A 187588-nucleotide genomic window follows, 5' to 3' on the forward strand; every position below is an offset into this window, starting at 1 on the left:
CAAGCGGTCCTGCAGATCAAAAAAACCGGGCTGAATCATGGCGGCTCTCCATCGGGTCAGAAGGTGACAAGGCTCTTTAAAACGATGGAAACAATAACATAATATCGATAAATCAACAATTTAATTGTTTAATTCGCCGCAAATTACTGCATCTAATTTTCAAGATACTCTCCAAACGGTTACGGAACATGTTCAATTGGGGACTGGAAACCTGCCGCTTCGGATGCATCGAAAATCACCAGAAATTGAAGGGCAAAGGTGCTCTATCCTGCGATTTATAGTGATATATTTTTCATGTTTTATCTATATATTTCGTAGTGTTGGAAGATTTTTCAAGGGCGACTAGATGTCTCTCCATTTTTTAAAGTTTTATATAGAAAAAATAATGATATTATCAAATATACAAATGAACCAGCTGCCCAGTAAATAAAATTAATTTCTGCTTTGTCGACTGGGTAATCAGGCGTCGCGCTAAGCCACATACTTATGACAGATCCAGAGATGCAATATAATAATCCAAAAAAAGACAATGAAAAAATAAATATATAAACTGTTTTTTTCATATTATTAAAACGATCATTAATCAGCGCACATTTTTCAGTTACAGGTGTTTCGTTTTTAGCGAAATTTCACTTCGATCAATGCAAGCAGTTTACAGAGTATACTTTTAATTTTCGGCAATTAGCGTACTTGTTAATATTAATGGGAGTGTAGACAGGTTATATGTCCTCTTTTTTTAAATTTGATTGGAACACCTTGATGTCGTCTTCTCCTGTTTCGAGTTCAATATAATATTCTGGTTCAGGAATCAATCTTGTCAAGGAGACAATTGTTCATTTTTTGTCCATGTGTGATCCAGATATGATTACAACAAGGTTGTTCATCGCAAAATTGACACCTTCAATTGGTTCATTAGAAAACCATTTCAAATCAATTTCATATGGAATATTGAATTCCCCATCACCGTACAAAAATTCACCAAGCTCCTCGGGATCCATTACCTTAATTTTCTTTTCAAGGTTTCGACTGTAGTCTCGGTCGTTAGGTTCAGCTCCACGATGTGACTTTCTTTGGTATTGTCGTAAAAAAAAAACCGATCTTCTTCTCAATTTTACTATGCCTTTTTACCATGAATTCCTTCGATAGTCGGCCATGAAAAATCCATTGTTCATATTGTCGGAGCAAAGAGTTCGTCACCGTTCTTCAGGCCATCGAAGCAGTGCCAGAGAGCAAAAAGCCATTCGGCAAAAAGAAGCAGCAACTTTTCCCTCAACTTCCGGAGGATTAGGCGGATACCTGAATCAGTGCTCTCCTCAATTAAACCTCCTTTTTAATGTCTGTCGAGGGCGATTGCCAGCCTTGTGGGCTGACGCTGGTGCTTGTCAACCGAACGCTTGTCACTTTGCGTCTTGGTCATCGAAAAATCCGTACCTTGGCGAAAAAAAAGCGCAGTTGTTCAGTTTCGTGCCGATTTGCTGATACATCTTACTGAGCTGGCCGGCACCAGCGTAGCTGTTCAATGATCCGCTTTTAGAATACAACGGATACTGCCGTCAAGATGAAAAACTTTGAAAAACAACGAAAAATAACATACATGGCGAGGAAAATGACGTATTGTCATGGAATGGTTAAACAAAGAAAACCGGGGGCTGCCACACCGTGTACATGCAATGCAGGTTCTTCACAAGAATCGGTGCAAGATTACCACGTCAATTGATTGAAATTGTGCTTGATATCAATCAGTTGTGCTCAACAAAGCATGGTTGATATTTCCTTGGGATACAGTTCGCGTGATTAAAGCGCGCTCCTTTGGCATTTTGGTGTCATATACCGCTTGGTTTATCAAGGCCAAGCCCGCTGGGCGCTACGCGGCCTTGACAAACCAAGCAGTACATGACGGGCCTGAAAGTGGCGATGGCGAAGGGACGGCAAAAGCCGCCCTTGCCTCTGGCCGGGCTCAAGCTCAAGGACTTATGACTGTCGGGTCCATGAACCATTGGATTGCTTGCCAACACTCTGGGGACCATTTCCTAAATATTTTTGCACCGATTTGTGAGAGGAGCCTGCAATGCATTTTTGCGTCGCAGATCCCACCTGCGGCGCCAACGAGGTTATTGCCGTCTCCTGCTGGCTAGGCCGATGGCGGCCTGCTCCTTGTTTTCGCCTCTTGCGGGTCACGGCGGCGTTGTAAGTGATTTTTTTCATCCCACCGACCGACCCTCGCGTCAATCTCCTTGTCTTCTTGTTCTTCTTCCGTTATATAAACTCTCTTTTTTGTTTGCGGGCCGGTCCGTTTTCTCCTTCGGATACCCTGCCGGTTCCCATCCGCCATCAGTTGCCTTCCGGTTGTCCGGGACAATCACCGTACACCACAGACGCCCCCTGGGGCAGGAGCAGTATGGAGCAGAAGTTTATTCGCAATGTCGCCATTATCGCCCATGTCGATCATGGCAAGACCACCCTGGTCGATCAGTTGTTTCGCCAAAGCGGCATGTTCCGCGACAACCAGCAGGTGGCGGAGCGGCTGATGGACTCCATGGACCTCGAACGCGAGCGCGGCATCACCATTGCCTCGAAGAACGGGTCCTATCTGTATGGCGACTACCAGATCAACATCATCGACACGCCGGGCCATGCCGATTTCGGCGGCCAGGTGGAGCGAGTGCTGCGCATGGCCGATGGGGCGGTGCTGCTGGTCGATGCCCAGGAGGGACCGATGCCCCAGACCTTTTTCGTGGTGAAAAAGGCCCTGGCCGCGGCCCTGCCCATCCTGGTGGTGGTCAACAAGATCGACAAGCCAGCGGCCCGCTGTGACTGGGCGGTGGACCAGGTCTTCGGCCTGCTGGACCGCCTCGACGCTCCGGATCATATTCTCGATTTTCCGGTGGTCTACGCCTCGGCCAAGGCCGGGTACGCCCTGGCCGAGGCGGATGCGCCGGTGACCCCCGAGACCGGCATGCAGGCGGTGTCCGAGATGATTGTTAAGCACGTGCCGCCGCCGTCGGGCAGTGCCGAGGCACCGCTGCAGCTCCAGATCAACACCATCGATTATTCCCCCTATCTCGGCCGGTTGGGCATCGGTAAACTGGTCAACGGCCGGCTTGATCTGCGCACGCCACTGGCCGTGGCCCGGCGCGATGGCTCGATCGGCCCGGTGCGGATCAACAAGATTTTCGGTTTCAGCGGCAGCCAGAAGGTGCCGGTGGACAGCGCCTCGGTGGGCGACATCGTGGCCGTGGCCGGCATGGAAGACGTGACCGTGGGCGTGACCTTCACCGATCCCGCCGATCCTCGGCCCCTGCCGTTGATCGAGATCGATCCGCCGACCATCTCCATGAACTTCATCCCCAACGATTCGCCCTTTGCCGGCCAGGACGGCAAATACGTGACTTCGCGCCATCTCGAGGAACGGCTCGCCCGCGAAACCCTCTCCGATGTGGCCTTGCAGGTCGAGCCGCTCACCGAGGGCATCGGCTACCGGGTTTCCGGCCGGGGCGAGCTCCATCTCTCTATTCTGATTGAGAAAATGCGCCGGGAAGACTACGAGTTCCAGGTGACCCGGCCGCAGGTGATCATGCGCGAGGTCGACGGTCAGGTGCTCGAGCCCTACGAAGAGCTGTCGGTGGACGTGGACGAGCAGTTCCAGGGGGTGGTGATCGAAAAGCTGGGAAAAGTGAAGGGGGTGCTGCTCGACATGCGGGTGGAAAAGGAGATGACCCGGATGAAGTTCAAGGTGCCGACGCGCGGGCTGCTGGGCTACCGTTCGGTGTTCATGACCGATACCCGGGGCATGGGGGTGATGAACTATATCTTCGCCGAATGGGGGCCCCATGCCGGCGAGATTCAGAACCGGGTCAACGGGGTGATGATCGTCAAGGAGCCGTGCGCCACCGTGGCCTATGCCCTGTTCAACCTGCAGGAGCGCGGCAAGCTTTTCCTCGGCCCCGGTATCGATGTCTATCCCGGCATGATCATCGGCGAGCACTGCCGGCCGGCCGATCTGATCGTCAATCCGGCCAAGGGCAAGAAGCTGACCAACGTCCGCGCCTCGGGCTCCGACGACGCAGTTATCCTCACCCCGCCGGTTGACATGAGTCTGGAGGATTGCATATCCTATATCAATGACGACGAGCTGGTGGAAATCACGCCCAAGGCCATCCGGTTGCGCAAGAAAAAGGACGCCAAGATTCGAGGGTAGCGCTTTTCCCGGCAAGGAGGTACCATGGAAGAGTTGCTTGTGGTCGGGGCCGCCGCCCTGGCCGGAATCGCCGCCTTTGTTGTTTTGCGAAAACGCGCGGCCGGCGACTGTCCCCCTTGACTGCTGCTGTATGGCTCCGTAGGCGCGGGGCTGACCATGTACGCGATCCTCAAGATGTTCTTCTGACTGGTGCGCAACAATGCCTGGTGACGCCGAGTTTTCCCCGGAAGACCCCGCTGCCCGCATCCGGGCGAGGATGAAGGAACGGCGGGTGCTCGAGGCCCGGTTTCTGCTGCGGCAATTCAGCGACGGAATCGAGACCGAACAACGGCAGGCGCTGGAGCGGGAAGTGAGCCGGCTGCTGGCCGAGGTGGAGCGCCTGCGCCATCTGGCCAGGAGTGCTGCCGCCGAAGGACGGCGGGAGGAGGCGGGCAAGCTGTACCGCGACATCGAGCGGCTGGTGGTCGATGTGCCGGGTCTGTCTGAAGAACGGGCGGCCCTGGCGGGTGCGGAGGCGGTGTTTTCCCGGCTTTCGTCCCGGCCCGATGCTGCGCGACAACCCGGACCCGCGGATGGGCCGCCTTTGGCCACCGGCCGGGATGTGGCGCTGCCCGAGCAGTCCCTGGCAGGGACGGCAGGCGCAGGCCAAGGGCAGCCGGTGGCCGCATCGGTCGATTCTTCCGTATCGGCAACAGCGGCCTTGCCGCCGCCGCGCCGTTCCCACCGGTTTCGCGGTCTGTGGCTTGCGGTTATCGCTGGTGCCGGTCTTGCCGTCCTGGTTCTGCTGCTGATTTGGCAGGGACGATCGAAAGAACCGCCAGCCATCCTGCCGGCATCTCCTGGGCAGACGCCAGCCCGTAACCTCACCACCCGGCCGCTACCCTCCGACGTCCCGACCTCATCGCCCCTGCCGACCTCTCCGGACACATCCGCCACACCGGTCGTTGCACTGCCCCCGGCGTCGGAAACTTCCATGCCGGCAGCGACCGCTGCTATCGAGCCCCAACCCGCGCCGGCTCAAGAACCGGCGGCTCGGTTGTCTCCGCCACCCGAGCCGAAATCGCCTCCCCTCCCCCCCCCGCGAATCGAACCAGCTCCCGCGCAGGCGGTTGCCCCCCGAGTTCCCGCGCCGCAACCCACGTTCAGGTTGGGAACCTTGCAGGTCGAGAAGTCAAAAAAGGTCAAGAAATCAAACCGGAAATAAAACCGACCTGGGCCTGATGTCGATTACAGAAACGGCCGGTGGCCGTTTTGCTTGAAGGCGAAATAATCCCGCAGGATGCGCTCGTGGTCAAAGACCAGGGGGGGCAGATTGCCCTCATGGAACACCTCTGCCCGTTGAGCGTCGTCCGCCGCCACCGGATGGCCGCTGGCCGTGGCGACGTAGACGGTCGAGGCAGTGTGCTGGCGGGCATCGCGGTCCGGGGCCGAGTAGGTGTGGAACTGGAGGGTCAAGGTCACGGACAGGCCGGTTTCCTCCGCGGCTTCCCGCCGGGCCGCATCCTCGAAGGACTCACCGTAATCGACGAACCCCCCGGGCAAGGCCCAGCCAAAGGGGGGATTCTTGCGTTCGATGAGAACAATGCCGCCCTCGGTTTCAATGATGATGTCCACGGTGGGAACCGGGTTCTTGAAAGGGGTGACCTGGGTGCCGCAGGCAGGGCAGCGCATGGGAGGCTCTCCGGAAATGGTTACAGGCAGAGATCGCGGATTTCCGCCCAGGTGTGCACCGAGGGCAGGGTGTGGCGGTCACGGTTCCACGGTTGGCTGAAGACAATGGCCGTGATTCCTGCCCGATGCAATTGAATGCAGGTCTCGGCCCGGTCGTCGATAAAGGCGGAAAGCCCCAATTCCTTGACGTGCCGGGTCTTGTCGTCGTGGTCGCCCATGGCCACCACCTGGATGCGTTCCCAGACCGGTTCCGGGAACACCGTCTGGAGCCAGGCATGCACCGGTTGCACCTCCGGCCGGGCGGTCACTACTTTTACCTGGGCCTGCCGGGACAGGTCGCCAAGCACCTCGACCGCTCCCGGCATGGGCAACAGGCCCGTTCCCACCGAATCGCGCAGGATGTCCAGGAAAATGGCATCGGCCAGGCCGGCTTCCATGGACAGGCATTCCTCCACCGCGAAATCGGTGATCTGTTCCGGGCGGATTCCGCAGTGGCCGTATTGTTCGCAGGCCAGGCGGATGAAGGCCTCGACCGTGTCGGCGATGACGCCATCGAAATCAAAGCCGATCTCGGCGGGGGCGATTCTGGGGACGGGCATGGGCGGGAACCGGAGGCTTATTTTTCGATCTTGGCATCTTCGACCAGGACATCGTACCGGTAGCCCGCGCCGAAATCCTTGTCGGCGGCCAGCTTGCCCTCGATGGTGACCACGGTGCCCTCGCCGGGATCCTCTTGGGTGGTGACCACCAGGTCATGATGGTTTTTCAGCGGGTTGCCGGTGCCATCCTGGATGTGCAGCCAATTCTTGCCCATGATCATCCGCGAGATCTTCATCACCTTGCCCCGGACCCGGACGGTCTTGCCGTTCAACTCCTTGCCCTGTTCGAAACACTCGCCCACCGAGTAGCTGTTCGGTCCGGCGGCCTTATGCACGTTGACCTCGGACGAAGGGACCACGGCACCGGCGCTGCCGGTCGAGGTGCCCAGGCTGGCATCGGAGCCGCCTTCGGCCGGGGCGGCTGCGTCCTTGGCGCCGGCCGCCTCGGCCCGCAGGGCGGCATCGAATCCGCCTCCCTGGGCGGGCTTGGCCGCCTCGGCCGCAGCGGCCGGACGGGAGCCCTTGTCCGGGCCGGGGGCGAAGACGATGCGATCAAAGGTGCGGTTTAAGGTCTTGGAGGTGAAATTGAACATGGTCATGCCCGGGGCGATGGCCAGGCTCTGCCCGACCTTGACCTGGGTTTCCGGGATGGCGACCCAGATCTTGCCCTGGGCCGCATCGAGAAGCAAATAGGTGTAGCCGTTGCTGTTCATGGTCTCAAGGACGTTGCCCTGCAGGGCCACGCCGTCGAGCGCGGCCTCGGCGGACATTTCTTTCGGCGGGTTGGCCGGTTGTTCTGCGGCCAGGACGGGAACCGGGGCGACCAGGGTCAGGCAAAGGGCGGTACGAAGCAGGATTTTGGACGATAGAAACATGTGAACTCTCCAAGATATGAGAAAAAAACAAATGAAAGCAAGAGTGAAGGGCCGTGGGTGACCGCTGGATGCGGTCGGGATTGCACATCGGTTTTGTAATAAGAATTTGCCGGTCGCCTGTCAACTTCGGCTGTTGTCGGGAAACAGGCCCTGCAGGCAGCGGTCGATCTCGCCGGCCCAGACCTGGTAGCCCCTGGTGCTGAGATGGACGTTGTCGGCGAGAAAGCCCGGCTGGGTAATGGGCAGGCACTGTTCGAAAAAAGGTCCGACCAAATCGAGAAAGAGGCAGTTTTCGGTGGTCGCCGCCACCTCGGCCAATTGGCGGTTGACCTGTTCGATCTCGTGGATGGGGGCGGCGGGCATGGGCATCAACGAGCAGAGGATCAGCGGCATGCCCGGATAGCAGGCCCGCAGCCGCTGCATCATGGTGGAAAAGATCGCCGGGAAAAACATGTATCCCATCAAGAGGTTATTGGTTCCGGACTGGACCAGGACCGCGTCCGGGGCAGGGCAGTCGTCGATTTCATCCATCAGCCGGGCCGACAACTCCTCGGTCATTTCGCCGGCAATGCCCCGGTTGATGACAGCGACATGGGCCAGGTGTCTGGACCAGTTGCCCCATTCCACCAGCGAATCGCCCAGCATCAGCAGTTTGATCATGTGGTTACCTCATTCATCGCGACTGCAGGACCATGCAGCCCATATTGGCAACAAGAAGGGTTTGGCCGCACTCTACCGTATCGCCATGCTCCGGGTCAACGAAGTCCTGGGGCGGGCGGCGGCCGGTGTCGATGAGCATGCCCCAGTTTTTGCCCCGGCTGGCCGCGGGAACGACGAATCGGGCGGCCTCGGTGGGGCTGCCGTTGAGCATGACGAAAAAATCCGCGTCCGCCGGTTGCAGGTCGGCGCCGATGAGATGGAAGGCCAGGGTCCGGCACTCTCGGGACCAATCCTGCTCGCCCGGCCGCAAGTTCTGCCAGAGGATTTCAAGCGGCTGCCCCTCCAACTTCTGGCCCTGGCCGTCGTACAGGAAGAAATCCTCGCGCCGGAAGACCGGGTGCGACTTGCGCAGCCGGATCAGTTTGCGGAAAAAACGCAACAGCGGCTTGTTGGTTCGCGCCAGGGTCCAGTCGATCCAGCTGACGGCATTGTCCTGGCACCAGGCATTGTTGTTGCCCTGCTGGCTGCGGCCGAATTCGTCGCCGGCAACCAGCATCGGCACCCCTTGGGAGAGCAGCAGGATGGTGGCCATGGTGCGGACGCGCCGGGAACGGAGGTTCAGGACGGCCTTGTCGGAGCTCGGTCCTTCGGCACCGCTGTTCCAGCTGAGGTTGTTGTTGTCGCCGTCGCGGTTGTCCTCGCCGTTCATCAGGTTGTGCTTCTCGTTGTAGCTGACCAGGTCGGCCAGGGTGAAGCCGTCGTGGCTGGTGACGAAGTTGATCGAGTTGCAGGGCCGGCGGTTGGAATGCTGGTAGAGATCGGAGCTGCCGGCGATGCGGGTGGCCAGGGCCGGAACCGTGCCGGCGTGGCCAGCCACGAAGGCGCGGACATCGTCGCGGAAGCGGCCGTTCCATTCGGCCCAGCGGCGGTGCCGGGAAAACTGGCCCACCTGGTACAGCCCGGCCGCGTCCCAGGCCTCGGCGATGATCTTGGTGTCGGCCAGGACCGGGTCTTCGGCGATACGTTCCACCACCGGCGGGTTGGACAACACCTGGCCGCTCGAATCCCGGCCGAGAATCGAGGCCAGGTCGAAGCGGAAGCCGTCGACGTGCATGTCGATCACCCACCAGCGCAGGGCGTCCATGATCAGGCTGCGGACAATGGGATGGTTGCAGTTGCAGGTGTTGCCGCAGCCGGAAAAATTGAGGTAGGCGCGGGTCCAGGGATCGAGCAGGTAATAGATGGTGTTGTCGATGCCGCGGAAACTGGTGGTCGGCCCGTCGGCCCCACCCTCGGCGGTGTGGTTGTAGACGATGTCGAGGATCACCTCGATCCCCGCCCGATGCAGGGCCTTGACCATGTCGCGGAATTCGGTGAGCGGCGCCAGGAGATCGCTGCTATAGCTGCATTTGGGGGCAAAGAAGGAGAGCGGGCTGTAGCCCCAGAAATTTTTCAGTCGCTCGCCGGTTTGGGGATTGGTGAAGATGGGCTCGTTCTCGTCGAATTCGGTCACGGGCATCAACTCCACGGCCGTGATTCCCAGTTTCGTGAGATAGGGTATTTTTTCGACGATGCCCCTGAAGGTGCCGGGGCAATCGACCCCGGAAGACGGGTGGCGGGTGAAGCCGCGGACATGCAGTTCGTAGATGATCGAGTCCCGCAGGGGGATGTTGAGCGGCCGGTCCCCTTCCCAGTCGTAGACCTGTCTGTCCAGCAGGCAACAGGGTTCGGAGCCGAGGCAGGTCCGGGACCGACCCCAATCCGGGGAATGGATTTCCTTGGCATAGGGGTCCAGCAGGATGCGGCGGGCGTCGTAGCTGTGCCCGTTTTCCTGCCGGTCGTCCGGGCCGTCGACCCGATAGCCGTAGAGCAGGGGCAGGGGAATGTCGCTGAGCAGAATATGCCAGATATCGCCGGTCTTGTTGGCCTGTGGATCCAAAGGGATTTCGATCCAGCCGCGTTGCCGTCTGGCCTCCGGGGCGATGACCAGGGTGACCGCGGAGGCATGGCGCGAGAAAAGGGCAAAGTTGACCCCCTGATGGGTGATGGTGGCCCCGAGCGGCAGCGGCGAGCCTGATTTTGTCCGGATGGGCTTTTTCATGTTGAAGTGGGAATTGTTATCATTATAGTAGAGGTGAATTCTGCTTATTAGTATCTAACGGCCTTGCAGATCATTTTCAACCTTAGTGGAGGTCAGGATGGGGCTCTTCAAAAAATTGGTGCAAACGGAAATAGCGGCGATCGATTGGGAAATGACCCCCGAGTACACCTTTGGCACGTTCGAGAGCTGGGGCGGCCGGGAGCGGGTCCGGAGCAAGAACGAACGGATCTATTATTTCTTCATCGACGCCTGGGACGAAGAGCCGAAGCTTTGCCTGATGGAACGCGGCATCAAGCATGCACGGGTGATTGCCGAAATCCTGGCGCCGCCGGAGATGGTCCGCCGGTGCGTCGACGAACAAGGTAAGGTGGCTCGCTTCGAACGGACCCACCCCATCAACGAGGAATTGAAACAATGGCTGCTTGCCCAGGTGGTGGAAAGCGAAGACGATTCCAAGGTGATTCCCCTGCTCGAAACCAGCCGCGCCCCGATGGCCGGCACCGGTCTGCCGGGACGGGATGCGGCCCCGGCCGTGCCGGAGCGGGTCGTTCTGCCGCACGAGCCCGCCGAAATGAGCGAGGAGGATGTGACCGCCCTGGTGCTCCGCTTCAATTTCGTCGAACAGGAGCGCAATCCCGAGGGGAGTTTCGCCAAGGTGCTGGTCGACAACAATGACGGCCTGACGGTCAGCGACCGGGTCACCGGATTGATGTGGCAGCGCGGCGGCACCGATATCATGAGCCATCGCTCGATGCGCCGGGAGATCGAGCGGATCAACGGCACCGGGTTTGCGGGATTTTCCGACTGGCGTCTGCCTTCGATGGCCGAGGCCCTTTCCCTGCTCGAACGCGAGCAGTCCGCGGCGGGCCAATATCTGCACGGCTGCTTCTCCGGGGAGCAGCCCTTTGTCTTTGTCGATGCGACCAGAAAGCCGGGCGGCCAGTGGTTTGTCGACTTCAAACAGGGGCGGGCATTTTGGTCTTCAGGAACTATTCCGGGCGGTTTCGGGCGGTTATGCCGTCGGGAAAAAGACTGACCCCGAGAAAAAGCTGTTGAATCGCGCGGGGACAGCTTGTAGGATGCGCAGAATGCAATAAATACTATTTTGCAATAAGGAGTGGAAGGTTCTTGAAACGGATACTGGTGGTCGACGACGAAGCACAAATCCGCACCATGCTGACCCAGATGCTGGAGCAGGAGGGCTATACCGTTCACACCGCTGAAAACGGTGAGGAAGGGCTGGCGCTGGTCGGTCGCCATGCTTTTGATCTGGTCATCACCGACATGATCATGCCGATCAAAGATGGCCTGAAATTCATCATGGAATTGGTGCGCGATTATCCCGAGCTGAAAATACTGGCCATTTCCGGCGGCGGCGCCATCAAGGCGGAACGCTATCTGACCATGGCCGGGTATCTTGGCGATATCGCCACCCTGGAAAAACCGTTCAAGCGGGATGCCTTTCTCGAACTGGTGCGCAAGCAGCTGGCCGCGGAACGATAGTTTTCTCACGGTTTTCAAAAAAAAAGGTCTGCAGCGATGCAGACCTTTTTTTTTGACCGGATGTCGCCGATTTCGTCAGTTCGACTGTGGGACTCCGCCGACAGCACTGGAACCCAGCCGGGCCAGCTGCTCATCTCTTTGTTTCTTGAAACCGTATTCGACCAACTTGCCCAGGTCCGCCCACATCGTTTCACTGCCCATGAGCGCCACCACGATGGTCTGGCCGTTGCGGCTGAACTGCCCGACATAGGTCTGCCGCGCGGCAACGGTATAGCCGGTTTTACCGGCCAGTGCCCCGTCCACCTTCCACAACGCCTTGTTATGGTTGCGCAAGACCTTGCCGTAGGAGGTGGTGACAGATTTTTCCCGCATCCGCCGGGCAAACTCTTCGTGCTGCATGGCATAGCGGAAGATGTTGGCCAGGTCGCGGGAGGTCGATTGCTGGCCCAAGGCCGTCAGTCCCGAGGCGGTGCGGCAGACGGTGTTGCGGGCACCCCACATCCGTGCCGAAATCGTCATCAGGTTGGCGAAACTTTCCTCGCTGCCGGCCACCTTTTCCGCCAGGGCGACGCTGGCGTCGTTGGCGGAGGAAAGAAGGACCGCGTTGATCAGGTCATCGGCCTGGTAGCGCTTGCTGGTTTCGAGAAACACCTTGGAGCTGGGCATGCTGGCCGCGTGGTTGCTGACTTCGACCACGTCGTTGTCCTTCAAGGATTTGATCGCGATCATGGCGGTCACGATCTTGATGGTGGAGGCGGGCTGGCGCGGGTTGTCGGGGTACTTGGTGAAAAGCTCGCCACCGGTCTTCGCGTCCAGAATGATGGCGCTTCTCGCGCTGATCTGTTTTTCGAATCCCTGGGGTGCCCCGGCCGGCTCGGCACTTGCGGCGACCGGAGCGGGACGGGTCGCACTCCGCGCCGTGGCGGTGTTGCTCTTCCTGGCTTTCCTGGCTTGCTGGCTCGGCACGGCCTTGGGCGCCGGTGTGGTCTGACGGGCGGCAACCTGCGGCTGTTTTTTGGCAGCCGCCGCCTTGGCGGTGGTACCGCTTGCCTGGGTGCCGCGTTTGGCCTGGGCCGTAGCGGGAGCCGCCGGACTCGCCTTGGTCTTTTTCGGGGCGGCAGCGGATTTTTTCACCGGCGATTTGGCTGGGGCGGCGGCTTGCGCCGCCGGCTTGGCCGGTGCGGGCGGCTTGGCAATGCTTGGGGACGTCCCTTGTTGCTTTGTTTTGGTCGCGGCGACGGTCGGTTGAGCGCCGTGGACATCGTTTACGGGGGGGAGAAGCAAAAGAATGCTCACCGCCATCAACGTCAGGGTAAAAGACAGGAATCGAGGCATACGGATCGCGGATGGTTAAAGGCAACTCTATAAATTTAGGCAAGTTACCCGCTCTCTTTCCGCGCTGTCAAGCGAATTGCCCGTTTTCTTTGAAAATCACCACATGGTATGGTAAACAGGCCAGCTATGACACTACGCCGAATCAAGGATTGGAGGTGGAAAAAGTATGCAAACATCGCCAGATGAAGCCGCATTGAACCATGATGGACACCAGGAGGCCGTCGATGAACAACCGGTGGCCGGTCACCTGCCGGTCATCCAGGAAAACGCGGCGACCCTGAACGATTTGGTCGATATCAGCTGCCGCAAGTACCGGCAATTGCCCGCGGTCGGCATGGCCTTGGACGAACCGCTTTCCTACAAGACCATGCACGAGCGGATTCTCGCCATCGCCGCCTTGCTGCGGCGTCTCGGCGTCAAGCAGGGCGACAGGGTCGCACTGCTTGCGGAGAATTCCCATCATTGGGGCATCGTCTACCTGGCGGTGGTTCGGCTGGGCGCGGTCACCGTTCCCATTTTTCCCGATCTTCCGGAGGCCGATGTCCACCATATCCTGGGGGAAATGCACTGCGACGTGATCTTTCTCACCCAGCGGCAGATCGAAAAGATCTACGACCTGAAGCAGCAGCTCCGTCATGTCATTACCTTTGACGATTACCGCGACAACACCGGCCTGATCAGCTTGCAAACCTTCAGCGACTTTGTGGCCGAGGCGCTTGCCGACTTCGGCGGCGAGGCCCGTGACGAAACCCTGGATTTTCCGAAGATTGCGCCGGATGACCTGGCCTCCATCCTGTACACTTCCGGCACCTCCGGCTTTTCCAAGGCCGTGATGCTCAGCCATCGCAACCTGTGCGCCAACGCCCATTCGGCCGGCAACGTCATGCAGATCGTTCCCGGTTGGGTGTTTCTCTCGGTGCTGCCCATCTCCCACACCTACGAATTCACGGTCGGGTTTCTCCTGCCGCTGCTGAAAGGGTGCCGGGTCGTTTATGCCGGCAAGACGCCCACCCCGGCCATCCTGCAGAAGATCTGCGAGAAGGAACAACCCCACGCCATGATGGTCGTGCCGTTGATCATCGAGAAGATCTTCAAGAAACGGGTGATCCCGGCGGTGGAAAAAAGCAGGATGCTCAGCTTCTTCTGCCGGTTCGGCCCGAGCAGGAAGATGATCTACCGCAAGATCGGCGCCAAACTGTACGCTTTTTTCGGCGGCCGCCTGGAGGTGATGGGGATCGGCGGCGCGGCGCTCAATCCGGAGGTCGAGGCCTTTCTCCGCGACGCCAATTTCCCCTACATCATCGGTTACGGCCTGACCGAGGCGGCGCCGCTGCTCGCCGGCGGACCGCACGGCGACACGACCATCCAGCTCGGGTCTTCCGGCAAACCGGTGCCCAACGTGGAGATTTGCATCGACGATCCCCATCCCGAAACCGGGGTCGGCGAGATCCTGGCCCGGGGCCAGAATATCATGCAGGGTTATCACAACGACCAGGAGGCGACCAGGGAAACGCTGACCGAGGACGGCTGGCTCAAGACCGGCGATCTCGGTCTGCTCGACGCCGCCGGCAACCTGCATATCAGGGGACGGTCCAAGTCGGTCATCGTCCTGTCGAACGGAGAAAACGTATATCCCGAGGCGATCGAGCACAAGCTGAACGCCCATCCCTTTGTGGTCGAGTCGCTGGTCATCGAGAACCGCGGCTTGCTCGAGGCCTGGATTTATCCGGACTATGAATTCATCGACGGGAAAACGGCCGGCCAGAGCCGGACCCAGCGGCACCGCTTCATCGCCGACCTGTTCGAGGAAATGCGCGTCGCCGTCAACGAGCAGCTCTCGAATTCTTCCCGCATCTCCCGGATCCTCGAACGGCGCGAGCCCTTCGTCAAGACCGCCACCCACAAGATCAAGCGATATCTCTATTCTGCCGACAGCATGCAGGCGTAAACAAGCAACACCTTCAACCAACAACAAGGGGAAAATGAATGAGGAAAACATGTGGAATCGCGGGATTGATCCTGCTGGCGGCGGACGGATCGGCGTTGGCATCGGGCTATCGCATCCCGGAACAGTCGGTGAACTCGGTGGCCCGTGCCGGCGGTTATGTGGCCTACACCCCGGGCGCCGACGCTTCTTACTATAATCCCGCCAACATGTCCTGGCTGGAAAACCGCGCTCAACTGGAGGCGGACGCCACCTGGATCCACTTGAGTTCGATCGACTATGAGGATCGGAACCCGGCCCGAAGCGGCGATGCCGAGGCCGAGGATTTTTTCATGCCCACCTTCTTCGCGGTCTCGCCGGAATACAACAAGTTCCGCTTCGGTTTCTCGGTGACCGCGCCGGGCGGCTTGTCGAAGCAGTGGCAGGAGCCGTATCCCCGGACCTATGCCGAGGAATTCTCGCTCAAGATTTTCGAGTTCAATCCCACGGTTTCCTATAAATTCTGCGACCGATTTTCCGTGGGCGCCGGCATCCGGGGAGTGTATACGGACGGCAAGGTGAAAGGCAACGCCAACGACCTGCTGACGAGAGACCTCAAGGGCGATTCCTGGGATGCGGGATACAATCTGGCGGCCACGCTCCGGCCCGTGGACAACATGAACCTGAGCGTCACCTACCGTTCCAAGGTGGATTTAAGCGTCGAGGGCGACGCAACCCTGCGTTACGTGCCGATGTCGATGGCCTACAGCGGTTCCGCCAGCGTCGAGATTCCCCTGCCCGCGGTGCTGGCGGTGGCCGCTTCGTATACCTTCTTCGACCAGTTGACGGTGGAGTTGGCCTACGATCGAACCTATTGGTCCGACTATGAATATCTGGATTTCAACTACAGCTCGGTGTTCAGGGCCCCGAGCCCGTTCTACGCCTTTGACAGTCCGATTGCCAAGAAGTGGGAGGATACCGATTCCTGGCGCTTGAGCGTCACCTATGACTTGAAGAACAACTGGATCCTCATGGCCGGGTTCGCCATCGACGAGAATCCCGTGTCGAGCAACACCCTGGGCTTTGAGCTGCCCGATTCGGACGCTCGCCTGTATTCCGTGGGCGCTCGATACAAGATCAACGACAACATGGAGATCGGTGCGGCCTATCTGTATGACGACAAGGAAAGCCGCCGGGTCAGCAACGCCACGGTCAACGGCGAGTTCACCGATGCCGCCGCCCATCTCCTGACCTTCGGGTTCACCTACAAGCTGTAAGCATACCCGCCACATCCGCGCTGTTCAAAGGCGCGGCCCCAAAGGCCTGGAATGTTTCCGGGCCTTTTTTTATCCCAGCAGCAAGGTATTGGAAAAACGGATGATGGGCATGATCACCCACCCGATCGCTCCGGTATAGAACAGGACCAGAAGGATGATGAAACCGAACGGTTCCAGTTTGGCGTAGCCACGGGCTGCATCCGGCGGGAGGAGGCCCATCAGCACCTTCGAGCCGTCGAGCGGGGGAATGGGGATGCAGTTGAATACCGCCAGCATGATGTTGATCCAGACACTGGCCGCCAGCATGGCCACCAGCGGCTGGAGAATAAAGAAGGGAACCACGAACCGCAGGGCCACGAACAGGTGGGCCAGTGCCGCGCTGGCCACGGCCAGGACCACGTTGGCCGCCGGTCCGGCCAGGGCGACCAGCAGCATGTCGCGCTGCGGCTGCCTGAAATAGCGGGGATTCACCGGCACCGGCTTGGCCCAGCCGATCTTCATGATGATGAAGGCCAGCACCCCGAGAGGATCGAGGTGCTTGAGCGGGTTCAAGGTCAGGCGGCCGAGATTTTTGGCGGTCGGATCGCCCAGGCGCCAGGCCACATAGCCATGGGCCAACTCGTGCACGGTCAGGGCGAACAGCAGCGGCGGTACCTGAATGATCAATTGCCGCATGAGGGCGTTGAAATCGAAATCCATGTACGAAAAACTCCTGAATGAGGTTGGTGCCCGGATGTGGTGCCGGGGCCGGAAGTGGGTGAAAAAGTAAGGCCAAATCGGGGAAAAGCGAGGGGAAAAGCGCGGTGGCGGTCAGCGCTGCGGCTGATTGTCGACCGGGTAGGTGGTGCGGATGAAGGCGATGGCCTGGTCGTGCCCGGCGATTTCGCCGTCGAGCTGCATCTCGAGCAGGTGGTTGCGGATGGCCCGGAACTGGGGGCCGGGGATATAGCCCATGGCCTTGAGTTCCTCACCGCCGACCAGGGGCGTTTCCCGCCGCAGGGTGGTGACGTACTGGGAGACCGCCTGCTGGATGAACCGCTTGCGGGCAATGGTCATCAGGTACAGCAAGCCTTCGTTGTCGAGTTCGTGCAAGAGCCAGTAGATTTCGCTGGGCCGGAGAAAGGGGCGTTTCTGCATTTCCTGGGCGATGCGCTCGGCCTCGGTCTTCTGCGCGATCAGCTTCCGCCGCTGCTTGGGTGGCAGTTCGAAGCGATCGCAGAAGGCGATCAGTTCCTTGGTGCGCGAGCGGCTCATGATCGCCAGCAGGTAGACCATCCACGATTCCAGCTTGTCGGGCAGGTAGAGCAGATTGAACCAGGCAATGGCCTGGTTGGCCTGGGTGAGAAAGTGGAGGAAGCGGCGGTCGATCTTGAAGTTGGGGCGCAGATCCGGCCAGAGAAAGGGAAGAAGCTTGAAAAAGGCCATCCGCCGCAGGACCGGGGTGGGATCGTCCTCGGAGAGGATCAGCTTGAGTTCGTGGAAAAAACGGGGTTCCTCGACCTGGTCGAACAGGTTGAGCTGCACCGTGTTCTTGATCAGTTTCTCGGTGTGGCGGGTAATGGTGAAATCGAGTCGGCCCTCGAAGCGGATCGCCCGGAAAATACGGGTCGGGTCCTCGACAAAGCTCAAGTTGTGCAGGGCCTGGATGCGTCGTTCCTTGAGATCGTTCTGGCAGTTGAAGTAATCGACCAGGACCCCGAACCGCTGCGGATTGATGTGGATGGCCATGGCGTTGATGGTGAAATCGCGACGGTAGAGGTCGAGCTTGATCGAGCTGTGTTCCACCGTGGGCATGGCCGCCGGATGGTCGTAATATTCCAGCCGGGCGGTGGCCACGTCGATGCGGGTCTGATCCGGGAAGATCACGGTGGCGGTGCCGAATTTTTCGTGGGGATGGACAATGCCGCGCCGCTGTTCGGCCAGGGCCTTGGCAAAGCGGACGCCGTCGCCCTCGATGACGATGTCGATGTCGGTGTTCTTGACATGGAGCAGCAGATCGCGGACAAAGCCGCCGGCCACGTAGGCGTTGCAGCCGATGGCGGCGGCGGTCTCCCCGATTTCGCGCAGCAGCACGATGATGTCGCGGGGCAGCACCTGAGTCATGATGCCCGCCAGGTTGCGGGTGCGCTCCACCGAGGGCCGCTCGTCGCTGCGGAGCAGGTCCGGGGAGAGGTGGGCGGGGTCATGGACCAGCAGGCTGAGCAGGTCGGTGCGGGTGATCACGCCCACGATCGCCTCGCCCTGGACCACCGGGATGAGCCGCTGGCGGTTTTCGATGATCAGCCGCTGGATGTCGGCCAGGGTGCCGCTTTCGGGAATGGTGGCGATTTCGGTGGTCATGTAGTCGGCCACCGGCAGGCTACCCAGCTTGTGGAAAATGGCCTTTTCCGCCACCATCCTTGAGATCATGCCCAGAAAGCCGACGGGCTGCGAATCGGTATCGTGGCCGCCGTTTTCCCGGACTACCGGCAAGACGGTGACGTTGTAGCGGGTCATCAGCCGGTTGGCCTGGTCGATGCTGACATCGGGGGTGACGGTGATCACCGGCGAGCTCATGAGTTCGCCGGCCACGGCCTTGGGACGGATATGGCGGTGAAGGAGCCCGACCAGCTGTTCCTCCGCCTCGGCGATGGTCAGGTCGCGGATGGTGGCCGAAGCGGCGGACGCATGCCCGCCGCCGCCGAACTCGCGGGCAATGGTGCCGACGTTGACCTCCGGAATGCGGCTGCGGGCGATGAGATAGGTCCGTTCGCCCAGGCTGAGCAGGGCAAAGAGCACATCGATGTTTTCCATCTCCATCAATCGCTGGACTATGATCGCAAAATCGCCGATATAATCGGCCTTGACCAGTTTTGCGATCACCACCGGCATCCCGCAGATGACATAGGATTGCGCCTCCTGCTGCAACTGGCTGATCAGGGTGATCTGCTCCGAGGAGAGGTCCCGAGAAATGAACTGGGTGACGATGTCGAGGTTGGCGCCGCGGGCAAGCAGCCACGAGGCGGCTTCCAGATCCTCCGGGCGGGTGGATGAGTGGAGGAAGCCGCCGGTGTCCTCGTAGATCCCGAGCGCCATTAAAGTGAGTTCGTCCGGGCTGGGCATGATGCCCTGTTCCCGGAAGAGGCGGGTGAAGATGGTGGTGGTCGAGCCGAAGGAGGTGACGGTCTCCTGGCTGCCGTGCATGTCGCCGGGGGCATCGGGGTGGTGGTCGTAGAGGTGGACGACCATGCCGGGATTCTGCAGGCATTCCGCCAGCCTGCCGATCCGGTTCGGCTGCCGGGTATCGACCACGATCAGCCGTCGTACCTTGCTCAGGTCGATATGCTTGATCTTTTTAAATTCGTAGATGTTGCGAAACTCCTGGGCCAGATAGTCGCGCACCGATTTCTCCTGCGATCCCGGAAAGACGAGCTCGGCCTCGGGGTAGAGCCTTTTGGCGGCGACCATGGCGGCCAGGCTGTCGAAGTCGGCGCCGATATGGGTGGTGATGATATCCATGGCGCCGATTATACACCAAGAAAAGTGTCTGTAAAGAGAACGCCCGCACCCGTTTCGATGCAAACGAAGGTTTTTGGAGATGCGGACTGCCCAAATCGTCCTCTTGCTCCAACCTCATGATTTTATTGTCACTTGAACGCGGACATCCTGTGTGCGGAACGAGAAGGCGGCGGCAAGAAAATCATTGATCGGCAATGCCTTGCCGCTTGACAAATATTTGTCAATGCTCTATTTTGGTGAACTTCCTTGAGAACGGCAGAGCGGGTGTAGCTCAGTTGGCAGAGCACAAGCTTCCCAAGCTTGGGGTCGCGGGTTCGAGCCCCGTTGCCCGCTCCAAAAGGAAGTTGGCCCCGGCGCCACAGTTGCTTAGATCTCTGCCGGGGTCGGCATCGGAAATGCCGGTGTTTGCGAAAGTGGGCTCTGCCCGCTTTTTTTATTGCCTTTTCCCGCGCAATGCCTTTGTCGGCACCAGGGGAGGGCGGGCGCTTACCGTGGCCTGGCCGCATCGTTCGCGCCGGAAAAACGGCTGTCCGGCGGGTTGGGATCGGCGCCACGAGACAGTCGAAGGGTCAGTTGAAAGAAAACGGTTGCGTGCTGTGGAAGAAGCGACGGATAGATTGCTCACGACAATTCGGGGATTTGCCGAGCCCCTGTTGACCGACATGGCGATGGAGCTGGTGGAGATCCAGTTCCGCCGGGAAGGGCACGGCTGGGTGCTCCGGTTGTTCATCGACAAGGAAGGTGGCGTCGCCATCGACGACTGCGTCGCGGTGAGCAGGGAAATCAGCGCCTATCTCGAGGTGGAAGATCTGATCGACCACGCCTATCATCTCGAGGTTTCCTCGCCCGGTTTGGAGCGGCCGCTCAAGAAGCGGGACGATTTCATCCGCTTCGCCGGCAAGCTGGTCCGGATCAAGCTGCGGGAACCTGCGGCCGGGCAGCGGGTGCTCATCGGCACCCTGCAGGGCATGGAAGGAGACTCGGTGGTGTTGGCGCTGGACGGAGAAACCGTCCGGGTCGACATGGAAAATATATCAAAGGCACGCCTGACGCTGTAAGTTCGCAGGAACATGCAAACGATTGCCTGAGTTGGAGTACAACATGGTTGGAACAGAAAATCTCAAACGAATTGTCGATCAAATTTGTCGGGACAAGGGCATTGACCGCGCCTTGCTGATCGATGCCATCGAAGAGGCCGTCCGCTCGGCTGTCCGCAAAAAGTTCGGCAATCGCAGGGAGATCGAAGTTCAATTCAGCGAAGACCTGGGCGAAGTCGAGGTCTTCCAGTATCGCACGGTGGTGGACGAGGTCTACGACGAGGAGACCGAGATCTCGCTGGAAGAGGCCAGGCGGCTCGACCCCGAGGCCGAGCTCGACGACGATCTCGGCGAGAAGCTGGACAATATCGCCGACCTGGGCCGCATTGCCGCCCAGTCCGCCAAGCAGGTCATCATCCATCGGATGCGCGACGCCGAGCGCGATGTCATTTTCGATATGTACCGCGACCGCGAGGGGAGCATCGTCAACGGGATCGTCCAGCGGTTCGAGCGCGGCGACATGATCATCAACCTCGGTCGCACCGACGCCATTTTGCCCCGCGAGGGGCAGATTCCGAAACGATCGTACAAGCAAGGAGATCGCATTCGGGCCTATTTGCAGGAAGTGCGCCGCGAAGTCCGGGAAAGCGGCAAATTCCGCGATGCCCAGCTGATCCTGAGTCGGACCTGCAACGAATTCTTGATCAAGCTGTTCGAGATGGAGGTCCCGGAAATCGCCGAGGGCATCGTCAAGATCATGGGAGCCAGCCGCGAACCGGGATTCCGGGCCAAGATCGCGGTCTCCTCCATCGAATCGGATGTGGATCCGGTGGGTGCCTGCGTCGGCCTCAAGGGCTCGCGGGTTCAAAATGTGGTGCAGGAGCTGCAGGGCGAGCGGATCGACATCGTGCCCTGGAGTCCGGATCCGGCCAAATATGTGTACAACGCCCTGGCGCCGGCGGAAGTGTCGATGGTCGTCATCGAAGACGAGAGAAAAACCATGCTGGTGGTGGTGCCCGACGACCAACTCTCCTTGGCAATCGGCCGCCAGGGGCAGAACGTTCGCCTGGCATCCCGGCTGCTGAATTGGAAAATCGACGTCAAGAGCGAGACCCGCTACACCAACCTGGAGAATGCGAGCTATCGCAGCCTGCTCGAGGTCGAAGGCGTGGACGAGGGCTTGGCCGACCGGCTGTTCGCGGCCGGCATAGCCTCGGCCGGTCTGCTGGCCGGGATGGAAACCGAAAAGTTGATGGCCCTGGCGCGCCTGGATGAGGAAAAGGCCAAGGCGCTGCAGGAAAAGGCCGCTCTGGTGCAACCGCCGGAAGCTCCCGAGGCGCCGGCCGCCGCTGCCGGGGAAGATGCGGGAGCCGATTCGGCCGAGGCGTCGGAGGACGGGCCGGCCTGATGCGGCGAGGGCATGTCCCGCTGCGGACCTGCCGGGGCTGCGGCCGCAAGGGGCCACAGGCGGAAATGCTGCGGTTCGTCCTGGCCGCAGGCGAGCTGGTCGCGGATCAGCTCGGCGCCCTGGCTGGTCGAGGAATATATTGCTGCAACCACACTACCTGCCGTGAACGGTTGGCAAAAAGCAAAAAAATCCGAAAACGGATTGATCGTGCCGGGCGGGGTACAGAGGAAGGGAGCGTTTGATGAGCAAGGTTCGTATATACGATCTCGCCAAGGAGTTCGGACTCAAGAGCAAGGAACTGGCCGACAAGCTGGTCGCGATGGGCTATGCCATTGCCAGCCCCAGTTCGAGCGTTGACGATGATGTGGCCGCGGATATTCGCAGAAAACTGACCGGCGATGCCTCGCCCGACTCCGGGGCGAGACGGATCGAGCTGAAAAACAAGCCCGAGCCCGCCGCCAAGGTCAAGACCGTGGTCCGGCGCCGCTCCAAGGCGGATAAGGAAGAAGCGGCCAAAAAACAGGAAGAGGCCGAAACGCTCGCTCTGGAAGCGGAAATCCAGGCCCTGGCGGCACGGTTGCAGGACAAGGCACCAGCCGCCGAGGCGCCGCCGGCCGAGGCCGATGAACTCCCCGCTCCGCCCCAGGCAGCGGAGTTGGCGACGGAAGAGGCATTGGCCGAGCAACGGCCTCCAGTTGCCGAACCTGCGTCCGCCGAGGCGGTGGCCGAAGAGGCCCCGGCCGAACCCGAAACCGGAGAAGCGGCCGGGGAGTTGCGCGAAGCGCCCGGGGTTCCGCCGGCAACCGCACCGCCGCCGCCGACCGGAGACGTGGCAGAGGAAGAGGCGCGAAAGCCGAAGCAGCTAGCCAAGGTGGTGGGACGGGTGGTCATCCCGGTGCCGGAGAAGCGGGTGAAGCCGGTTCAGAAAAAGCCGGCGCGGCCGGCGGCGCGGCCGCTCCCCGGAGAAAGCTCGGCGGAGGTGCCGGCGGCCAAGGACGACGCCGCCCGGGGCGACAAGGCCAAGAAAAAGAGCAAGCGGGTGGTTGCCGTTCAGACGGAAGAGGAAGATCTCGGCAGAAAGGGCGCCAAGGGACAGAAGAAGGGCAAAGGCCGGATCGAGTTCAACCCGGACGGCGATCTCGAATTCATGCGGCCCCGCAAAGGCAAAAAAAGAAAAGAGATCGGCAAGAAGGAACTGCTGATGTCGCAGGTCGCCGAAACCAAGGCGATCAAGCGGCGGATCAAGGTGGTTTCCACCATCAGTGTCGGCGACCTGGCCAAGCGGATGGGGATCAAGGCCAGCGAGGTGATTGCCGCCCTGATGCGCCTGGGGGTGCTGGCCACCCTCAACCAGGCCCTGGATGTCGACACTGCCGCCCTGGTGTCGGCCGACTTCGGTTACGAGGTCGAGCAGGCCATGACCGAAGAACTGGAACTGGAGGCATTGCAGGAGCAGGAAAGCGAGTTGGGCGGCGTGGGCCTACCCCGGCCACCGGTGGTCACGGTCATGGGCCATGTCGATCACGGCAAGACCTCGATTCTCGACGCCATTCGCAAGACCGACGTGGCGGCAGGCGAGGCGGGCGGCATCACCCAGCATATCGGCGCCTACCACGTGCAGGCCCCCTCGGGTGACCTGACCTTTGTCGATACGCCCGGCCATGCCGCCTTTACCGAAATGCGCTCGCGGGGGGCCAAGGTTACCGACATCGTCGTTCTGGTCGTGGCCGCCGACGACGGGGTCATGGATCAGACCAAGGAAGCCATCGCCCATGCCAAGGCGGCCGAGGTGCCCCTGGTGGTGGCGGTCAACAAGATCGACAAGGACAATGCCGATCCCGACCGGGTCCGCCGGGAATTGAGCGATTTCGGCCTCATCCCCGAGAGTTGGGGCGGCACCACCATTTACTGCGAGACCTCGGCCAAGAAGGGAATCGGGATTGAGGAACTGCTGGAGTCGATCCAACTCCAGGCGGAAATCCTCGAGTTACGGGCCGATCCCGGCCGCCGGGCCAAGGGAACGGTCATCGAGGCGCAGCTGCACAAGGGCCGCGGCCCGGTGGCGACAGTGCTGGTGCAGGAAGGCACCCTGCGTCCGGGCGACAATTTCGTGGCTGGCATCTACAGCGGCAAGGTGCGGCTGCTGACCAACGAGCGCGGTGAACAGGTCCAGGAGGCCGGCCCATCCATCCCGGTCGAGGTGCAGGGCATTTCCGGCGTGCCCCAGGCCGGCGACGAGTTCGTGGTGCTCACCGACGAGAAGATGGCGAAATCGGTGGCCTCGGCCCGGCAGCTCAAGGCGCGTGAGACCGAGTTGGCCTCGGCGTCCAAGGTTTCGCTCGACAATCTCTTCGAGAAGATGGCCGAGCAGGAGATCAAGGAGTTGCGGGTCATCCTCCGTGCCGACGTGCAGGGAACCCTCCAGGCCTTCGGCCAGGCGGCGGAAAGCCTATCGACCAAGGCGATTCGGGTCCGCTCCCTGCACGAGGGAACCGGCTCGATCACGGAAAACGACATTCATCTGGCCGCCGCCTCGGACGCGATCATCATCGGGTTCAATGTCCGCCCCACGGTCAAGGTGAAGGAGTTGGCCGAGCGGGAAGGGGTCGACGTTCGCTCCTACGACGTCATCTACCATGCCCTGGAAGACATCGAAAAAGCGATGAAAGGCATGTTGGAGCCGACCTACGAGGAACGGGTGATCGGCACCGCCGACGTGCGCGAGACCTTCCAGGTGCCCAAGGTGGGGACCATCGCCGGCTGTTCGGTCATTGCCGGCAAGATCGAGCGCAATGCCCGGGTGCGGGTGCTCCGCGAAGGGGTGGTGGTCTATACCGGCAGAATTTCCTCGTTGCGGCGGTTCAAGGACGATGTCAAGGAAGTGCTCACCGGTTTCGAGTGCGGCATAGGGGTCGAGAACTTCAACGATATCAAGGTTGGCGACAACCTGGAAGCCTTTGTCCTCGACGAGGTGGAAGCAACCCTGTAGACGATCGATACTGGTTATGGATTTCGATTTCAAGCTCCCCGGTCTGGGCCGTCCGGAAAGCTCGCGGCCCAAGCGGGTGGCCGAGGCGGTCAAGAACGAGCTGACCATCCTCCTGCTGCAGCAGGTCGCGGACCCGCGTCTGGCGGCAGTCCGCATCTCCAAAGTGGTGGTGACGCCCGATCTCAAACAGGCCAAGATTTACTTCACCGTCCCGGCCAATCAGGAGAGCGGCCCGGCGCTGCAGGGCATGAGGAGCGCCAAAGGTTTTTTTCGCAGCCATCTGGCCAAGACCGTCAACCTGCGCTACACGCCCGATTTGCTTTTTTACTATGACAGCCTCAATGAAGAGGCGGCACGGATCGACAACCTGTTCCGCCAAATCGAGGAGGAGAGAAAGCATGAGCAGTCCTGAACTAGCGGTAGCCGAAGCCATCCGCGCCAAAGGGCACATCCTGTTGGCCACCCATTTCAATCCCGATGGCGACGCGCTGGGTTCCCTGCTCGGCCTGGCGGACATCCTCGAAGGCATGGGCAAAAAGGTGTTCCGCTACCTGGAGGAACCGGTCCCTTCGATCTACCGCTTCCTGCCTGGATGCGGCCAGACCCAGACCGAGATGGACAAGGTGCGGGAATTCGTCGCCCGGGCTGGGGACGATTTTCTCGCCCTCTGCCTGGACTGCGGCGATACCCACCGGTTGGGCAGGCACGGCGCCGAGTTGATCGGGTTTCGGCCTCTAATGGTGATCGATCACCATCGCGGTAACGACGGGTTCGGCGACTGCGACTGGATCGAACCGCACCGTTCGTCCACCGCCGAGATGGTGTACGATCTGGTCATGGCCCTGGGCGTGGATATTTCCGCCAGGGCGGCGGAATGCCTGTTTGCGGCGATCAACACCGACACGGGCTCGTTCCGGTACGAATCCACCAGCAGCCACACCTTTGCCGTGGCCGGCGATCTGGTTCGCCGGGGCGCGAATCCGTCCCAGGTGGGCAACGACCTCTACGAAAACTACACCCTGGGGCGGCTGCGGCTGATGCAGGAGGTGCTGGCCACCTTGGAAATGCACGAGCGGGATCGGATCGCCATCATCCGGGTGAGCCAGAAGATGCTGGAGCGTACCTTCACCACCATGGAGGATACCGAATACTTCATCAACCTGCCCCGGGCCGTCAGTTCGGTGCGGGTGGCGGTATTTCTCAAGGAGGTCGCGCCGCTCCATATTTCCGTCAGTCTCAGGGCCAAGGGCAAATGCGACGTTTCCCTGATCGCCGCCCGGTTCGGCGGCGGCGGCCACCGCAATGCCAGCGGGTTCAGGATCAAGGGGCAGAGCATGGAAGAGGCGCGCGATACCCTGTTACGCGCGCTGCGGCCAGAGGTACAGGGATAACGCACCGATGACCGTGGCGGTTGCGATGGCCGAAGAGGACAAGCCGGACTGGAACGAAGGTGTTTTTCTGGTCGACAAGCCGGTGGGCCTGACCTCCTTTGCCATTGTCCGCCGAATCCGGCGCCTGCTCGGCATCAAGAAGGTGGGGCATGCCGGTACGCTCGATCCCTTTGCCTCCGGCCTGTTAATCGTGTGCGTCGGTCGCCCGGCCACCCGACAGATCGAACGATTCATGGCCGGCCGCAAGACCTACCAGGCCCGCCTCCAGCTGGGGGTGGAAACCTCCACCCTGGATCCCGAAGGAAGCGTCGTCGCTACCAGGGCGGTGCCGGAGCTGGACGAGGCAACCCTGACCGCCTGCCTCCGGCGCCACGTCGGGCCGCAGCTGCAGGCGCCGCCACCCTTTTCCGCGGCCAAGCACAAGGGCAAGCCGCTGTATGTCTATGCCCGGCAGGGGGTGCGGATCGAAAAGCCGGCCAAGCCGATCGAGATATTCCGCCTCGAATTGCTGGGCTACGATGCCGATGCCGGTCAATTGAGCGTCGAGGTCGAATGCAGCCGGGGCACCTATATCCGGGTGGTGGCGGCCGATATCGGCCAGGCGCTCGGCTGCGGCGCCCATCTGGTCGCCTTGCGGCGGACCCGCTCGGGCCAGTTTGCCGTTGAGGATGGCCTCTCGGGCGAGGAATTGTTCGTCGACAACGGCCCGCAGTTGTTGCGCTCCAAACGCCGCAGTCTCGATCAGGTATTGCAACCTGCCGGCTGACCGTGCTTTTGTTCTTGCCACGGTTGAGCGGCGTGGAGTATAGAAGCTCATGCCGTCCCTCCGGGTCGTCCCTCTGACCCGGGAACAGGGACAATCTATCCAGACTCCAGAGAGGCTGAGGGAAGAGGCTTGTCTGGCAGCAGAAGGAAAGTGGAGGTGCCCCATGGCACAAACAACGGAAAAGAAAAAGGAACTGATCGAAAAATTCAAGACCCACGAGACCGATACCGGCTCCTGCGAGGTGCAGATTGCCCTCCTGACCGATCGTATTCTCTATCTCACCGAGCATTTCAAGACCCACGCCAAGGACCATCATTCCCGCCGCGGTTTGCTGCGGCTGGTCGGCCAGAGGCGCAATTTGCTCAAATATCTGCAAAAGAAGGATATCGGCAAGTACCGGACGCTCATCCAGCAGCTCGGTATCCGCAAGTAGACCGTTACCGGACGGCGGGCCACGGTGGCCCGCCGTCCTTTTTTCAGCCATGTGACCGCGCCACGGCAGCGGAACGCCATAAAGACACAAAGGACACAGAGAGAACGGAGCGAAAGGGTGCGGGTGTCGCTGCATCCTTTGTGCCTTTGTGGCGGCATTGAGCCGGGCCGGTTGCATTGTTTTCACCTATATTCCGGGAATACCGGACAGGAGAATCTATGATCCATACTGTAGCAACCGAAATCGGCGGGCGGACCATCGCCCTGGAAACCGGCAAGATGGCCAAACAAACCAGCGGCTCCGTGGTGGTCTCCAGCGACGACACCAAGGTGCTGGTGACGGTCGTGGCCGAAACCGAGCCGAAAAAAATGGGATTCCTGCCCCTGACCATCGAGTACCAGGAGCGGATGTACGCGGCCGGCCGCATTCCCGGCAGCTATTTCCGACGGGAGATCGGCCGTCCCAGCGAGAAGGAGGTGCTGACCTGCCGGTTGATCGACCGACCGCTGCGGCCGCTTTTCCCCGACGGATACGACTGCGAGACCCAGCTGATCGCCACCGTCTTCTCGGCGGACCAGGATTTCGATCCCGACATCCTGGCCATGAACGGCGCCTCGGCCGCCCTGCTCATCTCCGATATTCCCTTTGACGGGCCGGTGGGCGCCGCCCGGGTCGGCTATGTCGACGGCAAGTACGTGCTCAATCCCTCCAGGAAACAATTGGAAAACTCCCAAATCAATTTGGTGGTCGCCGGCACCCGGTCCGCAGTGGTCATGGTCGAGGGCCGGGCCGAGGAGTTGCCGGAGGAAGTGGTCCTGGAGGCGATCTTTTTCGCCCATGCCGGCATCCAGCCGCTGATCGACGCGCAATTGCAGTTGCAGCAGCAGGCGGGTAAAAGCAAGCGCAGCGTGGCGGCACCGGAGGTCGATGCCGTACTGCAGGAGAAGGTTGAGGCCCTGGCAGCGGCCGGCATGGAGGAAGTGGTCACCACGGCCGAAAAAATCGCCCGTTCCGAGCGCTACCGCCGCCTGAAGGAAGAAATCCTGGCCCAGCTCGATCCCGAACAGTACGAATCGTCCTCGCAGGTGAGCGACTTGTTGAGTGATTACAAGAAGCGGGTGATGCGTGACCGGATCATTGGTAAGGGGCAGCGGCTCGACGGCCGTTCCTTTGAGGACGTGCGGCCGATCAGCTGCGAGGTCGGCATTCTGCCGCGCGCCCACGGGTCGGCCCTGTTCACCCGAGGCGAGACGCAGGCCCTGGTGATCTGCACCCTGGGGAGCGAGCGCGACGAGCAACATCTGGAAGGGCTGGGCGGCGATGTGTACCGTCGGTTCATGCTCCATTACAATTTTCCGCCTTTCTGCGTCGGCGAGGTCCGGCCGCTGCGCGGTCCGAGCCGCCGCGATATCGGTCATGGCACCTTGGCCCGCCGCGGCATCGAGGCGGTCCTGCCCGCCAGCGACACCTTCCCCTACACCCTGCGGGTGGTTTCCGAGGTACTGGAGTCGAACGGCTCCTCCTCCATGGCCACCGTGTGCGGCGGCAGCCTGGCCCTGATGGACGCCGGCGTGCCGGTGCAGGCCCCGGTTTCGGGCGTGGCCATGGGTCTGATCAAGGAAGGCGACCGCGTGGTGGTGCTCACCGATATCCTCGGCGACGAAGACCACCTCGGCGACATGGATTTCAAGGTGGTCGGGACCCGGGAAGGCATCACCGGCCTGCAGATGGATATCAAGATCGAGGGCGTTGACCGGGAGATCATGGCCCAAGCCCTGGCTCAGGCCAAAAAGGGGCGCGTCCACATTCTGGAGAAGATGAAAGAGGCGCTCGGCTCGCCCCGTTCGGCGGTTTCCGAGCATGCGCCCAAATATGTGACCATCAAGATCCATCCGGACAAGATCCGCGACATCATCGGCCCCGGTGGTAAAATCATCCGCGAGATGACCATGGAGTTCGACTCCAAGATCGATGTCGAGGATGACGGCACCATCAAGATTTTCAGCAACAGCAGCGAAATGGCCAACGATCTGGTCAAGCGGATCCAGCAGATCACCGCCGTGCCCGAGGTCGGCCGGATCTACGAGGGCGAGGTGCGCACGATCAAGGAGTTCGGCGCCTTTGTCCAGATCCTGCCCGGAACCGACGGTATGGTGCATATCTCCGAGTTGGCCAACGAGCGGGTGAAGAACGTCACCGACGTGGTCAAGGAAGGGGATGTGATCAAGGTCAAGGTCATCGACATCGACAATCGGGGACGCATCCGGTTGAGTCGCAAGGCAGCCCTGGCCGACGGCGAGGCATAATTGGCCTGCGGTGCAGCGATGCCCGAAAAGCCGGTTGCCGCGAATGCGGCCGCCGGCTTTTTTTTATCGTATTGATTTGAAAAGAAAGGATAAAAGGCAGGATGGAGACGATTGCCGTCGAGTTGACCTGGCTGGATGCCGAGCAGGCCGGCCTGCCGCTACCGGCCTATGCCACCGCGCTGGCGGCGGGCATGGATGTGGCTGCGGCCCTGGCGGAAGCCGTCGAGCTGAAGCCGGGGGAGATCGGTCTTATTCCTTGCGGATTTGCGGTGGCTATCCCGAAAGGGTACGAGATCCAGGTCCGGCCCCGGTCCGGGCTGGCGGTCAAGCACGGGATCACCGTGGTCAACGCGCCGGGCACCATCGACGCCGATTACCGGGGCGAGGTCAAGGTCGCGTTGATCAACCTTGGCCGGGAGCCGTTCACCATCAGGCGAGGCGACCGCATCGCCCAGCTGATCCTGGCGCCGGTGGTGCGTGCCGAGCTGCGCCTGGTGGCGGAACTGATGCCTACCGAACGCGGCAGCGGCGGATTCGGGCACACCGGCCTGGCCGGCACGGACGACGGCCGGTGAGGTTTTCGGTCCTCGGCAGCGGCAGCAAGGGCAACTGTACCCTGGTCGAGGCCGGCCCGACCCGGGTGCTGATCGACAACGGTTTTTCGGGCAAGGAGCTCCTGGCCCGCCTGCGGTCGCTGGACATCGAGCCCGAAAGCCTGACCGCGCTCATCCTGACCCACGAGCACGACGACCATGTCAAGGGTGCGGGCGTGCTGGCGCGCCGGTTCAAGCTGCCGGTTTATGCCAACGAGGCGACTTGGCGGGCGGCCGAGGCCAGAATGGGCAAGCTGCCGATATACAGGGAGTTCGAGGTGGGCGAGGCCTTTGTCATCGACGCGCTGCGGATTCACCCCTTTGCCGTTTCCCACGATGCCGCCGACCCGGTGGGTTTCGTGCTCGGTGACGGCGCCGACAGCCTGGGATACTGCACCGATACCGGCATCGTCACCCGGCTGATTCGCCAGCGCCTGCACGCCTGCTGGGCCGTGATCCTGGAGGCCAACCACGATGTCCGGATGGTGAAGGAGGGGCCGTATCCCCTGCCACTGCAGCAGCGGGTGCTTTCCAGCCGGGGCCACCTGGCCAATCCCGATTCGCTCGATCTGGCGGCCGAGTTGGCCGGCGAGCACTTGCGGCTACTGGTGCTGGCCCATTTGAGCGAGATCAACAATCATCCCGACCTGGTCCTGGCGGAAGCGCGTCGGCGGCTGCCGGGCGAGGACCAGGTGAGGCTGCTGCTCGCCAGCCAGGGGCAGGCATGCCCCCTGCTGGAAGTGAGCCCGTGAGGCTGCCGGCGCTGCCCCGCCGCCTGTTCATGAGGTGGGGTCTGTGGAATAATAGCCCCAACGAGGACACCTTTTCGCGGGATGAATGGCATCGATGCCCTGGAACAAGCACAGCATAGCCTACCGCCTGACCTTTGTGGTGATCCTGTTTAGCAGCCTGATCGCTTGTTTTGCCACCGCCCTGCAGTTGTATCTCGATTACCGCCGCGACATCGAAGGCATCGATGCCTTCTTCGACATCATCCCGGAGACCAGCACCCGGCCGCTGGAGGAAAGCGTCTGGATTCTCGATGAGTTGCAGGTCAATTTGCAGCTCGAGGGATTGATCAAGCGCGAAGATATCGTATACGCGGCGGTGCGGATGGATGGCCAGGTCGCCTGGGCCAGCGGGACGCCCACCCCCGCCGACAGCGTCACCCGCGTCTACCCCCTGCGCCATCTGGTCCGGGAACGGGTCGAGGAAATCGGGCAGCTGGAAGTAACCGCCTCGTATGCGGGGATACATCAACGTCTGGCCCAGCGGTTTGCCGTGCTGCTGACCAGCAACGCGGTCAAAACCTTCCTCGTTTCCGGTTTCATCTTCTTCTGCTTCCAGAAATACCTGACCCGGCATCTGACCAACCTGGCGCGCTGTGCCGAGAATATCGATCTCAAGGATCGGCGGTTTGCGCCGATGCGGCTGGACCGGTCCGCTTCCAGTCCTCCCGACGAACTCGACCGGCTGGTATCGTCGCTCAATTTCCTCTGCATGAGCGGGCACAAGGCCCTGGCCGATCTGGAGACCCAGGGGGAACGGCTGCGCCTGTTTTTGGATGCCACCGAGGAAGTGGTGTTGGGTGTGGACACCAAAGGCCGGTGCACCTTCATCAACCGGGCGGGGCGGGAACAGTTTGCCGCGGTTGGGATCAACGGGATCATCGGCCGGGACATCCTGGCCCTGTGCGCCGCGGGTGGCATCGAGGCCGCCTATGCGCAGGGTCTGGGCGGACTGGTTCGCGCCACCGTCGCGGAAGGCAAGGCCATGCATGCCGATGAAATGCCCCTTGATCTGCCGGATGGTTCGTCGCTGTTGGTCAGCCTGCGCGCCTATCCGGTTTTTGAAGACGAACAGTGCACCGGCGCTGTTGTTTTTTTCGCCGACATCAGTCGCCAACAGCAGCTGGAGCAGGAAAAACTGCTGTTTACCAAGGTAATCCGCCAGGCCCCGGCCTTGATTCTGGTCACCGATTCGGAAGGCGTGATCGAATATGTCAATGCCAGCTTCGAACAGGTAATGGAGTGCGAGGGGGCCGAGTTGCGAGGCAAGAGAGCCTTTGACTGTCTGCCCGGTCTCGATCTCGCCGAGCAGGCCACGCAGGTGCTGGCGTGCATTGCGAGGGACGAACCTTGGGCCGGACGCTTTACCCGGCTGACTCCGCAGGGCCGGACCATCACCTTGACCGCATCCGTGTTTCCCATCTTGGACGGCGCCGGCCGCCGGACCCATGTCGTGGCCATGGGACGCGACCGCACCCGTGAACAACAGCTGGTCGAGCAACTGCACCATGCCCAGAAGATGGAGGCGGTGGGCAAACTGGCCGCTTCCATTGCGCACGAATTCGGCAACCCCTTGCTGGGGATCAGCTTTGCCCTCCGCGATGTCCAGCAGCGTGTGCGCCAGGATGACGAGGCCGCCGCGCTGCTGCAACTGGCACGTGAGGAATGCGACCGGATGCGCAAGCTGATTCGGGATTTGCGGCAGTTCAACCGTCCGTCCACCGGTAGGAAAACGGTCTTCGACCTCAACCGGCTGTTGGAGGATATCCTGACCCTGCATCGCAATTTTCTGGATGAGCGGCAGATCGTTCTGGCGCGTTCCTATGCCGGCCAGGCCTTGCATGTCCATGCGGTCGAAGACCAGATCCGCCAGGTTTTCATCAACCTGATCATCAACGCCGCCGATGCCATGGTGGAGCACGGCGGCACCTTGAACCTGGCCACGGCCGGAGAAGGCGATCGGGTGGTGGCCTGCGTCGAGGATAGCGGGCCGGGGATAGCCCCCGAGCACCTAGGCAGGATTTTTGAGCCGTTTTATACCACCAAGGCGGCAGTCGAAGGCTCGGGACTCGGCCTGTCGGTCTCGTACGGGATCGTCCGGGCCCACGGCGGCCGCATCAAGGTCCGCTCCGAACCGGGCCGGACGGTCTTCCAGGTCAGTCTGCCGGCGGCGGAAGCAGGGTCGGCCTAGCCGCGGGGATGGAAGCGCCGATGGACCGATTTCAGACGGTCGGTATCCACATGGGTATAGATCTGGGTGGTGGCGATGTCGGTGTGGCCGAGCATCATCTGGACCGAGCGCAGGTCGGCGCCGCCGGCCAGCAGATGGGTGGCAAAGGAGTGGCGGAGCATGTGCGGGCTGATCTCCTTGGCGATCCCGGCGGCCAGGGCGGTTTCCCGGATGATCTGCCAGAAACGGACGCGGGTCATGGCGCCGCCCCGGTTGGAACAAAACAGCATCGGGCTCGGCCGGCCCTTGAGCAGCAGCGGCCTGCTCCGTTCGAGATACTCACGCACCCGTTCGCCGGCTGCGGCGGAAAAGGGGACGACCCGTTCCTTGTTGCCCTTGCCCACGATGCGGAGGTGGCCGTTGGCCAGGTTGCAGCCGCTTACCGGCAGGCCGACCAGTTCCGAAACCCGCAGCCCCGAGGCGTACAGGAGGTGGAGCATGGCGGAGTTGCGCAGCGCCAGGGGGGTGGGGGAGGCCGGCGGACGAAGCAAGGTGTCGACCTCGGCCACGGTCAGGGCCTTGGGCAGGCTGCGGCCGATTTTGGGTCCGTCGATTTCCTCCAGCGGATTGACCGCCAGCACCCCCTGTTTTTCGAGAAAAAGAAAAAAGGCGCGCAGGGCAGCCAGCCGGCGGGCATTGGACCGGGCGCTGATCCGGCGCCGATGGCAATACTGCAAGAATTGCTGCACTTCCTCCTTGCCGACTTCATCCGGCAACGGCGGCTCCGGGCGGGCGAGAAAACGAAGAAAGGCGCGCAGATCGGCACCGTAGGCGGCGACGGTATTCTTGGCCAGCCGCCGCTGGATGGTCAGGTGGCGGAGAAAATCCGGCAGGTACGTGGCAAGGGCGGCGGGGTGCAGGGACGTGTGGCGGACAAAAGGGGAAAGACAAATGCCCCAACGGCGGACCGCTGGGGCATGCTGTTCACATCCGATTTCTCAATCGGTTGAACTTGCGAAGTTTACGCAGGGCTTCCGCTGCTTTGCGGCGTTTCTTGACACTGGGCTTTTCATAGTATTCACGCCGCTTCAGCTCTCGTTTGATACCGTCGATCTGCAGCTTTTTCTTCAACTGCCTGATCGCGTATTCAAGGTCACCTCTGACATCTACTTCGATCATAGTTGCATCACTTCCTTTGGTGGTCGGCATGCGCCGTTGGTAAGAGTAGGGTTTAAGGCCGCTAAGCTATCTGCTTTCTGGGTTCTTGTCAAATCAAATAATGGAATTGCCGGTTATTTTCCGGCACGGTACCGATGGGTGGCCGGGGTGTGGCGGCGCAGCCGTTGGCGCCGCGGCCGAAGCCGGACCGTTGTCGCGCCGCCCTTTTGATTGTTTTTCTCGAAGGTGATGGTAACATGGCGGCGGCAATGCGAGGACGCAGTATACCAAGCTTATTGAACGGGGAGATTGACCATGGCGAAGATTCGATTGGCATTGATTGCCGGGGGGACATCCGACGAGCGCGAGGTTTCGCTCCGGGGCGCGACCGGGGTGGCGCAGGCGCTCGATCCGGGCAAGTATGAGGTGGTCCGGTACGATCCCGCCACCGATCTGGCGCGGATCGCCTGCGATGCCGAAAAAATCGATGTGGCTTTCCTCTTGTTGCACGGGGTGAACGGCGAGGACGGTACCATCCAAGGGTTCCTCGATCTGCTCGGCATTCCCTATCAGGGATCCGGCGTATTGGGTAGCGCCTTGGCCATGGACAAGAACCTGGCCAAAACCATGTACCGCTTGCACGGGCTGCCGGTGGCCCCCTGGGTCATGGTGGAGCCCCGAGACCTTCAGGATACCGGCCGGATTCTGGCCGAGGTCGGTGTGCCTTGCGTGGTCAAGCCGGTGCGGCAGGGATCGTCCATCGGCATGTCCATCGTGCGCCAGGCCGACAAGCTGCCCGAGGCCCTGCGGCTGGCCCTGCGGCACGACGACAGCGTCATGGTCGAAAAATACATCAAGGGCCGCGAATTGACGGCCGGCGTTCTCGGCAACGCGTCGCCCGAGGCCCTGCCCCTGGTCGAGATCATTCCCGATGCCAAGTTTGAGTTTTTCGATTATGAGGCCAAGTACCAGCCGGGGGCCAGCCGGGAGATCTGTCCGGCCGAGGTGAGCGACGCGGTGCGGTGCAAGGCCCAGGACTATGCCGTGCGGGCCCATCGCTGTCTGCAGTTGCGCGGCTACAGCCGCACGGACATGATCCTGGCGGCCGGCGGGGAGGAGTTGTACCTGCTGGAAACCAACACCATCCCGGGCATGACCCCCACCAGCCTTTTGCCCCAGGCCGCGGCAGCGGCGGGTTACCCGTTCGGCGCCTTGTTGGACCGCCTGATCGAGCTTGCCCTGGAAAAACCGGCCGAGCTACAGGGCGAAGCATAGCGAAAGCCCCTGCGCGCCCGGCCGAGCCCGGCTTGGCGGTCAGAAGCGGGTTTGAAAATAGGGTTCCAGGACCTTGGGCAGCCGCACCGTCCCGTCGGCTTGCTGGTAATTTTCCAGTACGGCCAGCAAGGTCCGGCCCACGGCCAGGCCGGAGCCGTTGAGGGTGTGGACCAGGCGGCTTTTTTTCTCGCCCTTGGGCCGGTAGCGAATGCCTGCCCGACGGGCCTGGAAGTCGAGGAAGTTGGAGCAGGAGGAGATTTCGCGGTAGCAGTTCTGCCCTGGCAGCCATACCTCGATATCGTAGGTTTTGGCCGAGGAAAATCCCAGATCGCCCGCGCACAGGGTAATGACCCGGTAGGGCAGCCCCAGCAGTTGCAGGGCCGTCTCGGCATCGGCCAGCAGGCTTTCCAACTCGTCCCAAGAGGTCTCGGGGGCGGCGAACTTCACCAATTCCACCTTCTCGAATTGATGCTGCCGGATCAGCCCCCGGGTGTCCTTGCCGTACGAACCCGCCTCGGAACGGAAGCAGGGGGTGTAGGCGGTGTATTTCAGCGGCAGTTCGGCCTCGTCGATGGTGCTCTCGGCATGCATGTTGGTGACCGGCACCTCGGCGGTGGGGATCAGCCACAAATCCCATCCCTCAACCTTGAACGAATCTTCCTTGAATTTAGGAAGCTGGCCGGTTCCGGTCATGCTCTTGGCGTTGACCATGAACGGCGGCAGCACCTCGGTGTAGCCGTGTCGCTGGGTGTGCAGATCGAGGAAAAAATGGACCAGAGCGCGCGACAGCCGAGCCCCGAATCCCTTGAGCAGGGCAAAACGGGCGCCGGCGAGCCGAGCGGCCGTCTCGAAATCGAGGATGCCAAGCTGTTCGCCGATCTCCCAGTGGGGCCGGGGGGTGAAGGAAAAGGCCGGGATTTCGCCCCAGCGCTTGATCTCGATATTGTCCTGCTCATTTCGCCCAGCCGGCACGGAATCGTCGCAAAGGTTGGGGATGACCAGGATCACCTCCTGCAACTCGGCCTCGATGGTCGCCAGCACTGCATCCAACTCCTTGATTCGGTCGGAAACACGGCGCATCTCCGCGATCAGCGGCTCGGCCTGCCCTTCGCTGCCCGATTGCTTGAGCGAGGCGATGGTTTTGGAAACCGTGTTGCGGCTGTTTTTCAGGGCCTCGACCTCGGCGATCGTCGAGAGCCTACGCTGATCGGTGGCGGCGAAGCGATCGATCAGTTGCGGATCGACGCCGCGCAGCAGACTTTTTTGGCGGACCAATTCCAGGTTTTCCCGGACAAAGCGCAGTTCAAGCATGGTGGTATGAGCGGTGAAAAGCGGGGTTGAAAAGACGGCCGCCGCCGGCGGCGGCCGTGTGTCGGTATGAACGGCTTTTATCACGGCACCCTGCGAAAGGCAACGGGTATTCAATTGCTATTCTCCTTCCGTTTTGCTACTTTTCGTTGTTGCCATCGCCTGTTCTCAACCTGTTCGTCCAACGCTCGCCATGAACGCTCCCCTGAAATCGCTTGCCATCTTTCTGCTCGAATTGCGCGGATTTCTGAAGATGCTCATGCTGGCCATCGTCGGCACCACCGCGGCCCTTTTTTTCGTCTCCGGCCGGCTGTTGGCGGGGCTGCAAGGGCATCTCGGCGAGAAATTGTATTTTTTTTCCGTGGCCGCCCCCTTCCTCTCCCATGTCAATCTGGCCTTTTTCGGCGCGCTGTACCTGCTGATGCCGCTGTGCATGTTCGTGCTGTGGAAGGCGTTGGGCAAGCCCTTCGGGGTGGTCGGCAAAAAGCTGACCTGGTTTGTGGTGGCGACCTGCGTGCTGTTTTACGGCGGCACGATTTTCTGCGCGTTCATTACCCTGCCCTTCGGCATCGGCTTTTTGCTGGGTTTCCAGTCCGAGGCGTTGCGGGCGGTGATCTCGGTGGACCGCTTCGTCACCTTCGTCACCCTTTTTCTGTTCGGTTTCGGGGTGATTTTCGAGTTGCCGGTCTTCATGGTATTCACCGCCCAGGTCGGCATCATCACCCGCAAAACCTTTGAAAAGAACAGGCGCTACGCGGTGCTGGCGATCGCCATCCTGGCCGCCGTCCTGACTCCGACCCCGGATGTTTTCAACATGGCCTTGATGGGGTTGCCCCTGTATCTGCTTTATGAATCGGGCATTCTCCTGATCCGGTTGATGGGACTCGGCGAACAGCAAGCCGAGCTTGCTCCTCCGGATGCCTGACACGCGGCCGGTCGCGTTGCTAGTAAGCGACGATCCGGATGCCGTGGCGTTGCAGCAGGGCGGCGGTCACCCCGGTCAGGGGAGCGAGGCCGCAGGAAGGACTGCCGGATTTGAGCAGGCAGAGGGTAATGTCCTGCGCCTGGGCGATGGCGAGCACCATGCGGGCGCCGCGGATAAAGGCGGCCGTCACGTCGCCGCCGTTGCGATCGACGACCCGAGCCGTGCCGGCCAGTACTCCGTGGCCGTCACCGTCGGTCAAGGAGGCCGCGGGCCGCGGGGTGGCAAGACCGCCCAGCTGCTCGGGGCAGACCGGAATCCAGTGGCGGTTTGCCAAAAAACGCAGACAGGCGGGATCGGGTTTGCTGCGCCCGTCGTAGCGGGTGCAGAGTCCGACGAGGCAGGCGCTCACCAGACACTTGGGCGAATGTTCCATCCTATCTGTACCAGTAGAGTAGAAGAAATCGAAGAGGCACATGACCATACGCAAACAGCAAGAGGATACTCGTCCGGACCGGAAGACGCTCTGGTTTCTTGGCGCGGCGATCGTGGTTTTATTTCTGCTGTGGGTGATGTTTGCTCCGGGACGCGGACTTTTTCATTACCTGCGGCTGAACAAGGAGATCGCCGCGCTCAGCGAGGAAAACGTCCGCCTGGAAGCAAAAAACACCGAGCTGCTGGAAGACATCAACCGGTTGCGCTCCGATGACAAGTATCTGGAGGAGGTGGCCCGGAAAAAGCACGGACTGCTGCGCAAGAACGAAACGGTGTTCGAGTTCGAACCTCCCAAAAAGAAAAAGGAATAGAGCGGCGGACCGATTCGGGGGCGAATTTTGACGGGCAACGGCGACGGGAACAGGATGGAACGAACGGGTGGGGCGGCGGCCGATGGCGCGGAGCCGGTGCGAGATTCGACGTCTTCGTTTGACCGCATGGACGGCCTTCATCTGGCCGGGGCCTTGCGGACCCTGCTGCAGCACCATTTACAGATGGGTATCGAACGCTATCCGTTGTCGCCCGGCCTGCAACGCTTTCTCCACCCCCAGGAGCGGCCGGCGCCACCGATGGAAGACAAGAGACCGACAGTCGAGCCGGCGGGGCTCGTTCGAGCCGAGGTCGTGCCGCCAGCCAGGCCGGAAAAGGCCGTGACAGGGCTGCAAGCCCTTGGCCGTGAAATCGATGCCTGCCGCCAATGCTGTCTGGCTTCGGCCAGGCAGGGCGTGGTCCACGCCCGCGGCATCGGGGAGGCAATACTGATGGTGGTCGGCGATTATTCCGTCCAGGACGCGGGTTTTTCCGCCGCGACCCTGTTCGGTGCGGCCGAGGACACCATGCTCTGGAACATGATGCGCGCCATTGGCCTGACCCCCGAACAGGTCTACGTGACCAACGCGGTCAAATGCTGCCCGCTTGCGGCGGAGGTCCCGAACGAGGAGAGCATCCGCTGCTGCCATGGCTTTCTGGCGCGTGAAATCGAACTGGTTCAACCCAAGGTGGTGTGCGCCATGGGCGAAATTGCGGTGCGCGTGTTGGCCGGGGCGCAGGGGGCGCTGGTGCGGCTGCGCGGCCGGTTCCACCCCTGTCGGCTTGCGCATGCCCCCGGCGAGCCGCTCCAGGTCATGGCGACCTTCCATCCCCGTTTTCTTCTGGAAAATATCGACTTGAAAAAGGCGGCCTGGCAGGATTTGCAGCTGATCCAGCGGCGGCTCCAAGCGTAAACGACGCGGCCGCCCGGAGCGGCGGCCCCCAACGGCCTTGGTGCGCGGCAATCGCGCATCGGGCCTTCTTGATCGGCCGATTCCGGCGCACCCACCACAGTTTTTGAACTCTTGAGGAGGTTTGCGTGGCTGTTCACTGCATTGCCCATCCGTTGGTCCGGCACAAGCTGGGCCTGATGCGGGAGAAGGATATCTCGACCAAGGATTTTCGGGAACTGGCCTCGGAGATCGGGATGTTGCTGGCCTACGAGGCCACCAGCAACCTGCCGACCGAGCGGGTGACCGTGGAGACCTGGGCCGGCCCGGTGGCGGTCGACCGGATAAAAGGCAAGAAAATTACCATCGTCCCCATACTCAGGGCCGGGTTGGGCATGATGGACGGAGTCCTCATGGCCCTGCCCAACGTCAAGGTGTCGGTGGTGGGGCTGTATCGCGACGAGACCACTTTGCGGCCGGTGGCCTATTTCAAGAAGTTGGTGCCGGATATCGATCAACGCCAGGCGATGATTCTGGATCCGATGCTGGCCACCGGCGGCACCCTGGTCGCAACCGTCGACATGCTGAAAGAGGCCGGCTGCCGGAGTATTCTCGGGCTTTTCCTGGTGGCTGCGCCCGAGGGAATCCGCGCCTTGGAGGCACGCCATCCCGATGTCGACATCTATGTCGCCGCCGTCGATGAGCGCTTGAACGAGGCCGGGTATATTCTCCCTGGACTCGGCGACGCCGGCGACAAAATCTTCGGCACCAGGTAGGGCGCGATCGGGAGGAAGCAGGGCGGCGCCCTTGGGCCGCGATGCCGTGCCGAACGCGCCGGTGCCCCTGCGGCCGGGATTCGACGAGGTGCGGCTACGATCTGGCCTTGCCGGTCACGAACAGTTCGAACAGCCGTTCAAAGACAAAGGGGATGGTCGAGGCCTGGGCGTTGGCCGAGCCGGCATAGGCCTTGGTCAATTCGAAGGCCCGTTCGAAGGCTTCCTCGTATTCGGATTTTTTTTGTTTCTTGATGATGCTGACGAGTTCTTCGGCAATATGGTCTTCCATGGGCATACCGTGCGTTGGGGCGTGTGGAGAGGCTGTGTCCGCCAAGGGGCGGAAGGGCGATCAGCCAGCTGTGTGCGCCATGATAGGCGGTAACGGCCGCCAGGCCAAGCCCTTTTTGGCGGGAAACGGCACACGCGGCGGCTCGGGCGTGGGCAGGGAATCGATCCAGCCGGAGAGGAGGGGGAAAAGGCATCCGCCGACAACGCATCGGGATCGGTTCGATACCCTGCCGGCAGATGGTTTGTCCGCCTGGAGCAAATCAGTCGGCGATGGCTTCGGGGGCGCAAAGATTCTGTTTTTCCTCCGCCACCTGGCCGCAGGTGGTGCAATAATACCGTACACTGTTCCCCAGGTCGCGGCAGGCGTGCCGGGCTCGGTTATCCCGGCCGCCTCCCGAAGTGTTGGCCGTGGCACTGTCGTGCGGGCTGCACAGATGGCCCGGACTCTCCGCCGTTGCTCCACAGGTTGTGCATACAAAACTCATGATCCGTCTCCTATCTTTGTGGGAATTGTTACCAATTAATTGGAGTATGGTCATGATGCCGTGCCTGTCAAGGCGCCGTCCCGGCCGCCGATTGAGCGCGATGACAACAGGGCCGGAGCAGGCCGGACCGAAAGTCTTGACGCTCCGGGGTCCTGTTTGTACCATGCGGACATGGACGGCTTGACACACGACGAACAGGAACGCAACCGGAAGGGAACGATCGCCAGATGCCATTAACAGACCGGCCGACATGGCCCATGGAAAACCGGGCCCGGCAATCATTTGTCTGTCGTTGCGTCAGCGACATCCTCAACGGCCTCAGCGACGGTTTGACCCATTTTTCCGGACCGAGCCGGGTGGCGGTCGTCTTCGCCCTGCGGCCCGACAGCCCGATGGTACTGTGCGATCCCCAGAATCTGCTTAAAGGGCACGAGCCGATTTTCAAAAACCTCTATCTCGACACGCAGAAGTGGCGGGTCAATGAAAAGGTCCGGTTCGACCGGAAGCATTTTGCCGAGATCATCCCGGTCAAGGACCCCGGCCTGGCCGGCCTTTTGTCCAACGGCGGCTACTCGGGATCGGTGTTTTTCCAGCAGTGGTTCACCGAGCAGCATCCCGACCTCTGCTCCACCGGGCCGACCGAATGCTGGCTGGAGCACGCGGTCTGGCGCTTTTCCCACGACCTGGCCAACGACGTCGAATTATACACCGGGATTTCGGGGTATTTTCTCAAGGAATATGCCGCCCATGCGGTGCGAGATCACATCATCGACCTGATGAATGTGCTGCTCGGGTGGGATACCTCCATGCGGGTCTATCCCATTCTGGACGCGGTGCTGATGATCTCCGAAACCCAGGAAGAGGGAGCGTGGCCGGAAGGGCGGCTGCTGTTCGTCGATCCCGGCATGCTCGACCAGGTGAAATTCCTAGTCAAGTTTCAGGAAGAACTGCGGCCGCAATTGATCAATTTCAAGCATGTGCGCAAGCTGCTGCTCACCGTGGAGCGTTCCGGTCGATCCCTGGTCAGTGACGGCCGGGCCATCCTCGGCATCAGCGACGATACCCTGCCGGCGTTCTCCGTCTGCGCCGATTTCAGGGGCCGGCACGGTTTCTTGCGGGTGAATCGCAACAAGGTGTGCAGCTTTGCCGACGGCAAATTCAACTCGACCACCTATCAGGCCAAGCTGGTGCAGCTGGAGGAACTGCTGCTGGAGTCGAATCTCAAGCGGTTTGACTGCTATTACATCTTCAAGATCGTGGTCAGCCTGGTGCAGCACGCCCAGCGGCGCAAACACGGCTGCGCGATCGTCATCGATCTCAACGACCAGCCGATCCGGATTTCGGGACAGAGCCTTTCGCCGCCCTTGGATCTGCGCAAGCCGTATACCCTGAAGCTGGCCAAGTCGCTGGCCAAGGTGGATGGCGCGATCCACCTCGGAGCGGACATGCATCTGCACGGTTTCGCCTGCCTGCTCGACGGCCGGGCCTTCGACGGCGAGGATCTCGCCCGGGGCGCCCGCTACAATTCGGCCCTGCGGTTCACCGCCGAACACGCGAAGATCATCGTGGTGGTGGTTTCGTCGGACCGGCCGGTTTCGGTCATCCATCAGGGCCTGGATGTCCAGGGGGTTTGCGCCTGGCCCCAACAGCCCGGCTGTCTATATCAAATCGAACGCCTGGAGGACTGGGTCGGCCGGTGAGAGCCGGCTAACGGCCGTATTCCCCCACTTCCGGCTTGCCTTGGGTGTCGAAGGCGGTGTCGACGAGTTCCCGCAGCTTGACCTTGCATGCTCGCACATCCGGCAGGGAGGGGATGGCCGGCAGGTGCGTTTCGGCCGCAACCGGGACGGGGAGCTGCATCTTCTCCGCCAGGGCGCTGTCCCGCTGCGGCGCAAGATGGCCCCGCATCGGGCCTTCCCCATGCATGGCCCCGCCGTCCAGGCGACGGAGAAATCCCATCATGGTGCCCAGATCATTGCTCCGGTGGAACTGTTCGACCTCGCCGGTCAAGGCCATGCCTTCCTCGACCAGCCGCTTGAGGGTGGCGCCGTAGATGGCCACCCCCTGGCGCAGCCGCTCGTAGATATCGAAAAAGAGGTGGTGGAACCGGGAGCGGCGGGTCAGGCCGTGAACGAACTGGCCCTTGAACAGCCGTTTGCGGATCGTCGGCGAGCCGAGGAGATAGGTGTCGAGAAAGACCTGGTCCCGCATCCCGGTCAGGCGGAAAAAGTCGTGGATCAGGGACTCCCTGCCCAAAAGGATGTAGAGCCTGATCAGATCGAATCCCACCTCGTCTTCCAACTGGCGGTAGGCCTCCCGGAGGTGCTGGTTGTATTCCCGGCTGTCCTCCTCGATTCTCCTGCGGGAGCCGAAATAGCGATCCGCCATCTCCTTCTTTATTTCCAGGGCGAGCATGCCATCCAGATCGTGCATACCGTTGTCGTCGTGCGCCTCGATGAAAGGGGGTCGTGAGAGCAACAAGCCGTGCGGAAAAACCTTTTCCGGCCCGTAGGTTCATGCTTATTTTATATGAAAATCTCAAAAAAAGCTTGCAATATCATTGAGGTCGGCCGGCTCGTCCCCCGTCCTTTCCGTTCATGCGGCACGCCTCGCGCCCGTGGTCGGTCCGGGTTCGGGCAGGGGTGAGGGCAGGTTTCGGAGAACGACATGTCCGTTGCAACGAATCGCGAGTCGATCAAGAATACCGTCAAGGCCGCCGCCGACATCGCCCAGGTGATCGGCGAAGTGGTCGAACTGAAACGAGCCGGCAACCGTCTAGCCGGACTGTGTCCTTTCCATAACGAAAAGACCCCGTCTTTCTCGGTCAATTCCCAAGGGCAGTTCTTTCATTGCTTCGGCTGCGGCGAGCACGGCGATGTCTTCGCTTTTGTGATGAAGTACCATCGCATGGACTTTCCCGAGGCCCTCAAGTTCCTGGCGCAGAAATACGGCATCGAGTTGGCCGAGCGCCAGCTGACCGAGGCCGAAAAACTCCAGTTGCGCCGGCGCGAGGCGCTGTACGAGGCGAACGAGGCTGCGGCGATCGTCTATCAGCAGTGCCTGCGCCACCCGAAATTGGGCAAGGTGGCCCGGACCTATCTCGAACAGCGCGGCGTGCCGGACGAGGTTGCCGAACGGTACCGCCTGGGCTGCGCGCCGGACCCGGAACAGGCGGGCTGGAGCTGGCTTGCCGACCAACTTCTGGCTAAAGGATTGTCCCGGGAGACCCTGGTCCTTGCCGGCTTGGCAGTCGGCAAGGAGCGCGGCGGCCATTACGACCGGTTCCGCTCGCGGGTCATGTTTCCCCTTGCCGACATGACCGGCCGAGTGGTGGCCTTTGGCGGCCGCATTCTGGGCGACGGTAAGCCCAAGTACCTGAATTCTCCAGAAAGCTCGATCTTCGAGAAAAGCCGGCTCTTGTTCGGGCTGCATCCGCACCGGGAAGCCATCCGCCGGCAGCGTCGCGCCTTGGTGGTCGAGGGAAACTTCGATTTGCTTTCGCTCGCGGTGCACGGCATCGACAATGCGGTCGCCCCGCTGGGCACCGCGCTGACCCGCGAACATATCCGGGCTTTACGCGGATACGGCGACGAGGCGGTTTTGCTGTTCGATGCCGATGCCGCCGGGTTGAAGGCCGCCATGCGCAGTATCCCCCACTTCCTTGCCGAGCAGGTCGAGGGGAGGGTGGCCCTGCTACCTGCCGGCCACGATCCCGATTCCTATGTCCGGGCCGAGGGGCCGGAGGCGATCGCCGCCCTGGTGGCCGCTGCCCGCCCCCTGGCGGAATTCGCCTTCGACGCCCTGGTCCGGACCCATGGTCTGACCTTGACGGGCAAGAACAAGATTGTCGCCGAATTGAAAGAACTTATCAAGGAGTCGACCCAGCCCGAGCAGCGGGCCTTGATGGTGGCCCATTTCAGCGAAAAATTGGGCGTGTCGCCCGGGTATTTTCAATCGAGCCCGCCTGCTGGCCGCCTCCTCCCTCCACGCAACGAAACGCCCGCCGTCGAAGGGCTGGCCCGTTTGCCCGCCCAGGAACGTCATTTGATCGAGTTTATTATTTTATACCCCGAATATTTCGATGAATTGCTCCGAGCCGGACTGGTGGACGCGGTCCGGGAGCCAGCGTCGCGCAGGTTGGTCGACCTGATGAGCCGGATGGGCGACACCGGCGCCCGCCAGCCCGAGCAATTGCTCGCCCATGTCGCCGATACCGACGACCGCGCCTATATCGTGCAGGTGTTGACCAGGGGATTGCCGTACGAGACCGGCCAGGAACAGGCCCGGGAGATGTGCGATGTATTGGTGCGTTGGGTGCGCTCGACCCTGCACAAGCAAGCCTCGGCCGAGTTGCAGGAGGAGATCCGCCGGGCTGAAAGCCTTGGGAACAAAGGATTGTTGATGGAATTGATCGGCCGCAAACAGGAAATGGAACAAAAAAAGAAGGGATAGCCAATTTAACCTATTGAAAAAAGATGCAAATCTGATAAGTTTAAAAAATTGTATTTTCGGGAGGGTTGGTGTGTGCCTTTTGCGATTTTGTGGTGTTGGGGGCAGTTAGTTGTATTTTTTGTATCCTGCTGATATACCTCGATTCTTCTGGCTTGAAGAAAAGAGTAGGGCGGGGTCTATGCCGTTCAATGAACGGTGGTGTGGAGGAGGGTGATGGAACCGAATGATTATCTTTTGGATGATGATCGAGAGCCTGAAGGAAGTACCGAAGGAACGGAACAAGGCTGGTCGCGCGATGTCCAAGAGGAAGACGATTGGGCCATTCGCAACAGTATAGAGCGTCGTTCGTCCCTTGATCGGCGCCTGGGGGACGACCGGCGGTCGGGCGACCGGAGGGGGACGGGAAGCAGTATCGACCCGATGAACATCTACCTCCGGGAAATGGGCAGCCAGCGGCTGCTCAGCCACGAAGAGGAGATCGAACTGGCTCGCATGATCGAGGATGGCGAAACCCGCATCCAGCGGGCGGTGCTCCGCCTGACCTTGGGAATTACCGCGCTTAACGACCTGGCCGAAAATCTTTTGCGCGGCAACGTCCGTATCAATTCGGTGATTCGCGGTTTGTCCGACAACGACGAGGATGAGTTGACCACGGTACGTGGCGCCCTGCTCGACCAGGTGGAAAAGGCGAACGAACTCGATGCCCGGCGCCGCGAGCTGTTCCTCGAATTGAAAAAACATGCGGGCGACGAAGCCAAGGAAACCGCCCTGGTGGCCGACATCCTGGCGGTGGGCTCGGATGTCGCCAACCTGTTCCAGGGGTACCGGTTGTGCTCCAAGGGACTGCTGTCGGTGGCCGACGCGGTCAAGGAATTGGCGCAGAAATTCAACAGAGTTCGGGTGGTGGCCCGGCAGCAAGAATTGCTGCTTGCGGCCCGCCGCCACCAGATGCACCCGGAAACCGGGGAGGTCAACCCGGCCGAGGTTGAAAAACGGGTCACCCTCGAGTTGGCCGAAACCATCGGTATTTCCTGGCCCGCCTTCATCCAGCTGCAGCAGGAAGTGGAAATCGGGCGGGAGACGGCCAAGCAGGCGAAAGACACCCTGGTGCGTGCCAATCTCCGCCTGGTGATTTCGGTTTCCAAGAAGTTCATGAACCGCGGCATGCAGTTGCCCGACCTTATCCAGGAAGGCAATATCGGCCTGATGAAAGCGGTCGAAAAGTACGATTACAAACGGGGCTACAAATTTTCCACCTATGCCACATGGTGGATCCGCCAGGCCGTGACCCGCGGCATAGCCGATCAGGGGCGGACTATCCGCCTGCCGGTGCACATGATCGAGACCATCAATCGTCTGTTGCGCTTTTCCAAGGACTTTCAGCGCATCGAAAGTAGGGAACCGACGCCGGAAGAGATGGCTAAGCAGCTGGGAACCGATGTCGAGAAGGTGCAGATCGCACTGAAAACGGCCAAGGACGCCATTTCGCTCGACGCCCCGGTCAACGACGAAGAAGATACCCTGCTCAGCGATTTCATCGAGAATCACGCCCACCCCGATCCCCAGGAGCATTCGACCACCGAAAGCCTCAAACGATGCCTGTGCAAGGTGATGGGCTCGTTGACCCCGCGGGAAGAAAAGGTGCTGCGGATGCGGTACGGCATTGAAATCGGATGCGATCACACCTTGGAAGAGGTCGGCCAGTGCTTCTCGGTGACCAGGGAGCGCATTCGCCAGATCGAGGCCCAGGCCTTGAAAAAATTGCGACACCCGGCACGAAGCCAGGAGTTGCTTGCCTTCATGACCACCGACTAGCTTCCTTGTCCCACCCGCAAGCGGTCGAAGATTGGCTGGCTCTCTCGCTGCTGCCCGGTCTGGGCTGCACCCTGATCAGCCGGCTGGTGCAGTGGTTCGGGTCGCCGGCGGCGGTGCTGAACAATCCGGCCGGCCTTCGATCGCGGCCCGGCATCGGCCCCCAACTTGCGGCCGTGCTGGGCGACGGCCGCCGGGTGGCCGCTGCCCGGCGACGCGCCCGTGACGAGTTGGATCGTCTCGGGCGGCTCGATATCACCCTCCTCACCCCCGATTGTCCCGCTTTTCCCTCCGCCCTGCGCGATATCCCCGACTGCCCCGTCCTCCTTTTCTGCCGCGGCACCCTTGATGGGTTGACGCGTCCGGCCGTGGCCGTGATCGGTTCCCGAGCCGCCACCGACTATGGTCGTCGGATCGCCACCAGTCTGGCCGCCGATCTGGCGGCCGCCGGGACGATCGTTGTTTCCGGAGCCGCCTACGGCATCGACGCCGCTGCCCATCGCGGCGCTCTGGCGGGTGGCGGAGGCACCATCGCCGTGCTCGGCTGCGGCGTCGATGTGATCTATCCCCGCACCCACGCCGACCTGCTTGCCGCCATCGCGGCCAAGGGGCTGGTGCTCAGCGAATATCCGTTGGAAACCCGGCCGGAAGCTTTCCGCTTTCCGGCGCGGAACCGGATCATCAGCGGCCTGGCCCGGGCGGTGGTGGTGGTTGAGGCCACCGAGAAATCGGGTTCCCTCATCACCGCCCGCCTGGCCCTTGACCAGGGACGCGAGGTTTTTGCCGTTCCGGGCCGGGTCGATTCGCCCAAGAGTGCCGGCACCCATCGGTTGATTCAGCAGGGCGCCCATCTGGTGACGAACGCGGCCGACGTGCTGGAGGCCTTGGCCTGGGGTGGCGAACAGGTTGTTGCCGGCCCGGCTGTCCGACCGATACCCACGCTGACGGAACCGGAGCAAAAGCTCCTAGCGATCATGGAGGTTTATCCGCTCGACATCGACGGTCTGGCGCAAGCCTCCGGGCTGCCTGTGCCCGAACTGCACGGGCTGCTGCTCCAACTGGAACTGAAAGGACTGATCCGCCAGGTCCCGGGCCAACAGTACGAGCGCGTCCACTGCGATTGAGGCACCTGGTCGGCCTTGCGCGAATAATCGGTTTTTTTCCGGATGATCTGGTATAATTTGCCGCTGATCAGGCCAAGGTATGGCCGGCGTAGCCCGGCAACCCATTTTTTTTATTCCAGTGAGCAACTATGCGATCGCTTATGATTGCGCCCTCCATCCTTTCCGCCGATTTTTCCCGGCTCGGCGAGGAAGTCAGGGCAGTGGAAGCGGCAGGAGCGGATGTCATCCATGTCGATGTCATGGATGGCCATTTCGTGCCCAACATCACCATCGGCCCCTTGGTGGTCCGGGCGGTCCGAGCCGTGACTCGGCTGCCGGTCGACGTGCACCTCATGATCACCGATCCCGATCGGTACATCCATGATTTCATCGATGCCGGCGCCGACTGGGTGACGGTGCATGTCGAGGCCTGCACCCATCTCCACCGGACCCTGGCCGCGATCAGGGAGCGGGGAAAAAAGGCGGGCGCGGTGCTCAACCCGGCCACCTCCCTGTCCACGCTCGAATACGTGCTGGCCGAAGTCGACCTGGTGATGCTGATGAGCGTGAATCCCGGCTTTGGCGGCCAGTCGTTCATCGAATCCTCGCTGGAGAAAACTAGCAAACTGCGGCGCATGCTCGATCAGGTGAATCCCGGAGCCGGGATCGAAGTCGACGGCGGCATCGGCCCGGCGACCATCGGTCGGGCGGCTGCGGCCGGGGCGAACATATTTGTCGCCGGCTCCGCGATTTACGGCCAGAAAGACTACCAGGCGGTCATCTCCCGGATGAAGGAGTTTGCCCGACACTGACCACCGCACGAGAAGGAGGCAGCTATGCAGTTCCAGGATTTTTCGGTACACGCGGCCGTGGGAAAACTGGCGGCCCTGGCGCGCACGCCCCATGACCTGACCGCGGCCGGCGGCTTGACCGCCCAGCGGCTTGGCGAGATGAAGGCCTCGTTTTGCGGCTTCGACCTCCTCTATGCGACCCAGCGGGTCACGCCCGAAGTGCTGGACGCGCTGCAGGAACTCGCCGACGAGGCGGGGTTGATCGCGGCCTACACAGCGATGCGCCAAGGCGAGGTGCTGAATCGCATTGAGGGGTATGCCTGCGAGAATCGGCAGGTTCTGCATACGGCCAGCCGCGATGTGTTCGCCGATCCGCCCATGGAGCCGGAGGCCAGCGCCAAGGCAAGGCGGGAGCTTGAAAAATTACGAATCTTTCTCGATGAACTCGCCGACGGCACTCTGGTCAATGCCGAGGGAAAATCCTTCACCACCATGGTGCAGGTGGGGATCGGCGGTTCCGATCTGGGGCCGAGGGCTCTTTATATGGCGCTGAGGGCGTATGCACTGCCCGGCCGCTCCGCCCGGTTCATCGCCAATGTCGATCCCGACGACGTGGCCGAGGTGCTATCTGGGCTTGATCTGTCGCGCACCCTGTTCAATGTGGTGTCCAAGAGCGGCTCCACCCTGGAAACCCTGACCAACGAACATTTGGTCCGGGCCCGGCTCGTGCAGGAGGGGCTCGATCCGGCACGGCATGTGGTGGCGGTCACCGGCGAAGGCAGCCCCATGGACGATCCTGCAAAGTATCTGCGGTCGTTTTACATGGAGGACTACATCGGCGGCCGCTATTCGGCCACCTCCATGGTGGGGCTGGTCTCTCTGGGCTTTGCCTTGGGCTTTGCGGCCATCATGGAAATCCTGCGGGGTGCGCATGCGGTCGACCGCGGCGCTGCGGATCCGGATATCCGGGCCAACCTGCCCTTGCTGATGGCGATGCTGGGCATCTGGAATCACAACTTCCTCAAACATGCCACCGTGGCGGTGCTGCCGTACAGCCAGGCGCTGTCTCGCTTTCCGGCCCATCTGCAACAGTGCGACATGGAAAGCAACGGCAAATCGGTCACCCGGCAGGGCAAGGCCGTCGGCTGGCAAACCGGGCCCGTGGTCTGGGGGGAACCGGGAACCAACGGCCAGCACGCCTTCTATCAACTGATCCACCAGGGGACCGAGGTCGTGCCCGCCGAGTTCATCGGTTTTCGCCAAAGCCAGTACGGCCTTGATTTGAACGTGGAAGGAACCGGCTCGCAGCAGAAACTCATCGCCAATATGCTGGCCCAGTCTCTGGCCTTGGCCCTCGGCCGGCACAATGACAATCCGGCCCGCTGTTTTCCGGGGAACCGACCCAATTCGGTGCTGATCGCAGACCGGCTGACCCCGCATGCCATGGGCGCTCTGCTGGCAATTTACGAACACCGAATCGTGTTTCAGGGGTTTTGCTGGAACATAAATTCGTTCGATCAGGAAGGGGTGCAGCTGGGTAAGATTTTAGCGACCCGCCTGTTGGACCTCATCTCGGGCAGGACAGCATCAACGGAGGCCAATCCCCTTGAAGAAAGCCTGCTGAAGCAGGCGGGAATCGGATGAACGAATGGCTCGGTCTTCTTCGTTTTGCATGGTGCGACAGTGGGTTAGATTTTTTGTTGACAAAGGGTGGCGGGACGTTTATGCTCGCCCTCTGAATGAGCATTCAATATAGTAATGTGCGTTCTTGCCTGTATTAACGGGCATTTTTTGTGCGGGCTAACTGAATAGACAGGTTTTTTTTAACCACATAATCTCTAGGAGGAACACTGATGGCAAAGCATGAAACGCCTCTATTGGACGAACTGGAAAAAGGTCCATGGCCGAGTTTCGTCACCGACCTCAAGCAGCAGGCAGCAACCAAGCCTGAATGCTGGGACATCCTTGGTCAGCTTGAGCTTTCGTTCAAAGATAAGATTACCCATTGGAAGCACGGCGGTATCGTTGGTGTTTTCGGGTATGGCGGCGGTATCGTCGGTCGCTATTCTGATGTTCCTACCCAGTTCCCCGGCGTAGAGCACTTCCACACCGTTCGTATCGCACAGCCCTCGGGTCTTTACTACAGCACCGAGAACCTGCGCGCCCTGATGAATCTGTGGGAGAAATACGGTTCCGGCGTTACCAACATGCACGGTTCCACCGGCGACATGATCTTCCTCGGAACCCGGACCGAGAACCTCGAGCCCCTGTTCTGGGATCTGACCCACGACCTGAAGCAAGACCTCGGCGGCTCCGGCTCCAACCTGCGGACCCCCTCCTGCTGTCTCGGCAATTCCCGTTGCGAGTGGGCTTGCTACGATGCGCAGGAAGTCTGCAACAGCCTGACCCAGCGCTATCAGGACGAGATCCATCGTCCGGCATTCCCTTACAAGTTCAAGTTTAAATTCTCCGCTTGCCCGAACGACTGCGTGGCCGCCATCGCCCGTTCCGACTTTGCCGTTATCGGCACCTGGAAGGACAACATCCGCATTGATCAGGCCGCCGTCCAGAAATACATTGCCAACGATCCGGAGTTTCCGGCCAACGCCGGTGCCCACAAGGGCCGCGACTGGGGTAAATTCGACATCCAGAAAGAAGTGATCAAGCTGTGCCCCACCAGCTGTATGTGGATGGAAGGCAACGAGCTGAAGATCGACGATTCCGAATGCACCCGTTGCATGCACTGCATCAACGTCATGCCGCGCGCTCTGCGTCCCGGTGTGCAGCAAGGCGCCTCCATCTGCATCGGCGCCAAGGCCCCGATCCTCGATGGTGCCCAGTTCGCCACCTTGGTCGTTCCGTTCATCGAGGTTAACGCCGAAGATGATTTCCAGGGCATCGTTGACATGATCGAGAAGGTTTGGGATTGGTGGATGGAAGTTGGCAAGAACCGCGAGCGTGTGGGCGAGACCATGCAGCGTATCGGCCTGCCGACCTTCCTCAGCGTTATGGAAATCGAGCCGCTGCCGCAGCATGTCAAAGAGCCGCGTTCCAACCCGTACGTCTTCTGGAGAGAAGAAGAAGTGCCTGGTGGCTGGGAACGTGACGTTGCTGAGTTCAGAAGACGTCACGCCGCCTGATAATCGTCGTCGATAGAACCTAACGGACTACTTATAAGGAGATAATATAATGGGTTACGATCCGAAAAATCCTATGGAAGGTCGGATTACCGACTTGGGGCCGCGGTACTATGGAGATTTTCTGCCGCCGGTCATCAAAGAGAATAAAGGCAAATGGCTCTATCATGAGATCCTTGAGCCCGGTATTCTGGTGCATGTTGCCGAGTCCGGTGCCAAGGTGTACACCGTGCGTTGCGGCTCCGCCCGTCTGCTGACCGTCAACCGCGTGCGGGTTTACTGCGATATCGCCGATAAATACTGCGGCGGCTACCTCCGTTTCACCACCCGCAATAACGTCGAGTTCATGGTCGACAGCAAAGAGAAGCTTGATGCACTCAAAGCCGGCCTGCAGGGATACAAAGACATCCTGCCGATCGGCGGCACCGGCGCCTGCGTGACCAACATCGTCCATACCCAGGGCTGGATTCACTGCCATACGCCTGCAACCGATGCTTCCGGCCCGGTAAAGGCGGTCATGGATGATTTGTTCGAGTATTTCGGTGCCATGACACTGCCCGCTCAGGTGCGTATCGCTCTGGCTTGCTGCCTGAACATGTGCGGTGCCGTTCATGCCTCCGATATCGCCATCCTCGGTATCCATCGCAAGCCGCCGATGATCGACAACGATCGCATTACCGGCGTTTGCGAAATCCCGCTGGCCATTGCCTCCTGTCCGCTGGGTGCAGTCAAGCCTGCCAAGGCGACCAACTCCGCCGGCGAGGAAGTGAAGTCGGTCAAGGTCAATGCAGAGCGTTGTATGTTCTGCGGTAACTGCTACACCATGTGTCCGGCCATGCCTCTGGCGGATCCGGAAGGCGACGGTATCGCCATCCTGGTGGGCGGCAAGGTTTCCAACTCCAAGTCGGCACCGAAGTTCTCCAAGCTGGTGGTTCCGTTCCTGCCGAACACCACCCCGCGCTGGCCTGAGACCGTCGCTTGTGTTCGTCAGATCCTGGAAGCCTATACCAAGGATGCGAAGAAATACGAGCGCGTTGGCGAATGGGCCGAGCGGATTGGTTGGGAGAAGTTCTTCGAGAAAACCGGACTTCCGTTTACGGAAAAATCCATCGATGACTATCGTCTGGCATACGACACCTGGCGGACCACCACCCAATTCAAGTTCACAAGTCATACCGCTGCGTACACCAAGTAACAGCAAGTAATCGATGATCGGCTCTGTTTCGCGCAGAGCCGATCATTTTTGTGTTTTCACACACCACCAGGAGCGCACTATGGCACTGAGCGTAGAAGAACTGAAAAAAGCCATTATAGAAAAAGCCAAAAAGGCACCGAAACCGCAGCTGTACATCAAAGATTTCTATGAATGCGATCCGGATACCAAGCCGCGGGACATCAAGAAAATCGCCAATGCGTTGGTCACCGAAGGCGAGTTGATGTTTTGGTCGTCGGGATCGACCACTATGTACGCTCGTCCTGACCGCATTCAGAACGAAGAGAAGTAAAACCCTTCGCAAATCCGGGGTGAGCTGGCAGGGATCCTTACCGGGATCTCTGCTTTTCTTTTTTCACTCATCCTGGTTGTTCTCTCTTTGGTCAGACGCATGATTCTGCACTATGACCATATCGATTCCACCAATCGAGTCGCCAAGGATCTGATCGCCGAAGGCACGCCGAGCGGCACCATTGTGCGCGCTGCCGCTCAATCGGCCGGCAAGGGGCAATACGGCCGTGTTTTCGAGTCTCCCCAAGGAGGACTGTATTTTTCCCTGGTGCTCGAACCGGATCTGCCCCTTGATCAATCTCCTCTGATCACCCTGGCCACAGGCCTTGCCTGCCTGCGGGTGCTCGAAGGGCAATTTTCGCTGTCCCCACTGATCAAATGGCCCAACGACATTTATCTTGCCGGTAAGAAGGTCGCAGGAATTCTTTGCGAGAATGTCATCAAACCTGGTCTTGACGGGCCCACGGCAACTGTCATCGTCGGTGTCGGCATGAATGCCAACAACCAGGTGAGTGATTTTGCCGATGAGATCCAGCCGCTGATTACCACTCTTTTTGAACATCTCCACCACCGGATTGACCTGGACGTGCTGCTGGCCGACCTGACCCGGGCCATTGTCGGCCAGGTGACCCGGCTGAAGCATGAGCGTGCCATTGTGCTGACCGAATGGCAGCAGGCCGATTTGCTCATGGGCCGTTCAGTCGTTTACCTCCACGACAGCCGAAGCCTGACAGGTACCGGCCTGGGGGTAACCGCACAGGGCACCTACCGAATTCGCGAGGACAGCGGTCTTGAACATCAGGTGATCGGCGGGCAACTTCGCCTGAGCTCCGCCTGAATCTTTTGGTTATGCACGACAATCCTTTGCGGTCTTTTCCCCTGCCATGAAAGAGAGAGAGTTTTACGCCCTGGTTGCCACCGATGGCGGCAACCAGGGCTTTCGACATGAGATTGTCCGTAAATCGACGGCTGAATTGCCCCCCGGTGAAGTCCTTATCCAGGTGAGGTACTCGTCGCTCAATTATAAGGACGCCCTTTCCGCCAGCGGCAACCGCGGTGTGACCAAACACTATCCGCACACTCCGGGAATCGACGCCGCTGGTCATGTCGTCCATTCGACCGATCCTGCATGGCAAGCGAATGACGAAGTGCTGTGCAGCGGATACGATTTGGGGATGAACACCGCCGGCGGCTTCGGCCAGTACATCAGGGTTCCGGCAAGCTGGCTTGTGCGCAAGCCCAGGGGGTTGTCGCTTTTGGAAAGCATGCGGTTCGGAACCGCCGGCTTCACCGCTGCCCAGTGTCTGCTGCACCTGGAACAGCACGGCATAGGCCCGGATAAGGGCCCCATCCTGGTGACCGGCGCCACGGGCGGGGTGGGCACGGTCGCACTCATGCTGCTGCACAAGCTGGGATACCAGATAATCGCGGTCACGGGCAAGCAAGCAGAACATGCGGCATTGCTTGCCATAGGGGCAACCAAGGTCCTTGATCGACAGGAATTTTTGGCGGAGAGCGAAAAACAGTTGCTGCCCGCGCGTTGGGCAGGCGCCATCGACACCTTGGGCGGCATGCCACTATCCGTGGCGGTGAAAGGGGCAGCGTTCGATGGCGTCGTCACCTGCTGCGGCAACGCCGCCTCCGGCGACCTGCCCTTGACGGTTTATCCGTTTATCCTGCGGGGCATTCACCTCATCGGGGTGTATTCGGCCAACTGCCCCATGGCCAAGCGGCTGCACATTTGGGATAAACTAGCAGATGAATGGAAACTCGATCTGGCGCCGATCTGCCGTACGGTACGGCTCGGCGATCTTGGGGCCGCCATCGATGCGATGCTGGCCGGCCAGAGCAAGGGACGATGGGTCGTTGACCTGGAGGAGGCGGTGTGAGCGTCAAGCTGGCAAAAGAAGTGCTGTCGATCGAATCCGCAGGCATCCTGGCGGTGCGCGACAATCTCGGCAGGGAATTTGAAAAGGCGGTCGATCTCATTATGGCCTGCCCGAGTCGCCTGGTGGTGACGGGCATCGGCAAATCGGGGCTGGTCGGGCAAAAAATTTCGGCAACGCTCAATTCCACCGGTACTCCCTCGGTCTTTCTTCACCCGGTGGAAGCCCTTCATGGCGACCTCGGCATGGTTGCTTCGACCGATGTGGTGCTGGCTATTTCCTATTCCGGTGAAACCGCCGAACTGAACGGGTTGCTCAGCAGTCTGAAGGAGCGCAATGTTCCAATCATTGCCCTGTGCGGCAGGCTGCAATCAAACCTGGCCCAGCACGCGGTGGTGACGTTGAACGTCGCGGTGCCGCGCGAGGCGTGTCCGCTCGGTCTTGCCCCCACGACCTCGACGACGGCCACCTTGGCATTGGGCGATGCCCTGGCTGTGGCCTTGTTGGACAGAAAGCAGTTCCGGGCGGAAGATTTTCGGCGAAACCATCCCGGAGGGAGCCTGGGGGAACGCCTGAAGGTCGCTGTGCGCGAGGTGATGCTGACAGGTGAAGAGGTGCCGATCGTCGACAGTACGTACACCCTGGCGGACGCCGTTGCCGAGTTGAACCGAAAAAATCTGGGAGCGGTATTTATTTGCGACGCCAACAAAAAGCTTCTGGGCATCATCACCGATGGCGATATCCGTAGGATGCTGTCATCCGGGAAAAACATCCGAGAGATGGCGCTTGAGGAAGGGATGAAGGCCGATCCGGTGGCCATTCCCAGCTCTTTGATGGCCGCCGATGCCCTGAGCATCATGCAGCGGCACGAGATAACGGTGCTCGCGGTGGCCGATGAGGGCGGTCACATGGAAGGCATACTGCACCTTCACGACCTGCTGGGCAAAGGAGAGTTCAGGTTTTTGATCTAAGAGAGGAAACGTCCGCTCAGTAGTTATAGACCGACCATCGACCGTTGGAGGTATCGAATTGGTAATTCAATTCCAATTTTGACGCACTGCCCGGACTCCGCTCCATACAGGTCAGGGTAAAGACCAACCGCGAGCCTATTTTTTTCGAGAAAGCGGCTTTGGGTTGCGAAAGCCTGGAGCCTTTGAAAGTCGGGTAATTGGCGCGAAAGATCTCTTCAAAATGCTCTTCCAGCCAGGCGATCTTATCGCGTTGGAGCAGCGCTTCCTGCTGTTTTTCGATTTTCTCGGCGACTTTCTGGGCGACGCCCTTGACCGCAGAGTCGCTCTGGTGGGCGCTTTCCTTGATCAGGCGGTGGATTTCCTTGTAGCGATTAAGAACTAATGACGGATCTTCCTTGCCTTCCGCAGCGAGGATCTGATCTTGGATCTGCGCAATCTTGACCATCAAAAGGGTCTTTTCAATCTTGCCCACAGACTCACCGCGCAGGCTTCCCGTGCTCTCCGGCTCACTGGTCAATAAATTGAGAGCGCTTTGATACTCCTCGATGGCCTGGGGCCAATTTTTTTGTTCGTACGCCTCCCGAGCCGTGGACAGCATGAAATAGAGGCGGGAATTGACCAGCAGCAGGTGAAGATCCTGCCGCTCCTTTTCGCTGACAACACTGGGATTGGCGTCGATGGCTTGCTGCGCCTGCTCGAGATACTTGATGGTTTCTTTCCACTGCGATTGGGTAAATGCCTTTTTGGACTGGTCAAGCTCATGGCGGAAGGTGGCCGCGGTCATTCTGCTGGTAATGTCGCTGGTCGTGCCCAGATTCATCATTTTGCCGGAAAGATTCAGGGCCTTGCGGTAGGCGTCTGCCGCCTCGTCCCAGTTCTTGCCTTGTTCTGCTTTTTCGGCAGCGGCAAGGGTGTGCCGCAATTCAAGCGATTGAACGATCTCGCTGATCGACGCCTGCTGTTTGCTCAGATTGCGATCGGTTGCGAATTTCAGGGCCTGCCGGTAGAGCGGAAGGGCCTGTTCGATTTTGTTCTGCCCGGCAAGCGCTTGCGCCTGATCGGTCAGTCGGCCCAATTCATCCAGGGATGCGGCGACACTGGCCGGGATGTATTCCCCTTGATACAAGACCCGACCCTTCAAACCTTCCTGTAACTCAGTGGAAGAAATCAGGCTGTCTATGGCTTGTTCCTGCGTATCTTTGCGCACACGAAGGATGGTCAGACCTGAGAGCATGCCCTTTGCTCCCTCCAGGGTTTCCAGAGCTTGTTCGAACTGCCTTTTTTCAACCAACAGTTGCCCTTCGCGCAAGCTGGCCTGCGCCTGGTTGAGGGTCTTTTGATCCTTGAAATACAGAGTGATGGTCAGGATCGCTGTGGCCAGAACCACGATGGCCACGGCAATGGGCTTGAAAGAAACGGATCCGATCCAGGTTAGTGATTTACCTGCTATTTTTGTGGGAAGCGGCGGCGCTGCCGCTGCTGGCGGCTTGCCCTCCGTCTGCTTTCCCGATTTGCCCGGTGCGGCTGGCGCCGCTTGCAGGGCCTGCTGAATCTTTCTTTTGAGCGCGTCGGCACCCGGGGCGTCGGCGGCAAGGGCTTTGATGTTGTCCGCCACCTCCATGGCCTCGGTCAGCTTGGCCATCGACTCCAGCTGTTCCGCCAGTTTAAATAACTGATCGACTTTGCGAAGTACCTTGCCAATGTGCTGTTGCAATTCCTCGCGGTCGGAAATATGTGCATTCGCAGGCAACTCGGCCAGCAGCCTGTTGGCGGCGAAAATTTTGTTTTCGTTTATAAGGTCGCGAATGTATTGAGTGTCCGCGCTGTCTTCAAATTGAGCGGCCAATGGCTGAGAGACGGGAACATCTCTTCTCTCCAGGCCAAGGGAGCCCAGGTCGCCATCTTCCAGTATATCCAGGTCCGAAGTGGTTGCCTCGATATCAGCAATGGTGACGGTATCAAGAGGAAGCTGCGCCTGGTGGTGCCTATACCATTCCGCAGCTTCCTGATTGAACGGATCTTCGAGATTGTAGATGCTGCCGCAGATCATCTCGCCGATATGGAGCACCAGTTCGGGCAAGGACGGGTTCCGCTGCCAATAATCGGCCAAGCGGATAGCGGCCGGGTCGAAATCGGGATGGAAAACAGGGGTCAGGGGTTTGGCGATCGGGGCAAAGTGGGGGTAGCCAAAGGGAAGATTGAGCCGTATCCGATGGGTTTGTCCGATGCCAATAGAAACATCGTCCTCCTTGACATAGCCGCGCAGGGTGTATTCAATTTCGTAACTGTCGGGAGGATGACCTTCGGTTCCGACGATTGCAATATTAGGATACAACTCAAGGAGTTCCTTGAGTTGTTCGTAGTCTTCAGTGACCTGCTGTGAGCCCGTGGCCATAAAATGTAACCTGTGAGGTATGCGGTTGCCATGCCAGCTGCCGGGCAAGTTCGTCGGTCGATGCGGAAAGAAAAATGTGCCGCATCGGCCCAGCGGGCATTATCGTTTGATTGTAAAGCATTGCGTTGGGGGAAACAAGCCAGCTTTGTCCAGGAAGCGAAAAAGTCAAGATGCTATCGCTCCGGCGAAGATTCCTTTGAGCCGGGAAGCATTCCGTGTACACTACCCAACGTAACGTCATCACAAACATATTGAGTCCGATGAAGTCTTTCCGCGCCGCATTTGAAATAATCCACGTCAGAAATTGCCCCTTCTATGTTCAGGAGGAGTGCTTTGTGCTGACCGACAAAGCGGTCGAGTTGCCGCTGGGCCGTCCCTCCTGCCTTCTTTTGGTGCGAGAACTGACCGGGCTGCTTTTCAATCTCCTGCCGCACGCACCCACCGGTTTTATCGAACAACGCGATATGGTGTACACCTGTGGCGGATGCACGGGGCTGATTAAATTCCGCCTGACGGATAAAGCGGTTGCAAGCAACGTGGGCAAACATGGCGAAGCTCTGAGCGAAAAAACGGAGTCGGTGATCAGTGGGCGTCTTGAAGCCATAGCCCCGGCTGAGCTGCTGCAGGTTTTCCACATGCATCAAAAAACCGGCCGGCTCATTTTGGAATTCGATAACGGTTCCGCCCGGGTCACCTTCCGGGAAGGAGGGCTGCTGGCGGCCCGCTATGAGGATTTCGACAATCAGGAAGCCGTCTACGCCATGTTGTCCCAGAAAAAAGGCACCTTCCATTTCCTCCCCGGCCTGCCGGACGCCCTGATGAAGACACGGGAGATCGGCGATTTCATGATGATCCTCATGGAAGGCCTGCGCCGGCTCGACGAGGGTGAATAAGCCCTTCCCGCCGCTGCCTAGCCGTTGGCCCGAAAAGGAGGCAGCTTGGCAATGCTCATGAAATCATCCACATGGTAGCGGGCATCCAGTGCCCGGTTTCTGAAGGCGATCAAATCGACCCCGGCGCCGGCGCAGTGTTCCTGATCGATTACCGAATCGCCGATGTAAATGGTCTCTTCCGGGCAGACTTGAAAATGGTCCAGGATCATGAGCAATCCGTCCGGAGCCGGTTTGGGACGCGGCGCGTTAAGGGCGGTCACCACCAATTCGAACCAGGGGCGCAGGGCAAAGGTGTCGAGAATGATTTCCATGGTGTCGGTTCGGTTAGTGGAGATCGCGGTCCGGTAGGCCGGCTTGATGAGCGTCAGGAACCGGAGCAAATCGGGTTCCATGGCCATGAAACGCAGGTAGGGGGCGTAATCGAGACCGAGGCGGTGGGCTTCGATCGATTTCGGGTCGATGTGGCCGTGCTTGCGAAAGATATGGGCGACCGAATTGCGCACGTTGTGGATGTGGACGTAATTGAGTTCTTCCTCGTCCATCGGCGGGCAGGAAAAAGCGGCGAGCAGGTCATTGTAGTAATGCCGGTTCGACTCCCGGGAACTGAACATGACGCCGTCGCAATCGAAAACGACAAGTTTGAGCATGGGCGGTCCGCGAATTGGCGGGAATCAAGGCAGGATGCCGTTGGTTTCCCAGGTGAGTTGATCGAAAAAAATTTGCATGAAGGCATGCCGTTGTTCGGCCATGTCCCGGCCCACCGAGGTCAGCATCCGGGTTCGGACCCTCGACATCTTGATGCGGAATTCACGGTAGGCGGTATCCTCGAGCGAATAGGACGACGTCGCGGCCGGGTCCAGCTCCGGGTTGTGCAGCCGGGCGCCGATCTGGCCGGCAAAGAGAAAGGCCCGGCCGATGCCGACCGCGCCGATGGAATCGAGCTTGTCGGCATCGTAGAGAATTTTTGCTTCCAAGGTGGCGGGCTGCATTGCGCCGCGGAAACGGTGGCTGCCAATGCAATGGCAGATGGCTTCTATCTCCGCTTGCCCATAGGCCAATTCGCGCAACAAAGGCGCCGCCAGCTCGGCACCGCGCCGGGCGTGGCAAATCCGGCCCCGGCTCCGGCTTTCTTCTCTGCGGCCGATGTCGTGCAACAGCGCGGCCGGTGCGAGAATGTCGAGCCGGGCTCCCATCCGCTCGCCAATGGTCAGGGCGGTGTGCAGCACCCGTTCGCTGTGGTCGGGGCCATGGGAGCCGCCTTCGGCAATGCAAAAGGAATGGCCGATCGTCCGCAGCCGTTGAAGAAGATCGGAGGCAAGGAGATCGGCAACCGTCGGCGATGCAGTGGCCGCGGCCTGAGGGCTATTCACCAAACCATTCCTGCCTCAGCCAACGGAGGCCGAGCAGCAGCAGTTGTTCATCGTCGCTGGTCAACCCGGCCATCTCCACCGGATTTAACGGACCCTGCAAGCTCACGCGGCCGCTGGCCATCTCCCCTCTGAACTGATCCAGGTCATACAGGGCCAGGATGTACTGGTCAAGCTGCTGCCGCGATGGTCTGAAGGCCCCGGCTTGGATGGCGGGATGCTGCACCAGCGGCAGCAGGGCGTCGTTGAACCGGTTGTAGGACTCCAATCCCTGGCTGCGCAGGTAGACGCACACCGTCTGCCCGCCTGTCGCTTCCGCAAAACCCCGGCAATGCGGCTCGTGCAGCAGCACCAGCGACTCCACCGCCATGCCGTCACCGCCTCTGGCCGCTCCCCGGCCCACCGGATAGGCTCGGCAACTCCCGGGTCGGTCGTCGTACACCGCGCATCCTTGGTCGCCGACAAAGACGCAGGAGGCCCGGCCGTCATCCACCATGGTGAGATAGCAGGTGGGCAGAATGCATCCCTCATCCCATTCGACAATGACGTATCGGTCGAGAAATTGTCCGGAGGAAAGCGCCAGTCGTCGCTTCAGGCGCAACACGTCGTACGGGGTCAAGGCTAAATCCAATTCGCGGCAGCATTGGGTGAAGCAGGAAACCCCCGGATAACAGGCAAAGACCAACTCCTGTTCCGCGCTGGCGGGCTGAAAATGCTCGGGCAGGGCTGGCGATGTCATGCCGTGCGCCCCCATTTAACGGATAGCAGCGGGCTGGCAACGAAGATGGAGGAGAAGCTGCCCGCCAACAGACCGATCAGCAGGGCAAACGAGAAATCGTGGATGGCCGAGCCGCCGAGAAAGAACAGGGATAGAACCGTGAACAGCACGGTCAGAACCGTGATGATCGAGCGGGCCAACACCTGGTTGATGGAATTGTTGATAATCTCGTAGAGGCTGAGGTCCGGGTCTTTCTGTTGATTTTCCCTGATGCGGTCGAAGATGACCACCGTGTCGTTCAGGGAATAGCCGGCCAGGGTCAGCAGGGCGGTGATGATCAACAGGGTCATTTCCTTGTCGAGCAGCCAGATGATGCCCAACACCGCGAGCACGTCGTGGAGGGTGGCGATCGCCGCCGCGATCCCGAAACGGAAATCGAAGCGAAGCGCCAGGTAGATCATGACCCCGATCATGGAGATGACGATCGAGATGACCGCCTTGCTGCGCAAGTCAGCCGAGGTCGAGGCGCCAATCTCCGATTTGCTTTCCAGGCTGAACCCTTTGTCGGCCTGCTCCTTGTGCAAAACTTCCGTGATCTGGTCGCTGAAATTGCCGACCTTTTGTTCTGATTTCTTGATCTTGACGATCAGGCGGTTCTCTCCCGTCACTTCCTGCAGCTCAAGTCCCGGATGGCCGCTGTTGGTCAGGGCGGCGCGGACCTCGTCGAGGGCAAAAGGTTTCTGCGCATGGTACTGGAGCAGGGCACCGCCGGAGAAATCCACCCCCATGTTGGCGTTGCCGCGAACAATCTGGACAAAAGCGACAACCCCCAGCAGAGCGGCTGCGGCGGAAAGCGTGAAGGCGATTTTTCTGACCCCCATGAAATCGAAATGCGCGTTGTGCACCAGGTGGAAGAACCGAAGTCGCTTGAGCAATTTGTAGCTGAACAGGACGTCGTAAACCAGCCGGCAGCAGAACAGCACCGCGAAAAGGTTGAGGATCAGGCCCAGGGTTAGGGTGATGGCGAACCCTTTGATGGGGCCGGTGCCGAACAAAAAGAGCGCCAGGGCCGTGATGAGGGTGGTGACATGGCCGTCGACGATACTCCAGAAGGCCCGGTTGAAGCCGGCATCCACCCCGGCCCTGAGCGATTTGCCCAAGGCGAATTCATCGCGCATTCGTTCGTACACCAGGACGTTGGCGTCCACGGCCATACCGATGGAAAGGATGATGCCGGCGATGCCGGGCAGGGTAAGGGTCGCGCCCAGAAGGGCCAGGCCGACGAACAGCAGCATGATGTTCAGAACCATGGCCGCATTGGCGATCACCCCGGAAAGACGGTAATAAATGGCCATGAACACCACGACCAACAAGGTGCCGAACAGGCCGGAATAAATCCCCTTGTTGATGGAATCCTGGCCGAGGCTGGCGCCGACCGTCAGGTTTTGGACGATGTCGACCGGGGCAGGCAGGGCGCCGACGCGCAGGACGATTGCCAGGTCAGTGGCTTCGTTGTGGGTGAAGCTGCCCGAAATCTGGGCGCTGCCGCCCAGGATTTTCTCCCGGATCACCGGCGCCGAGCGGACTATGTCGTCCAGCACGATGGCCAGGCGCCTGCCCACGCTTTTTTCGGTAATGGCGGCAAAGACCTGGCCGCCGCGCGAAGTCAGGTCCAGGCTGACATAGGGCTCGTTAAAGTTGCCGCCAATGCGGACCTGGGCATTTTTCACCATCTCACCGGTCATCAAAACCGGGGTTTCCAGCAGAATGGGAATTCTGGATTCCTTCTTGGTTTTCTGATCGACGGTCTTTTCAAAATAGATTTCGCTGCCCTGGGGCAACCGGTTCTGCAGGGCCAGATTGAGCCGTTTGCGGCTCTCGCCCTCGCGCCATTGCCCTGCCTTGATCACCTCGTCGATGAGTTGCGGCAGGTTGAGTCCCGGCGCTTCGGCCACCAGCTTGAATTCGAGCTGCGCGGTCTGGCCGATCAGGTCCATGGCCCGCTGGGGATCTTTGACGCCCGGAAGTTGCACGACAATCTGATTCTCACCCTGGCGCAGCACGATCGGCTCGGCAACGCCGAACTGGTCGATGCGGTTGCGGATGATTTCCAGCGACTGATTGACCGAATTTTTCCTGATGAAGTCGACTTCGCTGTCCTTGAGCTGCAGGGTGATGCGCGGGAACGAGCCGGCCTCGGCCTGGATCTGGCTGTCGAGATTGGGAAATCGCTCGCTTAGGATCTGCTTGACGGTGTCGATGGCACCGATGTTGGGCAGGGTGAACAGGACCGATTTTGGATTGCCGCTGTCCATCCGGACCGCGTTGATGTTCTTTTCCGCCAGCGCGGCCTTGAAATCCGAGGCCGAAAGATCAAGGGAGTTTTCAGCGGCCTTTTCCAGGTCGACCTGCAGGACGATATGCATGCCGCCCTGGAGATCCAGCCCCAGTTTGAGACCCGCAGGCGCGAGATATTTTTTCCACCAGTCGGGCAGGCCGTGATACAGGGAGGGGGTGAGGGCCAGGCCGGAAAAGATCAAAAGGAGAATCACAAGCCCGATTTTAAGCTTTATGGTGGAATTCATTGACTATGTTCCTTTGGCTGAACAAGAAGAAAGAGCGGGGCTCCAATTGTTAAAATGGAGCGATTATACGTCGATACCCCGCTTCCTGCAATGCCGGGGTGCTTTTTTGCGGTAAAAGGCGGGGCGGCAAAAGCGGCGGGGACAATGCGGGTAGCGATCGGTCCGCAGATCAAGCTGTCCGGTTGATGGCCGCCGCCATGCAGGCCGCGCCGAAGCCGTTGTCGATATTGACCACCGCCAGGCCGGGCGAACAGCTGTTGAGCATGCCGAGCAGGGCGGCATATCCTCCGGCCCCGGCCCCGTATCCAATACTGGTTGGCACGCCGATCACCGGCGAGGCGGTCAATCCGGCGACCACCGAGGGCAAGGCGCCTTCCATGCCGGCGACAACGATGATCGCCCGCCCCTGCTGGAGCAGATCCGAATGGGCCAAGATGCGATGGATGCCTGCCACCCCCGCGTCGTAAATGGTCGCCACCTCATGGCCGAACCATTGCAAGGTAATCCGCGCCTCTTCCGCCACCGGCAGATCCGAGGTGCCGGCGGTGACGATCACCACCGTCCCCCGGCCGTTGCCGGCCGGAATGTGACGGTCGTTGCCGGTTAGAATGCGGGCTGTAGGATGGTAGGTCAGTTGAGGCAGGCAGGCGAGGATGTGCTCGGCCTTTTCCGGAACCACCCGCGTCGCCAGTACCACGGTCGGGGTGGCCAGCATGGCGCCCAGAATCTCGATCAACTGGGCGGTCGTCTTGGTCGCGCCGAAGACCGCTTCGGGTTGGCCGGTTCTGAGGGGCCGATGGTGGTCGATCCTGGCCGATTCCAGGACCTCGACCGGCCAATGGCGGAGTCGCCGCAGGGCCTCCGCGACGTCGACCTCGCCGCTGCCGACCTGCTGCAATAAGGTGGTAAGCAGTTGTTCATTCATGAAAAATCACTCCTTGCGCTTGCGCGCAGGACTCTACCACGCTCCGGCCTCCGCGTAAACAGTTTACGCTGTCAGCCCGTTCTGTTAGAGTGCCGACCGCGTGTCTTATCCCCGTACCTTATCAATGGAAGCTGCCCAGTCAGCAGGAGAATCCGACCCATGGCCAACGACCATTTGCCCCCTTTTCTGCGGGTGCTTTTACACCCCGACCGCTACGATCATCCCGCTGTGGATGTCAAATTGGTACAAACCCACATATCTTCGGTGATTCTGGCTGGTCACTATGTCTATAAATTCAAGAAGCCGGTGAATTTCGGTTTTCTCGATTTTTCGGATCTCGACAAGCGCCGGGTCTGCTGCGAGCAGGAAATCCTGCTCAATCGCCGGCTGTGCCCTGAAATTTATCTCGGCATGGTGACGGTCACCGCCGAGCCGGACGGCGGCTTTGCCTTGAACGGTTCCGGCCCGGTGGTGGAGTACGGGGTCAAGATGGCGCGCATGCCGGAAGAGCGGATGATGGCGCAGTTGATTCGCGCCGGGCAGTTGCAGGCCTCCCACATCGACGCCCTGGTTACCGTGCTGGCCGATTTCTATCGACGGGCGGAAAACGGACAGGAAATCGCCCGGTTCGGCACCGCGGCCGCCGTGGCGGTCAATGTCCTGGAAAATTTCGATCAAACCCAAACCTTCATCGGCCAAGGGGCACTAGACCGCCCGCAGTACGAGGCGATAGCCGATTTTGCCCGCGGTTTTCTCGAAAACGAGGCGATGTTTCAGCAGCGGATCGACGGCGGCTTCATTCGCGACTGCCATGGCGATTTGTATTCCGCCAATATCTGCCTGGCCGACCGGGTCCATATCTACGACTGCATCGAATTCAATCAGCGCTTCCGCTACTGCGATGTGGCCAGCGACGTGGCCTTTCTGGTGATGGATCTGGAGTTCCACGGACTGGATGAGCTGGCCGGCCGTTTCGTTGACCGTTTCGTCCAGGCGACCGCCGATCGCGGTCTGCAGGCCATGCTCAATTTCTACAAGTGCTATCGGGCCTATGTCCGGGGCAAGATCGGGCTGTTCACCGCTGCGGATTCGGCGGTCGATCCCGCGGTCCGGACCGCCAGTGTCGAGCAGGCCGCCAAATACTTCCGACTGGCCCAGCGATATGCCGCCTGCCGATAGCCAACCGGGGCCGCTCCTTGCCGGCAAAAACATGATGGTCTTCTTTGGCATGACTGCCTCGGGTAAGTCGACCCTGGGCCAGGCCTGGGCCGGTCGGCACCATGCCCCCTACTACAATACCGACCGGATCCGCAAGGAGTTGGCGGGGCTGCGGCCCGAAGACAAGCGGCCGGATGCGGTGGGCCGCGGGATTTACAGCCAGGCGTTCACCGCGCAGACCTATCGGGCCATGCTCGATAAGGCGAGCGGGGATTTCGCCTCCGGCAAACATGTGGTGGTGCTGGATGGCTCGTATGCCAGGCGTGCGGATCGGGATCGGGTCAGAGCCGTGGCCAGGGCGGCCGGGGTGAGGTGCATGTTTCTGTTCTGCCGTTGCGGCGAAGATGAGGTGCGGCGACGCTTGTCGCGACGAGCCCAGGATCCGGAAGCGGTTTCCGACGGCCGCTGGGAGATTTATGAGCACCAGCGGCAAACGTTCGAACTGCCTGAAGCGCAAGCGGGTGAAGGCGATTGCCTGCTTGTGGACACCGAACAGCCGGTGGAAGCCCTGCTGCAGTGGCTGACGGCCCAACTCGGCGGCGGTACCGGGCCGTCAAGCTGACCGGCTGCGGCTGTTCGTTCGTCCATGCGGCGGACCGCAGTCGGGCACGACCGCGATTTACGGGGTGTATTCCTCCGGCGCATTCGCTGCCGCTTCGCCGGCTTCTATCGCCGCTTTCTTGGCGTCTTTCGCTTCCTGTCGATCCGACGGCGCCTGGGTCATGAATTCTGGCAGCCAGCGGTTCATGCCCCAGGTCGGCTTGTTGCCCGCTTCCAGGGAGGCAAGCAGCTCCTTCGCCTTGGGGGCCAGGTCCGAATCGGGATACCTGGCCAAGAGATATTTGAGCCGGTGCTTGGCTTCGTCGTAGCGCGCGGTCCGAACATAAAAGACAGCCACCATGTATTCGTGGTTAACGAGAAATTCCTTGGCGTCCTTGATCCTGGTCTTCGCTTCCTTGGCGTAGGGCGATTGGGGGTAGGCGTTGATCAGGCGGGTGAAGGACTTGATCGCCTCCTGCGGCCCGGCAATATCCCGATCGATACGGTCGGAGCGGCTGTAGTCGCACATCCCGATCTGGAACAAAACATAGGGAATGGCTTCGTTGGTGGGATGACGTTCCTCGAAGGATTTGTACAGGACCTTGGCTTCGGCGTACTGCTTGTTGTAGTAGTGGGCGTCGGCGGATTTCAGTTCGGCCAGCATGGCCTGGGGGCTGAAGGGATGCTCGTCGAGGATGATCTTGAAGAGCTTGATGGCCTCGCCGTAGTCGCCGGTATTGTAGGCATCCATGCCCTGGACGATCAACTCCTCGGGCGGTTTCGATTTCGGCGCTTCCTCTTCTTCCCCAAAGGTGACTTTGTTGAACATCGAGCAGCCGTACTGGGCGAGGGCCGTCGCCACGAGCAAGATGAGCAGGAGGCGCTTCAGGCCGGAGCAGGGCAATGCGTTGCGGGACATGGTCAATCCTTTTCGCTGCAGTTGAGGGGAGTATCCGGGGCTTTGTTGCCAAGATAATGCTCGGCCGAGAGTTCGGCGACCGCGCCTTCGCCGGCGGCATTGATGATCTGCCGGGACCGCTTGCTGCGGATGTCGCCCGCGGCAAAGACGCCGGGAATGGAGGTGGTCATTTCTTCATCGGTGACGACGAAGCCGCCTTCATCGGTCTGCAGAGAATTGGCGTGCAGGAGTTCATTGTTGGGGGCGATGCCGATCAGCACGAACAGGCCGGTGACCTTGATGACCGATTCGTCGCCGCGGTGGTGCTTGAGCAGCAGGCTGTCGACGCCGGTCTTATCTCCCCGGACTTCGACTACCTTGGTGTTCCAGATAAAATCGATCTTCTGGTTGCAGAAAGCCTTTTCCTGCAGGATTTTGGTGGCGCGCAGTTCGCCCCGCCGATGGATGACGGTGACTTTCGAGGCAAATTTGGTCAGATGCAGGGCATCCTGAATGGCGGTGTTGCCGCCGCCGACCACGGCGATTTCCTGGTTGCGGTAGAAAGGGCCGTCGCAGGTGGCACAGTAGGAAACACCCCGGCCGGTGAATTCGTATTCGCCGGGAATGTCCAGTTTACGCGGCCGGGCACCGGTGCAGAGAATGACGGTGGAGGCGGTGAGCACTTCGCCGTTTTCCAGGGTGACCGATTTGATTTCTCCGGCCAGATCCAGGGAAGCGATGGTGGCGTACTTTTTTTCCAGGCCAAAGCGGTCGGCATGGGCGGTCATTTTGTCAACCAGGTCAAATCCCGACAGCCCCTCGATGAAACCGGGATAATTGTCGACCCAGTCAGTAACCAGCACCTGGCCGCCGGTGGCGCCCTTTTCGACGAGCAGCACTTTGAGGCGGCCGCGGGCGGCATAGAGGCCGGCCGTCAAACCCGCCGGTCCGCCGCCAACGATGATCAGTTGATACTGTGCCTGCTGCATGGGAGATACCGCCAAAAAGAAGGCACGGTTTTTCGCGCAATGCAAAAAACCGTGCCGGAACGATGAGGAATCAAAGGGCTTTCTTGATCAGATCCTGGAGTTGCGATTTGCCTACCGCGCCGGTGATCTGGTCGACGACTTCGCCGCCCTTGAAGAGAATGAGCGTGGGAATGGCCCGGATGCCGAAGCGGCCGGGGGTGGCGGGGTTGTCATCCACGTTCATCTTGGCGACGACGACCTTGCCGTCGAATTCCGCCGCCAACTCGTCGATCACCGGGCCGATGGCCTTGCACGGGCCGCACCAAGGCGCCCAGAAATCGACAAGGCAGGGGAGAGCATTCCCGATGACACTATTGTCAAATTCACTATCAGAAATATGGACGACCTTATCGCTTGCCATCGTTTTTCTCCTTTTGAGCAGCCGTTGGAAGGGCTTAGGTAAAAAGTAATAAATTTTCGATGGTTATCTAATTATTATTTACAGTGTCGGGCATAATACCTTGCGGACCCCATGGTGACAAGAAAAAATTGATCTCTCCGGGTCGCTGGCGCCTGACACTCCGGTCGTTTTCGTTTTGACAGGGGAAAAAAAGCCGTGCTATAAAGGACAGCCGAACCGCTGGCCCGACTGACCATATTTTAACCGTGAGATTGCAATGAAAACGGAAACATCAGCCCGACTCTTCACCCAAGCGAAAGCATTGATACCCGGTGGCGTCAACTCGCCGGTCCGGGCCTGCCGCTCCGTGGGCTGCGATCCATTGTTCGTGGCCAAGGCCTCGGGATGTACGATCACCGACGTCGACGGCAATACCTTTCTCGATTTTGTCGGTTCCTGGGGACCGATGATCCTTGGCCACGCCCATCCCGAAGTGCTGGAGGCAATCCACCGGACCGCATTGGACGGCACCAGTTTCGGCGCACCCTCGCCGCTGGAGGTGGAACTGGCCGCCCAGGTTTGCGCGGCAATGCCCGCAATCGAGATGGTCCGCTTTGTCAATTCCGGCACCGAGGCGACCATGAGCACGATCCGGCTGGCCCGGGGCTATACCGGCCGCAAGGTGGTGGTCAAATTCGATGGCTGCTATCACGGACATGCCGATTCTTTTCTGGTGAAAGCGGGTTCGGGCGTCATCACCTTGGGCATCCCCGGAAGTCCGGGCGTGCCCGAAGATATCGTCCGCAACACCCTGTCCATTCCCTATAACGATGTGGCTGTGCTGGAGCAGACCCTGCGCGATCCCTCCCTGGATATCGCCTGCGTGATTGTCGAGCCGGTGGCCGGCAACATGGGAGTGGTGGCGCCCCAGCCGGGTTTCCTGCGAGCATTGCGGGAGTTGACCCGCGAACTCGGCATCGTGCTGATTTTCGACGAGGTCATCACCGGGTTCCGATTGGCGCTGGGCGGTGCCCAGGAGCGATTCGGCATCAGGCCCGACCTGACCTGCCTCGGCAAGATCATCGGCGGCGGCCTGCCGGTGGGTGCCTATGGCGGCAAACGGGAGATCATGTCGCAGATCGCGCCCGACGGGCCGGTCTACCAGGCCGGAACCCTGTCCGGCAATCCCCTGGCCATGGCCGCGGGGCTGGCGATGCTCCAGGTGGTGCGGCGGCCCGGTTTCTACGAGGAGTTGGAGGAAAAAAGTGCCTGGTTTGGCGCCGAGCTGGAGAAAATCGCGGCCAATTCGTCGATGCCCACCATCCTGAACCGGGTTGGCTCGATGCTGACCTGCTTTTTCACCGCAGAGCCGGTCGTCGATTTCACGTCAGCCCTGCGCGCCGATACCGACCGGTACGGGCGGCACTATCGCCAGATGCTCGCCGGCGGAATCTGGCTGGCACCATCCCAGTTCGAGGCCGCGTTCGTGTCGGCCGCACATGACCGGCAACACTTGCAAAAAGCTCTGGACATGACTGAATCGTCATTCAAAAAACTGATGGTTTAATTAAAAAATTATTGCGTTTGCCGAAGGTGCGTGCTACCAGTAGCTGCTGTCACGCCCCCGGCTGAGGGAGGCTGAGAATTGCGATGGCGGATGACCGCAGGGAAATGTTCAGGCAGTTGGCGGTCTACAGCCAGGCAGGCATGAGTTTTGTCTTTTCCATCCTGATCGGGTTTGGCATCGGCTGGGCACTTGACAATAAAGTATTTGATGGAAAAACAGCGCCGTATTTGACTTTTATTTTTTTGGGACTCGGTATTGCGGCCGGATTCAAGGGTCTTTGGGATTTGACCAGGAAAATAAAAGATGCATGAGCTGGGAAAGGGCGCCAGCCCGAGCCTCGACCAGATAAGCGATTCGATGATCGTCCGCAGGGTAACGGTCGGCAGCATGGTTTTGCTGGCCGTGCTGGTGGCAGGCGGCTATATGCTGCAGGGATGGATTTTTGCCCGTTCCCTGTTGATTGGCGGCTTGCTGGTCAACGGGAGTTTCTGGCTGATGCAGAAGGATACGCGCCGGTTACTGCGGCGGATCGGCGAAATCGGCGGCGAGGCCGTGATCGCCAGCGAGAAGACCCGTTTTTTTCTCAGATCCTTCGGTCGGCTGATTGTGGTGGGATTGTTGTTATTTGCGCTGGCTTCGCGGATGCCGATCGATGCGATCGGGCTTGTCGTGGGGTTTGCAACGGTGATGGTCAGTGTGGTGATTATCGGCTTGAGCGCAGGACGCCGCTGGTCGCCGGATAAAGTGTGAGGAGAGACAGGCTATGGAACATCCGATATTATTCATTTCATTGATTTTGCAGGCATTGGGATTGCCGGTCCCCCATACCCCGGTCGGCGCGACCATGCTTGAAAAGATATGCGAGCCCTACATGACCTATACCTGGATGGTCATGGCCTTTCTCATCATCGTGCCCAAGCTGACCATGGGAAAACTGGAGATGGTGCCGGGTAGCGGTCAGAATTTTTGGGAAGTGATGGTCGGCGGCCTGATGGATTTTTGCACCGAGAACCTGGGGGAGAAGGGCGCAAAAATGCTGTTCCCGATGATGGCCACCTTTTTCTTCTACATCCTCATTGCCAACATGATCGGGCTCATTCCCGGATTCATGTCGCCGACCTCCAGCCTCAACATTACCCTGGCCATGACCCTCATCGTCTGGGTGACGCATCATGTGCTCGGCTTCAAATACCACGGACTCCATTATTACAAACATTTCATGGGGCCGAACAAGTGGTTGGCGCCTTTCATGTTCCTGCTGGAGATCATCAGCAACTTCGCGAGACTGATCTCGCTCTCCATGCGTCTTTTCGGTAACATTCTTGCCAAAGAGGTTTTGCTCGGAGTGCTCTTCATGCTGGCCGGCGCTTTTTTCGCGCCGTTGCCCATCCTCTGCCTGGGTGTCTTGGTGTCGGTGATCCAGGCGGTTGTTTTTGTCCTGCTCTCGCTCCTTTATTGTGCCGGGGCGATGGAGCACGCCCATTAACAGGTTTTGACAGTTCCGTTCAACGGAGAAGAAGGCCAACTTTTATATAACTTCAGTACGGAGGAACACAACAATGGACAAACTTAGTCTTGCTCTGATTTGTATCGGCGCGGCACTCAGCATCGGCCTCGCAGGCTTTGGCGCAGGCATCGGTATGGGTAACGGTCTGCGCGGCGCTTGCGACGGCGTTGCCCGCAATCCGGAAGCAAAGGGCGCAATCACCACCACCATGATTCTTGGTATGGCCCTGTGCGAGTCCATCGCCATTTATGGTTTGGTTATCGCATTCATCCTGCTGTATGCCAACCCCTTCAAAGCTGCGCTCGGTCTGTAATTTCCGCCGAAGGATAAGCGGGAAATTCCCGATCAAGGGCTGCGGTGTTGCCGCAGCCCTTTTTTATTGCTACTCTGCGCCATGTCCGACTGTATCGTCAATCCTGCCAGGGGCCCGAAAGATCCGCAACTGCCCCCGATAGGCATCTTGGCGGTCAATCCCGCCGACAGCGTCTGTTTCGCTTCGCTTGCCCGCCACCATGGGCTGGCACGACATGCCCTTTTCCACGCGCAACTGTTGGCCAACAGCTCATTTTTTCTTGCCGGACCTGCGGTCGGGGCGCCCATGGCCGCCATCTGTTTGGAAAAACTGATCGTTTTGGGCGCGCACCGAATCCTTGTTTACGGCTGGTGCGGTTCGCTGCACCCGGCACTTGCGGCCGGCGAGCTGTTCATCCCCACCGGCGGGATCAGCGAGGAAGGGACCAGCGGCCACTATCAGACGCCGGTGGCAAGCAGCAACAACTCCTTGCAGATGGCGCTCGTCAATACGGTTTCAGCAGCGGACGAGTCCTGCGGGTTTAAGCGGGTCAAGCAGGGGCTGATCTGGACCACCGATGCGCTGTATCGGGAAACCAGGGAAAAGGTTACGCGCTACGCAGCGCAGGGCATCCTGGCCGTTGACATGGAGTATACCGCCCTGCGTTCGGTGGCCGCTTTTCGCCAGGTCGATCTGGCCGCGGCGATGCTGGTTTCCGATGAGTTGTACCATTGCGCCTGGTCGCCGCGCATGCACCTCAAACGCTTTCGCAACCAATCCCGGCACATACTCGAACACCTCTGTTCTCTCATCCAATGTGGCAAGGTCGCATGAAAACCCTGTACATGGTCAGCCTGGGCTGCCCTAAAAATTTGGTCGATTCCGAGGTAATGCTCGCCGATTTCGAGCAGGCCGGCTATGCCGTGGTGCAGGAAGCCGAGCAGGCCTCGGTCATCCTGATCAATACCTGCGGTTTCATCCGCCCTGCGGTGGAAGAGGCCATCGACGCCATTCTCGAATTGGCGGCCTGTAAGGAAAACAATCCGGGACAGCGCTTGGTGGTTACCGGCTGCATGGTCCAACGGTACGGCGCTGAGCTCGTCGCCGAGCTGCCCGAGGTCGATCTCTTTGTCGGCCTCGACGATTTCCCGCGCATCAGCGAATTGATCGATGGCCTTGGCATCGAATCGAAAATCGTCACCAGACCCGGTTTTGCCACCTATTTGATGGACCACCGGGTGTCTCGGCGGATTGCCACCCCGCCGTTCAGGTCCTATTTGAAGATAACCGAAGGCTGTGATAACCGGTGCGCCTACTGCATGATTCCTTCGATCCGGGGGCGGTTACGCAGTCGAACCGTCACCGATTTGATTGCCGAGGCCATCCGCCTGGAACAATCCGGGGTGCGAGAGCTTTCCTTGATCGCCCAGGATCTGACCGCCTACGGCCGCGATCTCGACAAGCCGGCGACCTTGACCGACCTGCTTTGGCAATTACTGGAAAAAACGAGCATCCCCTGGCTGCGTCTGCTCTACCTCTACCCGGCCAGCGTCACCGACGAACTCCTGAACTTGATGGCGCAGCAACCGCGTCTGCTGCCCTATCTCGACATCCCCTTCCAGCATGTCAGCGACCGCATGCTGGCGGCGATGAACCGTCACTACCGCCATTCGACCCTGAACGGTTTGGTCCACAGGATCAGAACCCTTGTTCCGACGTGCGCCATCCGCACCACCATGCTTGTCGGTTTTCCGGGAGAAACCGACGAGGATGTGGCCGAATTGATCGATTCGCTTCATGCCTGGCAACTCGACCACGTCGGGGTTTTCCAGTACCAGGACGAAGACGGCAGCCCGGCGGCGCAGTTGCCGAATAAGGTTACGGATGAAGCAAAAGAGTCCCGTTATCAGCGGGTGATGGCGGCACAGGCCCTTATCAGCGAACGCCGGCAACAGCAGTATGTCGGGCGGCTGGAACCGGTGCTGGTCGAAGGGGTCAGCGAAGAGAGCGATTTGCTCTTGGAAGGCAGGAGCAGATTTCAGGCTCCTGAAATCGATGGATGCATCTATATTACTTCAGGGCACGTCAACCCCGGTGATATCGTCATGGTCCGTATCACCGAGGCGCATACCTACGATTTGGTCGGCGAGGTCGTCGACGATCAGGAGAATGGATGAGTGAAAACGGGCAGCGTTACTTGATGTGCCTGTTGACCTGTTCCCGCAGATCCTTGCCAACCTTGAAGAAGGGCAGTTTTTTGGGCCTCACTTTGATCTTTTCCCCGGTCTTGGGATTGCGGCCGGTATAGGAAGAATATTCCTTGACGACAAAGCTGCCAAATCCTCGAATCTCTATCGATTCGCCCCGCGCAAGGGCGTCGCTCATGGTTTCGATGATGGTGTTGGTGATCGAGGCGGCCTCGCGAATGGGAAGGTTCATCGCTTCGGCTAGAGCTTCAATCAATTCCGATTTGTTCATTCCGTTCTTTCCCCCAGTGTCCTCTTTGCAAGGTATGACAAAGCTTGTTGGTTCATTCGAAGTCGGCCGTTGTTGCCTTCGCCGGCATAATAAGAATTGATTCCGGGATGTTGTTGAAAATTTAATCAGTTATGTTTTTGATTGTAAAGGGAATTTTGTATGAAAAAATTTTTTTTAAATCATCCGACGACAGGATCTTGAATTTTCCAAGGGGAAGATGGCCCAGGTACAGCTGACCGTATGCCGTTCTTTTTAAGTGCAAAACCCGATGGTCGACCGCTTGAAACATCTTGCGCACCTGTCGTTTTTTGCCCTCGTGGATAACGATTTCGACCAAGCTTGCACCGGAACGACGTTGTAGTACCCTCACTCGGGCAGGCCGTGTTTTGATGCCGTCGATCACGATCCCCTGCTCGAGCAGGGCGAGTTTTTCTCTCGCGGGAAATCCTGCCACCAGCGCCTCGTAGGTCTTGTTGACTTCGAAGCGGGGGTGGAGGATGCGGTTGGCCAGCTCGCCGTCGTTGGTCATGAGCAGCGCCCCCTCGGTGTCGAGGTCCAGCCTGCCTACCGGAAAGAGTCGCTCCTCGATCCCGGTGAGGAGGTCCGAAACCATGGGCCTGCCCTGGGGGTCGGCGAGGGTGGTGACATACCCCGCCGGCTTGTTGAGCAGCACGTATATTTTTTCTTCGAAGTCGATGGGCTTGCCATCGCAGGTGATCCGGTCGCGGACGGGATCGGCCTTGCACCCCATTTCCACCACCACCTGATCGTTGATCCGAATCCTGCCTGCACGGATCAATTGCTCGGCTTGCCGTCTCGAAGCAATGCCGGCCTTGGCGAGAATTTTCTGCAACCGCTCTTCCATGATGACGATAGTGAAGATCGTCCGGCCGGGGCGCGTTCAGCGGTACCCGGCGGGCAGCATGGCGGCAATCTTTTCGTCCACCGATTTCCTGGTGGCCGGGTCGACCTCAAGCACCTCGGTGTACCACGGCTTCATGCGGCAGTCGAACACGATTGGCGGCTGCAGGCCAACATGAAAGCGGTGCACGCTCTGGGCGCGGCCGTGGATGTCGGCGGCCGGCTCGAAGCGAGTGAAGAAGGTCCAGAGAAATTCCTGTAACGAGCAGGTGGCCTCGGCGGCGGAATCCACCAGCAAAATGACCGGCCAACCGGCCACCTCGGGAAAGGAGGCCAGCTCGGTTGCCAGCTCCGGGGCGGATTCGTAGGGCACGCCCTCGACCACCAAGGTGCCGGGCAGATAGGCTTTGGGCTGGCTGCAACGCTGCGGAAGCGAACCTGAAAATTCTGTCGGCAATTCCCGGCATTTTTCCTGCCCCAGACCGAGCATCATGGCCTTGGAACCCTTGTTCACCGATGGCCCGGTGTAGTCGAGGGTGTCCTGCGAGACGTTGGCGAACACAAAAAGATCGCGCTCCCAGTGAATCCGCTCGAGGATATGCTGCCAAAGACGGGGAAAATCGGCCACGTCGATGCTGCCGTCGGTCACCAAGAGGAACTTGGTCAACGAAAGCTGCCCTTCGCCGAGAATGCGCAGGCCGGCGGCAAATGCCTCGCGAGGATAGCGATCGGCCACCCGGGCCGCGGCAAGGCAGTGGAATCCGGTTTCGCCAAAGGTCTTCAACTGCACAACCCCCTTCATCACCAAAGGGAAAAGGGGCGAGAGCAGATCTTGGAGAAAATCGCCGATAAAGAAATCTTCCTGTTTGGGTCGGCCGACCACCGTCGCCGGATAGATCGCGTCCTTCCGGTGGTAGAGGTGCGTGGTCTGAAACACCGGGTAGTCGTGCTGCAGCGAATTGTAGCCGTAATGGTCGCCGAACGGGCCTTCCGGCCGCCTCAGGTGGGGCGGAACGTGGCCCTTGATCGCGAATTCCGCCTCGGCGACCAAGGGGTGTCCGCCCTTGGGGTCGGCCACCATGCGCAGCTTTTCCCCCTGCAGCAGGGAGGCGAGCATCAACTCCGGGATATTCTCGGGCAGCGGGGCAATGGCGGCAAGCATCAGCGCCGGTGGCCCGCCGATGTACAGGGTCAAGGGAAGGGCGCGGTTCTTTTGTTCCGCGGCAAAGTAATGAAATCCTCCGCCCTTGTGGATCTGCCAATGGATGCCGGTCGTGGTGTCGTCGTATCGCTGGATACGGTACATGCCGAGGTTGTGTCCCAGGCCGTCGGGATGTTCGGTGTATACCAGGGGCAGGGTAACGAAGGGACCGCCGTCCGAATGCCAGGAAGTGAGCATCGGCAGTTCGGTGAGCCGGGCGGGCTGCTGCCGGCATTCTAGGATCGGGCCGGTTTTGATCCGTTTGAGTCCGACCTGCAGCCCTTGGGCCAGCAAACCGCGGGCTTCCCACAGGGTGGCGCAGGTGGGGGGCAGCGAATGCTCCGCTAACCGAACCAATTCGCGGACAAAGTCCAAGGGCCGGCCGCCAAAGGCCAGCTCCAGCCGCAGCGGCGTGCCGAACAGGTTGGTAACCACCGGAAATTCAGAGTTCTTGACTCGGGTGAAAAGGAGCGCCGGCCCCCCTCTGGCGATGACCCGCCGGTGAATCTCGGCAATTTCAAGGTAGGGATCGACCGGAGTGTCGATGGTGAGCAATTGGTCGTTGGCTCGCAACAGCTCGAGAAATTGGCGCAGATTGGTCAGGGCGGTCATGGGGAAACTGTGGCGGTTGGGGCCGTGTGAGCCGTTTAATGGTGGTGGTGCTCCTCGCCGAGGAAAAGGCGATGGTATTCGTCGCCGCTCAAGTGATTGCGCATCACTTGCGTCAACAGGTCGACCACTTGGTGGATCTCCTCCTCGCTCATGCGGGGGACGAGCTCCCGGGTGAGGCGGTCGGCGCTGAACAGGCGGAGAAAGGCGATCAGGGATTGCTCGTCCGTGGTGCGATTGAGTCCGAAAAGCATGGCGGCTCCAGCGGTGGGAATTATCCGGCGATTGTTTTCCACCAGACACGGCGTCCGCGGGGACCGTCGAATTCGCAGAAAAAGATGCGCTGCCAGGTCCCGAGCTGCAGACGGCCCTGCACGATGAATACGGTCACCGCAGACCCGGTCAGGGCGGTCATCAAATGGGCGGGCGAGTTGCCTTCGCTGTGGCGATAGGGAAAATCGCTCGGAACGGTCCGGGCCAGGGCGCCGAGGATGTCGCGCCGCACGTCCGGATCGGCCCCTTCGTTGATGATGAGCCCGGCGGTGGTGTGGGGGTTGTAGACATGGAGGACGCCGTCATCGATGCCGCCGACCACCTGCTGCAGGCGGTCGGTCAGGTCGATCATCTCCAGCTGTCTGCTGGTGGCAACGGTCAGTTCTCCTCTGGGCATCGCGGCACCGCCTGCACGATCACTGCAATTGCCAGGAACCGTATTGATCGCGGCAGGCCGTGCTGTAAGTGCGCTGGGGCCGGCCGTCGATGACCGCCTCGATTTCCGCGCGGCGGCAAACCTGGTTCGTGCCGGGGGCCTGGTAAGCCGGCTGCGGCGTGACCGAGTACTGGTTGCCGGTATCGGGGTTGACCCAGGCAGAACGCTGATTGGACATGCCCCGTTCGTAGGTGTGATTGAGCTGTTCGCGATCGTACTTGTCCATTTCGTTGCCGACGATGTAGCCCAACATGCTGCCCACGGCCGCGCCGATCAAAGTGGCGCCGGTGTTGTGGCCGATGGCTTGACCGATGAGGGCCCCGGCGGCCGCACCGCCGACCGCGCCACTCTGCCCCTTGGTGGCGCAGGAGGGCAGAACCAACAGGAACAGCAGGGCAATCAGGCTGAAATATTTCATGATATTTGTCCTTCGGGGGCGGAGGTTCGCAGGGTGGCGGGCAGTTGCTTGCCGGCTTGTACGCCCAATGCCTTCAGGGCTTCGGTCCTGGCGATCAGGTTGCCCTGGCCGGCACTCAGCCGGTTGCGTGCCGTGTGCCAGGCTTGCTGGGTTTGGTTGAGGCGGAGACCAATCTCTTCGAAGGCCTCGGTGAAACCAACGAATTTATCATATAAATTCCCCGCTTGTTTGGCAATGGCTAAACTGTTTCGGTTTTGCTCGTCCATGCGCCAGAGGTGGTGCACTGTCCGGAGGATGGCCAGCAGGGTCGAGGGGCAGGTCAGGATGACTTGCCGCTGCATGGCGCTGACCAGCAGTTCCTGATCCTCGTTGACTGCCATCAGAAAGGCTCCTTCGATCGGGATGAACAGCAGGACAAAGTCAAGGGATCCCGGCCCGGTCAGCCGGTGGTATTGCTTGCGCGCCAACAGGCCGATCTGTCGCCTGACCGACTCGAGGTGCAGTTTGATTTGCTGTTGCCGGTAGGCCTCGTCCCGCGCGTTGTGCGCCTCGGCAAACGCCTTGAGCGAAACCTTGGCATCGATGATCACGGTTCTGTTATCGGGCAGGTAGACCAAGGCGTCCGGTTGCAGGGTGGCGCCGTCTTCCGCCTTGAGACTGACCTGGAGGGCGAATTCGGTGCCGTTGCGCAGCCCCGAGGCCTCGAGCAGGCGGGCCAGGACCATCTCGCCCCATTGCCCCTGCAGCTTGTTGCTGCCGCGCAGGGCCTCGGCCAGGTTGGAGGCATCGGAGCTGAGCTGCCTGTTGAGTTGCTTGAGCTGTTCGATCTCCTTGGTCATCGATACCCGGTCACGGGCTTCGCGGTCGTAGACCTCTTCCACTTTTTTCTTGAACTCGGTCAATTGGTCGTGGAATGGCCGCAGCAGCAAGGTCAGGGCCGAGGCGTGCTGGCTGGCGAGTTGTTCGCCTTTTTCGGTGATGACTTGTCCGGCCAGCAGGTTGAAGTCCTGTTCTATCTGCCGGCGGGTTTCGGCCAGGAGCGCGTTTCGTTCCTGAATTTGCTGATCCAGGGCGGTACAGGCGGTCCGCAGGGAGGCGTTATCGGCCTCGAAGGCGCGGCATTCCCTGCTCAGTTGGCTGCACTCTGTCCGCAATCGTTCGACTTCGCCGCCATGCGAGCGGGCTTGCTCCTGGGCGCGTTCCAGGCGGAGCGCCAGAGCCCATTGCCGCCGCTGCAGACGTTGATGGGCGAAGAGAAAGACCAGGCTCACAATCAGGCCGCCGACGCAGCAGCCGAGAAGAAAAGGGGTAAGATGCGGTTGGCTGAAAAGTTCGTTGAGCGGAATCACGGGGGCGTACGAAAAGCGTTCTCCGTTCAACGGCGCCGCGAGAGGTGCCGCAATTCTTCCAGCTCTTCAAGCAGATCCAACGCCAAGGCGCAGCCGGGCAGATTGATCCGAAGATCGCGCTGGAGCCGCATGGTGGTCTGCACCCGCTTGATCGCCACCGCGGTGAAGCACCATTCCCGGATGGAAGGGCCCTCCGGGGTGATGATCCCCTCGTCGATCATTTCGTTGATGATTTCCGTGCTGACGCCGCACAGGGCGCAGAGGTCAGCAAGGGAGCAGCGGGTCTCCTCGTTCAGGATCGTGCCCTGGATGTAGACATGTTGCTGGGTCATTGTTTATCTCTCCAGTCCGGCGCGCGGATTGAACGGCATCTGCTCCGCCATGGCCCGATAAAGCCGGCGCTGTTCGTCGGTCGTCGGTTCGGGCGCGACGATCTGCAGGGTCACGATCTGGTCGCCTTGGTGATTGGCGGAGCACAGGCCCTTGCCCTTGAGCCGAAGTTTTTTCCCGCCTTGCGAACCCGGTGGAATCTTGAGTTGAACCTGCCCGTCCAGGGTGGGCACGGTGAGGGAGGCGCCCAAGGCGGCTTCCCAGGGGGTAACCGGCAGGGTAAGGTGGATGTCGCGTTTCTCGGCGTGAAACAACCGATCTTCCTGAAAGGCGATTTCCAGATACAGGTCGCCGGGCGGACTACCGCCGTAACCGGGCAGTCCCTGGCCCTCGAGACGCACCCGCTGTCCTTCGATGATGCCCTTGGGGATGAGGACATGCAGGGTGTGGGGGCTGGTGCTGACCCTGCCGTCGCCGTCGACCGACGGCCGGGACAGGGTTATGGTCTGCCGGGCGCCCCGGAATGCGTCGGCCAAGGGGATCACGATCTTGGCGTGATGATCCTCTCCCTTCATCCGAAAGGCATGCGCCTGCTGCCGGCCTCCGGCCTGGGCGTGCCCGAACAGCGATTCGAAAAAGTCGCTGAATCCACCGGGATCGTTCTCGTAGGCACCACTGCCCTTGAATTCGAAACCCGCATCCCAGTTGGGCGGCGGATCGAAATGCTGCCCTTCCTGCCAATGTGCGCCGAATTTATCGTATGCCGCCCGTTTTTCCGGATCTTTCAGCACTTCGTATGCCTCGCCGATCTCCTTGAATTTCGCTTCGGCATGGGCATCCTTGCTGACATCGGGGTGGCACTTGCGGGCCGCCTTGCGGTAGGCCTGCTTGATCTGATCCTGAGTGGCGTCGCGGGCTACGTTGAGAATTTTGTAGTAATCTTTGTATTCCATGTCGGTCGCCGAGTTGTTCCTCATTTCGAATTTCGTCTGGAACAGTAAGGGTAGCTTGTTAAAAAGAAAAGAAAAAAATGTGTTAACCGCTTTCTCCTTGAAGAGCCGGTCCGGTTTCTTTTATGCTAAAAGGAAATACTCATGCAAACGCACAATCTCATTCTGACCGGTTTCCGGGCAACGGGTAAGACTTCGGTGGGGCGTATCGTTGCCACCCGGCTGCACTGGATTTTTCTTGATACCGACGAGTTGGCGCGCCAGCGGCTGGGGGCGCCCATTGCCGAGGTGGTCGCCCGTCACGGCTGGCCCTTTTTCCGAGCGGCCGAAAGTCAACTGTTGCAAGACCTCGCGACCATGCAGCAGACTGTCCTGGCCACGGGCGGGGGGGCGATCGAGCACCTCCGGGAGTGGCGCGAGTTGAGGCGGGGCGCCTTGGTGGTTTGGCTCGATGCCGACAGCGATACCATCCGGCGGCGGTTGCGGCACGATCCCGCTTCCGGGCATCAACGGCCTTCTCTCACTGGCCAGCCCATCGCGGACGAGATCGAGCACCTGCTCGAGCGCCGGCGGCCGATGTATGCGGCCGGTTCCGATTTGCGACTCAGCACCGAAGGCAGGTCGCCGGAAGAGTTGGCCGCTGAAATCGTGCAAACGATGCATAACTTATAAGGAAACATGAGGGGCAAGGCCCGGCAAAAGCGGTTTTGCCCGTTGCCTAAAGGGAATGACGAACGGGGAATAACGAACGTGGAAGTCGATACAGGCAATGATCGGACCCAAGTACGCTCGGTCTGGATGGTGACCCGCGAATATGACAAACTGGCCGGCGCCGGCGGCGTCAAGGATGTGTGCCGCCAGCTGGCGGAAACACTGGCCGCAAGCGGCGATTGCCGGGTCCGGGCCGTCCTGCCGCGCTACGGATTCATGGACCCTGCGGCGCTGGGATTTACGCTCGCCCCTGTCGGCGGGCGGAGCGGCCGAATCGGTGGCCGCCGGTATGAGCACACCTTTGACGTCGATATGCATTACACCGGCGAAGAGCGGCGGGAAACGGTGGCCGTTTGGCAGGCGGATATCGCCGGGGTGCGGATTTTTCTGGTGGAAGCGGACCGGTATGCGACCAAGCGGGCCGTCTACACCTACACCGATGAAGATGAACAGGAGGTCGCCTGGCAGCGGAAGGGCGGTGGGCATTACGACTACTTTGCCATGAATATCCTGCTGCAAAAGGCAGCCCTCGATTTGATGATCCTCCTGGGCGAGCAGGCCGATGTCGTTCATTGTCACGACGGCCATGCCGCGACCTTGCCCGCGATCATGCGCGAGGGGAGCGGTTACCGCCATTACTTTCGCAGGTCCGGGGCGCTGGTCACCATCCACAATGCCGGCCTGGGCTATCATCAGGAGGTCGCGGATCTCGCCTTTGCCCGTGCGGTGACCGGGCTGCCCGCCCGGGTGATCATGCGGGGCCAGCTGAATGAATGTTTCGATCCCTTCATCGCTGCCGCGGACTACGCGATCCTCAATACGGTCAGCGAGCAATACGGCTGGGAATTGCAGCAAACGGCCGAGGATAGCCGCACCGGCTGGCTGGGGCACACCCTGCTGGAACGGGGCGTGACCCTCGCTGGCGTCACCAACGGCATCGATCCCGCGGCCTTTGATACGACCGTGCCCGCTGCCTTGGGCCTGGCGGCGGCATACAATGTCGGCCGAGGGGATTTTGCCGGAAAAGAAACGTGCAAACGCTCCTTGCTGGCCACCATCGCGGCAAACGGGCCGTGGGGGCAGGTGCGGCAGTATGGCACGCTGGACGCCGATCCCGAAAGACCGCTGGGAACTTTCATCGGTCGGTTGACCTCGCAGAAAGGGGTGGACATCCTGATCCAGGCCCTCCGTGAGTTGCTGCCGCACGCACCGTCTTTGCAGTTTGTCTTCCTCGGTTCCGGCTCTTTCGAATTCGAGGAGGAACTTCAGCAATTGACCGCATCCGACTTCGGACGGGAGCGGATCTGCTTTCTTAAAGGCTACGACGCCGCCTTGGCCAACAAGGTGTACGCGTCGGGTGATTTTTTCCTAATTCCATCGCGTTACGAGCCATGCGGCCTGACCGATTATATTGCCCAACTCTTCGGCAACCTGCCCATCGTGCATCGGGTGGGCGGACTGGTCAAGGTGATCGATGGCGAGACCGGTTTCTCCTACGATGAGAACACTCCCGCAAAACTGGCCGAGGCGATGGCCGGTGCCTTGCAATTGTACCGGCACCATCCCCAGATGCTGCGGACCATGCGGATGGCGGCGGTGGAGCGGATCCAGCGCCTGCATACCTGGGAAAAAGTGATGGAATCGTACTTGGATCTCTACCGGCGGGCAATGGCAATGACCGGGGAGACGTAAGACGGTGAGCTGGCGTCGTGGTTCCGCAAGCGCTGTGGCCGACGACGGCGATTGGTTCAGCCGGCGCCGGGATTATTTTGTCCGCGAGGCGATCTGTGGCGTTCTGCACCTTGCCACATGGTTCCAGGAAATTTACTTTCAGTATCATAGCACCCTGGTGCAACAGGCCACGGCGGACGAGGGCGCGCCCGAGAACGGGTCCGGACGCAACGCCAAAACAACCTTGGCCGAACTGTTCCGCCACTGTGACGCCATGGTGGGGACGGAACTCAGCAACGGTCCCCTGTGGCAATTGAAAGATTTGTGTCATCGGATTTGGCCGCACGCCACGCCGGGACAGCCCATCCATGGCGTTTTGTTCGACTGGCTGATTGGTTCGTTGTTCCACGAATGCATGAAGCTCAAGGAAAATCTCTACCTGCTGCATGCCTATGGCGCGCGCACCGCGACCGTCGACACCCTGGTGGAACAGATCGGAATGGCGCGGCAGGAGGAAAGCGCCGCTCCCCCTCTCGACGATATACGCATGTTGCTTGTCCAGATCGCCGACGATGCCGCCCGGCAATTGGATAGGGTGGGCATCCTCTTTGGCGAGGCAAGCTATCTATTGCGCCTGATGCTGCCCGATTTGGCTAGTAACGGCTTGGTGGTCCGGTTGTTGACGGAGGAAGAACAGGCTGTCACCGCCTTGTGGGGAGAATCCCTCGAGGAACTGTTCGCCTCCCTCTGTGCAGGTGGGGCGGCCGGCGGCTTTTGCCTGGCAGGCGAAAGCTTTTTCCAGGGGCAATGGTTTCAGCAGGCGTTACAATTGTATGAACGGGCCTTGGCGTGCGATTGCACTTGCCAAGCAGCCCTTATTCGGGTGGCGCAACTCAAGGCCATGCCCGGACAAGATCGAGAAACAGGTAGAAGAAAACAGGTCCATCATCCCCAACAGTAAGGAAGGAGTGGAAGACTATGGCTATACGAGTTGGCATCAACGGGTTTGGCAGAATTGGTCGGAATATTTTCAGGGCACTGGAGAAAGATCCTCTTTTCGCCGACATTGAGGTTGTCGGCATCAATGATCTGACCGATGTCAAGACCATAGCGCATTTGGTGAAATATGACTCCATCATGGGTCGCTCCGATCAGCAGATCGAGGTCGGAGAAAACAGCATTATCGTTAACGGCAAAAAGATCCCCATTACCAGCCATCGAAAACCTGCGGAAATTCCCTGGGCGAGCCTTGGTGCCGAGTACGTGCTTGAATGCACGGGGCTATTTTGCGATATGGAATCGGCAAAGGCGCACATCGACGCCGGGGCGCTCAAGGTGATCATTTCGGCGCCAGCCAAAGGCGAGGTGAAAACCATCGTCATGGGGGTCAATGAGCACGAATACGATCCCACCGTGCACCATGTGATTTCAAACGCTTCCTGCACCACCAACTGCCTCGCGCCGCTGGCCCAGGTCATCCTGGATAATTTTGGCATCAAGCGTGGACTCATGACCACGGTGCATTCCTATACCGGCGATCAACGCCTGCTTGATTTCCCCCATTCCGACCTACGCCGGGCTCGGGCTGCGGCCATGTCGATGGTGCCGACCAAAACCGGCGCCGCCGCCGCCGTGGCCTTGGTGATTCCGGAATTGAAAAACAAGTTCGACGGACTGGCGGTACGGGTTCCCACCCCGGATGTATCGTTGGTTGACGTGGTGATCGAGGTCGAACGGGAAACGACTGTGCCGGAGGTCAACAAGGCGCTGGCAGCAGCGGCCAATCGTTTCCTCGCCTATACCGAGGAGCCTCTGGTTTCGATCGATTTTCAGGGCGATTCGCACTCCTCCATCGTTGACGGACTCTGCACCAGAGTGTTGGGGCCCTCGGTGAAGATCATGAGTTGGTACGACAACGAATGGGGCTACTCCAATCGCATGCTTGACCTGGTCCTGCACATGGAGGCCAACAAGGCCGTGTAGCGGACCAGCACGACAGCGGCAAATATAAAAAGCCTGTCGGAGAACATGTTCTCCGACAGGCTTTTTTGTTGTTTGACAAAAGGCCTCGGCGAGGATGGCAGACAATCGGCGTTGCGCATCCTCAGCCGGGAATATGCCTGTCAGCTGTTTACGTAACCCTTTCCCTTGCAGGTCGGGCAGGTCTGGTCGGGAGTGCAGACTTGACCATCCTCGGTCTTTCCTCTCCACTCGCCGCTGGTTTCGCAAATGCCGTCAATGACTTTTTTGCCCATACAGGTCGGACAAGCAGTCTTTTTCTTTTCGTCAGCCATGATAACCTCCATTTATAAATAGGAATAGGAATGAATGTATAAAAACCATAAAACAGGATTAGTGGAAATCAATAGCCATTCTCAAGAAAGGTTCATGGCAATCATGGCTGGTTTCTGGTTAGACGTAATAATAAGGGGGCTGGTAAGGCAGGCAGTGGCGACAAAGAGGGGTAAATGAAAATTTTCGCATGCGAAAAACAGGGTGACAAGGGTTGATTCAAGAATCGTCCGTCTGTTTTGTCCAGGAAAACGGATCGCTCTGTTCCAAGGCGTGGCACAGTCGCTTGAGGGTGTCGAGGGTTTCCCCTTGGCGGATACGAAAATGAACGATGACCTCATTCCGACGGGTGGGCGAGGAAGGCAGAATGTTGAAATCTTTCTTGTTGGCCTGTTTGCCGAAAAAACGGGTTCTGACGCTGTCGACCTGGGCCTTGAATACCTCCGGGTGGTCGTCTTCCGGAGAAGATGTGTCTTGGCGCAACAGCTTGATGAGCGTCGCGGCGGGCTGAGGTGAGGCGAGCGCCTTGACCAGTGCGGCTTGGACTTTGTTTAAGGCAATCGCCTCGCCTAGCTGCGGAGCCAATTGCTCGAATTGGGCAAGGAGTTGCGCAAGCTGGGGTCTTGTCGGGGCCAGGGGCTTGATGACATGCAGATAAAGGGCGTCGCGATCGGCGCTGTTTTTGATCGGCGCGAGCACTTCGGCAGCAATGGAGAATTGCAGTTTTTCGTTGATGACGTCGGAGATCATTTCCGGAGACTCGCCGCGCAGCCTGATTTGATTGACCTTCCTGTACTTGTGGATGGTGGAATGGGAAACGTTCTGGCCTGGCTTGCCGATACCGAGGGTGCCCCCGAACCGCTCCGCAAGTTCCGTATTGCTCAGACCGAGGGCGGTGCTTGCCGATTCGAGAAAATTACCGATTTCGATCGGATTCAAGTTCCTTCGTTTGGTGTTTTCCGCCAGCGAGATGTTAAAAAAATCCTCGGGCGAAAAGTCGGCCTCCTGATAGACCTTGGCCTCCACCGAGCTGCGTTTGATGCGCTTCAGGGCCTGGAATCGCCGAAAACCGCAGAGGATTTTATAGCGACCGTCATCTTTTTTCAGCAACACCAGGGGGTGGAGCAAACCGTTGCGATCGATCGATCCGGCCAATTCTTCGATATAGGATTCCCGCAGCAAATCGGTGTAGCGTTGGTCGCCGGACAGGCGGAAGATGTACCGGAGATCGTCGGGACTGGTGACGTCGATATTGTTGATGTCGATGTTCCGCACCAGCGACATGGCCATGCCGAACTGGGCAAAGGCCGGGGCCAGCATGCGGCCGATGGATTCGGCGGTTTCTTGCTGGCCGACCAGATCGGGACGAATGGAAATGAGGATGGAGCGAACCTCAGGGGCGTACCAGTCCGCGCAATATATTTTTTGCTTGAAGAGTTGATTGAGGTGCTGCGGATCTCTGCCGCAGTAGGGCGAATCCACCGGGGCAAGCGCCGTGCGCAGGTGTTGGTCCTCGATTGCGATCCGAATTTTGGCCAGCAGGGACGCCGGAATGGTCGGGCGATGAGGGGTTGCAGCGGAAGCGCGCTCGCCCTGGCCATAGCCGAACACAACCATCGCCTCACCCTGTTCGGCGTCGGCAAGGCATTGGAAGAGGAGAAGCAGTGGCGGCAGGCCATTGTTTTCGATCTCGTCCTTGAATTTCTTGATCGGCACCAGAAAAGCATCTCTGACCTTGGGGCGAGTCAAAATGGTGCCGACATCGGCCAGGTCCATGATTTCCCGTTTGTACTTGGCGTTCACCACCGCATAGGAGGAGAGCTCCTTTGCCAGGGTCAGAGCCATGTCCGCCAGAAAATGGCCCGTTTGGTCAGCGGCCGCGGCATTGTACCCGTCGGCGACAACAACCAGGAGATTGTTGCTGCCCAACAGACGATGGATGGTCGGGGTTACAGAGTGTTTCATGGTTTCATGGTCGCTGTGCCTGGAATTCATGTGAAAAACAGGCGATTGTCCAATGCCGCCGCCGTTTGGTCATTCCGGCGTCAAGAGATAATCAGGCCGTGCAGCAAGGTGAACCGAAGCATCCTTTCACTGACAACAAATCCGTATCGCCGACTACGGTAACGGCTGGCTCACCCCGCCTTTTTTGGGAGAAACACGACGAACTCAGCGGGCCGTTGCACAGAGTCGGCAGCTTATCTCCCCAAATCGCGATACAGCCATTTTTCGATGATCTCGAAAATAATCTCTCGCTTGACCGGCTTGACGATGTAGTCGCTCATGCCTGCCTCAAGACAAATCTCCCGGTCACCCTTCATGGCGTTGGCGGTCATGGCGACGATGGGAATCGTTGCATATCCGCGGGCACGAAGTTCCTTGGTTGCCTCTAAACCGTCCATCTCAGGCATTTGGACATCCATGAGAATGAGGTCGAATTCTTCGGGATTCTCGGCAAAGGCATCAACCGCCTGGCGACCGTTATTGACGACCGTGACCTTGTAGCCGGCCTTGGTGAGAATCAGCACCGCCAGCTTTTGATTGACCGGATTGTCTTCAGCAAGAAGAATCCGGACCGATTGCTTCATGGCCTCGCGGACGCTGTATTGGGTAATGAGGGACGGTGATTCCACCGGGCCGGCCTCGGCGGGTGCATCGGCACCCAGCAGTTTTTCAATGGTCTTGAAGAGAATTTCCCGACGGACCGGCTTGATTAAAAAAGCATCGAACCCCGCGTTTTTGCAACGTTGGGCACTTTTGTCCGTGGTCGAGGTGTAGGCCAGCAGGGGCAGAGAGCTTGTGCCGGTCAATTCGCTGCGAATACGACGCGCCAGGGTATAGCCGTCGGGTTCGGGCATCTGGATATCCAGAATGACAAGATCAAACAGGCGCCGTTCTTCCGCTGCCTGACGCAGAATCGACAGAACCGTGCCGCTGTCGGCCACGGCGGTCACCTCCAGGCGGGCTAACCGGAGCACATGCGTAAGAATGTTGAGGTTGGTCAGGTTGTCGTCAACGATCAACACCCGCTTGCCGGCCAGACTGACCGTGTGGAACGTCTTCTTTTGCTGTTGCGGCGCCTTGTTGAGCGTAGCGGTGAAATGAAAGGTGCTGCCCTCTTCGGGGTGGCTTTCGGCCCACACCTGCCCGCCCATGAGATCCGCTATTTTTCGGCAAATGGAGAGACCCAGTCCCGTTCCTCCGTATTCACGGGTGGTGGAGCCGTCGGCTTGCCGAAAAGCCTCGAAAATCACTTCCAGCTTGTCTTTGGGGATACCGATGCCGGTATCGCGGATGGTGGCATGCAACGTTATGGTCGCCTCGGTTTCGTCCGCCACCATGACGGCGAGTTCCAACTCGCCTTGTTTGGTGAATTTGGCCGCATTGCCCATGAGGTTGACCAGAACCTGGCGATAACGGCCCGGATCGCCCATGACATTGGCCGGCAGGGCGTCGTCAATCCGGCACAGCACCTCAATCGGCTGCCCGACCACTTTAGGCCGGATCAGGTCGCACACATCCTGAGCCGTGATTTCGGGATCGAAGCTGATGCATTCCAAATCGAGTTTCCCCGCCTCTACTTTGGAAAAATCGAGGATGTCGTTGATCAGGGAAAGGAGAGCGTAGGCGCTGCGCTTGATGGTCTGGGCAAATTCCTCTTGTTCGTCGCCAAGCCCGGTATCGAGAAGCATGTCGGTGAACCCGATGATGCCGTTCATCGGGGTGCGGATTTCGTGGCTCATGGAGGCCAGAAATTCGCTCTTGGCGATATTGGCGGCTTCGGCGGCTTTCTTTGCCGTCCGCAGTTCGGCGGTCTGGGTTTTGATTTCCGCCTGCAGTCTGTTGGCATAGGTAAGTTGCTGTTTTTGTATCTCTTGGTAGTTTTGCTCGTTTTCGGCCATGATGTCCTGGAATTTTTTTTCCAGGACCGCGGCTTTCCGGTCAAATTGCTTTTTTTGGATGCGGAGTCGGTTGGCGGTCTCGTCCGTCTCCCGGCGGGCAAGAAAAAGACGAATGGCCAGACGGATGAGATCTGCCACCCAGGGGGCTATATCGTTGGCCTGTTCCGCGCAAAGCGGCGTGGTGAGGATGTGCCCTTGCAGGTCGGGGACAGCGGTCAGGTAATAGCGTCTGCCCTGCACAACAAAGGTCGTTTCCGGAGAGGGGTGCTGGCGTTCCTTGATGAAGAGGGTGGCGAGACCGGCATCCAGGGGGAATCCCTCGGAAGCGGCATGGGGACCGAAGTGGCTGAGGCAGAAAAACAGGAGGTGGTCGGTTTCTTGTTCCAGGTGCATCCGCAGGGCGGTCAATTGTTCGAGCGGATCGACCAGATCGGCGAAAAGAGGGGAGAGCATCATCGGAAATCGCTTCAGCCTCCATACATATTTTTCGTTTTTTCCAGCTCTTCCGGAAGATCTTCGGCAAGCACCTTGTACTCTTCCACGTTGTCTTGGATGTGGGCGGCCAGGGAGGGCGCGAGAGTCATCGCCAGTCCTTCCTTGATGGCGGGAAAATGAAGCTGCTGGACGATGTATTCACTCATCTGCAGGATGCCGGTCGGGGAGTGCGGGGCAACGTCGACAAGGTCGTCTGCGTGGTGGTCGCGAATGGCGTCGGCGATGGCCTCGGGAAGACGCCACTCCTGGGCAAGCATATAGCCGATTGCGCTGTGGTCGGTCTGGAGCAGTTCACGCTCCAGCACCACGAGGGAGGGACCGCCGGGTTCCAGTTGACCGATGAGCTTGAGAAACACTTCCGGGTCGGCTTCCATGACGACAATCAGGCCAATGTCGTGCAGGATGCCGCACAGGTAGGCGTCGTCGCCGTTGAGCGCGAAAATGCGCTCGGCAATCATCTTGCAGCATATGCCCGAGGCGGCGCTATGCAGCCACAGGGCCTGCGGGGAAAATTCGGTGGTACCGGAGTGGCTGCGGAGCATGTGCTGGAGGGCATCGGTAACCGCGATGTTGTGGAGATTTTTCATGCCCAGCAGGGCCACTGCCCGCGAGATGGAATCGACTTTCCGGGTCAGGCCGAAGTAGGAACTGTTGACCAGGGTCAGCAGGCGTGCGACCAGGGCGGGATCCAGCCGAATGACCTCCTCGAAATCCTGCAAGGTCGAGTTCTCATCGTTGATCAGTTGGGCCAGTTTGGTGACGATGTGCGGTAGTGTTTTGATTTTTTTGAATTTTTTTATAAGGATCTCGGCTGGAGTCATGGCGCTGTACCTCGGTTTGACTGATCGCGGGCAAAAGTTTGCGGAAAACGCCATCGTTCTGCATTCCCGGTCGCGCCGTCGTGCCCTTTTGGGCATTGCGACGGTCAGGGAGTTCTGCCACCTTGAGTCTATGTACACGGGCGGTTACCCGTCATGATGAGCGTAAGGGGTCAGCCAAGGGAAAACGATGCTACCATATTCAACTATTAGGGCATACGGCTTGGCCGTTCAAGAATTTCTTGCGGGAAAGCTCTGTTCTTTTTGGAAATTTTGCTTTTTTTCGATCCCTCACGGCAGGGATCGAAGCGGAATGTTCACCGCTTCGAGTGGAAGAGTTAATGTATTTCTAATGCATTAAACATGTCGATTTGCAAAGAGGAGCCGGGGGAGCGGCATTGATTGCCCTATCTTCGGGGCGTTTTGGGCAGGCTGAATAAAAAAATCGCTGCAATGTGGTTGCTGCCAGGCGCTGAGCTAGGTGCGGACCGACCGGCTGGACCGGCGGCTGGGGCGGACTTTCCCCCGCGAGGCGGCCGGAAGCCGCACCTGGTAGCTCTGGGGAATCGCTTGCTCGCCTTTGATGACCGGCGATAAAAGGGCTGGATTGAGGCGGTTGAAATTGTCGGCGGAGACGCGGTACAATGTCCGCAGCCGGTTGACGGGCATATCCTGAGCCAAGCGCACGGTCATTGTTGCCTCGGGCCGTTCAAAGGGAAAGCGGGGCGTCTTGCCCATGCGGATCGCCACCCGTGCCGCGGCAAGAAATTCCGAATAAAAATTCCTGGAAGCGAATTTGAACGAACCTTGGTCGTAGGAGCGGAATATATTTTCGTAACTGCCTGCTTGCCGCACGGCCCGGAGCATGCCCGTTCGGCCGTGATTGTAGGCGGTGAGGGCAAGCGGCCAGGTTTGGAGTTGTTCGTAATTGCCTTTCAACAGTTGGGCGGCGGCCTGAGTGGCGATGAAGGGGTCGTAGCGTTCATCGATCAGCTCGTTGACCGTCATGTATTCTTTTCCGGTGGAACGGGTAAACTGCCAGAGACCGGCGGCGCCGGCCTTGCTGTACGCCTTGGGATTGAACGAGGATTCGACATGGGGGAGATATGCCAGCTCCGGCGGGAGGCCTTGGGCGGCAAAAATCCGCTTGAATTGGGGCAGGTACTTGCCGGAGCGGACCACTCCTTCGTAGAAACGGTCGCTCTGGCCAAGCTGCAGGCGGACGTTCTCCCGCGCTTCGTGATAAACGGCACGCCGTTTGGGCGGAAACAATCCGGCGATGCGTTGTTCTTCCGCCGTTCGGGGAGGGGTGCCGTTGCCGAGCCGGGTCAGAATGTCGTTGATCCGGTCTTTGGCCGCCTTGATCCGCTCGCTGTTGATTCGGGCTGCATCCCCGCTTTCCCAATCGACAAGCTCGACAATCGCGTAGACGCGGCTGAGATTATCCGTGTCGTGCAAAATGCCCTGACGGGTGGAATAACGACTGTAAACATTCTCCCAAAATTTTACATTCGCTCGGAGACATGGATAGATAGGGAATTTCTCGGCAGCCAGGACCGGCATAACGGTGGCGGGACATGTCAACGACAGGCAGAGGGCCGCAAGCGCATGGGCAAAGGCAAGACGCGGGGATCGTAAGAGGTTAAAAGCGACCATGGTGTTCCGAATACGGGTGGACAAGGGGAGTGACAGACCGGCAAACGCTCTGTTACTCTACTCTGTTAATTGAGTTAGTATAGCATGATACATTCCGTCCGGCGACAGAAGTTGCAGCCAAAAGACGGACTGTCCGCCAAATTGTCAATTGAGGTTTTTGCCGCATGTACATGCCTATCATTGGAACCCTGGGCTATATCGTCTCCCCCGACCGCACGCAGACCCTGCTGGTGCACCGCAATGCCAGGGCGTCGGATCAACATCTCGGGAAATATAACGGCCTGGGGGGCAAGATGCGGGCCGATGAAGACGTAATGACCTGTCTCCGACGGGAAATCCGGGAAGAGGCGGGGCTTGAATGCACGGAAGTGCAGTTGCGGGGCACCATCAACTGGACAGGTTTCGGACCGGAGGGGGAAAATTGGCTCGGTTTTGTTTTCCTGATCACCGCATTTACCGGCATACCGAAAGCAAAAAACGAGGAAGGGGATCTTGCATGGCATGCCCTCGCCACCCTCGATGCCTTACCCATGTGGGAGGGCGACCGCTATTTTTTGCCCCTGGTGTTCGATGAGGATCCGCGGCCTTTTCATGGCTATATGCCGTATGCCGACGGCCGGCCCCTTGCCTGGGAATACATCCGTATTTGACGTGCGCGGTTCGATGGAAAAACGAACCGGTCCGGTTTTGCTCTCTGCAAAGTTCTTGCGTTCGGCTGGCTCGATTTGTATAGTTAGCACTGTTTAAGTTATGTTATGATTTCGGAAGGTTATGTTGGCGGCCTTTCGGCAACTGAAAAATATGAAAGGATACGGTCATGGAAAACAATGCGGAGTTGGTGCGCCTTGAGGAGTTCGTCGATAAACTTTTGAATAAATACAATCAGCTGAAAGCGGATTTTCACTCCTTGCAGGCAACGTTGAGCGAGCGGGACGCCGAATGCGCGGAATTGAAAAACAACATCTACAATCTGACCACCGAACGGACCGAGGTCGGTAACCGGGTTTCCGGCTTGCTCGGCCGCATCGAACAGTGGGAATCGGACCAGGAGACGTTCTCGGCGGAAAAGGGCGGCGGATATGAGAGCATCCAGGGGTCGCTGTTCAGCGATTCCGCAGACGGCAAGAACAGTTGACCCTGATCCCGGCCTCCGATGCAGGATCGGTTAGTCCGCTTTGAGCTGTTCGGACAGGAATTCACTTTCTACAGCAATGCGTCTGAGGAGGAGGTGGATTCCGTCATCGCGCTGTTGCGCGAGGAGCTTGAAAGCGGCGATACATTCAGTCGCAGCTCGGTGCCCTCCAGCAAGATGCTGGTCTTGGGTTGTTTGCGCATGGCGGCCAAATATGTCCAGCTGCATCGCGAGTTCGATGCATATCGTCAATCACAGGAGGCGAACCTAGCCCGTCTGATCGACAAAGTCGTTTCGGGATTGAACTGAGTTTTTGTAGATTCTCGTTTAGCTGGCGAGAGAGTTGCGGTATAGTAGCGACAACAAGGAACAGTAAGAAAAAAATAGTACCCCTGCTCTGTTGGTGATCTGCGAAGTATTGAGCCAACTCGCACGAAAAGGGCAGCCTCGAAGTTGGATCATGGGACGCTTTATTGAGTCCCAGCCGCCAACGGGGGCAGTGCCCACCTAATTCAATTAGGTTTAATCATTTCGTTGACACGGCAGCGCGGGGGGTTTGTTGCCGGCTGAGTGAACCGCTCCTTGCATAGACGCCATTGTCAACGCAGCAAAGATGGCGCAGCGGATGTGAACAGGCAATGCTGGTCCTGCGATAGAAAAGACAACACTGATGCGATCAGGTTTACCATATATGCGTAACCCTCCATCCAGGCTGTTCGAGAGAGTCGTGTCGCTTGCATGTTACACGACCAAGCATTTCTTTGAGTCTCCGGCGTCCGCAAGACCAAGGGAACACTTAAGCCTGTCCTGAAAGTTTGGCCTCTTCTCGTCGCTGAAATCGATCAGCGTTTCCGTACGACGCTGCGGGTCGCACCGGCCGCGCAGCCATTTCTTTTTTTCACCTGTCAGCATGGATCTGCGTCGGGTCGTCGTGGAGTACGACAGACCCTTTTTTCATATAGAGGAGGATGGATGATTTGTTTATGGAACTCAATGCAATAACTCTGTTTTTGGCGCTGATCAATTTGGTGGTCGGCGTTGTCTTGGGTATCTTTCTGCGCAAAAAACTGGTGGAAGGCAACCAGCGAAACATTGCCTTGCAAGGCCGCCAGATTATTGAAAATTCAATCAGCGAAGCCGAGCAAATCAAAAAGGAAGCCCTGCTTCAGGCTAAGGAAGAGGCGTTTCTGATCAAACAGGAAGCCGATCGCGAATTGAAGGCAAACCGCCTGGAAATCAAGGAAGACCAGCGCCGCCTGAACCGAAAGTTCGACGAGATTCAACGGGAATTTCAGATTCTCGAGGAAAAACAGGCGAGCCTGAAATACCGCGAGGAAAATCTGGAGGCCAACGAAGCCAACGTTGCCACGAAAAAACAGACTCTGGACGGTTTGATCGACGAGCAGCGGTATAAATTGGAGCAGATTGCCGGTATCGATCGGGAAGAGGCCAAAGTGCAGCTCATGCAGTCCATCGAAAGCGAAGCGCGGATGGAATGTGCCAAGCGCCTGTCCCGGATCGAAAACGAAATGAAGATGGAGGCGGATCGGAAAGGGAAGAATATCCTGGCCTTGGCCATTGCCCGCTATGCCGGCGACTATGTGGCCGACAAGACCGTGTCGATGGTGCCGCTGCCCAACGAGGAGATGAAAGGTCGGATTATCGGCCGTGAAGGTCGCAATATCAGGGCGATCGAGGCCGCAACCGGGGTCGATATCATCATTGACGACACGCCCGAAGCCGTCATCCTTTCCGGGTTCAACCCCATTCGGCGCGAGGTCGCCCGATTGGCGCTGGAGCAACTCATCTCCGACGGTCGCATCCATCCGGCCCGTATCGAGGAGGTGGTGCAGAAGGTAACCGAGGAGTTGGAGATCGGTATCCGCGAATCCGGCGAACGGGCCACCTTTGACGTGGGTGCCCACGGCATGCATGTGGAATTGATCAACCTGATCGGCCGGTTGAAGTACCGGACCAGCTACGGCCAAAACATTTTGCAGCATTCGCTGGAGGTGGCATTCCTCTGCGGAGTGATGGCCGCCGAACTGGGCCTTGATGTGAAGAAGGCCAAGCGGGCCGGACTGCTGCACGACATCGGCAAGGCGGTGGACCACGAGGTGGAGGGATCGCATGCCATCATCGGCCGCGATCTTGCCCGCAAATACGGGGAGGCCGAGGACATCGTCTACGCCATCGGCGCCCATCACGAAGATCAGCCGCCCAAAAGCGTGCTGGATGTGTTGGTGCAATCGGCGGACGCCCTTTCCGGTGCCCGGCCGGGGGCGCGCAAGGAGATGCTGCAGAGCTATGTCAAGCGGTTGGAGGATCTGGAGAATATCGCCAATGGTTTCACCGGGGTCGAAAAATCGTATGCCATTCAGGCCGGTCGTGATCTGCGGATCATAGTGGACAGTCAAAAGGTGCGCGATGAGGAAACCACCTTGCTCAGCCGCGACATCGCCAAGGCCATCGAGGAACAATTGACCTATCCGGGCCAGATCCGGGTCACGGTCATCCGTGAAACCAGAGCAGTGGAATACGCCAAGTAGGGGGTGCGATGAAGTCGGTTGAAGAACAGATTGCCCTGATCGAACGGGGTGCGGTCGATTTCCATTCCAGAGAAGACCTGGTCAAGAAACTCACCCGGTCGCTTGAGACCGGCGTGCCCTTGACCGTCAAGGCCGGATTCGATCCCACCGCCCCTGACCTGCATCTCGGCCACACGGTACTGATCCAGAAATTGCGCCATTTCCAGGTACTCGGGCACAATGTCCATTTCCTGATCGGCGATTTCACCGGCCTAATCGGAGATCCCACCGGCAAGTCCGATACCCGGCCGCCGCTGACTCCGGAGGATGTCAAGCGCAATGCCGAAACCTACAAGGAACAGGTCTTCAAGATTCTCGATCCCGACAAGACCACGGTGGTCTTCAACTCGACCTGGCTCGGCAAGCTGACTTCCTACGACATGATCCGCCTTGCCTCGGAATTGACCGTGGCCCGGATGCTGGAGCGGGACGACTTCAAGAAGCGGTTCGAATCGAATCGTCCGATTTCGATCCACGAGTTCCTGTATCCGCTGATCCAGGGGTACGACTCGGTGGCCATGAAGGCCGACGTTGAACTGGGCGGCACCGATCAGTTGTTCAACCTGCTGATGGGCCGGGATCTCCAGCGAAGCCGGGGGCAGGAACCGCAGGTGGTGCTTACCATGCCGCTGCTGGAAGGCTTGGACGGCGTCAATAAGATGAGTAAATCGCTGGGCAACTATATCGGTATATCCGAACCACCGGACAACATCTTTGGCAAGATCATGTCGATCAGTGACGAATTGATGTTCCGCTATTACGAATTGCTCAGCGACCTGCCGATGGCGGAAATCGCGGTTTTGCGGGAGCAGATCGAGCGCGGCCAGCTGCACCCCAAATCGGTCAAGGTGCAGTTGGCAAAAGAGATGGTCGCCCGGTTTTACAGCCCGGCCGCAGCGGACGAGGCGGAGCGGACCTTCGAACAGGTCTTTGCCCGTCATGAGATGCCGGACGAAATCGAGGAGGTGCGCCTCGACGCGACGGAAAACGAGATTTGGCTCCCCAAGCTCCTGCTCGATGCCGGGTTGGTGAAATCGACCTCCGATGGCCGCCGCATGATCCAGCAGCACGCGGTGTCGCTGGATGGCGCCCGGGTGGATGACGGCAATACGGTCATCCCTACCAAGGGAGCGGTACTGCTCAAAGTCGGCAAGCGTCGATTTTGCCGGGTTATTTTTTCCTGAAAAAAGCTGCGGAAAGACAACGGGCGGCTCGCTGTTTGCGAGCCGCCCGTATTTTTTGCGGCAGAAAGCGGATCGGGGCGGGGAGGCTATTGCAGACGCGGCTGCTTCTGGCAATTACCGCAAATGCCGGTAAACTCCACATGATGGCCCATGATAAGATAGGCAGACGACTCGGTGGCCTGGGCAACCAGTTCATGGATGACCGGTACATCGATGTCATCGACTTTACCACATATCGAACATCTAATATGGTAATGGTTGTCGGTAGTGGCATCGAAGCGCTTTTGCGTGCCGCCAACCTCGATTTTGAGAATCATGCCTTGTTCGGCCATCAACTCGAGATTGCGGTAGACCGTACCCAAGCCTATGCGGGGCAACCGCCTGCGGACCATGTCGTACAGTTCGCTGGCAGTCGGATGCGTCTTAACCTTCGATAATTCCTCAAGGATAATTTGTCGTTGTGTTGTTAGCCGGAATGTCGATGCTGGCGCGTTCATTCTATGCCTTTTCAATGAGATAAAGGTATCAATAAATAATAATTCTTAAATCTACCATGGACGCTGCTGCGATGTCAAGCCTGAACGTGGCGAGAGACTGTGGAAAAATGCGAGACGGTGTGAGTAGATGCGCTTAGGGGAGATTGAGGTGTGGCCACCGCTACTGCTGGCACCCATGGCGGGCTTGACTCACTCGGCGCTGCGAACCGCTATTCTCCAGTTTGGCGGCGTCGGGTTGCTCAGCACGGAGATGCTGGCGGCAGCACGCTTGCCGGCGGAACGACCGGACTTTTCACCCTATCTGGTGCGAACCGCGCAGGAATCGCCCCTGTCGTACCAACTCCTCCTAACCGACGACAAAATCATTGCCAGGGTGTTCGAGGCGCTGCATCGCCTTCGGGCGGATGTCGTCGATCTCAACCTCGGCTGTCCTGCGCCCCAGGTCCGTAGGGCGGGCGGCGGCAGCAGCCTGATGGATGATCCCGCCCGGGTCAGGCGGATCGTCGCAGCGGCACGCAAGCAGACCTCGTTGCCGCTCTCGGCCAAAATACGGCTCGGCGAGACGCTGAACGAAGACGTTTTGCGCGATTTCTGCCGAATGCTTGCCGGCGAAGGCATCGATATGCTGACCGTGCACGCCCGGCTGCGGGGCGAACCGTTCACCCGCCCACCCAAGTGGGAGTGGGTGGCCAAAGTCAAGCAATGGGTGGAGGTGCCGGTGATTGCCAACGGCTCCGTCGACTCGGTGGACAGTGCCCGGTCCTGTTTGAAGATAACGGGAGCCGACGGGCTGATGATCGGTCGGGCCGCGGCGCGAAAGCCGTGGGTTTTTGCCAGCATTGCCCGGGAGGTATACGGGATGGCGGTACCGGAACCCGATGTCCGCCTGCCACGGCTGTATGCAAACTTCGTGGCATCGCTGAACGAGCGGTTTCTGCCCGAACGGAGGTTGGGGCGGCTGAAGGAATTCACCCACCATTTCGCTACAAACTATTTCTTTGGTCACCATCTGGCGGCCAAGGTGCAAGCGAGCGAATCCATCGAGCAGGCATGGGACCATGCCGAGGCCTTTTTCGCGCTCAACGATTGCGAACAGCCGCCGCGCGGTTGACCTTTTTGCCCTTATCGCAGGGGCGGGTTGTAGTAGCCGAACTTGAGATCCGGAAATTTTCCTTGGAGTTGCCCCAGCCAATTCCTGATTCCCAAGGGCGGTACATCGCCCCGGTGGCCGATTATCCGCAGATAATATTCCGGGTCCATGTTCAGGTTGCGCAATTGGATGAAATCCGGACGGTATTCGGCAATCAGCTCGGATAGGGCGGCGCATTCGGCCGGATCGTCGGTACAGCCAGGCAGGATGAAATAGTTGAGGGAGACATGGCGGCCGTGCCGTTTCATGGCCGTGATCGATCGGCAGACAGCGGCCAGATCAAAGCCCTTGGGCCGGTAATAGAGCCGGTGGTGTTCGGGCTGGGCACTGTTCAAAGAAATACGGATCGAATCCAGCCCGGCCTGGGCAAGTCGCTCCACCGCATCGGGCAAGCTGCCGTTGGTGTTGAGGTTGATCGTGCCGCGGTCGGTGCGGGAACGGATGAGCCGGATGCTGTTTTCGATCAAGCCGGCCTGCAGCAACGGTTCCCCCTCGCATCCCTGGCCGAAGCTGACCACGGGCCGGGGTGCAACCTCAAGATGGGGGACGGCCACCTCGGCGATCTCTTTTTCCGTGGGAACAAAGACGATGCGGTCTTGGGTCGAGGGGCAGCAGCCCGAGGGCTGCAGGGAGATGCAGCCCACACAGGCGGCATTGCACGAAGGGGAGCAGGGCAGCGGCGCTTCCCAGCGCCCGAGGAAATAGTTGCGGGCGGCAGGACATCCGTAGGTGAGACAGCATTTGCCGAGATGCTGGATCAGGCGGTTGTTCTTGTGGCAGTTGAGCTGTTTGCGGGTGCGTTGGTTGAGCAGGCGCTGGTTGAATTGATCGGCATCCTGGCGGCAATCGCTGTCGCTGCGGAAACCGGCCGCCCAGAATTTGCCGTCGGCCCAGCCGACCGCCGTGTAGGCGAAAAGCGGCAGCAGTGGAGCACCGGCGTCGTCGGTCCGGTAGGCCGCAGACAAAATGGCGGTATGGGCGGGTGCCATGAAGGCGGCCACCGCCTGAATCGATTCGCCGGGCTGGTACGGATTGGTATCGAGAAGGGCCGGTTCTCCGCTTTCCGGTTCGATTCCGATGGGTAAGCGGGCCGGCAGGGCGAACAACTCGCTGCCCGGCGGCAGTTCGATCAGGTCGTTCGGCGCGGGGGCGCTAATCCGGCCAGCAGCGCTCCCGGCCATGGATAGGCCGTCATAATCGAGAATTTCTCCCGAGCTGGTGGCAAAGACAAGGGCGGGGACGGTTGAGGGACGAGCACCCGTCATGATGGGGCATGATCACCGCGGGCGAATGCGGGTCAGGACCGAATCCACGGCGCGATACACTTCCAGGTCGTCGCCGAAGACATCCTGAATGTTGGGGTGGTCGATCAGATCTTCGACAATGTACTGGGTCAGATAGAGACTGATGACGTTGGGGTCCGGTGTCAGGTTTCTGATCGGGGCGATCTTGAACTGCATGTCGAATTCCTCCATGTCGCTCAGCTGTTGCAACTGTCTGGCAATGGCCTCCTGGATGGCGTGAACGGAATTGGTTTCGATGATATGCAGATCCAGCAGCCGTTGCACCAAAGCAACGGCCAACTCGGCAGCCATTTCCCGCGACTTCTTGAGCATGAAATGTCGCTCCCGCTCCCTTTTCCGATCAATGGCGTCTATGGTTTTATTGGTGGAATTACTTGGGTTTATGTGTCGGGCCATGCGTTCTCCTTGGTGATCTGTCAAACAAATTCAAATCGTCTTGAAGGGTTGTTCGGGGCGGCGGTTGCATACGCAAAATTGCCCATCGCTTCCTGTCGGCACACGAAAGCCTGCGACCGCCCCGTCAGCCTTTCTTGCGAGGCGATACGAAGGGGATGAGGCTTTTTATACTGCACCTCATTGGGATAAGCACTGCTTTTGTTCGGGAAAACGCTTCCGAATCTTCCCCGCAGGCGCCGCAAAAGCCGGAACAATGAAATGCCCGGCTCGCAAAGAACCTAATTGTGCGGACCGTTCTCTTCGCTCAGATACAAGCGGCGGAAGCGGTCGATCAACTCCTCCTGATCCTGTGGCAGGCGCAGGCCGTACTGCGCAACGTACTCGGCGGCCATGCGATGGGTATTGAAAATGGGGATGTTGAGCCGGAGGTTGTTCAGCGCGCGTTCCAGGTAGGTTTCCGGGCGGTCGTAAAACGACTCGAGAATCGCGGGTAAAGCCTGGTAAAAGGCAGCGGCATCCTCGGTATAGAGCAGGGCATCGGGCGCCTCGCTCAGGTCGGCTTCCTCGACCGGGCCTTCGTACCCGAACTTCCAGCCCGTTTGCCCTTCATGGTAGCCCTCGACCCACCAGCCGTCCATGATGCTGATATTCGGCACGCCGTTCATTGCCGCCTTCATGCCGCTGGTGCCGCTTGCCTCAAGCGGCCGCTTGGGGCTGTTGAGCCAGGCATGCACGCCGCTGACCAACAGTTTGGCCAACTGCATGTCGTATCCGGGAATGAAAACCAGTTTGCCCAGGCCCTTGCTGCGAATATACAGCTCTTCCTGATTGTCCAGAATCAGCTTCAAAACCGATTTGCCCGGTTCGTCGGCGGGATGCGCCTTGCCTGCGAACAGAAAATTGATTGGCCGATTGAGGGAGATGAGAATATCGGAAAGCCGGTCGATATCGTCGAAAATCAGGTCGGCCCGTTTGTAGGTGGAAAATCTGCGGGCAAAACCGATGGTGAAGACTCCCGGCTGGAGCCACTCGGTCTCGGGGAGGCTGGAAAGATGGTTGGGCGGATCGATCCAGGTCTCGATCATTTGCTCGCGATGGCGCTTGAGCATGGCGTTGACGTAGGCGATCAGCTGCCGGTTGTCCGCGCGCCAGGCCTCCTCGAGCTTGGGAGCCAGATCGGCCGCATCCTGGCCGGCAAGGGTGCAAAAACAGCTGGGATCGGTGCGCCAGGAGCGGAGCGAGGGAGTCTGGTTGAAACAGGCGGCCCGCTGCTCGCTGATCCAGGTCAGGTGATGGACCCCGTTGGTAATCGCCTTGATCTTGTTGGCAAAGGCCGGGAACTGCTTCTTGGTGACATCGCGGTGCAGCCGGCTGACGCTGTTGATGGCCCGGTTGATCCGCATGGCCATGGCGGTGAAGTTGTATTCGTGGCTGATTTCCTCGTCATGGGCCAGGAGATTGAGAATTCGCTGAAAGGCGTTGTGGCTGATCGCGGAATAGAGCTCCCTGGAAAAACGGTCGTGGCCGGCCTTCACCGGCGTATGGATGGTGTAGACTATCTTGCGCGAAACCCGCTCTGCCGCCGCGAGAATATCGGCGTCGGATATCCGGTCGAGTGCGACATCGCCGAAGGTGTCGTGCAGTTCCTGGAGAATGAGGTGCAGGGTGACGGTAATGCCGTGCTGTTCGTTGAGATGGATGGTGCGGGAGGTGCACCCGAGCACGTCGAGCAAGGGCAGAATGGCGGAACCCAGCATCCGGCGCTGGTTGGCCTTGATGATGGCCGACTTGGCGTTGTAGAGCTGGTGGGCGGACTCCATGACCCAGGCCGGCGAGTCGGGCAGGCTGTAATCGATCAGAAATTCCGGTACGAACGAATCGAGCTGGCCGGAAATCTCCAATTTCATCCACACATGCGCCTTGACCACCGTGGGGTGAAGTTGGCCGTTGTAAAAGGGAATTTCGATGACCAGCGGCTTCTCGGGAGCCTCCGGATTCCGGAGTTGGAACAGTGAAGGCGTGGTTTCGGGGGTCCAGCGGGTGGCGTGATCGATCTGCCCGACCTTGGAATCGACGATCTGGGAAAAATATCCTTCCCGATAGAGCAGGCTGATGGCCAGGGCCGGGACATGCAAGTCGGCGAAACTTTTAAGAGTGTCGCCGGCAAGTACCCCCAGGCCACCGCTGTAATTCGGTATTTTGCGGGGGCCATGCAGGTACTTCTGCACGAGCCCATCGAGTTGCGAGTTGGCATGTTCCCGGATCCTGGCGTGTTCCAATCGGTCCATGACCGGATGGAACACATCGGGATCGGCGCCGATCTCCATGGAAACATAGGCCACGGATTCACCGTCCGGGCTGGTCAGTTGGTGCCAGACCCGATCGAAAACTTGCTGGGAAACACCAAAAAACGTACCGAAACGGTTGGTGCAGATTAATTGCTCGATGCGGACGGGGGAATCCGAGGAAGGAATATTCATAGAAGTGATAATTTTTCTTGTTTTCTGGACAAATAGATGAAAAAAACAGTACGACTGAAGCGGAAAGACTTTAGATAAGCCGGTGTTCTTTTGCAAGGAAATTAATTTTCCGGGAAAAAAATGTTGTATTTATCTGGCGGCACAGTAAATTCTTTTTCGTGCGTTTTTTAATTTTTCACCGTATGGGAGGGAGAGATGAGCAGTAACAAGTTGTTTCACTGGGCCGCATTGGGTTTGCTGATTTTGGGCTTGGGGCTGACCGGCTGCAGCAAGAAGTCCGAAACCGCGGCGCAGCAAGGGGGAGGAACGGAAGGAGCCGGAGCGACGGAATCGCTGGAAACACCGGATACCGGGATCATGGAGGGTAGAACCTCCGGCCCGATGGTGCCGGTTTATTTTGAATTCGATAGCTCCAAGGTTACCGGTGAGCAGGTGCAACGCATCGAAACCAATGCAGATTTTCTAAAGAAGAATCCGGATGTCGATATCAGGATCGAAGGTAATTGCGATCCCCGCGGCACCCAGGAGTACAACATTGCTCTCGGTGAACGTCGAGCCCAGAGTGCTAAAGCCTATCTCATCAATCTTGGCGTCAAAGCGAACCGTCTGACCACGGTCAGTTTCGGGGAGGAAAAACTGCTGCTGTTCGGACACGATGAAATATCGTATGCTCAGAATCGTCGGGATGACTTCGTTATTGTAAAATAACATGAGCTAAACGATGAACAAGCAACCGGGTCAGGGAGGAATGCCCTGCCCGGTTTTTGCTTTTTAGCCCGTCGCATTTTTGCCCGAAAGGGAAGAACATGGCGGAAAACTAAAATTATTCAACTAAGGAGAATGCAGAGTGAATATCGTAAAAATAGTGACTGGCTGCATGAGTGGTTTGCTGATAACGGTCTTGGTTCTTGTCAATGGCCAGGCACTGGCAGCGGATACGAAAATTGCAGTCATTGATATGAAGCAGGTGCTGTCCACCTCCACTGCCGGCAAGAGAGCTGAAGGTGTCATCAAACAGAAGATGGATTCATTGCAGGCCTCGCTGAAAAATGATGAAAACGACCTGATCGCCATGCAGAAGGAAGGTGAGAAAAAAGGAGCAGCCTGGAGCGACAGCGTCAAGCGGGAGAAGGCCGCCGCCTTTCAGAAGAAACGTCAGGAATTGGCCGAAAAGCAGGAAAATGCCAATCAAGAGTTGAGGAAGCTGCGGGAGCAGCAGGTCAATCCCGTGATCAAGAAATTGGAAGAAGTGGTGTCCAAGGTTGCCGCCGATAACGGCTATGCCATTGTTCTGCCGCGCAATGTGGTCCTGTATGCCACCGACGCGGTCGATATCTCGAACACGGTCATCACCGAGCTGAACAAGGTGATGAAGTAAGAGCTCTTTGAGCTGGTGCCATGGCAGATCAACTTCTTGAGGAACGGCTTGCTCGATGCGCCGATGTCCGGGTACTGGTCATCGGCGACATCATTATCGATCATTTCCTCTGGGGAACGGCCAGCCGCATCTCTCCAGAGGCGCCGGTACCGGTCGTCAATGTCCAGCGGGAAGATTTCCTGCTGGGCGGCAGTGCCAATGTCCTGAGAAACATCATTTCTCTCGGTGGGAAGGGGGCTCTGTGCGGGATTGTCGGCGACGATGCCATGGGCAGAAAGGTGGTCGAACTGGTCGAACAGTTGGGGGTTTCGATCGAGGGGCTGGTGGTCGGCATGCGGCCAACCACCGTCAAGACCCGGGTGGTGGCCCAAGGCCAGCAGGTCGTCCGTTTCGACCGCGAACAAACGGGATTTCCTTCCCGGCATTCGCTGGATGCGCTCATCCAGTATCTTGAGCGGCACATCCACACCTTTGACGCGGTGATGGTGTCCGATTACGCCAAAGGAATGGTCAGCGAGCAGTTGATGGTCCGGCTCCATCAACTGCTGTATGCGGTCCGCAACCGCGAGCATCGGCCATTGCCGCTGATCGTCGATCCCAAGCCCGCCAATATACACCGGTTTGTCGGTGCCACCGTGATCACGCCCAACCATCACGAAGCCATGCAGATCGCCGGGCTCAAAATCGAGGACGAACGGAGCCTGATGGCTGCGGCGCGTTTGATCCGCGACGACATCGGCTGCGAGGCGGTACTGATCACCAGGGGTGAGGCCGGCATGGCGTTGCTGCAGGGCGATGACGAATTGATCACCATTCCGACCACGGCCAAGGAAGTCTACGACGTCACCGGGGCCGGCGATACCGTCGCCGCCACGTTGGCGCTCGGGCTTGCGGTCGGCTGTTCCATGCGCGAGGCGGCTGTGCTTGCCAACCATGCGGCTGGAATCGTGGTTGGCAAGATCGGCACCGCCTGCGTGACCGCCAGTGAACTGCGCGCTGCAATGACCTCGGCAACGGTCTGACTTTTTTCATTATTTCAAATTACGAAGCGGGTGGAACGAGGGTGCGACCGCGAAGCATGACGGGATTTGGCCGCGGCGAAGCCTCGGCGGAGGGCAGGACTTGGATCGCTGAGATCAGGACCGTAAATCACCGGTTTCTCGACCAGCGGGTCATTCTGCCCCGGGCATTTGCCCTTTTCGAAGAACCGGTGAAAAAGAAGGTGGCGGCCGTGCTCGATCGCGGCAGGGTCGATATCACCTTCAGTCTGCAGGGAACGGCCGCCGTTGAGCCGCAGTTGACGGTCAATGTGCCGGTGGCGCGCCAATACCGCCGTTGTCTCCAGCAGTTGCTGGAGGAATTCGAGGTCGAGGGACCGGTGACCCTGCGCGATATGCTGACTTTGCGCGATGTCGTCAGCCTGGAGGAGCAACGGCCGGACATGGATGCCGAGTGGCTGCTGCTGGCGGCCGCGCTGGAGACGGCCCTGAAGGAGTGCGACCTCATGCGCGAAAAAGAAGGCGAGGCCCTGCGCCAGGATCTGCTGGACCGCCTGACCAAATTCGAGGCCGTTGTCCGCCAGATCGACCGCGCCATCCCCGACCTCCAACAACTGCGCCAGAACGAACTTAAGGCCAGGATTGGCAAGCTGCTGGAGGGCATCGATCTCGATCCGATCCGGCTGGCCCAGGAAATGGCGATCATGGCCGACAAAAGCGACGTTACCGAGGAAATCACCCGGCTTGACAGCCATATGGTCCAGTTTCGCGCCTTTTTTGCCAGCGGCGAGCCGGTCGGCCGCCGGCTCGATTTCCTTCTTCAGGAATTCCTTCGGGAAGTCAACACGCTCTCTTCTAAAATCGCCAATGCCGCCATCGCCCACCTCGGCGTCGAAATGAAGAATGAAATCGAAAAGCTGCGCGAACAGGTGCAGAATATCGAATAGCGCGTCCGCTGCCATCGCCCGCTTTCTTTCCCGCAGTGATCTATGGAAAACAGACTTGTCAATATCGGCTTTGGCAATGCCGTCAAGGTCAGCCGCATTCTCGCCGTGGTCAATCCGGGCTCCTCGCCCATCAGGAAGTTGAAGGATGATGCCCGCCAGGAAAAAAAGCTGATCGACGTGACCGAAGGGCGGCGAACCAGAGCGATCCTGATCCTCGATTCCGGGCACTTGATCCTCTCGTCGGTGCAGCCGGAAACCATCAACCAGCGCTTGATGGCCCTGGAGCAGGAACACCGGCATCCGGAGCTCGCGCTGATCAAAGCCCAGAGCGAGGGAGAATAATGGCTGGCGGCCTTTTATTGGTGCTGTCCGCACCTTCCGGATGCGGCAAGACAACCATTCTCAAGCAGGTCATGCGCGATCTGCCCGGATTGGTCTTTTCCGTTTCGCACACCACCCGGCAACCCCGGCCCGGCGAGGTCGACGGGGTGCATTACCATTTCGTCGAGACCGCGACGTTTGCGGCCATCCGCAACCTGCAGCCGACCGGTTTTTTGGAATGGGCCGAGGTCCACGGCAACATGTACGGCACCAGTGTCGAGGAGGTCGAGCGGCATCGCACCGCCGGTTGTGACGTTATCCTCGATATCGATGTCCAGGGGGCGGCGCAGGTGCGGCAGCGGGCCGAGCCGGTGACCATTTTCATCGCGCCGCCGTCGCTGGCCGAACTGGAGCGGCGCTTGCGCGACCGCGGGACCGAAAGCGAGGCCACCGTTGCCTTGCGTCTCAACAATGCCCGCAAGGAATTGGCCTGTTCGGGAGCATACGATTACCTGATCGTCAACGATCAACTCGACCAGGCGGTGGAAAGCCTGCGCAGCATCGTGGTCGCCGAGCGTTGCCGCCAACGCCGGATGCTCGATGGCCGGCCGGCACTTTGGAGCGTGTGATGGTGGGCAGGGGCCGGAAGGAAAAGGAAAGGGTGGCGAACGATATGGCCACACCGGCAGCGGATGACGACCTGATCTGGGGGATCAACGCGGTCCGGGAAGCCGTGGCGCAGCAGGCCACGACGGTCAGCGAACTCCTGGTCCAGCGGGGCAAGGGAGGCGCGCGCCTGCAGGAAATCATCGATCTTGCCAAGGGGGGCGGCATTGTGGTTCGCTTTGTCGAGCCCGACAGGATGCGGGTTGCGCGCACCTGTCGCCATCAAGGGGTGGTGGCCCGGCTGAGCGCGGCGAAATTGTTGTCGTTCGACGAACTGTTGGACCAAATCGGCGGGACCGGGGATGCGCCGCCCTTGCCGGCGCCCAGGCTGCTGGCACTCGACTCCATCCAGGATCCCCGCAATCTCGGCTCCATCCTGCGGTCCGCCCTGGCCGCAGGCTTCCGTCACGTCATCCTGACCAGGGACCGGAGCGTTCCGGTCACCGGTACCGTTGCCCGTACCTCCGCCGGCGCGGTGGCCCATCTCTCCCTCTGCCAGGTCGTCAATCTGAGCGATGCGCTCAACAAGCTGAAAGAGCGGGGATTCTGGGTGTACGGCGCGGTGGCGGAACCAGGAGTTTCCTCAATCTATGCCACCGATTTTTCCGGATCGATCTGCCTGGTGATCGGCAGCGAGGGCAAGGGGCTCAGACCGTTGGTGCGCCAGCAGTGCGACCATTTGGTGACCATCCCCATGCGGACAGCCTTCGACTCGCTCAATGCCTCGGTGGCGGCCGCGGTGGTCATGTTCGAAATCTCCCGCCGCGGCCTCTGAGCCTTCCCCTTATTTCTTCTTTTTCATCTGCCGCTGCAGCAGATCGCCCAGCGTTCCCATTGATTGCGATTCCCTGGTGATCGGAGGAGGTGGAGCCGAATCCTCCGTCTGTTCCTTGGCGACGTAATCTTCGGGGGTCAAGGCCAGGCGTTTCTGGTCGGTGTCGATCGATTCGATTTTGACGGTCAGATCCTGGCCGCTCGACAGCACTTCCCTGGGATGATGAATCCGTCGTCCCGCTCCCAGCTTGGAAATATGAAGCAGGCCGTCGACGCCCGGTTCCAAGGTGACGAAGGCGCCAAAAGCAGCCAATCGCGAGACCCGGCCCTTGTGGACCGAGCCGACCGGGTAGCGCTGGGTGACTTTGTCCCACGGATTTTCCAATGTTTCCCGCAGGCTCAGCGAAATGCGCTCGCTGTCCCAGTCGAGTCGCTTGATGATCACTTCCACCTGCTGGCCCCGGCTGAGCACATCTTCCACCCGCTCGGTCTGGCCCCAGGCCAGCTCCGCAATGGGAATCAAACCATCGACGCCGCCGATATCGACAAAGGCGCCAAAGTCACGGATCGAGGTGACCGTTCCCTTGACCTGCATACCCTCCTGCAGCCGGGCCTTCAACTGTTCGCGTTCCTGTTGTCGCTGCTCTTCCAGCACGGCCCGAGCCGACAGGATGATGTTGCGGCCCTGGCTGCCGAATTCGATCACCTTGAAGGCAAAGGTTTTTTCGAGATAATCCTCGGCCTGTTCGACCTTGCGGATGTCCATTTGCGAATAGGGGCAAAAACCCCGTTGGCCGGCAACAGTCACCGAAAACCCGCCCTTGACCTCGCCGGTCACCTTGCCTTCGACCGGAATGCCCGAATGGAAGGCCTCTTCAAGTTCGCGCGAAGACGCCTGCCCGGAGCCAAGCCGGGTGGTGAACAGCATCTCTCCGCCCCGGGCAGCCAGAAAGAAGACCTGCACCCGGTCGCCAAGGGCTACGGACAGGTTGCCCGATTGGTCGCGCAGTTCGGCGGCGTTGAGAACGCCTTCGCTTTTGCCGCCGGCATCGAGAAAGACGGTGTCGCCGCTGATGCCGACCACCGTGGCCTCGACCCGGCTGCCGGGTTGCAGGGCTGAACGGGAGACGGCTTTGTCTTGGAAAAGTTCTGCAAAGGTTTCGTTACTCATGGTCGGTCACCAGGGTGGAATGAACCGGCGGGTCTGGCCGCCATCGCCGGTGCTGCAAGGGTTCACAAATCTCGATCATCCAGCGACAATTGTTCGCCGACGGATATTTGCCGAACGGAGCCATCGGCGGTGTCGAGGAGGGCAAAGGTTGGCGGCGCGTCCTTGCCCAGCAGTTCGCCGGGATTGAGCAACAGGCAGCGGCCCAGCCATTCCGCTTGAAAAACGTGGGAATGGCCGCAGCATACCAGATCGAAATCGCCCGAGGCGGCCAGGGAGCGAGCCCATTTGGGATAGTGCTCGATGGCGATGCGCCAGGAGGCGGCAACCAGGATGCCGTGGTCGCCGTGGTGGGTGATCTTGCCGGTGGACGCGGCGCAGCGGCCGGCGATTAGGTGTCGATCGCCCGCATTATTGCCGTAGATCGCATGAACCGGGCCATTGAATTGCTCAAGATAGGGCAACATGAAGGGCGAGATGAGGTCGCCGCAATGAATCAGCAGTTCGGCCTCTTCCCGGTTGGCACGCAGCACGGCCCGCCGGAGATTGGCGATATGATCGTGGCTGTCGGAAAAAACGGCTATGCGCATGCGGTTTGCGTTCGGGTGTCGCGGTTGGGGTGGAGCATCTCGGCCCTGTTGCTCCGATCTCTGCCGAAGAGCGGGCGGGGATCAGGCTGCCCTTCTTTACCCTGCTTGTTGTCTCGGAGCAACGCTTTTTCGCAGTCTTCGCCGGGCCGGCGTCCCCATGCCGGCCACGCATGCCGACAGCCGGAAGATAGGCTGCTCATTGTCGGATGACTTCCGTTCCGGGTGCCAGATCGAGATCGCGCAGTGCCTGTATCCGGCGCGAATCGCCCGGCTGGAGAGTGTTAAAGCGGACATTGGTGAACGTCAGTTCGGTCAGGGAGCCGAAATGATCCTCCATCAGCAATCGTTTAATGGTGAGGTCGTCGGTTACCCAGAGCTGTATCCGTTTGACTTGGGGATGCGGCTTGCGGGGCGTCAATTGCAAGGCCTCGCTGCCAGACGGCGGCTCGTTGAGCGCAAACCGGGTGTCGCCGGGCGTGGCCGCGAATTCGTCGAGCAGGTTTTTGGTGCCGGTAAAGATGGCGTAGGTGATGTCGGATTCCATGTCCTGGGCTGGCGAAACCAGCAACTGCTTGTCTTCGGGCGTATAGATGGAAAGCGAGGTCCCGTCGTTGATAATGGTCTGCGCGATTGGCGCGGTGTAGTTCCAGCGCATGATTCCCGGCGTGCCGGTCGCGGTTCCGGCAGTGGCGGACCGGTAGAAAACAGCGTTGCCGGAGCCTTGCTTCAGCCGGCCGCCATTCTGGGTCGTCTGGGCAAAGTCAAATTCAAGGCTATGTAATTGCTGATATTTTTTCTGAAGCTGCGCCACTCGTTGATCAAGGCCGGCGGCAACCAGCCCCCCGGGTACCAAGCCGGTAAACAGCAAGACGATGAGAAGATACAGGGGCGCAGGATTAAACATCGGTCTGCTCCAGAAGAACAGGTCGCCCGAAAATTGTACCGGCCAGGGCATGGACCGGCGACGGCATGTCGGAGACAAAAAAACGGCTGGAGGTGTCGGGATCATACAGTTGCGTGCGAAGCTCCGCATCAGCTTCGAGGATGGATTTGAGGTGGAGCGCAACTTCGACCGAAGAGTCGATAATGTTGACCCGGCGGCCGATGCGGGGGGCAATCACCCTCTTGAGCAGCGGATAGTGGGTGCAGCCAAGGATCAGGGTGTCGATTTGCTTGTCGCGCAGGGGGTGGAGGTATCTCTTGACGATCGTCTTGGTTTCGCGGTGGTTGAGCCAGCCTTCCTCGACCAAGGGGACCAGAAGCGGACAGGCTTGGCTGTGCACCTGGCAGTCGGGGCGGGCCAATTGGAGCCGTTGTTCGTAGGCACCGGAATTGATGGTCGCCCTGGTGCCGATGATGCCGATCCTGCCGGTGGCACTGATGGCCGCCGCCTTGGCCACTGCCGGAAAAATCACGTCGATGATGGTTTGACTGTAGTGGCTGCGCAAGAAGGAGGAGGCGGTACTCGCTGCCGAATTGCAGGCGATCACGATCAATTTTGCGCCCTGGCGCAGGAGGAATTCCGTGTTCCGGTGCGAATATTCAGTGATCATGGCCGGGCTTTTGGGGCCATACGGCATGCGGGCAAGATCGCCCAGATATACCAGGGGATACCCCGGACAACATTGTTCAATGGCCCGGGCCACGGTCATGCCGCCAACACCGGAATCAAAAATACCAATCATTTTATTCTGTTGATTGCAATGAACGGCAAAGAGAAAAGATCAAGGAGCGAGGGGTAAGGAGATCAGGCAACGAATCTACAGCGGAAGAATCGGGACCACAAGACCGAAATAACGAGCAGAGCTGAAAAGGGAAGAAAGCCGGATGAAACTGCATTCAGGCGACAAGGCCTGCCACCTGAATGCAGGGCAGGGAGTATGGCAGAGACGGGAAAAATTATTTTTTCTTGGTCTTGTCCTTTGTCCGCATTTCAATGGCCTTGCGAAGATTGTCGGGTAATCCTCGTTCTTTGCCCGATTGCGAACGTCGCTCTGAAAGTGCTTTGGCGCACAGAGGTTGGCGAGCGGAAAATCCGTGTTTTTTGCGATATTCTTTAGAGGTGAGCCCATGTGATTTGAGATGCTTGGGAGAAAGCATCTTGAACTCTTGTCCGCACTCCAGGCAGACCACTTTATTTTTTTGAATCGACTTTTTGGGATCGATAACAGGATTCGCCTCTTCCGGTTCCGGTTCAGTCACGACAGACTCGGATTCTTGCAGCGCTTTAAGGGTTTGGAAGGTGTCGTTTAGCGCTGATTTGATTTCATCCGTGGTCATTTGCTTGGAGCTGATTTGGGATTGAATGATTTCAGCGGTCATTTCAACGAGCGATTTACTCATCGTTCTCTCCTGAGAGGAAAAATTAAAAGGATACAGCGTCATTCTTTATGCTGTTGTTGCAATAATAGAACATGAAAAGGGCCAATGCAATTTTTTTGTTCTATTGCCAAGAGAAATAAGCGCATCCGGACAATACGCAATTGGAATTGTTAGTATGTAGAGCTTGCACGTGAGATGTTCCATGTCGTCAAAGCCATGGATCTAGCGCTTCATGGCTTTGGTTTTATTGTCAAGATGATTTTATTTTATCTTGCTGATTTTTCGTATAAAAATAATTTGTCAATTTGTGCGTGTCGACGAGTATCGAGGTAAGTGGCCGGAGCGTGAGTCATGCGATGCCTGTGGGCAGTGCATCCAGGCGCCGATTGAAGAAGGATCGAGGCACTGTACACGCTTCTGGTTCCAGAACAAACAGCAGCGCCACCGTTTCACGGAATGCATGCCCCTCTCCCTTGCTCGCAAAGACCTCCAGCGGCATTTGGCCGTGTTGGACAATGCTCCTGGTCCGAAACGACTGGAAGAACGGGCAAAAGGCTGTGTCGGCAAGAGCTGTGACGATTCTTTCCAATTTAACCTGTTATTTAGGAGAGATAACCATTGTGGCGGCCCCTGATTGATTCTAGATATATTTACCTACAATAAATTTTTTATAAAAAAATACAGTCCAGCTTTATTAAATGTATTGACAGGAAGACCCGCTTAGGGGAAAAATCATCCCCCTGTCAATATTTTTCAGGCAGAGTGACACCGTTCGGTGCGCCTCTCCGCCTGTGAGCGAAGTAACGGGAGAAAAACAGAGTATATGGATGAGATTATAAAGAAAGTTAAAAAGAAAGACGCCCATCAAAAGGAATTCATCCAGGCGGTCGAAGAGGTCGTGCAATCGGTCAAACCGGTTATGGAGGCAATCCCTGCCTATCGGAAAGCTCGAACCGTGGAGCGGATGGTTGAACCGGAGCGGTTGATTATGTTCCGGGTGCCTTGGGTGGATGACCGGGGAGAAGTGCAGGTCAATCGCGGTTTTCGGGTGCAAATGAACAGCGCGATCGGTCCGTACAAGGGGGGAATGCGTTTCCATCCTTCGGTCAATTTGGGAATTCTTAAATTTTTGGCTTTTGAGCAGACCTTTAAAAATGCGCTCACCACCCTGCCCATGGGCGGCGGCAAAGGCGGGGCGGATTTCGATCCCAAGGGAAAGTCGGAAAATGAAATCATGCGGTTCTGCCATAGCTTGATGACCGAACTGTATCGCCATATCGGGCCCGACACCGACGTGCCTGCCGGAGATATCGGCGTGGGAGCGAGGGAAGTGGGATATATGTTCGGCATGTACAAGAAACTGGTCAATCAGTTCACCGGGGTTTTCACCGGTAAAGGTCTGGCCTGGGGCGGCAGCCTGATTCGGCCGGAGGCGACGGGCTACGGCTTAATGTATATGGTCGCCGAAATGCTCGCCACCAAGAACCAGGAGGTGGCAGGCAAGACGTGCCTGGTCTCCGGCTCCGGCAATGTGGCTCAATTCTGCATGGATAAAATCCTGCAAATGGGCGGCAAGCCGATCACGTGCTCCGATTCGAACGGCTATATCCTCGATGAGGAAGGGATTGACAGGGAGAAGCTCGCCTTTATCAGCGAGTTGAAAAATGTGCGCAGAGGTCGCATCAAGGAATATGCGGAGCGTTATCCCAAGGCGGTTTACACGCCCGTGAATCCCGAGCTCGACCACAATCCCCTGTGGAATCACAAGGCCCATTGCGCACTCCCCTGCGCCACCCAAAACGAAATTAACAAACAGGACGCCCAGAACATCGTCAACAACCAGGTGATGGTGGTGGCCGAGGGCGCGAATATGCCCACCATGCCGGAAGGTGTCGAGATTTTTCTGCAGGACGGCGTCTTGTACGCTCCCGGCAAGGCTGCCAATGCCGGCGGTGTCGCCGTTTCCGGTCTGGAGATGAGCCAAAACAGCGGCAGAATTTCCTGGTCGAGGGAAAAGGTGGATCTTCGGCTGCAGGAAATCATGAAAAATATTCATAAGACGTGTATGGATACGGCTGAAAAGTACAATATGCCGAGAAATTACGTGGCCGGTGCGAATATTGCCGGTTTCGTCAAAGTGGCGGAAGCCATGATGGCGCAAGGCATTGTGTAATTGCTTTTGTTACAGGTCCCCCGGTTCCGCCGGGGGACCCTTTTGGCGCGGTTGCGACAAATGAAAAGGCCCCGGCGATTTTTCCTGCGACCGAAACGGTCGCCCTGATTGCCGGAAGCACAGCATCCTGTTCGTTCATCTTCACTCCCAAAGGGCGGCAACGCGCTTGAAGCGTTTCAGCGAGTGTGCCGCGGGCTCCGTTTGGGCCAGCCAGCCTGCTGCCCCTCCCATGATGGCCGGTGTCTTTTCCCATCCTCCGGTTGCAACGACGCATCTCTCCTGCCAGGTTTTACGGCTCAAATCCGATGTGGAAATGGAATTGCCTGCCCGGTTCAACCGGAACAGTCCCGGTTCTGTTCACGGGCGACTGTCTTGGCGACCGGACCGCCGCTGCCGGCGCATCTCGCATCCGGGTCGGATCGAGGCCCGGCATGCCTTTGTCCGCTGCCCGCGTTTCGCGTGTCTTCGACAGTATGGGCAGGGTGGCATGATCCGGGTGTTGACAGGCTGGATGGGAGGCATTATCGTTGCCCTTGTTTTGATGACCTGCTTTTCTTGTTCACCCATTTATATATAGCGTTGTGAGGTAGGATCATGCCGGTATATGAGTACGAATGCAGCGGATGCAAAAAGATTTTCGAGGTGCAGCAGCGCATGGCCGACAAGCCGATATCGGTTTGCCCCAAGTGCGGCGGGAGCGTGCGCAAACTGATTTCCATGAGTTCGTTTCAATTGAAGGGAGGCGGCTGGTACACCGACGGTTACAGCAACGGCAAATCTTCCTGTGCCGATTCCGGAGGGGCGCCGGCTTGCTCCAGTGGAGGCGGCTGCTGTCAGTGCCCGGCCGCCACCTGACCGACGAGTACACGGTTGTACGACAAAACCCGGCCTTAGGCCGGGTTTTTTGTTTTATCCTGATTTTATGCCCGCCATGCGACCGGTTACCTGGTGACGATGGCCATGGCGTCTCCGTAGGAAAAGAAGCGATAACCGGCGATCACCGCTTCCCGATAGGTCGCCAGAATCCGGTCCCGGCCCGCCAGGGCCGAAACCAGAAACAGCAGCGACGACTTGGGCAGGTGGAAATTGGTGATCAGATTGTCCACCACCCGGAATCGGTAACCCGGATAGATAAACAGATCGCATTCGCCCCCGCCCGCCCGGACCTGCCCGTGTTCGTCGGCGGCAAATTCGAGCGTCCGCGCCGTGGTTGTCCCCACCGCCCAAACCCTTCCGCCTGCTTGCTTGGTCCGGTGGATGGCTTCAGCTGTTTCCGGCGGGATTTCGACATATTCCCTGTGGATGGCATGGTCGCGGATATCCTCGCTCCGCACCGGGGCAAAGGTACCGTATCCGACATGGAGCACAATGGTGGCTATTGCCACTCCCTTGCTTCGGATGGCGGCCAGCAGTTCGTCGCTGAAATGGAGACCTGCGGTCGGCGCCGCGACCGAACCGGTCTGGCGTGCATACCGGGTTTGATAGCGATCCCGGTCCTCGCCCAAGCTGCCGTCGGGCCGGCTGATATAGGGGGGCAGTGGCATCTGGCCATGGAGTTCCAAAACCTGCTCCAGGGATTGTCCCGGATCCGGCTGATATTGCAGGGTCACTTCGGCCTTGCCGTCCGGATGCAGGCTGTCGATCCGGGCTCGGAAGCGCGGGCCGAAGCCGAGTAGGCTGCCTTTTTTGGGGCGTTTTGAGCTTTTGATCAGGCCAATGGCCGTGGCTTGGTGCCATGCGGGGTACGCATCGCTTGCCACGGCCGGCCGGGGAAGGGCAAGGAGAAACAGCTCGACCTTGCCGCCGGTCTGCTTGCTGCCCAGCAACCGGGCGGGAAACACCTTGGTGGTGTTGAGCACCAGGAGGTCGCCGACGCGGAGATAGTCGATGAGATCGGCAAATCGTCGGTGGGCGGGCGAGGGATTTTGCCCTGCGAGAACGAGCAGGCGGGATTGGTCGCGTTGTGGTGCTGGAAATTGGGCGATCAGGTCGGCGGGCAAGTCGTAGTCGTAGTCGTCCAAACGGTAGGAATGATCGGTCATGATTCAAAAAAACGGGCTGGCTGGTTCCGGGTGATTTGCTTGCAAAGCACGATAACCTACTTTACATTGCAGCAAAAGTCTTGGCCGAAAGTGCTGGCAAGGCGGCCATCGTCCCGGCCGTCGGTGCCGACGATTTGTTGAGGAGAGCCGTGTTCCTGACCACCGCTGCCACCGATTTCGAAATGGAGCCGTTTCGGCGCGCCTGCCAGCCGGCCAGATATCCGGAGCTGGTCACCGGAGTCGGACCGGTGGAAGCTGCGGTTCGCCTGACCGCCTTTTTGGCCGCCACCTCCTTGCCGTTGACCGGAGTGATCAACTTTGGGGTTGCCGGGGCGTATGTCGGTACGCAAAGCGGTCCGAGCCGGCGCGGGGCGGCCGTTCTGGACATCTGTTTGGCCGAACGGGAAGTGCTTGCCGATCTGGGCATCTGCGCCAACGACGATGTGCGACCGTTACGCGGGGAAGGATTTACCATCACCGATTCCTTCGTATTGGACCCCGGTCTGCGTCTCCGGGCGGAATCGTTGCTGGCCGCCGCTGCCATCCCCTGGATCGGCGGGGTGTTCGCGACCGTCAGCAGTGCCAGCGGCACCCGCCGGCGGGGGGATGTGCTGGCCGCTCGCCACCGGGCTCTATGCGAGAACATGGAGGGCGCGGCCGTGGCGCGGGTCTGCCGGCACTTCGATTTGCCCCTGCTGGAATTGCGCTGCATCTCCAACCTGGTCGAAGACCGCGATTTGAGAAATTGGCAATTGCATCAAGCCTGTGCCCGCTGCGGCGAGGTGACGGCCCTGGTCGTCAAAGGACTGCACCATGAGTGAACCACTGCCCGTAAGCCTCGGTTTTTCCCCGTGTCCCAACGACACCCATATCTTCAACGGATTGGTCCACGGCAAGGTGGAGCTTGTCCATTGCCGCCTGGGCAGCGTTCACCTGGAAGATGTGGAAACCTTGAACGAATGGGCACTGCAAGGGCGCCTGGATGTGACCAAGCTGTCGTTTCACGCCTTTGGTCATGTCCAGGACCGTTATGCGCTGCTCCAGGCCGGCGCGGCTCTGGGGCGGGGATGCGGCCCGCTGCTGATTGCCGGCACGGGCGACAAACCGGCCGATCTCGCCGATTGGAAGATCGCCATTCCCGGCACCTACACCACGGCGGCCCTGCTGCTGCGGTTGTATCGACCGGATTGCCGGCAGCTGGTCGCCATGCGTTTCGACCGGATCATGGAGGCGGTCGCGGCCGGGCAGGTCGACGGCGGGGTGATCATCCACGAGAGCCGATTCACCTATCAGGCCATGGGGCTGCACTGTATCCGCGATCTGGGCCAATGGTGGGAAGAAACCACCGGCCTGCCCATTCCCCTGGGCTGCATCGCCGCCAGGAAAACACTGCCGTTGGCCGTCCGTACCGAACTCAATGCGGCCATCGCGGCCAGTATCCGTTGGTCCGAGGCTCATACCGCGGAAGGGCTGGACTATATCGAGGCCCATGCCCAGGAAATGAACCCACAGGTCATGCGCGACCATATTGCCCTCTATGTCAACGACTATTCCAGGGGACTCGGAGACGAGGGGATGCACGCGGTGCGGCAGCTGCTGCGCCGGGGGACCGAGGCCGGCCTTTTTCCTACCGTCGATGGCGGCGCATGATCGGAAAGCCTGACCAGGTGGCACCCGCTCCGGTATGGGGTTGCGTGCTGATCGGCGGCAAGAGCAGCCGCATGGGACGGCCCAAGCATCTCCTCCAGCGGGAGGAGCGCACCTGGATTGAGCGCACCGTGGCCTTGCTTCGTCTCTGCGTCGACCGGGTGATCATCGCCGGCGCCGGTTCCCTCCCTCCTTCCCTGGCCGAAATTCCGCGTGTGGACGATGTGCTCGGCCTTGAAGGTCCCCTGACCGGCATCCTGGCGGCGTTTCGTCGTTATCCCGATGTCTCCTGGCTGGTGGCGGCCTGCGATCTGCCGGATTTGGAGGAAGGCGCCCTGCGATGGCTGCTTGCCAGCCGTGTTCCCGGGGTGTTGGCGATCCTGCCGGATCTGGCGGGCGACGGCCGGGTGGAGCCGCTCTTGGCCTATTATGACCGGCAATGCCGGCCGCTGCTGGAGACAATGGCCGCCACCGGCCAGAGGCGGATGCAGTGGCTGCGACAGATGGCGGGCGTGATCACGCCACAGCCGCCCGTTGTCTTGCGGCCGTCGTGGCGCAACGTCAACACTCCTCAGGAATTGGGACAGCTCGGCCCCTGAAATTGTGGGGCCGCACGGACGAACCCAGGTACGGGCGGCAAGGATGGAACGGAGAACAACGACCATGAAACAGGGAGGAGCAGAGAACGATAGGCGCCAGCCCGGGGCCATGAACGCCGGTTTGGCCGTTTGCGCCGAAATGGCCGGCACTGTCCCCGAGGGGATGGCGTAGAGGCCGGGGAGAGCGTCGTGGCGGGAAGAGGGAAAAGCGGTGGCCGGGGGTGGCCCGGATCGATTGCCGGCAATCTGGAACGCTTTTTCATTCACTCCGTGGCCGAATGCCCCTACGGCATGAATACGGACGCCGTCTACCATCAGGCCATCTTCGGGCAGCTCACCGACGAGGCCATGGGCGAGTTCCTGGTTCGCGGTTACCGGCGTAACGGTAACTGCATCTACACCATGCATTGCCGCAACTGCGATGCATGCGTGCCCATCCGGCTGCGGGCCGAGAGCTTCCGTCCAAACCGCAACCAGCGCCGGGTCTGGAAGAAAAACCAGGACGTGGCGGTCGAAATCGCTCCCCTCACCATGTCGCGGGAAAACTTGACCCTGCTGCAGCGCTTTCTTTCCACCCGTTTTCCCGAAGGCCGGAGCAGCGCCGAGAGTTATTACTCGGGTTTTTTCATCACCAGCATCGCCCGATGCTTTGAAATCCGCTATCGGGTTGACGGCAACCTGCTGGGGGTGGCCATTGTCGATGCCGCTCCGGACTGGATGAATGCGGTGTATTTCTTTTTCGATCCTGAGCAGGGCTGGCGCAGCCCTGGAACCCTCAATATCCTCACCCTCAATCACATCTGCAAAACGCAGAAGATCGAGCATCTGTATCTCGGCTACTGGATCGGCGGTCACCCCAGCATGAGCTACAAGGCCGCCTTCCGGCCGCACGAACTGCTGCTGGACGGTCTCTGGCAGCAACAGCTCTAAGCTGAATGCGTCTCTGTATTTCGGTGGTACGGCAAAAGGCACTGGCTGCCGAGGCAGGGGCTTGGGCGGGCGAAACTTCTCAAGGGGATGGACCCAGCGGCCATCCATCGGGCGAGCGGTCGACACCCTTGCGGCGGCACCGGTAGAGAGGCCGCCGCAAGGAGACGATTCGGCAAGAAGGATTCGGAAAGAAAGATGGGCCGGACCGTGGCAACAGGGTCCGGCCTAATTTTTTTCCTTCCAGTCGGGTCGTAGATGCAGCTCGGTCAACTGCTTGCGCGATACCACCGAGGGTGCGTCGGTCAGCGGGCAGGTGGCTTTCTGGGTTTTGGGGAAGGCGATCACGTCGCGGATGGAGGTCGATCCGGTCAGCAGCATCATGAGCCGGTCGACGCCGAAGGCGATGCCGCCGTGCGGCGGAGCCCCGTGGTCCAGCGCCCGGAGGAGGAAACCGAATTTTTCCTTGGCCTCCTCTTCGCCGATACCCAGAGCCGCGAACACGGTCTGCTGCATGGCTGGACTGTGGATGCGGATCGAGCCGCCGCCGATCTCGTTGCCGTTGAGCACCAGGTCGTAGGCCCGGCTCTTGACTGCGCCGGGGTCGGTGGCCAGCAGGGGCAGATCGTCCTCGTTGGGCGCGGTGAACGGATGGTGCACCGCGGTGTAGCGTTTTTCCTCCTCGTCGTACTCCAGCAGCGGGAAATCGGTGACCCACAGGAAATTGAAAACCTCGCCGTCGACCAGCTCCAGCCGCCGCGCCAGTTCCAGCCGCAGTTCGGACAGCACCTGGTGCACGGTCTTGGCCTGGTCGGCGCCGAATAGGATGAGGTCGCCGGGCTGGGCATTGAGCGCCTTGCCCATGGCGGCAATTTCCTCCGGGCTGAAAAACTTGGTGATCGGCGATTGCCACTCGTCTTCCTTGATCTTGATCCAGGCCATGCCCCGGGCGCCGAAACGGCCGGCATACTCGGTGAGATCGTCGAGATCTTTGCGGGAGAAGTGGCCGCATCCCTTGGCGTTGATCGCTTTGACCACCCCGCCTTTTTCCACCGCCGCCTGGAAGACCTTGAAGCCGCAGCCCCGGACGATGTCGGTCAAATCCACCAGTTCCAGGCCAAAGCGGGTGTCCGGCCGGTCGGTGCCGAACCGGCGCATGGCCTCGTCGTAGGTCATCCGGGCAAAGGGTGGGTTCACCTCGATGGCGCGGACGGTGGCGAACAAATCGCCGATCATCCCCTCGACCAAGGCAATGATCTCGTCCTCGGTGATAAAGCTCAGCTCCATATCGATCTGGGTGAATTCCGGCTGACGGTCGGCCCGCAGGTCCTCGTCGCGGAAGCACTTGACGATTTGATAGTAGCGGTCCATGCCGGCCACCATCAGCAGCTGCTTGAACAGCTGCGGCGACTGGGGCAGGGCGTAGAATTTGCCGGCGTTGACCCGGCTCGGGACCAGGTAGTCGCGGGCCCCTTCCGGGGTGGAGCGGGTGAGCATCGGGGTTTCGATCTCAAGGAAATTCTGGGCGTTGAGATAGGACCGCACGGTTTGCATGGCTTGATGGCGGAGAATGATGTTACTGGCGATCTCCGGCCGACGCAAATCGAGATAGCGGTATTGCAGGCGCAGGGTATCGGACACCTCGATTTCCTCGTCCAGGGGGAAGGGCGGGGTCTCGCTTGCGTTGAGAATGCGGAGTTCGTGGACAAAGACCTCGATCGATCCGGTGGACAGCTTGGGATTTTCCATGGATTCCGGCCGTTTGACCACCCGGCCCCGCACGGCGATCACCCATTCGCTGCGCAACTGATGGGCCTTGGCATGCACCGTCTCGTTGACCTCGGGGTTGAAGACAACCTGGGTCAGGCCCCAGCGGTCGCGCAGATCAATGAAGATGACCCCGCCGTGGTCCCGGCGGCGGAGCACCCAACCCATCAGGGTGGTTTCCTTGTCAATGTCGCCCAGGCCAAGATCGTTGCAGCTGTGTGTGCGCCGCAGCGCTCCCATTGATTCCATTTTTTTCTCTCCGTATCAGATAGGTCGGGGGCCTCGGGGCCGCTTCCGAAAGATGACTGTCTCTTGGCCGATGGCCGTGGGGCCGCGTTGCCGCGGGCGGCCGTTCAAGGTGCCGCGGCCGTCCAGACCATGGCGAGCAGGCGCCGGGCCTGCTCCTCGGTGGAGCCGCTCAAGGCAAAGGGCCGTTGTTCCTGGGTTTGCATGTCGCGAAGGATCGCCTCGCCCTTCATCCATTCGTCCTCGCCGACAATCAGGACAAAGCGGGCGTTGATCCGGCCCGCCTGCTTGAGCTGCGCCTTGAGGCTGCGGCCGCTGTAGTCGATGGCGGCCTTGGCGCCCTGGTGCCGCAGGGCATGGGTCAACTGTCCGGCAAAGGCAATCGTCGCCGTACCGAGGGCGGCCACGAAGATATCCATGCCCTTGGCCGGAATCAGGCGGTTGTTCTGCTGCTCCATCAACAGGGCCAGGCGCTCCAGGCCCATGGCGAAACCGATGCCGGAAAGCGGCGGGCCGCCCAACTGCTCGATCAGGCCGTCGTAGCGGCCCCCGGCCCCCACCGCCGCCTGGGCGCCGAGATCGGCGGTGAGAAATTCGAAGGTGGTGCGGGTGTAATAATCGAGGCCACGAACCATGAAGCGGTTGATCTGAAAGGGAATGCGCAACTCCTCCAGCGCGGTTTTTACCTCGACGAAGTGGCGGTCGCAATCGGGGCAGAGCACCTCCAGCAGCGAGGGCGCTTCCTGAACCACGGCGCGGCAGGACGGTTTCTTGCAATCCAGCACCCGCAGCGGGTTGGTGCGGGTGCGGCGCTTGCAATCGTCGCACAGTGCTTCCTGCCGCTCCTCGAGAAAGAGGACCAACCGCTCCTTGAACGGAGGACGGCAGACCGGGCATCCCAGTGAATTCAACTCCAGGCTGACATTGAGGCCCAACTCGTCCAGCAGCATCCGGCCCATGGCGATCAACTCGGCATCGATCCGAGGCTCGGACGCGCCGATGATTTCGGCGTCCAATTGATGAAACTGCCGCATTCGGCCTTTTTGCGGGCGTTCATGCCGGAACATCGGGCCGATGGTGTAGAGACGCTGCACCGGCTGTTGCACGTGGAGGCCATGCTCGATGAAGGCGCGCATGACCGAGGCGGTGGCCTCGGGCCGCATGGCGATGCCCTTGTCGACAAAGGTGTACATCTCTTTTTCGACCACATCGGTGGCCTCGCCGATGGAGCGGACAAAAAGTTCGGTCTTTTCCAGGATCGGCATTCGGATCTCTTGGAAGCCGAACCGTTCGAAAATATCCCGCGCCTGCTGCTCGATGTACTGCCAGCGGCCGACGGCCTCGGGTAAAATGTCTTTGAATCCGTTGATTGCTTGAATTTTCAAGATAAACTCCAGGAAAATCGCATGCGCGACCCCATTGGTATGCGACCCAAGGGGGCCATGGTGGAAAAATTATAAAATCTAATCGAGAAAGGGGTGAAAAGTCAAGCCGATGTGGTTCGGCTGTGGTAGAATGTCCGCTATCTATTCTGAAGACATAGCGAAGGGCCGTGCTTGACAACCAAACCCAATCCCGGCATTCTTTTATTTTTTGATGCGGACCACCATCGGGAATGCATTGTGTTTCCGATTCTTTTTTTTGAAGCAACTCCAGAGCAAGAGGCTTGAATGAAACTGCCAGAACTTAAGATAGGCTCGTTTATCGCAAAAATTCCAATCATCCAGGGGGGGATGTCGATCCGGGTGTCGACCTCCGCCCTGGCAGTGCCTGTCGCCGAATGCGGCGGCATCGGCACCATCGGCGGCTCCGGCATCCCGGTGCCCGAGCTGCAGGAAGATATCCGCAAGGCAAAGAACGCCACCAAGGGGATCATTGCCGTCAACATCATGTATGCGATGAAGGATTTCTACGAGCTGGTGATGGGTTCCATCGAGGCGGGTGCCGACATGATCATCACCGGGGCCGGTTTTTCCCGCGACATCTTCAAGATCGGCAAGCAGCACAATGTGCCCATCGTTTCGATCGTTTCCTCACCCGGTCTGGCCACCATGGCGGAAAAATTGGGGGCCTCGGCGGTTATCGTCGAGGCGGCCGAGGCCGGCGGCCATCTCGGTACCGAGATGTCGCTGCGCGATCTTTTTCCCGCGATCCGCAAGGTCATCTCCAAAATCCCGCTGATTGCCGCCGGCGGCATCACCAACGGCATCGAGATGGCGGAAATGATGGATAAATACGGGGCCGACGGCGTCCAGATCGCCTCCCGGTTCGTGCTGAGCAAGGAATGTTCGGTGTCCGAGGCGTTCAAGCAGGCTTTCCTGAAGGCCCGGCAAGAGGACATCGTGCTGGTGTCTTCGCCCGTGGGCATGCCGGGCCGGGCAATCAAGACGCCTTTTGTCGACAAGATGTTGAATGACGAAGACATTTCCGCCAAAAAATGTCTTTTTAAGTGCCTGAAAAAATGCGACCATAAGTATTGCATCAGCGAACGCCTGATGGCGGCGTTCAACGGCGATGTCGAAAACGGCCTGGTTTTCTCCGGAGCCAACACCTTTAAAATGAAGGAGATCCTCTCTGTTAAGGAAATTTTCGACAATTTCGTCAAGGCGGCGGAATCGGTGTACAAAGAAAAGTGCGCCGCCTATTGATACGTGCATGGCCGTTGTGATTCGTCATGGTTTCCTCCTCTCTTGACCCCATGGCAGGCGAGTTGCCCGAACACGTGTCGGCGCCCGAGGAGAGCGGTGCGGCGCCTGTCACCGTGATTCCCGAGTCGGACCATCCCATCCGCGAGCAGCAGCTCGACCGGGAAGCGCTGAAGGTGCTGTACCGTTTGCGCGACGCCGGATTCAAAGGCTATCTGGTGGGAGGCGGGGTGCGCGATCTCTATCTTGGCCGCGCCCCCAAGGATTTCGACATTTCCACCGATGCCCGGCCCGGCCAGCTGCGGCAGATGTTCCGCAACAGCCGCACCATTGGCCGCAGGTTTCGTCTGGTGCAGGTCTTTTTCAAGGGCAACAAGATTATCGAGGTCTCGACCCTCCGGTCGCGGAGCGAGTACGACATCGACGGCGAGGAGCAGGTGCTGCCGTCGAACAACACCTTCGGCACGCTCGAGGAAGACGCCTTCCGCCGCGACCTCACCATCAACGCCCTGTTCTACGAAATCGAGCACCACACCATCATCGATTACACCGGCGGGGTGCGCGACCTCGATCAAGGGATTATCCGGGTGGTCGGCGATCCGGACCGGCGCTTCACCAGGGATCCGGTGCGGATGATGCGGGTGGTTCGCCATGCCGCCCGCACGGGTTTCGCCATCGAGGAGGCGACCTTTGCCGCCCTGCGGCAGCACAAGGACAAGCTGGGATTATGCCCGCCCTCGCGTCTCCGCGACGAGGTGCTCAAGGATCTGCAATCCGGGGCCAGCCGCCCCTGGGCGGAACTTTGCATGGCCGCGGGTCTGTGGACCACGCTCTTTGCCCTGTATGAGCCGTTGTTTGCCGGAGAGCACGGCGAGCGGATCCGCCAGGATTTGCTGCGGGTTTTCTCCGTGTTGGACCGCATTCATGCCCGGTGCGCCGAGGAGGAACCGGTCAAGATTCCCGAGCACCTGCTCTTTGCCGCGCTGCTGCTCCCGTGGGCCTGCGAGCGGTTCGGCCTGCCGGAAACCAATGTTCGCGGGTCAAGTTTTCACCGCTTGTCCTGCGCCATCCGCGAGGATGTCGATGCGGTTTTTGGTGAGCCGTTCAATGTGCAGCGCATGGCCAAAGAGTCCTTGACCACGCTGCTGATCAACCTCTCGACCTTCCACCATGCTCGCAGCCAGGGGAGCGACCCCAAATGGCTGAAGAAGAAAAGCTATTATCGGGATTGCTCCCGCTTTTACGACATCTATCTGGAATCGCAGGGGATGGCGGCCGTGAGCGCCGAGAGCTTCACGGTCGAGCGCGTGCAGGAGGCTGAAGTGGTGGCGGTCATGCCGCCGGTTGCGGAGGGAAGCGGCGGTTCCAGGGGCAAGGGACGCGGCGGGATGAATCCCGCCTTCAGCAGTACCAAAACCGGGGTCTTTGGCCTGCGCCGCCCTCGGGAATGACCGTGCGGGAGGAATCCATTGCGATTTCTGCTCTATAACATCCGCTATGCCACCGGCAATGGGGGACGGTTCCATTTTCCGTTCCCTTATGCCGGCTACCTGCGGCGTTCTCGCGAAAATTTCGATAAAATCGTCGAATTCATCGCCTCGGTGCAGCCGGATGTCATGGGGCTGGTCGAGGTCGATGGCGGCTCGTTCCGTACCGGCCGGCGCTGCCAGGCGGAGATGATCGCCCGGCAGCTGGGATATTACCATGTCGTCGAGACCAAGTACGGCTGCGGTTCGATGGCGCAGCGCCTGCCCTTGCTCAAGACGCAGGGCAATGCCGTGCTCACCCGGATGCCGATCGTCAGCCACCGCTTCCACTATTTCGACGAAGGGGTCAAGCGGCTGGTCATCCAGGTTTGCACGGAACATCTCACGGTCTTCCTCGTCCATCTCTCGCTGACCTACCGCAACCGGCAATATCAACTGGAACGGTTGTACAAGCTGATCAGAGCCGTTGACCGGCCGATGATCCTGGCCGGCGATTTCAACGTCCTCTGGGGCATGCGGGAGCTGGAGCTGTTCCTCGGCGCCACCGGCCTGGTCAGCGCCAACCCGGAGAAGAAGCCCTCCTATCCCAGCCGCGCCCCGAAACGGGCGCTCGATTTCATCCTCCACAGTCCGGAACTCAAGGTGGTCCAGTTCCAGATTCCTCAAGTGACCTATTCCGATCACGCACCGTTGATTTGCGATTTCACCCTGTAAACCGAGTGAGCCGGATGTCCTCCGACCGTAGTGTCCCGCCTCAGGCGGCGGGCGACAAGCCGATGATTGAGCCGTTTCTGCCGGTGACTCCATCGGCAAGGGCACATGCCCGGCGGTAGGAGAAGAACTGCGGGTTGCAGCGGGTGCACAGGCCGGCAATGTCGATGCGCTCGGCGAGCACGCCGGAGTCCAGCAATTGCTGGCGGCTGATGGCCCAGAAATCGAAATGGTGCGGCCGGACCTGAAAGGCGTGCATCCAGGCGGGCAATTCCTGCCGGTAATGGATGAATTCGGCGCAGCAGGGCCCCAGGGAAGGGCTGATAGCCGCCAGCAGGCTGGCCGGCGCCACGCCGTACTCGGTGCGCAGGCAATGGATGGTTTTGCCGATGAGGTCAAGAACGCTGCCCCGCCAGCCGCAATGAACGGCCGCGACCACCTTGGCCTCCGGGGCCTCGAGCAGGATGGCCTGGCAATCGGCCTGCTGGATCAGCACGCCGGTGTCGGGCAGAGGGGAGATCAAGGCGTCGTAGCCCTGGACCTCTTGGTCGAGATGGGTTCGATCGACCCGGAGGATACGGTCGCCGTGGACTTGGTGGACCGATACCAGGTGGCGCAAGCCCAAGGCATCCCGTACACGCGCCCGATTGCCGTGTACGCGCTCGGCCGTGTCGCCGACGTGATAACCGAGATTGAGGGAGGCAAAGGGGGCTTGGCTGGTACCGCCCGCGTTGGTGAACATGCCGTGGGGCGCGGTCAGCAGGCGGCTGGTGTAATGGGCTGGTGGGGGAGACGGGTGCAGATGCATGGCGTGGCAAAATCGGCAAAAAGGGTTGCGGCGATGCGGAAAGCCGGGCTTGACGCCGGAGGATTCACATGGCGCTTGCCCGTCAGGTGGCGCTGTCCGGCCTCAAGTCCGCAATGGCGGCTCCGCGGGGTGGTTTTTTCCTGGTATTGGACAGGAGCCAAGCAAAATTGCTCAATTGTCGCGCAGGGTATCGGACGCAGGGGGGATTGTCAATCGGCGGGAACGTCGGGAGAAATTTGAGGCCGGCCGGGCGAGGCATCAAAAAAACCGGGCGGCGGTGCCGCCCGGTAGCAGGGAAAAGAACTCAAAGATAGGAAAAGGTGGTCTTGTCCTTCTTTCGATCGATGCGCACCTTACCGCCCTTGATCAGGTTGCCGAACAGAATTTCCTCGGTGAGGACATCGCCGATCTCCTTCATGATGAGCCGGCGCAACGGCCGGGCGCCAAAGGCGGGCTCGTAGCCCTCCTTGGCCAGCCAGGCACGGGCGGCGGGGCTCAGGACGATCGTCACTTTTTTGCCGGCCAACTGCTGCTGCAGCTCCAGTACCATCTTGTCGACCACCTGCTCGACCGTGGACGGCTCCAGGGCCGAGAAGGTGATGGTGGCATCCAGCCGGTTGCGAAACTCGGGTGAGAAGAGATTCTTGAGCACCTTTTGTTCCTTGCCCTTGGAATCGCCCAAAAAACCAATCGCCCTTTCGCTCATTTCCCGGGCGCCCGCGTTAGTGGTCATGATCAGGATGACATTGCGGAAATCGGCCCTGCGGCCGGCATTGTCGGTGAGGGTGGAATGATCCATGACCTGCAGCAGGATGGAAAAGACATCCGGATGCGCCTTTTCGATTTCGTCGAGCAGCAGCACCGTGTAGGGGTGCTTGCGGATGGCATCGGTCAGCAAGCCGCCCTGGTCGAAACCGATGTAGCCGGGAGGGGCGCCGATCAGCCGGGCCACGGCGTGCTTTTCCATGTATTCGCTCATGTCGAAGCGCTCGAAATGGACCGCCAGGGAGGCGGCCAGCTGCCGGGCCACCTCGGTTTTACCGACCCCGGTGGGACCGGCAAACAGGAAGGAGCCGGTCGGCGCCTGGGGGTTGCCCAAACCCGCCCGTGAGCGTTTGACCGCCTTGACCAGGGCATCGATCGCCTCGTCCTGGCCGAAGATGACCGCTTTCAGCTTGTCCTCCAGGTGGAGGAGTTCGCTGGTGTCGGTGCTGGTCTTGCTGGTGACCGGCACCCGGGCGATTTTGGAGACGATCTGCTCGACATCCCGGACCCCGATCGTGCGACCGGTCTTGCCGGTCAGGCGGAAAAAGGCGCCGACCTCGTCGAGCACGTCAATGGCCTTGTCCGGCAGAAACCGGTCGTTGATGTACCGCTGCGCCAGCTCCGCCGTGGCCTCGACCGCGGCCTTGCTGTAGCGGATCTGGTGGTGCTCCTCGTAATGGGGCTGCAGGCCGCGCAGAATCTTGACCGTATCGTCCACCGACGGCTCGTCGATGTCGATTTTCTGGAAACGGCGGGATAGCGCCCGATCCTTCTCGATATGGTTCTTGTACTCCTCGTAGGTGGTGGAGCCGATGCAGCGGATGGTCCCGGCCTGGAGCGCGGGTTTGAGCAGGTTGGACGCATCCATCGAGCCGCCGCTGGTGGCGCCGGCGCCGATGATGGTATGCATCTCGTCGATGAAGAGAATGGCTTTTTCCTTCTTCTCGATGGCGCTCACCACTTCCTTCAACCGTTTCTCGAAATCGCCCCGATACTTGGTGCCGGCCACCAGGGTGCCGAGGTCGAGCATGTAGATTTCTGCGTCCTGCAGGAGATCCGGCACCAGCTTCTTCGGATCCGGCCGCTCCTCGCGCCGGGCGACGCCGTCCTCGTGGATGCGCAGCGCCAGGCCTTCGGCCATGGCCGTTTTGCCGACCCCGGGCTCGCCCACCAGCAGCGGGTTGTTCTTCTTGCGCCGGCAGAGGACCTGCATCATGCGATACAACTCCTTGTCCCGGCCGATCAGCGGGTCGATGGCTCCTTCCGCTGCTTTTTTGGCGAAATTGACGGTGAATTCGTCCAGGGCATCGGCCGGCTTGGCATCCTGCTTCTTCTTGGAGGGCTGCTGTTGGCCGGGAGGCGGCTGCCGCAACGGCTCGTTCTGCAGGTATTCCGGCAGACTGTGGGAAATGTATTCCACCACCTCCATCCGGCCAACGCCTTCGCTGCCGAGAAAATATACCGCATGCGAATCGGGCTCGGTGAAGATGGAAACCAGGACATCGCCGGTGTCGACCTGCTTCTTGCCGCAGCTCTGCACATGGCTGACCGCCCGTTGCAGCACCCGGTTGAACGCTACGGTCTGTGCCGGCTCGCTTTCGGTACTCTTCATCACCGGCATGCTGGTTTCAAAGAACCGCTCAAGCCGTTCCTTGAGGGTGCTGTTGTTGCCCCCGCACTTGTCGATGATGTGGCGGGCGAGATCATCGTGCAGCAGCCCGTAGAGCATATGCTCCACGGTGACATACTCGTGCCGGTGATTCTTTGCTTCCTTGATTGCCTTGATCAGGGCAAGTTCCAACTCTTTGCTCAGCATATCCTTTGTCCTCGATCAAAAGGCATCGTCCGCCAACGCCTGGGGAATCGATGCCTGAGCGGTACCGTGTTCAACTGTCTTGTTCCAGCGAGCAGCGAAGCGGGAACTGGTTCTTCTTGGCCATCCTGTGGACGATCTCCACCTTGGTTTCCCCGATTTCGCGCGTGTAAATCCCGGCGATGCCCACCCCTTGATGGTGGACGTTCAGCATGATCCTGGTGGCTTCCTCGGTATTCTTGTGAAAGACCGTCTGGAGGACCATGACCACGAAATCCATGGTGGTGTAGTCGTCGTTGTGCAACAACACCTTGTAAAGGGGGGGCTCCTGTTGGGCTTCCCGGTCGGTGGCCTCGACTTTTTCCTGAATGAACGAATCTTCCTTCGCCATACTTCCTTCGTCGTCTGAACAGGAGGAGAGAGATCGGCCCCCGGCTTGTGCCGTACAAGTAGCCGCCGCCCGAGCGCAAACGCTAACACCGCGAACGATCGCGCAACCGTCCGGGGCGACGACAATCTTTACTCGTATTGTAATGCCCGCTTTTGTTTTTGCAAGATCAGCCAGCAGGCTCGCCTCTCTTTTGCGCCGCGCGGGAAAGTAGCGTCATGATCAGGTGCTGGAGGATGATTTCCGGGGAAACGGGCGACCCCTTAAGCCGCAATTCGGCCGTGAGCAGATGATGAAGCCAGGCGGCGAGTACCGGCAGGGGAAAGCCGGATGCGGTTTTACATTGCATGTAGAGTGCGAAAGGATGCCCGCCCAGCTCCTTTTTCCACAGGGTGTGTTCCTTGAGGCGGGGCAGGCAGGTCTGCTGGAAGGCGGCGGCGGACATGGCGGGTTGGAACCCGGTCTCCGCCTGCTCGATCAACGACCGCAGCAGCAGCAGGCCGCGGACAAAGTTGCGCAAAGTGGCGACCACCGCCAGGGGGTGGATGCCGTTTTCCTGCAGCCGGTCGGCAATGGCCAGGGACTGTTCCAGGTCCCGGCGGGCCAGGGCGGAGGTCAACTCGAACAGGGCCTCCTGCCGGGTCCGGCCGACCAACAGGTCGAGATCGTCGCGGGTGACCTGGCCGCGGTCGCCGAGATAGGTGGTCACCTTGCGCAGCTCCATGATCGCGGCCACCGGGTGAAATCCGACCCGGTCGATCAGGAGGTCGATCAATGCCGGCGCCATGGTCTTGCCTTCTTCCGCCAAGGTCTGGCGGATCAGGTCCTGGAGCACCGCCTTCTGTTCCTTCTGGGCCTTGCCGCTGGAACCGGTTTCGACGCTGAGATCGATCACGGTCTGCTCGTCCTTGAGCAGTTTGAACAGTTTCTTCCGTTTGTCGATCTCCTCGGCCATGAGGATCAGCACGTTGCTCGCCGGAATGCCGGTGGCCAGCACTGCGGCCAGCAGGTCGCCCGGATCGGAACCGGGGGCGGCCGTGGAGCCGTTCGCATTGTCGAGGGCCAGATAGGCGCGGGTCCAACTCAAATCGCCGTCGGGTCGGGCAAAGCCGAAACATTGCTGCCATTCGGAGGCGGAGAGAGCGGCCGGATCGCTGTCGGCAGCCGCCGGGTCGAGGCCGCCGCTGGCCAAAAAGGCGCGCAGGCCGCGCTTGGCCTGTTCGGTCTTGGCCTCGGCATGGGCCTTGACCGCCCGGTCCCAAATGGATTTCGCAACCTGGCGGGAATGAAAGAGCCGGGTATCGGTCACCCGGTAGATCTGGCGGCCCGGCAGCAGGGTGAAGCTCCGGAGCTTGGCCAAGGTGGCCCCGAACTCCTCCTGGTCGCCGTCGATGGGGTGGACGGTCCCGCCGATGTCGCGCAGCAGCGTCTGCTCCAATTGCGCCATCGCCTCCCGGCAGAGGTACCGCTCGCCGAACAGTAAAAACACCCGCGAAGGCCGGTCGGCCAGCCCGGCCAGCAGCTCGGGCAAGTGTTCGCGGGTGTAGAGGGCCATGTTTGTCTCAGTTCCGGGAGCGGTCGAACCGATTGCGGCCGGCGGTGCCTGAGGCCTGCTGGGTTTCGTCCAGGATTTTGTGCAAGATGGCGGTCAAGGAGCCGGGCAGCAGGTAATCCTGGCCCCGGTCGCCCTGGAAAATGGAGGAGGTCTGCTGGGCCACGGTTTTCCAGGTGATGGTGGTGGGGTTGGAGGCGATGATCTCGAAAAACATCTTGTTGTACGGATCGTTGATCATGGCCAGGCCGGTGCCGATGGTGGCCAGGATATCCACCGAACCGGCAAACAGCCGGGTCAGGTTGGTGTAGACCTTGACCCCGCCGCAGGAACCGAGACTGAGAAACCGCTGTTTGCGACGCAGGTCGGCCTCGCTCACCTGGCCCTCCTCGATCAGTTTGGTCAACGGTTCGATGATCTGCTCGGAGCGCCAGTAGCTGTGGCCGCGCTGGGCCAGCATCTCGTCCCCGGACTGGATGAAACGCCGCAGCATCTCCATCTGGTTTTCCATGTCGGAGTAGACGAACTGGGTGTGGACGATGTTCACGCCGCCGACCTGCTTGACAAAGGCCACGGCAAAGTGGCGTTCGCGCATGGCCTGGAACAGCCTGGCCAGCCCGGCGCCGGTCATCTGTTGGATGTCCTGCTGCAGGGACGGGGTGAGCGAGGCCACGGTGTATTGCTGCGAGGGCACCAGCCGGTAGCCGCTGTTGAGCAGTAGGTTGGCGTTGGAAATAAAGGACTGGCGGCCGTCGTCGTCGGGATGGAACATGGAGACCGAGCCGAGCCGGCCGTCCCGCTTCCATTCGGCAAACGGCGTGACCTGATAGCGTTCGAGATTGACCGCGCCGCGGCGGACGATCAAGCGGCTGATAAGGGTGCGGTCCGCCGGGCCGAGCAGTTCCGGATAGGTTTGCAGGTAGTACTGCAAGACTACGGTCAACAGCTTGGCCGAGGCCGAGTCGTCGACCTCGGTGGCTTGGACCATCAAGGTGATCAGATGGGTGCGGGCCTCCGGAGTGAGCACCTTGAGCAGGTGGCTCAGGGTCGCGGAGAACAGCAGGATCGAATCCTCGTCCCGGAAGGCCGAGGCGGCGACCAGACTGATGATTTCCTTCTGCTTGCCGGTGTCGGACGGGAAGAAGACGGTCAGCTTGCCCTTTTGGGCGCAACTGGAGATGAAATCCGAAACCAGGCGGTTGCCCGGGTCGATCGATTTGAGGAAGGCGAGCAGATCGCCCTGGTTGCGGCTGGCGATGCGCGCCTGGAGCACCGGCACCATGATCTCGCGGAAGGAGGAGTCGTACAGCTCGCTGCCCTGCGCCATGACGGCATAGGCGTTGGCCACGGTCAGATCGCGGGCGGTCTGCATGCGGGCGGCCGAGGTGGCCTGCTTGAGCATGGAGATGGCCTGGCCCTTGCTCGCGCCGGCAAAGCCGCTGTAGCGCTCGCGGACCGACGGCGTCAGTTCGTTGAACTTGGCCTGGAGCTGCTGCATCGAATAGCTGTTGAGAGTGGAATCGGAGATTTCGTAGCCATTGGCATCGGTCACGGCGTGAAGATTGTTGATCTTCCAGACGATCTCCTCGCCGGCTTCGTACAGGGCTCCGAGCAGCACGGCTTTCTGCCGGCTGTCGAGCTTATCGTACTGGGCCTCCTGGATGTTGGTCGGCAGGGCAAAGTAACTGACCAGCCAGTTCCACGCCTCCCGCGGGGAGAGCGATTTGTTGGTGAACAGGCAGCGGGCGTTCCAGGCGTCGTCCTGGTACAGTTTCTGGAGCAGGCCCAGGCCGTCGATCATGGTCTCGGGGTCCATGCCCGGCACCTTGGCAAAGGTCTCCGCCGCCCTGGCTTGGTTGTTCTTCAGCCGCATGAGGGAAGGCATGCCCTTCTGCGCCAGATCCACCCGCATGCCCTTGATGGCGAAATAAGACTGGGCCGCCCGGTTGTTGTAGTCGTCCATGTTGTTGAGCAGGGAAATCATGGGCATGGCCGTGGTGGCGGTCACGCCCTGCATGCCGAGGTAGGCGCGGAACGAGCGGCTCGCCTCGAATCCCATCTCCTTGATGGTGGCAAGGCTGTTCATGGCCTGCTTGACGTCGACCGTGCTCAAGCCGGCGAAGGCCTCGAAGGTCTGCACCTGCTCGTAGGTGAAGCGCTCGCGGTTGAGCAGGTCGATGGCCGCGCGGGCGCCTTCGAAGGTCACGCCCTGCAGGCCGCAAATCTTGCGGAAGATGCGCTGGGCGTTATAGTTCATCCTTGGGATGGCGCTCCGGCCGTATTCGATCTGCTGGCTGGTCAAGCCGGGAATTTCCTGGTAGATCGCCATGGTCTGGTCGGCACTGGTGAGGTTGAGCTGGGCGCTGGCCTGGCTGGCGGCCGGGCTGGCGGCGCGCGCGGGCGCGTCCGGGTTGGCGGCCAGCAGGGCGAGGGCGGCCACCAGCGGCAGGAGGCGGAGGGCGCGTCGGTTGTTCCGGCGGAAAGTCATGTGAGCGTGCATAGTGTGATTTTGGGGTTGATGGATTCTGTCAGGTTGCGACAAGCGTTGCCCTTTCTGGCCCTGCTGCTGGCAATGGCGCTGTGGGGCAGTTCGTTTGTGGCGTTGAAGTACAGCTTTCAAAAAATGCATCCCCTCATGGTCATTTTCGGACGCATGGCGGTTGCATCGTTTTGCTTTGTTCCTTTGCTGGGAGCGCTGCCCCGCATGGGGCTGCGGCGTCGGCATCTCGTGCCGATCCTGTTGATGTGCGGCTGCGAGCCTTGCCTTTATTTCTCGTTCGAATCGGCGGCCTTGATCTACACCTCCGCGTCCCAGGCCGCGATGGTCACCGCTATGCTGCCGCTCCTCGTGGGTCTGTGCGCGGGGGTGTTTCTGGGCGAGCGGATCACCCGGAGGACCGTTTGCGGTTTCGTGATCGCCGCCGGCGGGGCGATCTGGCTCGGCCTGGGCGGCCGGGAGACCGCGCAGGCCCCCAACCCGCTGTTGGGCAACTTTTTCGAGTTCATGGCCATGGTGTGCGCGGCTGGCTATACTATTCTAATGAAACGGTTAAGTAAAGAACTCCATCCTTTTTTTCTCACCGGATTGCAGGCGGTTGGCGGTGCCCTGTTCTTCGCTCCGGTTCTGCTGTTGCCCACGGTGAGATCGGCTCCCTGGTCGGTGGACGGCTGGTTGGTGGTGCTCTATCTGGGGACCGTGGTCAGCGTCGGCGCCTACGGACTGTACAACTTCGGCATCAGCCGCATTCCGGCCAGCCAGGCCGCCGCCTTTGTCAACCTGATCCCGGTGTTTTCCCTTATCTTCGGCTTTCTCGTCCTTGAGGAACGATTGACCCCGTGGCAGTGGCTGGCCTGTGGCCTGGTCTTCACCGGGATTTTGCTGAGCCAGGAGGCCGGACGATGGCGCCTGGGAGGAAAAACGCCATGAACAAAACCTTGATCCTGCTCGGCATCGGCGTGCTCTGGCCCTGGCTGCGGACCCTGCCATTCGGCCGACTGCCCGGCGACATCCTCGTCGTCCGGGACAACGTCCGTTTTTTCTTTCCCATCACAACCTGCATCGTGGTCAGCCTGGTGCTGACCATCGTGCTCTGGCTGTTCCGAAAATGAATCCGATTGCGGACGAGGCGGCTTTCGCATCCGCCGTCGTGGACGAATGCGGTGAGGGCGGGGAGCCGGTCAGCGGCGGCTGGTGCCGGCGTTGCCGCACCTTTCATTTTTTACCCCTGGAGCCGGCCCGGACCGAATGCCTGCGCCTGATGTCCCTGTTGCGGACCCATCGGCGGCTCGACTGGCATTTGCCGCTGGCCATGGCCGATCCGCGTTGCTCGACCGGGCCTTTGTTCGGCGAGGCCGGCGGCAAGATGTTCGGGGTGCTGTGCTGCCGGGATGGCGAAGGCAGACAGGTGGTGCTGCGTGCTTTTTCCGGCCAGATCAACGGCTTGTGGCATGCGGCCGGCTGGGTGGAGCCCCTGGTCGATGTGGCCGCTCTGGACGCGTTGATGAGGGAGCCGGAACGAGCCATCAAGAATTTGGGGGCGAAGATGGCGTCGCTGCCCGGGGAATCGGACGACTATCGACGGCTGCGGCAGGAGAGAAGGGCGCTTTCCCGACAGTTGATGCGCGCGGTCCACGATCTCTACCGGCTGCGCAACTTTCGCGGCGAAACCCTGCCGCTGGCCGAGGCCTTTCTCGGTCCGGGAGCGCCGCCATCCGGCACCGGCGACTGCTGCGGGCCGAAATTGCTCGCGCATGCGGTGCGCCACGACCTGCGGCCCGAAGGCATGGCCGAGTTCTATTGGGGCGCCGGCAACGCCTCGGGCACCAAAACCCACGGTCGCCTGTATCCGGCCTGCGCCGCCAAATGCGGCAAGATCCTGGGGTTTCAGTTGTGCGGTTTGAAATGAGCGGACAGATGGGGCTGCGCATCCGATACCGGGATGCGGACATCGTGGTGGTCGACAAGCCGGGCGGCCTGCTGGCGGTGCCCGGGCGCGGGCCGGACAAGTTGGATTCGGTGGTCAGCCGCGTCCGGACGCTGCTGCCGGAGTGCATCGAGCAACCGGCGGTGCATCGCCTCGACATGGACACTTCCGGCCTGATGGTGCTGGGGCTGACCCGAGCGGCCCATGCGCACCTGTCCCGCCAGTTCGCGGAGCGGCGGGTGGAAAAACGGTATCTCGCCCAGCTCAATGGCACGGTGGCCGGCGAGGGCGGAGAAATAGCCCTGCGCTTCCGGCTCGACCCGGAAAATCGGCCCCACCAGGTGTACGATCCGGTCCAGGGCAAGCTGGGAATCAGCCGATGGCGGCAGCTGGAGTCGCAGCAGGGCCGGACCCTGGTGGTCTTCACGCCCCTGACCGGGCGGACACATCAACTCCGGCTGCACGCCAGCCACCCGTTGGGGTTGGGATGTCCGATCGTCGGCGATCGACTCTACGGCACGGGCCGGCCCGGCGAACAACTCCTCCTTCATTCCGCCCTGCTGTGCTTCGAGCACCCGGCGACCGGTCAATGGTTGGTTTTTTCCTCGCGACCTGTTTTCTCGACTGCCGGGCTGCCCGCGTGGGAAGCCGGCTGACGCGGCGGAGGACAGTGATTCTCCAGGCCGGTCAGGCGCAGGGACATGCCGGGTACCACCTGGTCCGGGTCGGTAATCCTGTCCCGGTTGAGTTGGTAGATCTGCTGCCAGGCCGTTTCATCGCAGAGCTCGTTCCTGGCGATTGAGCTGAGGGAATCGGTTCGGCGTACGGTGTAGAAGAGTTCGGCCGGCTGATCGTCGGTTGGTGGTGCTGCGGCTGGCAGGGGTGTCGCCGGAACCGGGAGAGGTTCGGCCGGTTCCGGTTGCGGTTGCGGTTCCGGTGCCTGGGGCGCCTGCGGGACATCCGCCGTGGCGGGAGGCGGTTCCAGCTGTTGCGGCTGGGGATCGTGGGCTGGCTTGTCCGGCGCGGGTGGCGGGTGGTGTGGTTTCGGCTGTTCCGTGGCGGCCGGGGGAGAGGTGTTCCCGGCGGCAATCGATGGAGGCGACCTATCTTGCGCGGGTGAAAGCGGCGACCCGGTTGCGGCGTGCGGCGCGGGAGCGGGTGGCGGCGTTGCCTCGGTCCGTTTTTTTTCGGGCTCCGATGGCTGCCGCATGGTCACGGCCAGCAGCAGGACCACGATTGCCACGCCTATTCGCACAACCGTCCAGATTGTCCGGGATTTCTTGCCGGTCTTGGCCGGCCCCTCGGAGCGGGAGTGTCGCAGCCGCTCGCCCCTGCGCTGCACCGCGCGGGTAAGGTCCAGGGCCTCGTCGATGCGGCCGAGGTGCTCGTTAATGCCGGGAAAATCGGCGGCAATCGGCAGCACCGATTCATACAGGGCTTTGGCCTCTTCGATCCTGCCCTCGCTTTCCACCGCCTTGGCCTGGGCCACCAGGGCTTCCGCCTGGGCCACCAGGGCTTCCGCCTGGGCCAGCCGCCGTTCGATTTCCGCGGTGCAGTCGCGCAGTTCTTCCCCGGTTGCGGAAAGTTCCTCCGGGATGAGCAGGGCCTTGGCCTCCACAACCCGGCCTGCCGCAAGCAAAGCCTCGATGGTTGCGACGATGGTGGTGTTCATGCGTCCCCCTTGCGTATACTGGTCGTGCAAGGAGCGTAGCTGGCGGCACCTCGTTTTGTCAAGGCAGCGAAGAGACAGGATAAAAAAAAGGGGCACCCGTGTGGGCGCCCCTTGAGATCGTCGTGGATCGACGAACCGATTCTTACTTGATGTGATCGGCGACCGCTGCTCTTTCGCTCTGCAGCTCGCCTTCGGTCTTCTTGATCATCTCGCGGCTGTAGTCGCTGATCTCCAGACCGGGGACGATCTTCCAGTCGCCGTTCTCGCAAACGATCGGGAAGGCGAAGATCAGATCCTCATCCACGCCGTAGGGGTTGCCCTTGCTGAATACGCCCATGCTGACCCACTGGCCGTTGCTGCCCAGGGCCCAGTTTCTCATGTGGTCAACCGCGGCGGAAGCTGCGGAAGCGGCGGAGGAAGCGCCACGGGCCTTGATGATGGCGGCGCCGCGCTGTTGGACGGTCGGGATGAAATCGTTCTTGTTCCACTCGTCGCTGACCAACGACTTGACTGCCTTGCCGTCGGCGGTTGCATAGCTGATGTCCGGATACTGGGTGGAGGAATGGTTACCCCAAACCACGACCTTTTCCACCTTGGTGGAGTGGGTGCCGGTTTTCTCGGCGATTTGCGACATGGCCCGGTTGTGGTCCAGACGCATCATGGCGGTCACGTGGCGTGGATTGAGTTTCGGGGCGTTCTTCATGCAGATCAGGGCGTTGGTGTTAGCCGGGTTGCCGACCACCAGGATCCTGACGTTGGGCTTGGCGTTATCGCTCAGAGCCTTGCCCTGGACGGTGAAGATGGCGCCGTTGGCGTTGAGCAGATCGGAGCGCTCCATGCCCGGACCGCGGGGACGGGAACCGACCAGCAGGGCGAAGTCGACGTCTTTGAAAGCAACATTGGGATCGTCGGTGGCGATAACGCCGGCAACCAGCGGGAAGGCGCAGTCGTTGAGCTCCATCAGCACGCCCTGCAGGGCGCCCATGGCCGGCGGGATCTCCAGCAGCTGGAGAATGACGGGCTGATCCGGGCCGAGCATGCTGCCGCTGGCGATACGGAAAATAAGGGAATAGCTGATCTGGCCGGCAGCTCCGGTTACTGCTACGCGTACGGGTGCTTTCATTTGTTGCTCCTTGTGGTTGAATCGAACAATTAGTAGACCAAAAAAATTGGCAATCTACCGTGACGTTACTCTTCGTTTCCTGGGTGCAGGATATCGATCAAGAAGTGGCACAACTGGTGCAGCAAGGTCTGGTGCTGGAGATGGAAACAGGACATGCTGGAATGGGCGGAACGACCGAGCGGAACGCCTCCGCAGGGCCGTTTCCGGGGAGGCGAAAGAACTGCGCTGCATTCTTGAACGCTCCGGCCAAAAAGACAAATCCCCTCTCAAATCCGCCGATATTGATACAAGTCAACGGGTAAAAAGTCAAGTGCTCTTTGCGGCCGGACCCGCCTGGGGCCCTGTCGATATTTTTCAGGAAATACGAGGGTAACGGTCGGCGATCACCACCATCAGGGTTTCGTAGGTGAACCCCCAGATAAACCCTTCCGTTGCCGGAATGCAGGGGTACAATATATCGGGGCTGCGCGGACTCATCGGCCTCTTGATGACGTTGTCGGTATCGCCGAGATAGTCCAGGTCCAGCCATTCGTGGCAGCTGATTTCCGCCTTCTGCAGCCGGATGGACGGATGCTCGGGCAGCTCGAACAGATAGGGCGTGACCGGCACCGGCCGGTTGAGATAATTCCCGGCCTGGCGAACCGGGTATTCTTTGACCAGGTCGCGGATGGAAAGCAGAATGCCGCACTCTTCGTAGGTTTCGCGGATGCAGGTGTCCAGCAGGGAGGAATCGGCGTGGTTGCGCCGCCCCCCGGGAAAGGCGTAGTGGCCCGACCAGGGGTCGTCCGGATTGGCCTTGCGCTTGAGCACCAGGACTTCGGGAACCGGCCCTTGGGCGATGATGGTGGCCACGGCCGCTTCGGTTTGGAATGCTGATTTCATGTTGTGCTTTATACCACATTATTGATCGTGCCGCCAGGGTTGGCTAAGGAAGGTATGTCTATACTATTATTTCGACGGACAATTTTGTCGAGCGTCGGTCCGGCCGCCGTGTCCGGCCATGGCCCCGGCGGTCGGTGTGCCGGCCGAGGGCGAACCGTGCATTCGAACGAAGAGGCGTGGTTATGATGGGGGAGCCGTATCGAGGATTTGAACAGGGGCCGATCCGGCCGCCCAGCGAAAGCGACAGCCTGCTCGTCAGGGTGACCCGCAACTGCCCCTGGAACCGCTGCACCTTTTGCGGCCTGTACAAGGGAGAGCGATTCAGCCGGCGGCCGGTGGCGCATGTTATGCGCGATATCGATGCGATCCGCCGGTGGGTAACTGTGCTGCGGCAACGATTGGCGGGTGGCGAAAACGGTTTGCCCGTGCTCGATTCGCAGTGGGAGGAAAACGATTGGCTGGCCCTGCACGCGGCCCGCAACTGGCTGGCCGCCGGTTGCCGGTCGGTCTTTCTCCAGGACTCGAACAGCCTGATCCTCCACCCCGATCAGTTGATCGCCATCCTCACCCACCTCGCCAATTCCTTTCCCGGCATCGAGCGGATCACCTCCTATGCCCGCTCCCAAACCGTCGCCCGGATCGCCGACGCCGATCTGGCCCGGATTGCCGCCGCCGGCCTCAACCGCATCCATATCGGCCTGGAATCGGGGTGCGATGCGGTGTTGGCCAGGGTGGACAAGGGGGCGGACCGGGCGACCCACATCAAGGCCGGCCACAAGGTGAAAGCGGCCGGGATCGAGCTGTCCGAGTATTTCATGCCTGGGCTGGGCGGGCGGGCCCTGTCACGGCAGCACGCCCTGGACAGCGCCGAGGCGCTCAATCGCATCGATCCCGATTTCATCCGCCTGCGTAGCCTGGCCTTGCCGGACGGCCTGATCCTGGCCCGCGAGCGCGCCGCCGGCCGCTTCGACCCGCTCAACGACCTGGAAATAGCCGATGAGCTGCTTCTTTTCCTGCAAGCGCTCAGCGGCATCACCAGCCGCATCAAGAGCGATCATATCCTCAATCTGTTCGAGGAGATCGATGGCGTGCTGCCCGCGGACCGCGACCGGATGATCGGCGTGGTCCACCGTTTTCTGGCCATGGACCCGGAGGAGCAGGAGCTCTACCGGATCGGGCGGCGGACCGGGCTGTTCCGGAAGCTGGACGATTGCCGGAATCCGTCGCTGCGGCGGCAGGCCCTGCGGTATGTCGAACAGTGGTCGGTCACGGCCGACAATGTCGACGCGGTCTGCGCCGAACTGGTCAAACGATTCATTTGAGCGGGCGACGCCACCTGCTTGCATCTCATCCTACTCTTTGTTATCATTATTTTTTCCTCTCCTCTTGGGGATGCTGGGAGTGGACGTGGCATTTTGTCGTGCGGGCCACAGACGCGTCTTGGGGAGTGAAGGCCGGTTAACTGTTTGCTGGGATGCGGAGGCGCCGGGAGGTGCCATGATTGACGGCAGGGGCATGAAAGAATGGATCGCGGCACTGTCCGCGAAATGGAAGAGAAGCATCGGCCCTGGGCGCCGGTGGGCGTGGTGCCGCCCGTACCTGCTGCTGCCGCTGTTTCTGGCCGTGGTGAGCGGCGTCTCTCCGGCTCTTGCCGCCGATGGCGACTCCCTGGAGGTCGTCCGCCTGCAGCTCAAATGGCGGCATCAGTTTCAGTTCGCCGGCTACTATGCCGCCCTGGAAAAAGGCTATTTCCGCGACGCCGGCTTGCAGGTCGAATTGCTGGAGGGCCGCCCCGAACTCGATATCGGCCGGCAGCTGCTCTCCGGCCAGGCCGAATTCGGGGTAATGTCGCCGGCCGTGCTGCTGGAACGCCGACAAGGGCGTTCCCTGGTGGTGCTGGCGGCCATTTTCCAGCACTCGGCGAACGTGATCCTGGCGGACAAGAAAAGTGGGGTGCAGGCGCCGCGCGATTTGGTGGGCAAGCGGGTGATGTTCGCCCGGGAGAGCGACCCCGAGCACCTGGCCATGCTGGCCAAGGAAGGGGTTGCCCTGCAGTCGCTGCGGATGCTTCCCCACACCTGGCAAGTGGACGGCCTGGTCGACGGCAGCGTGGACGCGCAAACAGCCTACCTGACCAACGAACCGCTCCGGTTGCGCAAACTCGGCGGCGAACCGGTCCTGATCAAGCCGACGCAATACGGCATCGATTTTTACGGCGATTGCCTGGTCACCAGCGAACACGAGATCCGGCAGCACCCGAAGCGGGTCGAGGCCTTTCGGTTGGCGGTCCTGCGCGGCTGGGTCTACGCCATGAACAACCCCGAGGAAATCGCCCGGTTGATCCTGAGCCGCTATTCGCAGGAAAAACCGCTGGAATCCCTGTTGTACGAGGCAGAGGCCATACGGGAGCTGATCAGGCCGCACCTGGTGGGGATCGGCTACATGAGCGCCGACCGCTGGCAGGCCATCGCCGACACCTACGCCCGCCTTGGGCTCATGCCGGCCGGCTACGGCCTCAAGGGGCTGATGTACGACGAGCTCCGGCAGGAGATGGAGGCGGAGCGGCAGGACATGATTCTCCTGGTCGCCGAAATGCTAGGCGGCGTTCTCCTGGTGGGATGCGGCATCGGCAGCATTCTGCTGCTGTTCAACAGCCGCCTGAGCCGGGAGGTCGAAAAGCGGACCGCGGACCTGGCCGCCAGCGAGCTGAGTTTCCGCACCTTTTTCGAGATGGCCAGCGTCGGGGTCGCCGAGATCGATACCTTGAGCGGCCGGTTCCACCGGATCAATGCACGATTTTGCGAACTCGTCGGCCACACGGAAGAGGAGATGCTGAACCGGAGCCTGGCGGAAATCACCCTGCCCGAGGATTGCGAGCGCAACCGGCATCTGCGGCGCGATCTGGTGGACGGAACGATCCCCGAGTTCACGATCGAAGAACGCTTGCTGCACCGAAACGGCCGGACGGTCTGGGTGATCGTCACGATCTCGCCCCTGTGGCACCCCGGTGAGCCGCACGGCCGCTGCCTGGCGGTGGTGCGCGACATCTCCAAGAGGAAGCTGGCCGAGGAGGAGCTGGTCTTTGCCGCCAAGGTGTTTGAGCATTCGATCGAGGGGATCATGGTCACCGACCAGAATGGAACGATCCTGCGGGTCAACCCGGCCTTCTCCCAGATCACCGGCTACAGTGCCGAGGAGGCGGTGGGCCGCACCCCCAGGCTGCTCAAGTCAAACCGGCACGAACCCTCCTTTTATCGGGCGATGTGGGAACAGCTGGGCCGCGACGGCCAGTGGAGCGGCGAGATCTGGAACCGGCGGCGGGACGGCGAGGTCTATCCGGAATGGCAGACCGTCAACGCGGTGCGCAACCCCCACGGGCAGGTCACCAACTATGTCTGCATTTTCCACGACATTTCCGAGCTGAAACGGCAGCAGGAGGCCCTGGAGCATCAGGCCCAGCACGATGCCCTCACCGGCCTGCCCAACCGGGTGCTGTTCAACGACCGGTTGCAGATGGCCCTGGCCCGCATGCGGCGCAAGGCAAGCCGGCTGGCCCTGATGTTCCTCGATCTCGACAACTTCAAGCATATCAACGACAGCTTCGGCCACACCGCCGGCGACAACCTGCTGATGACCATGTCCCGCCGCCTGAAAGGACAGTTGCGGGCCAGCGACACCCTGGCTCGGCAGGGCGGCGACGAATTTTTGATCCTGTTGCCGGAGATCGGCACCGCCGAGGATGCCGGCCTGATCGCCACCCGTCTGCTGGAATGCTTGCGGGTGCCTTTTTTCCACGAAAACATCGAATACTATGTCTCGGCCAGTATCGGGGTGACCATCGCCCCGGACGACGGCACCAATATCGACGATTTAATCAGGAATGCCGACATCGCCATGTACCGGGCGAAAAAACAGGGCCGCGACGCGTATCAGTTTTTCACCACGGAATTGGACTCCCACATGCTGCACCGCTTCTACCTGGAGTCCAACCTGCGCAGAAGCATCGAGCGGGAAGAGTTCGAACTGTACTATCAGCCCCAGGTCAGCGGCGCCACCGGGACGATTGTCGGCGCCGAGGCCCTGGTGCGTTGGCGGCATGATGGCGCGCTGGTTCCGCCGGCGGAATTCATTCCCTTGGCCGAGGAATCCGGGTTGATCCTGGCCCTGGGCGATTGGGTGCTCCGAACGGCGGCCCGGCAGGTGAAGGCCTGGCAGGATGCGGGATACGAACTGAACGTGTCGGTGAATGTCTCGTCCCGGCAGTTTGCCAGCCAGCAATTGCCGGTTGTGCTGCGGGACGTGCTGGCGGACACGGGGTTGAAGCCGGGCCGGATCTATTTCGAACTCACCGAATCTATCCTGATGGACGATGTCGGCCGGGCCCAACTGCTTTTGGAGGAATTGCGGCCGCTGGGCGGCAAATTTTACCTCGACGATTTCGGCACCGGTTATTCCTCCCTGTCCTACCTCAAGCGCCTTACGCTCGATGGCTTGAAGATCGACCGTTCTTTCATCCACGATCTCGAAGACGATGCCGGCAGCAGGGCCATTGCCGCGGCCATCGTTTCCCTGGCGGAAACCCTGGGGTTGACGGTGGTGGCCGAAGGGATCGAAACCGAGGCGCAGTTGGCCATCCTGCGCGGCATGAGCCAAAACATGCTCCTCCAGGGCTACCTGGCCAGCCCGCCGGTGCCGGTCGAACGGATGACCGCCTTGCTGGCGCGGGGCGAGGGGTTGCTGTGATGCGGTCGCAGGCCGCAAGGTGCGCATGAGAAGAGCGCGTGTATGGGGGGAAATGGCGGTCCGGCGTCTTGGGCTGCGGCTTCCGGCGTGGACGTTATTGGCGGCGCTATGCGGTCCGGTATCCGTTGTTCTGGCCGCTTCCCATGTCGGCGACGGGGCGGTCCGGGCGCTTGCCGCTTCGGGCCGGGTGAGTTCTGCCGCGACCTCGGTCCCTTTGCCGTATGTCACCGCCGCGCCTGCTGCCGCCGAAGCGGTTTTCGGAGCGGCGGCCCCGTTGCCGCCGCCGGGCACGCCGCTGGCGATCACCGACGAGCCGTTGATCGCCCTCCCGCCCGGCCAGGACGGACCGGAAGGCACGATGCGTTTCACCCCCAGGCAGGTGGTGGGTTTTGCCAAGAAGATCGAGAAGATCCTGGCCGACAAAGGAGCCCGCGTGGCTCTCCTGGCCCGCAAGGGCCGGCCGCAATCCGAAATGCCCGAGGGCATGGCATTTACCCACACCGCCTTTGCCGTCTATTCCGAGATCACCACCGCGGATGGCCGCAAGGTGCCGGGATACGCCTTGTACAATCTGTACCAACAAGAAAAACAGCGGGATGTCAGCGACCTGGTGGTGGACTATCCGGCCGGCTTCTTTGCCGGGGCGGCCGAGCTGGAGGCCGGCATCGTCATCCCCACCCCAGCCTTGCAGCAGCGGTTGTTGGCCGTGATCGCCTCACCGACATACGCCCGGCTGCATGACCCGCGTTATTCCGTGATTGCCAATCCCTTCACCCTCGGACGGCAGAACTGCACCGAGTTCGTCCTCGACGTCATCCAGGCCGCCATCTCCCGGACCGACGATATCAAAAAGATCAAAGCCCAGGAAAAAGCCTCGTTCGCGGCCCAGAAGGTCCGGGTCAATCTGCTCAAGCTGCTGTTCGGCTCGCTCTTCCGGGCCGAGGTCTCGATGTCGGACCAGCCCGGCGAACCGGTGACGGCCACCTTCGAGACCATCGGCCACTACCTGATGCGGCACGACAAGGGCGCGGAAGTGCTGACCGTGCGTCCGGACTGAAAAAAGTTTTTTCCGGGGCCGGTTCTCGTCCGCCGGTCAGTCGTCGAGGTAGGAGCAGCAGTAGTCGGTGAGCGCCTTGACGCGCAGCTTGAATTCGGCGTCCGCCGCCACCTCGAAAGCCTCGCCGCCCTTGACCGGCCGCCATGCTTGCTCGCCCGGCAGCAGCACCTCCAGTTCGCCGGACAAAATCTCCATCAATTCCCTGGCACCGGTGCCGAAGGTGTAGTCCCCCGGCATCATGATCCCCAAAGTCTTTTTCGAACCGTCGGCAAAAAGCACGGTCCGGCTGGTCACCTTGCCGTCGAAGTAGATGTTGGCCTCGCGGACCACGGTGACATCGTTCAATTCTGACATGCGTTCCCCTTGTTTGTTACGGTTGAGTGAGCGTTGTTGGCCGATTGGGCCCTGGAATTACATCTTTTGCTGGAACAGATGCCGGCTGATCAGGGTCAGCAGGATGGCGAACACCACGGCCGCGCCGCCCAGAAGCACGTTGTAGTACACCGGCGCCACCAGGGCGATGCGGATCATCAGGGTCGACAGGGCATAGCCGGAGTTGCGGAAGATCATCTTGGCCGAGGGATGGAAGCATTGGGAGACCAGGACGATGAGGATATCGGTGAGAATCAGCTGGGTATAGAACCCGTGGAGAAAATCCGGATGCTCGATCCCCAGCAGAGTCTGGTAGAGCGAATAGCAGCCCATGCCGACAAAGGAGACCAGCAGCAGCAGGGAAATCGCCTTTTTGGAGGCGACGAAGCTGTACAGGTCGATCTGGCGGCTGTCCTCCTCGCTCCGTTTCTGGATCTTGTAATAGACGCCGAGCAGGGCGAAAATCAGCAGGGCGCCGAAGCCGTTGGCCAGGATGTGCAGGATCTTGTCGACATTACCCTCGTATCCCAACGGTTCGGAGAAATAGGACAGTTCCTTGAAGGCGTTGCGGATGAGGATCAACGACAGGATCTCGAACTGCTTGCCGAGCGACCGGGAAAAGGAGCAGGGCAGGACGAAGATCAGGCTGATGACCTCGAGCACCAGGATGACGGTAAAGGCGGCATGGACCGCGTAGAAGTGGTTATTCGGCAGGATTTCGGTCAATCCCGGCGGCAGAAGGCCCCGACGGTTCAGCTCGATCGCGGCCAGGCTGCAGATGAACAGGAAAACGAGGGCAACCGAGATCTTCCGGTGCAGTCGTTCGTGGACGTAGAAATTCTGGAGCGGATCGAAAATATAGGTGATCCGGGCAAACAGCGAATTCATGGCGCGGGTTCCCATGGCAAAGGGGCACGATCAATCGGCCGCGAGGGCGCGGCGGAAAGTCCACCGCTTACCTCGCTCCCGGCGGGCGTGCAAGCAAAATTCCCTCGGTCCGAGCCGTTTTTACCGGCAGGAGTTCCCGTGCGGGCCCAAGGATGTCGGTGCCACCCCGTGTCGCCGCCTCCGCAAGCCACGGGGCCTGCTGAACCGGTTCATCGGGGGTGGAAAAACCGGAGCCGATTGGCGTTGGTGACCACGGTCACCGAGGAAAGCGCCATGGCGGCGCTGGCGTACATCGGCTCCAGCAGCCAGCCGGTGAAGGGATAGAACAGCCCGGCGGCCAGGGGAATGCCGATCACGTTGTAGATAAAGGCGCCGAACAGGTTTTGCTTGATGTTGCGGATGGTGGCCGCGGAAATGGCGATGGCGTCGGCCACCAGTAGCAGCGAGTCGCCGGTGAGGGTGATGTCGGCATGCTCGATGGCCACGTCGGTGCCGCTGCCGATGGCAAAACCGGTGTCGGCCTGGGCCAGGGCCGGGGCGTCGTTGACCCCGTCGCCCACCATGCCGACCTTGGCGCCCTGCAACTGCAGGTTTCGGATCACCTCCAGCTTCTGCTCCGGCAGGATCTCGCTGTGCGCCTCGCCAATCCCCACCTCCCGCGCCACGGCTTCGGCGGTGGCGCGGGCGTCGCCGCTGCACATCACCACCGCAATCCCCATGTGCTGCAGCCGCTTGACCGCGGCCGCCGAGTCCTGCCGCACCGGATCCTTGAGGATCAGAAGGCCCATCACCTCCAGGCTCCTGGCCAGCCAGACCGGGGTACCGCCCTGGGCGGCCTGGCGGTCGGCTTCGGCGCTCAGCGCGGCGGGCAGTTCGAGCCCCTCCTCGATCAGGAAATGATGGTTGCCGAGCAGATAGGTGGTGCCGTCGTGTTCCGCCCTGACCCCCCGGCCGGGAATGGCGGCGAAATCGTCGAGCCGGACCAGCGCCTCGCCGTATTCGAGATAGGCGTTCAGCACCGCCTCGGCCAGGGGATGCTCGGAACCGCCTTCCAGGCTGGCGGCCCACCGCAGCACCTCGCGCCGGTTGCCGCCGGTTGCCGGAAAAACGCCGGTCACCGTCGGTCGGCCTTCGGTGAGGGTGCCGGTCTTGTCCACCACCACGTGGGTCAGGGTGGCGGCGGTCTGCAGGGCGTCGGAGTTGCGGATCAGGACATTGCACTGGGCGGCCCGGCTGGTGCCGACCATGATGGCGATCGGCGTGGCCAAACCCAGGGCGCAGGGACAGGCGATGACCAGCACCGCGATGGCGGCGGTCAGGGCGTGCGCCAGACGCAGTTCGGTGGCAAATCCCAGCCAGGCGGCGAAGCTGAGCAGGCTGATCGCGATGACCACCGGCACGAACACCCCGGCGATGCGGTCGGCCAGGCGGCCGATGGGCGGCTTGCTCATCTGCGCGGTCTTGACCATGCGGATGATCCGGGCCAAAGTGGTGTCCTCGCCCAATCGGCTTACCTTGAGGACAAAGGCGCCGGAGCGGTTCATGGTGCCGCCGGTGACCGGGTCGCCGACGTCGCGGGCCACGGCCAGGGGTTCGCCGGTGAGCATCGATTCGTCGATGGTGGTCCGGCCCTCGACGATCTCGCCGTCGATGGGCACCTTTTCGCCGGGTTTGACCCGCACCCGGTCGCCGAGTCGAAGCAGCGACACCGGGATTTTCACCTGGCCGGCGGCCCTGAGTACCGTGGCGGTGCGGGCCCGGAGCCCGACCAGCGCGCCGATGGCCTCGCTGGTGGTCCGTTTGGCCCTGGTTTCCAGCACATGCCCCAGCTGGAGGAAGGCCAGGATCATCACCGAGGCGTCGAGATAGAGGTTGTCGCCGGCGCCGGGAATGAAGTGCGGATCGATAATCACCACCAGCGACGACAGCCAGGCCGCGCCGGTGCCCAGGGCCACCAGGGTGTCCATGTTGGCCGCGCCGTGGCGGGCCTGTTTCCAGGCGCCGACAAAGTAGTTGCGGCCGCTGTAGATCATGGTCACCAGACAGGCCAGGGCGGCGCCGGCCCAGAACAGACGGTTGTGCTGGGGGTGGGGAAACCAACCGGTCATGTGTCCGGCCATGATCGCAATGCCGATCAGCCCGGCCCAGAAGGCCCGCCACCAGGCACGGCGGATCTCCAGCCGGGTGGCTTCGGCCTGCTGGAGGCCGGGGTCGGTGAAGGATTCGGCCAGCTCGGCCTGGAAGCCGAGATCGGCCAGCCGCAGCAGCACGTCGGCCGGGTGCTGGTCGGTGGCAATCCGCAGCCGCTTGTTGTCGATCGCGATGTCGGCGGCAGGGTCTTGGGCCTGGATGATGTCGCGGATCTGTTCCAGATCGGCCGCTTCCGGCCAGGGATCGAGCAGCAGCAGGTACGAGTCGGCCGGGATGGGTCGTTGCCGCAGGGAGGCGCCGTAGCCTTGGTCGAGGATGGCCTGGACCGCTACCGCGGGCGAGCCGCCGCGCACCAGGGCCTTTTTCTCGATCAGGTTGACGGCCGCTTCGGTGACCCCGGGAACGGCGCGCAGGGCCGTCTCCACCCGCTGCACGCAACTGGCGCAATGCATGCCCAGGATATCGATGCCATAATCCTCGGCAACGGCTGAACCCGGGCCGTCGAGGAGCGAGGCCCCGTAGCCGGCGCCGATCACCTCCCGGACGACCGTATCCGGATCGCCGCCCTCGACCGCGGCGCTTTTGTCCACCAGGTTGACCGCGACGGCGCGGACCCCGTCCACCGCCCGGATGGCCGCCTCGACCCGGCCGACGCAGCTGGCGCAGTGCATGTCGTCCACCCGGAGGGTATAGGCGGCAGGGGCCGCGACCGCTGGCGTGGTGCCTGTGGCCGATGGCAGCGGGCAAGCGGGGGACGCGTCGGCATCGTCCGCCGACGCGGCCGGGTAACCGGCCTCGGCCACCGCCCGGATGATCGCCTGCGGCTCGCCGCCCTGGACCGTGAGCGTGCCGGCCTTGAGGTCGACCGTGGCGGCGGCCACCCCGGCCACAGTCCTGGCCGCGGCCTCCACCCGCCCTTGGCAGTGTTCGCAGGTCATGTCACCCACCGTGAAGCGGTGGACGGGTGGGCTGTTCGGGTCGGGGGCGGGGAAGGAGGCGGTCATGGCGGATCGGGCGGGTAGAGGAAACCCGGCGCGTTCGCCGCTGCCAGCGTCCGCGCCGGAAAGGCTTTAAGGTGACGAAACTATAAATCGCCCCGCAACGTTCATAAAGGCAGAATGTGCACTTCCTCCCGCAGGGGGTAGTTGCCTTCGATCAGCAGGCCATGGCGGCCGTCGATGGCGATCGAGGCGCCGAAGGCGATGCGGGTGCCGCCTATCTCGGCGTATTCCTCGGATTCGAAGACCTGCATCTCCCGGCAGCCGACCACGCAGGTCTTCTCCAGCCGGGTGGCCACCACCGAGGCGTGCGAGGTCTGGCCGCCGCGCGAGGTCACCAAACCATCGACCATGGAAATCTCGCGGATATCCTCGGGCACGGTGTCGCGGCGGATCAGGATCAGCCGGGTGTCCGGCTCCGCCTGGCGCAGATGGCGGATGTTGTCCTCGCTGAACACCGCCTTGCCCGACATGGCCGAGCCCGAAACGCCGATGCCCTTGGCCAGGATCGCCTTGTGGGCCAGGTCGGAATCGACGAAGACGTTGAGGTGTTCCTTTTTCTTGATGGTGATCATGTCCCTGGTCTGGAGAATGAACAGCTGCTCCGGCTCTGGGCCTTCGAAGGTGAATTCGATCTCCTGGGGATTCCATTCCTTTTCGTAGACCAGGTCGCGGCTGATCGAAAGCAGCCGTTCGTAGATCTTGGGAAAGAGGCGCTCCAGGCTCTTGTCCTCGTAGCGGCCGTCGATCTCCGCCTGCTCCACGGAAATCGGATTGCTGGTCACCAGGCCGGAAACGATGTCCTCGCCCTGGTCGCCGGTGGCGAAATCGCCCCACAGCGCCACCCGCCGCACCTTGCGGTAGGGGTGGGCGGTGAAGAGCACGCCGCTGCCCGCCTGGCCGCCGAGGTTGCCGAAGACCATGGTCTGGACGATGACCGCCGTGCCCCAATCGTCGGACACGCCCATCAGGTGGCGGTATTCCTGGGCCTTGGGGGTGTGCCAGGAATCGAAGACCGCGTCGACCCCGCCGATCAGCTGCTCCCACGGATCCTCGGGGATGTCGAAGCCGCGGTTGCGCACCGCCTGCTGGTAGTTGAGCGCCAGCTGCCGCATCTGCTCGGGCGAGAATTCGCGTTTGTAGTGGACCTGGTGCTCGCGCTTGTGGGCGTTCATCAATTCCTGGAAATCCTCGCGTTCCATGCCGTGGGCCATGCCCCAGGACTGGAGGAAGCGGCGGAAGTTGTCCCAGGCGAAATACTTCTTTTTGGGATGGAGGTTGGCGTATTCCTCAACCATCTCTTCGTTGGCGCCGACGTTGTGGATGGTGGACATGATGCCGGGCATGGAAATGGCCGAACCGGAGCGCACCGACAGCAACAGCGGCCGTTCCGAGGAGCCGAAGACCAGGCCGGTGAGCTGTTCGATCCCGGTCACCGCGGCCCGCACCCGCCACATGTACTCGTCGCGCGCCCGGGCGAACTTGCGGATCGCCCGGTAGCAGCGGAAGACCTCGGTGGTGATGATGAAGGCCGGCGGCACCGGCATGCCGTCCCCGGTGAGCACCACCAGGTTGAAGCCCTTGTTGCCCAGGTGGATCAGGTTGTGGGTGCGCAGGTTTTCGGCATGGAGGCTGCTGATCGCCTTTTCCGGGTTGTAGGTCATCAGCAAATCCAGGGTCTTTTCGTCCAGGATGTCCTTCTGGGCCTCCAGGGTGCCGATGACCTTGCCGATGAAGTTGTCCAGGTGCTGCAGGCCGAAGGTGGTGGAGATCAGGTCGCGGAAAAAGGTCTCCGACAGGCGGAGCACGGTTTCCGGCATGTTCTTCTCGTCCCAGGAGCCGTGGTACCGGGGCAGGAGGTTCTCCTTGCCGATCTGGGGCACGATGATCGACAGGTTGTTCTGGTGGATGTTGGTGTAGTAGGCGTAGATGATGTCCTTGACCCCCTCGGACAGCCCGCGCATGATGTCGAGGTGCTGGGTGTAGGAGAAGCGGCGGATGCCGATGGAGGTGGCCAGCAGGCTGATGTAGGTGTCCAGCCGGCGGCTGGAAATGCCGTCGATCTGGAGCGCCCGGGAAAAGAGCCGCAAACACTTGAGAATGCGGATGAAGGTCACCTGGGTGATGAAGCCCAGGTTGATCGTGGACGAGAGCTTTTCCAGGTAGACGTTAGCCAGGCTTTCCAGGCGGAAGGTCAGGCCGAGGGCGTCGAACTTGCGCTCGGAATAGCGGCCGTAGACCGAGGGGATATCCACCGCGATGTGGCGTTTGTAGTAGATCTCCTCCTTGGGCTCGAATTTTTCCTGGCTGAGGATGATCTTCTGCAAATGCTCCAGCTCGTCGAGCAGGGCTTCCAGGCAGTGGATGGGATCGTTCTCCTCGAGCACCTCGGGCAGGCGTGCCAGTTCGGGAAAGCCGGCGTTGGTGGCGTGGTGGAGCTGGCGTTGGATTTCGGGCAGGCTGAGGTTGTATTTGAGGTGGAGCAGCTTGTACATCCGCACCAGCAGCCCGAAGCGCCGCCGCTCCTGCTCGGAGATATCCTGCTGCCGGGCGAGGAATTGCTCACGTTCGTCGTCTGGCCAGGCCAGGATCTGGCCCATGTGGGAAAAACGCAATTCCTGCCTGATCCGGGCGGCCAGCTCATGCTGGTCGTCGACATAGGCGCCGCCGGCCTGCACCTGGCGCAGCACCTCCTCGGGCAGGTGTTCGGTGAGGCAGCTCTTGTCCAGGGTAATCCAGAACACGAAGATCGCCTCGATGAAGCCGACGATCAGGTTGTTGGATTCGACATGGGCCTGCTTGCGGAGAAAGTGGATGAGCGGGTCCTTGCGCTTGTGGATCTCGTCCAATTCGGTGGACACGTCGCGCAGTTCGCCCTCGGCGCCGATCTCGTTGAAGAAGACCGGCATCAACTTGGTGAACTGCTTGGCCAGGTTGTAGATCGGGCCGATGGGATGGTTGAGCAACTCGGTGATGTCGCGCTGGAACAGATCGGTATCGCGCACGCAGGTGCCCGACAGCCTGAGGTTGATGATCAGGGCCGAGAACAGGGTGGAACACCATTTGGGCTCCTGCTCGATCAGGTCGAGCCAGACCCGGATATTGGTGAGGTGGGCCGGATTGGCGATGGGCTGCCAGTCCTCGTCCACCCCTCGGACGTTGGCGTACTGGAAGCCGAAGCGCACCGCCTCCCAGAGAAAGGCCTCGACCAACCGCGAGTTGCCGCGCTTGAATACCTCGTTGCCGATCACCTGGATGCATTGGAGCGAGGTGTGCGGATAGCGGCGGACATTGGCCTTGAGCAGGTGGAAGGTGGTGACGAAGAACTGCTCGATCTCCTCGAAGCTCTGCTTGCGGATCAGCTGCACCAGGGAGCGGTTGATCTCGCGCAGGGTCGCCTCGTGGATCAGCGACAGGCCGGATGTTTCCATGATCCGGAACAAAAAGAGCAGCTTGCGGTTCTCGACGAAGTGGGCCGCTTCCTCGTTGTCCGAATCCGCGGCCACCATCATGGCCGGGATTTCCTTGTACAGCCGTACCATGTCCATGTGGGTGGGCAGGGTGAGCAGCACCTCCAGGGCCGCCTGGTAATCGGCGGTAAAATCCACCGTCTCCATGGTCCGGGCCGCCTCGCGGATGCTCCGGTGGGAAATGCCCAGCAGCAGCTCCTTGCCCTGCCAATGCCGGCAGTAGTCGCCGCATTGCCGCTCGAACCAGGGCAATGGGTCCTCCTCGCCAAGCCAGTACTCGTAGTTGCGGTGGAGGGTGGTCTGGAGCAGCAGGGCCAGGGCCTTGCAATCAAAAGGCTTTTCGGGTTGCTGCTTGCGCAGGTCGAGGATCTTCTGGGCGATTTTTCGCACCGGCTGATGCCCCTGGACCATGGCCATGATGACCTGCGGCTCGGTGTCGTCCAACTGCCGCAAGCGGGTGAAGAATTGGTTCAAGGCCTGCTCGAAGCTAAACAGGGTCGGGCTGTTCAGCGACAGAATCAGCTTGTCGGCGTAGGCGAGCATGGCCTCGAGGATGCGTTGGAGCAGTTGCTCGTTGCGGGCCGCGTCCTTGAGGGCGTCGAAAAAAATATCCATGAACAGGGTGAAGGCCTCGGGGCCTTGCTCATGGTCGCGGTAATGGTTGCAGTTTTTCACGGCAAAGGCCCGCAGTTCCGGGATGATCAGCTTCCAGTTGTGGTAGGGGTGGCTGATCTCGTAGAGCAGGGCGTCGAGCTTGCCCTGAATGCCCTGGAAACGGCTGACAATATCGCGCAGCAGGGTAAAGGCCGGGTCGATGGTTACCTCCGGGGTGGCGGTTTCCAGCAGGTTGGCCTTGAGGGCATCGGAGGACAGGGGCAGGGGGCGGGAATCGGGGGACATGGCGACCTCGTTATCAATAACCGGGGGAGATTGCATCACAATCCGCCTATTGTATAGTCGATCGCCGGGAAAGTCAGCAGGAGTTTGCAGGGCGATGCACCCGGCCTTTCGGGCCGCCTCCCGGTTCGTGCTTGAAATCGGCCGGAGGACTGCTAGTATAGGGTATCCGCGCCGACCGGTGCGGCCGGGAAAATCCACGGCGCCAAGCGGCCCGCCCATCCATTCCGAGTAATCGTCATGAACCGCTACACCCTCACCATCGCCCTTTTGTCCTGCAGCAACATTTTCATGACCTTCGCCTGGTATGGCCATCTCAAGAATCTGTCGCACAAGCCCTGGATCGTCGCCGCCCTGATCAGTTGGGGCATCGCCCTGCTCGAATACCTGCTCCAGGTGCCGGCCAACCGCATCGGCCATGGCGTCATGTCGGTGGGGCAGCTGAAGATCCTCCAGGAGGTGATCACCCTGTCGATCTTCGTGCCGTTCTCCGTTTTGTACCTCAAGGAGAAGCTGACCCTCGACTATCTCTGGGCCGGGCTCTGCCTGCTGGGCGCGGTGTTCTTCCTGTTCCGGGGCAAGCTGATGGGGTCCTGATTTTTCGTTCTTTTGGGAGGATGCACATGGAAACGACCGGTTTACCGCTAGGCTTCACCCTGGAATTGCCGGACTGGATGGAGGCCGAACTCCAGCCGCTGCCGGACGCGGTGCCCGATCTGGCGGCGCGGATGGCGTTGGTGCTGCGTCTGGCCCGGCTGAATACCGAACGGCAGAGCGGCGGCCCCTTTGCCGCCGGCGTGTTTGAACGGGATTCGGGCCGGATCGTCGCGGTGGGCGTCAACCGGGTGGTGCCGAGCGCCTGTTCCTCGGCCCACGCCGAGATCATGGCCCTGTCGCTTGCCCAGCAGAGGCTGGGCGTCTACGATCTCGGCGGACCGGGCCTGCCCGTCCACCAATTGGTGGTCAACTGGAGCCCCTGCGCCATGTGTTTCGGCGCGGTGCTCTGGTCCGGCATCCGCTCGCTGGCGATCGCCGGTTCCGATCCGGCCATGATGGCCATCACCGGCTTCGACGAGGGGTCGATGCCCCGCGATTGGCGGCAGGAGCTGGCCGGCCGGGGCATCGAGTTGATCGAGGGCGTACTGCGGGAGGAGTCCCTGGCGGATTTTCGGAGTTTTGCCGCCAGCGGCCAGGCGGTGTACAACGGACGGCAGGGGGCGTAGGCCGCTGCAATGCATAGCGCGGCCCTGGATTCGCGGCCTCCTGCACCCGAGCCGGAAGGGGCGATTAACGTTGCAACCCCACGGACCAGGCGACAAAGGCCAGCCAAACCGGGGCGACGAGCAACGCGTACCTGGCAATGGCGCGGCGGGAACAGCGACGGGCAATGGCCACCGCCAGCGAGGCTATTGGCAGGAGGATGGCGGTCTCGATCAGGAGATTGCGCCACAGGTAATAGTTGCTCAGCCTGAGTCGGCGGCGCTCGGAAGAATGCCGAAAGGCAGGGCGATGTCGGGATCGGGAAGCGGCCACAGCAGTGGCAGCGGATGCACGCCTACCAGCAGGTCGAGCAGGGGATGGGAACAACTTGCAAGCGCCATCGCCCAGAAGGGCGTGTTGGCGACATTGTTCCGGCGCAATGGCGCGGCGCACCACCAGGCCATCGACGACGTTGCCAGGCAGAACAGCAGGGTGTGGGTCAGCCGTGGCACGGTCTGATAGTGGAAGAGCCACAAGATGAAATAGTCGAAGTCCGGGCAGATCGCCAGCAGGACGAATACCGGCAGCGCCCGTGCCGCCCGCTGGTCCGCGGGGCGATTGCAGGACAGGTAGATAGAGGCGCCCGCAAGGGTGTGGCCGATGAGTGACGACATGCAATTCCCGAGACTTGTGGTCGGTGTATTCGATTTGGTCTGACAGTTGCCAATTTTTTATTCTGCCAATGTTTTTCCCCATGCTCAAGAGTTTCTATCGGTGCCGGTCCGCAGCCCCGCCCATGGCGCCAACGACGGAAAGGGGAGCGGGCAATCGACCGCGGGCATATCGTCGGCAGGTCTTGCCATGTTTTCCGGCAATTGCGTTGCTTGTTCTGATGGCCGCCACGGCCTCGTTGGCCGGGGAATGCGTTCTGCCGGACCCAGCCGCACTGGCGATGCAGTACGACTGGCACCGGCGCAACGAAAAGAACACCTGCCTGCGGCGCATCAACGATATTCCCGTCGATTACTTCATGCTGGCCCTTTCCTATTCGCCCCGGTTCTGCCGGGAAAGTGCCAGGGATTTCCGCACCGGCGCGGTCCGGCCGCACAATGCTTTCCAATGTGAGGGTGGCAACGCATTCGGCTGGGTGGTGCACGGGTTATGGGCCCAATCCCGTCACCCCGGGACCTGTCGGGACAACGGTAAGCCCGTGGCACTGCATCCGCGCTATTGCCGGGGGGATGAGGTCGGCCCGCTCGATCCTCGGGTGATTCGGCAATACCTGTGCGTGCTGCCCGGCGAATCGTTGCTGCAGGGTGAGTGGGAAAAGCACGGCACCTGCGGCGGGTTCGGTTCGGCTGCAGAGTATTTCGCCAAAACGCGGCAGTTGTACGAAGCGCTGGTCCTGCCGAAGGAGGACGTCCGGCCGCCTCGCTTGTTCCGGGTCCTGAAGCAGGCCAATCCGGGGCTCAAGGAGGTTCGTATCGGGTATGCGTCCGGTGAAATCCGGATTTGCTACGACCGGAAGTGGCAGTATATCGACTGTCCTTGAGGGATGCGCCCGGCGGGATCCTTCGCCTGCCTGCCGGATCATCTGAAAAACCGTAAAAAAAGCCGCGGCCCAGAAGCAGGCCGCGGCTTTTGTCGCGCAACGCCGGTGCAAGCCGGCGCGTTTCGATGGCGGTCTTTCAACCGCCGAATTCGTAGTCGAAGAATTCCATCCTCGCGTCGCTGTAGCGTTCGCTGAGTTCGGCCATCCTTTTTTCGATCGATGCCCGCTCCGGCTTCCAGGCCAGGGGGCATTCCGTCCGCAGTTTTTCGATCCTGTCCTCCAATTCGGTCAAGACGATCTGCAGGCCGTTGATCTCTTCGAAGATTCCTTCCTTTCTGCCGGTGGACAGGGGTTCGATCTTGCCGAGCACGTCCATGAGCTTGGCTTTCCAGGTCGAGAGTTCCAAGTCGACATTGTTGCAATAATCCTTGATTTCCATGGCGAATACCTCGCTTGGTTCATGTGGGAAAAAGAAAAAGCAGTCAATGATTGTCCGCGCGATATCTTGGTATGGTCATCCGTTGCATGCACCTCCATACACGAGGTTTCCTGTCGACATGGCCGTCGGGCGGCCCGGCGCTCCCTGCCCGTCACGAGATCTCAGGGAATCACGCCGCAGGCCACCCGCGCGCCTCCGCCTCCCAGCGGAGCCGGATGGTCGGCATGGTTGTCGCCGCCCGCATGAATCATCAGCGAGCGTCCTTTTACATCGTTCATCTTCAGCCGAGGAGCCAAGACCGGGTTGGTGGCCGCGCCGTTGGCATCAACATACAAGGCCGGCAGATCGCCGAGATGGCCGTCGCCCCACGGAGTGCCGTGCTTCTTGGTGCCGGCCGGGTCGTAGTGGCCGCCGGCGGCCAGGGCAGGTACCATCTTGCCGTCCTTCTCCTTGGGCTCGCAGCTGGCGTTCTCATGGACATGAAAACCGTGCAGACCCGGAGGCAGGCCGTTGAGCGAGGGCGTGAACAGCAGGCCATAGGGCGTTTCGCTGATCACGACCTTGCCGACGGCCGGTCCGGCTCCCTTTTCCTCGGCCATGCTCATGGGCACGGTGATGTCCGCCGCCTTGGCGGTGCCGGCGAGAACGAGCAGGGTCAGGGCTGCGGCCAGGGTGTGTTGATGTTTCATTGCGTCTCCTCCTGTGTTGTGGTTGCGGTTAGACAGCCTGGATACATGCATTCAGCGGTTTGCAGACCTCGTAGCCCCGCGTGCCGCTAAACGGGTTGAAGACCAGCGTCGGACACGGGGCACCCTTGATGACCTGGTCCGCGACGCTGCCCAGCAGTATTTTCTCGATTCCCTTGGCGCCGTGGGTGGCAATGACGATGAGATCGACCCGGTGCTCGCGGGCATAGGCGAGAATGGCCTCGGTCGCCTCGCCGTCGACCACCGCCCCGTCGATATTGGCTGCCTGGTCCTTGATCAGATCGAGAAAGGCGGCCATTTTCCCTTCTCCCTCGGCCCGGAATTCCGCTTCCAGCCTGCCGAGGGTGTCGGGCAGATAATCGTTCAGATCCGGGAGATGGGGCAGGGCATGGAGGAAGGTGATTTTCTCGGCTCCGAGCTGGTTGGCCACGGCCAGGGCCACCTCGGTCAGGGTTTGCGAATGCTCGCGCAGATCGATGGGGACAAGAATGTGGCGGATGTTCAACATGGCGCACCTCCTGGTCGGGTTTGAGCCGCCGCCTGGACGCAAAAAAGATCGGGCAGGCATTGGCGATCGAATCGCAGGACAGTTTTTTCTGCGGCAACGGTGCGGTTCGCACCGCTGTAGTTGATAGATAATCTCGGTAAAACTGATAGTCAATCCCATTTAGGAGGCGTCGGCCGTAGACTACGAATCGCTTCGGAAGCGGTAGCCCACGCCCGACTCGGTGAGGATGTAGCGCGGCCGCGAGGCGTCGGCCTCGATTTTGCGGCGGAGATTGCTGATGTTGACCCGCAGGACGTGCGGTTGTTCCAGGTAGGCCGTCCCCCAAATTTGCTTGAGCACCTGGCGGTGGGTGAGCACCTTGCCGGCGTTGGTGGCCAGCAGGCGCAGCAGTTCGTACTCGGTGGGCGTCAGGGCCACGGTGGCGCCACGCACCGTGACCAGCCGCCGGGCCAGATCGATTTCCAGCTCGGCGATGCGGATCACCGGCTCCGGCGCCTGTTGCAGCGAGCGGCGCAGCATCACCCGGATGCGCGCCAGCAGTTCGCCCACGCCAAAAGGCTTGGTCAGGTAGTCGTCGGCGCCGGCGTCCAGGGCCCGGACCTTGTCGGCCTCGCGGTCCCGCACCGACAGGACGATGATCGGCACCTGCGACCACTGCCGCAACCGGGCGATCACCTCCACCCCGTCCATGTCCGGCAGCCCCAGGTCGAGCAGGACGATCTCCGGCTTGGCCGCGACCGCGGCCGCCAGGGCGGCGTGTCCGTTTTCGGCCAGGACCGGGGCAAAACAATCGTCGGCCAGCGCGGTTTGCAGAAAGCGCCGGATCGCCGGTTCGTCGTCGACGATCAGGATGCGGCAGGGGTGTCCCTTGCTCGATGATTCGTTCATGGCTGCACGGGGAGGCGGCAGACGACGCGCAATCCGCCGCCGGCGCGGTTGACGGCATAAATGGAGCCCTGGTGGGCTTCGACGATGCCCTTGCAAATGGACAGGCCCAAGCCTGTTCCGCCTACGCCTTCCGGCACCGGAAGGCGATAGAATTTTTCAAACATCCGCGATAGATGCTGTTCTTCCACGCCCGGTCCCCGGTCCCGCACCTCCAGCAGCAGGTGCTCGCCGTCGAGGCGGGCGGCGATCTCCAGGGAGCTGTCCGCCGACGAGTATTTCAGGCCGTTGTCGATCAGGTTGACCAGCACTTGGGTCATCAGCACCATGTCCATTTCGACCAGGGGCAGGTTTTCGGCCAACTGGACGCTCACGTCCCGGTCGGCGAGCTTTCGGTCGAGGATGGTCAGGGCGCTGCCGATCAAGTCCTGAACATCGCAAGGTTCGCGGTTGATCCGCAACTCGCCGGCCTCCAGGCGGGTCATGTCGAGCAGATTGCCGACGAACCGGTTCAACCGCTCGGCCTCGTCCCAGGCGCAGCGCAGCAAGTCGCGTTTTTTCGGCTCGGACAGGGAGGGCGACTCGCCGTGCAGGCTGCTCAGGGCGCCGATGATGGTAACCAGCGGGGTCCTGAGATCGTGGGAAACCGAGTTGAGCAGGGCCCGTTCCAGGCTTTCCCTGGCCGCCAGCACCTGGGCCTGCTCCGCCTGGCGGGCCAGGTCGACCCGTTCCATGGCCAGGGAGATCTGGGCGGCAAAGGCATCGAGCAGCCGGCGGTGGTGGGGGGAGAAAAAATCCGCGGTCGCGGCCAGCGACACCCCCAGCACCCCGAAGGTCCGGCTGGCGGTGCACAGCGGCAGGTACAGGAGCTGGGCCGAGCGGAGGGTTTCGGTGCCGCTGCCGGCCGGCCGTCGGTTGCGAAAGGCCCAATCGGCCACGGCCATCTCCTTGGCGTCGAGGGCCATCCCCTCGCTGGCGGCGGCGATCCGCACCCGTTCGCTCGCCTCCGGGTCGGGGACGAGCACGGCCAGGCGCGCCTCCAGGGCTTCGCCGACATTCTTCCGCACCGCCTCCAGGATGGAGGCCATGTCGATGGCCACCGCCAGGTCGCGGCTCAAATAGTACAGGCTCTCGGTCTGGAGTTCGCGCTCCCGCAGGGCCTCGGCCCGCATCTTGGTTTCGGCCATCAGGGTGCTGATCACCAGGCCGACGGTGAACAGGCCGAAGAAGGTGATCAGGTATTCGGTATCGGCGACGGTGAGACTCCATTGGGGCGACACGAAGAAGAAGTCGAAGGCCAGCACCCCGAACAGGGCGGTGAGAATGGCCGATTTCCGGCCGAAACGCACCGCCGCCAGGACCACCGCCAGCAGGTAGCCCATGACCTGGTTGGTCGGGGAGATATCGCGCCAGAATAAAAAGGGCAGGGCGGTAATGACCGCCACCAGGGCCAGGCTGACCAGGTAATCGGTCCAGGATCCGAGGCCGGGACGGGGGCGGCTCCTGGTGCCGGCGGCCGGCGGTGCCGGTTGAAAGCTGACCACATGGATATGGATCGAGCCGCTCAACCGGATGAGCCGGTCGACGATCGGCGGCCGCAGCATCTCCCGCCAGCGGGGCTTGGCGGGCTTGCCGACCACGATCCGGGTGACGTTGTGGCGCACGGCGTAGTCGATGATCGCCCCGGGCACCGACGGGGCGGTGATGGTCGCCACCTCGGCGCCGAGGCTTTCGGCCAGGCGGAGATCGCGCCAGACCCGCTGCCGGTTTTCCTGCTGTTCCTTGGCCAGCCGCGGGGTTTCGACGTAGACCGTGAACCATTGCGCCTTGAGTTCGTCGGCCAGGCGCCTGGTGGCGCGGATCAGGCGTTCGCTGTACGGACTGCCGCCGGCGCAGACCAGGAGCCGTTCGGCCACCGGCCAGGGACCGGCGATGGCGCGGGTCTCCATGTAGGTTCGCATGTCGTCGTCCACCCGGGATGCGGTCTTGCGCAGGGCCAGTTCGCGCAGGGCCAGCAGGTTGCCGGGCCGGAAGAACTGCCGGATGGCCAAGGAAGCCTGCTCCGGCACATAGACCTTGCCCTGGCGCAGCCGCTGCAGCAGGGCCTCGGGCGGAATGTCCACCAGCATGACCTCGGTTGCCTGGTCCAGCAGGCTGTCGGGCACGGTTTCCCGGATCGGGACGCCGGTGATCTGGGTGACGATGTCGCTGGCGCTCTCGAAGTGCTGGATATTGACCGTGGTGTAGACGTCGATGCCCGCGGCAAGCAGTTCCTCGATGTCCTGCCAGCGTTTTTCATGGCGGCATCCGGGCGCGTTGGTGTGGGCCAATTCATCGACCAGGGCCAGCTCCGGCCGGCGGGCTAGGGCGGCATCGAGATCGAGTTCGGCCAGCTCCACCCCTTGGTGCGGATAACGGGCCTTGGGCAGCGTTTCCATCCCCTCCAGCAGGGCTTCGGTGGCCTCCCGCCCGTGGGCCTCGACATAGGCGGCCACCACCTCGCGTCCCTCGGCCAGGCGCTGGCGGGCCGTCTCCAGCATGGCGTAGGTCTTGCCGACCCCGGCGGCATAGCCCAGGAAGATGGTCAGATGGCCGCGCCGGTGTTGCCGCTCCTCCGCCTGGGCCGCCCGGAGCATGGCTTCCGGGGAAGGCCGCTGTCGGTCATGGCCGGGATGCATGGGACAACCTGGCGGGCCGTGCGCCGGCAGGGGATGGGCGGGGCGGAACGAACGCGATTGTTGGCGCCATGGTCGGTTATTTGGTGGCCTTGAAGGTCTGGTCGTCGACCGCTTCCGTCAATGCGGCCAGGCCGTCCTCGCATCGGGCCAGGACGATCCGTTTCTTGCCCATTGAGAGCCCCAGAGATTTGATGTTGCTGTTCTGCCGCGAGAGTTGGATCGTTTTGGCGGTCAGGCCGGTGAATTCGGCAAAGGCGGCTTGCGCCCGGGCAAGCGCCCCGCGATTCTCGTTGCCGGGGTTCGCTTCCAGGGTCGCAAGCGCGTGCCGCGCCACCTTTTCCTCGGCCTGCATCCGGGCCTCGAGCCGGTCCATCTTGTCATCGTCCGCCTCGACGATATGGGGGGCGTGGAGGGTGAAGATCTTGAGCGCGGCGATCAAGGCCTGGGAAGTCTGCTCGGCGACGCGGTACTCCTCCGGGCCGCCCGCGGCCGAGGCGCGAATTGCAGCCAATGCCCGCTCGAATCGTTCCAGGCTCGCCTCTCCCTGCTCGCGGGAAAGGAAGGCGGCCTTGATATTGGTGTTGGCGACCGCGAGTTGCAGGATGTCCCGGTCGAGCGCGCCCAACTCCGTCCAGCAGGCCGCGAATGCCTCAAGCAGCTTTTTTTCGTTGGGCATGGGGGTGGCCTCGACCAGGGAGCGGAGGGCGGCGAGTTCCCGCTCCAAGGTGGCGGCGGCTGTCCGCGATTGTTCCGCATAGCCCTCGGATTCGGCGGACAGGACCATCACCGCGTTCCGCTCCATTTCGGCGGATTGCCGCAGATTCGCACCCATCTGGGCCAGCAGCCGCCTCTGGGCGAGTATGTTTTCGTAGACCGTGGCGGTGGACGGGGTGTTGGCGCCGAACCTGGCGAAAACGATAAACACGATGCATGCCAGGGCCAGCCCGCAGCCCATCACCAGGGCCCTTTGTTCCTTGTCGTGCATGAAACGCATAGTCTCACCTCGTTGTCGGCGACGCCGTTTGCATGGATTCGCCGGCTACAATACCACAAGACCGGCCAATGGGCAGTAACAAGCCTCCAAGGTTCATGGCGCCGCCGCATCCAGGGCCAGGTTGACCGCCAGGACATTGACGCGCGGCTCCCCCAGCATCCCGAACTGGCGCGGTTCCAGGTGGGCGGCGACGATGGCGGCCACCCGTTCTTCCCGCATGCCCCGCGCCCGGGCGACGCGCCGGATTTGGGCGGTGGCGGCATGCGGGGAAATGTGGGGATCGAGACCGCTGCCCGAGGCCTGCAGCAGGTCGGCGGCAATGGAACCGCGCATGCCGGCCTCCTGCAGCCGGCGCAGCCGGGCGGCGATCGTCTCGCCGTAGGCCGAACCGGCGGGGTTGAGATTGGCGCCGCCCGAAGCCAGGGGATTGTAGGGAAATCCGCCGGTGGCCGAGGGGCGCGACCACAGGTATTTCGCCTCGGAAAAGGGCTGGCCGATCAGGAGGGAGCCGGCTGGCTTGCCCTTGGGGCCGGCGATCAGGCTGCCGTTGGCCTGGACCGGGAAAAACGCCTGGGCCAGGCCGGTGACCAGCGCCGGATACAGGCCGCCGCAGACGAGGGTGAAGGCCAGCAGCAGCAACAGGGCCGGTTTGAGTTCTTTCATGGCGCGACCGTCCCTTGCAAAAAATGGAGCAGGAGCCCGAGCCCCAGGTCGATGGCCTTGATGCCGACAAAGGGGGCGACCATGCCGCCGACCCCGTAGAGCAGCAGGTTGCGGATCAGGAGCCGTTCCGCCGGCATGGGCTTGAAACCGGTGCCCTTGAGCGCCAGCGGCACCAACAGCGGGATGATGAGGGCGTTGAAGATGACCGCCGACAGGATGGCGCTGCGGGGGCTGGCCAGCCCCATGACGTTCAAGGCCCCCAATTGCGGATAGATGGCCGCGAGCGAGGCCGGGACGATGGCGAAATACTTGGCGATGTCGTTGGCGATGCTGAAGGTGGTCAGGTTGCCGCGGGTCATGAGGATTTGCTTGCCGATCTCGACGATGTCGAGCAGCTTGGTGGGGTTGCTGTCCAGATCGATGATGTTGGCGGCCTCGCGGGCCGCCTGGGTGCCGGTGTTCATGGCCACGGCCACGTCGGCCTGGGCCAGGGCCGGGGCATCGTTGGTGCCGTCGCCGGTCATGGCCACCATCAATCCCGCTTCCTGGTGCTCCTTGATCAGGCGCAGCTTGTCCTCGGGCCTGGCCTCGGCCAGGAAGTCGTCGACCTCGGCCTCGGCGGCGATGGCGGCGGCGGTGAGCGGATTGTCGCCGGTGATCATCACCGTCTTGATCCCCATGCTTCCGAGCTTGCGAAACCGTTCCTGGATGCCGCTCTTGACGATGTCCTTGAGGTTGACCGCGCCCAGGATTTCCGGCCCCCGGCAGACCACCAGGGGCGTTGCGCCGGCATGGGCGATGGCCGCCACCTTGTTGTCCAGATCCCTGGGCACGCTCCCCCCCAGCCCGCCGGCAAAGGCGACCACCGCATCGGCCGCGCCCTTGCGGTAGGGCATGCCGTCGAGGTCGAGGCCGGAAAGCCGGGTGGCGGCGCTGAAGGGAACGACCGTGGCGCCCTCGGGCGTCCCGCTTGCGGCCAGGCCGAAGCACTGTTGGGCCAGACCGACCACACTGCGGCCCTCCGGGGTCTCGTCGGCCAGCGAGGCCATCAGGGCCGCCCTGGCCACTTCCTCCTCGGCCTGGCCAGCCATCGGGACAAAGGCGACCGCCTCCCGGTTGCCATGGGTGATGGTGCCGGTCTTGTCGAGCAGCAGCACGTTGACATCGCCAGCCGCCTCGATGGCGCGGCCGGAAAGGGCGATGACGTTCTTCCGGAACAGGCGGTCCATGCCGGCGATGCCGATGGCGGGCAGCAGGGCGGCGATGGTGGTGGGTGCCAGGCAGACGAACAGGGCCGCCAGCACGGTCAACGTCACCGGCCTGCCCTGGCCGGAGGCCGCGGCGCTGTAGGCCGAGAGTGGACCGAGGTTGACGCAGACGAGCAAAAAGACCAGGGTCAGGGAAATCAACAGCACTTCCAGGGCCGTTTCGTTGGGGGTCTTGCGGCGCTGGGCACCCTCGATCAGGGTGATCATCCGGTCGAGAAAGGTCTCGCCGGGGTTGACGGTGATCCTGACCACAATGGTGTTGGCAATAACCGTGGTGCCGCCGGTGACCGCGCTGCGGTCGCCTCCCGATTCGCGGACCACCGGGGCGGATTCGCCGGTGACCGGCGCTTCGTTGACCAGGGCGGCGCCGGCCGTCACCTCGCCGTCGCCGGCGATCAGCTCGCCCGGCTCCACCAGGATGTAGTCGCCCCGGCGGAGTGCTTCGGCACCGACCACGGTGTAGGCGTCGACCCGGTCCGGGGCGGCGAGCCGTTTGGCGGTGACGGCGGTGCGGGCTTGGCGCAGGCTGGCCGCCCTGGCCTTGCCGCGTCCTTCGGCCAGGGCTTCGGCAAAGGTGGAAAAGAGCACGGTCAGCCAGAGCCAGGCCGAGACGGTGCCGGTGAACCAGGCCGGCTCGGCGGCGGTGCCGATCAGCGAGTACCCGAAGGCGGCCAGGGTGGCGGCGGAGGCGATTTCCACCGCCAGCATCACCGGGTTGCGCCAGAGCAGGCGCGGGTCGAGCTTTTTCAACGATTCGGCCAATGCGTCGAGCAGCAGGCCGGGGGCAAAAATCGAGGCGGATGCGGGCTGGCGATGTGCCATGATCAACGGCCTCCGACCGTGGTCAGGTGGTCGGCGATCGGACCCAGGGCCAGGGCCGGAAAAAAGGACAAGGCGCCGACAATGAGGATCACCAGGACCAGCCAGAGGGCAAAGGGCGCCTTGTCGGTGGGCAGGGTGCCCAGACTGGGCGGCACGTACTTCTTGGCGGCCAGGGAGCCGGCCATGGCCAGCATCGCCACCGCCGGCACGAAACGGCCGATCAGCATCGCCACCGCCCCGAGCAGGGCGTAGAAATCAAGCCCGGCGTTGAGGCCGGCAAAGGCGCTGCCGTTGTTGTTGGCCATGGAGGCAAAGGCATAGAGGATTTCGGACAGGCCATGGGCGCCGCCATTGGCCGTGGCGGCCACCGCCGAGGGGGTGGCCATGGCGAGGGCGGAAAAGGCCAGCACCACTATCCCGGCGGCCAGCACGACGACCATTGCCATCCACATTTCCAGCACCTCGATTTTCTTGCCCAGATATTCGGGCGTGCGTCCGATCATCAGCCCGGCGATGAAGACGGCGATCACGGCAAAGGCCAGCATGGTGGACAGCCCGGCCCCGACCCCGCCGAACGCGACCTCCCCCAGCAGCATCAGGCTCAGGGGGACCAGGCCGCCAAGCGGGGTGAGCGAGTCGTGCATGGCCGCCACCGCGCCACAGGAGGTGGCGGTGGTGGCCGCCTCGAACAGGCTGGTTGCGGCCAGGCCGAAACGAATCTCCTTACCTTCCATATTGCCGCCCGCGATCCCCGCCCGGGCCAGGGGCGCGGTGCCGGCAACCTCGGCCCGGTAGAGCAGCAAAAACGCCGTCGCCAGCAACAGGAGCATGATGGTCAACAGGGTCCAGCCCTGGCGGGAGTTGCCGACCATGAGGCCGAAGGTATGGGTGAAGGCGGCCGGAATCAGCAGCATCAGCAGGATTTCCAGGAAATGGGAGAGCGGGGTCGGGTTTTCGAAGGGATGGGTCGAGTTGGCGTTGAAAAACCCGCCGCCATTGGTGCCCAGCATCTTGATCGCCTCCTGGGAGGCGACCGGCCCCATGGGCAGGATGGCCTCGGTGACGGTCGCCTGGCCGAGCGGGGTGTCGACCGCCGAGGGCTGGAGCAGGGGGACGGAGCGGTAGGGGGCGAAATTCTGGATCACCCCCTGGGAGACCAGCGCCAGGGCGGCCAGCAGGGAGATCGGCAGCAGGATGTAGAGCACGCCGCGGCTCACGTCGACCCAGAAATTGCCGATCAGGGCGGTCCGTCGCCGGGCGAAGCCCCGAATCAGGGCGATGGCCACGGCCATGCCGCTGGCGGCGGCCACGAAATTCTGCACCGTCAGCCCCGCCATCTGGATGAAGTAGCTGGCGGCGGTCTCACCGCCGTAGGCCTGCCAGTTGGTATTGGTGACGAAGCTGGCCGCGGTGTTGAACGCCAGCTGCCAGGTGAAGGGGGGCAGGTTGCGCGGATTCAGGGGCAGCAGATGCTGGAGGCACAGCAGGGTGAACAGCATTGCCAGGCCCGCCAGGTTGAACAGCAGCATGGCCACCGCATACTGTTGCCAGCCCATTTCCTCGTCCGCATCCACCCCGCCCACCCGGTACAGCAACTGCTCGCAGGGGATGAGCAGGGGCGACAGCAGGGTCCGCTGGCCCCCGTACACCTTGGCCATGTAGGCGCCGAGCGGCTTGATTGCCAACAACAGGACGCCGAACAAAAGACCTGTCTGCAGCCACGCCAAAAGATCCATCCGCATTCTCCCGAACTTTTGCCACGAATGCCGGCCGGCCCGCGCCGTGCCGATCATGAACAGGATCGTGACGATCTTTTTACCACCTTCGGCATCAAGATGGGATCAATACGCCAAGGAAATCCGTCAAGAAACCGTCAAAGCTCCACCTGGCTGCCCAGCTCGATCACCCGGTCCGGCGGCAGCTTGAAAAACGAGGTCACGTTCCAGGCGTTGCGCGACATGTAGATGAACAGCAGTTTGCGCCACCGGGCCATGGGGGCCGTGCCGGTGGCGGTCATGGTTTCCCGGCCCAGGTAAAAGGAAGTGGAATAGATGTCCACCGGCAGGCCTTGAGCCGCAAGCAATTCCAGAATTTCCGGCATGTTCGGGCTTTCTATGAAACCGTAGGCCGCGGTGATCCGGTAAAAACCCTGGCCGAGATTTTGGATGCGCACTCGCTCCGCCGGCGCCACTGCCGGGGTTTCGGTCGACAGCACCGACAGCAGCAGGATGCGCTCGTGCAGGGCCTCGTTGTGCTTGAAATGGTGCAGCAGGGTGTGGGGGATGCCCTCCGCCGAGATGGACATGAACACGGCGGTGCCAGGGGTCCGCTGGGGCTTGTAGCCGGCGATATCCTTGAGGAAAACCCCGGTCGGGATCTGCATCAGGCTGTAATGCTTGGCCAGGATGGCCCGGCCGTCGCGCCAGGTGACCATGGCGCACAGGATGGCGGCGGCGATGCCCAGGGTGATCCAGCCGCCGTCGGCGATCTTGAGCAGGTTCGCCCCCAGAAAGGAACAGTCGAGCACAAGGAAGAGCGCCAACAGGATGCCGGCGCGCCAGGGCGGCCAGTGCCAGCGAAGCCGGGCCACCTGGAAAAAGATGAAGGAGGTGATGGCCATGGTGGCGGTGACGGCGATGCCGTAGGCGGCCGCCAGCCGGGTCGATTCCTCGAAGGCCAGCACCAGCGACAGGCAGGCCAGCATCAGCATCCAGTTGACCGCGGGCATGTAGATCTGGCCCTTGGTGTGCTCGGAGGTGTGGACGATGTGCATGCGGGGGGTGAAGCCCAGTTGCATGGCCTGCTGGGTCAGCGAGTAGACCCCGGAAATCATGGCCTGCGAGGCGATGATGGTGGCGGTGGTGGCCAGCGCCACCATGGGGTAGAGCAGCGGCTTGGGCACCAGGGCGTAGAAGGGGTTGACGCCCGTCAACTCGGGATGTTGGAGCAAGAGCGCTCCCTGGCCGTAATAGTTGAGCACCAGGCCCGGTAGCACGCCGCAGTACCAGGAGAGGCGGATGGGCAGCCGGCCGAAATGGCCCATGTCGGCGTAGAGGGCCTCGCCGCCGGTGATGCAGAGGACCACCGCGCCCAGCACCAGGAAGCCGTGCAGGCCGTTGTGCAGGAAAAAGGCGGCGGCATGCCGAGGATCGAGGGCGGCGAGGATCTGGGGATTGGCGGCGATGGCACGGACGCCGAGAGCGCCGAGCACCAGAAACCAGACCACCATCACCGGGCCGAAAAGACGGCCGATCCGCGCGGTGCCGCGCCACTGGAACAGGAATAGCGCCACCAGCACCAGGCAGGTGAGCGGGACCACGTACGGCGCGGCCGCGTCGGTGGCCATGTTGAGGCCCTCGATGGCCGACAGCACCGAAATGGCCGGGGTGATGACGCCGTCGCCGTAGAGCAGGGCCGCGCCCAAGGCGGCGAGCAGGGTGAGCATCCGCCAGCGGGCGCCGTTCAACTCCGGGTTCCTGAGCATGGAGAGCAGCGAAAAAATGCCGCCCTCTCCGTTGTTGTCGGCCCGCATGATGAACACCACGTATTTCAGGCCGACCACCAGCATCAGCGACCAGAAGATCAGGGAAAGAATGCCGAAAATGTTGGCGGTGGTCGGCTCGACCCCGTGGACCCCGGCAAAGCATTCCTTGATGGTGTACAGGGGGCTGGTGCCGATGTCGCCGTAAATGATCCCGAGGGCGGAGATCGCCAGCAGGGGGAGGGCTTGACCGGCGGCCCGGGGCGCGGTGTGCTCCGGAGGCGTGGCCGGGGAGCATGCCGCCTGGGCGGCGGTGTCGTTTGCTGAGGGTGCCATGCGCAATCCTGGGGGAAGCTTGCAATACAAGGGAAACTCGGCCCGATCGGGGGTTGGGCGGCGCGGTGCCGGAATGGGTGGAATCGATGTGCCCGGCAAGAGGCCGTCACAAGGGCAAGCGGGTCTTCCTAGAGAAAAGAGCTTACCACGCTCGAGGTCAAGAAAGTGTCAAGATCGCGGGGAAGGGCATCAAGATTGTGTCAAAGGCGGGACAAGCCATAGCTGGGGCCACGGTGCGGTCCGGTGTGGACCGGAAGACCGCGGAGAGGGGCAAAAGAGGGCCGGCGGGGCGGAGTTGGCCGGCCCCTTCCGCGATCGCATGCGGTCCGGAAGCAGGCCGCGATCAATAGGCCGGCGGCGAGACGCAGGAGCCGATGGCGTATTCCTTGATCGGCCGGCCGTAACGATCGAGCACCGGCCTGCCGGCGCCGTCGAGCACGGTCCGCTCCCAGCGGCACATGCCCGGCGGGGCCTGGGGCGCGGCCGGAGCGGGAAGGCGCGGCACCAGCGGGGCCGGGTCGAAGGCGGCCACGAACGGCGAGGAGAGAAACGACGAGAGCGGGTTGCCGCCCCGTCCGTCCTGGTCGGAGTAGTAGGCGTCGGAGTGGCTCCATCCCGTGGCCGGTGCCAGCAGGCACAGGGCCAGGGCGATGCCTGATATCGTCTTGGCCCTGTGCCTCATGCCGTTTGGGAACATTGAACGGATCATCGCGTAACCTCCCTAAGATTCAAGGAATCTGTCGATCTCCTCTCGTCGCTCGACGTGGATTCGACCTCTTTATGCTGGCACCGGGCACCGTCTCCAGGCTCAATGACTGGGCTCCGGATTCGATCGGCCCCGTTTGCTTCCTCCTGGTCGCTTGCGGCCGGTTGCCGGTGGTCGCATCCTCACCGGTCGGCGCGGTCCGCCCCGATGTGCAGGGGCAGCCACAAGGTCTCCGGGGCGGCAAAACTGTGCTCCATTTCGGCGAAAAACCGGCCGACATGCAGGCCATCCACGAAGCCATGGTGGAATTTGGCGCTGATGGGGATGCTGCCGTTTTTCATCTTGCCCCAGGCAAGGATCGGCACGGCCTGGCCGAAGTTGTACTCGGCCTGCGATATGGAGGTGAAATGAAGCCAGGGGAGGCAGCTGGCGCATAAAAAATCCTCGCCGTGGTCTTTCATGGGCGCAGGCGCATCCTTGTGCGCGGCCGCCACTTTCGGAACGGTTTCCTGGGCGAAGGCGGCAAAGGTCGGCGTGTATTCGCACCAGATTTGGCGAAACAGTTCCTGCTCGGTCATGATGGGCGTCATGACCGCAATGCGCTCGAACTCCACGATATTGCCGGCCACGATGCGCTGTCGCATCTGGGGCACGGTGTTTGCCGCGCGCAGGATGGCATAAAGCGCCAGCAGGAAGAACGAGACGCCCCGATCCTTGGCGCAGGCATGCAGGTTGGCCGCCTCCAACTGGACGCCGATGTTGAAGCAGGGGTTGTCGAACCTATGGAAAAATTCAAAATGATCCCTGCGGGGCCAGTCGGCCTTGTCGATAATGCGATACCCATTCATGCGCGGCTTATCCTTTGCTGGGAAGAGGCTGCTCCGCCGAACCCGGGCAACCGGCCCAGCTCTTCCCGCCGATTTTCCATCGCCTTCCAGCCGGCCGCCGCGGGTGGACAACAAATACCGATTGCGTGCATCATCACCCTCGTTCTTCCGTCGCCTTCTCCCGCAAGGCTTCATAAAGTTGCGCCGGGCCAAGCAGAATATGCTTCAAGCCGTCGCGTATGCGCTCCGAGTTCAGCGCCTGGGTACTCATGGTCGTGTGGGCTTCGTAGGCATCCATGATGGCTTCGAGCAAGGCCCGGGTCAGATCCGGCGAATTGGAAAATTGCTCCTTGCTGTTATTGGCCGCCTGATTTCTCAGGAGCTGATTTTCCAGTAATTTCCCTTTGATAACGCCGTTCACGTAAATGAGTTGGTCGTCATCGGTCAGTTCTCCTTCGAACAGGCTGTTGACTCGTTCGATGATTTCTTCCAGCAGGGCCTTCTGCTTCTCCTGAACCGAGCCGGTGCCGGTTTCACCGACAGGCGGAAGCTTGGGAGCGTCCCCCTCGCCAAGCACAAGTTGCTTCGTGCCGCTGGATTTCAGATTGTAATGGGTCAAAGTGACCTTGGACAAATCCACGCTGTCCCGCTCCCGGCCAAAGTCCAGCAAGGGCAGTAGACGCCGGTAAAAAATGTGGCGTTTTTCAATGGCGGTATTGCCGTAGTCGAAAATTTGCGACAGGAAGGAATAGAGCCGGTTAAACGAGCCGAGATCGCCCTTGAACAGGGTAAGCGCATCCATGGTTTCCTTTTCCCTGGCGGCTTCTTCCGTCCTGCCTTGCTCAACGGCCGTCCTGTAGGCATCGAGCGCGGCCTTATAGAGCTTGAGCAGTCTGTCCGCCACCGGGAAAATGGCGGCGGCCAGGTCGCGCTGCTTGGCCCTGGGGTTCATCTCAGCCTGAACCACGCGCTCAACCTCGTACTCGTCATAATAGCCGGTGGCGTCCAGCTTGGCCCGCAGGTCAAAAACGCGGTTGGGGTCGGTTTCGCTCTCAAGTTCGGCGGTTTCATAGTAGGTTTTGAACGCGGTGAGCACTTCCACCTCGTTATTGACGAAATCGAGAATGTAGGTGGTGTCCTTGCCGGGATAGGCCCTGTTCAGGCGCGAAAGCGTCTGCACGGCCTGAAGGCCGGAAAGCTTCTTGTCCACGTACATGCCGCATAAGAGCGGTTGGTCAAAACCGGTCTGGAATTTGTTGGCCACAAGGAGAATGTGGTACTCCGGCCCGGCAAAGGCGTCGCGGATATCGCGGCCATTCAAGCCGGGATTCAGCAATTTGCTGTGTTCCGAAACCGCTTCCGGGAAAGATTCCGCATCGAATACCTCGCCAGAGAAAGCCACTAACGCGCCAAGAGCATAGCCCATGTCTTTGATGTAGGCCCGGAGGGCCTTTTGCCAGCGCACGGCTTCCTTGCGACTGCTGACCACAACCATGGCCTTGGCGTCGCCGCGCAAAAGCGGCTGCACATGTTCGCGGTAATGCTCCACGACGATTTTGACTTTCTGGGCGATATTGTACGGGTGCAGGCGAACCCAGCGCATAATGTGCTTCACGGCTTCGCTTTGCTCAACTTTCTGCTCATCCCACTCTTGCCCGTTATGCGCCAAGCGGAAAGCCAGCCTGTAGCCGGTGTAGTTTTTGAGCACATCCAGAATGAAGTTCTCTTCAATGGCCTGGCGCATGGAGTAGACATGAAAGGCTTTCGGCACGGCGTCCGGGCGGGGCTTTCTGCCGAAGAGCTGGAGCGTTTTTCCTTTGGGCGTGGCGGTAAAGGCCACATAGGTGATGGTGTCTGTCGCCGCGCGGGCTTCCATCTGGGAGGCAAGGATATCTTCCGCGCTCACAGTGCCGCCGTCGGCAATATCGGCCAATTCTTCGGCGGAAAGCACCTGCCGGAGCTTGGCCGAGGCCTCGCCGGTCTGCGAACTATGCGCTTCATCCGCGATAACGGCGAAACGCTTGCCTTCCGTGGCCGAAAGGCTTTGCACCATTTCCAGGGCAAAGGGAAAGGTCTGAATGGTGCAGACGATAATTTTCTTGCCCGATTTCAGGGCGTCGCTCAGTTGCGAGCTTTTGCTGCCGTGCTCCGAAGTGATGGTTTCCACCACGCCAGCCGTACGCTCAAAGTCGAAAATCGCTTCCTGCAACTGTTTGTCCAGCACCTGTCGGTCGGAAACGACCACAACGGAATCGAACATTTTTTCTGAATTTGCATCATGCAAATCAGCCAGAAAATGGGCCGTCCAGGCGATGGAATTGGTTTTCCCGCTCCCTGCGGAGTGCTGGATAAGAAACCTGCCCCCTGGCCCTTCCGCTTGCACCTGAGCGACGATTTTACGGGTGGCGTCGAGCTGATGATAGCGGGGAAAGATAACCGTGGTCAGATTCTTCTTATTATCGCGCTTGCCGATGAGGTAGCGGCCCAAAATTTCCAGCCAGCTCTCACGCTGCCAGACTTCTTCCCACAAATACGACGTAGTGAAACCTTTCGGATTGGGCGGATTGCCCGCCGCGCCGCGATTTCCTTTGTTGAAGGGCAAAAAACGGGTGCTGGAGCCGGTAAGCCGCGTGGTCATCATCACTTCCGTCTGGCTGACGGCAAAATGCACCAACGCCCCACCGGGAAAGGACAAAAGCGGCTCCGTCTGCCCGCCTTTGGGCGCGGGATGACGGTCAAACCGATACTGGTCAACGGCGTCGGCAACGCATTGGGTAAAGTCGGACTTCAATTCCGCCGTGGCCACGGGGATGCCGTTCAAAAAAAGCACCAGGTCTATGGCGTCCTGGGAATTGTTCACTGAGTGATGCACCTGGCGCACCACCCGCAGGCGGTTGGCCTGATACCGGGCAAGGATGGAAGCGTTCAGAGAGTGAGCCGGTTTGAACTGCGCCATGGCGAGAACGTGTTTGACGCCAAGCACATCCACGCCGCGCCGCAACACGTCGATAGCGCCCCGGTCATTGAGGCTTTTGCGGAGGCGCTCGGCCAGCACCTTCTGGACGTTGGCTCCGTGCGTTTTGCACAAGCCCTGCCAGGCTTCCGGCTGGGAAGCCTCAATCCAGGCCTGCACATCCGGCAAATACAAGGCGGATTCGCGCGCGTAGTTCTGCGCGTCGCCCTCCTGATACAGCCAGTCGTGCGCGGCAAGGTGCTCGCAAATTTCACGCTCAAAGTGCAGTTCGTTGTGCAGGCTCATGGTCAATTCTCCTGATAGGCCCGCTCGATGAGGGGTTTTGCTTTGGCAAAGTCATCCTTGTTGCGGATGTAAATTTCAAGGTCGCCGGTACCCCAGTGGCCTGTTTTGCTCACATCACGGGAAAAATCTTTCTCAAGCTGTACGGTGGCGGGGTCAAGCTTGACCCATAGCTTAAGGCCGCTTTTCATGGGCAACAGACACACAAAATTCTTCAAACGGGAAAATGCAAGATAAAGTCGTAATTCCTTGGCATTAATGTCATCACCAAGGGACATGATGAAAGAATACAGCTCATCGTAGAGGAGTCGTAGCTCCGAGGGCATGGCGGCAAAATGCTCGGCAAAAGTATTCGTGTCGTTTTGAGCCTTTTTGCCGGAGTTTTCCTCCTGACCCACCTCATCATCGAAAGGAACAGGAGCGACTGTGGATTGACGAGAGCCGCCCCGTTCTTGCACAGGGTTCAGCCATTCCAGCAGAAGCAAATCGTCGGAGAAATACTTGTAGCGGATCAGCTCGATATTGCGGCCAATCTGGGCCACGGCGTGCTCGTCGTACTTGGTGAAATCACCGGCAACGCAAAGCACGCGGGTGCCGCCCCACTCAAGGGCATCAGCCTCTTCCTTGCCGAAGCGTTCCATAACCAGCAGTTTGAATTCCGCCTGATGGTCGAGCAGCCAATCCAGGTAGTACAGGCCCTGATTGATGACGTTTTCATTGGTCTGGCGCTTGTATTCGATGATGACCGGGCAGCAATTTTCGTCCAGCCCGAGGGAGTCGATACGCCCGCGATGGTTCTTGCCGGTGCTGTATTCATGCGCGACAAACCGGATGCCCAGAAAGCATTCCATGTGCTTTTCCATCAGGTCGTGCAGTTCGCGCTCCACCAGAGCGGAACGCCCGCCCAGCTCTTCGGCCTTGTCTTTGGCGAAGCGGAACAATTTTATGTCGCTCATACGGCCTCCTGCAAGGGGATATCGCGTACGTCTATCTTGCCGGTGACGGCGGCGGAAATGATGGCGCTGCGGCGCTCTTTCAGAAGCGCGATAGCTTTTTCGGCCTCGGTGATAAGGGCGTCGATTTTGGCGGTTTCGGCGTCGAGATAGGCGACGATAGCTTGCTGTTCGGGCAAAGGGGGAATAAGAACAAACCAATCTTTAATATGTCCTTGCGATATCTTAGCCATTGTCATGCTAGACCCTCTTGCGTCTGCTTTAATCTGAGAGCGGCAGAAGTTGCTCCGCAAAAGGTAAGAAATAGAATGTGCATCTACTCCAGAATTGAGATGAACACGATATATCAAATCAGACATCATAAGGTTGTATTGCAAGTCATTTGAAACGACACAGCAATCACCAACTAGATCAGGAGTATTTGCTCTTGTCAAAAGCAAATCTCCAGAAAATATCTTATATACCTCGACAGGTAAGACATCGTCCAACAAGGCCTTATTCTCGTTTTGAACAAAGCGCCCAAACTTCACGGCACTAATTTTCAATACTCCCCAGTCGCCATTTTGACAGGGCTCAGAAGAGGCATTGGGGCTCCACCCTTGCTCAATACGAGCAATGATTCTGCGAAAATTGAATACAGCCCATCCTTCCGGCACTTTCCCCAGCCACTCCACGCCGGAATCCTTCATCGGCGCATCAGGGTTAAGTCCTTTGGTGACGGCATGGGAAATGACGGCCTGCCGCTTTTCTTGCAACAGCGTGACGAGCTTTTCCTGCTCCGTGACAAGGGCGTCGATTTGGGCGGTTTCGCGGTCGAGGAACTCAATTATACTTACAATTTCATCCTCTGTAGGAAGCGCAATATTTGTATGCAAGACATCATATGACGACAAATGTTTAACGGTAGTAGAGAAAGTTACATCATTTATTAACTTCAAAGGTATGGGAAGGAGAAAATAAAAGAATCTCGTTAATTCTTTTGTCTTTCCAATTACTGCACACATTCGTTGGTTTAATTTAGCAATCCCTCTGGTCCAATAATTAACATTAAAGTCACCATCCATCCCAATCAGTATATCATCGTTAGATATATAGGAACTTTCTGGACAACTTTCTTCTGTATATATTTTTTCATCATCACTCAGTAAATCACGAATGCGCAAAAGTCGATCTGAGGGGATGCCTTCATGGCTAAATTGTGCAGATTTAAATGGAAAACCGTTTCGCAAGAGCCCTATAGAATAAAGTGGCCTTACCTCCCACCCCTCCGGCACCTCACCCAGCCACTCCACGCCGCTATCTTTATATTTCGAATACGCCGGGTAGTTCATACGCCCAGCCCCTTGAGCATCTTCATGATATTGGCGGAAACCTGTGCCAAATCCGCGTCTATCTCTTCCAGCGCTCTGGGCGGCTCAAACACGTAGAAATGCCGGTTGAAGGGAATTTCATAGCCCACTTTGGTCTTTTCGTGGTCTACCCAGGCATCCGGTACATGGGGCAGCACTTCGCGCTTAAAGTACGCCTCCACATCCTCGCAAAGCGGCACATTCTCCGTATCGCGCAACCTGGTATCCGGCTGCGGCTTGCCTTTCTGCTTGCCCTTGGTGCCGAGCACCACCTCGCCGCTTTCGTCCTTCTGCGGGCGTTCCACTGTAATCGTGCGGTAGCCGAAGCTCTCGTTGGGCAGAATGCGACTGAGCGGCGCAATACGCACCCTGTGTCCCAAAATCCATTCCGAAGCCTGGGGCGGCTCATGCCCTTCACGCACGATAACGCGGGAAAGTTCTCTGCCGCCCTCGTCGAAAACCGTGGCCAGCCGGGCCTCTTCAAAGCGGCCAAAAAGCTGCGTTATCTGTTCGATGTGCTCATCAGACAGTTCCTTGCGCTTGCTGCCCAAGGATTTACGCATTTTTTGCCAGAAGCTTGATGCGTCGATGAGCTGCACCTTGCCCCGGCGCTTGGCCTGTTTTTTGTTGGAAAGCAGCCAGATGTAGGTGGCAATGCCGGTGTTGTAGAACATATCCGTGGGCAGGCCGATAATGCCTTCCACCAGGTCGTTTTCCAACAGATACTTACGGATTTCGCTTTCCCCGGAACCGGCTCCGCCCGTAAAAAGAGGCGAGCCGTTCAGGACGATGCCGATGCGCCCGCCGCCGTCTTCCTTCAGGCGCAGCTTGCTGACCAGATGCAGCAAAAAGAGCATGGAACCGTCCGACACGCGGGGCAGCCCCGGCCCGAAGCGCCCGGAAAAGCCCTTTTCCTCGTACTCCTTACGGACGGCCTTTTCCACCTTCTTCCATTCCACCCCGTAAGGCGGATTGGAGAGCATGTAGTCAAAGCGTTTGCCGGAATGGCCGTCGTCGGAAAGGGTGTTTCCGGCCACGATGTTGGCAACCTCCTGCCCTTTGATGAGCATGTCGGCCTTGCAGATGGCATACGATTCGTCGTTCAGCTCCTGGCCGTACATGGTCAGGCGGGCGTTGGGGTTGTGCTCCAAAAGGTGATCTTCCGCCAAAGACAACATGCCGCCGGTTCCGGCTGCCGGGTCGTAAATGGTGCGCACAACGGCCTTGCCGCTGGTGAGCACTTCGTCATCCTCGATAAAGAGCAGATTGACCATGAGGCGGATGGCGTCGCGGGGGGTGAAGTGCTCCCCTGCGGTTTCGTTGGAAAGCTCGGAAAATTTGCGGATAAGCTCTTCAAAGGCCAGGCCCATCTGCTGGTTGCTGACCCGCTTGGGGTGCAAGTCCACATTGGCGAATTTTTCCGTCACCAGGTACAGCAGATTGCTGTTTTGCAGCCTGTCCACCTGAGTGAAGAAATTGAAGCGCTCGAAAATGTCTTTGGCATTGGCGGAAAAACCCTGGATGTAGTCGTAGAGGTTTTCCCGGATGTGGTCTTGGTCGCCAAGCAGCTTTTTAAAGTCCAACTCGGAGGTGTTGTAAAAGCTCTGCTTTGAAGCCCGCAGCAGGAAAGGTTCGGCATTGATGTCGCCGCCTTTCTTGGCGGCAAATTCTTTCAGCACGGCTTCTTTTGTGTCCGCGAGCACGCAATCCAGACGGCGCAGCACCGTAAACGGCAGAATGACTCGGCCATACTCCGATTGTTTGTAATCTCCCCTGAGCAGGTCGGCCACAGACCAGATAAACGACGACAGCGCCTGATGATTCATTATATTCTCTAGTTGTTTTAGGCGGTTGGATAAAGTGAGCCGGCAACGGATGCGAACGATTGGTCTTCCTGGCCGCGCCTGCGGACAGCGGCTTGGCGGGTCCGGTTTCGTTGTCCGGAAAATCCGGGGAAGCCGCAAGCAAAACGGCAGTCTGAAACGATGCGTACAGTTGCCGTAAACCAGGTCCAATGCCAAGGAAAAAGTGGCCGCCGCCGGGGCGGAGATTGGCCAAAGGGAGAAAGCGCGTCCACCGGGTGGGGCCAAAGCCGTTGTGGGTGGCAGCCCGTGGCAAACGACAAGGAGCGACAGAAACGCCAAGATCGTTTGCGACTCATTGCGCCGGTTCCGGGGAGTCGGTCGGCGCGGTTGCCGGTCGGTCGGTCGGCGTTTCGTCCGCGGGCAGTTCCTCGCGCACGATCCTGACCGTGAAGGGTGTCGGGGCGTCGAGATGGACATCGCGCTGCGGAAAGGCCATGCACAGGCCGGCCTGGCGGAATTTGTCGTCGATGGCCAGGTGCAGGGCGCTCTTGATCCGCACCCGGTTGTCCACCGAACCGATGAAGCAGCGCAGGTTCAGCAGCAGGGCGTTGTCGCCGAAGCTGTCGAAGGTCACCATCGCCCTCGGTTCGTCCAGGACCTGCGGATGCTGTTCGGCCGCCTCCTGCATGAGTTGCATGGCCCGGCGCACGTCGTTGCCGTAGGCCAGGCCCACCGGAATCATGATCCGGGTGACGGGATCGGACAGCGACCAGTTGAGCAGATGGCCGGAAATGAATTCCTTGTTGGGCACCAGCAGCTCTTTCCGGTCGAAATCCCGGATGGTGGTGGCCCGGATGCGGATGCGGGTGACCACCCCGTCGGTGCCGCCGACCGTGACCACGTCGCCGACCCGAATGGGCCGCTCGAACAGGAGGATCAGGCCGCTGATGAAGTTGGCGACGATCTCCTGAAGGCCGAAACCGATACCCACGCCCAGGGCGGCCACCAGCCATTGGATCTGCTCCCATCTGAATCCCAGGGTGTCGGCCACCAGCAGCGAACCGATGCCGGCGATGGCGTACCGGGACAAGGTGGTGGCGGTGTAGCGGCTGCCGGGATTGAGCTCGAGCTGCTGGAGCAGAACGATATTCAGCAGGGCGGGTAGGTGCCGGGAGGCGGTCAGGGTGAGAAAGCCGATGAAAAGGGACAGGCCGGCATCCGCCAGGGTGACGTCCACCAGGGTTTTCTGGCCGTCGACGGTGGCCGAGTATTTCCAGAGCACGAGGTTGTCGAAGATGCGCAAGGCCGGCAGCACGTCCGCCCAGACCAGCCACAGGCCGAGGCCGCCGCCCAGGATCGCCATCACATTGAGCAGTTTCCGGCTGTTGGCGCTCAATTCGACCAGATCGACCTCATGCTCGACCGTTTGCCCGGCCTGTTGCCCGGCGGCGGCCGGCTGTCCCGCCCCCTGGCCGGAGGCCGGGGCTTGCCGGAGCGTCAGGTTGCTGCGCAGGGCCAGTTTGCGGCTCGACTGCATCAGCCATTGCTCGATCAGCTGGTGGGTGACGACGGTGCCGACGAGTACCCAGAAGCTGTTGAACAAGCAGCTCATCAGGGAGCCGACGGCCACCACGAAACCGGCGATGACCACCGCGCCGAACACCACGGGCAGCAGCATGGTCACCAGAAAGAAGAGCAGGTAGAAGCGCGAGGCCAGGCGGTGGGCGTGGCTGGTCAGCGCGTTTTGCCACACCCCTGTCCTGGGGTGGAAGATCCGGAACAGCGCGAACGCCAGGCCGCAGATGGCCACGATGAAGAGCACCCGGCCCAGGATGAAGCTGTTGCCGCTGTGATAGTTGGCCGCAAAGGCCATCTGAGTCAGCAAGACCGCGGGCAGGAAACCGTGGAGCAGAATCACGGTGCCCCGCAGCAAGACCTCGACCACGGCTTGGGGCCAGCGGAAGAAACGGATCGCCAAACCATGGGGCAACAGGAGCAGGCGAAACCAGGCCAGCAGGAACAGGCGGTGGGAGGTGTCGATCAGTCCGGCCGCCACGCCCCGGGAAAAATCGGTGGATGCCGGCAGGGTGTGCGCCCCCCAGCCCAGGGCCTGGAGCAAGAGCGGCAGGGGCAGGGCGAGCAGCACGGTCAGCAGGAGGGCCTGCAAGGGTAAAAAGAAGCTATAGGTGATCGGGTTGACTGCCTCGTCGATCAGGGCCTGGAGGCGGTGCCGCAGGCGCCTTCTGCCGGCGTGGATCGCGATGCCGAGCAGGAGCGCCGCCACCAGCAGCGGCGAGGAAGCGAGTTGGGCCGACAGCATCCTGCCGGTTGCCAGCCACTGGCCGGTTTCGCAAAAGGCAGCGGTCTCGGCCAGCAGATGCGAAAAATCGCTCAAACGCATCGGCGGAGTGCTGCGGACCCAAAGCAGGCGTTCGGCCAGGAATGCGCGGAACGAGCTCACCAGGCCGTCCAGCTGGCGGTAGAGGGCATCCGATTCGGCCCGCAGTCCCAAAACGGTTTGATTGAGCTCCATCAGTTGTTTCAGCAACTCGCCACGGCTGGCCAGCAGGTGCTTCAGCTCTTCCGCGCCCGTCTCCGACAGGGCCGCACTCGGCTGCGGGTCGGCGCCGTTTTGTTCCAGTTGCCTGCGTTCCTCTGCATACTGCACCTGGAACAGTCCCACCTCGGCAATGGCCGCCTCGTTGTCGGCCATTTTCTTGCGCAGGGCGTTCTGGTCCGGGAGCGAGCGCCGCTGTTCCTCCAGCACCAAGCCCACCGCCTGATTCCAGCCCGCCAGTTCGTATTTCAGCTTGGTGGCCTTGAAGCGCTCATCCATTGTCTTGAACTGTTTGCCGAGCGCTTCCTTTTCGGCGGTGACCTGCTCCAGGGAGGCGGTCAGGCGCTTGAGCGCCTCGCCCAAGGTGGCGTTGACCGCCGCCGCCTGCTTGAGGGCGGGGGCGCTGTCGGAGAGCTGTCGGACCGCCTCCTCGGCCTGGCCGGCGCTCTTGGCCGCCTCATCCTGCCGTTGCCGGTTTACCAGGCTTTCCAACTGTTGGGCCAGGGCATTCGCCTGTTCCCGCCGGGTTATCGCCTCTTCGAGTTGGGCGGTGGTGAGGTCCACCTGCACCGGCATGCTCACCGACTCCTGCTGCAGCATTTTCGTCTCGCTGTGCAGTAGGCTCAATTGGCTTTGCCGCAGCCAGACCATCGCTTCCGCCAGTTGGGGCGCGGCCTGGGCAGTGGGCTGCTTGGAAGCGGAGAGGAGCGTTTGCTCCGCCTTTTTCAATTCGGTCAGCCGCTGGCTGATCTGGATCGGACGATTGTTTTGTGCGGCGAGCTGCCGGGTCAGGGTACTCACTTGCGCATCCAGGGTCGCGGCCTGGGATTTGGCCTTGAGCAGGTCCTGCTCGGTTTCCTGCGCCGACTTGCCGGCCGCGGCGGCGTTTTCCTGGCCCGGCAACGGGGTAGCGTGCGCCAGTCGCTCCCGCTCGGCGCGAATCTTACGTGTCTCCGCCGGAACCGTCTCGATGTCGCGGACATACCGGTCGGCCTGGGCGTTGTTCGCCGTCGCTGTTTCCAGGTTGTCCAGGCTTTGCCGGTACAGTTCGAGCAGTTTGTTCCGAATGCTTTCCTCTAGTCCTTTCATTTGCCCGGACTCGCTGATCTTGGCTTTCAGGAATTCCGGGGTGAGTGCCGTGGCGGGCGACGACGGCTCGGCGGCCCCGGCCGACCTGGGAGCGAGGACGCCGGCGCCGAGGAAAAGCGGCAGGAGCAGGAGGATCGGGGCGATGTTGCGGAAGATGAGACGGAAGAAGACGGTGTGCATCGGCTGGCCTCGGAGGATCGAAAGGTGGGCGGCTGGACCGGTCGGGCCGCGATGTCAGTCAATCTACGCAGGCCTTGGCCGGGCCGCAACGGAAAAGACGCGCCGGACGCCGCCCGTGTCCGCCTGCAAGGGAGAAAAATAAAATTGGCGGCACGGGGTGGCACCGGCCGCGTCGTCCGGCTGGCGGTTAGGGCGCATCGGGAGCGCAACCTGCCGGAGGCATTGGCAAAAGAGAATGCGGCTTGCGGTTGCGTCCTTGACTTTCGCGGCGTTTTTCTTCACTATAGTTTCATGAAAAAGAGAACGAAAACAGTGGATAATACAATCCTGGTCGTCGACGACAACCCGCTGGTCACCACCCTGATCGCCGAGGTGTTGGGCCACGCCGGATATGCGGTGGTCGTGGCCGCCAGCGGCCAGGAGGCCCTGGCGCGGCTGGAAACGCTCGTTCCGGACCTGATCCTCCTGGATATCGAGATGCCGGGCCTGTCCGGCATCGAGACCTGCCGGATCATCAAGAAGGACGCCCGCACCGCCGACACCCCTGTTTTTTTCGTCACCGCCAGCAGCTACAAGGAGGACATCGTCGCCGGTTTTGCCGCGGGCGGACAGGATTACATCGTCAAACCATCGACCAGGGAGGAGTTGCTGGCCCGGGTCAGAACCCATCTGTCCCTGTGCAAGACCCAGCAGGAATTGAAAGCGAGCCGCGCCCGCTACCGCAAACTCTCGTTTCTCGACGATCTGACCGGCCTGTACAACACCCGCTACCTTTATAAGACCCTGCAGCGCTACCTGGACAAGTATCCGGACCGGGCGGTCACCGCCTCGTTTCTCGACATCGATGCGTTCAAACAGGTGGTCGACCGCCATGGCCATCTCAACGGCAGCCGGGCCATTGCCGAGTTGGCCGGCGTGATCAAGCCGTTGCTGCCGAGGGGATGCTACGGCGTCAGCTACGGCGGCGACGAGTTCGTCCTGATTCTGCCCGGCCGCGACGTTTCGACGGGCAGCCGGCTGGTCCGCAGGATCCGCGAGGCGATTGCCGCCTGCCGTTTCCTGACGGCCCACGGACTCGATCTCGGCTTGACCGTCAGCTGCGGGGTGGCCGCCTATCCGGAAAACGCCCGCACCATGGTCGACCTGCTGGGAACGGCCGACCATGCCCTGTTCGACGCCAAGCGGCTGGGGAAAAACCGGGTGGTCGCCTACGGCGAGCTGCAGGCGGACGGCGGCTTGGCCCTGCTTCCGCCCAACCACCATCGCGCCGTTGCCCCGGCGTCGGACGTCCCGCCCCCGGCCGGAGCGGGCGATCTGCCGGCGCCCTCGCCCACGGGCGAGGAACCGTCCCGGACCGGGACTCAACCCCGCCGGCTTCATCACGCCGTGAAATAGTCCGGCGCGTTTGCCGGCCGTGGCAACGAAATCGTCGCGCCCGCCGGAAGCGCCCGCCGGCAACACGGTCGAGGCGGTCAGAACCCCGGCGCTCTCCTCGTTGCCCGATTTTTCAGGGAATGCTGCGTTTTTTTCATGCCGGGGCTTTTTTTTGGCCCGATTCCGGCTATCATGGGTACACACGGACCCAGTACCGATCCTTTTTTCCCGACGGACCCAGACCATGCAAAAAGGTGTTTTTCTCGGCTTGTCGACCGCTGATATCGTCTACTATGTGCCTCACTATCTTCAGCGCAACCAGAAACTCAAGGCCGAACGGCAGTTGGCCTATGCCGGCGGCCCGGCGGCCAATTCCGCCGTCACCTTCGCCTCCTTCGGCAACGAGGCCACGCTGATCTCCGGCCTCGGCCAGCACCCCCTGGCCGACCTGGCCAAGGCCGATCTGGCCGACCACAAGGTGCGCCTGATCGACAGTACCGACCAGCCCCGCCGGCCGCCGATCCTGTCCGCCATCATCGTCGATTTGTCCAACGGCGAGCGCAGCGTGGTCTATTCCAACACCGATTTGCGCAAGCTCCGCCGCGACTGCGTCAACGAAACCACCCTGGAGTACGCCGACATCCTCATGCTCGACGGCTTCTACCTGCCGCAGGCGATGGAGTTGGCCGCCATGGCCAAGCCGAAGCGGATACCGGTGATCCTGGACGGAGGCAGTTGGAAGGAGGGGCTGGAAAACCTGCTGCCCCTGGTCGATTACGCCATCTGTTCCGCCGCCTTCTTTCCACCGGGCTGCACCACTCCCGACAGCGTCTTCGCCTACCTCCGCGGCCATGGCATCGAGCACATGGCCATCACCAGGGACGGCGATCCGGTCCTGGCCCAGACCGGCGGCCAACTGCGCGAGGTGCCGGTGATGCCGGTCAAGGTCATGGACACCTTGGGCGCCGGCGACATCTTTCATGGCGCGTTCTGCCATTACATCCTGGAAAACGATTTCATCCTCAGTCTCGAGCGGGCCGGGGAAGTGGCCAGCCTGTCCTGCGCCTCGCTGGGCACCCGCGCCTGGATCGAGCAGGAGAAATTCATCTGAGCGACGCGGGTTTCGCCATGGTGGACTGGGGATGTATGTATAAGTATGAAGATGAAGGCATTATGCCAATAAGAACTAGAGGAACCCTGCTGTCTATATCAAGAGCAAAAAAAGAAGATTTACATGATATTCTTGAATTGCAATATATGGCATACCAAAGCGAGGCAGCTCTTCTGGATAATTATGAAATACCACCACTAAAACAAACATTTGAAGATATTAAATCTGAATTTTCAAAATCTATATTTTTGAAAGTGACCGATGAAAACAATAAGATAGTTGGCTCCGTACGTGGACGCATAACAGAAGGTGCGTTATTTATTGGAAAATTAATCGTTGATCCTGACTTGCAAGGTGAAGGTATAGGGAAAAAATTACTTCAAGAAATTGAAAGAATTGGTGAATGTAACCGCTGTGAACTTTTCACTAGTTCAAAAAGCATTCGAAATATTGGATTATATGAAAATGTAGGCTATTTAATATTCAAGGAAGAGCAAGTTTCTGATGGCTTAAGTTTTATTTACCTCCAGAAAACCAAAAAAGATTAACAAGAGAATGGCAGCCTGTTGTGTTTTGCAGATTTTTGCCTCATCTGTGAGATTCACACTCTTCTGAGGTGTGCTCTCCGTTCCCTCCGGTTATTTCTGAAATAGCCAAAACTGGCGTTGCTTTTTGCATCCGATGGTATTCCTGAAAATCCCGCCCGCCTGTTGGTATTCGGGTTGGTAAACGCATCCCTTCCGAATAAATTATTCCCAACTCAAGTTTCGGGGTTGGCATGACCGAGGAAAAATCGACAGGCAACCTTTTGAAATAATGTCGTTTTAACGTGAAAAGCCTTTTGCTTTCCGATACATTGGATTTGCGAAAATACCTAATGATATCAAAAAGAAAAGGCT

Annotated in this window: 168 protein-coding genes and 1 tRNA gene; 87 read left to right on the forward strand and 82 right to left on the reverse strand. The window is 60.5% G+C overall.

Translation table 11 applies throughout. The features are described from left to right. Positions 1-833: 833 nt before the first annotated feature. Positions 834-998, reverse strand: a complete 165-nt coding sequence (locus RMR13_RS02365) for a hypothetical protein (protein ID WP_310599038.1) — start codon at positions 996-998, stop codon at positions 834-836. Between the two features lie 1400 nt (positions 999-2398). On the opposite strand from RMR13_RS02365, the gene typA reads away from it, so the two are divergent. The 3 genes from typA to RMR13_RS02380 all read left to right on the forward strand — a co-directional run bounded on the left by typA (position 2399) and on the right by RMR13_RS02380 (position 5402). Then, positions 2399-4198, forward strand: coding sequence for a translational GTPase TypA (gene typA / locus RMR13_RS02370; RefSeq protein WP_310599039.1), 1800 nt, complete (start codon positions 2399-2401; stop codon positions 4196-4198). 24 nt (positions 4199-4222) lie between these two features. Beyond that, positions 4223-4318 (forward strand): LPXTG cell wall anchor domain-containing protein, encoded by a 96-nt coding sequence (locus tag RMR13_RS02375; RefSeq protein ID WP_310599040.1) that lies wholly within the window; start codon positions 4223-4225, stop codon positions 4316-4318. Between the two features lie 79 nt (positions 4319-4397). Next, positions 4398-5402, forward strand: coding sequence for a hypothetical protein (locus tag RMR13_RS02380; RefSeq protein ID WP_310599041.1), 1005 nt, complete (start codon positions 4398-4400; stop codon positions 5400-5402). Positions 5403-5425: 23 nt separating this feature from the next. Here the strand turns inward: RMR13_RS02380 and RMR13_RS02385 are convergent, their stop codons facing one another. From RMR13_RS02385 to glgX, 5 genes are all read right to left on the reverse strand, one after another. Then, positions 5426-5869 carry an NUDIX hydrolase gene (locus RMR13_RS02385; RefSeq protein WP_310599042.1) on the reverse strand — a complete coding sequence of 148 codons (444 nt, stop codon included), beginning with the start codon at positions 5867-5869 and terminating at the stop codon, positions 5426-5428. Positions 5870-5889: 20 nt separating this feature from the next. After that, a complete protein-coding gene (locus RMR13_RS02390; RefSeq protein ID WP_310599043.1) occupies positions 5890-6468 on the reverse strand; it encodes a 5' nucleotidase, NT5C type in 579 nt (192 codons plus the stop codon). A gap of 17 nt (positions 6469-6485) precedes the next feature. After that, positions 6486-7343 (reverse strand): DNA-binding protein, encoded by an 858-nt coding sequence (locus RMR13_RS02395; protein WP_310599044.1) that lies wholly within the window; start codon positions 7341-7343, stop codon positions 6486-6488. Between the two features lie 120 nt (positions 7344-7463). Then, a complete protein-coding gene (locus RMR13_RS02400; RefSeq protein ID WP_310599045.1) occupies positions 7464-8003 on the reverse strand; it encodes a GDSL-type esterase/lipase family protein in 540 nt (179 codons plus the stop codon). A 13-nt stretch (positions 8004-8016) separates the two neighbouring features. Further along, the gene (glgX, locus tag RMR13_RS02405) at positions 8017-10104 is read right to left on the reverse strand and encodes a glycogen debranching protein GlgX (protein WP_310599046.1); all 2088 of its coding nucleotides are present in this window, start codon (positions 10102-10104) and stop codon (positions 8017-8019) included. A 97-nt stretch (positions 10105-10201) separates the two neighbouring features. Here glgX and RMR13_RS02410 point away from each other — a divergent pair, with 97 nt between their 5' ends. Both RMR13_RS02410 and RMR13_RS02415 read left to right on the forward strand, forming a co-directional pair. Continuing rightward, a complete protein-coding gene (locus tag RMR13_RS02410) occupies positions 10202-11140 on the forward strand; it encodes a DUF1566 domain-containing protein (protein ID WP_310599047.1) in 939 nt (312 codons plus the stop codon). 92 nt (positions 11141-11232) lie between these two features. Next, entirely contained in the window at positions 11233-11607 is a 375-nt protein-coding gene (locus RMR13_RS02415) for a response regulator (RefSeq protein ID WP_310599048.1), read from the forward strand. Between the two features lie 75 nt (positions 11608-11682). Here RMR13_RS02415 and RMR13_RS02420 read toward each other — a convergent pair whose 3' ends face one another. After that, positions 11683-12741: a serine hydrolase gene (locus tag RMR13_RS02420; protein ID WP_310599049.1), complete on the reverse strand. Its 1059-nt coding sequence runs from the start codon at positions 12739-12741 to the stop codon at positions 11683-11685. 367 nt (positions 12742-13108) lie between these two features. Between RMR13_RS02420 and RMR13_RS02425 the strand changes: the two genes are divergently transcribed. Continuing rightward, on the forward strand, positions 13109-14890 hold the full coding sequence (locus RMR13_RS02425) for an AMP-binding protein (RefSeq protein ID WP_310599050.1): 1782 nt from the start codon (positions 13109-13111) through the stop codon (positions 14888-14890). A gap of 38 nt (positions 14891-14928) precedes the next feature. Continuing rightward, positions 14929-16143 carry an OmpP1/FadL family transporter gene (locus RMR13_RS02430; protein WP_310599051.1) on the forward strand — a complete coding sequence of 405 codons (1215 nt, stop codon included), beginning with the start codon at positions 14929-14931 and terminating at the stop codon, positions 16141-16143. 69 nt (positions 16144-16212) lie between these two features. Here the strand turns inward: RMR13_RS02430 and RMR13_RS02435 are convergent, their stop codons facing one another. Next, positions 16213-16842, reverse strand: a complete 630-nt coding sequence (locus RMR13_RS02435; protein ID WP_310599052.1) for a site-2 protease family protein — start codon at positions 16840-16842, stop codon at positions 16213-16215. Between the two features lie 111 nt (positions 16843-16953). Next, complete coding sequence (locus RMR13_RS02440; RefSeq protein WP_310599053.1) at positions 16954-19641, reverse strand: CBS domain-containing protein; 2688 nt, start codon at positions 19639-19641, stop codon at positions 16954-16956. Positions 19642-19901: 260 nt separating this feature from the next. Between RMR13_RS02440 and RMR13_RS02445 the strand changes: the two genes are divergently transcribed. From RMR13_RS02445 to RMR13_RS02500, 13 genes are all read left to right on the forward strand, one after another. After that, positions 19902-19977 (forward strand) — tRNA-Gly (locus tag RMR13_RS02445). A 281-nt stretch (positions 19978-20258) separates the two neighbouring features. Beyond that, positions 20259-20699: a ribosome maturation factor RimP gene (gene rimP, locus RMR13_RS02450; protein ID WP_310599054.1), complete on the forward strand. Its 441-nt coding sequence runs from the start codon at positions 20259-20261 to the stop codon at positions 20697-20699. A gap of 43 nt (positions 20700-20742) precedes the next feature. After that, on the forward strand, positions 20743-22086 hold the full coding sequence (gene nusA, locus RMR13_RS02455) for a transcription termination factor NusA (protein ID WP_310599055.1): 1344 nt from the start codon (positions 20743-20745) through the stop codon (positions 22084-22086). Further along, positions 22086-22328 carry a YlxR family protein gene (locus RMR13_RS15360; protein ID WP_409070246.1) on the forward strand — a complete coding sequence of 81 codons (243 nt, stop codon included), beginning with the start codon at positions 22086-22088 and terminating at the stop codon, positions 22326-22328. Before nusA ends, RMR13_RS15360 begins: the two co-directional genes overlap by 1 nt. Continuing rightward, a complete protein-coding gene (infB, locus tag RMR13_RS02460; protein ID WP_310599056.1) occupies positions 22328-25075 on the forward strand; it encodes a translation initiation factor IF-2 in 2748 nt (915 codons plus the stop codon). Before RMR13_RS15360 ends, infB begins: the two co-directional genes overlap by 1 nt. A gap of 16 nt (positions 25076-25091) precedes the next feature. Next, complete coding sequence (gene rbfA / locus RMR13_RS02465) at positions 25092-25487, forward strand: 30S ribosome-binding factor RbfA (protein WP_310599057.1); 396 nt, start codon at positions 25092-25094, stop codon at positions 25485-25487. Next, complete coding sequence (locus tag RMR13_RS02470; RefSeq protein WP_310599058.1) at positions 25474-26466, forward strand: bifunctional oligoribonuclease/PAP phosphatase NrnA; 993 nt, start codon at positions 25474-25476, stop codon at positions 26464-26466. The genes rbfA and RMR13_RS02470 overlap by 14 nt, the downstream gene beginning before the upstream one ends. Positions 26467-26473: 7 nt before the next feature. Next, positions 26474-27232 (forward strand): tRNA pseudouridine(55) synthase TruB, encoded by a 759-nt coding sequence (gene truB, locus RMR13_RS02475; protein WP_310599059.1) that lies wholly within the window; start codon positions 26474-26476, stop codon positions 27230-27232. A 163-nt stretch (positions 27233-27395) separates the two neighbouring features. Next, positions 27396-27665 (forward strand): 30S ribosomal protein S15, encoded by a 270-nt coding sequence (rpsO, locus tag RMR13_RS02480; protein WP_310599060.1) that lies wholly within the window; start codon positions 27396-27398, stop codon positions 27663-27665. 218 nt (positions 27666-27883) lie between these two features. Further along, the gene (pnp, locus tag RMR13_RS02485) at positions 27884-29971 is read left to right on the forward strand and encodes a polyribonucleotide nucleotidyltransferase (RefSeq protein ID WP_310599061.1); all 2088 of its coding nucleotides are present in this window, start codon (positions 27884-27886) and stop codon (positions 29969-29971) included. Positions 29972-30072: 101 nt separating this feature from the next. Then, a complete protein-coding gene (gene dut, locus RMR13_RS02490) occupies positions 30073-30546 on the forward strand; it encodes a dUTP diphosphatase (RefSeq protein WP_310599062.1) in 474 nt (157 codons plus the stop codon). Beyond that, the gene (locus RMR13_RS02495; RefSeq protein ID WP_310599063.1) at positions 30543-31316 is read left to right on the forward strand and encodes an MBL fold metallo-hydrolase; all 774 of its coding nucleotides are present in this window, start codon (positions 30543-30545) and stop codon (positions 31314-31316) included. The genes dut and RMR13_RS02495 overlap by 4 nt, the downstream gene beginning before the upstream one ends. A gap of 85 nt (positions 31317-31401) precedes the next feature. After that, a complete protein-coding gene (locus tag RMR13_RS02500; protein ID WP_310599064.1) occupies positions 31402-33543 on the forward strand; it encodes an ATP-binding protein in 2142 nt (713 codons plus the stop codon). Here RMR13_RS02500 and xerD read toward each other — a convergent pair. Next, on the reverse strand, positions 33540-34376 hold the full coding sequence (xerD, locus tag RMR13_RS02505; RefSeq protein WP_310599195.1) for a site-specific tyrosine recombinase XerD: 837 nt from the start codon (positions 34374-34376) through the stop codon (positions 33540-33542). The genes RMR13_RS02500 and xerD overlap by 4 nt on opposite strands. Between xerD and RMR13_RS02510 the strand changes: the two genes are divergently transcribed. Further along, positions 34263-34532: a hypothetical protein gene (locus RMR13_RS02510; protein ID WP_310599065.1), complete on the forward strand. Its 270-nt coding sequence runs from the start codon at positions 34263-34265 to the stop codon at positions 34530-34532. The two genes, xerD and RMR13_RS02510, sit on opposite strands and share 114 nt — an antisense overlap. Here the strand turns inward: RMR13_RS02510 and rpsU are convergent. After that, the gene (gene rpsU / locus RMR13_RS02515; protein WP_408936609.1) at positions 34507-34698 is read right to left on the reverse strand and encodes a 30S ribosomal protein S21; all 192 of its coding nucleotides are present in this window, start codon (positions 34696-34698) and stop codon (positions 34507-34509) included. The genes RMR13_RS02510 and rpsU overlap by 26 nt on opposite strands. A gap of 297 nt (positions 34699-34995) precedes the next feature. Between rpsU and RMR13_RS02520 the strand changes: the two genes are divergently transcribed. Beyond that, positions 34996-35955: a D-alanine--D-alanine ligase gene (locus RMR13_RS02520; RefSeq protein ID WP_310599066.1), complete on the forward strand. Its 960-nt coding sequence runs from the start codon at positions 34996-34998 to the stop codon at positions 35953-35955. Positions 35956-35994: 39 nt separating this feature from the next. Here the strand turns inward: RMR13_RS02520 and serS are convergent, their stop codons facing one another. Beyond that, entirely contained in the window at positions 35995-37266 is a 1272-nt protein-coding gene (serS, locus tag RMR13_RS02525; protein ID WP_409070249.1) for a serine--tRNA ligase, read from the reverse strand. A 190-nt stretch (positions 37267-37456) separates the two neighbouring features. On the opposite strand from serS, the gene RMR13_RS02530 reads away from it, so the two are divergent. After that, positions 37457-38188 carry a twin-arginine translocase subunit TatC gene (locus tag RMR13_RS02530; RefSeq protein ID WP_310599068.1) on the forward strand — a complete coding sequence of 244 codons (732 nt, stop codon included), beginning with the start codon at positions 37457-37459 and terminating at the stop codon, positions 38186-38188. A 19-nt stretch (positions 38189-38207) separates the two neighbouring features. Here the strand turns inward: RMR13_RS02530 and RMR13_RS02535 are convergent, their stop codons facing one another. Further along, the gene (locus tag RMR13_RS02535) at positions 38208-38621 is read right to left on the reverse strand and encodes a DUF523 domain-containing protein (protein ID WP_310599069.1); all 414 of its coding nucleotides are present in this window, start codon (positions 38619-38621) and stop codon (positions 38208-38210) included. Between the two features lie 40 nt (positions 38622-38661). Here RMR13_RS02535 and RMR13_RS02540 point away from each other — a divergent pair, with 40 nt between their 5' ends. The 3 genes from RMR13_RS02540 to upp all read left to right on the forward strand — a co-directional run bounded on the left by RMR13_RS02540 (position 38662) and on the right by upp (position 40655). After that, positions 38662-38991, forward strand: coding sequence for a septum formation initiator family protein (locus RMR13_RS02540; protein ID WP_310599070.1), 330 nt, complete (start codon positions 38662-38664; stop codon positions 38989-38991). Between the two features lie 54 nt (positions 38992-39045). Then, entirely contained in the window at positions 39046-39903 is an 858-nt protein-coding gene (locus tag RMR13_RS02545; protein WP_310599071.1) for a uracil-DNA glycosylase, read from the forward strand. A gap of 125 nt (positions 39904-40028) precedes the next feature. Next, a complete protein-coding gene (gene upp / locus RMR13_RS02550; protein WP_310599072.1) occupies positions 40029-40655 on the forward strand; it encodes a uracil phosphoribosyltransferase in 627 nt (208 codons plus the stop codon). A gap of 94 nt (positions 40656-40749) precedes the next feature. On the opposite strand, the gene RMR13_RS02555 is transcribed toward upp, so the two are convergent. Together RMR13_RS02555 and RMR13_RS02560 are read right to left on the reverse strand one after the other, a co-directional pair. Then, positions 40750-40944 carry a hypothetical protein gene (locus RMR13_RS02555; RefSeq protein ID WP_309413570.1) on the reverse strand — a complete coding sequence of 65 codons (195 nt, stop codon included), beginning with the start codon at positions 40942-40944 and terminating at the stop codon, positions 40750-40752. 259 nt (positions 40945-41203) lie between these two features. Continuing rightward, complete coding sequence (locus tag RMR13_RS02560; protein WP_310599073.1) at positions 41204-41428, reverse strand: hypothetical protein; 225 nt, start codon at positions 41426-41428, stop codon at positions 41204-41206. Positions 41429-41685: 257 nt separating this feature from the next. Here RMR13_RS02560 and RMR13_RS02565 point away from each other — a divergent pair, with 257 nt between their 5' ends. Beyond that, positions 41686-43128 carry a DNA integrity scanning protein DisA nucleotide-binding domain protein gene (locus RMR13_RS02565; protein WP_310599074.1) on the forward strand — a complete coding sequence of 481 codons (1443 nt, stop codon included), beginning with the start codon at positions 41686-41688 and terminating at the stop codon, positions 43126-43128. A 7-nt stretch (positions 43129-43135) separates the two neighbouring features. Here the strand turns inward: RMR13_RS02565 and RMR13_RS02570 are convergent, their stop codons facing one another. Next, positions 43136-43861, reverse strand: a complete 726-nt coding sequence (locus tag RMR13_RS02570; RefSeq protein WP_310599075.1) for a hypothetical protein — start codon at positions 43859-43861, stop codon at positions 43136-43138. 234 nt (positions 43862-44095) lie between these two features. Here RMR13_RS02570 and dnaG point away from each other — a divergent pair, with 234 nt between their 5' ends. From dnaG to RMR13_RS02625, 11 genes are all read left to right on the forward strand, one after another. Next, on the forward strand, positions 44096-45880 hold the full coding sequence (gene dnaG / locus RMR13_RS02575; RefSeq protein ID WP_310599076.1) for a DNA primase: 1785 nt from the start codon (positions 44096-44098) through the stop codon (positions 45878-45880). 213 nt (positions 45881-46093) lie between these two features. Further along, complete coding sequence (locus tag RMR13_RS02580; protein ID WP_310599077.1) at positions 46094-47695, forward strand: sigma-70 family RNA polymerase sigma factor; 1602 nt, start codon at positions 46094-46096, stop codon at positions 47693-47695. 5 nt (positions 47696-47700) lie between these two features. Then, on the forward strand, positions 47701-48816 hold the full coding sequence (gene dprA, locus RMR13_RS02585; protein WP_310599078.1) for a DNA-processing protein DprA: 1116 nt from the start codon (positions 47701-47703) through the stop codon (positions 48814-48816). A 128-nt stretch (positions 48817-48944) separates the two neighbouring features. Further along, a complete protein-coding gene (rpe, locus tag RMR13_RS02590; protein ID WP_310599079.1) occupies positions 48945-49607 on the forward strand; it encodes a ribulose-phosphate 3-epimerase in 663 nt (220 codons plus the stop codon). Between the two features lie 24 nt (positions 49608-49631). Further along, on the forward strand, positions 49632-51230 hold the full coding sequence (locus tag RMR13_RS02595) for a glucose-6-phosphate isomerase (protein WP_310599080.1): 1599 nt from the start codon (positions 49632-49634) through the stop codon (positions 51228-51230). A 209-nt stretch (positions 51231-51439) separates the two neighbouring features. Then, the gene (dsrA, locus tag RMR13_RS02600) at positions 51440-52726 is read left to right on the forward strand and encodes a dissimilatory-type sulfite reductase subunit alpha (RefSeq protein ID WP_310599081.1); all 1287 of its coding nucleotides are present in this window, start codon (positions 51440-51442) and stop codon (positions 52724-52726) included. Between the two features lie 49 nt (positions 52727-52775). Continuing rightward, a complete protein-coding gene (gene dsrB / locus RMR13_RS02605) occupies positions 52776-53918 on the forward strand; it encodes a dissimilatory-type sulfite reductase subunit beta (RefSeq protein WP_310599082.1) in 1143 nt (380 codons plus the stop codon). Positions 53919-53997: 79 nt separating this feature from the next. Next, positions 53998-54228 carry a dissimilatory sulfite reductase D family protein gene (locus RMR13_RS02610; RefSeq protein WP_309413581.1) on the forward strand — a complete coding sequence of 77 codons (231 nt, stop codon included), beginning with the start codon at positions 53998-54000 and terminating at the stop codon, positions 54226-54228. Positions 54229-54327: 99 nt separating this feature from the next. Continuing rightward, positions 54328-55065, forward strand: a complete 738-nt coding sequence (locus RMR13_RS02615; RefSeq protein WP_310599083.1) for a biotin--[acetyl-CoA-carboxylase] ligase — start codon at positions 54328-54330, stop codon at positions 55063-55065. A 46-nt stretch (positions 55066-55111) separates the two neighbouring features. Continuing rightward, positions 55112-56116 (forward strand): YhdH/YhfP family quinone oxidoreductase, encoded by a 1005-nt coding sequence (locus tag RMR13_RS02620; RefSeq protein ID WP_310599084.1) that lies wholly within the window; start codon positions 55112-55114, stop codon positions 56114-56116. Further along, positions 56113-57084, forward strand: a complete 972-nt coding sequence (locus tag RMR13_RS02625) for a KpsF/GutQ family sugar-phosphate isomerase (RefSeq protein WP_310599085.1) — start codon at positions 56113-56115, stop codon at positions 57082-57084. The genes RMR13_RS02620 and RMR13_RS02625 overlap by 4 nt, the downstream gene beginning before the upstream one ends. A gap of 16 nt (positions 57085-57100) precedes the next feature. Here the strand turns inward: RMR13_RS02625 and RMR13_RS02630 are convergent, their stop codons facing one another. After that, positions 57101-59479 carry a hypothetical protein gene (locus tag RMR13_RS02630; RefSeq protein WP_310599086.1) on the reverse strand — a complete coding sequence of 793 codons (2379 nt, stop codon included), beginning with the start codon at positions 59477-59479 and terminating at the stop codon, positions 57101-57103. 335 nt (positions 59480-59814) lie between these two features. Here RMR13_RS02630 and RMR13_RS02635 point away from each other — a divergent pair, with 335 nt between their 5' ends. Further along, positions 59815-60372: a DUF4388 domain-containing protein gene (locus RMR13_RS02635; RefSeq protein WP_310599087.1), complete on the forward strand. Its 558-nt coding sequence runs from the start codon at positions 59815-59817 to the stop codon at positions 60370-60372. A 17-nt stretch (positions 60373-60389) separates the two neighbouring features. Here RMR13_RS02635 and RMR13_RS02640 read toward each other — a convergent pair whose 3' ends face one another. The 5 genes from RMR13_RS02640 to larB all read right to left on the reverse strand — a co-directional run bounded on the left by RMR13_RS02640 (position 60390) and on the right by larB (position 65967). Further along, the gene (locus RMR13_RS02640) at positions 60390-61019 is read right to left on the reverse strand and encodes an HAD hydrolase-like protein (protein WP_310599088.1); all 630 of its coding nucleotides are present in this window, start codon (positions 61017-61019) and stop codon (positions 60390-60392) included. Positions 61020-61043: 24 nt separating this feature from the next. After that, positions 61044-61742, reverse strand: coding sequence for an HD domain-containing protein (locus RMR13_RS02645; RefSeq protein ID WP_310599089.1), 699 nt, complete (start codon positions 61740-61742; stop codon positions 61044-61046). Further along, positions 61735-62478, reverse strand: a complete 744-nt coding sequence (locus RMR13_RS02650) for a YkgJ family cysteine cluster protein (RefSeq protein WP_310599090.1) — start codon at positions 62476-62478, stop codon at positions 61735-61737. Before RMR13_RS02650 ends, RMR13_RS02645 begins: the two co-directional genes overlap by 8 nt. After that, complete coding sequence (secD, locus tag RMR13_RS02655; protein WP_310599091.1) at positions 62475-65042, reverse strand: protein translocase subunit SecD; 2568 nt, start codon at positions 65040-65042, stop codon at positions 62475-62477. Before secD ends, RMR13_RS02650 begins: the two co-directional genes overlap by 4 nt. Before the next feature lie 169 nt (positions 65043-65211). After that, complete coding sequence (larB, locus tag RMR13_RS02660) at positions 65212-65967, reverse strand: nickel pincer cofactor biosynthesis protein LarB (RefSeq protein ID WP_310599092.1); 756 nt, start codon at positions 65965-65967, stop codon at positions 65212-65214. Positions 65968-66126: 159 nt separating this feature from the next. Here larB and RMR13_RS02665 point away from each other — a divergent pair, with 159 nt between their 5' ends. Then, the gene (locus RMR13_RS02665) at positions 66127-67146 is read left to right on the forward strand and encodes a hypothetical protein (RefSeq protein WP_310599093.1); all 1020 of its coding nucleotides are present in this window, start codon (positions 66127-66129) and stop codon (positions 67144-67146) included. 31 nt (positions 67147-67177) lie between these two features. Further along, complete coding sequence (locus RMR13_RS02670) at positions 67178-67747, forward strand: AAA family ATPase (protein WP_310599094.1); 570 nt, start codon at positions 67178-67180, stop codon at positions 67745-67747. A gap of 57 nt (positions 67748-67804) precedes the next feature. Here the strand turns inward: RMR13_RS02670 and RMR13_RS02675 are convergent, their stop codons facing one another. The 3 genes from RMR13_RS02675 to trxA all read right to left on the reverse strand — a co-directional run bounded on the left by RMR13_RS02675 (position 67805) and on the right by trxA (position 70012). Then, a complete protein-coding gene (locus RMR13_RS02675; protein ID WP_310599095.1) occupies positions 67805-68644 on the reverse strand; it encodes an outer membrane protein assembly factor BamD in 840 nt (279 codons plus the stop codon). Between the two features lie 2 nt (positions 68645-68646). Then, complete coding sequence (gene trxB / locus RMR13_RS02680; RefSeq protein WP_310599096.1) at positions 68647-69612, reverse strand: thioredoxin-disulfide reductase; 966 nt, start codon at positions 69610-69612, stop codon at positions 68647-68649. 70 nt (positions 69613-69682) lie between these two features. After that, positions 69683-70012: a thioredoxin gene (gene trxA, locus RMR13_RS02685; RefSeq protein WP_309413596.1), complete on the reverse strand. Its 330-nt coding sequence runs from the start codon at positions 70010-70012 to the stop codon at positions 69683-69685. A 256-nt stretch (positions 70013-70268) separates the two neighbouring features. Between trxA and hemL the strand changes: the two genes are divergently transcribed. The 7 genes from hemL to rimO all read left to right on the forward strand — a co-directional run bounded on the left by hemL (position 70269) and on the right by rimO (position 75534). Further along, the gene (gene hemL, locus RMR13_RS02690; protein ID WP_310599097.1) at positions 70269-71558 is read left to right on the forward strand and encodes a glutamate-1-semialdehyde 2,1-aminomutase; all 1290 of its coding nucleotides are present in this window, start codon (positions 70269-70271) and stop codon (positions 71556-71558) included. 83 nt (positions 71559-71641) lie between these two features. Further along, a complete protein-coding gene (locus RMR13_RS02695) occupies positions 71642-71869 on the forward strand; it encodes an AtpZ/AtpI family protein (protein ID WP_310599098.1) in 228 nt (75 codons plus the stop codon). After that, entirely contained in the window at positions 71862-72308 is a 447-nt protein-coding gene (locus tag RMR13_RS02700; protein ID WP_310599099.1) for an ATP synthase subunit I, read from the forward strand. Before RMR13_RS02695 ends, RMR13_RS02700 begins: the two co-directional genes overlap by 8 nt. A 13-nt stretch (positions 72309-72321) precedes the next feature. Next, positions 72322-73044, forward strand: coding sequence for a F0F1 ATP synthase subunit A (atpB, locus tag RMR13_RS02705; protein WP_310599100.1), 723 nt, complete (start codon positions 72322-72324; stop codon positions 73042-73044). 73 nt (positions 73045-73117) lie between these two features. Then, on the forward strand, positions 73118-73378 hold the full coding sequence (gene atpE, locus RMR13_RS02710; RefSeq protein WP_015725620.1) for an ATP synthase F0 subunit C: 261 nt from the start codon (positions 73118-73120) through the stop codon (positions 73376-73378). A gap of 81 nt (positions 73379-73459) precedes the next feature. After that, on the forward strand, positions 73460-74191 hold the full coding sequence (locus RMR13_RS02715) for a nucleoside phosphorylase (protein ID WP_310599101.1): 732 nt from the start codon (positions 73460-73462) through the stop codon (positions 74189-74191). After that, positions 74188-75534, forward strand: a complete 1347-nt coding sequence (rimO, locus tag RMR13_RS02720) for a 30S ribosomal protein S12 methylthiotransferase RimO (protein ID WP_310599102.1) — start codon at positions 74188-74190, stop codon at positions 75532-75534. Before RMR13_RS02715 ends, rimO begins: the two co-directional genes overlap by 4 nt. A gap of 16 nt (positions 75535-75550) precedes the next feature. Here rimO and RMR13_RS02725 read toward each other — a convergent pair whose 3' ends face one another. The 9 genes from RMR13_RS02725 to RMR13_RS02765 form a co-directional block, all read right to left on the reverse strand. Continuing rightward, positions 75551-75835 carry an HU family DNA-binding protein gene (locus RMR13_RS02725; protein ID WP_309413603.1) on the reverse strand — a complete coding sequence of 95 codons (285 nt, stop codon included), beginning with the start codon at positions 75833-75835 and terminating at the stop codon, positions 75551-75553. Between the two features lie 121 nt (positions 75836-75956). Beyond that, the gene (locus RMR13_RS02730) at positions 75957-76700 is read right to left on the reverse strand and encodes a pseudouridine synthase (RefSeq protein WP_409070247.1); all 744 of its coding nucleotides are present in this window, start codon (positions 76698-76700) and stop codon (positions 75957-75959) included. Positions 76701-76736: 36 nt separating this feature from the next. After that, entirely contained in the window at positions 76737-78509 is a 1773-nt protein-coding gene (locus RMR13_RS02735) for a UbiD family decarboxylase (RefSeq protein ID WP_310599104.1), read from the reverse strand. Between the two features lie 35 nt (positions 78510-78544). Next, on the reverse strand, positions 78545-78760 hold the full coding sequence (locus RMR13_RS02740; RefSeq protein WP_310599105.1) for a hypothetical protein: 216 nt from the start codon (positions 78758-78760) through the stop codon (positions 78545-78547). Positions 78761-78780: 20 nt separating this feature from the next. After that, entirely contained in the window at positions 78781-79176 is a 396-nt protein-coding gene (locus RMR13_RS02745) for a secondary thiamine-phosphate synthase enzyme YjbQ (RefSeq protein ID WP_310599106.1), read from the reverse strand. A 19-nt stretch (positions 79177-79195) separates the two neighbouring features. Further along, entirely contained in the window at positions 79196-79633 is a 438-nt protein-coding gene (locus RMR13_RS02750; RefSeq protein ID WP_310599107.1) for a glycine zipper domain-containing protein, read from the reverse strand. Continuing rightward, the gene (locus tag RMR13_RS02755; protein ID WP_310599108.1) at positions 79630-80982 is read right to left on the reverse strand and encodes a DNA recombination protein RmuC; all 1353 of its coding nucleotides are present in this window, start codon (positions 80980-80982) and stop codon (positions 79630-79632) included. The genes RMR13_RS02750 and RMR13_RS02755 overlap by 4 nt, the downstream gene beginning before the upstream one ends. Positions 80983-81008: 26 nt before the next feature. Next, positions 81009-81314, reverse strand: coding sequence for a chaperone modulator CbpM (locus tag RMR13_RS02760; protein WP_310599109.1), 306 nt, complete (start codon positions 81312-81314; stop codon positions 81009-81011). Positions 81315-81317: 3 nt separating this feature from the next. After that, positions 81318-82265: a DnaJ C-terminal domain-containing protein gene (locus tag RMR13_RS02765; RefSeq protein WP_310599110.1), complete on the reverse strand. Its 948-nt coding sequence runs from the start codon at positions 82263-82265 to the stop codon at positions 81318-81320. Between the two features lie 141 nt (positions 82266-82406). Here RMR13_RS02765 and RMR13_RS02770 point away from each other — a divergent pair, with 141 nt between their 5' ends. From RMR13_RS02770 to gap, 4 genes are all read left to right on the forward strand, one after another. Continuing rightward, on the forward strand, positions 82407-82934 hold the full coding sequence (locus RMR13_RS02770; protein ID WP_310599111.1) for a shikimate kinase: 528 nt from the start codon (positions 82407-82409) through the stop codon (positions 82932-82934). A gap of 78 nt (positions 82935-83012) precedes the next feature. Further along, the gene (locus tag RMR13_RS02775) at positions 83013-84665 is read left to right on the forward strand and encodes a glycogen/starch synthase (RefSeq protein WP_310599112.1); all 1653 of its coding nucleotides are present in this window, start codon (positions 83013-83015) and stop codon (positions 84663-84665) included. A 4-nt stretch (positions 84666-84669) separates the two neighbouring features. Then, positions 84670-85605, forward strand: coding sequence for a hypothetical protein (locus RMR13_RS02780; RefSeq protein WP_310599113.1), 936 nt, complete (start codon positions 84670-84672; stop codon positions 85603-85605). A 17-nt stretch (positions 85606-85622) separates the two neighbouring features. Beyond that, on the forward strand, positions 85623-86627 hold the full coding sequence (gene gap / locus RMR13_RS02785) for a type I glyceraldehyde-3-phosphate dehydrogenase (protein WP_310599114.1): 1005 nt from the start codon (positions 85623-85625) through the stop codon (positions 86625-86627). Between the two features lie 140 nt (positions 86628-86767). Here the strand turns inward: gap and RMR13_RS02790 are convergent, their stop codons facing one another. From RMR13_RS02790 to RMR13_RS02810, 5 genes are all read right to left on the reverse strand, one after another. After that, positions 86768-86938, reverse strand: coding sequence for an ankyrin (locus RMR13_RS02790; protein WP_310599115.1), 171 nt, complete (start codon positions 86936-86938; stop codon positions 86768-86770). 217 nt (positions 86939-87155) lie between these two features. Next, positions 87156-88901, reverse strand: a complete 1746-nt coding sequence (locus RMR13_RS02795) for a ParB N-terminal domain-containing protein (RefSeq protein ID WP_310599116.1) — start codon at positions 88899-88901, stop codon at positions 87156-87158. Between the two features lie 233 nt (positions 88902-89134). Further along, the gene (locus tag RMR13_RS02800) at positions 89135-91294 is read right to left on the reverse strand and encodes a response regulator (RefSeq protein WP_310599117.1); all 2160 of its coding nucleotides are present in this window, start codon (positions 91292-91294) and stop codon (positions 89135-89137) included. An 11-nt stretch (positions 91295-91305) separates the two neighbouring features. Continuing rightward, positions 91306-92154, reverse strand: a complete 849-nt coding sequence (locus RMR13_RS02805; RefSeq protein WP_310599118.1) for an HDOD domain-containing protein — start codon at positions 92152-92154, stop codon at positions 91306-91308. Between the two features lie 474 nt (positions 92155-92628). Beyond that, positions 92629-93609: a lytic transglycosylase domain-containing protein gene (locus RMR13_RS02810; RefSeq protein WP_310599119.1), complete on the reverse strand. Its 981-nt coding sequence runs from the start codon at positions 93607-93609 to the stop codon at positions 92629-92631. A 362-nt stretch (positions 93610-93971) separates the two neighbouring features. On the opposite strand from RMR13_RS02810, the gene RMR13_RS02815 reads away from it, so the two are divergent. From RMR13_RS02815 to tyrS, 5 genes are all read left to right on the forward strand, one after another. Beyond that, the gene (locus RMR13_RS02815) at positions 93972-94457 is read left to right on the forward strand and encodes an NUDIX hydrolase (protein WP_409070248.1); all 486 of its coding nucleotides are present in this window, start codon (positions 93972-93974) and stop codon (positions 94455-94457) included. 167 nt (positions 94458-94624) lie between these two features. After that, the gene (gene zapB, locus RMR13_RS02820; RefSeq protein ID WP_310599121.1) at positions 94625-94942 is read left to right on the forward strand and encodes a cell division protein ZapB; all 318 of its coding nucleotides are present in this window, start codon (positions 94625-94627) and stop codon (positions 94940-94942) included. Between the two features lie 18 nt (positions 94943-94960). Further along, positions 94961-95248 carry a cell division protein ZapA gene (locus RMR13_RS02825; protein WP_310599122.1) on the forward strand — a complete coding sequence of 96 codons (288 nt, stop codon included), beginning with the start codon at positions 94961-94963 and terminating at the stop codon, positions 95246-95248. Positions 95249-95922: 674 nt separating this feature from the next. Next, positions 95923-97488, forward strand: a complete 1566-nt coding sequence (gene rny / locus RMR13_RS02830; protein WP_409070250.1) for a ribonuclease Y — start codon at positions 95923-95925, stop codon at positions 97486-97488. A gap of 8 nt (positions 97489-97496) precedes the next feature. After that, a complete protein-coding gene (tyrS, locus tag RMR13_RS02835; protein WP_310599124.1) occupies positions 97497-98711 on the forward strand; it encodes a tyrosine--tRNA ligase in 1215 nt (404 codons plus the stop codon). A gap of 86 nt (positions 98712-98797) precedes the next feature. Here the strand turns inward: tyrS and RMR13_RS02840 are convergent, their stop codons facing one another. Next, positions 98798-99208, reverse strand: coding sequence for a transcriptional repressor (locus RMR13_RS02840; protein ID WP_310599125.1), 411 nt, complete (start codon positions 99206-99208; stop codon positions 98798-98800). Between the two features lie 148 nt (positions 99209-99356). Here RMR13_RS02840 and RMR13_RS02845 point away from each other — a divergent pair, with 148 nt between their 5' ends. Then, on the forward strand, positions 99357-100319 hold the full coding sequence (locus tag RMR13_RS02845; protein WP_310599126.1) for a tRNA-dihydrouridine synthase family protein: 963 nt from the start codon (positions 99357-99359) through the stop codon (positions 100317-100319). Positions 100320-100330: 11 nt separating this feature from the next. Here the strand turns inward: RMR13_RS02845 and RMR13_RS02850 are convergent, their stop codons facing one another. The 3 genes from RMR13_RS02850 to glgP form a co-directional block, all read right to left on the reverse strand. Then, a complete protein-coding gene (locus tag RMR13_RS02850) occupies positions 100331-101623 on the reverse strand; it encodes a radical SAM protein (protein ID WP_310599127.1) in 1293 nt (430 codons plus the stop codon). A gap of 12 nt (positions 101624-101635) precedes the next feature. Next, a complete protein-coding gene (locus tag RMR13_RS02855) occupies positions 101636-102058 on the reverse strand; it encodes a hypothetical protein (protein ID WP_309413629.1) in 423 nt (140 codons plus the stop codon). Positions 102059-102336: 278 nt separating this feature from the next. Further along, on the reverse strand, positions 102337-104538 hold the full coding sequence (gene glgP / locus RMR13_RS02860) for an alpha-glucan family phosphorylase (protein ID WP_310599128.1): 2202 nt from the start codon (positions 104536-104538) through the stop codon (positions 102337-102339). Between the two features lie 195 nt (positions 104539-104733). Between glgP and pal the strand changes: the two genes are divergently transcribed. The 7 genes from pal to rlmB all read left to right on the forward strand — a co-directional run bounded on the left by pal (position 104734) and on the right by rlmB (position 109623). After that, positions 104734-105246 (forward strand): peptidoglycan-associated lipoprotein Pal, encoded by a 513-nt coding sequence (pal, locus tag RMR13_RS02865; RefSeq protein WP_310599129.1) that lies wholly within the window; start codon positions 104734-104736, stop codon positions 105244-105246. 139 nt (positions 105247-105385) lie between these two features. Then, positions 105386-105916, forward strand: a complete 531-nt coding sequence (locus RMR13_RS02870) for an OmpH family outer membrane protein (RefSeq protein ID WP_310599130.1) — start codon at positions 105386-105388, stop codon at positions 105914-105916. A 20-nt stretch (positions 105917-105936) separates the two neighbouring features. After that, positions 105937-106938, forward strand: coding sequence for a D-glycero-beta-D-manno-heptose-7-phosphate kinase (gene rfaE1 / locus RMR13_RS02875; protein ID WP_310599131.1), 1002 nt, complete (start codon positions 105937-105939; stop codon positions 106936-106938). 56 nt (positions 106939-106994) lie between these two features. After that, positions 106995-107861 (forward strand): YicC/YloC family endoribonuclease, encoded by an 867-nt coding sequence (locus RMR13_RS02880; RefSeq protein WP_310599132.1) that lies wholly within the window; start codon positions 106995-106997, stop codon positions 107859-107861. Positions 107862-107903: 42 nt separating this feature from the next. Then, positions 107904-108203: a DUF370 domain-containing protein gene (locus tag RMR13_RS02885; RefSeq protein ID WP_310599133.1), complete on the forward strand. Its 300-nt coding sequence runs from the start codon at positions 107904-107906 to the stop codon at positions 108201-108203. Then, a complete protein-coding gene (gmk, locus tag RMR13_RS02890) occupies positions 108200-108811 on the forward strand; it encodes a guanylate kinase (RefSeq protein WP_409070251.1) in 612 nt (203 codons plus the stop codon). Before RMR13_RS02885 ends, gmk begins: the two co-directional genes overlap by 4 nt. Before the next feature lie 32 nt (positions 108812-108843). Continuing rightward, positions 108844-109623, forward strand: coding sequence for a 23S rRNA (guanosine(2251)-2'-O)-methyltransferase RlmB (gene rlmB, locus RMR13_RS02895; protein WP_310599135.1), 780 nt, complete (start codon positions 108844-108846; stop codon positions 109621-109623). A 9-nt stretch (positions 109624-109632) separates the two neighbouring features. Here rlmB and rpsA read toward each other — a convergent pair whose 3' ends face one another. The 5 genes from rpsA to RMR13_RS02920 form a co-directional block, all read right to left on the reverse strand. Continuing rightward, the gene (gene rpsA / locus RMR13_RS02900; protein ID WP_310599136.1) at positions 109633-110793 is read right to left on the reverse strand and encodes a 30S ribosomal protein S1; all 1161 of its coding nucleotides are present in this window, start codon (positions 110791-110793) and stop codon (positions 109633-109635) included. 62 nt (positions 110794-110855) lie between these two features. Further along, positions 110856-111380, reverse strand: coding sequence for a metallophosphoesterase (locus RMR13_RS02905; RefSeq protein ID WP_310599137.1), 525 nt, complete (start codon positions 111378-111380; stop codon positions 110856-110858). A 196-nt stretch (positions 111381-111576) separates the two neighbouring features. Continuing rightward, positions 111577-112284 carry an outer membrane lipoprotein carrier protein LolA gene (locus tag RMR13_RS02910; protein ID WP_310599138.1) on the reverse strand — a complete coding sequence of 236 codons (708 nt, stop codon included), beginning with the start codon at positions 112282-112284 and terminating at the stop codon, positions 111577-111579. Further along, positions 112277-113065 (reverse strand): glutamate racemase, encoded by a 789-nt coding sequence (gene murI, locus RMR13_RS02915; RefSeq protein WP_310599139.1) that lies wholly within the window; start codon positions 113063-113065, stop codon positions 112277-112279. The genes RMR13_RS02910 and murI overlap by 8 nt, the downstream gene beginning before the upstream one ends. 214 nt (positions 113066-113279) lie before the next feature. Next, a complete protein-coding gene (locus tag RMR13_RS02920) occupies positions 113280-113723 on the reverse strand; it encodes a MucR family transcriptional regulator (RefSeq protein WP_310599140.1) in 444 nt (147 codons plus the stop codon). Positions 113724-114525: 802 nt separating this feature from the next. Here RMR13_RS02920 and gdhA point away from each other — a divergent pair. Then, positions 114526-115875 (forward strand): NADP-specific glutamate dehydrogenase, encoded by a 1350-nt coding sequence (gdhA, locus tag RMR13_RS02925; RefSeq protein WP_310599196.1) that lies wholly within the window; start codon positions 114526-114528, stop codon positions 115873-115875. Positions 115876-116469: 594 nt separating this feature from the next. Next, a complete protein-coding gene (locus RMR13_RS02930; protein ID WP_310599141.1) occupies positions 116470-116730 on the forward strand; it encodes a zinc ribbon domain-containing protein in 261 nt (86 codons plus the stop codon). 86 nt (positions 116731-116816) lie between these two features. On the opposite strand, the gene queA is transcribed toward RMR13_RS02930, so the two are convergent. Then, positions 116817-117917, reverse strand: a complete 1101-nt coding sequence (gene queA / locus RMR13_RS02935; RefSeq protein WP_310599142.1) for a tRNA preQ1(34) S-adenosylmethionine ribosyltransferase-isomerase QueA — start codon at positions 117915-117917, stop codon at positions 116817-116819. Positions 117918-117997: 80 nt separating this feature from the next. Here queA and mqnB point away from each other — a divergent pair, with 80 nt between their 5' ends. From mqnB to RMR13_RS02955, 4 genes are all read left to right on the forward strand, one after another. After that, on the forward strand, positions 117998-118738 hold the full coding sequence (gene mqnB / locus RMR13_RS02940) for a futalosine hydrolase (protein ID WP_310599143.1): 741 nt from the start codon (positions 117998-118000) through the stop codon (positions 118736-118738). Further along, positions 118731-119567, forward strand: coding sequence for a 1,4-dihydroxy-6-naphthoate synthase (locus tag RMR13_RS02945; RefSeq protein WP_310599144.1), 837 nt, complete (start codon positions 118731-118733; stop codon positions 119565-119567). The genes mqnB and RMR13_RS02945 overlap by 8 nt, the downstream gene beginning before the upstream one ends. Beyond that, on the forward strand, positions 119564-120163 hold the full coding sequence (locus tag RMR13_RS02950) for a molybdenum cofactor guanylyltransferase (protein ID WP_310599145.1): 600 nt from the start codon (positions 119564-119566) through the stop codon (positions 120161-120163). Before RMR13_RS02945 ends, RMR13_RS02950 begins: the two co-directional genes overlap by 4 nt. Before the next feature lie 189 nt (positions 120164-120352). Next, positions 120353-121093 carry an arginyltransferase gene (locus RMR13_RS02955; RefSeq protein ID WP_310599146.1) on the forward strand — a complete coding sequence of 247 codons (741 nt, stop codon included), beginning with the start codon at positions 120353-120355 and terminating at the stop codon, positions 121091-121093. 225 nt (positions 121094-121318) lie between these two features. On the opposite strand, the gene aspS is transcribed toward RMR13_RS02955, so the two are convergent. Both aspS and hisS read right to left on the reverse strand, forming a co-directional pair. Further along, positions 121319-123106: an aspartate--tRNA ligase gene (gene aspS, locus RMR13_RS02960; protein WP_310599147.1), complete on the reverse strand. Its 1788-nt coding sequence runs from the start codon at positions 123104-123106 to the stop codon at positions 121319-121321. Positions 123107-123210: 104 nt separating this feature from the next. After that, positions 123211-124488, reverse strand: coding sequence for a histidine--tRNA ligase (gene hisS, locus RMR13_RS02965; RefSeq protein WP_310599148.1), 1278 nt, complete (start codon positions 124486-124488; stop codon positions 123211-123213). A gap of 285 nt (positions 124489-124773) precedes the next feature. On the opposite strand from hisS, the gene RMR13_RS02970 reads away from it, so the two are divergent. The 3 genes from RMR13_RS02970 to RMR13_RS02980 are packed head-to-tail and all read left to right on the forward strand — an operon-like array spanning position 124774 to position 127949. Beyond that, complete coding sequence (locus RMR13_RS02970; RefSeq protein ID WP_310599149.1) at positions 124774-125751, forward strand: nitronate monooxygenase; 978 nt, start codon at positions 124774-124776, stop codon at positions 125749-125751. Between the two features lie 26 nt (positions 125752-125777). Continuing rightward, positions 125778-127199: a poly(A) polymerase gene (locus RMR13_RS02975; protein WP_310599150.1), complete on the forward strand. Its 1422-nt coding sequence runs from the start codon at positions 125778-125780 to the stop codon at positions 127197-127199. Positions 127200-127217: 18 nt separating this feature from the next. Next, the gene (locus RMR13_RS02980; protein ID WP_310599151.1) at positions 127218-127949 is read left to right on the forward strand and encodes an endonuclease/exonuclease/phosphatase family protein; all 732 of its coding nucleotides are present in this window, start codon (positions 127218-127220) and stop codon (positions 127947-127949) included. A 40-nt stretch (positions 127950-127989) separates the two neighbouring features. Here the strand turns inward: RMR13_RS02980 and pgeF are convergent, their stop codons facing one another. The 5 genes from pgeF to RMR13_RS03005 all read right to left on the reverse strand — a co-directional run bounded on the left by pgeF (position 127990) and on the right by RMR13_RS03005 (position 135760). Further along, positions 127990-128754: a peptidoglycan editing factor PgeF gene (gene pgeF, locus RMR13_RS02985; RefSeq protein WP_310599152.1), complete on the reverse strand. Its 765-nt coding sequence runs from the start codon at positions 128752-128754 to the stop codon at positions 127990-127992. A gap of 304 nt (positions 128755-129058) precedes the next feature. Continuing rightward, positions 129059-131335 (reverse strand): ATP-dependent Clp protease ATP-binding subunit ClpA, encoded by a 2277-nt coding sequence (clpA, locus tag RMR13_RS02990; RefSeq protein WP_310599153.1) that lies wholly within the window; start codon positions 131333-131335, stop codon positions 129059-129061. Between the two features lie 70 nt (positions 131336-131405). Next, positions 131406-131723 (reverse strand): ATP-dependent Clp protease adapter ClpS, encoded by a 318-nt coding sequence (gene clpS, locus RMR13_RS02995; protein WP_310599154.1) that lies wholly within the window; start codon positions 131721-131723, stop codon positions 131406-131408. A gap of 166 nt (positions 131724-131889) precedes the next feature. Continuing rightward, on the reverse strand, positions 131890-133275 hold the full coding sequence (gene holA / locus RMR13_RS03000) for a DNA polymerase III subunit delta (protein WP_310599155.1): 1386 nt from the start codon (positions 133273-133275) through the stop codon (positions 131890-131892). Between the two features lie 7 nt (positions 133276-133282). After that, positions 133283-135760, reverse strand: a complete 2478-nt coding sequence (locus tag RMR13_RS03005; RefSeq protein ID WP_310599156.1) for a hypothetical protein — start codon at positions 135758-135760, stop codon at positions 133283-133285. Between RMR13_RS03005 and RMR13_RS03010 the strand changes: the two genes are divergently transcribed. Genes RMR13_RS03010 through RMR13_RS03025 form a run of 4 tightly spaced genes read left to right on the forward strand, consistent with a single transcriptional unit; the run spans position 135761 to position 138352 of the window. Further along, positions 135761-136699 carry a DMT family transporter gene (locus RMR13_RS03010; protein ID WP_310599157.1) on the forward strand — a complete coding sequence of 313 codons (939 nt, stop codon included), beginning with the start codon at positions 135761-135763 and terminating at the stop codon, positions 136697-136699. Continuing rightward, on the forward strand, positions 136696-136881 hold the full coding sequence (locus RMR13_RS03015) for a DUF2905 domain-containing protein (protein ID WP_310599158.1): 186 nt from the start codon (positions 136696-136698) through the stop codon (positions 136879-136881). Before RMR13_RS03010 ends, RMR13_RS03015 begins: the two co-directional genes overlap by 4 nt. Next, positions 136878-137678: a hypothetical protein gene (locus RMR13_RS03020; protein WP_310599159.1), complete on the forward strand. Its 801-nt coding sequence runs from the start codon at positions 136878-136880 to the stop codon at positions 137676-137678. The genes RMR13_RS03015 and RMR13_RS03020 overlap by 4 nt, the downstream gene beginning before the upstream one ends. 8 nt (positions 137679-137686) lie before the next feature. Further along, complete coding sequence (locus tag RMR13_RS03025) at positions 137687-138352, forward strand: RluA family pseudouridine synthase (protein ID WP_310599160.1); 666 nt, start codon at positions 137687-137689, stop codon at positions 138350-138352. Here RMR13_RS03025 and RMR13_RS03030 read toward each other — a convergent pair. The 3 genes from RMR13_RS03030 to RMR13_RS03040 form a co-directional block, all read right to left on the reverse strand. Next, on the reverse strand, positions 138283-139368 hold the full coding sequence (locus tag RMR13_RS03030) for a LysM domain-containing protein (protein ID WP_310599161.1): 1086 nt from the start codon (positions 139366-139368) through the stop codon (positions 138283-138285). The genes RMR13_RS03025 and RMR13_RS03030 overlap by 70 nt on opposite strands. Positions 139369-139510: 142 nt before the next feature. Then, complete coding sequence (locus tag RMR13_RS03035; protein ID WP_310599162.1) at positions 139511-140491, reverse strand: malate dehydrogenase; 981 nt, start codon at positions 140489-140491, stop codon at positions 139511-139513. 354 nt (positions 140492-140845) lie between these two features. After that, the gene (locus tag RMR13_RS03040) at positions 140846-141373 is read right to left on the reverse strand and encodes an NUDIX domain-containing protein (protein ID WP_310599163.1); all 528 of its coding nucleotides are present in this window, start codon (positions 141371-141373) and stop codon (positions 140846-140848) included. A gap of 182 nt (positions 141374-141555) precedes the next feature. On the opposite strand from RMR13_RS03040, the gene RMR13_RS03045 reads away from it, so the two are divergent. The 3 genes from RMR13_RS03045 (at position 141556) to RMR13_RS03055 (ending at position 147173) form a co-directional block, all read left to right on the forward strand. Continuing rightward, positions 141556-142695: a radical SAM protein gene (locus tag RMR13_RS03045; RefSeq protein ID WP_310599164.1), complete on the forward strand. Its 1140-nt coding sequence runs from the start codon at positions 141556-141558 to the stop codon at positions 142693-142695. 175 nt (positions 142696-142870) lie between these two features. After that, positions 142871-146116 carry an EAL domain-containing protein gene (locus tag RMR13_RS03050; RefSeq protein WP_310599165.1) on the forward strand — a complete coding sequence of 1082 codons (3246 nt, stop codon included), beginning with the start codon at positions 142871-142873 and terminating at the stop codon, positions 146114-146116. A 25-nt stretch (positions 146117-146141) separates the two neighbouring features. Further along, a complete protein-coding gene (locus RMR13_RS03055) occupies positions 146142-147173 on the forward strand; it encodes a DUF2145 domain-containing protein (RefSeq protein WP_310599166.1) in 1032 nt (343 codons plus the stop codon). Positions 147174-147209: 36 nt separating this feature from the next. Here RMR13_RS03055 and RMR13_RS03060 read toward each other — a convergent pair whose 3' ends face one another. The 4 genes from RMR13_RS03060 to RMR13_RS03075 all read right to left on the reverse strand — a co-directional run bounded on the left by RMR13_RS03060 (position 147210) and on the right by RMR13_RS03075 (position 155952). Then, complete coding sequence (locus tag RMR13_RS03060) at positions 147210-147527, reverse strand: pyrimidine/purine nucleoside phosphorylase (RefSeq protein WP_310599167.1); 318 nt, start codon at positions 147525-147527, stop codon at positions 147210-147212. 57 nt (positions 147528-147584) lie between these two features. Continuing rightward, on the reverse strand, positions 147585-148433 hold the full coding sequence (locus RMR13_RS03065; protein WP_310599168.1) for a hypothetical protein: 849 nt from the start codon (positions 148431-148433) through the stop codon (positions 147585-147587). 209 nt (positions 148434-148642) lie between these two features. Then, complete coding sequence (locus RMR13_RS03070; RefSeq protein WP_310599169.1) at positions 148643-151588, reverse strand: heavy metal translocating P-type ATPase; 2946 nt, start codon at positions 151586-151588, stop codon at positions 148643-148645. 101 nt (positions 151589-151689) lie between these two features. Continuing rightward, positions 151690-155952, reverse strand: coding sequence for a PEP/pyruvate-binding domain-containing protein (locus RMR13_RS03075; RefSeq protein ID WP_310599170.1), 4263 nt, complete (start codon positions 155950-155952; stop codon positions 151690-151692). 237 nt (positions 155953-156189) lie between these two features. Here RMR13_RS03075 and RMR13_RS03080 point away from each other — a divergent pair, with 237 nt between their 5' ends. Together RMR13_RS03080 and RMR13_RS03085 are read left to right on the forward strand one after the other, a co-directional pair. After that, positions 156190-156546 (forward strand): DMT family protein, encoded by a 357-nt coding sequence (locus RMR13_RS03080; RefSeq protein WP_309412783.1) that lies wholly within the window; start codon positions 156190-156192, stop codon positions 156544-156546. 26 nt (positions 156547-156572) lie between these two features. Beyond that, positions 156573-157172 carry a nucleoside deaminase gene (locus tag RMR13_RS03085; protein WP_310599171.1) on the forward strand — a complete coding sequence of 200 codons (600 nt, stop codon included), beginning with the start codon at positions 156573-156575 and terminating at the stop codon, positions 157170-157172. A gap of 240 nt (positions 157173-157412) precedes the next feature. On the opposite strand, the gene RMR13_RS03090 is transcribed toward RMR13_RS03085, so the two are convergent. Then, complete coding sequence (locus tag RMR13_RS03090; protein ID WP_310599172.1) at positions 157413-157823, reverse strand: metal-dependent hydrolase; 411 nt, start codon at positions 157821-157823, stop codon at positions 157413-157415. Positions 157824-158029: 206 nt separating this feature from the next. Here RMR13_RS03090 and RMR13_RS03095 point away from each other — a divergent pair, with 206 nt between their 5' ends. Further along, a complete protein-coding gene (locus tag RMR13_RS03095) occupies positions 158030-158701 on the forward strand; it encodes a ribonuclease T2 family protein (protein WP_310599173.1) in 672 nt (223 codons plus the stop codon). Positions 158702-158837: 136 nt separating this feature from the next. Here the strand turns inward: RMR13_RS03095 and RMR13_RS03100 are convergent, their stop codons facing one another. The 17 genes from RMR13_RS03100 to RMR13_RS03180 all read right to left on the reverse strand — a co-directional run bounded on the left by RMR13_RS03100 (position 158838) and on the right by RMR13_RS03180 (position 184204). Then, positions 158838-159140 carry a hypothetical protein gene (locus RMR13_RS03100; protein ID WP_310599174.1) on the reverse strand — a complete coding sequence of 101 codons (303 nt, stop codon included), beginning with the start codon at positions 159138-159140 and terminating at the stop codon, positions 158838-158840. 161 nt (positions 159141-159301) lie between these two features. After that, a complete protein-coding gene (gene sodC, locus RMR13_RS03105) occupies positions 159302-159829 on the reverse strand; it encodes a superoxide dismutase [Cu-Zn] SodC (protein WP_310599175.1) in 528 nt (175 codons plus the stop codon). A 28-nt stretch (positions 159830-159857) separates the two neighbouring features. Then, a complete protein-coding gene (locus RMR13_RS03110; RefSeq protein WP_310599176.1) occupies positions 159858-160355 on the reverse strand; it encodes a universal stress protein in 498 nt (165 codons plus the stop codon). Between the two features lie 180 nt (positions 160356-160535). Then, positions 160536-161243, reverse strand: a complete 708-nt coding sequence (locus RMR13_RS03115) for a response regulator (protein ID WP_310599177.1) — start codon at positions 161241-161243, stop codon at positions 160536-160538. After that, positions 161240-163918 (reverse strand): sensor histidine kinase KdpD, encoded by a 2679-nt coding sequence (locus RMR13_RS03120; protein WP_310599178.1) that lies wholly within the window; start codon positions 163916-163918, stop codon positions 161240-161242. The genes RMR13_RS03115 and RMR13_RS03120 overlap by 4 nt, the downstream gene beginning before the upstream one ends. A gap of 76 nt (positions 163919-163994) precedes the next feature. Beyond that, positions 163995-164912, reverse strand: coding sequence for an MCP four helix bundle domain-containing protein (locus RMR13_RS03125; RefSeq protein WP_310599179.1), 918 nt, complete (start codon positions 164910-164912; stop codon positions 163995-163997). Positions 164913-165005: 93 nt separating this feature from the next. Next, the gene (gene kdpC / locus RMR13_RS03130) at positions 165006-165575 is read right to left on the reverse strand and encodes a potassium-transporting ATPase subunit KdpC (RefSeq protein WP_310599180.1); all 570 of its coding nucleotides are present in this window, start codon (positions 165573-165575) and stop codon (positions 165006-165008) included. Then, positions 165572-167665, reverse strand: coding sequence for a potassium-transporting ATPase subunit KdpB (kdpB, locus tag RMR13_RS03135; protein ID WP_310599181.1), 2094 nt, complete (start codon positions 167663-167665; stop codon positions 165572-165574). The genes kdpC and kdpB overlap by 4 nt, the downstream gene beginning before the upstream one ends. Positions 167666-167667: 2 nt before the next feature. Then, positions 167668-169401, reverse strand: a complete 1734-nt coding sequence (kdpA, locus tag RMR13_RS03140; protein WP_310599182.1) for a potassium-transporting ATPase subunit KdpA — start codon at positions 169399-169401, stop codon at positions 167668-167670. A 137-nt stretch (positions 169402-169538) separates the two neighbouring features. After that, positions 169539-171566 carry a potassium transporter Kup gene (locus RMR13_RS03145; protein WP_409070252.1) on the reverse strand — a complete coding sequence of 676 codons (2028 nt, stop codon included), beginning with the start codon at positions 171564-171566 and terminating at the stop codon, positions 169539-169541. A 259-nt stretch (positions 171567-171825) separates the two neighbouring features. Then, the gene (locus RMR13_RS03150; RefSeq protein WP_310599184.1) at positions 171826-172164 is read right to left on the reverse strand and encodes a hypothetical protein; all 339 of its coding nucleotides are present in this window, start codon (positions 172162-172164) and stop codon (positions 171826-171828) included. A 206-nt stretch (positions 172165-172370) separates the two neighbouring features. Further along, on the reverse strand, positions 172371-173036 hold the full coding sequence (locus tag RMR13_RS03155; RefSeq protein WP_310599185.1) for a CatA-like O-acetyltransferase, family 1: 666 nt from the start codon (positions 173034-173036) through the stop codon (positions 172371-172373). Between the two features lie 133 nt (positions 173037-173169). Beyond that, complete coding sequence (locus RMR13_RS03160) at positions 173170-176274, reverse strand: DEAD/DEAH box helicase family protein (protein ID WP_310599186.1); 3105 nt, start codon at positions 176272-176274, stop codon at positions 173170-173172. Between the two features lie 2 nt (positions 176275-176276). Then, positions 176277-177227, reverse strand: coding sequence for a DUF5655 domain-containing protein (locus RMR13_RS03165; RefSeq protein ID WP_310599187.1), 951 nt, complete (start codon positions 177225-177227; stop codon positions 176277-176279). Beyond that, positions 177224-178555 (reverse strand): restriction endonuclease subunit S, encoded by a 1332-nt coding sequence (locus RMR13_RS03170; protein WP_310599188.1) that lies wholly within the window; start codon positions 178553-178555, stop codon positions 177224-177226. Before RMR13_RS03170 ends, RMR13_RS03165 begins: the two co-directional genes overlap by 4 nt. Beyond that, complete coding sequence (locus tag RMR13_RS03175) at positions 178552-180399, reverse strand: class I SAM-dependent DNA methyltransferase (protein WP_310599189.1); 1848 nt, start codon at positions 180397-180399, stop codon at positions 178552-178554. The genes RMR13_RS03170 and RMR13_RS03175 overlap by 4 nt, the downstream gene beginning before the upstream one ends. A 331-nt stretch (positions 180400-180730) precedes the next feature. After that, the gene (locus RMR13_RS03180) at positions 180731-184204 is read right to left on the reverse strand and encodes a mechanosensitive ion channel domain-containing protein (protein WP_310599190.1); all 3474 of its coding nucleotides are present in this window, start codon (positions 184202-184204) and stop codon (positions 180731-180733) included. A gap of 312 nt (positions 184205-184516) precedes the next feature. On the opposite strand from RMR13_RS03180, the gene RMR13_RS03185 reads away from it, so the two are divergent. From RMR13_RS03185 to RMR13_RS03195, 3 genes are all read left to right on the forward strand, one after another. Beyond that, positions 184517-185599, forward strand: coding sequence for a diguanylate cyclase (locus tag RMR13_RS03185; RefSeq protein ID WP_310599191.1), 1083 nt, complete (start codon positions 184517-184519; stop codon positions 185597-185599). A gap of 223 nt (positions 185600-185822) precedes the next feature. Continuing rightward, complete coding sequence (locus RMR13_RS03190; protein ID WP_310599192.1) at positions 185823-186689, forward strand: PfkB family carbohydrate kinase; 867 nt, start codon at positions 185823-185825, stop codon at positions 186687-186689. 17 nt (positions 186690-186706) lie between these two features. Next, entirely contained in the window at positions 186707-187237 is a 531-nt protein-coding gene (locus RMR13_RS03195; protein WP_310599193.1) for a GNAT family N-acetyltransferase, read from the forward strand. Between the two features lie 40 nt (positions 187238-187277). On the opposite strand, the gene RMR13_RS03200 is transcribed toward RMR13_RS03195, so the two are convergent. Beyond that, positions 187278-187588 (reverse strand): hypothetical protein (locus RMR13_RS03200; protein WP_310599194.1); only part of this gene is annotated, 311 nt, incomplete at its 5' end.

Origin of the sequence: Desulfobulbus sp. (assembly GCF_031547805.1) — a bacterium.
GTDB lineage: Bacteria > Desulfobacterota > Desulfobulbia > Desulfobulbales > Desulfobulbaceae > Desulfobulbus.

Bases quoted from the DNA above. Each gene is read 5' to 3' on its own strand.
- RMR13_RS02665 (WP_310599093.1), top strand. From the start codon at position 66,127: ATGGCCAACGACCATTTGCCCCCTTTTCTGCGGGTGCTTTTACACCCC.
- RMR13_RS02650 (WP_310599090.1), bottom strand. From the start codon at position 62,478: ATGACATCGCCAGCCCTGCCCGAGCATTTTCAGCCCGCCAGCGCGGAA.
- RMR13_RS02725 (WP_309413603.1), bottom strand. From the start codon at position 75,835: ATGAACAAATCGGAATTGATTGAAGCTCTAGCCGAAGCGATGAACCTT.
- atpE (WP_015725620.1), top strand. From the start codon at position 73,118: ATGGACAAACTTAGTCTTGCTCTGATTTGTATCGGCGCGGCACTCAGC.
- RMR13_RS02765 (WP_310599110.1), bottom strand. From the start codon at position 82,265: ATGGAATACAAAGATTACTACAAAATTCTCAACGTAGCCCGCGACGCC.
- rny (WP_409070250.1), top strand. From the start codon at position 95,923: ATGGAACTCAATGCAATAACTCTGTTTTTGGCGCTGATCAATTTGGTG.
- RMR13_RS02565 (WP_310599074.1), top strand. From the start codon at position 41,686: ATGGAAAACCGGGCCCGGCAATCATTTGTCTGTCGTTGCGTCAGCGAC.
- RMR13_RS03080 (WP_309412783.1), top strand. From the start codon at position 156,190: ATGAACCGCTACACCCTCACCATCGCCCTTTTGTCCTGCAGCAACATT.
- RMR13_RS03110 (WP_310599176.1), bottom strand. From the start codon at position 160,355: ATGTTGAACATCCGCCACATTCTTGTCCCCATCGATCTGCGCGAGCAT.
- dsrB (WP_310599082.1), top strand. From the start codon at position 52,776: ATGGGTTACGATCCGAAAAATCCTATGGAAGGTCGGATTACCGACTTG.
- aspS (WP_310599147.1), bottom strand. From the start codon at position 123,106: ATGGAATCAATGGGAGCGCTGCGGCGCACACACAGCTGCAACGATCTT.
- RMR13_RS02930 (WP_310599141.1), top strand. From the start codon at position 116,470: ATGCCGGTATATGAGTACGAATGCAGCGGATGCAAAAAGATTTTCGAG.
- RMR13_RS03005 (WP_310599156.1), bottom strand. From the start codon at position 135,760: ATGACTTTCCGCCGGAACAACCGACGCGCCCTCCGCCTCCTGCCGCTG.
- rbfA (WP_310599057.1), top strand. From the start codon at position 25,092: ATGGATTTCGATTTCAAGCTCCCCGGTCTGGGCCGTCCGGAAAGCTCG.
- RMR13_RS02570 (WP_310599075.1), bottom strand. From the start codon at position 43,861: ATGCACGATCTGGATGGCATGCTCGCCCTGGAAATAAAGAAGGAGATG.
- RMR13_RS03070 (WP_310599169.1), bottom strand. From the start codon at position 151,588: ATGACCGCCTCCTTCCCCGCCCCCGACCCGAACAGCCCACCCGTCCAC.
- kdpC (WP_310599180.1), bottom strand. From the start codon at position 165,575: ATGAAAGAACTCAAACCGGCCCTGTTGCTGCTGCTGGCCTTCACCCTC.
- RMR13_RS02840 (WP_310599125.1), bottom strand. From the start codon at position 99,208: ATGAACGCGCCAGCATCGACATTCCGGCTAACAACACAACGACAAATT.
- nusA (WP_310599055.1), top strand. From the start codon at position 20,743: ATGGTTGGAACAGAAAATCTCAAACGAATTGTCGATCAAATTTGTCGG.
- RMR13_RS03085 (WP_310599171.1), top strand. From the start codon at position 156,573: ATGGAAACGACCGGTTTACCGCTAGGCTTCACCCTGGAATTGCCGGAC.
- RMR13_RS03025 (WP_310599160.1), top strand. From the start codon at position 137,687: ATGGGGCTGCGCATCCGATACCGGGATGCGGACATCGTGGTGGTCGAC.
- RMR13_RS03045 (WP_310599164.1), top strand. From the start codon at position 141,556: ATGATGGGGGAGCCGTATCGAGGATTTGAACAGGGGCCGATCCGGCCG.
- trxB (WP_310599096.1), bottom strand. From the start codon at position 69,612: ATGCAGCAGGCACAGTATCAACTGATCATCGTTGGCGGCGGACCGGCG.
- rfaE1 (WP_310599131.1), top strand. From the start codon at position 105,937: ATGGCAGATCAACTTCTTGAGGAACGGCTTGCTCGATGCGCCGATGTC.
- RMR13_RS02380 (WP_310599041.1), top strand. From the start codon at position 4,398: ATGCCTGGTGACGCCGAGTTTTCCCCGGAAGACCCCGCTGCCCGCATC.
- typA (WP_310599039.1), top strand. From the start codon at position 2,399: ATGGAGCAGAAGTTTATTCGCAATGTCGCCATTATCGCCCATGTCGAT.
- RMR13_RS02730 (WP_409070247.1), bottom strand. From the start codon at position 76,700: ATGGAAGAGCGGTTGCAGAAAATTCTCGCCAAGGCCGGCATTGCTTCG.
- RMR13_RS02850 (WP_310599127.1), bottom strand. From the start codon at position 101,623: ATGACGGGTGCTCGTCCCTCAACCGTCCCCGCCCTTGTCTTTGCCACC.
- RMR13_RS03170 (WP_310599188.1), bottom strand. From the start codon at position 178,555: ATGAACTACCCGGCGTATTCGAAATATAAAGATAGCGGCGTGGAGTGG.
- RMR13_RS02815 (WP_409070248.1), top strand. From the start codon at position 93,972: ATGTACATGCCTATCATTGGAACCCTGGGCTATATCGTCTCCCCCGAC.
- RMR13_RS03125 (WP_310599179.1), bottom strand. From the start codon at position 164,912: ATGCGTTTCATGCACGACAAGGAACAAAGGGCCCTGGTGATGGGCTGC.
- RMR13_RS02555 (WP_309413570.1), bottom strand. From the start codon at position 40,944: ATGGAAGACCATATTGCCGAAGAACTCGTCAGCATCATCAAGAAACAA.
- RMR13_RS02530 (WP_310599068.1), top strand. From the start codon at position 37,457: ATGAACGCTCCCCTGAAATCGCTTGCCATCTTTCTGCTCGAATTGCGC.
- RMR13_RS03020 (WP_310599159.1), top strand. From the start codon at position 136,878: ATGAATCCGATTGCGGACGAGGCGGCTTTCGCATCCGCCGTCGTGGAC.
- RMR13_RS03155 (WP_310599185.1), bottom strand. From the start codon at position 173,036: ATGAATGGGTATCGCATTATCGACAAGGCCGACTGGCCCCGCAGGGAT.
- RMR13_RS02375 (WP_310599040.1), top strand. From the start codon at position 4,223: ATGGAAGAGTTGCTTGTGGTCGGGGCCGCCGCCCTGGCCGGAATCGCC.
- serS (WP_409070249.1), bottom strand. From the start codon at position 37,266: ATGCTTGAACTGCGCTTTGTCCGGGAAAACCTGGAATTGGTCCGCCAA.
- RMR13_RS02695 (WP_310599098.1), top strand. From the start codon at position 71,642: ATGGCGGATGACCGCAGGGAAATGTTCAGGCAGTTGGCGGTCTACAGC.
- RMR13_RS02945 (WP_310599144.1), top strand. From the start codon at position 118,731: ATGAGTGAACCACTGCCCGTAAGCCTCGGTTTTTCCCCGTGTCCCAAC.
- rpe (WP_310599079.1), top strand. From the start codon at position 48,945: ATGCGATCGCTTATGATTGCGCCCTCCATCCTTTCCGCCGATTTTTCC.
- RMR13_RS02855 (WP_309413629.1), bottom strand. From the start codon at position 102,058: ATGGCCCGACACATAAACCCAAGTAATTCCACCAATAAAACCATAGAC.
- kdpB (WP_310599181.1), bottom strand. From the start codon at position 167,665: ATGGCACATCGCCAGCCCGCATCCGCCTCGATTTTTGCCCCCGGCCTG.
- pgeF (WP_310599152.1), bottom strand. From the start codon at position 128,754: ATGCATCTGCACCCGTCTCCCCCACCAGCCCATTACACCAGCCGCCTG.
- RMR13_RS02595 (WP_310599080.1), top strand. From the start codon at position 49,632: ATGCAGTTCCAGGATTTTTCGGTACACGCGGCCGTGGGAAAACTGGCG.
- rimO (WP_310599102.1), top strand. From the start codon at position 74,188: ATGAAAACCCTGTACATGGTCAGCCTGGGCTGCCCTAAAAATTTGGTC.
- RMR13_RS03150 (WP_310599184.1), bottom strand. From the start codon at position 172,164: ATGAGGCACAGGGCCAAGACGATATCAGGCATCGCCCTGGCCCTGTGC.
- RMR13_RS02970 (WP_310599149.1), top strand. From the start codon at position 124,774: ATGAAACTGCCAGAACTTAAGATAGGCTCGTTTATCGCAAAAATTCCA.
- RMR13_RS02545 (WP_310599071.1), top strand. From the start codon at position 39,046: ATGGAACGAACGGGTGGGGCGGCGGCCGATGGCGCGGAGCCGGTGCGA.
- RMR13_RS02390 (WP_310599043.1), bottom strand. From the start codon at position 6,468: ATGCCCGTCCCCAGAATCGCCCCCGCCGAGATCGGCTTTGATTTCGAT.
- RMR13_RS02885 (WP_310599133.1), top strand. From the start codon at position 107,904: ATGGAAAACAGACTTGTCAATATCGGCTTTGGCAATGCCGTCAAGGTC.
- RMR13_RS02610 (WP_309413581.1), top strand. From the start codon at position 53,998: ATGGCACTGAGCGTAGAAGAACTGAAAAAAGCCATTATAGAAAAAGCC.
- hemL (WP_310599097.1), top strand. From the start codon at position 70,269: ATGAAAACGGAAACATCAGCCCGACTCTTCACCCAAGCGAAAGCATTG.
- rpsO (WP_310599060.1), top strand. From the start codon at position 27,396: ATGGCACAAACAACGGAAAAGAAAAAGGAACTGATCGAAAAATTCAAG.
- RMR13_RS03015 (WP_310599158.1), top strand. From the start codon at position 136,696: ATGAACAAAACCTTGATCCTGCTCGGCATCGGCGTGCTCTGGCCCTGG.
- RMR13_RS02640 (WP_310599088.1), bottom strand. From the start codon at position 61,019: ATGCTCAAACTTGTCGTTTTCGATTGCGACGGCGTCATGTTCAGTTCC.
- RMR13_RS02400 (WP_310599045.1), bottom strand. From the start codon at position 8,003: ATGATCAAACTGCTGATGCTGGGCGATTCGCTGGTGGAATGGGGCAAC.
- RMR13_RS03195 (WP_310599193.1), top strand. From the start codon at position 186,707: ATGGTGGACTGGGGATGTATGTATAAGTATGAAGATGAAGGCATTATG.
- RMR13_RS03040 (WP_310599163.1), bottom strand. From the start codon at position 141,373: ATGAAATCAGCATTCCAAACCGAAGCGGCCGTGGCCACCATCATCGCC.
- RMR13_RS02795 (WP_310599116.1), bottom strand. From the start codon at position 88,901: ATGAAACACTCTGTAACCCCGACCATCCATCGTCTGTTGGGCAGCAAC.
- sodC (WP_310599175.1), bottom strand. From the start codon at position 159,829: ATGAAACATCAACACACCCTGGCCGCAGCCCTGACCCTGCTCGTTCTC.
- RMR13_RS03190 (WP_310599192.1), top strand. From the start codon at position 185,823: ATGCAAAAAGGTGTTTTTCTCGGCTTGTCGACCGCTGATATCGTCTAC.
- RMR13_RS02975 (WP_310599150.1), top strand. From the start codon at position 125,778: ATGGTTTCCTCCTCTCTTGACCCCATGGCAGGCGAGTTGCCCGAACAC.
- infB (WP_310599056.1), top strand. From the start codon at position 22,328: ATGAGCAAGGTTCGTATATACGATCTCGCCAAGGAGTTCGGACTCAAG.
- RMR13_RS02905 (WP_310599137.1), bottom strand. From the start codon at position 111,380: ATGCGCATAGCCGTTTTTTCCGACAGCCACGATCATATCGCCAATCTC.
- RMR13_RS03090 (WP_310599172.1), bottom strand. From the start codon at position 157,823: ATGTCGTCACTCATCGGCCACACCCTTGCGGGCGCCTCTATCTACCTG.
- clpS (WP_310599154.1), bottom strand. From the start codon at position 131,723: ATGGCGAAGGAAGATTCGTTCATTCAGGAAAAAGTCGAGGCCACCGAC.
- RMR13_RS02535 (WP_310599069.1), bottom strand. From the start codon at position 38,621: ATGGAACATTCGCCCAAGTGTCTGGTGAGCGCCTGCCTCGTCGGACTC.
- RMR13_RS02750 (WP_310599107.1), bottom strand. From the start codon at position 79,633: ATGAAATATTTCAGCCTGATTGCCCTGCTGTTCCTGTTGGTTCTGCCC.
- RMR13_RS03120 (WP_310599178.1), bottom strand. From the start codon at position 163,918: ATGCATCCCGGCCATGACCGACAGCGGCCTTCCCCGGAAGCCATGCTC.
- holA (WP_310599155.1), bottom strand. From the start codon at position 133,275: ATGGCCCTCTACACCCGCGAACACTTGCCCGAGCTGCTGGCCGGGCTG.
- RMR13_RS02770 (WP_310599111.1), top strand. From the start codon at position 82,407: ATGCAAACGCACAATCTCATTCTGACCGGTTTCCGGGCAACGGGTAAG.
- pal (WP_310599129.1), top strand. From the start codon at position 104,734: ATGAGCAGTAACAAGTTGTTTCACTGGGCCGCATTGGGTTTGCTGATT.
- RMR13_RS02735 (WP_310599104.1), bottom strand. From the start codon at position 78,509: ATGACCGCCCTGACCAATCTGCGCCAATTTCTCGAGCTGTTGCGAGCC.
- larB (WP_310599092.1), bottom strand. From the start codon at position 65,967: ATGAATGAACAACTGCTTACCACCTTATTGCAGCAGGTCGGCAGCGGC.
- RMR13_RS02920 (WP_310599140.1), bottom strand. From the start codon at position 113,723: ATGAGTAAATCGCTCGTTGAAATGACCGCTGAAATCATTCAATCCCAA.
- RMR13_RS03060 (WP_310599167.1), bottom strand. From the start codon at position 147,527: ATGTCAGAATTGAACGATGTCACCGTGGTCCGCGAGGCCAACATCTAC.
- RMR13_RS02435 (WP_310599052.1), bottom strand. From the start codon at position 16,842: ATGGATTTCGATTTCAACGCCCTCATGCGGCAATTGATCATTCAGGTA.
- RMR13_RS02700 (WP_310599099.1), top strand. From the start codon at position 71,862: ATGCATGAGCTGGGAAAGGGCGCCAGCCCGAGCCTCGACCAGATAAGC.
- dsrA (WP_310599081.1), top strand. From the start codon at position 51,440: ATGGCAAAGCATGAAACGCCTCTATTGGACGAACTGGAAAAAGGTCCA.
- clpA (WP_310599153.1), bottom strand. From the start codon at position 131,335: ATGCTGAGCAAAGAGTTGGAACTTGCCCTGATCAAGGCAATCAAGGAA.
- RMR13_RS02500 (WP_310599064.1), top strand. From the start codon at position 31,402: ATGGCATCGATGCCCTGGAACAAGCACAGCATAGCCTACCGCCTGACC.
- RMR13_RS02620 (WP_310599084.1), top strand. From the start codon at position 55,112: ATGAAAGAGAGAGAGTTTTACGCCCTGGTTGCCACCGATGGCGGCAAC.
- RMR13_RS02425 (WP_310599050.1), top strand. From the start codon at position 13,109: ATGCAAACATCGCCAGATGAAGCCGCATTGAACCATGATGGACACCAG.
- RMR13_RS15360 (WP_409070246.1), top strand. From the start codon at position 22,086: ATGCGGCGAGGGCATGTCCCGCTGCGGACCTGCCGGGGCTGCGGCCGC.
- RMR13_RS02805 (WP_310599118.1), bottom strand. From the start codon at position 92,154: ATGACTCCAGCCGAGATCCTTATAAAAAAATTCAAAAAAATCAAAACA.
- RMR13_RS02880 (WP_310599132.1), top strand. From the start codon at position 106,995: ATGACGGGATTTGGCCGCGGCGAAGCCTCGGCGGAGGGCAGGACTTGG.
- RMR13_RS03180 (WP_310599190.1), bottom strand. From the start codon at position 184,204: ATGCACACCGTCTTCTTCCGTCTCATCTTCCGCAACATCGCCCCGATC.
- RMR13_RS03065 (WP_310599168.1), bottom strand. From the start codon at position 148,433: ATGAATTCGCTGTTTGCCCGGATCACCTATATTTTCGATCCGCTCCAG.
- rpsA (WP_310599136.1), bottom strand. From the start codon at position 110,793: ATGAGTAACGAAACCTTTGCAGAACTTTTCCAAGACAAAGCCGTCTCC.
- RMR13_RS03075 (WP_310599170.1), bottom strand. From the start codon at position 155,952: ATGTCCCCCGATTCCCGCCCCCTGCCCCTGTCCTCCGATGCCCTCAAG.
- RMR13_RS02800 (WP_310599117.1), bottom strand. From the start codon at position 91,294: ATGATGCTCTCCCCTCTTTTCGCCGATCTGGTCGATCCGCTCGAACAA.
- RMR13_RS03165 (WP_310599187.1), bottom strand. From the start codon at position 177,227: ATGAGCGACATAAAATTGTTCCGCTTCGCCAAAGACAAGGCCGAAGAG.
- secD (WP_310599091.1), bottom strand. From the start codon at position 65,042: ATGAATTCCACCATAAAGCTTAAAATCGGGCTTGTGATTCTCCTTTTG.
- atpB (WP_310599100.1), top strand. From the start codon at position 72,322: ATGGAACATCCGATATTATTCATTTCATTGATTTTGCAGGCATTGGGA.
- RMR13_RS02825 (WP_310599122.1), top strand. From the start codon at position 94,961: ATGCAGGATCGGTTAGTCCGCTTTGAGCTGTTCGGACAGGAATTCACT.
- RMR13_RS02630 (WP_310599086.1), bottom strand. From the start codon at position 59,479: ATGGCCACGGGCTCACAGCAGGTCACTGAAGACTACGAACAACTCAAG.
- glgP (WP_310599128.1), bottom strand. From the start codon at position 104,538: ATGAATATTCCTTCCTCGGATTCCCCCGTCCGCATCGAGCAATTAATC.
- murI (WP_310599139.1), bottom strand. From the start codon at position 113,065: ATGATTGGTATTTTTGATTCCGGTGTTGGCGGCATGACCGTGGCCCGG.
- RMR13_RS02760 (WP_310599109.1), bottom strand. From the start codon at position 81,314: ATGACCCAGCAACATGTCTACATCCAGGGCACGATCCTGAACGAGGAG.
- RMR13_RS02395 (WP_310599044.1), bottom strand. From the start codon at position 7,343: ATGTTTCTATCGTCCAAAATCCTGCTTCGTACCGCCCTTTGCCTGACC.
- glgX (WP_310599046.1), bottom strand. From the start codon at position 10,104: ATGAAAAAGCCCATCCGGACAAAATCAGGCTCGCCGCTGCCGCTCGGG.
- RMR13_RS02740 (WP_310599105.1), bottom strand. From the start codon at position 78,760: ATGCTTTTCGGACTCAATCGCACCACGGACGAGCAATCCCTGATCGCC.
- RMR13_RS03055 (WP_310599166.1), top strand. From the start codon at position 146,142: ATGAGAAGAGCGCGTGTATGGGGGGAAATGGCGGTCCGGCGTCTTGGG.
- RMR13_RS02440 (WP_310599053.1), bottom strand. From the start codon at position 19,641: ATGGATATCATCACCACCCATATCGGCGCCGACTTCGACAGCCTGGCC.
- RMR13_RS02560 (WP_310599073.1), bottom strand. From the start codon at position 41,428: ATGAGTTTTGTATGCACAACCTGTGGAGCAACGGCGGAGAGTCCGGGC.
- gdhA (WP_310599196.1), top strand. From the start codon at position 114,526: ATGGATGAGATTATAAAGAAAGTTAAAAAGAAAGACGCCCATCAAAAG.
- RMR13_RS02580 (WP_310599077.1), top strand. From the start codon at position 46,094: ATGGAACCGAATGATTATCTTTTGGATGATGATCGAGAGCCTGAAGGA.
- RMR13_RS02745 (WP_310599106.1), bottom strand. From the start codon at position 79,176: ATGCCCAGAGGAGAACTGACCGTTGCCACCAGCAGACAGCTGGAGATG.
- trxA (WP_309413596.1), bottom strand. From the start codon at position 70,012: ATGGCAAGCGATAAGGTCGTCCATATTTCTGATAGTGAATTTGACAAT.
- gap (WP_310599114.1), top strand. From the start codon at position 85,623: ATGGCTATACGAGTTGGCATCAACGGGTTTGGCAGAATTGGTCGGAAT.
- queA (WP_310599142.1), bottom strand. From the start codon at position 117,917: ATGACCGATCATTCCTACCGTTTGGACGACTACGACTACGACTTGCCC.
- RMR13_RS03175 (WP_310599189.1), bottom strand. From the start codon at position 180,399: ATGAATCATCAGGCGCTGTCGTCGTTTATCTGGTCTGTGGCCGACCTG.
- RMR13_RS02950 (WP_310599145.1), top strand. From the start codon at position 119,564: ATGATCGGAAAGCCTGACCAGGTGGCACCCGCTCCGGTATGGGGTTGC.
- RMR13_RS02670 (WP_310599094.1), top strand. From the start codon at position 67,178: ATGATGGTCTTCTTTGGCATGACTGCCTCGGGTAAGTCGACCCTGGGC.
- dut (WP_310599062.1), top strand. From the start codon at position 30,073: ATGGAGACGATTGCCGTCGAGTTGACCTGGCTGGATGCCGAGCAGGCC.
- truB (WP_310599059.1), top strand. From the start codon at position 26,474: ATGACCGTGGCGGTTGCGATGGCCGAAGAGGACAAGCCGGACTGGAAC.
- kdpA (WP_310599182.1), bottom strand. From the start codon at position 169,401: ATGGATCTTTTGGCGTGGCTGCAGACAGGTCTTTTGTTCGGCGTCCTG.
- RMR13_RS03100 (WP_310599174.1), bottom strand. From the start codon at position 159,140: ATGGAAATCAAGGATTATTGCAACAATGTCGACTTGGAACTCTCGACC.
- RMR13_RS02520 (WP_310599066.1), top strand. From the start codon at position 34,996: ATGGCGAAGATTCGATTGGCATTGATTGCCGGGGGGACATCCGACGAG.
- RMR13_RS03160 (WP_310599186.1), bottom strand. From the start codon at position 176,274: ATGAGCCTGCACAACGAACTGCACTTTGAGCGTGAAATTTGCGAGCAC.
- RMR13_RS02365 (WP_310599038.1), bottom strand. From the start codon at position 998: ATGGATCCCGAGGAGCTTGGTGAATTTTTGTACGGTGATGGGGAATTC.
- RMR13_RS02790 (WP_310599115.1), bottom strand. From the start codon at position 86,938: ATGGCTGACGAAAAGAAAAAGACTGCTTGTCCGACCTGTATGGGCAAA.
- zapB (WP_310599121.1), top strand. From the start codon at position 94,625: ATGGAAAACAATGCGGAGTTGGTGCGCCTTGAGGAGTTCGTCGATAAA.
- RMR13_RS03035 (WP_310599162.1), bottom strand. From the start codon at position 140,491: ATGAAAGCACCCGTACGCGTAGCAGTAACCGGAGCTGCCGGCCAGATC.
- tyrS (WP_310599124.1), top strand. From the start codon at position 97,497: ATGAAGTCGGTTGAAGAACAGATTGCCCTGATCGAACGGGGTGCGGTC.
- RMR13_RS02615 (WP_310599083.1), top strand. From the start codon at position 54,328: ATGATTCTGCACTATGACCATATCGATTCCACCAATCGAGTCGCCAAG.
- RMR13_RS02675 (WP_310599095.1), bottom strand. From the start codon at position 68,644: ATGTCCCGCAACGCATTGCCCTGCTCCGGCCTGAAGCGCCTCCTGCTC.
- RMR13_RS02470 (WP_310599058.1), top strand. From the start codon at position 25,474: ATGAGCAGTCCTGAACTAGCGGTAGCCGAAGCCATCCGCGCCAAAGGG.
- dnaG (WP_310599076.1), top strand. From the start codon at position 44,096: ATGTCCGTTGCAACGAATCGCGAGTCGATCAAGAATACCGTCAAGGCC.
- RMR13_RS02540 (WP_310599070.1), top strand. From the start codon at position 38,662: ATGACCATACGCAAACAGCAAGAGGATACTCGTCCGGACCGGAAGACG.
- RMR13_RS02410 (WP_310599047.1), top strand. From the start codon at position 10,202: ATGGGGCTCTTCAAAAAATTGGTGCAAACGGAAATAGCGGCGATCGAT.
- RMR13_RS02910 (WP_310599138.1), bottom strand. From the start codon at position 112,284: ATGTTTAATCCTGCGCCCCTGTATCTTCTCATCGTCTTGCTGTTTACC.
- RMR13_RS03050 (WP_310599165.1), top strand. From the start codon at position 142,871: ATGATTGACGGCAGGGGCATGAAAGAATGGATCGCGGCACTGTCCGCG.
- RMR13_RS02430 (WP_310599051.1), top strand. From the start codon at position 14,929: ATGAGGAAAACATGTGGAATCGCGGGATTGATCCTGCTGGCGGCGGAC.
- RMR13_RS02385 (WP_310599042.1), bottom strand. From the start codon at position 5,869: ATGCGCTGCCCTGCCTGCGGCACCCAGGTCACCCCTTTCAAGAACCCG.
- pnp (WP_310599061.1), top strand. From the start codon at position 27,884: ATGATCCATACTGTAGCAACCGAAATCGGCGGGCGGACCATCGCCCTG.
- RMR13_RS03115 (WP_310599177.1), bottom strand. From the start codon at position 161,243: ATGAACGAATCATCGAGCAAGGGACACCCCTGCCGCATCCTGATCGTC.
- RMR13_RS02715 (WP_310599101.1), top strand. From the start codon at position 73,460: ATGTCCGACTGTATCGTCAATCCTGCCAGGGGCCCGAAAGATCCGCAA.
- RMR13_RS03030 (WP_310599161.1), bottom strand. From the start codon at position 139,368: ATGAACACCACCATCGTCGCAACCATCGAGGCTTTGCTTGCGGCAGGC.